Annotated in this window: 150 protein-coding genes, 2 tRNA genes and 1 pseudogene (1 of these 153 running past the window's edge); 100 read left to right on the top strand and 53 right to left on the bottom strand. The window is 70.9% G+C overall.

Features of this window, described 5'->3' with window-relative positions:
• Positions 1-232 precede the first annotated feature (232 nt).
• The gene (gene glpX / locus ACH4SP_RS39610; RefSeq protein ID WP_398422817.1) at positions 233-1264 is read right to left on the bottom strand and encodes a class II fructose-bisphosphatase; all 1032 of its coding nucleotides are present in this window, start codon (positions 1262-1264) and stop codon (positions 233-235) included.
• Between the two features lie 220 nt (positions 1265-1484).
• On the opposite strand from glpX, the gene ACH4SP_RS39605 reads away from it, so the two are divergent.
• Positions 1485-2099 (top strand): DUF4245 domain-containing protein, encoded by a 615-nt coding sequence (locus ACH4SP_RS39605; RefSeq protein ID WP_398422815.1) that lies wholly within the window; start codon positions 1485-1487, stop codon positions 2097-2099.
• Between the two features lie 105 nt (positions 2100-2204).
• On the opposite strand, the gene ACH4SP_RS39600 is transcribed toward ACH4SP_RS39605, so the two are convergent.
• On the bottom strand, positions 2205-2795 hold the full coding sequence (locus ACH4SP_RS39600) for a malonic semialdehyde reductase (protein WP_398422813.1): 591 nt from the start codon (positions 2793-2795) through the stop codon (positions 2205-2207).
• A 174-nt stretch (positions 2796-2969) separates the two neighbouring features.
• Here ACH4SP_RS39600 and ACH4SP_RS39595 point away from each other — a divergent pair, with 174 nt between their 5' ends.
• The gene (locus ACH4SP_RS39595) at positions 2970-4667 is read left to right on the top strand and encodes a hypothetical protein (protein WP_398422811.1); all 1698 of its coding nucleotides are present in this window, start codon (positions 2970-2972) and stop codon (positions 4665-4667) included.
• 51 nt (positions 4668-4718) lie between these two features.
• On the opposite strand, the gene ACH4SP_RS39590 is transcribed toward ACH4SP_RS39595, so the two are convergent.
• The 3 genes from ACH4SP_RS39590 to ACH4SP_RS39580 form a co-directional block, all read right to left on the bottom strand.
• Complete coding sequence (locus ACH4SP_RS39590; RefSeq protein WP_398422809.1) at positions 4719-4922, bottom strand: hypothetical protein; 204 nt, start codon at positions 4920-4922, stop codon at positions 4719-4721.
• 204 nt (positions 4923-5126) lie between these two features.
• The gene (locus ACH4SP_RS39585; protein ID WP_398422807.1) at positions 5127-6356 is read right to left on the bottom strand and encodes a cytochrome P450; all 1230 of its coding nucleotides are present in this window, start codon (positions 6354-6356) and stop codon (positions 5127-5129) included.
• The gene (locus ACH4SP_RS39580) at positions 6353-8116 is read right to left on the bottom strand and encodes an amino acid adenylation domain-containing protein (RefSeq protein WP_398422805.1); all 1764 of its coding nucleotides are present in this window, start codon (positions 8114-8116) and stop codon (positions 6353-6355) included. Before ACH4SP_RS39580 ends, ACH4SP_RS39585 begins: the two co-directional genes overlap by 4 nt.
• A 119-nt stretch (positions 8117-8235) precedes the next feature.
• On the opposite strand from ACH4SP_RS39580, the gene ACH4SP_RS39575 reads away from it, so the two are divergent.
• Positions 8236-8991 (top strand): thioesterase II family protein, encoded by a 756-nt coding sequence (locus ACH4SP_RS39575; protein ID WP_398422803.1) that lies wholly within the window; start codon positions 8236-8238, stop codon positions 8989-8991.
• Positions 8992-9053: 62 nt separating this feature from the next.
• On the opposite strand, the gene ACH4SP_RS39570 is transcribed toward ACH4SP_RS39575, so the two are convergent.
• On the bottom strand, positions 9054-9377 hold the full coding sequence (locus ACH4SP_RS39570; protein ID WP_398422802.1) for a branched-chain amino acid transporter permease: 324 nt from the start codon (positions 9375-9377) through the stop codon (positions 9054-9056).
• Positions 9374-10147, bottom strand: coding sequence for an AzlC family ABC transporter permease (locus ACH4SP_RS39565; protein ID WP_398422800.1), 774 nt, complete (start codon positions 10145-10147; stop codon positions 9374-9376). Before ACH4SP_RS39565 ends, ACH4SP_RS39570 begins: the two co-directional genes overlap by 4 nt.
• 534 nt (positions 10148-10681) lie before the next feature.
• Between ACH4SP_RS39565 and ACH4SP_RS39560 the strand changes: the two genes are divergently transcribed.
• The 5 genes from ACH4SP_RS39560 (at position 10682) to ACH4SP_RS39540 (ending at position 15623) form a co-directional block, all read left to right on the top strand.
• Positions 10682-11683, top strand: coding sequence for a helix-turn-helix transcriptional regulator (locus ACH4SP_RS39560; protein WP_398422798.1), 1002 nt, complete (start codon positions 10682-10684; stop codon positions 11681-11683).
• A 745-nt stretch (positions 11684-12428) separates the two neighbouring features.
• Complete coding sequence (locus tag ACH4SP_RS39555) at positions 12429-13184, top strand: TauD/TfdA family dioxygenase (RefSeq protein WP_398422796.1); 756 nt, start codon at positions 12429-12431, stop codon at positions 13182-13184.
• A 106-nt stretch (positions 13185-13290) separates the two neighbouring features.
• Complete coding sequence (locus tag ACH4SP_RS39550; RefSeq protein WP_398422853.1) at positions 13291-14220, top strand: D-2-hydroxyacid dehydrogenase family protein; 930 nt, start codon at positions 13291-13293, stop codon at positions 14218-14220.
• 30 nt (positions 14221-14250) lie between these two features.
• The gene (locus ACH4SP_RS39545) at positions 14251-15249 is read left to right on the top strand and encodes a threonine/serine dehydratase (protein WP_398422795.1); all 999 of its coding nucleotides are present in this window, start codon (positions 14251-14253) and stop codon (positions 15247-15249) included.
• Positions 15246-15623 carry a RidA family protein gene (locus tag ACH4SP_RS39540; protein WP_398422792.1) on the top strand — a complete coding sequence of 126 codons (378 nt, stop codon included), beginning with the start codon at positions 15246-15248 and terminating at the stop codon, positions 15621-15623. The genes ACH4SP_RS39545 and ACH4SP_RS39540 overlap by 4 nt, the downstream gene beginning before the upstream one ends.
• Before the next feature lie 58 nt (positions 15624-15681).
• On the opposite strand, the gene ACH4SP_RS39535 is transcribed toward ACH4SP_RS39540, so the two are convergent.
• Positions 15682-16473, bottom strand: coding sequence for a TSUP family transporter (locus tag ACH4SP_RS39535; protein ID WP_398422790.1), 792 nt, complete (start codon positions 16471-16473; stop codon positions 15682-15684).
• A 543-nt stretch (positions 16474-17016) separates the two neighbouring features.
• On the opposite strand from ACH4SP_RS39535, the gene ACH4SP_RS39530 reads away from it, so the two are divergent.
• Together ACH4SP_RS39530 and ACH4SP_RS39525 are read left to right on the top strand one after the other, a co-directional pair.
• The gene (locus tag ACH4SP_RS39530; RefSeq protein WP_398422788.1) at positions 17017-17244 is read left to right on the top strand and encodes a type II toxin-antitoxin system VapB family antitoxin; all 228 of its coding nucleotides are present in this window, start codon (positions 17017-17019) and stop codon (positions 17242-17244) included.
• On the top strand, positions 17245-17661 hold the full coding sequence (locus ACH4SP_RS39525; protein ID WP_398422786.1) for a PIN domain nuclease: 417 nt from the start codon (positions 17245-17247) through the stop codon (positions 17659-17661). It abuts the gene before it with no gap.
• Between the two features lie 331 nt (positions 17662-17992).
• On the opposite strand, the gene ychF is transcribed toward ACH4SP_RS39525, so the two are convergent.
• Entirely contained in the window at positions 17993-19081 is a 1089-nt protein-coding gene (gene ychF, locus ACH4SP_RS39520) for a redox-regulated ATPase YchF (protein ID WP_398422784.1), read from the bottom strand.
• 350 nt (positions 19082-19431) lie between these two features.
• Here ychF and ACH4SP_RS39515 point away from each other — a divergent pair, with 350 nt between their 5' ends.
• Positions 19432-20007, top strand: a complete 576-nt coding sequence (locus ACH4SP_RS39515; RefSeq protein WP_398422782.1) for a DUF6542 domain-containing protein — start codon at positions 19432-19434, stop codon at positions 20005-20007.
• 128 nt (positions 20008-20135) lie between these two features.
• On the opposite strand, the gene ppgK is transcribed toward ACH4SP_RS39515, so the two are convergent.
• Both ppgK and ACH4SP_RS39505 read right to left on the bottom strand, forming a co-directional pair.
• On the bottom strand, positions 20136-20873 hold the full coding sequence (ppgK, locus tag ACH4SP_RS39510) for a polyphosphate--glucose phosphotransferase (RefSeq protein ID WP_398422780.1): 738 nt from the start codon (positions 20871-20873) through the stop codon (positions 20136-20138).
• Positions 20874-20918: 45 nt separating this feature from the next.
• Complete coding sequence (locus tag ACH4SP_RS39505) at positions 20919-21899, bottom strand: 4-hydroxy-3-methylbut-2-enyl diphosphate reductase (protein ID WP_398422778.1); 981 nt, start codon at positions 21897-21899, stop codon at positions 20919-20921.
• Between the two features lie 97 nt (positions 21900-21996).
• Between ACH4SP_RS39505 and ACH4SP_RS39500 the strand changes: the two genes are divergently transcribed.
• From ACH4SP_RS39500 to ACH4SP_RS39490, 3 genes are all read left to right on the top strand, one after another.
• The gene (locus ACH4SP_RS39500) at positions 21997-23424 is read left to right on the top strand and encodes an APC family permease (RefSeq protein ID WP_398422776.1); all 1428 of its coding nucleotides are present in this window, start codon (positions 21997-21999) and stop codon (positions 23422-23424) included.
• Positions 23425-23870: 446 nt separating this feature from the next.
• Entirely contained in the window at positions 23871-25079 is a 1209-nt protein-coding gene (xseA, locus tag ACH4SP_RS39495) for an exodeoxyribonuclease VII large subunit (RefSeq protein WP_398422774.1), read from the top strand.
• A 60-nt stretch (positions 25080-25139) separates the two neighbouring features.
• Positions 25140-25370 (top strand): exodeoxyribonuclease VII small subunit, encoded by a 231-nt coding sequence (locus tag ACH4SP_RS39490; protein WP_398422772.1) that lies wholly within the window; start codon positions 25140-25142, stop codon positions 25368-25370.
• Positions 25371-25552: 182 nt separating this feature from the next.
• On the opposite strand, the gene ACH4SP_RS39485 is transcribed toward ACH4SP_RS39490, so the two are convergent.
• Positions 25553-26680 (bottom strand): methyltransferase, encoded by a 1128-nt coding sequence (locus tag ACH4SP_RS39485; RefSeq protein ID WP_398422771.1) that lies wholly within the window; start codon positions 26678-26680, stop codon positions 25553-25555.
• Positions 26681-26959: 279 nt separating this feature from the next.
• On the opposite strand from ACH4SP_RS39485, the gene ACH4SP_RS39480 reads away from it, so the two are divergent.
• The gene (locus ACH4SP_RS39480; RefSeq protein WP_398422768.1) at positions 26960-28666 is read left to right on the top strand and encodes a sigma-70 family RNA polymerase sigma factor; all 1707 of its coding nucleotides are present in this window, start codon (positions 26960-26962) and stop codon (positions 28664-28666) included.
• A 35-nt stretch (positions 28667-28701) separates the two neighbouring features.
• Here the strand turns inward: ACH4SP_RS39480 and ACH4SP_RS39475 are convergent, their stop codons facing one another.
• On the bottom strand, positions 28702-29517 hold the full coding sequence (locus ACH4SP_RS39475) for an isocitrate lyase/phosphoenolpyruvate mutase family protein (RefSeq protein WP_398422766.1): 816 nt from the start codon (positions 29515-29517) through the stop codon (positions 28702-28704).
• Positions 29518-29691: 174 nt separating this feature from the next.
• Here ACH4SP_RS39475 and ACH4SP_RS39470 point away from each other — a divergent pair, with 174 nt between their 5' ends.
• From ACH4SP_RS39470 to ACH4SP_RS39445, 6 genes are all read left to right on the top strand, one after another.
• Positions 29692-30597: a DUF4190 domain-containing protein gene (locus ACH4SP_RS39470; RefSeq protein ID WP_398422764.1), complete on the top strand. Its 906-nt coding sequence runs from the start codon at positions 29692-29694 to the stop codon at positions 30595-30597.
• Positions 30598-30736: 139 nt separating this feature from the next.
• Positions 30737-31489: a GntR family transcriptional regulator gene (locus tag ACH4SP_RS39465; RefSeq protein ID WP_398422762.1), complete on the top strand. Its 753-nt coding sequence runs from the start codon at positions 30737-30739 to the stop codon at positions 31487-31489.
• Between the two features lie 234 nt (positions 31490-31723).
• The gene (locus tag ACH4SP_RS39460; protein WP_398422760.1) at positions 31724-31903 is read left to right on the top strand and encodes an SPOR domain-containing protein; all 180 of its coding nucleotides are present in this window, start codon (positions 31724-31726) and stop codon (positions 31901-31903) included.
• Positions 31904-31986: 83 nt separating this feature from the next.
• Positions 31987-32397: a (deoxy)nucleoside triphosphate pyrophosphohydrolase gene (locus ACH4SP_RS39455; protein ID WP_398422758.1), complete on the top strand. Its 411-nt coding sequence runs from the start codon at positions 31987-31989 to the stop codon at positions 32395-32397.
• A gap of 334 nt (positions 32398-32731) precedes the next feature.
• Positions 32732-33169, top strand: a complete 438-nt coding sequence (locus ACH4SP_RS39450; protein ID WP_398422851.1) for an ATP-binding protein — start codon at positions 32732-32734, stop codon at positions 33167-33169.
• Positions 33170-33602: 433 nt separating this feature from the next.
• Positions 33603-36134 (top strand): SpoIIE family protein phosphatase, encoded by a 2532-nt coding sequence (locus tag ACH4SP_RS39445; protein ID WP_398422849.1) that lies wholly within the window; start codon positions 33603-33605, stop codon positions 36132-36134.
• Positions 36135-36289: 155 nt separating this feature from the next.
• Here the strand turns inward: ACH4SP_RS39445 and ACH4SP_RS39440 are convergent, their stop codons facing one another.
• The 7 genes from ACH4SP_RS39440 to ACH4SP_RS39410 all read right to left on the bottom strand — a co-directional run bounded on the left by ACH4SP_RS39440 (position 36290) and on the right by ACH4SP_RS39410 (position 44848).
• Positions 36290-37003 carry a PspA/IM30 family protein gene (locus ACH4SP_RS39440; RefSeq protein ID WP_398422756.1) on the bottom strand — a complete coding sequence of 238 codons (714 nt, stop codon included), beginning with the start codon at positions 37001-37003 and terminating at the stop codon, positions 36290-36292.
• 79 nt (positions 37004-37082) lie between these two features.
• On the bottom strand, positions 37083-39233 hold the full coding sequence (locus ACH4SP_RS39435; protein WP_398422754.1) for a TPM domain-containing protein: 2151 nt from the start codon (positions 39231-39233) through the stop codon (positions 37083-37085).
• Positions 39234-39600: 367 nt separating this feature from the next.
• Positions 39601-40464: an arylamine N-acetyltransferase gene (locus tag ACH4SP_RS39430; RefSeq protein WP_398422752.1), complete on the bottom strand. Its 864-nt coding sequence runs from the start codon at positions 40462-40464 to the stop codon at positions 39601-39603.
• A gap of 28 nt (positions 40465-40492) precedes the next feature.
• Positions 40493-41296 (bottom strand): succinate dehydrogenase/fumarate reductase iron-sulfur subunit, encoded by an 804-nt coding sequence (locus tag ACH4SP_RS39425; RefSeq protein WP_398422750.1) that lies wholly within the window; start codon positions 41294-41296, stop codon positions 40493-40495.
• A complete protein-coding gene (locus tag ACH4SP_RS39420) occupies positions 41293-43350 on the bottom strand; it encodes a fumarate reductase/succinate dehydrogenase flavoprotein subunit (protein ID WP_398422748.1) in 2058 nt (685 codons plus the stop codon). Before ACH4SP_RS39420 ends, ACH4SP_RS39425 begins: the two co-directional genes overlap by 4 nt.
• A 19-nt stretch (positions 43351-43369) precedes the next feature.
• Positions 43370-44209: a hypothetical protein gene (locus ACH4SP_RS39415; protein ID WP_398422746.1), complete on the bottom strand. Its 840-nt coding sequence runs from the start codon at positions 44207-44209 to the stop codon at positions 43370-43372.
• Between the two features lie 303 nt (positions 44210-44512).
• Positions 44513-44848, bottom strand: a complete 336-nt coding sequence (locus ACH4SP_RS39410; RefSeq protein WP_398422744.1) for a hypothetical protein — start codon at positions 44846-44848, stop codon at positions 44513-44515.
• A gap of 348 nt (positions 44849-45196) precedes the next feature.
• On the opposite strand from ACH4SP_RS39410, the gene ACH4SP_RS39405 reads away from it, so the two are divergent.
• The 23 genes from ACH4SP_RS39405 (at position 45197) to ACH4SP_RS39295 (ending at position 72697) form a co-directional block, all read left to right on the top strand.
• The gene (locus ACH4SP_RS39405; protein WP_398422742.1) at positions 45197-47575 is read left to right on the top strand and encodes an ABC transporter family substrate-binding protein; all 2379 of its coding nucleotides are present in this window, start codon (positions 45197-45199) and stop codon (positions 47573-47575) included.
• Positions 47576-47865: 290 nt separating this feature from the next.
• Positions 47866-49737 (top strand): translational GTPase TypA, encoded by a 1872-nt coding sequence (gene typA, locus ACH4SP_RS39400; RefSeq protein WP_398422740.1) that lies wholly within the window; start codon positions 47866-47868, stop codon positions 49735-49737.
• Positions 49738-50235: 498 nt separating this feature from the next.
• Entirely contained in the window at positions 50236-51867 is a 1632-nt protein-coding gene (locus ACH4SP_RS39395; protein ID WP_398422738.1) for an ABC transporter substrate-binding protein, read from the top strand.
• A gap of 81 nt (positions 51868-51948) precedes the next feature.
• Complete coding sequence (locus ACH4SP_RS39390) at positions 51949-52878, top strand: ABC transporter permease (protein ID WP_398422736.1); 930 nt, start codon at positions 51949-51951, stop codon at positions 52876-52878.
• The gene (locus ACH4SP_RS39385; RefSeq protein WP_398422734.1) at positions 52871-53824 is read left to right on the top strand and encodes an ABC transporter permease; all 954 of its coding nucleotides are present in this window, start codon (positions 52871-52873) and stop codon (positions 53822-53824) included. Before ACH4SP_RS39390 ends, ACH4SP_RS39385 begins: the two co-directional genes overlap by 8 nt.
• A gap of 20 nt (positions 53825-53844) precedes the next feature.
• Positions 53845-54894 carry an ABC transporter ATP-binding protein gene (locus tag ACH4SP_RS39380; RefSeq protein ID WP_398422847.1) on the top strand — a complete coding sequence of 350 codons (1050 nt, stop codon included), beginning with the start codon at positions 53845-53847 and terminating at the stop codon, positions 54892-54894.
• Positions 54887-56035 carry an ABC transporter ATP-binding protein gene (locus tag ACH4SP_RS39375; protein ID WP_398422732.1) on the top strand — a complete coding sequence of 383 codons (1149 nt, stop codon included), beginning with the start codon at positions 54887-54889 and terminating at the stop codon, positions 56033-56035. The genes ACH4SP_RS39380 and ACH4SP_RS39375 overlap by 8 nt, the downstream gene beginning before the upstream one ends.
• A 130-nt stretch (positions 56036-56165) precedes the next feature.
• The gene (locus ACH4SP_RS39370) at positions 56166-56732 is read left to right on the top strand and encodes a GNAT family N-acetyltransferase (RefSeq protein WP_398422730.1); all 567 of its coding nucleotides are present in this window, start codon (positions 56166-56168) and stop codon (positions 56730-56732) included.
• A 128-nt stretch (positions 56733-56860) separates the two neighbouring features.
• Positions 56861-58480: an ABC transporter substrate-binding protein gene (locus tag ACH4SP_RS39365; RefSeq protein ID WP_398422728.1), complete on the top strand. Its 1620-nt coding sequence runs from the start codon at positions 56861-56863 to the stop codon at positions 58478-58480.
• 49 nt (positions 58481-58529) lie between these two features.
• Entirely contained in the window at positions 58530-59453 is a 924-nt protein-coding gene (locus ACH4SP_RS39360; protein ID WP_398422726.1) for an ABC transporter permease, read from the top strand.
• Positions 59446-60435, top strand: a complete 990-nt coding sequence (locus ACH4SP_RS39355; protein ID WP_398422724.1) for an ABC transporter permease — start codon at positions 59446-59448, stop codon at positions 60433-60435. The genes ACH4SP_RS39360 and ACH4SP_RS39355 overlap by 8 nt, the downstream gene beginning before the upstream one ends.
• 14 nt (positions 60436-60449) lie before the next feature.
• The gene (locus ACH4SP_RS39350) at positions 60450-61424 is read left to right on the top strand and encodes an ABC transporter ATP-binding protein (protein WP_398422722.1); all 975 of its coding nucleotides are present in this window, start codon (positions 60450-60452) and stop codon (positions 61422-61424) included.
• Positions 61417-62523 (top strand): ABC transporter ATP-binding protein, encoded by a 1107-nt coding sequence (locus ACH4SP_RS39345; RefSeq protein ID WP_398422720.1) that lies wholly within the window; start codon positions 61417-61419, stop codon positions 62521-62523. Before ACH4SP_RS39350 ends, ACH4SP_RS39345 begins: the two co-directional genes overlap by 8 nt.
• A gap of 211 nt (positions 62524-62734) precedes the next feature.
• On the top strand, positions 62735-63754 hold the full coding sequence (locus tag ACH4SP_RS39340) for a hypothetical protein (protein ID WP_398422718.1): 1020 nt from the start codon (positions 62735-62737) through the stop codon (positions 63752-63754).
• A 478-nt stretch (positions 63755-64232) separates the two neighbouring features.
• Positions 64233-64427 (top strand): hypothetical protein, encoded by a 195-nt coding sequence (locus ACH4SP_RS39335; RefSeq protein WP_398422716.1) that lies wholly within the window; start codon positions 64233-64235, stop codon positions 64425-64427.
• Between the two features lie 110 nt (positions 64428-64537).
• Positions 64538-65440 (top strand): N-acetyl-1-D-myo-inositol-2-amino-2-deoxy-alpha-D-glucopyranoside deacetylase, encoded by a 903-nt coding sequence (gene mshB, locus ACH4SP_RS39330; protein ID WP_398422714.1) that lies wholly within the window; start codon positions 64538-64540, stop codon positions 65438-65440.
• The gene (locus ACH4SP_RS39325; protein WP_398422713.1) at positions 65437-65892 is read left to right on the top strand and encodes a DUF6113 family protein; all 456 of its coding nucleotides are present in this window, start codon (positions 65437-65439) and stop codon (positions 65890-65892) included. The genes mshB and ACH4SP_RS39325 overlap by 4 nt, the downstream gene beginning before the upstream one ends.
• 153 nt (positions 65893-66045) lie before the next feature.
• On the top strand, positions 66046-68406 hold the full coding sequence (locus tag ACH4SP_RS39320; RefSeq protein WP_398422711.1) for a peptidoglycan binding domain-containing protein: 2361 nt from the start codon (positions 66046-66048) through the stop codon (positions 68404-68406).
• Between the two features lie 173 nt (positions 68407-68579).
• The gene (locus ACH4SP_RS39315) at positions 68580-69497 is read left to right on the top strand and encodes an ABC transporter ATP-binding protein (RefSeq protein WP_398422709.1); all 918 of its coding nucleotides are present in this window, start codon (positions 68580-68582) and stop codon (positions 69495-69497) included.
• Positions 69494-70231 carry an ABC transporter permease gene (locus ACH4SP_RS39310; RefSeq protein WP_398422707.1) on the top strand — a complete coding sequence of 246 codons (738 nt, stop codon included), beginning with the start codon at positions 69494-69496 and terminating at the stop codon, positions 70229-70231. Before ACH4SP_RS39315 ends, ACH4SP_RS39310 begins: the two co-directional genes overlap by 4 nt.
• Before the next feature lie 30 nt (positions 70232-70261).
• Positions 70262-71482, top strand: a complete 1221-nt coding sequence (locus tag ACH4SP_RS39305; RefSeq protein WP_398422705.1) for a sensor histidine kinase — start codon at positions 70262-70264, stop codon at positions 71480-71482.
• The gene (locus ACH4SP_RS39300) at positions 71479-72099 is read left to right on the top strand and encodes a response regulator (RefSeq protein ID WP_398422703.1); all 621 of its coding nucleotides are present in this window, start codon (positions 71479-71481) and stop codon (positions 72097-72099) included. Before ACH4SP_RS39305 ends, ACH4SP_RS39300 begins: the two co-directional genes overlap by 4 nt.
• Positions 72100-72241: 142 nt before the next feature.
• Positions 72242-72697, top strand: a complete 456-nt coding sequence (locus tag ACH4SP_RS39295; RefSeq protein ID WP_398422845.1) for a carboxymuconolactone decarboxylase family protein — start codon at positions 72242-72244, stop codon at positions 72695-72697.
• Between the two features lie 18 nt (positions 72698-72715).
• Here the strand turns inward: ACH4SP_RS39295 and ACH4SP_RS39290 are convergent, their stop codons facing one another.
• Complete coding sequence (locus tag ACH4SP_RS39290; RefSeq protein ID WP_398422701.1) at positions 72716-73573, bottom strand: transglutaminase-like domain-containing protein; 858 nt, start codon at positions 73571-73573, stop codon at positions 72716-72718.
• 24 nt (positions 73574-73597) lie between these two features.
• Positions 73598-74665, bottom strand: coding sequence for a GNAT family N-acetyltransferase (locus ACH4SP_RS39285; RefSeq protein ID WP_398422700.1), 1068 nt, complete (start codon positions 74663-74665; stop codon positions 73598-73600).
• 143 nt (positions 74666-74808) lie between these two features.
• On the opposite strand from ACH4SP_RS39285, the gene fdxA reads away from it, so the two are divergent.
• Positions 74809-75129: a ferredoxin gene (fdxA, locus tag ACH4SP_RS39280; RefSeq protein ID WP_016642910.1), complete on the top strand. Its 321-nt coding sequence runs from the start codon at positions 74809-74811 to the stop codon at positions 75127-75129.
• Positions 75130-75269: 140 nt separating this feature from the next.
• Positions 75270-76364: a bifunctional succinyldiaminopimelate transaminase/glutamate-prephenate aminotransferase gene (locus tag ACH4SP_RS39275; RefSeq protein WP_398422698.1), complete on the top strand. Its 1095-nt coding sequence runs from the start codon at positions 75270-75272 to the stop codon at positions 76362-76364.
• Positions 76365-76435: 71 nt separating this feature from the next.
• Here ACH4SP_RS39275 and ACH4SP_RS39270 read toward each other — a convergent pair whose 3' ends face one another.
• Together ACH4SP_RS39270 and ACH4SP_RS39265 are read right to left on the bottom strand one after the other, a co-directional pair.
• A complete protein-coding gene (locus tag ACH4SP_RS39270; protein WP_398422696.1) occupies positions 76436-76930 on the bottom strand; it encodes an ATP-binding protein in 495 nt (164 codons plus the stop codon).
• A gap of 417 nt (positions 76931-77347) precedes the next feature.
• Positions 77348-78400: a hypothetical protein gene (locus ACH4SP_RS39265; protein ID WP_398422694.1), complete on the bottom strand. Its 1053-nt coding sequence runs from the start codon at positions 78398-78400 to the stop codon at positions 77348-77350.
• 89 nt (positions 78401-78489) lie between these two features.
• Here ACH4SP_RS39265 and dapE point away from each other — a divergent pair, with 89 nt between their 5' ends.
• Together dapE and ACH4SP_RS39255 are read left to right on the top strand one after the other, a co-directional pair.
• Positions 78490-79569 carry a succinyl-diaminopimelate desuccinylase gene (gene dapE / locus ACH4SP_RS39260; protein ID WP_398422692.1) on the top strand — a complete coding sequence of 360 codons (1080 nt, stop codon included), beginning with the start codon at positions 78490-78492 and terminating at the stop codon, positions 79567-79569.
• Between the two features lie 69 nt (positions 79570-79638).
• A complete protein-coding gene (locus ACH4SP_RS39255; RefSeq protein WP_398422690.1) occupies positions 79639-80388 on the top strand; it encodes a TIGR00730 family Rossman fold protein in 750 nt (249 codons plus the stop codon).
• Between the two features lie 228 nt (positions 80389-80616).
• On the opposite strand, the gene folP is transcribed toward ACH4SP_RS39255, so the two are convergent.
• Positions 80617-81477, bottom strand: a complete 861-nt coding sequence (gene folP / locus ACH4SP_RS39250; RefSeq protein ID WP_398422843.1) for a dihydropteroate synthase — start codon at positions 81475-81477, stop codon at positions 80617-80619.
• Positions 81478-81600: 123 nt separating this feature from the next.
• Between folP and ACH4SP_RS39245 the strand changes: the two genes are divergently transcribed.
• Positions 81601-82035, top strand: coding sequence for a DivIVA domain-containing protein (locus ACH4SP_RS39245; RefSeq protein WP_398422688.1), 435 nt, complete (start codon positions 81601-81603; stop codon positions 82033-82035).
• Positions 82032-82628, top strand: a complete 597-nt coding sequence (locus ACH4SP_RS39240; protein WP_398422686.1) for a DNA-3-methyladenine glycosylase I — start codon at positions 82032-82034, stop codon at positions 82626-82628. The genes ACH4SP_RS39245 and ACH4SP_RS39240 overlap by 4 nt, the downstream gene beginning before the upstream one ends.
• A 69-nt stretch (positions 82629-82697) precedes the next feature.
• Here the strand turns inward: ACH4SP_RS39240 and ACH4SP_RS39235 are convergent, their stop codons facing one another.
• The gene (locus ACH4SP_RS39235) at positions 82698-83498 is read right to left on the bottom strand and encodes an enoyl-CoA hydratase/isomerase family protein (protein ID WP_398422684.1); all 801 of its coding nucleotides are present in this window, start codon (positions 83496-83498) and stop codon (positions 82698-82700) included.
• A gap of 301 nt (positions 83499-83799) precedes the next feature.
• On the opposite strand from ACH4SP_RS39235, the gene ACH4SP_RS39230 reads away from it, so the two are divergent.
• Complete coding sequence (locus ACH4SP_RS39230) at positions 83800-83967, top strand: DUF3117 domain-containing protein (RefSeq protein ID WP_003966491.1); 168 nt, start codon at positions 83800-83802, stop codon at positions 83965-83967.
• 381 nt (positions 83968-84348) lie between these two features.
• On the opposite strand, the gene ACH4SP_RS39225 is transcribed toward ACH4SP_RS39230, so the two are convergent.
• Entirely contained in the window at positions 84349-85014 is a 666-nt protein-coding gene (locus ACH4SP_RS39225) for an O-methyltransferase (protein ID WP_398422682.1), read from the bottom strand.
• 152 nt (positions 85015-85166) lie between these two features.
• Here ACH4SP_RS39225 and sigE point away from each other — a divergent pair, with 152 nt between their 5' ends.
• The 5 genes from sigE to ACH4SP_RS39200 all read left to right on the top strand — a co-directional run bounded on the left by sigE (position 85167) and on the right by ACH4SP_RS39200 (position 90409).
• Positions 85167-85958 (top strand): RNA polymerase sigma factor SigE, encoded by a 792-nt coding sequence (sigE, locus tag ACH4SP_RS39220; protein WP_398422680.1) that lies wholly within the window; start codon positions 85167-85169, stop codon positions 85956-85958.
• Complete coding sequence (locus tag ACH4SP_RS39215) at positions 85955-87016, top strand: anti-sigma factor family protein (protein ID WP_398422678.1); 1062 nt, start codon at positions 85955-85957, stop codon at positions 87014-87016. The genes sigE and ACH4SP_RS39215 overlap by 4 nt, the downstream gene beginning before the upstream one ends.
• 147 nt (positions 87017-87163) lie before the next feature.
• A complete protein-coding gene (locus tag ACH4SP_RS39210) occupies positions 87164-88900 on the top strand; it encodes a S1C family serine protease (protein WP_398422841.1) in 1737 nt (578 codons plus the stop codon).
• Between the two features lie 198 nt (positions 88901-89098).
• Complete coding sequence (locus ACH4SP_RS39205) at positions 89099-89578, top strand: sec-independent translocase (protein ID WP_398422676.1); 480 nt, start codon at positions 89099-89101, stop codon at positions 89576-89578.
• Positions 89579-89731: 153 nt separating this feature from the next.
• On the top strand, positions 89732-90409 hold the full coding sequence (locus ACH4SP_RS39200; RefSeq protein ID WP_398422675.1) for a hypothetical protein: 678 nt from the start codon (positions 89732-89734) through the stop codon (positions 90407-90409).
• Between the two features lie 83 nt (positions 90410-90492).
• On the opposite strand, the gene ACH4SP_RS39195 is transcribed toward ACH4SP_RS39200, so the two are convergent.
• The 3 genes from ACH4SP_RS39195 to ACH4SP_RS39185 are packed head-to-tail and all read right to left on the bottom strand — an operon-like array spanning position 90493 to position 93519.
• On the bottom strand, positions 90493-91626 hold the full coding sequence (locus tag ACH4SP_RS39195; protein ID WP_398422673.1) for an Mrp/NBP35 family ATP-binding protein: 1134 nt from the start codon (positions 91624-91626) through the stop codon (positions 90493-90495).
• 44 nt (positions 91627-91670) lie between these two features.
• The gene (locus tag ACH4SP_RS39190) at positions 91671-92258 is read right to left on the bottom strand and encodes a DUF1003 domain-containing protein (protein ID WP_398422671.1); all 588 of its coding nucleotides are present in this window, start codon (positions 92256-92258) and stop codon (positions 91671-91673) included.
• Entirely contained in the window at positions 92248-93519 is a 1272-nt protein-coding gene (locus tag ACH4SP_RS39185) for a magnesium transporter MgtE N-terminal domain-containing protein (RefSeq protein WP_398422669.1), read from the bottom strand. The genes ACH4SP_RS39190 and ACH4SP_RS39185 overlap by 11 nt, the downstream gene beginning before the upstream one ends.
• A gap of 219 nt (positions 93520-93738) precedes the next feature.
• Between ACH4SP_RS39185 and ACH4SP_RS39180 the strand changes: the two genes are divergently transcribed.
• A complete protein-coding gene (locus tag ACH4SP_RS39180; RefSeq protein ID WP_398422667.1) occupies positions 93739-94506 on the top strand; it encodes a hypothetical protein in 768 nt (255 codons plus the stop codon).
• A 10-nt stretch (positions 94507-94516) separates the two neighbouring features.
• On the opposite strand, the gene ACH4SP_RS39175 is transcribed toward ACH4SP_RS39180, so the two are convergent.
• Both ACH4SP_RS39175 and ACH4SP_RS39170 read right to left on the bottom strand, forming a co-directional pair.
• The gene (locus ACH4SP_RS39175; protein ID WP_398422665.1) at positions 94517-95071 is read right to left on the bottom strand and encodes a hypothetical protein; all 555 of its coding nucleotides are present in this window, start codon (positions 95069-95071) and stop codon (positions 94517-94519) included.
• Positions 95072-95106: 35 nt separating this feature from the next.
• Positions 95107-96222: a magnesium and cobalt transport protein CorA gene (locus ACH4SP_RS39170; RefSeq protein ID WP_398422663.1), complete on the bottom strand. Its 1116-nt coding sequence runs from the start codon at positions 96220-96222 to the stop codon at positions 95107-95109.
• Between the two features lie 507 nt (positions 96223-96729).
• Between ACH4SP_RS39170 and ACH4SP_RS39165 the strand changes: the two genes are divergently transcribed.
• Entirely contained in the window at positions 96730-97314 is a 585-nt protein-coding gene (locus tag ACH4SP_RS39165) for a suppressor of fused domain protein (protein WP_398422661.1), read from the top strand.
• Between the two features lie 134 nt (positions 97315-97448).
• On the opposite strand, the gene ACH4SP_RS39160 is transcribed toward ACH4SP_RS39165, so the two are convergent.
• Complete coding sequence (locus ACH4SP_RS39160) at positions 97449-98711, bottom strand: MFS transporter (RefSeq protein WP_398422659.1); 1263 nt, start codon at positions 98709-98711, stop codon at positions 97449-97451.
• A gap of 191 nt (positions 98712-98902) precedes the next feature.
• On the opposite strand from ACH4SP_RS39160, the gene ACH4SP_RS39155 reads away from it, so the two are divergent.
• The 3 genes from ACH4SP_RS39155 (at position 98903) to ACH4SP_RS39145 (ending at position 101248) form a co-directional block, all read left to right on the top strand.
• Positions 98903-99541, top strand: a complete 639-nt coding sequence (locus ACH4SP_RS39155; RefSeq protein ID WP_398422657.1) for a DUF6758 family protein — start codon at positions 98903-98905, stop codon at positions 99539-99541.
• A gap of 90 nt (positions 99542-99631) precedes the next feature.
• A complete protein-coding gene (locus ACH4SP_RS39150) occupies positions 99632-100498 on the top strand; it encodes a PHP domain-containing protein (RefSeq protein ID WP_398422655.1) in 867 nt (288 codons plus the stop codon).
• A gap of 144 nt (positions 100499-100642) precedes the next feature.
• Positions 100643-101248: a MarC family protein gene (locus ACH4SP_RS39145; protein ID WP_398422653.1), complete on the top strand. Its 606-nt coding sequence runs from the start codon at positions 100643-100645 to the stop codon at positions 101246-101248.
• Between the two features lie 122 nt (positions 101249-101370).
• On the opposite strand, the gene ACH4SP_RS39140 is transcribed toward ACH4SP_RS39145, so the two are convergent.
• Positions 101371-101523 (bottom strand): hypothetical protein, encoded by a 153-nt coding sequence (locus tag ACH4SP_RS39140; RefSeq protein ID WP_167359504.1) that lies wholly within the window; start codon positions 101521-101523, stop codon positions 101371-101373.
• Between the two features lie 212 nt (positions 101524-101735).
• Between ACH4SP_RS39140 and ACH4SP_RS39135 the strand changes: the two genes are divergently transcribed.
• Positions 101736-102653 carry an NYN domain-containing protein gene (locus ACH4SP_RS39135; RefSeq protein ID WP_398422650.1) on the top strand — a complete coding sequence of 306 codons (918 nt, stop codon included), beginning with the start codon at positions 101736-101738 and terminating at the stop codon, positions 102651-102653.
• Positions 102654-102676: 23 nt separating this feature from the next.
• Here ACH4SP_RS39135 and ACH4SP_RS39130 read toward each other — a convergent pair whose 3' ends face one another.
• A complete protein-coding gene (locus tag ACH4SP_RS39130) occupies positions 102677-103561 on the bottom strand; it encodes an alpha/beta fold hydrolase (RefSeq protein WP_398422648.1) in 885 nt (294 codons plus the stop codon).
• A 334-nt stretch (positions 103562-103895) separates the two neighbouring features.
• A complete protein-coding gene (locus tag ACH4SP_RS39125) occupies positions 103896-106070 on the bottom strand; it encodes a DEAD/DEAH box helicase (RefSeq protein WP_398422646.1) in 2175 nt (724 codons plus the stop codon).
• Positions 106071-106439: 369 nt separating this feature from the next.
• On the opposite strand from ACH4SP_RS39125, the gene ACH4SP_RS39120 reads away from it, so the two are divergent.
• Positions 106440-107177: a ferritin-like fold-containing protein gene (locus ACH4SP_RS39120; protein WP_398422644.1), complete on the top strand. Its 738-nt coding sequence runs from the start codon at positions 106440-106442 to the stop codon at positions 107175-107177.
• Positions 107178-107336: 159 nt separating this feature from the next.
• On the opposite strand, the gene ACH4SP_RS39115 is transcribed toward ACH4SP_RS39120, so the two are convergent.
• From ACH4SP_RS39115 to ACH4SP_RS39100, 4 genes are all read right to left on the bottom strand, one after another.
• Complete coding sequence (locus ACH4SP_RS39115; RefSeq protein ID WP_398422642.1) at positions 107337-107606, bottom strand: hypothetical protein; 270 nt, start codon at positions 107604-107606, stop codon at positions 107337-107339.
• Between the two features lie 197 nt (positions 107607-107803).
• Entirely contained in the window at positions 107804-108031 is a 228-nt protein-coding gene (locus ACH4SP_RS39110) for a DUF3107 domain-containing protein (protein WP_398422640.1), read from the bottom strand.
• Between the two features lie 180 nt (positions 108032-108211).
• Positions 108212-108853 carry a TetR/AcrR family transcriptional regulator gene (locus ACH4SP_RS39105; protein WP_398422638.1) on the bottom strand — a complete coding sequence of 214 codons (642 nt, stop codon included), beginning with the start codon at positions 108851-108853 and terminating at the stop codon, positions 108212-108214.
• A 243-nt stretch (positions 108854-109096) separates the two neighbouring features.
• Positions 109097-109315, bottom strand: a complete 219-nt coding sequence (locus ACH4SP_RS39100; protein ID WP_398422635.1) for a hypothetical protein — start codon at positions 109313-109315, stop codon at positions 109097-109099.
• A 143-nt stretch (positions 109316-109458) separates the two neighbouring features.
• On the opposite strand from ACH4SP_RS39100, the gene ACH4SP_RS39095 reads away from it, so the two are divergent.
• The 12 genes and pseudogenes from ACH4SP_RS39095 (at position 109459) to moeZ (ending at position 124578) form a co-directional block, all read left to right on the top strand.
• The gene (locus tag ACH4SP_RS39095; RefSeq protein WP_398422633.1) at positions 109459-110460 is read left to right on the top strand and encodes an alpha/beta fold hydrolase; all 1002 of its coding nucleotides are present in this window, start codon (positions 109459-109461) and stop codon (positions 110458-110460) included.
• 266 nt (positions 110461-110726) lie between these two features.
• Positions 110727-111995, top strand: coding sequence for a DUF3152 domain-containing protein (locus tag ACH4SP_RS39090; RefSeq protein ID WP_398422631.1), 1269 nt, complete (start codon positions 110727-110729; stop codon positions 111993-111995).
• 99 nt (positions 111996-112094) lie between these two features.
• A complete protein-coding gene (locus ACH4SP_RS39085) occupies positions 112095-112193 on the top strand; it encodes an Ms4533A family Cys-rich leader peptide (protein ID WP_323188142.1) in 99 nt (32 codons plus the stop codon).
• 176 nt (positions 112194-112369) lie between these two features.
• A complete protein-coding gene (locus tag ACH4SP_RS39080) occupies positions 112370-114100 on the top strand; it encodes an ABC transporter substrate-binding protein (RefSeq protein WP_398422629.1) in 1731 nt (576 codons plus the stop codon).
• Positions 114101-114102: 2 nt separating this feature from the next.
• Positions 114103-115116: an ABC transporter permease gene (locus ACH4SP_RS39075; RefSeq protein ID WP_398422627.1), complete on the top strand. Its 1014-nt coding sequence runs from the start codon at positions 114103-114105 to the stop codon at positions 115114-115116.
• Positions 115113-116102, top strand: coding sequence for an ABC transporter permease (locus ACH4SP_RS39070; RefSeq protein ID WP_398422625.1), 990 nt, complete (start codon positions 115113-115115; stop codon positions 116100-116102). The genes ACH4SP_RS39075 and ACH4SP_RS39070 overlap by 4 nt, the downstream gene beginning before the upstream one ends.
• Positions 116099-117793, top strand: coding sequence for a dipeptide ABC transporter ATP-binding protein (locus ACH4SP_RS39065; protein ID WP_398422623.1), 1695 nt, complete (start codon positions 116099-116101; stop codon positions 117791-117793). The genes ACH4SP_RS39070 and ACH4SP_RS39065 overlap by 4 nt, the downstream gene beginning before the upstream one ends.
• 191 nt (positions 117794-117984) lie before the next feature.
• A pseudogene (locus tag ACH4SP_RS39060) lies at positions 117985-119763 on the top strand (DUF3492 domain-containing protein); the annotation flags it as partial.
• 302 nt (positions 119764-120065) lie between these two features.
• Positions 120066-121259 carry a hypothetical protein gene (locus tag ACH4SP_RS39055; RefSeq protein WP_398422621.1) on the top strand — a complete coding sequence of 398 codons (1194 nt, stop codon included), beginning with the start codon at positions 120066-120068 and terminating at the stop codon, positions 121257-121259.
• 248 nt (positions 121260-121507) lie between these two features.
• Entirely contained in the window at positions 121508-122512 is a 1005-nt protein-coding gene (locus ACH4SP_RS39050) for an NAD-dependent epimerase/dehydratase family protein (RefSeq protein WP_362418610.1), read from the top strand.
• A complete protein-coding gene (locus ACH4SP_RS39045) occupies positions 122500-123336 on the top strand; it encodes a spherulation-specific family 4 protein (protein ID WP_398422619.1) in 837 nt (278 codons plus the stop codon). Before ACH4SP_RS39050 ends, ACH4SP_RS39045 begins: the two co-directional genes overlap by 13 nt.
• 63 nt (positions 123337-123399) lie before the next feature.
• The gene (moeZ, locus tag ACH4SP_RS39040; protein WP_398422617.1) at positions 123400-124578 is read left to right on the top strand and encodes an adenylyltransferase/sulfurtransferase MoeZ; all 1179 of its coding nucleotides are present in this window, start codon (positions 123400-123402) and stop codon (positions 124576-124578) included.
• Between the two features lie 58 nt (positions 124579-124636).
• Here the strand turns inward: moeZ and ACH4SP_RS39035 are convergent, their stop codons facing one another.
• The 3 genes from ACH4SP_RS39035 to ACH4SP_RS39025 form a co-directional block, all read right to left on the bottom strand.
• Complete coding sequence (locus ACH4SP_RS39035; protein ID WP_398422615.1) at positions 124637-126271, bottom strand: alpha/beta hydrolase; 1635 nt, start codon at positions 126269-126271, stop codon at positions 124637-124639.
• Between the two features lie 143 nt (positions 126272-126414).
• Positions 126415-127983 (bottom strand): alpha/beta hydrolase, encoded by a 1569-nt coding sequence (locus ACH4SP_RS39030; protein WP_398422613.1) that lies wholly within the window; start codon positions 127981-127983, stop codon positions 126415-126417.
• Positions 127984-128141: 158 nt separating this feature from the next.
• The gene (locus ACH4SP_RS39025; protein ID WP_398422611.1) at positions 128142-130931 is read right to left on the bottom strand and encodes a lysylphosphatidylglycerol synthase domain-containing protein; all 2790 of its coding nucleotides are present in this window, start codon (positions 130929-130931) and stop codon (positions 128142-128144) included.
• A 158-nt stretch (positions 130932-131089) separates the two neighbouring features.
• On the opposite strand from ACH4SP_RS39025, the gene ACH4SP_RS39020 reads away from it, so the two are divergent.
• The 5 genes from ACH4SP_RS39020 to nudC all read left to right on the top strand — a co-directional run bounded on the left by ACH4SP_RS39020 (position 131090) and on the right by nudC (position 141590).
• Positions 131090-131476: an MGMT family protein gene (locus ACH4SP_RS39020; RefSeq protein WP_398422608.1), complete on the top strand. Its 387-nt coding sequence runs from the start codon at positions 131090-131092 to the stop codon at positions 131474-131476.
• Between the two features lie 475 nt (positions 131477-131951).
• Positions 131952-135323 carry an ATP-dependent helicase gene (locus ACH4SP_RS39015; RefSeq protein ID WP_398422839.1) on the top strand — a complete coding sequence of 1124 codons (3372 nt, stop codon included), beginning with the start codon at positions 131952-131954 and terminating at the stop codon, positions 135321-135323.
• A 100-nt stretch (positions 135324-135423) separates the two neighbouring features.
• Positions 135424-139068 carry a UvrD-helicase domain-containing protein gene (locus ACH4SP_RS39010; protein ID WP_398422606.1) on the top strand — a complete coding sequence of 1215 codons (3645 nt, stop codon included), beginning with the start codon at positions 135424-135426 and terminating at the stop codon, positions 139066-139068.
• A 10-nt stretch (positions 139069-139078) separates the two neighbouring features.
• Positions 139079-140476 (top strand): dipeptidase, encoded by a 1398-nt coding sequence (locus ACH4SP_RS39005; RefSeq protein WP_398422604.1) that lies wholly within the window; start codon positions 139079-139081, stop codon positions 140474-140476.
• 181 nt (positions 140477-140657) lie between these two features.
• Entirely contained in the window at positions 140658-141590 is a 933-nt protein-coding gene (gene nudC / locus ACH4SP_RS39000) for an NAD(+) diphosphatase (RefSeq protein WP_398422837.1), read from the top strand.
• 124 nt (positions 141591-141714) lie between these two features.
• Here the strand turns inward: nudC and ACH4SP_RS38995 are convergent, their stop codons facing one another.
• On the bottom strand, positions 141715-141972 hold the full coding sequence (locus tag ACH4SP_RS38995; protein ID WP_398422602.1) for a glutaredoxin domain-containing protein: 258 nt from the start codon (positions 141970-141972) through the stop codon (positions 141715-141717).
• 163 nt (positions 141973-142135) lie between these two features.
• Here ACH4SP_RS38995 and ACH4SP_RS38990 point away from each other — a divergent pair, with 163 nt between their 5' ends.
• The 5 genes from ACH4SP_RS38990 to ACH4SP_RS38970 all read left to right on the top strand — a co-directional run bounded on the left by ACH4SP_RS38990 (position 142136) and on the right by ACH4SP_RS38970 (position 146065).
• Entirely contained in the window at positions 142136-144319 is a 2184-nt protein-coding gene (locus tag ACH4SP_RS38990) for an ATP-dependent DNA helicase UvrD2 (protein ID WP_398422600.1), read from the top strand.
• Between the two features lie 197 nt (positions 144320-144516).
• The gene (locus ACH4SP_RS38985) at positions 144517-144816 is read left to right on the top strand and encodes a hypothetical protein (protein ID WP_398422835.1); all 300 of its coding nucleotides are present in this window, start codon (positions 144517-144519) and stop codon (positions 144814-144816) included.
• 173 nt (positions 144817-144989) lie between these two features.
• Positions 144990-145358 (top strand): WhiB family transcriptional regulator, encoded by a 369-nt coding sequence (locus ACH4SP_RS38980; protein ID WP_362418574.1) that lies wholly within the window; start codon positions 144990-144992, stop codon positions 145356-145358.
• On the top strand, positions 145355-145684 hold the full coding sequence (locus ACH4SP_RS38975; RefSeq protein ID WP_189820681.1) for a hypothetical protein: 330 nt from the start codon (positions 145355-145357) through the stop codon (positions 145682-145684). The genes ACH4SP_RS38980 and ACH4SP_RS38975 overlap by 4 nt, the downstream gene beginning before the upstream one ends.
• Before the next feature lie 168 nt (positions 145685-145852).
• On the top strand, positions 145853-146065 hold the full coding sequence (locus tag ACH4SP_RS38970) for a hypothetical protein (protein WP_398422598.1): 213 nt from the start codon (positions 145853-145855) through the stop codon (positions 146063-146065).
• 63 nt (positions 146066-146128) lie between these two features.
• On the opposite strand, the gene ACH4SP_RS38965 is transcribed toward ACH4SP_RS38970, so the two are convergent.
• Both ACH4SP_RS38965 and ACH4SP_RS38960 read right to left on the bottom strand, forming a co-directional pair.
• Positions 146129-147511, bottom strand: a complete 1383-nt coding sequence (locus tag ACH4SP_RS38965) for an ABC1 kinase family protein (protein WP_398422596.1) — start codon at positions 147509-147511, stop codon at positions 146129-146131.
• Positions 147512-147589: 78 nt separating this feature from the next.
• Positions 147590-148744: a ThiF family adenylyltransferase gene (locus ACH4SP_RS38960; RefSeq protein ID WP_398422594.1), complete on the bottom strand. Its 1155-nt coding sequence runs from the start codon at positions 148742-148744 to the stop codon at positions 147590-147592.
• A gap of 221 nt (positions 148745-148965) precedes the next feature.
• Between ACH4SP_RS38960 and ACH4SP_RS38955 the strand changes: the two genes are divergently transcribed.
• The 4 genes from ACH4SP_RS38955 (at position 148966) to ACH4SP_RS38940 (ending at position 152849) form a co-directional block, all read left to right on the top strand.
• A complete protein-coding gene (locus tag ACH4SP_RS38955) occupies positions 148966-149508 on the top strand; it encodes a M48 family metallopeptidase (protein WP_398422592.1) in 543 nt (180 codons plus the stop codon).
• Between the two features lie 143 nt (positions 149509-149651).
• Positions 149652-151382 carry a TerD family protein gene (locus ACH4SP_RS38950; protein ID WP_398422590.1) on the top strand — a complete coding sequence of 577 codons (1731 nt, stop codon included), beginning with the start codon at positions 149652-149654 and terminating at the stop codon, positions 151380-151382.
• Between the two features lie 13 nt (positions 151383-151395).
• Entirely contained in the window at positions 151396-152076 is a 681-nt protein-coding gene (locus ACH4SP_RS38945; RefSeq protein ID WP_398422588.1) for an AIM24 family protein, read from the top strand.
• Positions 152077-152093: 17 nt separating this feature from the next.
• Positions 152094-152849: an AIM24 family protein gene (locus tag ACH4SP_RS38940; RefSeq protein ID WP_398422586.1), complete on the top strand. Its 756-nt coding sequence runs from the start codon at positions 152094-152096 to the stop codon at positions 152847-152849.
• Positions 152850-152961: 112 nt separating this feature from the next.
• Here ACH4SP_RS38940 and ACH4SP_RS38935 read toward each other — a convergent pair whose 3' ends face one another.
• Positions 152962-153483: an NUDIX hydrolase gene (locus ACH4SP_RS38935; protein ID WP_398422584.1), complete on the bottom strand. Its 522-nt coding sequence runs from the start codon at positions 153481-153483 to the stop codon at positions 152962-152964.
• Positions 153480-154925 (bottom strand): zinc-dependent metalloprotease, encoded by a 1446-nt coding sequence (locus ACH4SP_RS38930; RefSeq protein ID WP_398422582.1) that lies wholly within the window; start codon positions 154923-154925, stop codon positions 153480-153482. The genes ACH4SP_RS38935 and ACH4SP_RS38930 overlap by 4 nt, the downstream gene beginning before the upstream one ends.
• 192 nt (positions 154926-155117) lie before the next feature.
• Here ACH4SP_RS38930 and ACH4SP_RS38925 point away from each other — a divergent pair, with 192 nt between their 5' ends.
• From ACH4SP_RS38925 to ACH4SP_RS38910, 4 genes are all read left to right on the top strand, one after another.
• Positions 155118-156248 carry an SDR family oxidoreductase gene (locus tag ACH4SP_RS38925; RefSeq protein ID WP_398422580.1) on the top strand — a complete coding sequence of 377 codons (1131 nt, stop codon included), beginning with the start codon at positions 155118-155120 and terminating at the stop codon, positions 156246-156248.
• Positions 156249-156396: 148 nt separating this feature from the next.
• Positions 156397-156870 (top strand): molybdenum cofactor biosynthesis protein MoaE, encoded by a 474-nt coding sequence (locus tag ACH4SP_RS38920; RefSeq protein ID WP_398422578.1) that lies wholly within the window; start codon positions 156397-156399, stop codon positions 156868-156870.
• 102 nt (positions 156871-156972) lie between these two features.
• Positions 156973-157218 (top strand): hypothetical protein, encoded by a 246-nt coding sequence (locus ACH4SP_RS38915; RefSeq protein ID WP_398422855.1) that lies wholly within the window; start codon positions 156973-156975, stop codon positions 157216-157218.
• 140 nt (positions 157219-157358) lie between these two features.
• On the top strand, positions 157359-158447 hold the full coding sequence (locus ACH4SP_RS38910; RefSeq protein ID WP_398422576.1) for a PDZ domain-containing protein: 1089 nt from the start codon (positions 157359-157361) through the stop codon (positions 158445-158447).
• A gap of 39 nt (positions 158448-158486) precedes the next feature.
• Here ACH4SP_RS38910 and ACH4SP_RS38905 read toward each other — a convergent pair whose 3' ends face one another.
• The gene (locus ACH4SP_RS38905) at positions 158487-159068 is read right to left on the bottom strand and encodes a PPA1309 family protein (protein ID WP_398422574.1); all 582 of its coding nucleotides are present in this window, start codon (positions 159066-159068) and stop codon (positions 158487-158489) included.
• Positions 159069-159205: 137 nt separating this feature from the next.
• On the opposite strand from ACH4SP_RS38905, the gene ACH4SP_RS38900 reads away from it, so the two are divergent.
• From ACH4SP_RS38900 to ACH4SP_RS38885, 4 genes are all read left to right on the top strand, one after another.
• Positions 159206-162094, top strand: coding sequence for a UPF0182 family protein (locus tag ACH4SP_RS38900; protein ID WP_398422833.1), 2889 nt, complete (start codon positions 159206-159208; stop codon positions 162092-162094).
• A 163-nt stretch (positions 162095-162257) separates the two neighbouring features.
• Positions 162258-162331, top strand: a tRNA-Met gene (locus ACH4SP_RS38895).
• A gap of 164 nt (positions 162332-162495) precedes the next feature.
• Positions 162496-164490: a tetratricopeptide repeat protein gene (locus tag ACH4SP_RS38890; RefSeq protein ID WP_398422572.1), complete on the top strand. Its 1995-nt coding sequence runs from the start codon at positions 162496-162498 to the stop codon at positions 164488-164490.
• A 92-nt stretch (positions 164491-164582) separates the two neighbouring features.
• A tRNA-Met gene (locus ACH4SP_RS38885) sits at positions 164583-164656 on the top strand.
• Between the two features lie 178 nt (positions 164657-164834).
• Here the strand turns inward: ACH4SP_RS38885 and ACH4SP_RS38880 are convergent.
• Positions 164835-165245, bottom strand: a complete 411-nt coding sequence (locus ACH4SP_RS38880; protein ID WP_398422570.1) for a Fur family transcriptional regulator — start codon at positions 165243-165245, stop codon at positions 164835-164837.
• Positions 165246-165372: 127 nt separating this feature from the next.
• On the opposite strand from ACH4SP_RS38880, the gene ACH4SP_RS38875 reads away from it, so the two are divergent.
• Positions 165373-166848, top strand: coding sequence for a catalase (locus ACH4SP_RS38875; RefSeq protein WP_398422568.1), 1476 nt, complete (start codon positions 165373-165375; stop codon positions 166846-166848).
• 115 nt (positions 166849-166963) lie between these two features.
• Here ACH4SP_RS38875 and ACH4SP_RS38870 read toward each other — a convergent pair whose 3' ends face one another.
• Positions 166964-167371: a cyclic nucleotide-binding/CBS domain-containing protein gene (locus ACH4SP_RS38870; RefSeq protein WP_398422566.1), complete on the bottom strand. Its 408-nt coding sequence runs from the start codon at positions 167369-167371 to the stop codon at positions 166964-166966.
• Between the two features lie 161 nt (positions 167372-167532).
• A complete protein-coding gene (gene hisN / locus ACH4SP_RS38865; RefSeq protein ID WP_398422564.1) occupies positions 167533-168333 on the bottom strand; it encodes a histidinol-phosphatase in 801 nt (266 codons plus the stop codon).
• Positions 168334-168454: 121 nt separating this feature from the next.
• On the opposite strand from hisN, the gene ACH4SP_RS38860 reads away from it, so the two are divergent.
• A complete protein-coding gene (locus tag ACH4SP_RS38860; protein WP_398422562.1) occupies positions 168455-169027 on the top strand; it encodes a TetR/AcrR family transcriptional regulator in 573 nt (190 codons plus the stop codon).
• Positions 169028-169548: 521 nt separating this feature from the next.
• Here ACH4SP_RS38860 and ACH4SP_RS38855 read toward each other — a convergent pair.
• Positions 169549-171237, bottom strand: coding sequence for an ABC transporter family substrate-binding protein (locus ACH4SP_RS38855; protein ID WP_398422560.1), 1689 nt, complete (start codon positions 171235-171237; stop codon positions 169549-169551).
• Between the two features lie 276 nt (positions 171238-171513).
• Between ACH4SP_RS38855 and ACH4SP_RS38850 the strand changes: the two genes are divergently transcribed.
• Positions 171514-171569: the 5' portion of an ABC transporter permease gene (locus ACH4SP_RS38850; protein WP_398422558.1), read on the top strand. Its footprint extends 931 nt past the window's final position; only the first 56 of its 987 coding nucleotides appear in the window; it begins with the start codon at positions 171514-171516; its stop codon lies off the right edge, out of view.

The raw sequence follows: 171569 nt of genomic DNA, 5'->3' as shown, positions 1-171569 counted from the left end.
GGGGCCCCGGCCCGGCGCCGCCGCCCCGAGATGCCCCGGCGGGCGGCCCGGGGGGGGGGCCCCCCCCCCCGCGGGCGCCCCCCCCCCCCCCGGGGGGCCCCCGGGGGGGGGCCCCCCCCGGCGCGGGGGCCCCACCCCTCGGTCGTACTCGCTGCTTCTGAGGTCGCTTCCGAGGTCGCTTCCCGGGTCGCTTTCCGGGGCGTGCCTGCTACTTGCTTCCTGGGTCTGTCCGCTACTTCGCGCGGTCGAAGTCGATCGCGCTGTACGCGCGCAGCTTCGACAGGCGGTGCACGGAGTCGATCTGGCGGATCGTGCCCGACTTCGAGCGCATCACCAGGGACTGCGTGGTGGCGGTCGCCGAGCGGTAGCGGACGCCGCGCAGCAGCTCGCCGTCGGTGATGCCGGTGGCGACGAAGAACACGTTCTCGCCGCTGACCAGGTCGTTGGTGTGCAGTACGCGGTCCAGGTCGTGGCCCGCGTCCAGGGCGCGCTGGCGCTCCGTGTCGTCCTTGGGCCACAGCTTGCCCTGGATGGTGCCGCCCAGGCACTTGATCGCACAGGCGCTGATGATGCCCTCGGGGGTGCCGCCGACGCCCATCAGCAGGTCGACGCCGGTGCCTTCCCGTACCGCCATGATCGAACCGGCGACGTCGCCGTCCGAGATGAACTTGATGCGGGCGCCGGTCTCCCGGATCTCCTTCACTATCCCCTCGTGGCGGGGACGGTCGAGGATCATCACCGTGACGTCCTCGGGGGTGGAGTTCTTGGCCTTGGCGACCCGGCGGATGTTCACCGAGACCGGGGCGTTGATGTCGACGAAGTCGGCGGCCTCGGGTCCGGTCACCAGCTTGTCCATGTAGAAGACGGCCGACGGGTCGAACATCGTCCCGCGGTCGGCGGCCGCGAGCACCGCGATCGCGTTGGGCATGCCCTTGGCGTTCAGCGTGGTGCCGTCGATCGGGTCGACCGCGATGTCGACCTCGGCGCCGGTGCCGTCGCCGATCCGCTCCCCGTTGTAGAGCATCGGGGCTTCGTCCTTCTCGCCCTCGCCGATGACGACGACGCCGTTCATCGACACGGTCGAGACGAGGGTGCGCATGGCGTTGACCGCCGCGCCGTCGGCGCCGTTCTTGTCGCCGCGGCCGACCCAGCGGCCGGCGGCCATGGCAGCGGCCTCCGTGACGCGAACGAGCTCAAGGGCCAGGTTGCGGTCGGGGGCCTCGGCAGGAACTTCGAGCGGCGACGGGAGCTGGTGCTCGGTCATCGGGTGCGGACCTTTCTGTACGGCTACGGCGGCGACGGCCGGGAGATGAGGTACCGGGAAACCCGGAAACCGGGAAGGGGACGGTCCTCCGAACTCTATCCGTACATCGACAAAATGAGCAGAGGGGGTGCACGTATGAGCGGCATATCGGTTACGTCCGGCGCTCGCGCCCCGTGCACACCCGGCCCCTGAGGCGGGCGGGACACCCCCATGAGGGACCATGGAGGACGTGGCAGCAGCGAAGCGTGGAAATCAGAAGATCCGGGACATGGTGCTCTCGATGGCGGTCATCGGAGGCGTCGTCGCCCTCGTCTACACGGTCATCCCGCACGACGAGGAGGCCGAGCCGCTCAAGACGGTCGACTACCGGGTCGAGCTCAGCCTGGCTCAGCGGTCCGCGCCCTATCCGGTACTCGTCCCGCAGGGCCTGCCGAAGGAGTGGCGGCCCACCTCGGTGACGTACCGGAAGGACGAGGGCAGGGCCTGGCACCTCGGCTACCTCGACCCGCAGAAGGAGTACGTCGCGGTCGAGCAGTCGACGAACGACCCCGCGAAGTACGTCCCGAAGGTCACGCTCTCCGCGAAGGACACCGGGAGGACGCGGGAGGTCGGCGGCCGGACCTGGCAGGTCTGGGAGGGCGAGAAGTACGACGCCCTGGTCCGCACCGACAAGGGCGCCACCACCGTCGTGATGGGCACGGCCACCGACGAGCGCCTCGCGGAGATGGCGGCGGCGCTGAAGGCGAAGCAGCCGCAGCCGAAGCAGACGCCGGGGGCTTCGCAGACCCCGCAGACTCCGCAGCCTTCGCAGACCCCGCAGCCGAAGCAGTCGTAGGCACGGACAAGGCACGGGCATGCGGAAGGGGCCGCCGCACCTGATCGGTGCGGCGGCCCCTTCCCACTGGCTCGGCGGGCTCGGCCGACTCGGCCGGCGCCGGGCTCAGACGGTGGTGAGGACCTCGTCGTAGGTCAGCCGCGGGGAGCGCGGGAACCAGGCGTCCTCGCCCGGCTTGCCGATGTTGACGATCATCAGCGGGGTGTGGTCGTCGTCCAGGAACTCCTTCTGGACGGCGGCGAAGTCGAAGCCGGTCATCGGGCCCGCGGACAGACCGGCGGCGCGGACGCCGACCAGGAAGTAACCGGCCTGCAGGGCGCCGTTCAGCAGGGCGGCCTGCTCACGGACCGGGCGCTCGGAGAAGAAGGCGTCCTTGGCCTGCGGGAAGTGCGGGAACAGCGCCGGGAGCTCCTCGTGGAACTCGTTGTCGGCGGACAGGATCGCGACCAGCGGGGCCTTGGCGGTCTTCGGCTGGTTGCCCTCGGCCATCAGGCCGACCAGGCGCTCACGGGCCTCGGGGGAGCGGACCAGGGTGACGCGCAGCGGCGACTGGTTGAACGCGGTCGGGCCGTACTTGACCAGGTCGTAGATCGCCTGGACCTGCTCCTCGGTCACCGGCTCGTCGGTGAACGTGTTGGCGGTACGGGCCTCGCGGAAGAGGAGGTCCTGGGCGGCGGGGTCAAGAACGAGGGACATGCGTCGTGCCTTCCAAACAAACGGGGGATCAAGCGATGCGGCCACCGTAGAACGGCTTTAGGTTAAAGTTCAACTAACGGTGGGTGATCGTGGCAAGGCTCACATTTGCACCACGGAGTCGGAACTTCGGGCAGAGCGGGGACTTCCCGGAGGTACGTGGGCCATCGTGGGGCCATGACGCGGAGTCCGAGGTTCAACCAGCGCATCGTCCTCCTCGTGGACCTGACCGGCACGTCCGTCGATCACGCACTGTTCGTTTCGCTGAGTGATCAGCTCGGCTGGGCGGTGCTGGAAAGTCATGCGGGGGAGACGGGCCCGGGTCGCGGCCGTGTCGTCCGCGGGCGGTACGTCGTCGAGGCCCGGGTGCGCAGCATGTACTGGTTGCGCCGACCGGCCGTGGACGATGTCGTCGAGCAAGTCCACTTCACCTGTGCGGAGTTGGGCATCGCGGCGCAGGTGAGAGTGGCGGCGCTCGTGCAGCCGCCGGCCGGCGCGGGCATGACCAGCTGGGACGTACTGAAGGAACTTCCGGAGCCCGAGCCCGTCGACCCCTCCCTGCCCCTCGGGGAACGGGTGCGCGGCCGGTTGCGGAACGGGCGCCGCCGGTGGGCCCGCAGCGGCTGGGTCGACAGTGACGACAACTGGGCGGGACGGCTGGTCACCGCCGCGTCCGAGCAGGATGCGCTGCGGCTCGCCCGGCGGGCACTGCCGGGCGTACCGGCCGCCGCGCCCGGCAGCGTACGGGTGCGGGACCTGGGCCGGCTCTCTCCGGAGGACGCGAACCGCAAGGCGCGGGCGCTGGGTCTTGTGCTGCCCCTCGGGCTGCTGGCGATGGTCTTCGGGGCCCGGCTCTACGACCTGAACTGCCCGCGGCGCGGGACGGACTGCCTGCCGGTGGACGGAGTGTTCGCCGCACGGGTCGTCACGGACCTGGGGTTCGTCCTGGCGCTGTTCACGCTGGTGTCCCTGAACGTGTGCTTCGTGCGCGGGCTGCGCAGGTCCTGGCCCCACTCCTATGTGCTCGCCACCGGTACCTGGGGGCTGTTCACCTTCGCCGGATACTTCTTCATACCGCTGCGCGGTGCTGAACTGTTCGGCTGGATGCTCTCCGGGGGGACGGTGTTCCTCGGGGTGCTGCTGCTGGTCCGCAGATGGACGTGGCAGAGCTGGGTGCCCTGGCTGCTGCCGGTGCTGCTGCCCTTCCTGCTGGGGCTGTTCCCCGGCCTGTCGATGCTGGTGCACTCGCCGTACCTGGGGGAGTTCGGCTTCGACCTGGAGGACGTCGAGATCCCCGGTCTGTGGCAGCTCTCCGCCACCCTCGCCGTCGTCGCGACGATGAGCGTGTGGCTGGTCGCCGCGGCGCTCTGGGGGTACGCCCGGGAGATGCAGGGCCGGTACGCCCCGGCGCGCGTGGTCAGCAAGGGAATGCTGGCGGCCTTCGCGCTGGTGTCGTTCGCGGTGGGCCCGTGGAACGTCTACCGGGACGCGGAGCTGGCCGCCGAGGACAGCTCCACGACCCTCGCCGAAGGCGGCCAGCCCGCCGGATACTACGGAATCGAGCCCGGCTGGTTCTGTGTCCACCCCCTGGAGCAGGTCACTCAACTCCCGCTCGTGGGCGGCGAGTTACTACCCTCACGGGCCTACGTACTACTGGGTGACACGGGCGGTGCGGCGGCCCTCTGGGACCCGCAGGGAGAGGCGTCGCTCAAGGTTCCGCTGGAGACGATCCGCATCGCACCGACACACGGCACGGGGCGAGGGCTCGGCTGTACGAAGGACGGCCGGCCGGTGGAGAAGAGGGAGAAGGAGAAGAAGGGGGAGGGGAAAGGGAAAGGGAAAGGGGTGGGGGCGGGGCCGGATCCGCGCCGATGAGCCCCCGACCCACGGCTTCCTGCCCCGCCCCCGCCCCGCTGGTGACGGCTGTTATCCCCAGCCGGGCTCGTCGGCGGGTGCGACGCCCCAGCCGGGCTCCTGACCCTGAGGTGCGACGCCCCAACCCGGCTCCTGACCCTGAGGCGCGACACCCCAACCGGGCTCCTGGACGGGTGCGGCGGTGGCGGCACCTGCGGCGCCGAGCGCGAGGGCCGCGCCGAGCGCGAGGGCGGAGAGGGAACGTGAAAGCTTCACAGTACGTGGTCCTCCGTTGCATGGGATCGAGTGTTCGATCACTTCGACCCTAAGCCCAACCGTCACGTAAGCAACAGTTTTGCGGTGAGCAAACCCCCAGCAAATAGGGAGAGTTGGCCTCCGCTGCGTTGCGATCAGAAACGCGCAAGGGGGTCGCTGTGCAAACGCCCGACAGCCCTTCGGGAGTACCGGGTCAGCATCGGGTCAGCACCGGGTCAGCACCACCGGGAGCCTGGTGATGCCCTGGATGAAGTTCGACCGGAGCCGGCGCGGCGGCCCGGCGACCGCGATCCGCAGGTCGGGGGCGAGCAACTTGCGGAAGAGCACGGTCAGTTCGGTGTGGGCGAGCATGGCGCCGATGCACCGGTGGATGCCGATGCCGTACGACATGTGCTTGTTGGGGCTGCGGGTGATGTCGAAGGTCTCCGGTTCTCGGAACTGTGCGGGGTCGCGGTTGGCGGAGACGTTCCACAGCGTGACCGACTGGCCGCGCCGGACCTCCTTGTCCTGGATGACCGTGTCGCGCAGGGCGACCCGGTGGACGTAGAGGTTGGTGGAGTTCCAGCGCAGCATCTCGTTGAGGGCGCTGTCCAGCAATTCCGGTTCAGTACGCAGCCGTTCGAGCTGGTCGGGGTGCTCGTCGAGGGCCAACGTGCCGGCGCAGGCGGTGTAGGAAGAGGTCTCGTCGCCGCCGACCGCGACGTTCATGCAGTTGAAGAGGATCTCGTTCTCGGTCCACGGGCGGCCGTTGAGTTCGGCCCGCAGGAGCTGGCTGACCAGGTCGTCACCGGGATTCTTGCGCTTCTCGCGCAGCAGATCGGCGCAGAAGTCGAAGATCTCCGCCTGGATGACGGCCAGCCGCAGCCGTTCGTCGTCCTCCGTGTCGGTGACCAGCAGCGGGTCCCGATAGCCGATCATGCTGCGGGTCAGGTCGATCAGCTCTTGGGCCCGGGTGCGTGAGATCCCCATCATCACCATCAGGGCCCCGGCGGGGAGTTCCTCGGCGATGTCGGTGGAGAAGTCGCAGCCGCCGTCGGCGAGTGCCCGCTCGACGGCGGTGTCCACGAGCTCTTCGACCTGGCGGGCGACCCGCTTGATGACGTGCTGGGCGAACGTCTGGTGCAGCTGCTGGCGGAGCATCCGGTGGCGCGGCGGATCGGTGGACACCAGCATCTGTCCGGCCGAGGGGTCGCTGTCGCTGTAGAGCGAGCCGCCCAGCATGGGGCCCGCCTCGGAGCTGAGGTCCGTGTGGTTGAGATAGGCGGCTGCGACGTCCTCGTAGGTGGTGAGCACCCAGAAGCCACCGCCGTCGGGGGTGGCGTGCCAGTGGACCGGGTCGTTGTCCCTGAGCCAGGAGAACATCTCGTAGTGCTGCTGTGCCACGAACCGGTCCGGGTCCGTCAGATCGATCTGCACTGCGGTCGGGGAGGTCATGCGCGCTGGGTCTCCTTACGGTCCCGGATCAGCCGGGCGAGGTCTTCGAGGCGGCTGGTCGCGAGCACCTCTCGGGCGCTGACCTGGACGTTCAGCTCACGGGTGAGGCGGCGCAGCATGCGGAAGGAGAGCAACGAGTTGCCACCGAGGGCGAAGAACTCGTCGGTGGCGCCGACCTGTTCGACGGCGAGCAGCTCGATCCACAGCCGGGCGAGGTAGTGCTCGGTCTCGTCGCGCGGCGGTACGTGGTCGACGCTGCGCCGCGAGCTCTCCTCGGCGACCTCGCGCAGCTGGGCGAGGTCACGCTTGCCGTGCGAGTCCGCCGGGATCTCGGACACCCGGGTGATGGAGCTGGGGACCATGAAGTCCGGCATCTCCCGCTCGGCGTACGCGCGCAGCTCGTTCAGGGGCAGCGAGTCGTCGTTGACCACGAGCGCGACGAGGTGCTTGTCGCTGCCGGAGCCGACGGGGAGCACGGCGACGTCCCGGACCCCGGCGCAGCGGGTGAGGGCGCGTTCGACCTCGCGGGGCTCGACGCGGTAGCCGCGGATCTTGACCTGGTCGTCGGCGCGGCCCAGGTAGGAGATGACGCCGTCGGCGCCGCGGCGTACGACGTCGCCTGTGGCGTACATGCGCCCGCCGTCCGCGGCGAACGGGTCCTGGTGGAACTTCTCGTCGGTCAGGTCAGGGCGGCCGAGGTAGCCGCGGGCCACACCCGGGCCGCCGATGTACAGCTCGCCGGACCCGCCGTCGGCGACGGGCGCGCGGCCGGCGTCCAGGACGTAGAGGGGACTGCCGTCCAGGGCGCGGCCGATGGGCACGGAGTCGGCGTCGGCGGCGACGTGGGCGACGTGGTGGGCGGTGCAGGCGGTGGTGCCCTCGGTCGGCCCGTAGAGGTTGTAGAGCCGGCCGGAGAAGCTGCCCGCGAGCAGTTCCCGGCAGGCGGAGGCGAGCACCACGTCGCCGCCGGTGCACAGTACGCGCAGGTCGGCGAAGGCCTCACGGTCCTCGCGCACCACGTGATTGACGGCCATCGTCGGCACGAGCATGGCCGTGATCCGTCGGCGGCGCAGCTCACGCTTGAGGTCACGGGTCAGCAGGTCGGGCATGGTCGGCAGGACGACGATCTCGGCGCCGCCGGCGAAGCCGCACCAGGTCTCCCAGTGGAAGGCGTCGAAGGAGAGGCTGGAGACGGCGCCGACGCGGTCCTGCGAAGTGAGCTCCGGCAGCGCGGAGTTGCGGGCGAAGTGGACCAGGTTGCCGTGTTCGAGGACGACCGCCTTGGGCGTGCCGGACGAGCCCGAAGTGAACAGGACGGCAGCCGCGTCCTCCTCGGCGGCCACGGGCAGTTCCGCGCGCGGCGGCTTGGTGCAGTCGTCGAGGTCGAACTCCAGGACGTCCAGGTCCTCGGCCCCGGAAGAGCCGAAGCGTCCGGCCCAGCCGGGCTCGGTGACCACCAGTGAGGGGCGGCTCGCCGCCACCATCAGGTCCCGGCGGGCGTCCGGATAGCGGGTGTCCACCGGCACGTAGGCGGCACCGGCCTTGAGGATGCCCAGGAGCACCGCGTAGACCTGCACTCCGCGCTCCAGGCAGTAGGCGACGCGGTCCTCGCGGCCTATGCCCCGGTCGCACAGCGCCTGAGCGAATGAGTCGGAGCGGGCGTCGAGATCCGCGTAGCTGAGAGCGGTGGTCTCGTCGCGGACCGCGACGCTCTCCGGGCGGCTGCGCACCGCCTCTCGGAAGATTTCCAACAGAGTCATATGAGCCTCGCATTTTCCATTAATTAACGGCGGAGTTCGCGATGATTGCTTGATTAACGAGGAGAGATCCGCTAGAAAGCAAATCTGTCGACGCACACCAGAGCACTGGGAAGAAATTCATGCCAGAGACTTACATACGTACGGGAAACAGTGGTGCGCCGGTTCGGCTCATCGCCTTCCATCACGCCGGAGGGTCGGCTTCCTCTTTCCTTCCGGTGGCCCACAGACTGCAGAATTCCTGTGACATCGTTCTCTTTGAGCTCGCCGGACGTGAGCCCGGCGAGGAAGCCCTGCGGTCCAGCAGCTTCCAAGAGGCGGTGGACCGGTTGACCCCCGACATCAAGGCACTCGTCGACCGGCCCACGATCATCGTCGGGCACAGCCTCGGAGCCTTGTTCGCCCATGCCGCAGTACGTGCTCTTGAGCCGGACCAGCTCGCCCTTGTGCACCGGGTCGTCGTTTCCTCGTCCCGCTCGGTCCGGGTCGCCGCAGATGCTGCGACCATGCCGAAGGAACCCTTTGTGGTGCGCGACCACGAACAGCTGCTCGCCGCACTCCATTCCTTTGGCGGCTGCCCGCCTGAAATGTTCGAGGACGAGGACTTCCTGAATTTCGCACTCAGCCTGCTCGGACACGACCTCCACCTGGCAGACACCTTCTCGGATGAAGGTCGGGCGGCATCGATTCCGTTGGAGGTCTGGTACGGGAAGGATGACGGAACGCTCGTACTGGAGGAAATGAATTCCTGGAAGGAATCCTCCACCCTGCATGTTCCCTTCCGGGTGTTCCCCGGTGGCCACTTCTATGTGTACGAGCGGCCGGAGCCGGTACGGGCCCTGCGCGAGCTGGTCGAGACCGCGGGCCGCCAGGGCTGACACGCCGTGCCGTGGCGGGCTCCGGCTGCCGCCCGCCACGGCGTCCGAAGACCCCGGAGGGGTCAGCCGACAAGTCGCAGCAGGGCCATGTGGACACCGGTGCCGGCGACGATGCCGAGCAGCGCGTTGCGCTTCCAGTGATAGACCGCGGCGGTCACGGCGATCGCGCCGGCCGCCGGGAAGTAGTCGGCCAGCACCTCGGTCTCCGTCGAGCTGACGCTGTACAGCACCAGGATCACCATGACGCCGGGCGGCATCAGGGTCCCCAGGGTGCGCATGACCGGCGAGTCGGTGACACGTTGCAGCATCACGAATGGTGCGGCACGCAGAGCGAACGTCACTGCTGCCATGACCGCTACGGCCCCCATCAGATATCCACCGCTCACCGTGCCACCTCCTCGGCGTCCGTGGGCGTGACCTCTTTCTGAGTGCCCTCCCGGGCGCGCCGGGATTCGAGAAATGCTCTGCGGGCCACCATGACAACGAAAACCGCCATGGCCACACTGAGGAAGTTCTTGTTCCCGGCAAAGAATCCGACAATGCCCGCCAGCGCGCCGTAGAGCATGGGCCTGCGGTTGCTCCGCTGGTAGAAGTGCTCCTGGGCCAGCACCGTAAAAAGAGCAGTCAGAGCGAAATCGATTCCTTCAATCCCGCTGGGGATCACCATCGATGCGAGCGCGCCCATCGCGGAACCGATGATCCACCAGGAGTGGCTGAACAACTGAATAAAATGGATGCGCCGCCCCGAAAGGGACTGTCCCGCTTTCGCGGCGATGAGCGAGTAGGTCTCGTCGGTGAGCGCGAATATTCCGTAGGTGCGGCGTGCCGTGCCGTGCAGTTCATTCAGCGGGAAGGAGATTCCGTAGAAGACATGGCGGAAGTTGATGACAAGCGTGGTCGTCGCCAGCTGGAACAGCGGTATCCCTGCCGCGAGCAACGGCACCGAGAGGAACTGCATGGCGCCGGCGAAAATGAAGATGCTTGACAGTGGAGCCCAGTACCATTCGAGCCCCGCATCCGTCAGGAGGAGGCCGTAGGCGGCTCCCAGCGGCAGGTACCCCATGGCTACCGGCACCGTGTCACGCAGAGCCAGCCGAATGGTGCGCTCCGGCCTTTCCATTTCCATTACATGTTCCGATTTGTCTTTGTCGCTCACGTCTCGTGTGTCCCCCAAGCCCTCAGAAGTCTTTCCGGTGAGCCCCGTCGGACTTCCGGGACCCTGTCTCGTTCAGAAGTGGCGCAAGAAGAGCGGCCCTGGCGGCGGTTATGCCTCTCACCGGTCCGGACGGTCGGGGAACGTCCTGGAGCATGGGCCGTCGGCTGCTCCCCGATGCGTTTACTCCCCGATGCGTACGCCATGTCGCGCCCGCGGTCCGGCCCCGGCGGGTACAGCTCTGACCTCGTGATTTGTGAACGACATGTTGCGCGGGACCTTCCCGGACCGGGTGCGGACGGGTTTGTTGACACAGGCCTTCAGTCCCCGAAACCGGTACATAAGGAGATCAGGGCGGGCGGGGATCATTTACCCCCTCAATTCCGCGCAAGGGCCGGATTCATCGTGCCCTAGATCACTTAGAAGAGGGATCTTGGCGTGGGATCATCTATCGGACTGTCCGAATCCCGACAGGGGGGGGAGAACGTGCTAGACATTCCTAAACCAGCCCGAAGCAGCGAGGCTTACCTCACTGACTTGGACCGTGAGTTGTACGAGTGCGTACTGGAGAGCGGTCACGGAGACGTGGCCGAGCTGGCGACCGAGCTCGGGATTTCCTGCCAGGAGGCAGAGAGCTCGGTGCACCGTCTGCTGGCGCTGCGGCTGCTGAACGCGAAGCCCGGACCCCGGAACCTCGTCTCCGCCGTCAGCCCGTCCTCCGCGGTGGCTCTGGTCACCACGCCGATCGAGAACGGACTGCGTCGCCAGATGGAGGAGGTGGAGCGCCTTCGGCACGAACTGCTGGAGCTGCTCCCGCTCTTCGAGCACGGCCAGGCGGACAGCACGCAGCCCTTGCAGGCCCTCCCCGAACTCGGTGACGTGCTGGCCACGATCGAGCAGCTGGCGGCGGAGTGCCGGGAGGAGGTGCTGACCTCCCAGCCGGGCGGCCGGCGCAACGTCGAAGAGCTGACGGAGGCCATCGCGAGGGATGAGGGGTTGCTCCGCAAGGGCATCCGGATGCGCACCCTCTACCAGCATCCCGCGCGCTACCACCAGGCGACCGCCGCGTATGTCGAGCGGCTGACAGGTCTGGGCGGTGAGGTGCGCACGACGAGCGCGAACCTGATGAGGGTCATCATCTTCGACCGGAAGGTCGCCCTGGTCTCACTCGTCGGCAACCAGCAAGGTGCCATGGTGATCCGCGACAGAAGTGTCGTGGACTTCGCGGTGCAGGCGTTCGAGCACATCTGGCTGAAGGGCGACCTGTTCCCGACCGGCCACGATCCCGAGCAGATCCAGACCGTGTCCGAGGACATGGACCACACGCTGGTCCGGCTGCTGGTGAGCGGAGAGAGCGACCATGCGGTGGCCCGTCGGCTCGGCATCTCGATGCGCACCCTGCAACGGCGACTCGTCAAGATCACGGAAGAGCTCGGGGCCAACAGCCGCCTTCAGGCCGGCTATCTGATCCATCGCAGCGGCCTCCTGGAGAAGAACCGGGACCTTGAGAGTGCCGAAACCCTCGCGGTCCGCGCATAGCAGCCGGTTTGACCACTTGTCGCAATGCGTCTGGCGGAAGTGCACACTCTGGCGCCCCTTGAACCGAGCTACCGCCCAAGTGAAGATTGATACGCACTCGTACGGTTGCTAAATCTTCGGCAGCCGCCTTACTCATGAGGAACTTCCCGCATGCCTGCTCTAATGCGCTCTGCCCGTCGTCGTGTGCTCACCGTTTCCCTCGGTGCGTGTCTCCTTCTCGCGATTGCTGGAGCCGCTCAGTTCCAGTCCTCAGCAGTACTGTCCACCACCTCGGTGGCCACGGCGGCGGCCGAGATCGGTACCCAGGCGCACGACACCGGCTGGGGAGTCCAGAACCCGTAACACGCACACCTGCGGCCGCCCATTCTCTCGAAGCCCGACGCTTCGACAGGAAATGAGCGGCCGCATTGGTTTATGGGCCCGGCACGGGCGCTCCGGGCAACCGAACCGGAGCCTCGCACTTCAGCGGTGCGCGTCGGACGTGTGCCGACCGTCCGTCGCGGCCTGTGTCCAGGCCGGGCTCCGGCCCTGGACACAGGCCGCCCGCCGTCCGCGGCACCACTCGTGAGAATGCCCGAGTGGCCCGGGTTGGTGCCGTACATGCAGAGTGTCCCGGTGGCGACATTTGGACAGTCGGAGGAGCGACGTTTTAGATCCTGGATCCGCGGGTTGCTGGCGACAAGGATGATCTCTCGGGCGGGAAAACCCCGTTCCGTGAAATTGAGATGGACCAGAGGAAGTCACCATGGCAAAGTCGCCCGACAGCGTCCTTTCCTGCTCTGATGTCAACAACGACCCATTGCCCGACAGCGTTCTGAAGTACGCGTTCCGCCAACTGCTGGGGAATAACGGCTACGTCCAGATCGTCAATGTGCCGGAGAGCTTCGACCATGTGGCGTTCCTGAAAGAGCTGGGTGATTTCCAGCCGACGCCCACCGGCACAGTGATCGGCGATCTGAAGCCGGAAGCCGACATGGACGACGTCTACCACGCACAGAACCGTCGACAGCTGGTCCCGCACACCGAGGGTTACGAGTTCCGTGGGACCCCTCCGCGATACATGGCCCTGTGGTGCGTCAAGCCCGCGTCCGGACTCGGTGGCGAGACCACCATGCTCGACGGCGAGCGGATCCTCCGCGAGTTCACCGAGGACGAGAAGCGGCACTTCCTGGAGACCACCTACGAGTGGAAGTCGACGGAGGGACTCGCCCGCCGCGGAGTGCAGCACCACGCCGAGCACCCGGTGCTGGAGGAGGTCGACGGCGAACTGGTCTTCCGCTTCTCCTACAACAACCTGGTCGTGCCCGAGGGCGACGAGCTCGCACGTCGTCTGGTGGAGCGCGGCAAGGAGATCTACGACGAGTGCCACGTCGCCGTGGAGTACCAGGAGCGCGACATGATCGTCTGGAGCAACTGGCGGATGCTGCACTCCCGCAACGCGTTCGACGACCCGGCCCGGCACCTCAAGCGGGTGCAGATCGCCGCTCCGATCAGTGCCTGACATCGAACGGCGCCTGCTGGCAGCGAGTGAGGTTCAGCAGGCGCCGCTCCGGGGCCCCGGAAGGGACGGGGCAACAGGAGGGCCGGGCAGGTTCCGCGTCGCCGTCATCGACGACTACCAGCAGGCAGCCGCCGGACTCCGCTGCTGGCAAGGGCTGCCGGAACACACGGAAGTCACCTTCTTCCACGATCACCTGACGGACGCCTCGACGCTCGTCGAACGGCTCCGGCCGTTCGATGCCGTGGTCGCCATGCGCGAACGCACGCCGTTCCCCGCGGCCGTGCTCGAACGGCTGCCCGCGCTCCGCCTGCTCATCACCACCGGTATGAGCAACGCCGCCATCGACCTTGACGCCGCGCGGTTGCTCGGCATCACGGTCTGCGGCACCCGTCTGCGCCCCCACCCGGCTGCCGAACTGACCTGGGCGCTCATCCTCGAACTGGCCAAACGCACCGGCAGGCAGGACACCGGGCTCCGCGCCGGTGCGTGGCAGAGCGGTGTGGGCCTGGACCTCGACGGAGCCACCCTCGGGGTGGTCGGCCTGGGGAAACTGGGCCGGAAGGTCGCTGCGATCGGCGCCGCGTTCGGAATGGACGTCGTGGCCTGGAGCCAGAATCTGACAGCCGAACACGGCGCCTCGGCCGGCGTCGAAGTGGTCTCCAAGGAAGAGCTGTTCCGTCGCTCGGACTACGTCACGATCCATCTCCGCTACAGCGAACGGACCAGGTCCGTGGTGGGCGAGGCCGAACTCGGGCTCATGAAGCCGACCGCCTTTCTGGTCAACACCTCCCGCGCACCCATCGTGGACCAGGCGGCCCTGCTCGCCGCCCTGCACGGCGGGCGGATCGGCGGAGCGGGACTGGACGTCCACCCGGTGGAGCCCGTCCCGGCGTCCGATCCCGTCCTGCGGGCTCCGCACACGGTCCTGACACCACACATCGGTTACGTGACCCGCGGCAACTTCGAGCTGAGCTACTCCGACGCCGCCGAGTGCGTCTCCGCCTTCCTCTCCGACCGTCCGGTTCGCGTTCTGTAATCGCTGTTCAGCAATCGCTAGGGAAACATCGTGTCACTCACCTCGCCGGCCGCGTTGGAAAGCGCCCGCGCCCGCATCTCGGCAGCCTCTGCCATCGTCCGCACCCCTCTGATCCCGGTCCCGGTGAAGGACCTGGTCCCGGGCAGCGAACACCCGCTGCGGCTCAAGGCGGAGAATCTCCAGACCACGGGAGCCTTCAAGATCCGCGGCGCGTACAACAGGATCGCCATGCTGAGCGACGCGGAACGCGCCCGCGGCGTCGTCACCCACTCCAGCGGCAACCACGCCCAGGCGGTGGCCCTGTCCGCCCGAGGCCTCGGGATCCACGCAATCGTCGTCATGCCGGAGACGGCCTCCGCGGTGAAGATCGAGGCCACCAGGGCGCTGGGCGCGGAGGTCCGTACCGTCCCCGCGGACTCCTACCGCGACGCCGCGCTCGCACTGGCCGCCGACCACGGCCACACCCTGGTTCCGCCGTACGACGACCCCGGCGTCATCGCGGGGCAGGGCACCGTCGGGCTGGAGATCCTCGAAGACCTGCCGGGAGACTTCACGGTGCTCGTGCCCGTGGGCGGCGGCGGGCTCATCTCGGGGATCGGCGCGGCGGTGAAGCTGCTGCGCCCGTCCTGCCGAGTGATCGGGGTGGAACCGGAGCTCGCCGGGGACGCGGCCGAAAGCCTGCGCACCGGCCGGATCAGCCGATGGACCGCCACGCAGACCGGCCGGACGCTCGCCGACGGCCTGCGCACGCCGGCCCTCGGCGACCTGACCTGGCAGCACGTCCGCGCCCACGTCGACGGCATCATCACCGTCAGCGAGGCAGAGATCCGCGCATCCATGCGTTTCATCGCCTCCCGCGCCCGGCTGGTCACGGAGCCGTCGGGAGCAGTCGCCACGGCGGCGTTCCTCTTCCACCAGGACCAGTTGCCCGCGGGGCTGCCCTGCGTCGCTGTGATCAGCGGTGGCAACGTCACCGCGGGCCTCTTGGCGGACGTACTGCGCGGCGAGAAGGAGACGACGGCAGCATGACCATGATTCCCGTCAACAGCCCGGAGCTTCCGGTCCTCGGCCCGTACTCACCGGCCACCCGGGCGGGCGGCCTGCTCTTCGTGTCCGCCCAGACGGGGGTGGACCCGCGGACCGGCACGGTCCAGGAGGGGCCGTTCGAGATCGAGTGCCGCCAGGCGTTCGTCAACCTGGAACGGGTGCTCCGGATCGCGGGCAGCAGCCTCGCCCTGGTGGCGAAGGTGACCGTCTTCTACACCGACCTCGGGCAATTGGCCGCTCTCAACACCGTGTTCACCGAGGTCTTCCCGCAGGACCCGCCCGCCCGCAGCGCGGCGGTCGTCACGCTCGCGGGCGGGCGGCGGATCTCGGTGGACGCCGTCGCAGCCCTGCAGTGACGTGCCACGCAGGGCCGCCCCCGCCCCGCTCCCGCCCCCGCCCCTGGCCCCTGGCCTCTCAGCCGAACTGGTCGTACCCGAGGCGCAGGATCATCACCGTGACGACGACCAGCAGTACGACCCGGACGAACCCACTGCCCCGGGCCAACGTCATCCGTGCTCCGACGAGGGCGCCGGCCACGTTGAAGGCCGACATGCCGAGGCCCAGCAGCCACAGGACGTGCCCTTGCGACGCGAACACCAGCAGCGCGCCCAGGTTGGTACCGACGTTGATCATCTTCACGGTGGACAGCGCCCGGATGAACTCCAGGCTGAGGACGGTGGTGAAGGTGACGATGAGGAAGGTGCCGGTTCCCGGGCCCACCAGCCCGTCGTAGAACCCGATCCCGCCGCCCGCCAGCAGCACCAGCAGGGCGGCCCTGCGCCGCTCGGGTGCCTGGCGGGAGGCGTCCGGGCCCTCCGTTCCGGGCTTCCCCGCCCCGAAGCTGGGGCGCAGCAGTACGAAGCCGGCCACTCCGACCAGCAGTACGAGGATCACCGGACGGAGGAAATCGGAGGAGACGGCGGAGGCGACCAGCGCACCGCCCGCCGAACCGGCCACGGCCGCACCGCCGCCCACGGCCACCACTTTGCGTGACATCGGGTGCTTGCGGCCGTAGGCGAGCGCGGCGGCCAGGGTGCCGAAGGTCGCGGCCAGTTTGTTGGTTCCGAGCACGGAGGCCACCGGCAGATGGCCGGCGCCTATGAGCAGCGCGGGCAGCTGCAGAAGACCACCGCCGCCGACCACCGCGTCGATCCATCCGGCCATGGCTGCCACACCAAGCAGCACAAGGACGACATCCCACTCCATATAACTCAGATCCCTAGAATTGTTGCGGAATTACCTGAGCACATGGAATGTCGGGAAATTCGCCGCCTGGATACAGCGCTTTCATCCTTGTCGACACACGGAACGAATCAAGGCGGGCATGGGCGCGCGCTTCTGCCAGTCGTATTGAGTCAGGGCAACAAATCGCCCGAATGGGAATTCTCTCGGCAATGTCGCCGGAGCGCGCCGAGGCAACGGCGCAGTCCGCGGCGGAGTCCGCAGCGGCACGGTCTGGACACTGTCCTACCGGTGCTGGAAACGGCGAAGGGCCGACTCCCGAAGGAGCCGGCCCCTTGTCACCGAACCGATCACACGTTGAAGCGGAACGCTGGAACCGGATTTTTGACCTGCGGAGACGCCGGAGAACCGGTGCGGATCCAGCCGGGATCCAGCCACCGGCATGGGTGGGTCGACGGCTGGTTGTTCCTGGCAGCTGCCCCGCCCCTTGCGGCAGCGCTCCCAGCGAGAACGACACCATTTAGTGCTACCGTTTGGTGTCTTTTGTTTCGCTGAGAGGAGCCGCGCATGTCCCGGACGATGATCGACCTGGACGACGAGATGGTCGCGCAGGCCAAGGAGATATACGGCACGAAGACCAAGGCGGCCGCCGTGCGTGCGGCTGTGGAGGATGCCGTGAAGCGTCGCCTCCGTCAGCAGTTCATCGACGCCGTCAAGTCGGGTGAACTCGACTTCGGTGAGATCGTCGAGAACACGAAGGTGATCGACCCCGACCGGGACACGAGGGCGGTCTGAGTGGACGCTCCGTTCCTGGTCGACAAGTCAGCCCTCGCCCGCTGGCACCTGCCGCTGGTCGCTGCCGTCCTCGACCCGCTCCACGAACGCGGACTGCTGGCGATCTGCCCTGCCGTCGAGTACGAACTCATGTACAGCATTCGCGGAAAGAGCGAGGCCCCCGCCGTCGCGGCGTGGCTCCGGGGCTTCGACTACCTCTATGGCGACGACCGGGTCTTCGATCGCGCCCTGGAGGTTCAGCGTGCCGCCATCGAGCGTGGCTTCCACCGCGCACTGTCCCTCCCGGACCTGCTCGTCGCCGCGACTGCCGAGCTGAGCGGCGCAGTCGTCCTCCACCACGACGCCGACTACGACATGATCGTCGGCATCACCGGGCAGCGCTGCCAGTGGGTCGTGCAGCCGGGAACGGCCGACTGACGCACCACGCTCCGCCGTCGGATTCGGTGCCGGCGATAGATGCCGCACGGCATGTACGTCCCGGGATCGCAGTCAGCCGAAAACCCCAGCCGCGAAGCCGTGCGGCCCCACGAACACTGGCTCGCCGCTCAGCACCGTCCAGCCAGAATCCAGCGGCCGTTTTCCGAACGGCGCCAAGTAGCAGCCCCCATAGTGCCCCTGACCTGCGGGAAACTATCCGGTCATCTCTCGAATCCCACCCTTGAAGATTCCGCAGGAATTCCACCGCACCGGAACGCAAAAGACCCCCTGAACTGCGAAAACGCAGACCAGGGGGCCCTGTTCGAAAACCTCACACGTTGAAGCGGAACTCCACCACGTCGCCGTCCTGCATGACGTACTCCTTGCCCTCCATGCGGGCCTTGCCCTTGGCGCGGGCCTCGGTGACCGAGCCGGTTTCGACCAGGTCGGCGAAGGAGATGACCTCGGCCTTGATGAAGCCCTTCTGGAAGTCGGTGTGGATGACACCGGCCGCCTCGGGGGCCGTGGCGCCCTTGGGGATCGTCCAGGCGCGGGTCTCCTTGGGGCCTGCCGTGAGGTAGGTCTGGAGGCCGAGGGTGTCGAAGCCGACGCGGCCGAGGGTGGCCAGGCCGGGCTCTTCCTGGCCCATGGACTGGAGGAGTTCGAGGGCCTCCTCGTCGTCCAGCTCGATGAGCTCGGACTCGATCTTGGCGTTGAGGAAGATCGCCTCGGCGGGGGCGACGAGCGCGCGCTGCTCGTTCTTGAAGTCCTCGTCGACCAGCTCGTCCTCGTCGACGTTGAAGACGTACAGGAAGGGCTTGGTGGTGAGGAGGTGCAGCTCGTGGAGCAGGTCGCCCTGCTCCGTGCCCTTGGTGATGCCCGCGGAGAAGAGGGTCTCGCCGGCTTCCAGGATCTTCTGGGCCTTCTCGACGGCGGCGAGGACGGCGATCTTCTCCTTCTGGAGACGGGACTCCTTGGTGAGGCGGGGCACCGCCTTCTCGACGGACTGGAGGTCGGCGAGGATCAGCTCGGTGTTGATCGTCTCGATGTCGTCCTTGGGGGACACCTTGCCGTCGACGTGGACGACATTCTCGTCCTTGAAGGCGCGGATGACCTGGCAGATCGCGTCGGACTCGCGGATGTTCGCGAGGAACTTGTTGCCCAGGCCCTCACCCTCGGACGCACCGCGCACGATGCCCGCGATGTCGACGAAGTCGACCGTGGCGGGGAGGATCTTCTGCGAGCCGAAGATGCCCGCGAGGACGGCCAGGCGCGGGTCCGGGACGCCGACGACGCCGACGTTCGGCTCGATGGTGGCGAACGGGTAGTTGGCCGCCAGCACGTCGTTCTTGGTCAGGGCGTTGAACAGGGTCGACTTGCCGACATTCGGCAGACCGACGATTCCGATCGTGAGCGACACGTTGGCGACTTCCCGTTGCGGAGAGAGAGGAGCTGGTGCTGGCCCGGGGGTGGGCCGACCGATCCCCCAGTTTACGGGCGGGGGGTGGGGGTGTCGTACGGGGAGGAGCACCGCCCGCTTCGGTACGCTGCCGGGCCCGTCCTGGCATGCGCTGGCGGGCCCGTCCGCGCGCGCGGCGCAGGGCCCGCTCGGGCACACGGCGCAGGGCTCGCTCGGGCACACGGCGCAGGGCTCGCTCGCGCGTGCGGTGGTGGGCTCCCGGGGCGTGCGCCGTCGAACTCAACGCCAAGCTCGTCCAAAAGGCGTGTCCAAGCCCGGAATCCGCCAGTCCGGCGACCTACGTTGGTCCGGTGGAGCAACCCAGGACCCGTCCCCGCCCCCCGCAGCGCCGGCCGCACCACGTCGCCGCGCGGGGGATCAGCGCCGAGACCGCGACCGTCTACCGCGGCGCCGGTCGGTCCGCGCGGCCCGTTGCCCCGGTGGTGCTGGCGCTGCGGCGGCTGCCCAATCCGCGGCTGACCGGGCTCGGCGGAGGGCTGTTCGCGGCGCTGACGATGCTGGCGCTGGGGTTCCTGGACCAGCTGCTGTTCGACGGGGCGCCCGTCGTGTACGGGGTGCTGTTCCTGCTGGTCAGCCTGGTGACGGCACTGTGGGTACGGCCCGCCGACCTGGTCACCGCGCCGATCAGCGTGCCGATCGCCTTCGCCTGCGGGCTGCTGCCCATCGCGGGCGGCTCGGACGGCTTCGGGAGCCGGCTGATGGCCGTCGTCACCGCACTCGCCGTGCACGCGGGCTGGCTGTACGGCGGGACGCTGATCGCCGGTCTGATCGCCAGCGTGCGGAAGATCCGGCAGATGGGGCAGCGGCAGGCGGCCGCCCAGCCGGTCGCCGCAGGTGTACGACGGCAACGGCAGCGCAGCGAGTAGGCGCGCCCCGGCCAGGGGCGCGGGGAACTGCGCGACCAGCCACGGACGGCCCGCGGTCGAACCGTGGTTGAACCACCGCACTCCAGCACCACCGCGCTCCAGCACCACCGCGCACTCCAGCGGAGCGCTCAGCGCCCGGCGGCCGCCATCGCCGCTCCCACGATCCCCGCGTTGTTCTGCAGCTCGGCCGGGACGATCTCCGCGCGGACGCCCTCGATCAGGGGGATGAACTTCTCGGCCTTGCGGCTGACGCCGCCGCCGATGATGAAGAGGGACGGGGAGAAGAGCATCTCGACGTGCGCGAGGTACTTCGTCACGCGCTTCGCCCAGTGCTCCCAGCTCAGGTCCTCGTCCTCCTTGGCCTTCGTGGACGCGTGCTTCTCGGCGTCGTGGCCGTGCAGCTCCAGGTGGCCCAGCTCGGTGTTCGGGACGAGCTTCCCGTCGAGGAAGAGGGCGCTGCCGATGCCCGTACCGAAGGTGAGCAGGAAGACCGTGCCCTTGCGGCCGGCGCCCGCGCCGAACGTCATTTCGGCGACGCCCGCCGCGTCCGCGTCGTTCAGCACGGTGACCGGGAGGCCGAGGCGCTCGCCGAGCAGGGCCTGGGCGTCCAGGTCCACCCAGCCCTTGTCGACATTGGCGGCCGTGCGGGTGATGCCGTCCGTGACGACGCCGGGGAAGGTGATGCCGACCGGGCCCGACCAGCCGAAGTGGTCGACGACTTCCTTGACGCCGCCGATCACGCTGTCCGGCGTGGCCGGGTGCGGGGTCAGTACCTTGTGCCGCGGCTCGGCAAGGTCGCCCCGCTCCAGGTCCACGGGAGCGCCCTTGATGCCCGAACCGCCGATGTCCACTCCGAACACGTTCATGGACTCCACGTTACGACGCACCACCGACACGGGTAGGTGGAAGCGCTACTTGCTGCCGAGGGCCGCGGCCTCCGCGCGCAGGTCGCGGCGGAGTTCCTTGGGGAGCGAGAAGGTGATCGACTCGTCGGCCGTCTTCACCGTCTCGACGTCCGCGTAACCGCGCTCGGACAGCCACTCCAGTACGCCGTCCACCAGGACGTCCGGGACGGAGGCGCCCGAGGTCAGGCCGACCGTCGTCACGCCCTCCAGCCACGCCTCGTCGATCTCGGACGCGAAGTCGACCAGGTGCGCGGCGGGAGCGCCGGCGTCCAGGGCGACCTCGACCATGCGGATCGAGTTCGAGGAGTTCTTGGAGCCCACGACGATGACGAGCTCGGCGTCCTCGGCCAGCTTCTTCACCGCGATCTGGCGGTTCTGGGTGGCGTAGCAGATGTCGTCGCTGGGCGGCGAGAGGAGGTTCGGGAACTTGGACTTCAGGGCGTCGACCGTCTCCATCGTCTCGTCGACGGAGAGCGTGGTCTGGGAGAGCCAGACGACCTTCGACTCGTCGCGGACGGTGACGTTGGCGACGTCCTCCGGGCCGTCGACCAGGGTGATGTGGTCGGGGGCCTCGCCGGAGGTGCCGATGACCTCCTCGTGGCCCTCGTGGCCGATCAGGAGGATGTCGTAGTCGTCCTTCGCGTACCGGACGGCCTCCTTGTGGACCTTGGTGACCAGCGGGCAGGTCGCGTCGATGGTCGCGAGCTTCCGCTCGGCGGCCTCGGCGTGCACAGTCGGGGCGACGCCGTGCGCCGAGAACATCACGATGGAGCCCTCGGGGACCTCCGCCGTCTGCTCGACGAAGATCGCGCCCTTCTTCTCCAGGGTCTGCACGACGTACTTGTTGTGGACGATCTCGTGACGGACGTAGACCGGCGCACCGTACTGCTCAAGCGCCTTCTCGACGGCGATGACGGCGCGGTCCACGCCCGCGCAGTAGCCACGGGGGGCGGCAAGCAGGACACGGCGGGCGGGGGAGGAAGTCATGCCTCCATCGTAAGGCCGTGCCCGGGAGGCCAAAGATCGTGCACGGGGCAACACTGGGACGGACGGCCGATGGTGCGCACGTACGTACGGAGGAACGATGTCGGGGAATCCTGACGGTACGACAGGGGCGACGGAAGCGACCGGGGCGGCCGGTACCCGGACGTCGGGGCTGAAGCGGAGCCTCGGCTTTCGGGATCTGGTCGTCTACGGGCTGCTGTTCATCGCGCCCATGGCCCCGGTCGGCGTATTCGGCACCCTCGACGCCAAGTCGCACGGCGCCGTCGCGCTCGTCTACCTCGTCGCGACGGTGGCGATGGCGTTCACCGCCTTCAGCTACGCGCAGATGGTGCGGGTGGTGCCGCAGGCGGGCTCCGTCTTCGCGTACGCGCGCACGGCGCTGGGGGAGGGGCCCGGCTTCGTCGCCGGGTGGATGGCGATGCTCGACTATCTGCTGATCCCCGCCGTGGCCTATCTGTTCTCCGGGATCGCGCTGCACGCGCTGATGCCGTCGGTCTCGCAGTGGGTGTGGACGGCGATCGCGGTGGCGGTGACCACCGCGCTCAACATGTGGGGCGTACGGGCCGCCGCCCGCGTGGGCTTCGCGGTGCTCGCGCTGGAGATCGTCGTGCTGCTGGTGTTCGTGGTGGCCGCGCTGGTCGTGCTCGTACGGGACGGGGCCCACCGGGACTGGCTGTCGCCGCTCACCGGGGACGGGTCGATGGGGTCGTTCTCGATGGCGGCGGTGCTGGGCGCGGTGTCCGTGGCGGTGCTGTCGTACCTGGGATTCGACGCGATCGCCTCCTTCGCGGAGGAGGTGACGGGGGGCTCGGCGAAGGTCGCGAGGGCCGTGCTGCTGTGTCTGGCGCTGGTCGGTGTGCTCTTCGTCGTACAGACGTATCTGGTGGCGCTGCTCTCGCCGGTCCGGGCGGCCGAGCTGGCGGCCGATCCGGGGAAGCAGGGGACGGCGTTCTACGACGCGGTGGACGGCGCGGTCGGGTCGTGGCTGCACGACCTGGTGGCGGTGAGCAAGGCGATCGGGGCGGCGTTCGCGGCGCTGGCCGGGCAGGCGGCGGCGGGGCGGCTGCTGTTCGCGATGGCACGTGACCGGCGGCTGCCGAAGGTGCTGGCACGGGTGGACGCGAAGTCCGGGGTGCCGAGGGTGGCACTGGGGTTCGCGGCGGTGGTGACGCTGGTGGCGGCGGTGTGGGCGGCACGGCGGGGAGACGGCATGGACCACCTGGTGTCGGTGGTCGACATCGGCGCCCTGACGGCATTCGTGCTGCTGCACGCGTCGGTGGTGAGCTGGTTCGCGGTACGGAGGGAAGAGGGGGCACCGGTGTGGTGGCGCCACGTCCTGGCCCCGGTGATCGGCGCGGTGATCGCGGTGGCGGTCATCGTGGAGGCGAGCAGGACGGCGCAGGTGGTGGGGGTGGTGTGGCTGGTGGTGGGGCTGGGGGTGTTGGCGGTGCAGCGGGGGAGGGGACCGGGGAACGGCCCAACCACCCCCTCCACCCCTAGCCCCTAGCTGCTGAGCCCCCGCCTCCTTGGGCAGCGGGGCCGCCCCCCGGGGGCGGTACGGGTGGGCAAGGGGGCGGCCCCCACGCGGAGCGCACCCTCCCGCGTCCGCATGCCCTCGCCACCGCACCCCCGCGCCCCGCGACCGCACTCCGTGCGGGCCGGTGGGCCGCTTCGCGGATGGGCCCCTCCCCGCCCCTCCACCTAAACCGCTCGCCGCGGGGCGGGTGGGTGGGTGGGTGGGTTGTACGTGCGGGTGCGTCGTGGCTGATCGCGCAGTTCCCCGCGCCCCTAACGGGGCCGGTGGGCGTCGTAGCTGGTCGTGTCCGTGCGGCGGAGCCGCACATCCAGCACAGCCCCGCGCCCCATGCACGGGTGTGGTGACCGTCCTCAAGCGCCGCAGCGCCGACACGTACCGCCCTGCCAATGTCACCCCACCCCGCTAGCCTCACCCCCATGGCTCTCAACACGTCCGCCGACGCCCCCCTCCCCGTGGGCGAAGTCTCCCGCCTGATCGGTGGCTGGATCGACCGGCTCGGTGCCGTGTGGGTCGAAGGGCAGATCACCCAGCTCTCCCGCCGCCCCGGCGCCGGCGTCGTCTTCCTCACCCTCCGCGATCCGTCGAACGACATCTCCGTGTCCGTGACCTGCTACCGGCAGGTCTTCGACGCGGTCGCCGACGTCGTCTCCGAAGGCGCCCGCGTCGTCGTCCACGCGAAGCCCGAGTGGTACGCCCCGCGCGGCCAGCTCTCGCTGCGGGCCACCGAGATAAAGCCGGTCGGGATCGGCGAACTGCTCGCCCGGCTTGAGCAGTTGAAGAAGTCCCTCGCCGCCGAAGGACTCTTCGCGCTCGACCGGAAGCGGTCGCTGCCCTTCCTTCCCCAGCTGATCGGACTCGTCACCGGCCGCGCATCCGCCGCCGAGCGGGACGTACTGGAGAACGCCAGGCGCCGCTGGCCCGCCGTCCGCTTCGAGGTGCGGAACGTCGCCGTGCAGGGCGTCCACGCGGTCCCGCAGGTCGTCCAGGCGGTCAAGGAGCTGGACGCCCTGCCGGAGGTGGACGTGATCGTCGTGGCGCGGGGCGGCGGGAGCGTGGAGGACCTCCTGCCCTTCTCGGACGAGCAGTTGGTACGGGCCGTGGCCGCCGTCCGTACCCCCGTCGTGTCCGCGATCGGCCACGAGCCCGACTCGCCGCTGCTCGACCTCGTCGCCGACCTGCGGGCCTCCACGCCCACGGACGCCGCGAAGAAGGTCGTACCGGACGTGGGCGAGGAACTCGACCGCGTACAGGGGCTGCGCGACCGCGCGCTGCGTACGGTGCGGGGGCTGCTCGACCGGGAGGAACGCGGGCTGGCCTCCGCCCTGGCCAGGCCCGTCATGGAGCGGCCCCAGCGCATGGTCGAGGAGCGCGAGGCCGACATCGACGCCCTGGTCGCGCGCAACCGGCGGACGCTGGGGCACCTGCTCGACCGGGCCGACTCCGAGCTGTCGCACACCCGGGCACGGGTGGTCGCGCTGTCGCCCGCCGCGACGCTGGAGCGCGGGTACGCGGTGCTGCAGCGCGGCGACGGCGCGGTGGTGCGGTCGCCGGAGGAGGTGTCCGCGGGCGACGAACTGCGGGCGAGGGTGTCGGATGGGGAGTTCGTGGTGAGGGTCACCGAGTGAGCCGCGGCGGCAGTTGCGGCTCTACCGCTGTTGTCGGACCTCGCACTTAAGGTGGAACGCATGGCCAAGACGGATGAAGCCGCGACCGAGGTCGGTTACGAGCAGGCGCGGGACGAGCTGATCGACGTCGTACGCCGCCTGGAGGCGGGCGGCACGACCCTGGAGGAGTCCCTCGCCCTGTGGGAGCGGGGCGAGGAACTGGCGAAGGTGTGCCGCCGCTGGCTGGACGGCGCCCGCGCCAGGCTGAACGCGGCCCTGGCCGAACCGGGAGAGCCCGCCGGGCAGAACTAGCCGGGCAGAGCCGGCCGGGCAGAGCTGGCCGGGCAGAGTTGCCCCACGCGGGTCTGAGCCCACGCGGGTCTGAGCCCGCGCGGGTCTGAGCCCGCGCAGGTCTGAGCCCGCGCAGGTCTGAGCCCGCGCACGGCTGGCCCACCCGCAGGACCGAGCCCGCTCCCGCGGCCCGGAGCGCCGCGTCAGTCTGCCGTCAAGCGCCACAGCGAGGTCACTTCCGCGCTCCGTGCCTCGTGCAGCGGGTCCGTCGTGTCCCTGGCCCGTGGGTGGCGCGGGGCGATGTCCAGGCGGTCCAGTACCCGTAGGCCGGACTTCTCGAAGCGGTTCAGGAGTTCCTCGCGGGTCCGCAGACCGAGGTGTTCGGCCAGGTCCGAGAGGATCAGCCAGCCTTCGCCGCCCGGCTCCAGATGGTCGGGCAGCCCGTCCAGGAAGCCCTGCAGCATCCGGCTGTCCGGGTCGTAGACCGCGTACTCGACCGGGGTGCGCGGGCGGGCCGGTACCCACGGCGGGTTGCAGACGACGAGAGGGGCGCGACCGGCAGGGAAGAGGTCGGCCTCGACGACCTCCACCGCGTCGCCGAGACCGAGCCGTCCGAGGTTCTCCCGCGCGCACTCCAGAGCCCGCGGGTCCTGGTCGGTGGCGACCACCCGGTGCACCCCGCGCCTGGCCAGCACGGCGGACAGCACGCCCGTACCCGTACCGATGTCGAACGCGGTGCTCAGCGCGGGCAGCGGAGCCTCGGCGATCAGGTCGACGTACTCGCCGCGGGCCGGTGAGAACACCCCGTAGTGCGGGTGGATGCGGTCGCCGCCGAGGGCGGGGATCCGCACGCCGTTCCTGCGCCACTCGTGTGCGCCGATCACCCCGAGCAGCTCGCGCAGCGAGACCGTGTACGGCTCGTCGGCGGGGCCGTACGCACCGGTGCAGGCCTCCGTGACCTCCGGCGCCCGGCGGAGCGGAACCACGTGCCCCGGCTCGACCCCCACCACCAGCATGCCGAGGATCCGGGTGCGCCTGGACTGGGCCTGGCGGTGCAGATGGAAGCTCTCCGCCGGGGTCGCGCCCGGCTTGGCGCCCTTGCGGTCGACCCGCCGGGCCAGGGCCGTGAGCAGCTGCCGCGCGTTGTGGAAGTCGCCGCGCCACAGCAGGGCCGTGCCCTCGCAGACCAGCTTGAACGCGGCGTCCGCGGTCGTCCGGTCGTCGGCGACGACGACCCGCTTGGGCGCCGGAGCACCGTTCTCCGACCGCCAACGGTTCTGTGCCGCGGTGCCGTCGGCCTCGGTCCACCGGAAAAACTCCTGAAGGGTCACCCGTCCAGTGTCCCAGGGGCGGGCGGACCCCTCCGCCACCTCGGCGAAGGCACCCCGGTGGCGGCACCTGGACCGGGGCCGCCACCGCCCGGCGTGCGAGCATCGTGCCGCGCGGCCGAAGTGTGCGCGGAGATTGCCGGCCCGTTTTCTGTTATCCGCTGTCCGGCCCGCGGTCTCCCAGGTGTCGGATGCAAGAAGTGTGTGCGTACGGGCCCAGGCGGCCGACCGGACGAAGAGGGGCGGGCAACCGTGAACAGGGAACACGGAGTCGCGAGAGTCGTGGCGGCGCAGAGCGGCGATCCGCAGGCGCAGGACGAACTCGTCGCCGCGTACCTGCCTCTCGTCTACAACATCGTCGGCCGGGCCCTGGGCGGCCACGCCGACGTCGACGACGTCGTGCAGGAGACCATGCTGCGCGCCCTCGACGGCCTCGGCACCCTCCGCATCCCGGAGAGCTTCCGGTCGTGGCTGGTGGCCATCGCGATGAACGAGGTACGGCGCCACTGGCAGCGCGAGCAGCCGACGGCGGCCCCCGTCCCCGGCGATCGCGAGCCCGCCGACCCCGGGGCCGACTTCGTCGGTCTCACCCTCGTCCGGATGGGGCTCTCCGGGCAGCGCAAGGAGACCGTCGAGGCGACCCGCTGGCTGGACGGCGACGACCGTGCGCTGCTGTCCCTGTGGTGGCTGGAGGCCGCGGGCGAGCTGACCAGGGCCGAGGTGGCGACCGCGCTCGAACTGTCGCCCGACCACACCGCCGTACGCGTACAGCGCATGAAGGCGCAGCTGGAGGCGGCCCGGGTGGTCGTGCGGGCGCTGGCAGCGGTGCCGCTGTGCGGGCAGCTGCGGGACGTCCTCGCGCCGTGGGACGGGGCCCCGTCCGCGCTGTGGCGGAAGCGAATATCGAGGCACGCGAAGGAGTGCGCGGTGTGCTCGGGCCACCGCAGCGGCCTGATGCCGGCGGAGGGGCTGCTGGCCGGGTTCGGGCTGGTGCCGGTGGCGGGCGCGCTGGTGGAACTGGTGGGTCTGGCGATACGGGGCGCGGCGCCGGGTCGGTCGACGGCCCAGTCCATGGGCGCCGCCGGATCGGTGGCCCACACCCAGCCGGCTCCCGTTCCGTACGGGGATCCGGCACCGTACGCGGCCCACGGCCAACCGCCGCTCTCGCACGCGGACCCGGCGTCGTACCCGAATACCGGCACCGGCAGCGGTGCCGATACCGCTCGCACCGGCGCCCGTACCGCCCGCCGTCAGCAGCGGACCCGGCGGCGGCGTCAAGTGATCGGCGCGGCAGCCCTGTTGGCGATCGTCGGGGGCGGGTTCGGGGTGTTCCGGATCTTCTCCGGCGGGGCGGACGGCGGGGCCAGCACGGCGGTCGCCGAGGCCGGGCAGCGCGGCGGGCCCGCACTGCCGAGCGCGAGCGGCAGCAGCAGTGCGGTTCCCACGCCGGGCACGGCGTCGCCCACCGCCTCCGCGACCCCCACCAAGACCCCGGCGACCAAGACCCCCACCCCCACCCGGACCACGTCGAAGCCGAAGCCGCCGCCCGCCCCGAAGCCGAGCAGGACGGCCGCTGCCACCAGGACCGCCCGGCCGCCCGCGCCTCCCGCAGGGCCCGCCCAGGAGGTGCTGAACATCCTCAACTCCGAGCGGGCGAAGGCGGGTTGCTCTCCGCTGAGCAGCAACGGGCTGCTGCGTACCGCCGCCCAGCGGCACTCCGAGGACATGGTCGCGCGCGGCTTCTTCGACCACACCAACCCGGACGGCGACGGACCCGGCGAGCGCGTCACCGCCGCCGGGTACAAGTGGAGTACGTACGGGGAGAACATCGCCTACGGCCAGTCCACCCCCGCCGCGGTCATGGAGACCTGGATGAACAGCTCGGGCCACCGGGCCAACATCCTCAACTGCTCGTTCAAGGAGGTCGGCATCGGCATCAAGGACGCGTCGGGCGGCATCCGCTGGACCCAGGTGTTCGGCGCGAGGTGACCGCGGCAGGGCTCGACGTCAGCTCTTGAAGGACGTCAGCTCTTGAAGAGGGCGTTGAGCTCGCCGTGCGGCACCGCTCCCACCACCGAGTCGTACGTCCCCGAGGTCAGCAGCTCCCGGGCGGCGCGGCGCACCACCGCGTACGCGGCGCAGGCGACCCCGCCGCCCAGGCTGACCCTCGACACACCCAGCTCCGCCAGCTCGGCGGCGGTGGGGGCGCCAGGACCCGCCAGGACGTTCAGCGGTACGTCGACGGCCGCGACCAGCGCCGCGATCGTCTCCGGGTCGGTGACGCCGGGCACGAAGACGCCGTCGGCGCCCGCGGCCACGTACGCGTGCATCCGCCGGATCGTCTCCGCCAGCCGTCCGGACTCCTCGCCGAGGCCGAACAGGTAGGTGTCGACCCGGGCGTTGACGTACAGCGGCACACCGCTCTTGTCGGCGGCGGCCCGCGCGGCGGCGATCCGGCCCGCCTGCTCCGCCGGGTCGCGCGTCCCGTCTTCCAGGTTCACGCCGACCGCGCCTGCGGCGATGACCGCGGCGACGGTCTCGCCGACACCCTCGGCGGTGTCCGCGAAGCCGCCCTCGATGTCCGCGGTGACGGGCACCCGCACCGCTGCGGCGATCCGGGCGATCAGGTCCAGTGCCCGGTCCCGGTCGAGCGCGTCGCCGTCCGGCGCCCCCAGGCTCCAGGCGACTCCGGCACTGGTCGTGGCGACGGCGGAGGCCCCCGCCTCCTCGACCAGCAGCGCGCTGGCCACGTCCCACGCGTTGGGGAGCAGGAGCGGGGACTTCGGGGTGGTGTGCAGGGAACGGAGGAGGGTCGCCTTGTCGTGCTGCGTCGTCGTCATGGGAGCAGTCCACCAGGTTTCGGCGGCCGGGGCTGGCGAGTTTCCGACATTGCCGCCGCCCGTACCGGCCCGCCCGCCGGCCGTCCCTTTTGACCGGTCCCGAGGCTCTGTCCGAGCCGCCGCGTACGATGCGCGCGGCACCCCCGCACCGCCCCGACGAGGAGCACCGTACTGATGGCGATACCGCCGCCCCCGGAACAGCCCTGGAACCAGCCGCAGCAGCCCGGCGGACCCCCGCAGCAACCGGTCCCGCCGCAGCACCGGGCGTACGGCACGCCCTACCCGCCGTCCCCGTACGGCGCGCAGCCCTACGGCGGCCCGCAGCAGCCCTACGGGATGCCGCCCGTGCCGCCGAAGACCAACGGGCTGGCCATCGCCTCCCTCGTCACCGGCATCGTCTGCTGCGTACCGGTCCTCGGCCTGATCCTCGGCCTGATCGCCCTGTCGCAGATCAGGAAGCGCGGCGACTCGGGGAAGGGCATGGCGGTCGCGGGCATCGTGCTGTCGTCGCTCAGCGTCGTGCTCGTCCTGGTCGGCATCGTCACCGGCGCCCTGGCCAACTTCAAGCAGGGCTTCGAGGAGGGCATGCGGGAGAACACGCACTCCGTCGAGGACCTGCGGACCGGGCAGTGCTTCGACACCGCGGACGGTTCGCTGGAGGGGACCACGTACGACGTGACGCTCATCGACTGCGGGAAGGCGCACGACGCCGAGGTGTTCGGCACCTTCGACCTGGACGAGTCCGGGTCCTACCCGGGCGACGCGAGGATCAGCAAGATCGCCGACCAGAAGTGCGCGGTCGCGGAGCAGGAGTACACCGGCGGCTCCGGCGTCGACACCGACTCGTACTACCTGATGCCGGACGCGCGCGGCTGGCGGCTCGGCGACCGGGGCGTCACCTGTGTCTTCGGCAACGAGTCCGGCGAGAAGCTCACCGGATCGCTCCGCGACGCCGGGACGGGCGGGGACGGCGGGAGCACCGGTGGCACCGGGGAAACCGGGGGCACTGGTGACAGCGGGAGCACCGGGGGCAGTGGGAGTACCGGGGACAGCGGGGCCGGTGCGGGCGAAGAGGTGTAAGCCCGCGGGCCCATTACCCGGGGAAACATGCCTGCGTAAAGCCGAATCATCACTTCGAGTGAAACCCTGGCCTTTGCTTGTGTTCGGCAACCGTAGGTTGCCAGGCTGTTGCTGTCTGTCAACCTGATGGGAGTGGCCAGTGACATTCGGTGAGCAGCCGGCCTATCTGCGCGTGGCGAAGGATCTCCGGCAGCAGATCGCCGACGGGAAGCTGCCGCCGCACACCCGGCTCCCTTCGCAGGCCCGTATCCGGGAGGTCTACGGCGTCTCGGACACCGTCGCCCTGGAGGCCCGCAAGGTGCTGATGGCGGAGGGCCTCGTCGAGGGCCGCTCGGGCTCGGGGACGTATGTACGGGAGCGGCCGGTGCCGCGCAGCGTGGCCCGCTCCGCCTACCGGGCCGGGGGTTCCTCCACGCCGTTCCGGCAGGAGCAGGCGGCCGAGGGCGCGCGCGGCACCTGGGAGTCGCGCAGTGAGCAGGCACGGGCTTCGGAGGAGGTCGCGGGACGGCTCGGCATCGAGCCGGGCGAGCGGGTGATGCAGACCCGGTACGTCTTCCGGGACGCGGGGGAGCCGATGATGATCTCCACCTCCTGGGAGCCCCTCGCGGTCACCGGCCGCACGCCGGTGATGCTGCCCGAGGAGGGCCCGCTGGGCGGCTGCGGGGTCGTCGAGCGGATGGCCGCCATCGACGTCGTCGTGGACAACGTGGCGGAGGAGGTCGGCGCCCGGCCGGGACTCGCCGACGAACTGGCCGAGTTGGGCGGTGTGCCGGGGCATGTGGTGCTGGTCATCGAGCGGACCTACTACGCGTCCGGGCGGGCGGTGGAGACGGCGGACCTGGTGGTTCCCGCCGACAGATACCGGGTTGCGTACCACCTCTCCGTGAAGTGACCTCCTTCCCAACTCCCTTACGAACAAAGCTCAGTTGATAGCCCTCGGGGGCGCGTCCGACCGGACGCGCCCCCGAGGGCTTCGTCAACTCCCCAGCGTTTCTTGGCCAGATCGGTGTCTCTTTGTAAAAAGTCATATCCGGTGAGTAAAGGTCAGGCGTAGGGTCGGGCATATGCGTACTGAGGTTTCCTGGGGATCCCTGGCGGCGTGTGGGCCGGCGGACGGAGGCGCGCGATGAATGACGCTGGTGCACAGCTCCCGTGGTTGGTGGTGCGGCAGGACGACAACGGCAACCGCTATCGCGTCGGCGCGTACGCCACGCGGGCGGAGGCCGAGCAGAAGGCCGACCAGCTCGACAGCCGCGGACACAAACAGCTCTACCTGATCGAACAGGCCGCCACCCGGCAGCAGTGAGACGGCCTCATCGGCCCCACCGGGCAGGTCGGGGCCACTGAGCACATTGGGTCTGTCCGCCGGCCAGGTCCTAGGCTCCGCCCATGACCAATCGACTTGTCGTGGGCGGAGCCCTCTGCCATGACGGACGGCTGCTGGCCGCGCGCCGCAGCGCCCCGCCGGAGCTGGCCGGCCGCTGGGAGCTGCCCGGCGGCAAACTGGAGCCGGGCGAGACGCCCGAGCAGGCGCTCGTGCGCGAACTGCGCGAGGAGCTCGGCGTGGAGGCCGAGCCCGTCCAGCGGATCCCGGGCGAGTGGCCGCTGAAGCCCGGGTACGTCCTCCAGGTGTGGACCGCCCGGCTGCTGTCCGGCGACCCCCGCCCGCTGGAGGACCACGACGAGCTGCGCTGGCTCGGCCCCGAGGAGAGCGACTCGGTGGACTGGCTCGACCAGGACCGCCCGGCGGTCGCGGCGGCGGTCCGCCTGCTGCGCGCGCACTCCAGGGCGGACTCCTAGGGCGGATCCAGGGGCGGATCCAGGGGCGGATCCGGGGGTGGATTCCTGGGAGGGCTCGCGGATTTCCGGGACGGAAGGTGTGCGGATTCCTGGGGCGGACGGCGGGCTGCGGATTCGTACGACCGCGCGGAAGTCGCTTCGTACGGGCTAACGCTCCCGGTCCGCGGGGGTCTGAACGGGGCAACGGGACCCAGCGCACGGGCGACCCCGTACGCCGTTCGTGCCACAGTGCGCCTATTCCCGGGATAGCCGGAGTCCGATATCGGGTATGTGCTGATTAACCCCCCGAAAAAGGATGCTCCCTCTTTGGGGTCCGCTGCTGCTGTTCAGGGATGTGGTCGGCGTGCTCGACACCGAAGGCGCCTGCGCCGAGTGGGCCTTCCCTGCCCGGCCCAACGCCGTCCGCACCGCGCGGCACGCCGTCCGCGACACCCTGCACGCCTGGGGCCTCGACGAGGTCAGCGATGTGAGTGTGCTGCTGGTCAGCGAGCTGGTGACCAATTCCCTGATGTACGCGTCCGGGCCCATCGGTGTTCGGTTGGTGAGGCTCGACACCCCCGGCGCCCTCGCCGGAACCGCCGGGACCACCCACGCCGTCCTGCGGGTGGAGGTCTCGGATCCGCTTCCGGATCCGCCCCGCGAGCGGGCAGCGGGCCCCGACGACGAGGGAGGGCGCGGAATCCAGCTGGTGGCGTGCTCGGCGCAGCGCTGGGGCACCCGGCGGGGAAAGAGCGGCAAGACGGTGTGGTTCGAGCTGGCTCTGCCCGGTTAGAAGTGTGAAGGGACTTGATCGATCACGACGGCACCCGGAAGGGCGTCGCCGCACTTCGGGCGAGCGGCGAACTACGGCCGAAAAGGGCCGGGGGAAGGCCGGGAGGACGTCGCGATCGTGAACGCCGTGCCGACTGGGGCCGTGGTGCTGAATACTGCGGTCAAGGCCGGTTCCGGTGAGGTGAGCTGGAGGGGACGGTCGTGTGAACGAGATACCAGCGAAGGCGCAGCAGCCCGACGCGGGTGCGGACGGTGCTTCCGGCGCGCCCGGTACTTCGGACGTGCCTGGTGCTTCAGGTGCTTCAGGTGCTTCCCGTACGTCCGGTACGTCCGGTGCTTCAAGTGCGTCCGGACGGGCCGGGGCGGGTGCTGACGCGGGTGCCGGTGCTGGCCCGGCCGGTGGGGGCCTTCCCGTGGGGGCCGCGGGCGGCGCCCTGTGGCAGAGCAGCCCGCCGGGTTCGATCTACGACTACATCAGGGTGGCGTCCTTCTCGCTGGGCGCCGACGGCTGTGTCGAGCAGTGGAGCAGCCGCGCCGAGGAGCTCTTCGGGGTCGCCGCGCGCGACGTCGTGGGACGCGACCCGGTCGAGGTCTTCGTGCCCGAGGAACACCGCGGGCGCGGACACCGCGAGGTGGCCGAGATCCTCGACGGCAAGGAGTGGACGGGCCTCGTCCCGTTCCGGATGCCCGCCGCCCCCTCCGGTGCCGCCGGGGCCGAGGGGGTCGCCGAGATCTATGTGATGCCCAGCGAGACACCGACCGGTGAACGCGGTGCGCTCTGCCTCGTCGTGGACGTACGGGCGCTGCGCCGGATCGAAACCGACCTCGCCGCATCACAGGCCATTTTCGGTCAATCTCCCTTCGGTTTCCTGCTGTTCGGCATGGACCTCGCGGTGCAGCGCACCAACCGCCGGTTCGCCGCCGTCTTCGGCGGTGCCGCCGACGACCACCGCGGCCGTACGGTGCACGACTACCTCGCCCCGCCCGAGGCGGACCGGATGTCCGCCGCCCTCAAACGGGTCCTGGAGACCGGCGACTCCATGACCGACATCCAGATCACCGGCACGGAGCCGGGCAGCACCGAGCGCCGTCAGTGGTCGGTCAACCTCTACCGGGTGCACAGCGGATCCGGCCGCCCGGTCGGCGTCGCGGGCCTGGCCACCGACGTCACCCGCCGCCACCGGGCCGCCCGCGAGGCCGCCGACGCCCGGCGCAATCTCGCCCTCCTCAACGAGGCGGGCGCCCGCATAGGGAATTCGCTCGACCTGGAGACCACCGCCCGCGAGCTCCTCGACGTCGCCGTCCCCGGCTTCTGCGACCTCGCCTCGGTCGACCTCTACCAGGGGCTGCTCAGCGGCGACGAGGCCCCGCCGGGCGTCACCGACGTCACCGACGGCAGTGCCGAGCTGCGCCGGGTCGCCTTCGCCAGCGCCGTCTCGGACGCACCGCTGGCCGCACCCGGGTGCGTGGGCCCCGGCGAGGACCCCGCCGAGATCACCGTCGGATCCGTCCACCGCTACCCGTTCGGCACGCCCTGTGCGAAGGCGCTGCGCACCGGGCGGGCCCGCGCGGTGCACGGCGAGGACGGCGACCTCGTGCACTCCACGCTCGCCGTGCCGATGGTCGCGCACGACACGGTCATCGGGCTCGTCCAGTTCTCCCGTACGAAGGGCAGCGAGCCCTTCGGCGAGCGGGACCGGGCACTGGCCACCGAGCTGGCCTCCCGAGCCGCCGTCTGCATGGACAACGCCCGCCTCTACCGCAGGGAGCACGAGCGCGCGCTGATCCTCCAGCGCAGCCTGCTGCCGCCCGGCGACCCGGAGGCCGCCGGACTCGACATCGCCTGCCGCTACCTCCCCGGCAACACCGCCACCGAGGTCGGCGGCGACTGGTTCGACGTCATCGAACTGCCGGGGCACCGCACGGCGTTGGTGGTGGGAGACGTCATGGGACGGGGTCTGCGAGCCGCCGTCGCTATGGGGGAACTCCGCACCGCCGTGCGGACATTGGCGCTGCTCGACCTGGAACCGGCCGAGGTGCTCTCCGCGTTGGACGAGATCGCGCGCGGACTCGGCGCCCCAGGCGGCGCCCAGCAGGCGTCCCGGGCCGCGCACAGGTCCCGCGAGGCGGACCTGTCCGAGGTGTACCTCGCGACCTGCGTGTACGCGGTCTACGACCCGGTCACCCGCCGATGTACGTTCGCCAACGCGGGCCACCTGCCGCCGATCGTGGTCGAGCCGGGGGAGGAGCCGCTGCTCCTCGACGTACCGCCGGGCATGCCGCTGGGCGTGGGCGGCGAGCCCTTCGAGGAGGTCGAGGTCGAGCTGCCCGAAGGGTCCCTCCTCGCCCTCTACACGGACGGCCTCGTGGAGTCCCGCGAGCACCCGCTCGACGAGGGGCTGCGCGACTTCCGTACGGCGATGAGCGGTCCCGTACGCCCCCTGGAGGACGTCTGCGACCATGTCCTGAACACGCTCGACACCCGGCACGGCGAGGACGACATCGCCCTCCTCATGGCCCGCATCCAGGGCCTCCCGGCGGCATCGGTCGGCGACTGGCGGCTGCCGCGCGAACCGCGCTCGGTGGGCCGGGCGCGCGAACTGGCCAGGGCCCAGCTCCAGTCCTGGGACCTCGAAGACCTCGTCGACACCACCGAGCTGCTGGTCAGCGAACTGGTCACGAACGCACTGCGGTACGGCGAGGGCGAGGTGCGGCTCAGGCTGCTCCTCGACCGCACGCTGGTGTGCGAGGTGTGGGACGCGGGCCTCGTCCAGCCCAGGCGGCGGCGCGCCCGCGACACCGACGAGGGCGGCCGCGGACTCCAGCTGGTCGGGCTGCTCAGTGCGGCGTGGGGGGCGCGGCGCACCCCACGGGGCAAGACGGTGTGGTTCGAACTCGCCCTGCCGGACGGGGAGTCGCAGGCCGCGACCGAGCTGAGCGTGGACCAGCTGCTGAGCATGTACTGAGCGGGGGCAGGACGGGCCGAGCGGGTGCAGGGCGGGGGCCGGGCGGGCTGAGCGAGTGCAGGAAGGGGCCGGGCGGGCTGAGCGAGTGCAGGAAGGGGCCGGGCGGGCCGAGCGAGTGCAGGACGGGGCCGGGCGGGCTCCTCAGGATGTGCTCCTCAGGACGTGCTCTTGAGGGCCGCCAGTCTCGCCGCGATCTCCGCGTCGTCGCCCAGGCTGTCCAGCTGCTCGAACTGGGCGTCCAGTGACGAGGCGGCCAGCTCCTGCTTGCCCATCGCCCTCGCCTCCTCGCGCCGCACCTTGTCCTCGAACCGGCTCAGCTCGCTCGTCGGGTCGAGGACATTGATGTTCTTGACGGCGTCCATCATCGAGTTCTGTGCCTGGGCGGACTTCGCGCGGGCCACCAACTCGTCGCGCTTGGCGGTCAGTTCACCGAGCTTGGCCTTCATCCTGGTGAGGCCGTCCTTGAGCCCGGCGACGACCTCGGTCTGGGCGGCGATCGTCGGCTCGGCGGTCTTCGCCTCCTTCTCCGACTGGAGCTGCCGCTGCAGGGCGACCTTGGCGAGGGCGTCGAACTTGTCCGCGTCGGCCGCCGACCCGCCCGTCCGCAGCTCGTCGGCCTTCCTGCTGGCGGCCAGCGCCTTGCCGCCCCACTCGTGGGCGGCGTCGACGTCCTCCCGGTGGTCCTGCTCCAGGAGCCGCAGATTGCCGATCGTGGCGGCCACGGCCTCCTCGGCCTCCGCGATGTTGGAGGTGTAGTCGCGGATCAGCTGGTCGAGCATCTTCTGCGGGTCCTCGGCCTGGTCGAGGAGGGCGTTGATGTTGGCCTTGGCGAGCTGGGTGACGCGGCCGAGGATGGACTGCTTGGTCATGGCATCTCCTGGGGGGAGGTGGGGGTGTGGCCGAAAAGCTGTATGTGTGTACGTGCGTTTACGTGTGTGTACGTGATGGCTAGAAGCGGCCGCCGCCGCCCCGGCGTCCTCTGGTTCCGCCGCCGCCGAAGCTGCCGGGGCCGCCGCCGAAGCCGCCCCCGCCTCCTCCGCCGAAGCCGCCACCGAAGCCGCCGCCCCCGTAACCCCCTCCGCCGCGGCCGCCGTTGAGGATTCCGCCGAGGATGATGCCGCCCAGGACGGCGCCGTTGAGACCGCCGCCCCCGCCGGAACCTCCGCCCGGGCCGGCTCCGCCGCCGTACCCGCGTACGTCCTGTTCGGCCAGGCTCTGGGCCTGCCGGGCCAGCGCGTCCGCCTGCTGGGCCTCGGTGAGCGCGGCGGGGGCGTCGTCGGAAGCGGCGAGTGCGCCCGACTGCTCCAGACGGCGCTGCGCCTCCGCGAGGCGGGTACGGGCCTGGCTGCCGACGGCGCCGCGGTGGGTGGTGATGTAGTCGGCCGCCGCGCCGATCCCGGCGCGTGCCGTCAGGGTGGCCTGGCCCAGGAGGTCCCGGGCCCGCCGCCCGGCGCTCTCCCGTTCGCGGGCCCCGGCGAGGGCCTCGTCGAGCGCGGCGTCGGCCTCCTCGATGCGGCGCAGCGCGTCGATCGGGTCGTACCGCCCCGCCCGCATCTCCTCCCGTACGTCGCGCACGACGGCCTCCGCGCGGGCGATGCGGCCCTGGAGGTCGGCGGTGCTCGTGCCGGGCGCCGTACCGCCGAGCAGTCCGCGCGCATCGGCGAGATCGGTGTCCGTCTCGGTCAGCGAGCCCTCCAACCGCCCTGCCGCGTCGACCAGTTCGCGTGCGCGCCGCTCCACCGACTCCACCAGGGTCCCCGCCTGGTCGACGGCGCCCTCGGCGGCCCGTACGAAAACGGCGGCCCTGCTGTTGTCGCCGGAGACCAGCACCTGGCGGGCCTGGTTGAGGTTCGTGGTGGCGAAGACGAGCCGGTCCTTGGCCTGCTCGACGTGGTCGGCGACGGGGGCGGCGGCGGAGTCCGCGTAACGGCCGGCCAGCGCGGCCAGGGTTGCCTCGGCGGCACCCGTACGCCCGGTGAGGTCCCGGAAGGCGGCCTCGGCGGCGTCGAGCGCGGCGGGCGCGTTGCGCTCCAGCTCGCGCAGCCGGTCGAAGGAGTCCGACTCGGCGTCGAGCCGCCGGTTGGCCTCGGCGCACCGGGCGAGGATCTCGTCGAGCATCCGCCGCTTGGTCGGATCGTCCTCGGGGAAGGAGTCGTCGAGCTGCTGGCGCACCCGGAAGGCGGCGGTCAGCTCCCCCTTCGCGTACGCGAGGGCCTCGGCGAAGGGACGGGCGGCTTCGTCGCCGAACTGGGCGGTGGCGAAGCCCAGTTCCTCCTCGCTGGTGCGGATCGCGTCGTCGGTCCCGACGAGGGCCTGCTTGGCGCGGCTGTCGAGCTCGGGGAGGGGCGTGGGGGCGGGGACGGGGGTCGTCCCGGGCTGCCTGGCCGTTGCTGTCGCCCCGGTCCCGCGCCCGTTCTTCTTCCGTCTCCTGCTGAACGCGTACGCGGCGAGCGCACCGGCGCCGCCGACCGCGACGATGGGGAGGACGAGGTCGCCCGCCGCACCATCCTCTGCGCCGGGGTCGTGGACGCCGGGGGTGATGGTGGGGGTGGGGACGGGCTGCCCGGCGAGCACGGCGGCGTACCCGTTGGCGGCGCCGATGGCGGCACCGGCCCAGTCGTTCTGGCGCAGGGCGGGCTTGACGGCGGTGCCGGAGACCTCGGCCAGCTGGGCGTCGGTGAGGCGGGAGTCGTTGTCCACGGAGTACGCGAACTGCCGGTCACGGGTGGCGATCGCGAGGAGGACGTCGTCGCGGCCGAGCCCGTTGCGGGTGGCGGTGGCGTCCGCCCAGCTCTGCGCGGACCGTCCGGAGAAGTCGCGGACGTACACGACGAAGAGCTGGAGGCGGTGGCTGGAATACAGCCGGTCGAGGGCCTTGGCGACGCTGCCGCGGTCGTCGCCGAGGGCGCCGGCCTTGTCGGTGATCTGGCCGTCGGTGGAGAGGGGGAGGGGGTCGGTGGCGGGGGTGGCGGGGTGCACGGCGTGTGCGGCGGCAGCGGCCTGCGGGCCGACGAGACACGAGAGGGCCAGGGCCAGCGGGACGGCCAGCAGGGCGGCGGGGCGGCCGGGTATCCGGACACGACTCTCGGGAGGCGTCACATTGGGGAGGCTATGTCGGGGCGGGGGAGGCCGCGACCGGAGCCCTTCTGAGGGCGGGGCGGTGGCGAGGGCGGGCGGTCGGGGTGGGGCGTGCCGCGGTGGGGGGCCGCCCCCTTGCCCACCCGTCCCGCCCCCGGGGGGGCGGCCCCGCTGCCCAAGAGGGCTAGGGGGTCGGCGGCGTCAGCCGCCCAAGGGGCTAGGGGGCAGGCATTTAGGGGCGCGGGGAACTGCGCGACCAGCCACGACGCACCCGCACGAAGACCACCCCGCCGCCCTGCGCCGAGCAGCCCGCACGAAGACCACCCCGCCGCCCTGCGCCCAGCAGCCCGCACGACGACCACCCACCGCCCCGCGCCCAAGCGGCCCGCTACTCCGTGGCCAGTTTCCTCACCAGCTGCTCCGACTCCTCCTCGCTCTGCTCGATCCCGAACACCTCCGCCAGTACCTTAGGCACCTCGGTGGGCTCCAACTCCCGGGTCTCGGGCGGGAGTTGACCGCCCGGCCAGATGGTCGTCAGCTTCAGCGCGTCCAGGGTGTGCGTACGGTCCGGCAGCATGCGCTGGACGAACAGGCGTCGGCTGAACGGCGAGTGGGGGTTCGAGGCGACGAAGTAGTTCGACATGCGGAAGTCGACCGGGTACTGGGGCGTCGGCGTGAAGGTGTGCCGCACCATCCAGCCGTCGCCGTCCGGGTCCGTCGCGGGATCCGTGGCGGGCTGGTGCAGGGCCCAGCCGTGCGCCCCCGGCGAGACCTCCTGCTCGCGCAGCCAGTACCGCCACGCGTCCTGCGTGACCTCGTTGCCCGCCTTACCCGGGATCATCTCGATCGGCTCCAGCTGGCTCGACCCGAAGCCCACGTCGCACAGCCAGCGCCGCCCGTCGAGCTCCACCACCAGCATCGCGTGGGTGGTCGGCAGCATCTTGTCGCCGCCCATCACGACCCGGCCCTGCACGGCGAAGAAGTCGTAGCCGAGGGCTTCGAGGGCCGCCGCGAAGAGCGTGGCGTGCTCGAAGCAGTACCCTCCGCGGCCACCGGCCACCATCTTGGCCTGGAGGGTCTCCAGGTCGAGCGGCACGTCCTGGTGGAGCACCGCGTCGACGGTGCTCCAGCGCAGGTTCAGGACATGGCCGCGGTGCAGGGCGCGGAGGGTCGCCAGGGTGGGCGCGCGGTCCCCCTCGTAAGCGATCTTGGTCAGGTAGGCGTCGAGGTCGAGTGAGTTGCTGTTCCACATGACCGGTGCAGCACCCGGTCGACCGGAGCTATTCCGTCCGCCTGCGGATCTTGTTCCCGAGCCAGACCAGCGGATCGTACTTCCGGTCGACTGCCCGTTCCTTCAGGGGGATCAGGGCGTTGTCCGTGATCCGGATGTGCTCGGGGCACACCTCCGTACAGCACTTGGTGATGTTGCAGAAGCCGAGCCCGTGCTCCTCCTGCGCGCTCCTCTTCCGGTCCAGACCGGCCTCGTCCGCCGCGTCCAGCGGGTGCATGTCCAGCTCGGCGACCCGCATCAGGAAGCGCGGCCCGGCGAAGGACGTCTTGTTCTCCTCGTGGTCGCGCACCACGTGGCAGGTGTCCTGGCAGAGGAAGCACTCGATGCACTTGCGGAACTCCTGCGACCGTTCCACGTCGACCTGCTGCATCCGGTACTCGCCCGCCGCCACGCCCTCCGGCGGTACGAACGCCGGCACCTCCCGCGCCTTCGTGTAGTTGAACGACACGTCCGTCACCAGGTCCCGTACGACGGGGAAGGCGCGCAGCGGCGTCACGGTGATCGTGTCGGTCGGCGTGAAGGTCGACATGCGGGTCATGCAGAGCAGCCGGGGCCGCCCGTTGATCTCCGCACTGCACGAACCGCACTTGCCCGCCTTGCAGTTCCAGCGCACCGCGAGATCGGGCGCCTGGGTGGCCTGGAGGCGGTGGATGATGTCGAGGACGACCTCGCCCTCGTTCACGGCGACCTTGAAGTCCTCCAGGCCGCCCCCTTCCGAACTCCCGCGCCAGATACGGAAGTCGGCGACGTATTTGGCGGACGCGGCCCCATGGGGCCCAGTCGTCGTGGTCACTCGTACAACTCCTCTTCGGCGAGATACTTGACCAGCTCCTCCTTCTCGAAGAGGGCGAGCAGGTCCGGGCGGATGGGCTCGGTCGTCGTCGATGCGAGCTCGATCTGGCCGCGCACCGGATCGGTCGCCGCCAGCCCGCCCGTCGGGTCGGCGGTGCGGCACAGCAGGTTCACCGGCCGCCAGGACCGCTCCATGGCGGGGTAGTCCTCACGGGTGTGGCCGCCGCGGCTCTCGGTGCGCTCCAGGGCGGCGCGCGCGATGCACTCGCTGACCAGCAGCATGTTGCGCAGGTCCAGGGCCAGGTGCCAGCCCGGGTTGAACTGCCGGTGCCCCTCGACACCGGCCCGCCGGGCCCGCACCCTCAGCTCGGCCAGCTTGTCGAGGGCCCGGGTCATCTCGGCCTCCCGCCGGATGATGCCGACCAGGTCGTTCATGGTCTGCTGGAGCTCCTGGTGGAGGGTGTACGGATTCTCCGGCGGGCGGCTCTGCTGCGCCGCGTGCAGCGGCGGCACCTCCTGCATCCCGTCATCGGCCCCCTGGCCGGTCCCCTCATCGGTCCCCCGGCCGGTCCTCTGCTCGGTCTCCTGGCCGGTCCCGTGCTCGGTCCCCTCCTCGGGACCCTCCGCGCTGAACGGCCGCAGCGCCTCGGCCGCCGCCGCGTCCACCTGCTCCTCGTCCACCTGCGGGCGCTCCCCGCCGGTGTGCTCCAGGGCGTGCTGCGCCGCGTGCAGCCCGGCCCTGCGGCCGAAGACGAGCAGGTCGGAGAGCGAGTTCCCGCCGAGCCGATTGGACCCGTGCATACCGCCCGCCACCTCCCCTGCCGCGTAGAGTCCGGGCACCCCGCGGGTGGCGGCGGTGTCGGAGTCGACGGCGATGCCGCCCATCACGTAGTGACAGGTCGGCCCGACCTCCATCGCCTCGGCCGTGATGTCCACGTCCGCCAGCTCCTTGAACTGGTGGTACATGGAGGGCAGCCGCCGCCGGATCGTCTCGGCCGGCATCCGTGTGGACACGTCCAGATAGACGCCCCCGTGCGGAGTGCCCCGCCCCGCCTTCACCTCGGAGTTGATGGCGCGGGCGACCTCGTCGCGGGGGAGCAGTTCGGGTGGACGCCGGTTATTGTCCGGGTCCTCGTACCAACGGTCGCCCTCGGCCTCGGACTCCGCGTACTTCTCCTTGAAGACGTCCGGGATGTAGTCGAACATGAACCTCTTGCCGTCGGAATTCCGCAGCACACCGCCGTCGCCGCGCACGGACTCGGTGACCAGGATCCCCTTCACGGACGGCGGCCAGACCATCCCCGTCGGATGGAACTGCACGAACTCCATGTTCAGCAGCGGCGCCCCCGCGAGCAGGGCCAGCGCGTGCCCGTCCCCCGTGTACTCCCACGAGTTCGACGTCACCTTGAAGGACTTGCCGATGCCACCGGTCGCCAGGATCACGCTCGGCGCCCCGAGCACGAAGAACCGCCCCGACTCGCGCTCGTAGCAGAAGGTGCCGGAGACCCGGTCGCCGTCCTTGAGCACCCTCGTCACGGTGCACTCCTGGAAGACCTTCAGTCGGGACTCGTAGTCCCCGGTCTCCCGGAAGTCCTCCTGCTGGAGCGCCACGATCTTCTGCTGGAGGGTGCGGATCAGTTCGAGCCCCGTACGGTCACCGACGTGCGCCAGCCTCGGGTACTCGTGCCCGCCGAAGTTGCGCTGCGAGATCCGCCCGTCGGGCGTCCGGTCGAAGAGGGCTCCCCAGGTCTCCAACTCCCATACCCGGTCCGGTGCTTCGCGCGCGTGCAGCTCCGCCATCCGCCACTGGTTCAGGAACTTCCCGCCGCGCATGGTGTCGCGGAAGTGCACCTGCCAGTTGTCCCCGGAGTTCACATTGCCCATGGACGCGGCGATGCCGCCCTCGGCCATCACCGTATGGGCCTTGCCGAACAGGGACTTGCAGATCACCGCGGTACGGGCGCCCTGCTCACGCGCCTCGATCGCGGCCCGCAGCCCGGCGCCGCCGGCTCCGACCACGACCACGTCCCATTCCTGCCGCTCCAGCTGAGTCATTGCTCAAAAGCTCCATTTGTTAGAAGAAGCGCGGATCCTCGAAGGCGCCGGAAGCGACGAGATAGACATAGAAATCGGCGAGCGCGACGCTGATCAACGAGGCCCAGGCCAGCAGCATGTGACGGTCGTTCAGCTTGCCCACCCAGCCCCACATCCGGTACCGCACGGGGTGCTTGGAGAAGTGCTTCAGCCGGCCGCCGATGATGTGCCGGCAGGAGTGGCAGGAGAAGGTGTACGCCCAGATCAGCACGATGTTGAGGACGAAGACGAGCGTGCCGAGGCCCATGTGGCCCCACTCGTACTTCTCGTCGCGGAAGGCGAGCACGGTGTCGTACGTGAGGATTCCGGCGACCGGCACCGCCGCGTAGAAGAAGTAGCGGTGGATGTTCTGGAGCACGAGCGGGAAGCGGGTCTCGCCCGAGTACTTCTTGTGCGGCTCGGCGACCGCGCAGGCCGGGGGCGAGGCCCAGAAGCCCCGGTAGTAGGCCTTGCGGTAGTAGTAGCAGGTCAGCCGGAAGCCGAGCGGGAAGATCAGGACGAGCAGGGCGGGGGAGAGTCCCCACCAGCTGCCGAAGATCTCCCAGTTGGGGCCGCCCTTCATCGGGACGCAGTTCTCCGCCAGGCAGGGGGAGTAGAACGGCGAGACGTAGGGGGCGGAGTAGTAGTCGCTGTTGGAGAAGGCCCGCCAGGTCGAGTAGACGACGAAGGCGAGCAGCCCGGCGGCGGTGAGGGCGGGAGCGAGCCACCAGCGGTCGGTGCGGAGGTGGCGTGCGGAGATGCTGGCGCGGGTGGGGCTGTGCACGCCGGACGCATGCGCTGTACGTGGCGTACGGGCTGAGGGGTCGGTGCCTGTGGCCAACGGGGGCTCCAGGGGTGGGAGAGGTGGATGGGAGGGTGCTGGGCGGAGGGCGGTGGCGGAGCGTGTGCGGTCGGGGGAGGGGCGTGCCGCAGTGGGGGGCCGCCCCCTTGCCCACCCGTTCCGCCCCCGGGGGCGGCCCCGCTGCCCAAGAGGGCTAGGGCGGGCTCTAGGAGGCTCGGGGGCAGGCATTTAGGGGCGTGGGGAACTGCGCGATCAGCCACGACGTGCCCGCACGGAGACCACCCGCCGCCCTGCGCCGAGCAGCCCGCACGGAGACCACCGGCCGACATCCCCCCGTCCCCCTCAAGGTGCGTGGCGGTGCCGTGCCCCCAACCCCTCGTCGTCCGAGTCCGTCCACAGTGCGCTGTCGTACGGCGCGTCCGGGATCGAGATCAGCTCCGGCCGCGGCGGCGCCTGCGGGGCGGCCGCGGACCCGGTACCGGACCCCGTGCCCGACCCCGCCCCCGACGCGAGCGCACCGAGCATCGCCACGCTCTCGCGCAGGTGCGCCGCGTCCGTGCGGACCCGGCGGACGTCCAGGCCGTGGCTCTCCCCGAGCCGTCCCGTCAGTCGGTGCACCGAGCGGTCCAGCCGGTCCAGACAGTTCTGAAGATCCGTCAGTTCTTCTTGCAGGGACATCAATTGCCCTCACTTCCGCGGTGCGGTAGGAGACGCGTCTGCGGCTTGGAGTGTCGCGCGTCACATCCCCTGTTGTGAAGGGTGCGTACAGCGGTACGCGAAGCACGCCCGCCCCGTGCGCCCCTTGCGCGGACCCCCGTGAACCCGTGCGGGCCCCGCGCGGACCGCCGATTGGGCCGCACGGGTGGGCTTCCCCGGATGCCCGACGTGTCGGCGCCGCCTCCCGCGCGGGACCCCTTTCAGTGGGTCGGCAGGACAACAAGTGTGATCACCGCAATAAGCGCCCAAATGTGAAGTTAACGGCCCGATCCGGTACGGATGGGCCGGGTCAGCCTGGAGGTACCACCCATGTCCGACGTCGGCGTACCCAACGGGTTCCGGAGGTCCCCCCGCCCCCTTCGCGGTGTGGCGCTCCTCACCTCCGGCGTGCTCGCGCTCCCCGTCCTGACCGGCTGCGGCGGCGGTGCGGACGACGCGGGGGCCACGGGCGCGGCGGCCGTCGCCGCGGACCTCGCCGCCACGAACCGCGAGCAGGTCGCCGACGGGGGCACGCTGAACTGGGCCGTCGATTCGGTGCCCGAGACCTTCAACGCCTTCCAGGCCGACGCCGACGCCACCACGGCGCGCATCGCGGGCGCGGTGCTCCCCTCCCTCTTCGTACTCGACGAGGCCGGGGCGCCGCAGCGCAATCCGGACTTCCTGGAGGACGCCTCGATCGTCGAGCGCGAGCCCAAGCAGGTCGTCCTCTACAAGATCAACCAGCAGGCCGTGTGGGGCGACGGCCGGGAGATCGGCGCCGCCGACTTCGTCGCCCAGTGGCGGGCGCTGCGCGGCAAGGAGTCCGCCTACTGGACCGCCCGCAACGCCGGTTACGAGCGCATCGAGAAGATCGAGAAGGGCGCCAACAACCTTGAGGTGAAGGTCACTTACGCCAAGCCGTACGCCGACTGGCGCTCGCTCTTCACCCCGCTGTACCCCAAGGAGGTGATGGGCACGCCCGACGCCTTCAACGACGGCGCGCGGACGAAGCTGAAGCAGACGGCAGGACCCTTCCGCCCGGTGAAGCTGGACCGCGCGGACGGCTCGATCGTCCTGGAGCGCAACCCGCGCTGGTGGGGACAGCCCGCCAAGCTCGACAAGCTGGTGCTGCGCGCCGTACCGCGCGGCGAGCGGGACACCGCACTGGCCGAGGGCAGGATCGACCTCGCCGAGATCGACAGGCCCGCCGCCGAACGCATCGCCCTCGCCGCCAAGGACGCGGGAAAGCCGCCCGTCGCCCACGGCCCCGGCTCGACCACCACCCCCGCCGATGCGCTCCGCTCCTGGGCGCGGGCGCACGGCGCCGCCGACGAGGAGCAGGCCGAGGCCGAGCAGGAGGTCCGCAGGAAGGCCAGGGAGGCGGCCCGGAAGTACGCCACCGAGCAGCGCGGCCTGCGCCGCTTCACCGTCCGCAAGTCCCTGGAGCCCGCGTACACCCAGCTCGCCCTGAACGGCGCATCGGGGCCGCTCTCCGACGAGCGGGTGCGCCGCGCCGTGGCTCGCGCCCTGAACCGGCAGGAGCTCGCCGAGTCCGTTCTCGCCCCGCTCGGCCTGCCCGCCGCCCCGCTCGGCAGCCACCTCGCGCTCGCCGGGCAGCAGACGTACGCCGACGGCAGCGACGCCCTCGGCAGCCAGGACACCCAGGCCGCGCAGGCCCTGCTCGCCGACGCGGGCTTCACGCCCGGCGGTGCGGGCAGCCGTACGGCGGGCAGCAGCTCCGACGCGGAGAAGGAGAAGAAGAAGCGCGAGCAGGCCAGGAAGAAGCAGGAGAGCAGCGAGGAGGAGGCCTCGGACGACGGCATGTACATCGTCGGCGACGACAACAAGCCCGCGGACGCCAAGCCCGTCGGCCTGCCCGGCGACAACGGCAACAACGCCTTCCGCACCGAGTCCGGCATCTACGTCCTCGCCCCCGCCTTCGCCCCCCGCGACCTCAGGCAGAGCTCCGACACCCGGGCGGGCGCCAGGGCGGACGGTAAGGCCGACAGCAAGACCGAGGCCCAGGAGAAGAAGGGCGGCATGGCCGGTGCCTACGCCCCGAGAGGCACCGCGGCCCCGGCCGCCCGCGCCGCCGGAGCCCGCGCCGCCGGAGCCGCCGCCGCGCACGCCCCCCGCCTGGTCGGCAAGGACGGCAAGCCGCTGACCCTGCGCTTCGTGCTCCCCTCCGACGCCGGCTCGGCAGCCCTGCGCACCGTCGGCGAGAAGATCTCGAAGATGCTCCAGGCCATCGGCGTACGCACCGAGGTCACCAAGGTCGACGACCAGAGCTACTTCAAGGACCACATCGCCTCGGGCGACTACGACCTGGCGCTCTACTCGTGGCCCGGCACCGCCTACCCCGCCACCGACGGCCGGCCGATCTTCGCGAAGCCCGAGCCCGCCGCCGACGGCTCGCTGCTCGTCGAGCAGAACTACACCCGGGTCGGCACCGACCACATCGACCAGCTCTTCGACCGGGCCGCCGCCGAACTCGACGACGAAACCGCCCGCGACCTGGTGCGGCAGGCCGACGCACGGATCTGGGCGGCCGCCGGATCCATCCCGCTCTACCAGCGCCCGGAGCTCGTCGCGGTGCGACCGCAGCTGGCCAACGCGGGCGCCTTCGGCTTCTCCGCACCCCGCTACCAGGACATCGGTTTCAAGAAGCCCGAGCAGAAGCCCGATTCGGCCAAGGATGACCGCAAGTAATCGGAAATAAAATCTCCGCCGCAGGTCAGCGGCCATCTCGGGATCTGAGAATCAGCTCAGGTTCGGCTCAATTCCCTTGCCCGCCGGGTCCCCGGCGGGCAAGGTCGTGCGGGACTCCTTGACCCAGAGCGCGGTATCCCCCCACCCCTGAACCACCCCCTCCCGATCGGCCCGGGAAGCCCGTCCGGCGTCCGCCCCGTACCATGGGGTAAGCCGTGGCGCGTCCGCCCGGTGGGCGTACGAGGAACGAGACGCCGCATCCCACGATCGAGAGAAGCGTTAAGCAACCCATGCCCACGCGCCACGACATCCGTAACGTCGCCATCGTCGCTCACGTCGACCACGGCAAGACCACCCTGGTCGACGCCATGCTCAAGCAGGCCGGCGCCTTCGCCGCGCACGCCGCTGAGTCGCTCGACGACCGCATGATGGACAGCAACGACCTGGAGCGTGAGAAGGGCATCACGATCCTGGCCAAGAACACCGCGGTGAAGTACCACCCGAAGGATGGCGGCGACGTCATCACGATCAACATCATCGACACCCCCGGCCACGCCGACTTCGGTGGTGAGGTCGAGCGCGGCCTGTCGATGGTCGACGCCGTCGTCCTGCTGGTCGACGCGTCCGAGGGCCCGCTCCCGCAGACCCGCTTCGTGCTCCGCAAGGCGCTCGCCGCGAAGATGCCGGTCATCCTCTGCATCAACAAGACCGACCGCCCCGACTCCCGGATCGCCGAGGTCGTCGACGAGACGTACGACCTGTTCCTGGACCTGGACGCGGACGAGGACCAGATCGAGTTCCCGATCGTCTACGCCTGTGCGCGTGACGGCGTCGCCTCGCTGACCAAGCCGGAGGACGGCACCGTCCCGGCCGACAGCGAGAACCTGGAGCCGTTCTTCTCCACGATCCTCCAGCACGTCCCGGCACCCGAGTACGACGAGGCCGCCCCCCTTCAGGCGCACGTCACCAACCTCGACGCCGACAACTTCCTCGGCCGTATCGCGCTCTGCCGCGTCGAGCAGGGCGAGCTGCGCAAGGGCCAGACCGTGGCCTGGATCAAGCGCGACGGCACGATGTCCAACGTCCGCATCACCGAGCTGATGATGACCGAGGCCCTCACCCGCAAGCCCGCCGAGGTGGCGGGTCCGGGCGACATCTGCGCCATCGCCGGTATCCCGGACATCATGATCGGCGAGACCCTGGCCGACCCCGAGAACCCGATCGCGCTGCCGCTGATCACGGTCGACGAGCCCGCGATCTCGATGACCATCGGTGCCAACACCTCGCCGCTGGTCGGCAAGGGCGGCAAGGGCCACAAGGTCACCGCGCGCCAGATCAAGGACCGCCTCGACCGCGAGCTGGTCGGTAACGTCTCGCTGCGCGTCCTGGACACCGAGCGTCCCGACGCGTGGGAGGTGCAGGGCCGCGGTGAGCTGGCGCTGGCCATCCTCGTCGAGCAGATGCGCCGTGAGGGCTTCGAGCTGACCGTCGGCAAGCCCGAGGTCGTCACCAAGCAGATCGACGGCAAGAAGCACGAGCCGATCGAGCGCATGACGATCGACTCGCCGGAGGAGCACCTCGGCGCCATCACGCAGCTCATGGCGACCCGCAAGGGCCGCATGGAGACCATGACGAACCACGGTTCGGGCTGGGTCCGCATGGAGTGGATCGTTCCTTCTCGTGGCCTGATCGGCTTCCGTACGGAGTTCCTGACCCAGACCCGCGGCACCGGCATCGCGCACTCGATCTTCGAGGGTCACGAGCCGTGGTTCGGCGACCTGCGCACCCGTCACAACGGCTCGCTCGTCGCGGACCGTTCGGGCACGGTCACGCCGTTCGCGATGGTCAACCTCCAGGAGCGCGGTGTCATCTTCACCGAGGCCGGCACCGAGGTGTACGAGGGCATGATCATTGGCGAGAACTCGCGCGCCGACGACATGGACGTGAACATCACCAAGGAGAAGAAGCTCACCAACATGCGTGCGGCTTCCGCGGACACCACGGAGAACGTGGTTCCGGCCCGCAAGCTGTCGCTTGAGCAGTCGCTGGAGTTCTGCCGCGAGGACGAGTGCATCGAGGTGACGCCGGAGACGGTGCGCATCCGCAAGGTCGTCCTGGACGCGAAGGAGCGGGGTCGCTCCGCTTCCCGTGCCAAGCGCTAGGCGCTAGGCGGTAGTTGGGGATCTGCGGGCCGGTGGAGGGCCGGTCGCGCAGTTCCCCGCGCCCCTGAACGAATGGCCCGGCACCCCGCCTTGGCGGGGTGCCGGGCCATTCGTTGTTCCAGGCCATGATCCACTGTGGATTTCGTACTGACCGGTCAAGTCAATTACGTGAGCCATGTGTCCGGATATCGTTCAACGTTCTCCGGAAGTTGCGTTAACAGTCCGTTTCGGGGGTGTCTGTCTGTGCTCGGTTTGTCCGGATTTCGGGCACTGAGGGGTAAGTGATGTTGTCAAAACGAGACCCTTTAAGTGTGGTTTACGGTCCGGGCGTACTTAATAGTTGGCTCCATTGAGCTCGGGTCAATGGGTCACGCGCTGTGGGGAGCGCCGACTCACGAGCACACTGGGGCACCAGAACTTTCTCGCCGTCAGGGGTGTCGGCGAGTGCACCTGTGCCCCCTCTTGCAGTTAACAAGTGGACTCATGAGGAGGAACCCCATGCGTGGTGCCAAGAGCGCCAAGTGGGTCGCCATGGCAGGTGTGGTCGCGCTCGCAGCGACAGCTTGTGGCGGCGGCAAGGACAGTGGCAGCGACAACGCCAACAAGACAGTCGACCCCAAGGGGATCGTCAGCTACGCCAATGGTGAGCCGCAGAACCCTCTGCAGCCGGCCAACACCATGGAGGCGTACGGCAGCGTCGTCATCAACTCCCTCTTCACGGGTCTGGTCAGCTATGACAAGGCCGGCAACATCGTGAACGAGAACGCCGAGTCGGTCACGCCTGACGCCAACAACAAGGTGTGGACGGTCAAGCTGAAGGCCGGCTGGAAGTTCCACAACGGCGAAGCCGTCACCGCCAAGTCGTACGTCGACGCCTGGAACTGGGCCGCCAACCCGGCCAACGGCCAGAAGAACAGCGCCTGGTACCGCGACATCGTCGGCTACGACGCCGTGCACCCGGCCAAGGGCAAGGGCACCGGCACGACGATGTCCGGCCTGAAGGTCGTCGACGAGTCCACCTTCACCATCACGCTGAACCATGGCATCCCGTACTACGCCTACAAGCTGGTGTACTCGCCGTTCTACCCGCTGCCCGCCGCGGCGCTGAAGGACCCGAAGACGTACGGCGAGAAGCCGGTCGGCAACGGTCCCTACAAGTTCCAGTCCTGGCAGCACAAGAAGTCGATCAAGGTTTCGGCCTGGCCCGAGTACAAGGGCGAGAAGAAGCCGAAGAACGGTGGCGTCGACTTCAAGGCGTACACGACGCCGACCGCGGCCTACAACGACCTGCGCTCCGACAACGTCGACACGATGCCGCTGGCCCCGGACAGCGAACTCGCCAACTACAAGCAGGACTTCGGCAAGCGTGCGATCACGTCCGAGTTCTCGGCGATCAACACGATGAACCCGGCCTTCTACACGGACCAGTGGAAGAAGATCGACGTCCGGGTCCTGCAGGGCCTGTCGATGGCCATCGACCGCGCCACGATCGCCAAGACCACCTTCTACGGCAACCGCAAGCCGGCCACCGGCTGGGTCGCCCCGGGTGTGAAGGGCTACCAGGAGAACGCCTGCGGCGAGGTCTGCACGTTCAACCCGGAGAAGGCCAAGAAGCTCATCACGGCCGGTGGCGGTGTCCCCGGTGGCGCCATGACCATCCAGTACAACGCCGACCAGCCGCACAAGGGCTGGGTCACGGCCGTCTGCAACGACATCACCAAGAACACCGGTGTGAAGTGCACGGGCGACCCGGTGACGGACTTCCAGGCCGACACCGAGATCCGCGACCAGAAGAAGGTCAAGTCCTTCTACCGGTCCGGCTGGACCCTGGACTACCCGTTCAACGGCAACTTCCTGGCCGACCTGTACGGCACGGGCGTCGACGGCAACAAGGGCGACTTCTCGGACCCGAAGTTCGACGAGCTGTCCAAGAAGGCCGACCAGGCCAAGACGATCGACGAGTCGGCGAAGCTGTACCAGGAAGCTGAGAAGCAGCTGGTCAACACGATGCCGGGCATCCCGCTCTTCTACAACCAGATCAACTCCGCCTACTCGAACAACGTGAAGAGCGTTGAGTTCGACCAGGCCGGTGACCCGATCCTCACTGCGGTCGAGGTCTTCAAGAAGTAGTCGCCGGAGATCCGTTCCCGAAGCGACGCCCGGCGATCCCGGGCGTCGCTTCGGGCGGCTCCGCAATGGACGGAGGCACCAATGGGGCGCTACGTCGCTAGGCGACTGCTCCAGATGATCCCGGTCTTCATCGGGACAACCCTGCTTATTTTCCTCATGGTCAATGTGCTCCCCGGCGACCCGGTCGCGGCGCTGTGGGGGGACAAGCCGCCGGACCCGGCGCAGGTCGCGCAGATCCGGCACGAGCGAGGCCTGGACCTCCCGCTGTGGCAGCAGTACCTGCACTACATGGGCGGGCTGTTCCAGGGGGACTTCGGCAAGACCATCGCGGGTGGCAGGCCCGTGCTCGACGACATCACGCAGGCCTTCCCGGTCTCGATCCGCCTCGCCTCGATGGCGTGGGCCTTCGAGCTTGTCGTCGGCATCACCCTCGGCGTGCTTGCGGGCATCCGCCGCGGGAAGGTCATCGACACCGGCGTGACGCTGTTCACGCTGCTGGTGATCTCCGTTCCGATCTTCGTCGTGGGTCTCGGTTTCCAGCTGTACTTCGGCAATGAGCTCGGCTGGATCACCCCGACCGTGCAGGACTCCGAGAGCTTCAGCCAGCTGATGGTCCCGGCACTCGTGCTCGGGCTGGTCGGCCTGGCGTACGTGGCGCGGCTCACGCGCACCTCGATCGCCGAGAACAAGTCGGCGGACTACATGCGTACCGCCGTCGCCAAGGGCCTGCCCAAGCAGCGCATCGTCACCCGGCACCTGCTGCGCAACTCGCTGATTCCCGTGGTCACTTACCTGGGCACCGACATCGGAAGCCTGATGGGCGGCGCGGTCATCACCGAGGGCATCTTCAACGTCACGGGCATCGGCAACCTCCTCTTCGAGGCGATCGCCCGACGCGAGGGCACGATCATCGTCGGTGTCGTCACCGTCCTGGTGCTCGTGTACCTCCTCGCCAGCCTGCTCGTCGACCTGCTTTACGCGGTCCTGGACCCGAGGATCCGTTATGCCTGACCTCACCAAGACCGCTCACGAGGACGCCGCGAACGTGGTCGCGGGGGAGCCCGTCTCCACGGACGGCGGCGCTGCGGCGTCCAAGGCGCGCAGCCTCGGCGCCGACGCCTGGCGCGACCTGCGGCGCAACCCGCTGTTCGTCATCTCGTCGGCACTGATCCTGCTGATGCTCGTAGTGGCGGCCGCCCCCGGTCTGTTCACCAACGCCAGCCCCACCATCGGCGACCAGGCCAACCACTTCCTGGGCAAGCCGGAGCTCACGCACTTCTTCCAGGCGGACTGGTTCGGCTACGACCGCACGGGACGCAGCATCTACTCCCGTACGCTCTACGGCGCCCGGAACTCCATCCTGGTCGGCCTCGGCGTCACGATCCTGGTCACCCTCTTCGGCGGCCTGTTCGGCATGCTGGCCGGCTACTTCGGCGGCTTCTGGGACAGCCTGATCTCGCGTCTCACCGACGTCTTCTTCGGCATCCCGTTCCTGCTCGGCGCGATGGTCGTCCTGAACGCCTTCACCAACCGCACGGTCTGGGTCGTCATGGGCGCCCTGGCCTTCCTCGGCTGGACGCAGATCGCCCGCGTGATGCGCGGTGCGGTCATCACGACCAAGCACGCGGACTACGTGATGGCGGCCAAGGCGCTCGGCGCGGGCACCAAGCGGATCCTGTTCCGGCACATCCTGCCGAACGCGATCGCGCCGGTGATCGTCGTCGCGACCATCGCCCTGGGCACGTACATCGTCGCCGAGTCGACGCTGTCGTTCCTGGGCCTCGGCCTGGGCGGCGGCTCCATCTCGTGGGGCGGCGACATCTCCGACGCCACGCAGGACATCCGCAACAACCCCCACACCCTGATCTTCCCGGCCGGTCTGCTGAGCCTGACCGTCCTGGCGTTCATCATGATGGGTGACGCCGTGCGCGAAGCCCTCGACCCGAAGCTGCGCTGAGGGAGGCGTACGTGACCATCATGGACAAACCAGCGAACGTGCCCGTCCTCTCGGGCGACGGTGACCACAACGGCCCCCTGCTCGACGTGCGCGACCTGCACGTGGAGTTCCACACCCGCGAGGGCGTGGCCAAGGCCGTCAACGGCGTCAACTACTCGGTCGACGCGGGCGAGACCCTCGCCGTGCTCGGCGAGTCGGGCTCCGGCAAGTCGGTGACCGCCCAGGCGATCATGGGCATCCTCGACATGCCGCCCGGCAGGATCCCGCAGGGCGAGATCCTCTTCCGCGGCCAGGACATGCTGAAGATGTCCAACGAGGAGCGGCGGAAGATCCGTGGCCGGAAGATCGCGATGATCTTCCAGGACGCGCTGTCCTCCCTCAACCCCGTGCTCTCGGTGGGCTACCAGCTCGGCGAGATGTACCGGGTGCACGAGGGCCTCAGCCGCAAGGACGCCAAGGCCAAGGCCGTCGAGCTGATGGACAAGGTCAAGATCCCGGCGGCCAGGGAGCGGGTCAACGACTACCCGCACCAGTTCTCCGGCGGCATGCGCCAGCGCATCATGATCGCGATGGCGCTCGCCCTGGAGCCGGACCTGATCATCGCGGACGAGCCGACCACGGCCCTCGACGTGACCGTGCAGGCCCAGGTCATGGACCTGCTCGCGGAGCTGCAGCGCGAGTACAACATGGGTCTGATCCTGATCACCCACGACCTCGGCGTCGTCGCCGACGTCGCGGACAAGATCGCGGTGATGTACGCGGGCCGGATCGTCGAGACCGCTCCGGTCCACGAGATCTACAAGCGCCCGGCGCACCCGTACACCAAGGGTCTCCTCGAATCGATCCCGCGCCTGGACCAGAAGGGCCAGGAGCTGTACGCGATCAAGGGCCTGCCGCCCAACCTGCTGAAGATCCCGAGCGGTTGCGCGTTCAACCCGCGCTGCCCCAAGGCGCAGGACATCTGCCGCACCGACGTGCCGCCGCTGGTCCAGGTGACCGAGCGGGACGGCGGCGACCTGACCGGTCGCGGCAGCGCGTGCCACTTCTGGAAGGAGACGATCCATGGCTGAGCCCACCAAGAACGACAAGCCGGTGGACACCACCCCGAACGTCTCCGAGGTCGAGGTCGTCGACGCGGCGTCCGAGACCCAGGCCGTCGCGGCCCTGGAGAAGCCCGTCGAGCGCGGCGAGCCGATCCTCCAGGTCCGCAACCTGGTGAAGCACTTCCCGCTCACCCAGGGCATCCTGATCAAGAAGCAGGTCGGCGCGGTCAAGGCCGTCGACGGCATCTCCTTCGACCTGTACCAGGGCGAGACCCTGGGCATCGTGGGCGAGTCCGGCTGTGGCAAGTCCACGGTCGCCAAGCTCCTGATGACGCTGGAGAAGGCGACCGCGGGCGAGGTCTTCTACAAGGGCCAGGACATCACCAAGCTGTCCGGCAGGGCCCTGAAGGCGGTCCGCCGCAACATCCAGATGGTCTTCCAGGACCCGTACACGTCGCTGAACCCGCGCATGACGGTCGGCGACATCATCGGGGAGCCCTTCGAGATCCACCCCGAGGTGGCCCCGAAGGGCGACCGGCGGCGCAAGGTCCAGGACCTGCTGGACGTCGTCGGCCTCAACCCGGAGTACATCAACCGCTATCCGCACCAGTTCTCCGGCGGTCAGCGCCAGCGCATCGGCATCGCCCGCGGCCTCGCGCTCAACCCGGAGATCATCATCTGCGACGAGCCCGTCTCGGCCCTGGACGTCTCCGTCCAGGCGCAGGTCATCAACCTGATGGAGAAGCTCCAGGACGAGTTCAACCTGTCCTACCTCTTCATCGCGCACGACCTCTCCATCGTCCGGCACATCTCCGACCGGGTCGGCGTGATGTACCTGGGCAAGATGGCCGAGATCGGCAGTGACGCGGCGATCTACGAGCACCCGACGCACCCTTACACCCAGGCGCTGCTCTCCGCCGTCCCCGTCCCGGACCCGACCGCCCGCGAGCACCGCGAGCGGATCATCCTCACCGGTGACGTGCCCTCGCCGGCCAACCCGCCGTCGGGCTGCCGCTTCCGCACCCGCTGCTGGAAGGCAGAGGACAAGTGCGCAAAGGAGGAGCCGCTGCTGGCGATCCCGACCCGGTTCACGGGTCAGGACACTCCGGCGGCCCACGAATCGGCGTGCCACTTCGCCGAGGAGAAGGACGTGGTGGGCGCGGCCTGACCCTCCGCACCCGTAGCCCGTCCTTTTCGGCCCCGCCCCCGTCCCGAGCTCCTCGGGCCGGGGGCGGGGTCGTTTCCCCGTACGTACGTACGCGGCCGTACGCACGCACACACCACAGAGGAGACCCCGCATGGCCCTTGCCTTCATCGAGCTGACCGGATTCGGACTGCGGCTGCGGGAGTGGGCCGAGGACGACGTGGCGGCGATGCTGGACGGGATCAACGACCCCGAGGCCCGCCGCTGGGACGGCATGCAGGTGGGCCCCTTCGACCGGGAGGCGGCGCTGCGGCACATCCGTACCCGGGCGGACGGCTGGGCGCGCGGTGACAACGCCCAGTACTGCATCACCGACGAGCACACCGGCGAGGTGTACGGGTCGGTGGGCCTGCACAAGATCGAACCGCGCCGGGGCTGCGCGGGGATCGGCTACTGGCTGCGTCCCGGCGCCCGGGGCAGGGGAGTGGTCACCCGGGCGGTCGAGCTGTGCACCCGCTGGGGTTTCACGGAGCTCGGCCTGCACCGGATCGAGCTGGGGCACGCGACGGCGAACGACGCGTCCTGCCGGGTCGCGGAGCGGGCGGGGTACGTCGCGGAGGGCGTGGCCAGGGAGGCGCTGCCCGCACCCGGCCCGGCCAGGCCCTTCGACATGCACGTGCACGCCCGGCTCGCGACCGATCCGGCGCCGCCGATCGGCTGACCGGCGGGGACCGGCCGGACACGGCGTACATGACACGGCGTACATATGGGCGCGGTGAAGATGCAGCATCGTCCTGTATGGGGTGATATGAGTCCCTAAGTCGTCATTGGGACTCTAGGAGGCACTCCATGCGCGGAGCCAGGCACGCCAAGTGGGCCGCATGCGCGGCAGCGGTCGCACTCGCAGCGACCGCCTGCGGCGGCGGGGGAGGCGGCGGCGAGGCGGGCGTGGTCAGTGCGTCGTGGGGCGACCCGCAGAACCCCCTGGAGCCCGCCAACACCAACGAGGTGCAGGGCGGCAAGGTCCTGGAGATGCTCTTCCGGGGCCTCAAGCGGTACAACCCGAAGACCGGTGCGGCCGAGAACATGCTCGCCGAGAAGTTCGAGACCACCGACTCGCAGAACTTCACCGTCACGGTCAAGAACGGCTGGAAGTTCAGCAATGGCGAGAAAGTGACCGCCAAGTCCTTTGTGGACGCCTGGAACTACGCCGCGCACCTCAAGAACAAGCAGAAGAACGCCCCCTTCTTCGGCTACATCGAGGGGTACGACAAGGTCCACCCCGAGCAGGGCGCGGCCACCGCCGAGACCCTGTCGGGCCTCAAGGTCACGGGCGAGAACACCTTCACGGTCAAGCTCACCCAGAAGTTCTCCACCTGGCCCGAGACGCTCGGCTACGCCGCGTTCGCCCCGCTCCCCCAGGCCTTCTTCGACGACCACGACGGCTTCCTCAAGACGCCGGTCGGCAACGGCCCGTACACCGTCAAGAGTTACGACAAGGGCTCGGTGATGAGCCTGCGCAAGTGGGCCGACTACCCGGGCACCGACAAGGCCCAGAACGAGGGCGTGGACCTCAAGGTCTACAGCGACTACGGCACCGCCTACACCGACCTGACGGCCGGCAACCTCGACCTGCTCGACGACGTGCCCGCCGCCCAGCTGAAGAACGTCAAGAACGACCTCGCCGGCCGGTACCTCAACACCCCGGCCGGCATCATCCAGACGCTCTCTTTCCCGTTCTACGACGAGAAGTGGAACAAGCCCGGCTCGGAGAAGCTCCGCAAGGGCCTGTCCATGGCCATCAACCGGGCGCAGATCACCGACACGATCTTCCAGAAGACCCGCACCCCCGCCACCGACTGGACCTCCCCGGTGCTCGGCGTGGCCGGCGGCTACAAGGCCGGGCTGTGCGGCGCCTCCTGCGAGTACAACGCGGCCGAGGCCAAGAAGCTGGTCGCCGAGGGCGGCGGCATCCCCGGCGGCCAGATGTCCATCTCGTACAACGCGGACACCGGCTCCCACAAGGAGTGGGTGGACGCCGTCTGCAACAGCATCAACAACGCGCTGGGCAACAACAAGGCCTGCGTCGGCAACCCCATCGGCACCTTCGCCGACTTCCGCGCCCAGGCCAGCACACAGAAGCTCCCCGGCCCCTTCCGGGCCGGCTGGCAGATGGACTACCCGCTGATCCAGAACTTCCTGGAGCCGCTGTACGCGACGGACGCCTCGTCCAACGACGGCAAGTGGTCCAACAAGGACTTCGACCGCCTCCTGAAGGAGGCCAACGCGGAGACCGAGACCCCCAAGGCCGTCGAGAAGTTCCAGGAGGCCGAGAAGGTCGTCTCCGACCAGATGGCCGCCATCCCGCTCTGGTACCAGAACGGCTCCGCCGCGTACTCCGAGCGCACCTCGGGCGTCGCGCTGAACCCGTTCAGCATCCCGGTCTACAACGAGCTGAAGGTCAACTGACGCCAGTAGCAGGCGAGTTGTTCTGTTACGACGACCACGGGAGCCCTTCATGGGACGTTATGTGATCCGGCGTCTGCTCCAGATGATCCCGGTCTTCTTCGGTGCCACGCTGCTGATCTTCCTGATGGTCAACGTGATGGGCGACCCCGTCGCGGGGCTGTGCGGCGACCGCAAGTGCGATCCGGCGACCGCCGCACAGCTCAAGGCCGACTTCGGCCTCGACAAGCCGGTCTGGCAGCAATACCTGACCTACATGGGGAACCTGTTCACCGGTGACTTCGGCAAGGCCTTCAACGGCCAGAAGGTCACCGAGCTGATGGGGACCGCCTTCCCGGTCACCGCCCGCCTCACCCTGGTGGCGATCGTCTTCGAGATCGTCATCGGCATCAGCCTCGGCGTCCTCACCGGGCTCCGCCGGGGCCGGCCGATCGACACCGGGGTGCTGCTGCTCACCCTCATCGTCATCTCCATCCCCACCTTCGTCACAGGACTGCTGCTCCAGCTGCTGCTCGGAGTGAAGTGGGGACTGATCAAACCGGCCGTCTCGCCGGCCGCCACGATCGACGAACTCCTCATCCCAGGACTGGTGCTGGCGTCCGTCTCTCTCGCGTACGTCACCCGCCTCACCCGTACCTCGGTCGCCGAGAACGCCCGCGCCGACTACGTGCGCACCGCCGTCGCCAAGGGGCTGCCGCGCCGCCGGATCATCGGCCGGCACCTGCTGCGCAACTCCCTGATCCCGGTGGTCACCTTCATCGGCACCGACATCGGCGCCCTGATGGGCGGTGCGATCGTCACCGAGCGCATCTTCAACATCCACGGCGTCGGCTACCAGCTCTACCAGGGCATCGTCCGGCAGAGCTCGCAGACCGTCGTCGGCTTCGTGACCGTCCTGGTGCTGGTCTTCCTGGTGGCGAACCTGATCGTCGACCTCTTGTACGCCGTTCTCGACCCGAGGATCCGGTATGCCTGAGCCCCGAAACCCCCAGAACCCGCACGACGAGGGCGCCATCTCCGCGCTCGGTGGCTCCGGCGGTGCGATGGACCTCGCGGTCGCCGAGGGCGCCAGCCTGGAGAAGCCCCCGAAACCGGGGCAGAGCGGCGGCGACAAGGCCCGCAGCCTGTGGTCCGACGCCTGGCACGACCTGCGCCGCAACCCCGTCTTCATCGTCTCCGGGCTGATCATCGCGTTCCTGGTGTTCATCTCGCTGTGGCCCTCGGCCATCGCCTCGGGGGACCCCCTCGCCTGCGACCTCGGCAAGGCCCAGCAGGGCTCCCAGCCGGGCCACCCCTTCGGCTTCAACGGCCAGGGCTGCGACGTCTACACACGCACGGTGTACGGGGCCAGGGCCTCGGTCACCGTCGGCGTCTGCGCCACCATCGGCGTCGCCCTGCTCGGCAGCGTCCTCGGCGGGCTCGCGGGCTTCTTCGGCGGCTGGTTCGACTCGCTGCTCTCCCGCATCACGGACGTCTTCTTCGCGATCCCCGTCGTCCTCGGCGGCCTGGTCTTCCTGTCCGTCGTCCCCGGCACCACCGTCTGGCCGGTGATCACCTTCATCGTGCTGCTCGGCTGGCCGCAGATCGCCCGCATCGCGCGCGGCTCGGTCATCACCGCCAAGCAGAACGACTACGTACAGGCCGCCCGCGCACTGGGCGCGGGCAACTCCCGGATGCTGCTGCGGCACATCACCCCGAACGCGATCGCGCCGGTCATCGTCGTCGCGACCATCGCGCTGGGCACGTACATCGCCCTCGAAGCCACGCTCTCCTACCTCGGCGTCGGCCTGAAGGCGCCGACCGTCTCGTGGGGCATCGACATCTCGTCCGCCTCGGGGTACGTCCGCAACGCGCCCCACATGCTGCTCTGGCCGGCCGGAGCGCTCGCCGTCACGGTCCTCGCGTTCATCATGCTCGGCGACGCGGTGCGCGACGCCCTCGACCCCAAGCTGCGATAGAGGGTGCTGCTGACATGCTGCTCGAAGTACGTGACCTGCACGTGGAGTTCAAGACCCGCGACGGCGTGGTCAAGGCCGTCAACGGGGTCAACTACAGCGTCGACGAGGGCGAGACCCTCGCCGTGCTCGGCGAGTCGGGATCCGGCAAGTCGGTGACCGCACAGGCCGTCATGGGCATCCTCGACATGCCGCCGGGGCGCATCCCCAAGGGCGAGATCCTCTTCGAGGGCCAGGACGTCCTGAAGCTCAAGGAGGACCAGCGGCGCAAGATCCGCGGCGCCGGAATGGCCATGATCTTCCAGGACGCGCTGTCCTCCCTGAACCCGGTGCTCTCCGTCGGCGACCAGCTCGGCGAGATGTTCGTCGTGCACCGCGGGATGTCGAAGAAGGACTCCCGGGCGAAGGCCGTCGAGCTGATGGACCGGGTGCGCATCCCGGCCGCGAAGGAACGGGTCGGGCAGTACCCGCACCAGTTCTCCGGCGGCATGCGCCAGCGCATCATGATCGCGATGGCGCTCGCCCTGGAGCCGAAGCTGATCATCGCGGACGAGCCGACGACCGCGCTGGACGTGACCGTCCAGGCCCAGGTGATGGACCTCCTCGCCGAACTGCAGCGCGAGCTCAACATGGGTCTGATCCTGATCACCCACGACCTCGGCGTCGTCGCGGACGTCGCCGACAAGATCGCCGTCATGTACGCGGGCCGGATCGTCGAGAACGCCCCCGTCCACGAGATCTACAAGAACCCCGCCCACCCCTACACCAAGGGCCTCCTCGAATCGATCCCGCGCCTGGACCAGAAGGGCCAGGAGCTGTACGCGATCAAGGGCCTGCCGCCCAACCTGCTGCACATCCCGCCGGGCTGCGCCTTCAACCCGCGCTGCCCGCAGGCCAGGGACGTCTGCCGCACCGACGTGCCGCCGCTGTTCGACGTGGCCGAAGGCCGCCAGAGCGCCTGCCACTTCTGGAAGGAGACGCTCGATGGCTGACCCCGTGACGTTCACCACCGGGCCGGACGGGGCCGACGAGCCCGCCGAAGGGCCGGTCGACAGGCCCGCCGGCGGGGCTGAACCCATCCTGGAAGTGCGCGACCTGGTCAAGCACTACCCCCTCACCCAGGGCATCGTCCGCAAGAAGGTGGTCGGCGCGGTCAAGGCCGTCGACGGCGTCTCCTTCGACCTCGGCGCGGGTGAGACCCTCGGCATCGTCGGCGAGTCGGGCTGCGGCAAGTCGACCGTCGCCAAGATGCTCGTCCAGCTGGAACAGCCCACGTCCGGGGCCATCCGCTACAAGGGCGAGGACATCACCAAGCTGTCCGGCAGGGCCCTGAAGGCGGTCCGCCGCAACATCCAGATGGTCTTCCAGGACCCGTACACGTCGCTGAACCCGCGCATGACGGTCGGCGACATCATCGGCGAACCGTACGAGATCCACCCCGAGGTGGCCCCGAAGGGCGACCGGCGGCGCAAGGTCCAGGACCTGCTGGACGTCGTCGGCCTCAACCCGGAGTACATCAACCGCTATCCGCACCAGTTCTCCGGCGGTCAGCGCCAGCGCATCGGCATCGCCCGCGGCCTCGCCCTCAACCCGGAGATCATCGTCGCCGACGAACCGGTCTCGGCCCTCGACGTGTCCGTCCAGGCCCAGGTCATCAATCTCCTTGAACGGCTCCAGCAGGAGTTCAACCTCTCCTACCTCTTCATCGCGCACGACCTCTCCATCGTCCGGCACATCTCCGACCGGGTCGGCGTCATGTACCTGGGCCGGGTCGTCGAGATCGGCAGCGACGCCGAGATCTACGAGCACCCCACCCACCCCTACACCCAGGCGCTGCTCTCCGCCGTCCCCGTCCCCGACCCGACCGCCCGCGACCACCGCGAGCGGATCATCCTCAGCGGCGACGTGCCCTCGCCCGCCAACCCGCCCTCCGGCTGCCGCTTCCGCACCCGCTGCTGGAAGGCGCAGGAGCGGTGCGCACAGGAGGTCCCGGCGCTGGCGGTGCCGGCGGTCTTCCGGGACGCGGACAGTCCGGCGGTCCACGACTCGGCGTGCCACTTCGCGGAGGAGCGGGTGGTGGTGCCGCGCTGACGCGTGGGAACGGCGTTAACACGAGGGCAATGCCCGCGACCCGGCCGCGATACGCACAGCCGTCAGGCTGAGGAACGTACGGCCGTGCGGGTGCCGTGGACCGGCCGGGGTGCGCCATGTCGCCCCGGCCGGTCGCCGTTTGCTCTCGTGCGTTACGAAAGCGAATGTCGGCCTCTTGTTCAACTCCCGTACCAGGGGGGACCATTCACCCATGGGACCGACGGGGGAACCTCAGTCACTTGTACGCGGCGCACGGTTCACGGGCAGCGGAGTGTGCCTGCTGCTCGCCGTCCTGACCGCGCTCTGGATCGGCCGCGATCTGCGCCTCGTCGAGGATCCGGCCAGGCTGTGGTGGGCCTGGGCGGGCAGCGGCCCCGACCGCTTCCTCACCGCGACCACGCTCTACGACTTCGTACTGCTGTGTGTGTACGTCGTCGTGGCGATCGGCGCGTTCCGGTCGCCGGTCGCCGCCTCCGCCCTCGCCGTGACCGGCCTCGTCACCCTCGCCGTGCGCGCCCCCGCGCTGTGGGCCGACGGATTCGCGGAGGTGTATCCGAACGGGCTCAGGATGCGGGCCATGCTCAGCACCTTCGTGGCGCTCGGACTGGCGGCGGCGCTGCTGATCGTGGTCGTGGCGGGGCGTCGGCCGCTGCGCCTCTACGGTCGCGGCATCGCGCCGACGATGCCGGGCCGGGGGGCGGGCATCGTGGCGTTCCTGCTCCTCGGGGCGGCCGGGGCGTGCGCGGCGGCCTGGGAGGTGTACTGGTACGTCCAGAACCCCGGCCCGCTGTCGCTGTACGCGGAACGCTTCACCGGCGGCGGCGAGGCGCTGCAGCTCCTCGGCGTGCCGGTGGGCTGGGCCTCCGTGGTCGTGGTGGCCGTAACCCTCACCGGCGCGTGCGGGGCGCTCGCGGGCGCGGTGCACTCCCGGCCGCTGGGGCTGGTGGGGGCGGGCCTGGTGGGGGTGAGCGGGGCGGCGGGAGTGTCGGTGGCGGTCCGCGCGAATCTGTTCGCGGGGCTCGGGAGGCTCGACCTGGTCGAGCAGCTCATCGTGGCGTGGTGGGTGTTCGGGCTGGTGGCGGGTGGACTGGTGGTGCTTGTGCTGGGGCGTGGGGGAGTGGGGGCGAGAGGCGGCCGACGGCTCGCACCGAACGTCTACGACGGGTACGGGGGTGTGTCCGGGGTCCCCGGTGGCCCGCCACCGCCTTCGTCGCGCCCGCCGGGGTGGTAGGGGTGCGGGTCGCTCGGCGCGGGCGGTGGGTGGTCTTCGTGCGGGTGCGTCGTGGCTGGTCGCGCCCACGCGGCGGAGCCGCATATCCAGTACAGCCCCGCGCCCCTAAATGCCTGCCCCTCACCCCCTAGCCTCCTTGGGCAGCGGGGCCGCCCCCCGGGGGGGGCAGTGGGGTCTCCCCTGCTCCTTAAGAGCTTGGGGAAGGGTGGGCAAGGGGGCGGCCCCCCACTGCGGCACGCCCTGTCCCGACCGCATGCCCTCGCCACCGCTCCAACTCCCGCCCGCAGAACGGCGGTTTTCGGCCACGCTCCCCAACTGCCCGCCCCCCGTGCGCCCCTCGTGCTGCCGTGCACCGATCAATGCGTAGATGCGGATAGTTATGATCCGTAGCGCTAGGTGGGTATAGACCTGCTGGCACCTGTCGTGCTGCCCGTCCCGTCCCGTTGTCCCGACCGTAGTTAAGTGGAGGTGAACCGCCGTGGCACTCTCGATTTCGGCGGTGGTGCTGCTGGCGATCGTCGTCTTCCTGCTGGTCCGGAAATCCGGACTGAAGGCCGGACACGCGGTGGTCTGCATGCTGCTGGGGTTCTATCTGGCCAGCTCGTCCATCGCGCCCACGATCAAGGACGTCACCACGAACGTGGCCGGGGTGCTGGGAGGCTTCCACTTCTGAGCAGCGGGGGCCGAGGAGCGGGGCCGAGGAGTGAGGACCGAGGAGCGGGGGCCTCGGAGCGAGCGGGTGCGAGGAAGGGCGGCACCGCCCTCACCTCGTAGGCTGTCCCCATGACCGAGCTCCCCTCCCGTCGCCTGCTCCTGGTGCACGCACACCCCGACGACGAGTCGATCAACAACGGCGCCACCATGGCCAAGTACGCCGCCGAGGGCGCCCGGGTCACCCTGGTGACCTGCACCCAGGGCGAGGAGGGCGAGATCATTCCGCCCTCCCTCGCCCACCTCGCCGCGGACCGGGACGACTCCCTCGGTCCCTACCGGGCCGTCGAGCTGGCCGCCGCCATGAAGGAGCTGGGCGTCGTCGACCACCGCTTCCTCGGCGGCGCCGGCCGGTTCCGTGACTCCGGGATGATGGGCGCCCCGCAGAACCACGCGGAGAGGGCCTTCTGGCACGCGGAGGTCGACGCCGCTGCCTCGTACCTCGTCGCGGTGATCCGCGAAGTGCGCCCCCAGGTACTGGTGACCTACGACCCGGACGGCGGATACGGGCACCCGGACCACATCCAGGCGCACCGCGTCGCCATGCGCGCCGCCGAGCTCGCGGCCGAACCCACCTACCGTCCGGATTTCGGCGTTCCGTACTCCGTCGAGAAGGTGTACTGGAACCGCGTGCCGCGCCCCGTCGCCGAGGCGGCCTTCGCCCGGCTCCGCGAGGAGGACCCGGGCTTCCCCGGCATCGCACCGGTCGACGACGTCCCCGGTGTGGTGGGCGAGGAGCACATCACCACCGTGATCGACGGGTCCGCCCACAGCTCCGCGAAGTCGGCCGCGATGCGCGCGCACGCCACCCAGATCACCGTCCACGAACCGTGGTTCCTGCTCTCCAACGAGCTCGCCCAGCCGGTCTTCACCACCGAGTACTACGAGCGGGTGCTCCCGCCGCGCAGTGCCGAGGACGGGGACGGGAACGCTGACGAGGTCGAGACCGACCTCTTCGCCGGGGTCGGCGCATGACCGCCCCGAGGGCCAAGGCCGTGACCCAGCAGGCGAAGAAGGGGGCGGGCGCGGGCGAGGGTGCGACCGCACCCCGTGCGGGGCGCAACTGGGCGCGGGCCCCCCTCTACATGCTCCTCTTCCTCGTCGGTGTCGCCACCGGCCTCGCGGGCGCCCTCGTCTCCGGCGTCCTCCTCCCCCTCGGCCTGCTGCTCGCACTGCTCGCCGCCGGCGGACTCTTCTACGGCGGTACGTACGCACTGGGCACCCGCAGCGGCGCCCTCGCCCCCGGCATCGGCTGGGCCGTCGCCGTGCTCCTCGGCGCCGTGGGCCGCACGAAGGGGGACAGCCTCCTCGGCGGCGGAACGGGCGCCAGCGTCTTCCTGCTGGGCGGCATCGCACTGGCTGTGATCTGCGCCACCATGCCGCAATTGCCGCAACCGGGCTCTTCCTCCGCCCGACTTGGGAAGTGACGTACCACTTCCTGCCGGAATTCGGCCAGTGCCCTTCCCACGGCCGCGGGGCGGGTGCCTGCGGCGGACAGTATGGTGGTGCGCGCCGCCGAGCCGCCCGCAGCAGCACATGGTCAAGAGAACGGGCGGTGGAGCCAACCGGGAGAACCTGCCTTGAGTCGTGAAACTGACAGTTCGTCCTCCGGCGCGCAGGGGCGCGGATCAGCCGCCTACCCCTCCGGCACGCCGCCGTACGGATCCAGCCCGTATCCCTCGCTCCACCCGGACGGCCAGGACGGCGTCGGCACGGGCTCGCACGACGAGCCCGCCGAGGCTCCGGAGGCGGACGGGCCCAGGACCGAGACGACGCTGACGACCCGTATCCGGATCAACATCCCCGGATCGCGTCCGATTCCGCCGGTCGTCATGCGCAAGCCGATGAACGACGGCGAGGGTGACGGTCCGTCGGCCGACGGGAGCCGCGACGGGAGCCGCGGCAGCGAGACCACCGGCGAGACCGTGTGGCCGCCTTCGGAGCCGCTGTCGGCAGCGCCGTCCGCCGCGTCGGGCGCCGCCGCTCCGGCCGCCGGTGCACCCACCGCCTCCGGGCAGCCTCCGCTGCCGACGCGCGTGCAGGGGGCGACCGTACGGGACAAGGGGACCGACGGTACGGACGGTTCCGGTTCCGGTTCCGGCTCCGGAGCTGCTTCCGCTTCCGGTGACGAGAAGCCGACGAGCGACTGGTTCGCACCGCGCAAGGCCCCCGTCACCCCGCCGCCTTCGCCGACCGCGCCGGCCACTGCCCAGGGCGGCGGACAGCGTGACGGACTGCCGTACTTCACGGACGGGACAGGGGCCGACGGGGGAGCACCCGCCGGTTCCACCGGTCCTGCCGCGCCGTCCGGGCCGACCACCGGGCCAGTCAGCGGCCTCAGCTCGATCGCGAGCGGCGTCGGGCCGGAGACCACCGGGCAGCACCAGATGCCGGGTGCGGGTCCCGGTGCGGGTTCCGCTCCCGGCGCCGGTTCCGGTTCCGGTTCGAGCCCCTGGCCGACCGTGGAGCCCGCCGCGGGCACGCCCAGGGGCGGGGCGTCGGCCCCGTCTCCGTACGGTACGAACCCGCTCACCGGCATGAACGGCGCCGGCGGCATGAGCGACGACACCGCCGTCCTCACCCCGCAGACCGACCCGCGCGACGACCTGCCGGAAACGGGGCCCGGAGCGGGCCAGGGCCAGGGACAGGGAACGGGATCCGGAACCGAGCCGGGACGGGGCTGGGAAGCGGTGCCGGGTGTCGGTGCGCCGGGCCCCGGTGCGCCGGGCCCCGGTACGCCGGGCCCCGGTACGCCGGGCCCCGGTACGCCGGGCCCCGGTCCGATGACGCCTCCCGGGTACGTCTCGGGCGATACCTTGACCAGCGGCATCCCGGTGGTCCAGCCGGAGGGGCCGCGCAGCTCGTTCCCGAGCGGGCCGAACCTCAACCCCCGGCTGCCCGATCCGCCGGGCGCCGCCGACTTCGGCCAGGCCGCGCCCGTGCGCGAGGAGCAGCCTGCCCCGCCGCCCGCGCCCAAGCCCGCCGCGCCCGCGAAGAAGGGCCGCTCCAAGCTGGTCCTGCTGGTCGCGGGCGTGGTCGTCGTCGCAGGCGGCGTCTACGGCGCCGGGCTGCTGCTCAACCACTCCGACGTACCGAAGGGGACCACGGTCCTCGGCGTCGACATCGGCGGCAGCACCAAGGACGAGGCGGTCGTCAAGATCGACTCGGTCCTCGGCAAACGGGCCGGACTGCCGCTCCAGCTGACCGTCGACGGCAGGAAGACGCAGCTGGCGCCCGGCAACGCGGGTCTGTCCCTGGACAGCCAGGAGACGGTGCGCGGCGCGTCCGGCGGCGACTACAACCCGGTGTCGGTGGTCGGCTCGCTGTTCGGCGGCGAGCGCGTCGCCGAGCCGGTGATCCCCGTCGACGAGGAGAAGCTGACCGTCGCGCTGACCTCCCTGGCGGGCACCTCGGGCACGGCGTCCGACGCGTCCGTCACCTTCTCCACGGGCAAGCCCGTCGCCGTGCCGGGCAAGCCGGGCAAGGCACTTGACGTGCAGGCCTCGATGAAGAAGGTGCGGGACGCCTACCGCGAGCAGGTCCAGAGCGGAAAGACGGTACCGGTCGAACTGCCCGTCGTCGCCAAGCAGCCGACGATCAGTCAGGCCGAACTCGACCGCGCGATGAACGAGTTCGCCGAGCCCGCCATGTCCGGCCAGATCAAGATCATGGCGGGCGGCAAGGGCATCCCGTTCGGGCCCGCGAAGTCGCTGCCGAAGATCCTCTCGATGAAGCCGCAGGGCGGAAAGCTGGTGCCGGTCTACGACCTGGCGGCCCTGGAGAAGCTCTGCGACGGGGCGTTCGACCAGGTGATGATCACCAGTGCGGACGGCACGAAGCGCCCGGTCACCATGGAGGACGTCCGGGACGCGATGGGCAGGGCGCTGGTCGGCAAGACCCAGGCGGAGCGCACCCAGACGATCCCGCTGAAGGCGACGTAGCGGATCGGCGTCGGTGGCCGACTGCCCACCCGCGGGCCTGCGCCGGCCTTTCGGAGCCCCCGTCCCCCCACCGGGACGGGGGCTCCGTCGCGTCCCGGCCCATGACATCTGTCATGCCGAAGAGCGGACGGTCGTCTCTGCCGCGCGCGGCCGGGAATCGCCACCCTTGAACCATGACCACTACAGCCGTCCACTTCAGCGAAGTGAGCAAGACGTACGGCCGGGTCCGCGCCGTGGCGGACCTCTCCCTCGACCTCCACCCCGGCGAGACCGTCGCCCTCCTCGGCCCCAACGGCGCCGGCAAGTCCACCGCCCTCGACCTCCTCCTCGGCCTGCGCCCCGCCGACTCCGGCACGGTGCGGCTGTTCGGTACGACGCCCCGGCAGGCCGTCGCCGACGGCCGCGTCGGCGCGATGCTCCAGAGCGGCGGCCTGATGGAGGACGTCAGGGTCCGCGAGATCGTCCGGCTCGCCTGCGACCTGCATCCCAGGCCGTACCCCGTACAGGACGTGCTCGACCGGGCCGGTGTCGCCCAGATCGCCGACCGCATGGTCAACAAGCTCTCCGGAGGTCAGGAGCAGCGCGTCCGGTTCGCCCTCGCGACCGCCGGCGCCGCCGACCTGATCGTCCTCGACGAGCCCACCACCGGCATGGACGTCACCTCCCGGCAGGCCTTCTGGGCGACCATGCGCCAGCAGGCCGACCAGGGCCGTACCGTCCTGTTCGCCACGCACTACCTGGAGGAGGCCGACGCCGTCGCCGACCGGGTGCTGGTCCTGCACAAGGGCCGGCTGCTCGCCGACGGCACCGCCGCCGAGATCAAGGCGAAGGCCGGTGCCCGCCGCATCGCCTTCGACCTGGCCGAGCCGATCGACGAACGCGCCCTGGCCGCGCTGCCGTTCCTCTCCGCCGTCGAGGTCTCGGGCCGCACCGTCCGCATGCAGTCGCACGACGCCGACGCCACCGTCCACGCGCTGTACGGACTCGGCGTCTACCCCCGCAACCTCGAAGTCGCGGGGCTCGGCCTGGAGCAGGCCTTCGTGGCGATCACCGAAGCCGAAGACAACCAGAAGGAAGCGGCGTCCGCATGAACACCCTCATCGCACTCGAAGTCCGCCGCACCCTGCGGAACAAGAAGTTCATGTTCTTCTCGATCGTCTACCCCTCCGCCCTCTTCCTGCTGATCTCGGGGACCTCGGGCAATCAGAAGGTGCCGGACACCGACCTGACCATGCCCCTGTTCGTCATGGTCGCCATGGCCTCCTTCGGCGCCCTGACCTCGGTCCTGATGGGCAACAGCGAGCGCATCGCCAAGGAGCGCGAGAAGGGCTGGGTCCGCCAGCTGCGGCTGACCAGCCTGCCGGGCCGCGGCTACGTCCTCGCGAAGATCGCGGGCTCGGCGGTGGTCACGCTGCCCGCCATCGTGATCGTCTTCGTCGTCGCAGCGGCCGCCAAGGACGTACGCCTCGACGCCTGGCAGTGGATCGCGCTCACCGGCGTCATCTGGGCGGGCAGCGTCGTCTTCGCTGCACTGGGGGTCGCCCTCGGGTACCTCACCAGCGGTGATGCCGTACGCCCCGTTACCATGATCATCTACTTCGGCCTGTCCATCCTGGGCGGCCTCTGGATGCCGGCGACCCTCTACCCCCAGTGGCTCCAGAACATCGCCGAATGGCTGCCCACGCACGCGTACGCCGCCCTCGGCCAGGCCATCGAGCTGGGCGGCGCCCCGCACGCGAAGGACGTCGCCGTCCTCGCCGGGTACTTCCTCCTCTTCGCGGGCGGCGCGGCCTGGCTGTACCGGAAGGACACGCTGAAGGCATGAGAGAACTGAAGGCATGAAAGAGCCGAAAGCATGAAAGAGGAGATGGCGGGGGAGACGGCGGGGGACGCGGCGGGGGAGACCTTCGCCCCGATCGGGCGGCCGGTCGACAGCCGCCGCCTGGCCCTGGGCAAGCTGCTGTGGATCGGCATCTGGCTCGCCTTCATGGGCGCCCCGGTCGGCGACCTCCTCGGCGACGCGCACGGGACCCCGGCCGCCGTGCTCGGCTGGCTGGGCCTTGCCGCCTTCGTCGGCGTCTACTTCGCCCTGGTGTTCCGGCACACCTCCAAGGCCCTGGCCCGCCTCACCGTCTGGGCCTCCCTCGGCACCCTGTACGCCCTCTCCCTCGCCCTCTCGCTGACCCTGGGACCGCCCTGGCTGACGCTCTTCGTGTACGTCTCCGTGGCGGCAGGGGCGTGTCTGCCGATACGGAAGGCGCGGTGGGCGATCCCGGGGGTGACCGCGACGCTGCTGCTGGTCGGCATCCGCCACGGCCACGAAGGTCTCGGGGCGACGCTGGGCGGGGTCCTCGTCCCGACCCTCCTCGGCGGCTTCGCCATGACCGGCGTGCGCCAACTGGTGCGCACCACAATCGAGTTGAGAGAGGCCCGGGCCACCGTCGCGCAGCTCGCCGCCAACGAGGAGCGGCTGCGCCTCGCCCGTGACCTGCACGACCTGCTCGGCCACTCCCTCTCCCTGATCACACTCAAGAGCGAACTCGCGGGCCGGATGCTGCCCGGCCACCCCGAACAGGCCGCCCGGCAGGTCGCCGACATCGAGAAGGTGAGCAGGCAGGCCCTGGTCGACGTGAGGGAAGCCGTCACCGGCTACCGCCGGGCCACCCTCCCCGGCGAACTCGCGGGGGCCCGCACCGCGTTGACGGCCGCCGGCATCACCGCCGAGGTCCCCGCCGGGCCGCCGTCCGACCTCACGGGCGACCTGCCGCCGGCGCAGGAGGAGGCGCTGGCCTGGGCGCTGCGCGAGGCCGTCACCAATGTCGTACGGCACAGTGGCGCGCGGCGGTGCGCGGTGCGGCTGCGCGAGACCCAGACCCTGGACGGCCCGTACCTGGAACTCACCGTCGAGGACGACGGCAAGGGGGCCTCGGCGGGACACGGCGCGGGCAACGGACTGAACGGCATGCGGGAACGCCTCGCCGCGGTCGGCGGCACCGTGCACACCAGCACCGCTTCCCCCGGCTTCACCCTCACCGCCAGGGCGCGCCTGGGCCAGGACCTAGGATCCGCAGCATGACCGGCACGAAAACCATCAGGGTCCTGCTCGCCGAGGACCAGTCGATGGTCCGCGAAGCACTGGCCGCGCTGCTCGGCCTGGAACCCGACATCGAGGTGGTCGCCCAGGTCGCGCGCGGCGACGAGGTGCTGGCGGCGGCCCGTGCGACACCCGTCGACGTGGCCCTCCTGGACATCGAGATGCCAGGACTGACCGGTATCGAGGCGGCTGCCCTACTCAGCGCCGGACTCCCCGAGTTGAAGATCGTGGTCCTCACCACCTTCGGCCGCCCCGGCTATCTCCGTACGGCCATGGAGGCGGGCGCCCACGCGTTCCTGGTGAAGGACGCCCCGGCCGCCCAGCTCGCCGCGGCGGTTCGCAAGGTGCTCGCGGGCGAGCGCGTCATCGACCCCACCCTCGCGGCGGCCGCCCTCGCCGGGGGCGCCAACCCGCTCACCGACCGCGAGCGCGACGTCCTGCGGGCGGCCGCCGACGGCTCGACCAACGCCGAGGTCGCCGCCGCCCTCCAGCTCTCCCAGGGCACCGTCCGCAACTACCTCTCGACGGCCATCCAGAAGCTGGCCACCCGCAACCGGGCCGAGGCCGTCCGGGTGGCGCGCGAGAAGGGCTGGCTCTGAGCGGGCCCGTTCCGTGACGGCCGATCCCGGGCCGCAGAAGTTCTTCTTCGATCAGGCCGGTTTCCTGTCACATCCGGGACGGCTGCTCCGTCGTAGAGGTGTGAGCGCAACACCGCGCTCCGCACCGCTGAAGGAGCCCGCCGTGGAAGCCCGTATCGCCAACCCCGCCACCGTCATCCCCGGAGCCCTGCCCGCCATCCTCGGCCTCGCCGACGTGGCGAAGAAGGGCGACGTGCCCGAGCCGACGCTGGAACTGGTGCACCTGCGCGTCAGCCAGATCAACGGATGCAGCGTCTGCGTCGTCATGGGCACGGCCAACGCCCGCAAGTCCGGGGAGAGCGACGAGCGCCTCGACTCCGTCGCCGTCTGGCGCGAGGCCCCGTACTTCACCGACGCCGAGCGGGCCGCCCTCGCCCTCGCCGAGTGCGCCACCCGCCTCGCCGACCGCAGCGACCCGGTCCCGGACGACGTGTGGAACGAGGCCGCCGGGCACTACAACGAGAAGCAGCTCGCCGGGCTCACCCTGTGGATCGGCCTGACGAACTTCTTCAACCGGCTGAACGCCACCACCCGGCAGATCGCCGGAGTGAAGTGGTAACCAGCCCGCTGCGGGACATCAGTTGAGGCGGGCCCGAGCAGCCCTGGCCCGCCCCCTGATCGCCTCCGCCGTCAGGGGCTCGACCGGCTCCACCACGTCCGCGTACTCCTCCATCTCCACCGCGCCGGACGCGAAGTCCCCGCGCTGTACGAGCAGTTGGGCCCGCTCGTAACGCAGCCTGGCCGGATGGGCGGGCAACAGGAGTGACAGTTCCACCGCCCACAGCTGTACGTCGCTGCGCTCGGGCCGCGCCGCCGCCCACGCCCGGATGTTGTTGAGGATCCGCAGCACGATGTCGAGCGGATCCGCCGCCCGCAGCATCGCCGGATCGAGCGGCTCCCCGGTGGCCCCGGCCACCAGCAGCTCCGCGTCCGCCCCCGTCAACAGCCGCCCCGCGTCGAACGGATCGGCCAGCACCTGCTCCTCGGGGCCCCCGCCAGGACGTCCGAACCCCACGACGAAGTGCCCCGGCAGCGCCACCCCGTACACCGGGGCCCCGGCCCGCCGGGCCACTTCGAGCCACACCACGGACAGCAGGATCGGCAGCCCCCGCCGGTGCCGCAGCACCTCCGGCAGCAGCGAGGACTCCAGCCGCTGGTAGTCGGCGGGTGCCCCCTCGAACCCGCAGTGTGCGCCCAGGAGTTCGGCAAGTGCCACCGCCCACGACCGGGGTCCGACCGGCCGGAACGGCAACAGCCCGGCCAGCCGGTCGAGTTCGATCTGTGCCTCGTCGAGACCGGTCTGCCCGAGACCGGGGTCGGCCACCGCCCCGATCAGCAGGCACAGCGTCGCCAGGTCGGGCTGTTCGGCCCGCGCCTCCTCGGCGAACTGCTGCCGCCAGTCGGGGAGTCCGGGGCCCAGGGAGGATTCGCTCATGTCAGCTTCGTACCCGCTCCGTGTCTATGCGGACTGTGTCTGTGCGGACCGGTAGTGGTGGTAGCGGTGATGGACTGTGAAGCCCATCCCGTCATAGAGCCCCCGCGCCCCTGTGTTGCCGTCCTCCACCTGGAGCCACGCAGCCGACGCCCCCTCGTCGAGCGCCCTGCGCGCCAGTACGGCCATCACGGCCGTCGCCAGTCCGCGCCGCCGGTGCGCCGGATCGACCTCGACGGCCGCGAACCCGGCCCACCGCCCGTCCACCACGCACCGCCCGATCGCGGCCGGCCGCCCGCCGTCCTCGCCCGGCACCGTCGCGAACCACACCGAGGGCCCGCTCTCCAGCACCTTCACCACATGCGCCCCGGGCACCTCGGAGCGCTGGTACCGCGACATCCACGCCGCGTCCGCGGACCGGGCGAGCCGTACGTCGGCCCCGCCCGTCTCCAGGTCGCCGACCGGGGCCAGCGCCCCGATCCGTACCTCCGCGGACACCTCCGACTCCCAGCCGCGACCGGCGAGTTCGGCGCCGAGCACCTCCTGGGTGCCCTCGGCGCCGGTCGACACCTGGACGTACGGCGGCAGACCCCGGTCCTCGTACCACTTCCGTACGTACGACAGCGCCTCGTCCAGCGGCAGCCCGGGATCCCCCAGCGGCAGAACCGAGTTGGCGCGCCGGGTAAAGCCCACCCGTCGCCCGACCACCGCCCCTCCAGGACGCGCTTCGCGCGGCACCTCCTGGACTGCGGCCCGCAGTGTCCAACCGCCCATCGACTCGCTCTCCACCGGTTCCCAAGCGCGCGCCATCACCCGTGCCAGCTCGGGGAAATTCGCCGCGGGACCGCGCCGCCTGGCGGGCGCCGCGGGCACCACCTTGGCCGCGACCAGCGACGACGCGTCGACCCTCACCGTCTCGCCACTCCTTCGTGTGATCGACAGCACACCGTCGTCCCACGATGTGAGAACGCCGACCGCGTCGGCGAATCGCGCACCCGGCGCGGAGTCCCCGGTCAGACGCCGGACTGATACCCGTTTGCCCACGTCGTCCGGTGTCAGCCGCACCTCAAGTTGTCCGCCGGTGGTGAATTCCACAGGTCTCTCCACCCCTCCTGTTCGGATCGTGCCCGGGAACGGAGATACTAGGTGCGGGCATCGCACGACGCCGCGCTCCCGCGCGCCCGTGGACGGAGCCGGAGAGCTCGGCCCGCCGCGCCCTATCGAGGAGGAACGACAGCGTGACCTACGTCATCGCGCAGCCTTGTGTCGACGTCAAGGACAAGGCGTGCATCGAGGAGTGCCCGGTCGACTGCATCTACGAGGGCTCCCGGTCCTTGTACATCCACCCGGACGAATGCGTCGACTGTGGTGCCTGTGAGCCGGTCTGCCCGGTCGAGGCCATCTTCTACGAGGACGACACCCCGGAGGAGTGGAAGGACTACTACAAGGCGAACGTCGAGTTCTTCGACGAGCTCGGCTCGCCCGGTGGTGCCTCCAAGCTCGGCCTGATCGAGCGCGACCACTCCTTCATCGCAGCGCTGCCGCCGCAGAACCAGTAAGCAGGCGGTTCGCCGAAAGCGTCGCCCCGGTCCCGTACGGCCTTCGTTGCCGTACGGGACCGAGGCGTTTTCCGGTGCCGCCCGATCGCCGTCCGACCCGTCCTCGTACGTACGAAAGCTACGAGAAAGCGAAGAGCTTCGTGAGCACTGTCACCGACCGCCTGCCCACCTTCCCCTGGGACAAGCTGGAGCCGTACAAGAAGACGGCGGCCGCCCACCCGGACGGCATCGTGGACCTCTCCGTCGGTACCCCCGTCGACCCGGTCCCCGAGCTGATCCAGAAGGCCCTCGTCGCCGCCGCGGACTCGCCGGGCTATCCGACGGTGTGGGGCACGGTCGCGCTGCGCGACGCGCTCGTGGAGTGGGTGGGGCGAAGGCTCGGCGCCCGCGACGTCCAGCACACCAACGTCCTTCCGGTCGTCGGCTCCAAGGAGCTGGTGGCCTGGCTGCCGACCCAGCTCGGGCTCGGCCCCGGCGACCAGGTCGGCTACCCGCGGCTCGCCTACCCGACGTACGAGGTGGGCGCCCGCCTCGCCCGCGCGGAGGCCGTCGTCTACGACGACCCGACCACCGACCTGGACCCCGCCCGCCTCAAGCTCCTCTGGCTCAACTCGCCCTCGAACCCGACCGGACGGGTCCTCTCCAAGGACGAGCTGACCCGGATCGTCGCCTGGGCGCGCGAGCACGGCGTGCTGGTCGTCGCCGACGAGTGCTACCTGGAGCTGGGCTGGGAGGCCGAGCCGGTCTCCGTACTGCACGAGGACGTCTGCGGCGGTACGTACGACGGGATCGTCGCCGTCCACTCCCTCTCCAAGCGCTCCAACCTGGCGGGCTACCGGGCCGCGTTCGTCGCCGGTGACGCGGCGGTCCTCGGCGACCTGCTGCAGATCCGCAAGCACGGCGGCATGATGACCGCCGCCCCGGTCCAGGCCGCCACCGTCGCCGCACTCGGCGACGACACGCACGTGGCCGAGCAGCGCGAGCGGTACGCGGCCCGGCGCACCGCCCTGCGGGACGCCCTCGTCGCACACGGCTTCCGCGTCGAGCACAGCGAGGCCAGCCTCTACCTGTGGGTCACCCGCGGCGAGAACTGCTGGGAGACGGTCGCGCACCTCGCGTCGCTGGGCATCCTGGTGGCGCCGGGGGACTTCTACGGGGTGGCGGGCGAGCAGTTCGTACGCGTCGCCTTCACGGCCACCGACGAGCGCGTGGCGGCGGCGGTCGCACGGCTCTGAACCGCCGCATCGCAGAGGGGCCCCGGGAGTTCGTGCTCCCGGGGCCCCTCTGGGTGTGCGGTGCGGGTCGGCTAGCCGCCGATCGGCAGACCGCCCAGGCTGCCGGCGCCGGGCAGGCCACCACCGCCCGGGAGACCGCCACCGGGCAGGCCGCCGCCACCCGGGAGGCCGCCACCGGCCAGGCCGTCGGTGGGCAGGCCGCCGTCGGTGGCCGTCTTGGCGGTGTCGCCGAGGACCTCACCGGCGCTGCCCGCGACGTCACCGGCGGCCTTCTGGGCGGCGGGGGTGGCCGTCTTGCCGACCTTGCCGGCGGTCTTGCCCGCGGCGGGGACGGCCTTCTTGACGGCGGCGCTGCCGGTCTCGCCCGCCGTGTTGGACGCCTTCTGCGACGCGTCGTCGACGGTGTTGCCGAGACCGGCGCCGTCCAGCGCGGTCAGGCCGCCGAGGTTCGGGGTCGCCGGGAGGTCGGCCGCACTGGCGGAGCCGGCCGCACCGACCACGGAAACTGCGCCTGCGGCGCCGAGCAGGGCGGCACGGGCAATCCGACGGGCCAGGGGGAGGGTCATGGTGCTCCTTAGCGGAAGAAGACGTTGTGGAGACGCTGTCTGTCCGGCGATCGGACGCCATGACAACCGCTCGGGGGGAGGGAGAGGTTGCGGTGCGGCAAGGTAAAGAGTTCGCAATGCGGCGCATAATCCTTTGAGGATAAAAACGGGCAAACAAGCAGCATCGGGAAACCGGTCGAATGCCCCGCTTCCCTTGATTCCCAAGGGAATTGAAGAGAGTCGGCCGAGGTGGGCGCGGCGTTGGCCGTGCGATCGCCCGACGGGGCCCGGCGCCCCCCTGCGGGTGACCCGCTGGACGGGTGATCGCACGATTTTCGAACGGTGACCTGCTCTTGGCCCGGGAGTGATCTGCCCGTTATCAGGCAGTTGTCCGGTGAGTGCACGGTGCGTGTGCGGTGCGTGTGCCGTGAAGGGGCGCTACGGGGCGGTGCTGATCCGGACCTCGGAGGCGCCCTCGGCGGCACCTGCCGGGCTCTCTTTCGCCGGGATCCGCTGCCAGCCGTCGGCCGCCCGCCGGGAGCTCCATTCGTGGCCCGCGTACGTGATGCGGGTGATGCGGAGCTCGGCGGAGTGGGCCATCGCCCAGTGCGCCAGCTGCCAGCCGCGCTGCTGGGCGGGTTCGGCGAAGGCACCGCCGGCATCGGCCCCGCGGTCGCCGCCGCCCGCCCCCGGGACGGGCACCACGACGGTCCGCGCGTCGTCGGAGCCGCGCGAGGGGCCACTCGTGGAGCTGCCCGCCGAGCCGCTCGCGGAGCCGCTCACGGGGCTGCTCGCGGGGGAGCCCGCCGCCCGGGTCTGCAGGAGGACCCCCGCACCGAAGGCGCCGGTCAGGCTCTCCCGTACCTTCGCCGGATCGCCCTGCTTGCCGTCGTCGCCGCCCCTGCGCGCCTCACACGAAAGAGACGCGGGGGTACGGCCGGTGAGCGCCGAGGCGAGCAGCGCCGCGTCCGGCTCGTGCTTCGCGTACGCCTGCGGGAAACCGCTCTTCTGCACCCGCTGCGCGGCCACCGTCAGCGGCAGCCGCGAATAGCCGGGGACCTCGGTGAGGTGCTGGTAGAAGCGGGCGGCCGAGTACGCGGGGTCGAGGATCTGCTCGCCCGTGCCCCAGCCCTGCGAAGGACGCTGCTGGAACAGGCCGAGCGAATCGCGGTCGCCGTGCCGGATGTTGCGCAGCGCGGACTCCTGGAGGGCGGTCGCCAGGGCGATGGTGACCGCACGCTCCGGCATGCCCCGCGACGTACCGACGGAGGAGATGGTCGCGGCGTTGACGGCCTGCTCGGCGGTCAGCTCGTATCTGGCGCCGCTCCCCTGCGTGCCGTCGCCGCCGAGCACCGTGCAACGGGTGGAGGACTGGCCGCCGGCGAAGTACTGCACCGCTACGTATCCGGCCAGCGCCAGCAGTACGACGGCGCCTACGACGAGGCGGAGGGTACGGCCGTGGAGGGAGGAGAGAAGGGGGAGCTGGGACACAGGGCCAAGGTACTGGAGCCCGCACACCAGTCCGCCCGCCCGACCACGGGGCCCGGGGGACGGGGAGGGGTCCCGTTAGGGTCGGAAGCATGACCGACGCACCGCTCGACCTCAGCCTCGACGCCGCGGCCCTCACCGCCGCTCTCGTCGACTTCCGCTCCGAGAGCGGCAACGAGAAGCCGCTCGCCGACGCCATCGAGGCGGCGCTGCGCGCACTCCCGCACCTGACCGTCGACCGGTACGGCAACAACGTCGTCGCCCGTACGCACCTGGGCCGCTCCGAGCGCGTGGTCCTCGCCGGGCACATCGACACCGTCCCGATCGCGGACAACGTCCCCTCGCGCCTCGACGAGAACGGCGTCCTGTGGGGCTGCGGCACCAGCGACATGAAGTCCGGCGTGGCCCTGCAGCTCCGGATCGCCGCCACGGTCCCCGAGCCCAACCGCGACCTCACCTTCGTCTTCTACGACAACGAGGAGGTCGCCGCCCACCTCAACGGCCTCGGGCACGTCGCCGAAGCCCACCCCGACTGGCTCGCGGGCGACTTCGCGGTCCTCCTCGAACCGTCCTACGGCGAGGTCGAGGGCGGCTGCCAGGGCACCCTGCGGGTCATCCTGCACACCACCGGCGAGCGCGCCCACTCCGCACGCAGCTGGATGGGCTCCAACGCCGTCCACAAGCTCGCGCCGATCCTGACCAGGCTGGCCGCGTACGAACCGCGCCGCCCGGTGATCGACGGCCTGGAGTACCACGAGGGCCTCAACGCGGTCCGCGTCGAAGGCGGCGTCGCCAACAACGTCATCCCCGACGCCTGCTCGGTGACGGTCAACTACCGCTACGCGCCCGACCGCTCCCAGGAAGAGGCACTCGCCCACGTGCGCGAGGTCTTCGCGGACTGCGACATCGCGGACTTCGTCGTGGACGACCACTCCCCGGCGGCCCTGCCCGGCCTCTCGCACCCGGCGGCCGCCGCGTTCATGGCGGCGGTCGGCGGCCGGGCCAACCCGAAGTTCGGCTGGACGGACGTGGCCCGCTTCAGCGCGCTCGGCGTCCCCGCGGTCAACTACGGCCCCGGCGACCCGCTGTTCGCCCACAAGCGGGACGAACACGTGGAGGTCGCGAAGATCCTGCACGGCGAAGAACGACTCCACTCCTGGTTGACGGCCTGAATTTCGCCGTTCGTCACATCTGGGGACCTACCCTGACCCGACAACGTACGGCAGCGAAGGGAGCACGGCATGACGCATCCTGAAGAGGGACGGACGCCCGAGGAGCAGCGGCTCGGTCCGGTCCTGCGCCGCCGGGAACAGGTCCAGCCCGGCACCACCGACCAGCGTCTGCTGGACACGGAGGGCGACTCGGAGTGGGTGCACACCGACCCGTGGCGGGTCATGCGCATCCAGTCGGAGTTCGTGGAGGGCTTCGGCGCGCTGGCCGAACTCCCCAGCGCGATCAGCGTGTTCGGCTCGGCACGCACACCGGCGGGCTCGGCGGAGTACGACGCGGGAGTACGGATCGGCAGCGCGCTCGTCGAGGCGGGCTTCGCGGTGATCACGGGCGGCGGCCCGGGTGCGATGGAGGCCGCGAACAAGGGCGCCAGGGAGGCCAACGGAGTCTCCGTCGGCCTCGGCATCGAGCTCCCCTTCGAGCAGGGGCTCAACCCGCACGTCGACATCGGGGTCAACTTCCGCTACTTCTTCGTCCGCAAGACGATGTTCGTGAAGTACGCGGAAGGCTTCGTGGTCCTTCCCGGCGGCTTCGGCACCCTCGACGAACTCTTCGAGGCGCTGACCCTGGTCCAGACCCAGAAGGTCACCCGCTTCCCGATCGTCCTCTTCGGTACGGAGTACTGGGGCGGCCTCGTCGACTGGCTGCGCAACACGGTGATCGCCCAGGGCAAGGCCTCCGAGAAGGACCTCCTCCTCTTCCACGTCACGGACGACGTGGACGAAGCGGTGGCCCTGGTAACCAAGGAAACAGGCAAGTAAAGGGAGGCGGCTTCCGTCCCCACCCCCTGCCCCCTGCCCCCTGCCCCCAGCCTCCTTGGGCAGCGGGGCCGCCCCCCGGGGGCAGTGGGGTCTCCCCTGCTCCTTAAGAGCTTGGGGAAGGGTGGGCAAGGGGGCGGCCCCCCACCGCGGCACGCCCCACCCCGACCGCACGCCCTCGCCACCGCCCCGCCCTACGGCCCGCGACCAGCAGGCCGTAGGGCGCCGCCCCTACGCCAACCCCCTCCGCGCCACCGCCGGCACCCGATGCCCCGCAATCGACGCCACCATGTCCAGCACCTGCCGCGTCTCCGCCACCTCGTGCACCCGGTACACCCGCGCCCCCAGCCACGCCGAGACCGCCGTGGTCGCCAGCGTCCCGAGCACCCGTTCCTTGACCGGCCGGTCCAGCGTCTCCCCGACGAAGTCCTTGTTGGACAGGGACACCAGCACCGGCCACCCCGTCGCCGCCATCTCCCCGAGCCGCCGCGTCGCCTCCAGGCTGTGCCGCGTGTTCTTCCCGAAGTCGTGCCCGGGGTCGATCATGACCGCGTCCCGCCGCACCCCGAGCGAGACGGCCCGCTCGGCCAGCCCCACGGTCACGTCCAGGATGTCCGCCATGACGTCCTCGTACTCGATCCGGTGCGGCCTGGTACGCGGCTCCGCGCCCCCCGCGTGCGTGCACACCAGCCCCACGTCGTACCGCGCCGCGACCTCCGCCAGCTTCGGATCGACCCCGCCCCACGCGTCGTTGAGCAGATCCGCGCCCGCCTCGCAGACCGCTTCGCCGACCTCGTGCCGCCAGGTGTCCACGCTGATGACGACGTCCGGGTACCTGCGCCGCACCTCGGCCACGAAGCCGACCGTGCGCCGTGCCTCCTCCTCGGCGGTCACCTCCTCGCCGGGGCCCGCCTTGACCCCGCCGATGTCGATGATGGCGGCCCCCTCCGCCACCGCCTGCTCCACCCGGGCCAGCGCGGGCTCGTCGCGGAAGGTCGCCCCCTGGTCGTAGAAGGAGTCCGGGGTGCGGTTCACGATCGCCATGATCACCGGCTCATGCGTCTCGAAAACGCGCCGTCCCAGCCGCAGCATCTGCAGATTCCTCCTAGTCACGGACCTCTGGTGACCCTCGACAGGCCGTCTGCGACCTTAACCGTCACACCCGCATGGCACGATCAGGGCCGGAAGGTTTCCGTATGCCCCGGGGAGACGCTGGTGTTCTGGTTCTTGCTCTTGGCGATGGTGGTGGTCGTCACCGCCGTGACGCTCGCCGTCGTCGGCGGCGGTGACGACGGTCCTCTCCCGGAGGCCGGGCCCGACCACCTGGTGGACCCGCTGCCACCGACCCGCCCGGTCGGCCGCGCGGACATCGAGGCGCTGCGGCTGCCGCTGGCGCCCCGGGGGTACCGGATGGCGGACGTCGACGACGTCCTGGGCCGGGTCGGCGCCGAACTGGCCGAGCGGGACGCCCGTATCGCCGAACTGGAAGCGGCCCTCGCGGGCGCCCAGGCCGCGACGGTCGGCGGCCCCGACCTCTTCACGAAGCCGGCCGAGCCCGCCCCGGAGGAGGCACCGGTCTCCGGGCCGACGGCCGAGCAGGCACCCGAGCCGGGCACCCGCCCGGCCGCGCCCGGGGAGCCGCAGTCATGACCGACTCCGGCATCGGTGCCTCGCCGGGCCCTGACGGGGGTCTCCGCTGCCCCTGGGGGCTCGCCACCGAGGACTACACGGCCTACCACGACACGGAGTGGGGCCGTCCGGTCCACGGCGACGACGCGCTGTACGAGCGGCTCTGCCTGGAGGCGTTCCAGTCCGGGCTGTCCTGGCTGACGATCCTGCGCCGCCGCGAGGGATTCCGCACCGCCTTCGCGGGCTTCGTGATCGACGAGGTCGCGGACTTCACCGAGGTCGACGCGGCCCGCCTCCTCGCCGACCCCGGCATCATCCGCAACCGCGCCAAGATCGAGGCCACCCTCGCCAACGCACGGGTACTCAGCCAGTGGGACGAGGGCGAACTGGACCGTCTCGTCTGGTCCTACGCCCCGGACCCCGCGAGCCGCCCCGTGCCCCGCACGCTCGCGGACGTACCCGCCGTCACCCCGGAGTCGACGGCCCTCGCCAAGGACCTCAAGAAGCGCGGCATCCGCTTCGTCGGCCCCACCACGGCGTACGCCCTGATGCAGGCCTGCGGCCTGGTCGACGACCACCTGGTGGACTGCGTCGCCCGGGGCGACCGCACGTGACCGCACGTACCGTACGCAATGGCTGCGCAGGGTGCGTAGCAGCTGCGTACGGTACGTAAAAGCACCAGGTCAGCGGCCCAGGTACGTCGGCTTCGCCTTGTCGATGAACGCCTGCACCGCGATCGCGTGGTCCTCCGACGCGCCCGCCAGGGTCTGGAGTTCGTCCTCCTTCTCCAGCGTCTCGGCCAGGCCGTGCTCCGACCCGTACGACAGGGACGCCTTCAGCGCGGCGTACGCCACCGTGGGGCCCTCCGCGAGCGCCCGCGCCACGGCCGTCGCCTCGGCGGCCAGCGCGGCGGACGGTACGACCTTGTTGGCGATGCCCAGCGCCAGGGCCTCCTGCGCGTCGATCGAACGCGGGAAGAGCAGCAGGTCGGCGGCGCGGCCGTGGCCGATCAGCCGCGGCAGCGTCCAGGACACGCCCGAGTCGGCGGTGAGTGCGACCCCGGCGAAGGACGTGGTGAAGGTGGCGCTGTCCGCGACGATCCGGTAGTCGGCGGCGAGCGCGAAACCGAGGCCCGCGCCCGCGGCGACCCCGTTGACCCCGGCGACGACCGGCTTCCGCATCCCGGTCAGCGCCCGCAGGATCGGGTTGTAGTGCTCCTGCACGGTGCTCATCGTGTTGCCGGTGCCCGCGGCCCGGTCCGCGGTGAGCGAGGCGACGTGCTCCTTGAGGTCCTGACCGACGCAGAACGCCCGGCCCGTCGCCGTCAGCAGCACGGCCCGTACGCCCGAATCCTCCGCCGCAGCCTGCACCGCTTCCCGCAGCGCGACCTTGGCCTCGGTGTTCATCGCGTTCATCGCGTCGGGGCGGTTGATCGTGATCGTCGCGAGAGCGTCGGTCACCTCGTAGAGCACGGTGTCGGACATCGTCGGTCCCCTCCAAGTGCGAAAAATGGGCATGCACAGGCCAGCATGGCGGAGATCCGGGACCCCGCGCATGTGACCTGCGTCAAACAAAAAGACGTCCGGAGGCGGTACAGGGCGGCGAAGTATCGCAGCTGGATCGCCGAATTGAGTGGTTTTGCGGCTGCGCGTTGCGCAAGCGATGCCAACCGATGTTGGTCATTGGGTCCTGCGATGCGGGATAATGGCCTGGAAGCAATGTGTTCGATGCCGGTGACACCTGGGTTGTCGGCTGCGTGAGCTGGTTTCAGGAAGGGGAACGAGCATGGCGGCCATGAAGCCGCGGACGGGCGACGGCCCGCTCGAGGTGACCAAGGAGGGGCGGGGCATCGTCATGCGCGTTCCGCTCGAAGGCGGCGGTCGACTTGTCGTCGAGCTGACTCCGGACGAGGCCGATGCACTCGGCGACGCCCTGAAGAAGGTCGTCGGCTAACGCCTGAAGGCGGAAAGCGCTCTTATCTCTCCACTGCCCCGGCCACGCGCGAGCGTGAACCGGGGCAGTGGTGTTTCTCTGCTCGTGCACGCACACGACGCCGGGCATTTTCCACACGTACGAGGCCGGGCCCCTCGTTTACGTACGAGACCGAGCACTCCGGGTACGCACGAGGCCGGGCACTCCGAGTACGTACGAGGCCGGACGCTCCGGGTACGCACGAGGCCGGCACTCCGGGTACCTACGCGGCCGGACGCTGCTCAGCCCCGCCGCACCGCGCACAGCAGTCCGACTCCTTCTTCGTGCCGCTCTCGCGCTGTTCGGCCCCGGGGGGCCGAACAGGCGTCGAGCGGCTGCGTCGGACTCCGTCCGCCGGAGGCCTCAGCCCCGCCGCACCGCGCACAGCAGTCCGTCGCCCACGGGTAGCAGTGAGGAGACCAGCTCGGTCGACTCCCGTACCGTGCGCAGCAGTTCGCGCAGCCGCAGCACCTCGGCGGGCTGGGCGGCGGAGTCGACGGTGCGGCCGTCCGCGAAGACTCCCTCGAAGCAGACCAGGCCGCCGGGGCGCAGCAGACGCAACGATTCAGCGAGGTAGTCCAGGGACTCCAGTCGGTCGCCGTCGCAGAAGACGAGGTCGTAGCCGCCGTCCGCGAGGCGGGGGAGCACGTCCAGGGCGCGGCCGGGGATGAAGCGGGCCCGGTTCCCGGCGAAGCCCGCCGAGCGGAACGCCTGGCGGGCGAAGGTCTGCCGCTCGGGCTCCAGGTCGACGGTGGTCAGCACGCCGTCGGGCCGCATGCCGTGCAGCAGGTAGATGCCGGACACACCCGTGCCCGTACCGATTTCGGCGACGGCTTTGGCGTCCGCCGTCCCGGCCAGCAGCCGCAGCGCGGCGCCGGTGCCCGGGGACACCGAGGGCACGCCCGCGTCCCGGGCCCGGTCACGGGCCCAGTGCAGAGTGTCGTCCTCGGCGACGTAGGCGTCGGCGAACGCCCAGCTCGTCTGCCGGTTGGCGGTAATGACCCTCTCCTGTCCCCGTAGTTGGCGCAACGGTGACTGTATCCGCTGACGTCGGGAACTCGCAGATGGGACCGGTCGTTGTGAAGGGACAGGGGGGACCGATGGATCACGGGGACCGGGGCCGGCAACGGGCCCAAAATTCACGCAAAGACTCTTATCCGGAGCTAACGGGCGAGGTGGTTATGGTAGGGGCTCCACTGGACACCACCAGAGCCGACAGGGGAGGTGCGGCTGCGGCCGGTGATCGGGGAGGAGTGCTCCGGCGCTTTCTCAGGTCTGCGGGCGAGCCGAAATCCGTGACCGACACCGCTGACCGTTCGACCTCCACTTCTTCCGCCGCCACGGCGACCTTCGCCGACTTCTCGGACGCGGAGGAGACGTGGACGCCTCCCACCTGGGAGGAGATCGTCAGCACGCACAGCACCCGCGTCTACCGCCTGGCGTACCGCCTGACGGGCAACCAGCACGACGCGGAGGACCTGACCCAGGAAGTCTTCGTCCGGGTCTTCCGCTCGCTGTCGACGTACACGCCCGGCACCTTCGAGGGCTGGCTGCACCGGATCACGACCAACCTCTTCCTGGACATGGTGCGCCGCAAGCAGCGCATCCGTTTCGACTCGCTCGGCGACGACGCGGCCGAGCGGCTGCCCAGCCGCGACCCGTCGCCCCAGCAGGCGTTCCAGGACACCCACTTCGACGCGGACGTGCAGCAGGCGCTGGACACCCTCGCGCCCGAGTTCCGTGCCGCCGTCGTGCTGTGCGACATCGAGGGCCTTTCGTACGAGGAGATCGCCGCCACGCTCGGCGTCAAGCTCGGGACCGTGCGCAGCCGCATCCACCGCGGCCGTTCGCACCTGCGCAAGGCGCTCAAGCACCGCTCCCCCCAGGCCCGCGCCGAGCAGCGCGCGATGGCCTCGGTGGGTGCGGGCGTGCCGATCGTTCCGTTGGCGGCCGGAGAGGGCGGAATCGGGTGAGCGGATCACGACCCACCCCGGCGGAACAGCACCTCGGGGACCGGCTCGCCGCCCTGGTGGACGGTGAACTGGGCCACGACTCGCGCGAGCGTGTCCTGGCCCATTTGGCTACCTGCGCCAAGTGCAAGGCCGAGGCCGATGCCCAGCGCAGGCTCAAGGACGTCTTCGCACACTCCGCACCCCCCGGCCCCTCCGAGGGGTTCCTGGCGCGCCTCCAGGGCCTGCCGGGGGGCAGTGCCGACGAGGACGGACCGGGTGACGGCGAGTCACCGGGCCGCAGAAGATTCGGGGAGGGCTCCTTCGGGGTCTTCAAGGACGGCGACGACCTGAGGTTCGGCGGCCGGATCGGGTACGAGCCGGGCGGAGCCCACCCGGGCGTGCTCCCCGGCGCCTCCCGCGACCGGGGCTTCCGGATCCATGAGGTCGGCCGTGCGGAGGCCGAGCGCTCGGGCGGGCGCAGGCCGCGCAGGTTCGCCTTCGCCGCGGCGAGCGCCGTCTCGCTGGCCGCGATCGCCCTCGGCGGCGCCCTTCCCGCGGAGACGACGAACAACCCCACCGCCAGGGGAGAGCGGGCGGGCGGGTCCTTCCCGACCAGGGCCGCGACCCCGGCGGGCGGCACGGACAGCAGCCGCCGCCAGGGCGGCGCCACCAGCGTCGGCGCGGGCACGACCGCCACGGGCGGAGGTACGACCCGGCTCTCCGTCACCACCGGCCGCGCGGGCACGGCCGCCGCACCGCCCGTCCCGTACAGCTCGGGGCTGACGGAGTATTCGCTCGCACTCGCCCAGCGCCAAGGTCAGGGGCAGGGACAGGGGCAAGGGCAGGGCCCGCGGCAGGGGCACAGGTACGACTGGGGCCGGATCCTGGGCCCGGGGCACGGGCGGCAGGACGGCACACGGGTCTTCCCCGCGTCCCTGCTGGACAGTTCGGTCGCGTCCCCGCTGATAGCCCCGGCGCCGACCGCACCGCCGACCGCACCGCCCACGTCGAAGCCGTCGGCGTCCGGCCATCTGGCCGCACCGTCCACGCCCGAACTCTCGGTTTCCCGGGCCCGCTGACCCGCACTCTGCGCGAGCAATCGCAAACCTGGTTGAATCCAGGGAAGGGGTGCCCGCCAGTGGGCGCGGAATCGGGTCGCAGTACGGATCTTCGTGCGGGTTTCTGTACGGATCTCGGTACGGGCCAAGGGCAGTTGCGGGGAGAGCATGGACGAGGGCAAGCCCGCCGGACCGCGGGCGAAGTGGTGGAGCCGTCCTGCGACGGGGAGGCCGGGTGCCGCAGCGGACCCGGCCCCGGCCGAGCCCGCGGACGCCCCGGCAGTGACGTCGGCACCGGCGTCGGCCGAACCGCACGATGCGGTGCCGGGGACGGCGCAGGGCGCTGAACCGTCGGGCCCTCCTGCCGAGACGCCGGGCCCTCGTCCGGAGATGCCAGGTCCGTCCGCCGACGCACCCGGCCAAGGGCGTCCGAAGCCCCTGCACGACCCTGACCCGTACGGCACACCGCCCTACGGCGGGCCGGGGCCGTGGGCGCCCGCGCCGCCGGTGCAGATGCCGACACCGGCCCACGGCACCCACGTACCACCGCAGTTCGGCGCACCGCAGCCACCGGCCCAGCCGCAGCAGCTGCAGCCACCGGCCCAGCCGCACCACCAGCCCCCGCCCCCGGCGCAGCCCCTGCCGCACCCTCCGCAGGGGCAGCCGCAGCAGCCCCCTCCGCAGGGGCAGGGGCAGCAGCAGTACCCGCCCTCGCAGTGGTTGCAGTACGACCCCTGGAGTGCGGCCCCGCAGCAGCCGCTGGTGTACGCGGACGCGGCGCCGCCGAAGAAGCGGCGGCGCGGCGGCATGTTCGTCGGCGCGCTGGTGATCGCCCTGCTGGCCGGGGGAGTCGGCGGCGGTGTCGGTGCGTACATCGAGCGGAACAACGGGATCACCGGCGGCTCCGTCCGGCTCCCGCAGGCCGACAAGGCCCCTCTGGACCGCGCCCCCGACACCGTCGCGGGCATCGCCGCCAGCGCCCTGCCCAGCGTCGTCACCTTCCACGTCAGCGGCAGCAGTGCCAAGGGCACCGGCACCGGGTTCGTCCTCGACAACAAGGGCCACATCCTCACCAACAACCACGTGGTGGAACCGGCTGGCACCTCCGGGACCATCTCCCTCACCTTCAGCAGCGGCGAGACGGCCAGGGCCACGCTCGTCGGCAAGGACAGCGGGTACGACCTCGCCGTCGTGAAGGTCGTCGGCGTCTCCGGCATGAAGCCGCTGCCGCTCGGCAACTCCGACAACGTCCGGGTCGGCGACCCGGTGGTCGCGATCGGCGCCCCCTTCGACCTCCAGAACACCGTGACCGCCGGCATCATCAGCGCCAAGCAGCGGCCCATCACGGCGGGCGGCGAGAAGGGCGACGGCAGCGACATCAGTTACGTCGACGCGCTGCAGACCGACGCCCCGATCAACCCGGGCAACTCCGGCGGCCCGCTGGTCGACCAGCAGGCCCGCGTCATCGGCATCAACAGCGCCATCCGCGGCCCCGACAGCGGCTCCGGGCTCGACGGCGGCCAGGGCGGCAGCATCGGCCTCGGCTTCGCGATCCCCATCAACCAGGCCAAGCGCGTCGCCGAGGAGCTGATCAACACCGGGAAGGCCACCCACCCGGTGATCGGCGTCTCGCTCGACATGAAGTTCACGGGTGACGGTGCGCAGGTCGGCACCAAGGGTGCGGACGGCGCCCCGTCGGTCACCCCCGGCGGCCCCGGCGCCAAGGCCGGCCTCAAGGCGGGCGACGTCATCACCAGGATCGACGGCGAGCGGGTGCACAGCGGCGAGGAGCTGATCGTCAAGATCCGCTCGCGCCGCCCCGGTGAGCTGCTGGAGCTGACCCTGCGGCGCGGCGGCAAGGAGCAGAAGGTGACCCTCAGACTGGGTACGGCCGGGGACTCCTGAGCGGACCGGGATCCGGACCGGGATCCGGACCGGGATCCGGACCGGGATCCGGGCAGGGATCCGGACCGGGACGCCCTGCGCCACCGGGGCGACCGCTGACGGCCGCACGGACGGCAGCTGGGTGTCACCTGAAGGTACCGTCCGGACAGCTGGGGCGGGTACCGTGGAACGAGCCCGGAGAATCCAAGGAGCTGCAAGGTGTTCACTGACATAGGCGGACTTGAGCTGCTGACGCTCGCGGTTCTCGCCGTGCTCATCTTCGGCCCGGACAAGCTGCCGAAGCTGATCCAGGACGCCACGCGCTTCATCCGCAAGGTCCGTGAGTTCTCGGACAGTGCGAAGAGCGACATCCGCAGTGAGCTGGGCCCGGAGTTCAAGGACTTCGAGTTCGAGGACCTCAACCCGAAGAACTTCGTCCGCAAGCAGCTGGCGGAGCACGGCGGGGACGACCTCGGGCTCAAGGAGATCCGGGAGAGCTTCGACCTTCGGGGCGAGCTCAACGAGGTCACGGACGTGGTGAACGGCCGGGCCAGGCCCGCGTCCCGTACCCCTTCGGACACTCCGGAGCCCACCGGCACCGGGACGCGCGCGAATCTCACCAAGGACGACGCGCCCGCTGCGGCACCGGCGAACCTCCGCAAGGAGGAGCGGCCGGCGTTCGACCCCGACGCGACCTGACCGCCGGCACCACCGCTCCGATCACGCCACCGGGCGGCCCGGCCGCCCAGGGGCCGGCGGAGGCGTTGGCTATCCTCCATCTGTCCGGCACGCAGGACGCCCGAGGGGGGCGGGCCGCACCGGACGCTGACGATCGAGGAGGCGGCCGGGCAGATGGAGACGACGAGTCGGGTAGGGGCGCAAGGGAATTCCGGTGCGCCCGGTGGGTCCACCGCGGAAGGGGTGCCGGCAGCCCGGCGTACGGTCGACGGCTATCTGCGCGCCCCGTTCCCCTGGTACGGACTGGACGAGGCCTTCACCGGACCGCGCTGGCTGATGCAGGTCGGCACGGCGGCCGACGGCACCGTGCAGCACGGCGCGATGGGCCACGGCGACGAGCCGACGATACGGGCCGCCGCCGACGACAGCGCCGACAAGGAGCGCTTCGCGGTCGTCGTGACCGTCGCCGCGTCCCCGGTGCGCCGCAGCGGTGACGGCACGGGCACGCTGGAGGCCACCTCGGTGTCCTCCGCGGCCTGGCTGGCGGGCTCCGGGCTGCTGTCGCAGACCTGGCCCGCGCAGCTCGACCACTCGATGCGGGACAACTGGCTGGACCAGCAGACCGAGGTGTCCTTCGAGCTGGCCGACGACCTGGAGGGCGCCGACTGGTCGGCGCTCTCGCTGCCGGTCGACGGGGTGCCGACGCCGTTCCACTACCGCGAGTCCGAGTACGGCTGGGTGCTCGCCGGGTCCACCACGGCGGGCGTTCACCTGGGGGCGTACGGACGCGGCATGAGCGCGTACGGCCTGGGCTTCTCCGTGGTGAAGGACGTCACCACGTACGACGCGTGAGCAAGGCGCACGGGTAAGGGGCGGCCTCCTGGAGGCCGCCCCTTACCCGTTCACGCACGTACCGCGCCTCGGAACGTGTTGCGTCAGAACTTGTTGCGCGGCGTGATCCCCAGCGACATCCCGGAGAGACCGCGCGCCCGTCCGCCCAGCTTCCCGGCGATCGCCCGCAGCGCGGACCCGGCGGGGGACTCGGGGTCGGTCAGCACGACGGGACGGCCGTCGTCGCCGCCCTCCCGCAGCCGTACGTCGATCGGGATGGAGCCGAGCACCGGCACCGTCGCGCCGGTGGTCTTGGTCAGCCCCTCCGCGACGCGCTCGCCGCCGCCCGTACCGAAGACGTCGACGATCTCGTCGCAGTGCGGGCACGGCATGCCCGACATGTTCTCGACGACGCCGACGATCTTCTGGTGGGTCTGCACGGCGATGGAGCCGGCCCGCTCGGCGACCTCGGCCGCGGCCTGCTGCGGGGTGGTGACGACGAGGATCTCGGCGTTCGGAACCAGCTGCGCGACCGAGATCGCGATGTCGCCCGTGCCCGGCGGCAGGTCGAGGAGGAGGACGTCAAGGTCGCCCCAGTACACGTCCGCGAGGAACTGCTGGAGGGCGCGGTGCAGCATCGGCCCGCGCCAGACGACGGGGGCGTTGCCCGGGGTGAACATCCCGATCGAGATGACCTTCACGCCGTTCGCCGACGGCGGCATGATCATGTTCTCGACCTGGGTGGGCTTGCCCGCCACGCCCAGCATGCGGGGCACGCTGTGGCCGTAGATGTCCGCGTCGACGACGCCGACCTTCAGGCCGTCCGCCGCCATCGCCGCGGCCAGGTTGACCGTCACCGAGGACTTGCCGACGCCGCCCTTGCCGGAGGCCACCGCGTACACCCTGGTCAGGGACCCCGGCTGGGCGAAGGGGACCTCGCGCTCGGCGGTGCCGCCGCGCAGGGCGCCCGCGAGCTCCTTGCGCTGTTCGTCGCTCATCACGTCGAGCTCGACGGTGACGCCGGTGACGCCCTCGACGCGCTCGACGGCCTCGCGCACGTTGTTGGTGATCGTTTCCCGCATCGGGCAGCCGGAGACGGTCAGATAGACCGCGACCGCGACCGCGCCGTCCGCCCCGATCTCGACCGATTTGACCATGCCGAGCTCTGTGATCGGTCGGTGGATCTCGGGGTCGTTCACCGTCGCCAGTGCTTCGCGCACCGCGTCTTCCGTAGCCATGCTTCCGATACTACGGCGGCACGGCGGGCGACCGGGAAGGGCCGTCAACGGTCGGCTTCGTCACTCCCGTTCGGGGGCTCCGGCGGGAATACGGTCCGCCGGTCCTCCAACTCCTTGACCAGGTCCTGGAGTTCGGAGCGGATCCAGTCGCGGGTGGCGACCTCGCCGAGGCCCATCCGCAGCGCCGCGATCTCCCGTGTGAGGTATTCGGTGTCGGCGATGGAGCGCTCGTTCTGCTTGCGGTCCTGCTCGTGGGTGACCCGGTCCCGGTCGTCCTGCCGGTTCTGCGCGAGCAGGATCAGCGGGGCGGCGTACGAGGCCTGCAGCGAGAGCGCCAAGGTCAGGAAGATGAAGGGGAATTCGTCGAAGCGCAGCGTCTTGGGCGCGAAGACGTTCCACAGCACCCAGAGGATGATCACCGCGGTCATCCAGACGATGAACCGCCCCGTGCCCAGGAACCGGGCGATCTTCTCCGAGAACCGCCCGAAGGCCTCCGGATCCCATTCGGGCAGCAGGCGCTGGCGCGGCGCCTTCGGCTGATCCAGACGCACCCGTGAGGCGCGCGGCACCGCACTCGCGCCGCCGGTGGACCGCGTGCGCTCCTTGCCCTCACCACCCCGCTCAGTGGCCACCGATGACACCCCCCGGATTGAATTCGGTCTCCCGCCAGTCGTCCGGCAGCAGGTGGTCCAGTACGTCGTCGACGGTCACGGCACCGAGCAGCGCCCCGCCCTCGTCCACGACGGGTGCCGCGACCATGTTGTACGCGGCGAGATAGCTGGTCACGGCGGGCAGTGGGGTGTCCGGCGACAGCGGCGGCAGATCGGACTCCACGACCGAGCTGACCAGGGTCCCCGGCGGTTCCCGCAGCAGCCGCTGGAAGTGCACCGTACCCAGGTACTTGCCCGTCGGCGTCTCGTCCGGCGGCCGGCACACGTACACCTGCGCGGCCAGCGCGGGGGAGAGGTCCTGCTGCCGCACCCGGGCGAGCGCGTCCGCGACCGTCGCGTCCGGCCGCAGCACGATCGGCTCGGTCGTCATCAGACCGCCGGCCGTCCGCTCCTCGTACGACAGGAGCCGCCGTACGTCCGCGGCGTCGTCCGGACGCATCAGCGTCAGCAGCCGCTCCTTGTCCTCCTCCGGCAGCTCGGACAGCAGGTCGGCGGCGTCGTCCGGGTCCATCGCCTCCAGGACGTCGGCGGCCCGCTCCTCCTTGAGCTTGCCGAGGATCTCGATCGAGTCGTCCTCGGGAAGCTCTTCGAGCACGTCCGCGAGGCGGTCGTCGTCGAGGGCGCTGGCCACCTCGGCGCGGCGCTTGGGGGTCAGGTGGTGCAGGGCGTTGGCGAGGTCGGTGGGCCGCAGCCGCTCGTACGCGGCGATCAGGTTCTCCGCGCCCTGCCCGTGCTCCTCCAGCGAGAACCCGGTGACGGCCGACCACTCGACGGTCAGGGTCTCCCCCTTCCGGCGCAGCGCCCCGGCCTTCCCCTTCCGTACGAAGACCTTGTCGATCTCCCAGTCGCGGCGGGCCGGGAGCTGCGCGATGGCCACGTCGAGGACGGTGACCTCCTCGTCGCCGTCCACCAGCCGCACCCGCCGGTCGAGCAGCTCGCCGAGCACCAGCCGCTCGGTGGGGCGCTGCTCGAAGCGGCGCATGTTCACGACGCCGGTGGTGATGACCTGGCCGGACTCCACGCCCGTCACCCGGGTCATCGGCAGGAAGATCCGCCGTCTGCTGACCACCTCGACGACCAGGCCGAGCAGCCGCGGGGGCCTGCCGCCGACCCGCATCATGGCGACGAGGTCGCGGACCCGCCCGACCTGGTCCCCGTTCGGGTCGAAGACGGGCACGCCCGCCAGGTGCGAGACGAAGACGCGAGGCGCCCCTGCTGCCATCCCGGCTGCCTCCTTCTCGTGGTGTGCGTGCGGTGCGGACCCGTGGGACGAGTTTGTCTGCAAATAGGCCGGATACCGGCTTCAGGCTAGCCCGTGGAGATCAACGACGCTCCGCCGGTCCGTCCGTACGGCTCTCTGTCTTCTCGCGTAGGCGACCCGGGTACGCTGCCCTCTGCCGACCGGACACCCCGGACCCCCGCAGGAGAGGCAGTGCCGACCGTGACCGTATTCCCCCCGGCCGCCCGAGCACGCAGGGCCGTACTCGCCGGTGCGGTGTGCGCCGGTCTCGCGGCCGGTCTCGCGGGGTGCGGCGAGGACCCGGACGAGGGGACGAACGGGGTCGGCAAGCTGTCCGCGGCCGAGATCGAGGGCAAGGCGCGCACGACCGCGAAGGCCGCCGCAGCGGTACGCCTCACCGGCACCTTCGTCAGCAGGGGCGGTACGTACAAGCTGAACATGCGCCTCAAGAAGGACGGCGGCGCGGGCTCCGTCACCACCAAGGACTCCACCTTCGAGCTGCTGCGCATCGCGGACGAGCTCTTCATGAAGGCGGGCGCGGACTTCTGGCGGCACGACGCCACCAAGCCGGGCGCCGACTTCAAGAAGGAGGACGAGGCCGCCGCCGACAAGCTGGAGGACAAGTACGTCAAGGTGCCCAAGGGCGACCCCGCGTACGACCAGTTCCGCGGCTTCACGGACAAGGACGTCCTCCTCGACGGTCTCCTCGGCCTCAACGGCACCCTCGGCAAGGGCGACCGCGAGACGATCGCGGGCATGCGCACCATCAAGGTGGTCGGCGGCGAGGACGGGCAGGGCGGCGCCCTCGACGTCTCCCTGGAGAAGAAGCCCTACCCGCTGCGGCTGGCCCGCGCGGGCGGCGCGGGCGTCGTCCAACTGGCCGACTGGGACAAGGACTTCGCCCTGACCCCGCCGCCGAAGGACCTGACGGTGGACTACGGGCGGAAGCTGCCCAGGACGAGCGACTAGCGACGAGCGGCTAGCGCTGCTGCCTGCCCCTGCGCTTGAGGAGCAGTTTCGGGAGCCCGGCCGGGACCGGCTGCCGGGTGGTCGCCCACGTCGGCAGTGGCTGCGCGGCGAGGGAGTCCTCGGGGAGCGCGCCGATGCCGCCCTGCGGAGTCAGGCGTAGTACGCGGCACTCGCGGGCCCAGCGGTCGGTCATCTGCTCCGCGTCGGGCGCGTTCAGCCGCTTGCCCTTGAGCTCGGCGACGGCGGCGTCCCACTCCTCGGTCCCGGCGGTCAGCTCCCGTACGACGGCGGTCCAGGCGACGAGCAGACCGCCCTTGTCCTTGCTGCGTACGGACACCCGGGCGGTGGAGCCGTCGGCGAGGCCGGGGAACGGCTGCTCGCCCGGGCCGTCGCCGACGAGGTGCGCGGCGCCGTCGAGCCAGACGTGCCAGAGGGCGCGGGCGGGGCCGGCGCCCTGCACCCAGATGAGGCCCGACTTCTTGGTGGCCTCCTCGACGAGGGCCCGGTCGAGGAACGAGTCGACGGAGGAGTCGACGGACGAGTCGAGGGGCGGGGTCTGCGACATGGGGCAAGGGTAGGGGACCGGCGCCTCCGACGGTCCTACAGCCAGCCGTTCCGCTTCAGCAGCCGGTGGATGGTGAGGCAGACCACCGCGATGCCGCCGAGCACGATTCCGTACCCGTACTTCCAGTGCAGTTCCGGCATGTAGTCGAAGTTCATGCCGTAGACGCCGCAGATCATCGTCGGTACGGCGACGATCGCGGCCCACGAGGTGATCTTGCGCATGTCCTCGTTCTGGGCGACCGTCGCCTGCGCCAGGTTCGCCTGGAGGATCGAGTTGAGGAGCTCGTCGAAGCCGACGACCTCCTCGTGCACGCGGGCCAGGTGGTCCGCGACGTCCCGGAAGTACTTCTGGATGTCCGGGTCGATCAGCCGCATCGGCCGCTCGCTGAGCTGCTGCATGGGGCGCAGGAGGGGGGCCACCGCGCGCTTGAACTCCAGGACCTCGCGCTTGAGCTGGTAGATCCGGCCCGCGTCGACACCCCGCGGGCTGCCCTTCGTGGGGGCCGAGAACACATCGATCTCCACCTCGTCGATGTCGTCCTGGACGGCGGACGCGACCGCGATGTAGCCGTCGACGACATGGTCCGCGATGGAGTGCAGGACGGCGGACGGGCCCTTGGCGAGGAGCTCGGGGTCGTCCTGGAGGCGGTGGCGCAGCGCCCGCAGCGAGCCCTGGCCGCCGTGCCGGACGGTGATCACGAAGTCCCGGCCGGTGAAGCACATGACCTCGCCGGTCTCCACGACCTCGCTGGTCGCGGTCAGTTCGGCGTGCTCCACGTAGTGGATCGTCTTGAAGACGGTGAAGAGGGTGTCGTCGTAGCGCTCCAGCTTCGGCCGCTGGTGTGCGTGCACCGCGTCCTCGACGGCGAGCGGGTGCAGCCCGAACTCGGCCGCGATACCGGCGAATTCGGCCTCGGTCGGCTCGTGCAGGCCGATCCAGGCGAAGCCGCCGGACTCCCGCACGCGGACCATGGCCTCGTGCGGGGTGGCGCACTCCTTCATGCGGCGGCCGTCGCGGTAGACCGCGCAGTCGACGACCGCGCTGGAGACGGAGTGGTCGCGGGTGGCGTCGTAGTTGGTGTAGACGGTGGGGCTGTTCTTGCCGCGCAGGGACGGGCGTACGACTGCGCGCAGGTCACGAATCATCGACATGGCGGGCTCCTTCACGGAGAAGCCGTCGGCGGGGCGCGTGGCACTGCCCGGAATGGAGACGTGCGGCGCCACGGCGTTGTGGCTCAGGCGTGCACGTCGGCAAAGCGGGCGGCACCGCGAGGACGCGGTGACGGCGTTCGCTCAGACACGGATCAGGCAAATCAGGTAAGGGTGAAGTGCTCTTCCGTCGTGCCCATCGTGCGAAATGCCCTGAGAACCGGGGTGTTTCGGAGCTCGGAGGGCCGGGTACGAAGCCTCAGACCGCGTGGGACAGAGGTGGTACGGAAGAGCGGTTGGTACTGACGGGTCGACTTCGATCCACCGCAGCCCCACCTCCTCCGGCCGGTCCCCCGTGGGGGACGACGTGTCATCGGGACTCGAACGCCAACGCTGAAGCGTTGTTACGGATCGCCCCGACCAGCGGCCCAGGTTACCAGCCACCCCCGGTGTCAAGCCCCGCCGAGGCGCGCCTTTGCCCGTTCCATACGCCGCCTATGCTCGCGGACCATGGGAGATGTACTTGCGCTGGTAGAAGCCCGACTGCGGACGACTCTGGGCGAACCGGACGCGCGCGCCGCCGTCACGTTCCTCGGTACGGACCGGATCGAAATCCTGCGGTTCCTGGACGGCGACATCGTCCGCTACGCCACCCTCGGCATGTCCGCGGCCCCGATGACCGACCCCACCGGGACCCTCGCCGACCCGGTTGCGGGCCCGCGCGCCGAACTGGTCCTGTCCGTACGGGCCGGCCTCGCGGACACCGACAAGGTGCTCCGCCCGCTCGCGGCGCTGGCGGCTTCCCCGCAGGTGGAGGGGTTGATCGTGGCACCGGGCGCCTCGCTGGAGGTGGGCGAACCGCTGTGGCCCGGCGCGCCCTTCAGCTCCGTACTGGTGGCGGAGGCGGGCGGGCTCGTCGAGGACCTGGAGCTGGACGCCCCGATGGACCCGGTGCGCTTCCTGCCGCTGCTCCCGATGACCGCGAACGAGGCGGCGTGGAAGCGGGTGAAGGGCGCCCAGGAACTCCAGGAGCGCTGGCTCTCGCACGGGACGGACCTGCGCGACCCGCTGCGCGCGGGCGTACCGCTGGACTGAGCAGCCGGGCCGGAACTGTGGCTTCCGGCCCGGGAAACGGACTCAAATTCGACCCTTGTACGGGACGAGTCGCCCAGGGCCGGTCGTACGGGACGAGTCGTACGGGCAGCTGTGCGGGGTTCAGCCGCGCGGGGTCAGCCGTTGGCGAAGACCGTCACGCCGTCCTCCGTGGCGTGCGCCGGCCGGAGTTCCGCCGCCTCGTGGGCGAGGGCCCCGCGGCGGACCAGGACGACCAGTGCGCCGAGCACCGCGGTGACCGCGGCGACCACGAACGGGATGTGGATGCTGCTCCACTCCTCGATCTTCGGGGCGAGGAACGGGGCGGCGGCCGCGGCGAACCAGCGGACGAAGTTGTAGCCCGCGCTGGCCACCGGCCGGGGAGCGTCGGACACGCCGAGCGCCAGCTCCGTGTAGACGGTGTTGTTCACGCCGATGAAGGCGCCGGAGACGATCGTGGCGACGACGGCGGTGGTGTGGTTGCCGTAGCCCAGGATGATCAGGTCGGCGGCGAGCAGGACCAGCGAGCCGCCGAGCACCTTCAGCGAGCCGAATCGCCGCTGCATCCGCGGGGCCACGAGGACCGAGAAGACCGCCAGCAGCAGGCCCCAGGCGAAGAAGACCGCACCCGACCTGTACGGCGTCATGTTCAGTACGAAGGGCGTGAAGGCCAGGATCGTGAAGAACGCGTAGTTGTAGAAGAAGGCCGAGGCGGCGACGGAGGCGAGACCGCCGTGGCCGAGCGCCTTGAGCGGGGCGAGCAGCGAGGTCTTCCGCGCGGGCCTGGGCTGTTCCTTCAGGAACGCCGTGATGCAGAGGAAGCCGATGGCCATCAGGGCCGCGGTGCCGAAGAAGGGGTAGCGCCAGCTCGCGTTGCCGAGTGCCGCGCCGAGCAGCGGGCCGCACGCCATGCCGAGACCGAGCGCCGACTCGTACAGCAGGATCGCCGCGGCGCTGCCGCCGGCCGCGGCCCCGACGATCACGGCGAGCGCCGTCGAGACGAACAGCGCGTTGCCGAGCCCCCAGCCGGCCCGGAAGCCGACCAGCTCGCCGACCGATCCGGACGTGCCGGACAGCGCGGCGAAGACCACGACCAGCGCGAGCCCGAGCAGCAGCGTCTTCTTGCCGCCGATGCGGCTGGAGACGAATCCGGTGACGAGCATGGCGACGGCGGTGATCAGGAAGTACGAGGTGAACAGGAGCGAGACCTGGCTCGGGGTGGCGCTCAGGCCCTTGGCTATGGACGGCAGGATCGGGTCAACGAGCCCGATGCCCATGAAGGCGACGACGGACGCACCGGCCGTGGCCCAGACGGCCTTCGGCTGGCGCAGGAGGCTGCCCGCGCCGTCGCCCGCGCCCTCGTCGAAGGGATCTTCTCCCCTGTCCGCACCGTGCTGCATGGCTTCTCTCGCTCTCCGCTAGATCGTTGCGATATACAAACAATAAGTTAGAGTCCCTAATGAATGCAAACTACATCTAGTTTTGGCCGGTGGGAGGGTTGGGGAGAGTTCGAGGAGCGTCGGAAAGCGGCGCGCGCCGGACGGGTGATCGTCCTTGACGCGGCGTCGACCGGGGAGGACTGTTGGGCGCTATGAGGGGCGAACCCAGTTGCCCGAAGTGCGGAGGCCGGGTCAGGGCGCCCGGTCTTTTCGCCGATACCTGGAACTGCCCCGTGCACGGAGCGGTGCATCCGCTCCAGCCGGTGCTGCCGCCCAGTGTCGAAGCCCTGGCCGTCGCGGTGAACCGCGCGCACGTCCCCGTCTGGATGCCGTGGCCGCTGCCGGTCGGCTGGCTGTTCAGCGGGATCGCGTACGCGGGCGACGACCGCACCGGGGGCCGCGCCACCGCCGTCGCCTGCTCGGGTCCTGGACCGCTCGGCGGATTCGGTGAACTCCTGCTGGTGGCCGAGGAGTTGGGCGTCGGACTCGGTGCGAGGTACGCGGGCATCGACGGCCCCGACCCCGGCGCGCACATCTCCATGGAGAAGCCCCCGCAGACCAAGGTCCTCGCGGCCGGCCGCCCCACCCCGATGTGGCACGTCTCCGGTACGCCGACGGACCGCGCGGTCTTCGCGGGAGAGGCGCGCGGGATCTGGCTGTGGGCGATCGTCTGGCCCGAGCAGTCCGGACTGCTGATGTACGACGAACTCGTCCTGACCGACCTGCGGGACGCCGGGGCCGAAGTGGAGCTGCTGCCCTGCGGGGCGCTGTCGCCGCGCATCCTGTCCTGACCGGCGAGGGGGACGCTTGACCTGGGCATGTTCGAATCCCAGTTACCCTTGAACGTCCCCTCTGTCCGTCCTGCCCCTGGAGTAAGCGTCGTGCGCATCGACCTGCACACCCACTCCACGGCCTCCGACGGCACGGACACCCCCGCAGAACTGGTCCGCAACGCGCGTGCCGCAGGGCTCGACGTCGTCGCCCTCACCGACCACGACTCGGTGCGCGGCCACGCCGAGGCGGCCGCCGCGCTCCCCGAGGGGCTGACCCTCGTCACCGGCGCCGAGCTGTCCTGCCGTCTCGACGGCACGGGCATGCACATGCTGGCGTACCTCTTCGACCCCGAGGAGCCCGAGTTCGCCCGCGAGCGCGAGCTCGTCCGCGACGACCGGGTGCCGCGCGCGCAGGGCATGGTGGCCAAGCTCCAGGAGCTCGGCGTGGAGATCGAGTGGGCCAGGGTCGCCGCCATCGCGGGCGACGCGTCCATCGGCCGCCCGCACATCGCCGAGGCCCTCGTCGAGCTGGGCGTCGTCGCGGACGTCTCCGCCGCCTTCACCTCCGAATGGCTGGCCAACGACGGCCGGGCGTACGTCGACAAGCACGAGCTGGACCCCTTCACCGCGATCCGCCTCGTCAAGGCGGCCGGCGGCGTCACCGTCTTCGCGCACCCCGGCGCCGCCAAGCGCGGCGACACCGTGCCGCTGACCTCGATAGCCGAGCTGGCGGCCGCCGGTCTCGACGGCATCGAGGTCGACCACATGGACCACGACGAGGACGACCGCGCCCGGCTGCGTGCCTTCGCCGCCGAGCACGACCTCCTGGTCACCGGCTCCAGCGACTACCACGGCAGCCGCAAGACCGTCCGGCTCGGGGACTACACCACCCACCCCGAGGTCTACGGCGAGATCACCCGCCGTGCGACCGGCGCCTTCCCGGTGCCCGGTGCGGGTGGACGCCCGCGCGCGTAGGACCTGTCCGCAGGTTTCACAGGCGCGCCTCACGGCGGCGGGCTCTCCGGTGCCGTACGAACCAAAAACCCCTCATGTTCCGCAACGAGCTGTGCCCGTGCGCCCCCGCGCCGTCGGCACGGCCCTCTCCTGCAAGGCCTCACTGTGCTCGACTTTGCCGTCTTCGGATCCCTCTTTCTCACGCTTTTCGTGATTATGGACCCCCCTGGGATCACCCCGATCTTCCTCGGTCTGACCTCCGGCCGGCCCGCCAAGGTGCAGCGCCGGATGGCCTGGCAGGCCGTCGCCGTCGCCTTCGGCGTCATCGCCGTCTTCGGCGTCATCGGCCAGCAGATCCTCGACTATCTGCACATCACCACCCCCGCGCTGATGATCGCGGGCGGTCTGCTCCTGCTGCTCATCGCGCTCGACCTGCTGACCGGTAAGAACGAGGAGCCGACCCAGACCAAGGACGTCAACGTCGCCCTCGTACCGCTGGGCATGCCGCTGCTCGCCGGGCCCGGCGCGATCGTCTCGGTCATCCTCGCCGTGCAGCACAACAACACCGTCACCGGCCAGATCTCCGTGTGGGCGGCCATCATCGCCATGCACCTGGTGCTGTGGCTGGCGATGCGCTTCTCGCTGGTGATCATCCGTGTGATCAAGGAGGGCGGTGTGGTGCTGGTGACCCGCCTCGCGGGCATGATGCTCTCCGCGCTCGCGGTGCAGCAGATCATCAACGGCGTCACCCAGGTCGTCCAGGGCAGCTGAGCTGCGCGTCTACGGATTTCCGTGGTACCGGACGCTCCGGACGGCTCCCGGATACGGAAAACGCCCCCGTGCAGCTACTGCACGGGGGCGCTTTCTCGAATCGTCTCGATACGTCGTACGTGTTACGAGGCCGAGGTGTCGGCCGGGCGGATGTAGATGCGCTGGCCGATTGCGGCGGCCTGCTGCACGATCCGGTTGACGGAGGCGGCGTCCACGACGGTGCTGTCCACGGCGGTGCCGTCGACGTCGTCCAGTCGCATGATTTCGAAGCGCATGCGCTTCTCCCTTCGTCTGATCCTCCTGCTGGAGAACTGTGGTGAATGTGTGGGGCGCGCGTGGGCCAGGTGGCCCGTGCGTTCCACAGAGTGACAACGAGTCCCTTCCCGAAAAGATTCCCTACACTAAGGAAAATTTTCGTGAGGCTAACTACCCATCGATGAAGCACCGCTTGTGCGGGGCCCACGGTGCCCCGGAGAATGGGCGGTGTATGGACGACGCACAGCCTTCGGGCCCCACTGACCTCGCCAGGATCTCCGCCCGCCTGGACCGCACCAACGAGCTCCTCACCCGCATGCTCGCGGAGGTCGCCAAGACCCCCTCCACCCACGCGATCTTCGTGGACGCGGGCTATGTGTACGCGGCGGCGGGCCTGCTGGTCACCGGCACCGAGGACCGGCGCTCCTTCGACCTGGACGCGGAGGGCCTGATCGAGGCCTTCATCGACAAGGCGCGGATCATCTTCGCGGACAGCCGACTGCTGCGGGTGTACTGGTACGACGGCGCCAGGCGGCGCATCCACACCACCGAGCAGCAGTCCATCGCGGAACTCCCGGACGTCAAGGTCCGCCTCGGCAACCTCAACGCCAACAACCAGCAGAAGGGCGTCGACTCCCTGATCCGTACGGACCTGGAGTCACTCGCCCGGCACCGCGCCATCAGCGACGCGGCGCTCGTCGGCGGCGACGAGGACCTGGTCTCGGCGGTCGAGGCGGCACAGGGGTACGGGGCGCGGGTCCACCTGTGGGGCATCGAGGCGGGCGACGGCCGCAACCAGGCCGAACCGCTGCTCTGGGAGGTCGACAGCCAGCGCACCTTCGACCTCGACTTCTGCAAGCCGTACGTCACGCGCCGCCCGGTCACCACGTACGAGCAGGAGAACGGCCCGGCGCCGACCCGTGAGGACGTCCGCTTCCTGGGGGCGCAGATCGCGGCGAAGTGGCTGGCGGAGCGGGGCCGGCAGCAGCTGGGCGAGCTGCTGCCGGGACGGCCCTACCTGCCGGGGCCGGTCGACCAGGAACTGCTGGTGGAGGCCGAGCGGATGCTCCAGCGGTCGTTGCGCGGCCACTCGGACCTGCGGCGGTCGCTGCGGGACGGATTCTGGCAGCACCTCCAGGCGCAGTACTAGCGGTACTGGCGGTACTGGCGGTACTACGCCGTACTGGACGCGGGGACCCGGTCCCAGAAGTCGGCCAGGGCCCGGGCGGTCTCGTCCGGGCGGTCGGTGTTGGGGGAGTGGCCCGCGTCCTCGATCACGGTGCGGTGGGCGCCGAGGCGGACCGCCATGTCGTCGACGAGCGGGACGGGCCAGGTGTCGTCGACGGTCCCCGACACGACGTGCAGGGGGAGACCGGCCGCCCGCAGCTCGGGGACACGGTCGGGCTCGGTGGTGAGCTGGTGGCCGGTCGCGGCGAGCTGTGCGGGGCTGTGCAGCAGCCAGCGGTGCCGGAGAGCCGCCTCCAGCCGCGGGTCGCGCGCCTCGGTCGCGGTGTCCTCCGGTGCGGGCGTCTCCATGGCCTGCATCGCGTCCCAGACGTCGCCCATCGGCATGACGGCGAAGGCCTGTGTCAGAAGGGCGATCTTCTCCTGCTGGACGGGGTCCACTTCGGCGGGGCCCGACGACATGAGGGTCAGCGAACGGAAGGGCGCGGGGTCGACGAGAACGGCCGCGCGGGCGATCTGGCCGCCGAGGGAGTGGCCGAGGAGATGCACGGGCACACTGCCGAGAGCGGCGGCCTGCGCGAGGACATCACGCGCCAACTCGCCCTGTGCGTACGGAATCTGACTGTCCGTCGGCCCTTTGGACTCGTACTGCCCGCGGCCGTCCACGGCGACGGTGCGGTAGCCGGCCCTGGCGAGTGGCACCAGCATCGCGATGAAGTCCTCCTTGCTGCCGGTGAACCCGGGCAGGAGGAGCGCGGTGCCGCGGGGCGGCCCGACGGGCTCCGCTTCGAGCACGGCGAAGGTGCCGCGCTCGGTACGAAGGGGGACGGCGCGGACACCGGGGGGCGGGGTGAAGGTCGACGGCCTGCTCATACGTTGAGGTTATCGGGGGGTCGTTGCCGGGCGACCGTCGGCCGTCGGACGTCGGCTGCTTGGCGCGGGGCGGCGGGGTGGTCTTCGTGCGGGTGCGTCGTGGCTGGTCGCGCAGTTCCCCGCGCCCCTAAATGCCGACTCCCTAGCCCCCTTGAGCGTTGCCGCCGCCTCCTTGGGCAGCGGGGCCGCCCCCCGGGGGCGGGACGGGTGGGCAAGGGGGCGGCCCCCACTGCGGCACGCCCCCACCCGACCGCCCCGCTCCCCCGCACACACCGACGGCCCCGCCTCCTCCCAGGAAGCGGGGCCATCAGGTCAAGCGAGTGCGCGCAGCGGATCAGCTCTCCGGCTGGGAAGCCGGCTTGCGGACCGCGCGACGGCGACGCGGCTTCGCCTCGCCCTCCGCAGCGGGCTCGGCCGCCGCGGAAGCCGTCTTCGCCGAGGCAGCCTTCGTCGAAGCGGTCTTCGGCTTCGACGTACGGGCCGGTGCACGGCGCCGCGGCGGCGTGGTCGGCTCCGGCTCCGGCATCGGGGCCATCTGGAAGTCGACCTCGGGCTCGGCCGAGACCCTCGCCCGTACCGGACGCTTCAGGCGCGGACGTACCGGAGCCTCGAAGACCTCGGCGGACGCCTCGACGACCGGCGAGGGCGCCTTGGCACGGGGGGCCCGCGCCCGGGTCGCCCGCGCGGGAGTGGAGGCCTCGGTGGCCTCCGCGGTCCGCGTCCGGCTGCGGGTGGCCTTCTTGGCGGGTGCCGGAGCCTCGGCGGGCGCAGCGGTCTCGGTGACCACGGCAGCCTTCGCCGCCCGGGTGCGGGTCCGGGGCTTGGTGGCCGCCGGAGCCTCCTCGGCAGCAGGCGCCACAGGAGCCACGGGTGCCTCGACCACCGCGGTCGCGGCAGCGGACGGTGCCGCGGCCCGCGTCCGGCGGCGGCGACGCGGCGTGCGCGGCTCCGTACCGTCGGAGGAAGGAACGGAGGAAGGAACGTCGGAGACGGGTGCGTCCGCCGCCGGAGCCTCGGCCGTCGGCGTCACGGCCGCAGCCGTGTCGGCGAAGTCCGAGCCGCCGCGCGTACGACGCCGCTGGCGCGGGGTGCGGGTGCGCTCCGGGCGCTCCTCCACCACAGCCGCAGCGGCCGGCGCGGACTTGCGGCCGCGGCCGCCCGTCTCGCCCAGGTCCTCGACCTCTTCCGCGCGCAGACCCGCGCGGGTGCGGTCGGCCCGGGGCAGTATGCCCTTCGTGCCGGCCGGGATGGAGAGGATCTCGTAGAGGTGGGGGGACGTGGAGTACGTCTCCTCCGGCTCGTCGAAGGGGAGGTCCAGCGCCTTGTTGATGAGCTTCCAGCGCGGGATGTCGTCCCAGTCGACGAGGGTGACGGCGATGCCCTTGGCACCCGCGCGGCCGGTGCGGCCGACGCGGTGCAGGTACGTCTTCTCGTCCTCGGGGGTCTGGTAGTTGATGACGTGCGTGACGCCTTCGACGTCGATGCCGCGGGCGGCGACGTCGGTGCAGACGAGGACGTCGACCTTGCCGTTGCGGAAGGCGCGCAGCGCCTGCTCGCGGGCGCCCTGGCCGAGGTCGCCGTGCACGGCGCCGGACGCGAAGCCGCGCTTCTCCAGCTGCTCGGCGATGTCGGCGGCGGTCCGCTTCGTACGACAGAAGATCATCGCGAGTCCGCGGCCGTCGGCCTGGAGGATGCGGGAGACGAGCTCCGGCTTGTCCATGTTGTGCGCGCGGAAGACGTGCTGCGCGATGTTCGCCACGGTCGCGCCCTCGTCGTCGGGCGAGGTGGCGCGGATGTGCGTGGGCTGCGACATGTAGCGACGGGCCAGGCCGATGACGGCACCGGGCATCGTCGCGGAGAAGAGCATGGTCTGCCGCTTGGCCGGGAGCATGTTCATGATGCGCTCGACGTCGGGCAGGAAGCCCAGGTCCAGCATCTCGTCGGCCTCGTCGAGGACGAGCGCGCGGATGTGGGACAGGTCGAGCTTCTTCTGTCCGGCCAGGTCGAGCAGTCGGCCCGGGGTGCCGACGATGATGTCGACGCCCTTCTTGAGGGCCTCGACCTGCGGCTCGTACGCACGGCCGCCGTAGATCGCGAGGACGCGCACATTGCGCGCCTTGCCTGCGGTCAGCAGGTCGTTGGTGACCTGCTGGCACAGCTCGCGGGTCGGTACGACGACGAGCGCCTGCGGGGCGTCGGTCAGCTTCTCGGGCTTGGCCCGGCCCGCCTCGACGTCCGCGGGAACGGTGACGCGCTCAAGGAGCGGCAGGCCGAAACCGAGGGTCTTGCCCGTACCGGTCTTGGCCTGGCCGATGACGTCGCTGCCCGAAAGCGCGACGGGGAGCGTCATCTCCTGGATGGGAAAGGGGGACGTGATGCCGACTGCCTCAAGGGCTTCGGCCGTCTCGGAAAGAATCCCGAGGTCTCGGAACGTAGTCAGGGTGCTGCCTCTTCTGTGAGACGCGGCATGAGGCGAACAACGGGGGTCGTACCGTGCCTGGGGTTTCATCCGGCCTTGGGAGGACCGGGTGGCGCGGGACCACTGCCATTGCTCTAGCGCTCGTGCCGCTGAGGGTTCCCTCGTCTGCGGTGGTGCTTGTGCACCGCGCGCCGGAGGGCTGTCGGGTCGGAGCCGATCGGGCCACCGACCGGGCATCCTCATTCGGATGGCCTGCTTGAAGAGCGCGCGAACATAAGTGCGTACGCGGGGAATGCTCAGCAGGCGCATTACCACTGTACCCCGGATTCGCGCATGTGTGTTGGGTGAATTCGTAGGAATGGTGGGGCGGCGGTGGAGGCTCCGGTCGTGGCGACGGTGCGGAGGGCGGTCGCTGACCAGGCCCTTACCGGGTCCCCCGGGCGGGCTATTGTGCGCGTTATGGAGACATCTGACACCCCTGCCGATACCCCCGACGCACCCACCGGAATCGCCGCCCAGGACTGGGCCACCGCGTCCGTCGAGCCGACCTACCGCGCCGCCGTCGTGGACCTCCTCGGCGCCCTCGCGTACGGCGAGCTGGCGGCCTTCGAGCGGCTCGCCGAGGACGCCAAACTGGCGCCGACGCTGGGCGACAAGGCGGAACTGGCGAAGATGGCCTCCGCCGAGTTCCACCACTTCGAGCGGCTGCGCGACCGGCTCTCCGCGATCGACGCCGAGCCGACCGCCGCGATGGAGCCCTTCGCGAAGGCCCTCGACGACTTCCACCGCCTGACGGCCCCGTCCGACTGGCTGGAGGGCCTGGTCAAGGCGTACGTCGGCGACTCGATCGCCAGTGACTTCTACCGGGAGGTCGCCGCCCGCCTGGACACCGACACCCGCTCGCTGGTGCTCGCCGTCCTCGACGACACCGGGCACGGCAACTTCGCCGTCGAGAAGGTGCGCGCCGCCATCGAGGCCGACCCGCGCCTCGGCGGCCGGCTCGCGCTGTGGGCGCGGCGGCTGATGGGCGAGGCGCTGTCGCAGGCGCAGCGCGTGGTCGCGGAGCGCGACTCGCTCTCGACGATGCTGGTGGGCGGTGTGGCGGACGGCTTCGACCTCGCGGAGGTCGGCCGGATGTTCTCCCGCATCACCGAGGCGCACACCAAGCGGATGGCCGCACTGGGGCTGGCTGCCTGATCCCGCGCGGCTGTACGGCGGCCGGGTCCGGGTCTCGTACGGCTGCCGGGTCCGGCTCCCGTGCGACTGCCCGGCCTGGCTCTCGTACGACGGCCTGATCCGGACCTCGTGCGGCGGCCGGGTCCGGCTCCGCCGCGGCCGGCGGCGCAGCGGGGAGTGCTACGCCGCGGCCGACCTGCGGCGCATGCGGCCGGCGGGACGCAGGAGCAGCGAGAGCGAGACGGCGCCCACCGCGGCCGCGCCGAGCAGCGTCAGCAGCACATGGCCGGGGCCGATGGCCGCATGGGTCAGAACGGCGCCGAACAGGGCGCCGAGGAGGCCCGTGGTCAGGACGAGCGGGCGGGACGGCAGGCGGTCGGGCAGCCGGGAAGCGGCCGCATGGGCGAGGGTGAGGCCAAGGATGACGGAGCCGAGAGCTTCCCAGATCAACGTGGTTCCCTCCTGCACTGCAACGCGGGCAAATTGGTCGTAGCCCGTCTTACCCGGGGTCTGCGGAATGCAACCCTCCCCGGTCGTGCAGTCGTACGAACGGTCCGCTGCGCGCAGGCGAACGGCCGGTGGCGCGCGAATGACGAACGGCCCGGCGGGAGAACCCGCCGGGCCGTTCGTCCGTGCGCTGTCGCGTACTAGAGAGCGCCGAAGCCCACTCGACGCTGCGCCGGCTCGCCGATCTCCACGTAGGCGATCCGGTCCGCAGGCACGAGGACCTTGCGGCCCTTGTCGTCGTTCAGGCTGAGCAGCTGTGCCTTGCCGGCCAGCGCGTCGGCCACGGCGCGCTCGACCTCCTCGGCGGACTGCCCGCTCTCCAGAACGATCTCCCGGGGTGCGTACTGCACGCCGATCTTGACCTCCACGGCTATGTCCCTCCGACGATCTGGGTCGGCGCGGTCGCCCCGCGCCGTACGTCCCGCCACACTAGCCCGGGGAGGGGACGTGATCGGCTCCCGCGGAGAACGCCGGGAGCGAACACGGTGGGGTTTGAGCAGTCGCTCCACGCTGTTTTGAGCAGTTGCTCACAGTGTTTGAGCGGTTGCTCAATTCTGCTCCGTGCCGTGCAGCGGGAATCCGGCGATGCCGCGCCAGGCCAGCGAGGTGAGGAGCTGGACCGCCTGGTCCCTGGGGATGGTGCTGCCGCTGGAGAGCCAGTAGCGGGCCACCACCTGGGAGACGCCGCCCAGGCCCACGGCCAGCAGCATCGACTCGTCCTTGGACAGGCCGGTGTCCTCGGCGATGACCTCGCTGATCGCCTCCGCGCACTGCAGCGAGACCCGGTCCACGCGCTCGCGCACAGCGGGCTCGTTCGTCAGGTCGGACTCGAAGACGAGGCGGAACGCGCCGCCCTCGTCCTGCACGTAGGCGAAGTAGGCGTCCATGGTGGCGGCGACGCGCAGCTTGTTGTCGCTGGTCGAGGCCAGTGCCGTGCGGACCGCCTGGAGCAGCGACTCGCAGTGCTGGTCCAGGAGCGCCAGGTAGAGGTCGAGCTTGCCGGGGAAGTGCTGGTAGAGCACCGGCTTGCTGACTCCGGCGCGTTCGGCGATGTCGTCCATCGCGGCCGCGTGGTAGCCCTGTGCGACGAAGACCTCCTGGGCGGCGCCCAGAAGTTGGTTGCGTCGGGCTCGGCGTGGCAGGCGGGTGCCCCGCGGGCGTGCCGCCTCTGTCTGCTCGGTGGCTGTCACGCCGCCTCCCATGTCTTTCAAGTTCACGGACCTCATCACCGCACGGCTGTTCCGTGTGATGTGCGCCGCAGCGGCCATCGTACTTTTGAGTAACCCGGCTGTGCGCGGTGCGGACGCAGAATTTCACGGAGCGGACACCGAGTGAAGAGCGATCGGGCCCGCTGACGGTTGCCCCGAGCGCGGAAGCCGGTCGTCCGGTGAGCGGCGGCCGGCTGTCCGGTGAGCGGATGGGGACCGTCCCGCTCAGCGGTAGTCGTCCTCGCCCAGGGGCACCGCACGGGACTGCTCGGCGGCGTCCGCCTCGTTCGCCGAGTCGGTGTCGACGGTGGTCAGCGGGGAGTCCCGGTCCTGCGTCACGTCCGTGTGCTGTTCGGCCGCATCGGCTTCCGGGGTCTCGTCCGGGAGGTCCTCGGTCTCGTCCGTCTCGAAGGTGTCCGGGTCGCTCGGGTCAACGGTCGGCATGGGGTCCGCCTTTCCGGCGCGTACGTCGTCAGGTGCGCGTGCCCGCCTTCCTTCGAGCGTAGGAGCACGAGGGGGCGCACGCCATGCGGCCTGTGACCGCGAACACATGAGCCCCCGCGTGATCGTCTCGTAACATTGGCGCCATGTCTTCGACCGATCTGCCGGAATCCAGCACGGGATCCAGCACTGGGGCCAGTGCCGTGGCCGCGCCGTTGCCGCTGGTCAGCGCGGTCAGGGTCGCGGAGGGGGAGGAGCTCAGGTCCGTCGCCCTGCCGGGTCTGACGCTGACCGTACGGTCCAGGCCCCCGGTGCGCACCGGACTGCCGCCCGCGCTGTACGTGCACGGGCTCGGCGGTTCCTCGCAGAACTGGTCGGCGCTGATGCCGCTGCTCGACGGCGTCGTCGACAGCGAGGCCCTCGACCTGCCGGGCTTCGGCGACTCCCCGCCGCCCGACGACGGCAACTACTCGGTCACCGGGCACGCGCGGGCGGTGATCCGCTACCTCGACGCGAGCGGGCGCGGGCCGGTCCACCTCGTCGGGAACTCGTTGGGCGGAGCCGTGTCTACGCGTGTTGCGGCCGTACGCCCCGACCTGGTGCGGAGCCTGACACTGGTGTCACCCGCGCTGCCAGAGCTCCGGGTGCAGAAGACGGCGATCCCGACGGCGCTGCTCGCGGTGCCGGGCGTCGCCGGGCTGTTCGCGAAGCTCAGCAGGGACTGGACGGCGGAGCAGCGCACGCGCGGAGTGACGGGGCTCTGTTACGGCGATCCGGGGCGGGTCACGCCCGAGGGGTTCCAGGCGGCCGTCGACGAGATGGAGCGGCGGCTCCGGCTGCCGTACTTCTGGGACGCCATGACCCGGTCCGCACGGGGCCTCGTCGACGCGTACACCCTGGGTGGCCAGCACGGACTGTGGCGGCAGGCGGAGCGGGTGCTCGCGCCGACGCTGCTGGTGTACGGCGGGCGGGACCAGCTGGTGTCCTTCCGCATGGCGCGCAGGGCCATGGCGGCGTTCCGCGATTCCCGGCTCCTGGCTCTTCCGGATGCCGGGCATGTGGCGATGATGGAGTACCCCGAGGCGGTCGCCGAGGCGTTCCTGGGGCTCGTACAGACAGAAACGCCCAAGACAGAAACTAGGAGCTGATCCGCCGCGTGGGACGTCACAGCCGTCGAGGTGCCGCACCCAAGGGTGCCGACGAGAACCCCGGCATAGGTGGGGGCACCGACGCCTCAAGAGGTGCGTCAGGTGCCCCCGGTGCGACTGCCGCGCCCGGGAGCGGCCGGCGGAGGCGGGGCGACACGGGAGAGCTGCCGCGCCAGCAGGGCGCCACGGGGGCGGTGCCGCGCTTCCAGCCGCACCACCTCGCGGGAGGGCCGCGGCCTTCGCAGCCGTCGCAGTCTTCCGAGCCGGTGCGGGGCGGGCATCCCGAGCAGCGTGAGCCGGGCGGCGGCTGGGGCGACACCGGTGAGTTCGGTGTGCCCGGTGACGTCGGTGACACGGGCGGCGGGCGGTACGGCGACTGGGTCGGGGCACCGGGCACGGCGGCCGCGTACGTGCCGCCGCAGCCGGGACGGCAGCAGACCACCCGGCCGTCCCCCTCGCCCTCGCACCCGCCTTTGCAGCCGCAGCCGCAGCCGCAGCCGCCGGTCGGGCTGGGGGTCGGGGCGAGGATTCCCGGGCCCCGGCGGGAGTTCGTGGAGGCGTTCGAGGGGCCGCAGCAGCGGCCCCGTACGCAGACGCGTGATCCGTACGACGCCGTCACCGACTGGGACGAGGCCGAAGCGCTCCACGAGGGCGGCGACGGGGGCAAGAACGGCGACAGCAAGGGTGACGTCGATTCCGACGGCACCGCCCGGCGCGCCCGGCGGCGCCGGGCCCGTACCGTCACCGGGGTCTCCGCCGCCGCTGTGACCGCCGTGCTCGCGGTCGTGGTGGCCGGGCAGGACTCGGGCGCGGGGGCGAAGGACTCGGCGACCCCGGGCGTGGGGGACCGGGCGCTCGCCGGCGGTGCCTCGCGCGACGAGGACCGCACCGCACCGCAGGGGAGCGAGGGGGAGCAGGCCCCGGCCGTCCCGCCGACGTACGAAGAGCGCATGGCGCGGAAGCTGACGATGGCCGCGGACCAGAGCGGGCCGAATGTCTTCGACACCGTTCCGGGGACGGACAAGGCGCCGGGCAAGGGCCGCAAGTGGAAGTACCGGGTGGACGTCGAGAAGGACATCGGACTCGACGGGAAATTCTTCGCCGAGGCGGTCCAGAAGACCCTCAACGACAAAAGGAGTTGGGCGGGCGAAGGCGACATGACCTTCGAGCGAATATCCAGCGGAAAGGCGGATTTCGTCGTGACGCTCGCCACTCCGGTCACCACCAACACCTGGTGTCTGAAGTCGGAGCTGGAGACGCTCTCGCAGAATGTCTCCTGTGATTCCGCAGTCACCGAGCGAGTGATGATCAATGCCTACCGCTGGGCCGGCGGGTCGCCGACGTTCGGGCTGAAACTGCTCGCTCCGTACCGGCAGATGCTGATCAATCACGAGGTCGGACACCGGCTCGGGCACAACCACAAGAACTGTGCCGAGGACGGGGCGCTGGCCCCGGTGATGATGCAGCAGACCAAGACGCTGGAGACGGGTGCGAAGGCGTGCAGGCCCAACCCCTGGGTGCATCCCGGGAGTTGACGGACCGCTCCCGGCGACCGGTCGATGTGTGCCCGGCATGTGAGACGCCGTCTCAGAGTGAGATTGACATAAAGAGCGGGGTCGTTCATATTTCTCGGCATGTCGCCCCGTCACGCAGCCGCCACCGATCGCGCAGCCATTGAGCTCGCGCTCATCGGTGTGACCGCGCACTGCGTCGCCGACATTCTCTGTAGCTGACGTCTGCCCTGGTGCGCGTCGGAAACTTTCTTTTCTTCCCTGCCGTTGCCGCGCCCGGGCGTTTGCATTCCCCTTGCATTCCGTCCGCAGGCGCGGCATTTTCCGTGCGACCCCTTTCCGGGTTCTGAGCGCCTGCGCGTGTTCCCCGTTCAGAACCCCCGAGAGGCTTCTTCGTCATGCGCAGATCCGTCATGTCCCGCCGGGCGGCCGTGGTTGCCGCCGGTGTCGCGCTCGCCACCGCCGCCACCGCCTGCGCAGGACCGCAGGGCGACGGCGCCACCTCCGCGAGCGGTGCGGGTGCCAAGGCCGGTGCCCCGCAGAAGGGCGGCACCCTCCAGATCCTCAACCGGCAGCCGCAGGTCGACTTCGACCCGGGCCGCCTCTACACCTCGGGCGGCGGAAACGTTCCGTCCCTGGTCTTCCGTACGCTCACCACCCGCAACCGGGAGAACGGCGCCGACGGCACCAAGGTCGTCCCCGACCTCGCGACCGACCTCGGCAAGCCCAGCAAGAACGCCACCGTGTGGACGTACACCCTCAAAGAGGGGCTGAAGTACGAGGACGGCACGCCGATCACCAGCGCCGACATCAAGTACGGCATCGAGCGTTCGTTCGCCGCCGAACTGTCCGGCGGCGCCCCGTACTTGAGGGACTGGCTGATAGGCGGCGCCGACTACGAAGGCCCGTACAAGACGAAGAAGGGGCTCGACTCGATCGAGGTCCCGGACGCGCGGACGATCGTCTTCCACCTCAACAAGCCGGAGGGCGAGTTCCCCTACCTGGCGACGCAGACCCAGACCACTCCCGTGCCGAAGGCCAAGGACACCGGGACCAAGTACGAGGAACACCCCGTCTCCTCCGGCCCGTACAAGGTCGTCAAGAACGAGAACGACGGCGAGAAGCTGCTCCTGGAGCGCAACCCGCACTGGGACGCGAAGACGGACGACGAGCGCAAGGCGTACCCGGACCGGATCGAGGTGCGCTCCGGGCTCGACCCGGCGGTCATCAACCAGCGTCTCTCCGCGAGCGCGGGCACCGACTCCGCCGCCGTGACCACCGACAACAACCTCGGCCCGGCCGAGCTCGCCAAGGTCGCCGGGGACAAGCAGCTCGCCGCGCGCGTCGGCACAGGGCACTTCGGCTACACCAACTACCTCGCCTTCAACCCGAAGGTGAAGCCCTTCGACAACCCGAAGGTGCGCCAGGCGATCGCGTACGCCGTCGACCGCTCGTCCGTGATCAACGCGGCCGGCGGTTCCTCCCTCGCCCTGCCCGCGACGACGAACCTGCCGCCGCAGAAGTCCTTCGGACACGTGAAGTACGACCACTTCCCGGCGGGCGACACGGGCGACGCCGCCAAGGCGAAGGAACTCCTCAAAGAGGCGGGGTACGAGAAGGGCCTGACGGTCACGCTGACGCACTCCAACGCCAAGGACCGCGAGACCAGCCCGGAGATCGCCACGGCGCTGCAGGACGCGCTGAAGAAGGCCGGGATCACCCTGGAGCTCAAGGGACTTGAGGAGAACGACTACAGCGACACCGTGCACAGCGTGAAGAAGCAGCCCGGCCTCTTCCTCGGGCACTGGGGCGCCGACTGGCCGTCCGGCGGCCCGTTCCTCGCGCCGCTCTTCGACGGCCGTCAGATCGTCAAGGACGGCACCAACTTCAACAGCGCGCAGCTCGACGACCCGGCCGTCAACAAGGAGGTCGACGAGATCAACAAGCTGACCGATCTGTCGGCCGCCGCAGCGAGGTGGGGCGCGCTCGACAAGAAGATCGGCGAGCAGGCGCTGACCGTGCCGCTGTTCCACCCGGTCTACAAGCGGCTGTACGGCAAGGACGTCAAGAACATCGTGATCAGCGACTGGACCGGTGTGCTGGACGTCTCGCAGGTTGCGGTCAAGTAGCCGTGAGCGAAGCATTGTTGTCCGTCACGGCCCAGGAGGCGGGATCGGCGCAGGCCGCCGTTCCCGTCTCGGGGGCCCGTCAGTTCTGGCGGCGGCTGCGCGCGCAGCGGGCCGCCATGGCCGCGGTGGGTGTGGTGGCACTCCTGGTGCTGATCGCGCTCGCCGCGCCACTGCTCGTCGCCCTGGAGGGGCAGGACCCGAACTCCTTCCACCCGGCGCTCGTCGACTCGGCCGCCGGCGGTGCGCCGCTCGGCCCCTTCGGCGGGATCAGCGCCGAGCACTGGCTCGGCGTCGAGCCGCAGACCGGCCGCGACCTGTTCGCACGGGTCGTGTACGGGGCGCGGGTGTCGCTCGGGGTCGCCCTCTTCGCGACCGTCCTGCAGGTCTTCATCGGCGTCGTCATCGGCCTCGCGGCCGGGCTCGGCAGCCGCCGCGTCGACCAGGTGCTCAGCCGGATCACCGACGTGAACGTGGCGATGCCGCTGATGGTGATCGCCCTCGCGCTGCTCGCGATCGTCCCGGCGGAGTTCCCGCGCCCGGTGCTGATCGCGCTGGTCGTCGGCCTGATCAACTGGGCCGGTACGTCGAAGATCGTGCGCGCGCAGACCCTGACGCTGAAGTCGCTGGACTACGTCTCGGCGGCCCGGCTCAGCGGCTGGGGCAAGTGGCGGATCGCACGGCGCGAGCTGCTGCCTTCACTGGCGGCGCCCGTCATCACCTACACCGCTCTGCTGTTGCCGCAGAACATCGTCGTCGAGGCCGCGCTGTCCTTCCTGGGCGTCGGCATCAAGCCGCCGACGCCCTCGTGGGGACAGATGCTCACGGACGCCGACGTCTGGTACCAGGCGGCACCCTCGTACCTGCTGATACCGGCACTGTTGCTGTTCGTCACAGTGCTCGCGCTGACGGTGCTGGGGGAGGGCGTACGGACGGCGCTGGACCCGCGGTCGCAGTCGCGGCTGGGCGGGGCGCGCCGTGCGTTCCTCTCGCGCCGCAAGAAGGACGGTGCCCAGTGACCGGCTTCCTGTTGCGCCGGCTCGGCGGGGCCCTCTTCGTCCTGGCGGCGCTGAGCATCCTGCTGTACCTCGTCTTCTACGTCGCTCCCGGCGACGTCGCGCAGATCGCCTGCGGGCCGCGCTGCTCGCCCGTACAGGTGGCGCAGGTGCGGGACCAGCTGCGGCTGGAAGACCCGCTGTGGATGCAGTACGCGCACTTCGTGCAGGGCATCTTCGCGGGCCGCGACTACTCCTCCGGCACCGGGGTGCTGCACTGCGACGCACCGTGCCTGGGGATCTCGTACCAGAGCGACCAGCAGGTCACGCAGCTGATCCTGACCAAGCTGCCCGTCACCGGATCCCTGGTGATCGGCGCGCTGGTGATGTGGCTGCTGCTCGGCGTCGGCACCGGCGTGCTGTCCGTATGGCGGCGCGGGCGTCCCACGGAACGGGTGCTGACCTGGTTCACCCTCGCCGGGACCGCCACCCCGGTCTTCGTGATCGGACTGCTGCTGGTCATCGCGTTCTGCTCGACGCTCCAGTGGCTGCCCTTCCCGACGTACGTGCCCTTCGGCGAGAACCCGGAACAGTGGGCGTGGAACCTGCTGCTGCCGTGGCTCTCCCTCGCGCTGATCGAGTCCGCCAAATACGCGCGGCTCACCAGGAGTTCCATGCTGGAGACACTGGCCGACGACCATGTAAGGACATTTCGCGCGTACGGAGTGAGTGAGCGCGCCCTCGTGGGGCGGCACGCTCTGCGGGGAGCCGTCGCGCCCGTGATCGCCCTCAGTGCGGTCGACTTCGGGTCGATGTTCGGCGGCGCGGTGCTCACCGAGTCGCTGTTCGGACTGCCCGGACTCGGGCGGGAGCTGGTGGAGGCCGTCAAGGTCGTCGACCTGCCGGTGGTCGTCGGGATGGTGCTGGTGACGGGGTTCTTCGTAGTGCTGGCCAATGCCGTCGCGGACGCGCTGTACGCGGTGGCCGACCGACGGGTGGTGCTGACATGAGCAGCTTTGTGGTGGAGGACACGAGCAGCTTTGTGGTGGAGGTGGAGGGGCTCTCGGTCACCTTCCCCGGCAACGGCGACTCGCCTGTCGGCGAGGGCGTCGCCGCCGTACGGGACCTGTCCTTCACGCTGCCCGAGGGCGGCGCGCTCGCCCTGGTCGGCGAGTCAGGCTCGGGGAAGAGCGCCACCGCGTCCGCCCTGCTGGGGCTGCACCGGGGGACCGGCGCCCGGGTCGAGGGCACGGTGAAGGTCGCCGGAGTGGACGTGGCGGCGGCCTCGGAGGCCGAACTCCGCTCCCTGCGGGGCGCGAAGGCGGCCATGGTCTTCCAGGACCCGCTGTCCTCCCTCGACCCGTACTACGCCGTCGGCGACCAGATCGCCGAGGTCCTGCGCGTGCACCGCAAGGTGTCCCGACGGGACGCACGCGCGCGTGCCGTCGACGTGCTGGACCGGGTGGGCATCCCGGACGCGGCGCGGCGCTCCCGGTCGCGCCCGCACGAGTTCAGCGGCGGCATGCGGCAGCGGGCCCTCATCGCGATGGCGCTCGCCTGCGAGCCGAGGCTGCTGATCGCCGACGAGCCCACCACCGCCCTCGACGTCACCGTGCAGGCCCAGATCCTCGACCTGCTGCACACGCTGCGGCGCGAGGAGGGCATGGGGCTGCTCCTGGTCACCCACGACGTGGGAGTGGCGGCGGAGAGCGTCGACGACGTCCTCGTGATGCGCGACGGGCGGGCGGTGGAACGCGGCCCCGTGGCCGACGTGCTGGCCGCGCCCCGGCAGCCGTACACCAGGACGCTCCTGGAGGCCGTGCCCCGCCTGGACGGGCCGCTGGACCGCCCCGACGTCCTCTTTGAGGGCGAGCCTGTGCTCGAAGCCGTCGCGCTGCGGCGGGAGTTCGGGCGCGGCAGGCGTGCCGTGACCGCCGTCGACGACGTGTCGCTGACCGTGCACCGGGGCGAGACCCTGGGCATCGTCGGCGAGAGCGGCAGCGGAAAGACCACGCTCGGGCGGATGCTCGTGCGTCTGCTGGAGCCCACCTCGGGCCGACTCCGTTACGGGGGTAGGGAGATCGGCCAGGGGCGGGCTCCGGGAGCGGCGGACGGATCCGGCCGGCTCGGGACCCAGGGCGTGCAGATGGTGTTCCAGGACCCCGTCGCGTCCCTCAATCCGCGCCGCAGCATAGGGGAGTCGATCGCCGACCCCCTGCGTGCGGCGGGCGAGCGCGACGAGACGGTGTTGCGGGCGCGCGTGCAGGAGCTGCTGGAGCTCGTCGGGCTCGACCCGGACCGCTACGACCGCTACCCGCACGAGTTCAGCGGCGGCCAGCGCCAGCGCGTCGGCATCGCCCGTGCCCTCGCGCCGTCGCCGCGGCTGGTGGTGTGCGACGAACCCGTCTCCGCGCTGGACGTCACCACCCAGGCCCAAGTGATCGACCTGCTCGGCCGGTTGCAGCGGGACCTGGGGCTCGCGCTGGTCTTCGTCGCGCACGACCTCGCCGTCGTACGGCAGGTCAGTGACCGGATCGCGGTCATGAGGCAGGGCAGGATCGTCGAGCAGGGGACCGTCGCCGAGGTCTACGGCGCGCCCACCGAGGCGTACACGAAGGAACTCCTGGCTGCCGTGCCGACGCTCGATCCGGTGCTCGCGGCAGTGCGCAGGGCGGCCCGCAAGGAGCTCGTCGCGGCCTGACGCCACGCGCGTGCACACCTCTCTAGCGCGACTGAACGCGACCCGCGCGTGAAAGTTACGACTGTTCACCCCTTCCGGTGGTGCGATGGACAACCGTCCGTCGCGCCACCGGCATGTCCGCATACGGTCGGTCCCGCTGCGAGTCGCCGGACCAACGGCGGCTGCCCACAAGGGAGATCGGGGGTGTACACGTGCGGATCGGACTGCTTACCGAGGGTGGCTACCCGTATGCGACCGGTGAATCCAGGTTCTGGTGCGACCGGCTTGTGCGCGGGCTCGCGCGGCACGAGTTCGACATCTACGCCCTGAGCCGCAGCGCGGACCAGGAGGAACAGGGCTGGCTCGAACTGCCGCCGCAGGTCCACCGGGTCAGGACGGCCCCCCTGTGGGCCTCGGAGACGGACTTCAAGACCTCGCACGGACGTCTCGGCGGACGCTCGTACGGCCGGCGCGAACGGCGGCGCTTCGACACGCACTTCGGGGAGCTGGTCTCGGCGGTCTGCGCGGGGGAGACCGCCGGTGCGCCTCCGGCGGCGGAGCGTTTCTGCACAGGGCTCTACGGACTGGCCGAACTCGCCCGCGAGAAGGGCGGACTGCACACCGCCCTGCGCTCCGAACGCGCCGTGCGCGCGCTGGAGAGCGCCTGTCGTGCGCCGGGTGCGCCCCGTGTCGTGCAGACCGCGAAGGTCTCCGACTACCTGGTCTTCGCCGACCTCCTGGAGCGCGCCCTGCGCCCGCTCTCGCTCGACTGGTACGGCGCGGGGGAGGGCGGCCTCGGCGCCGTCGACCTGTGCCATGCCACGTCGGGCGGTGCGGCGGCGCTGCCGGGGCTGCTGGCCAAGCGCTTCTTCGGCGTACCGCTGCTGGTCACCGAGTACGGCGTACAGCTGCGGGCGCACTACCTGGCCGCCCAGGAAGCCGAGTTGAGCGCCTCCGTACGGACCCTCCTCGCCGCCTTCCAGGGGTTCCTCGCCGCCGAGGTGTACGCACAGGCGGCCGTGATCACCCCCGGCAACGCGCACGCGCGGCGCTGGCAGGAGCGCTGCGGCGCCGACCGGGCCAAGCAGCGCACCGTGTACCCGGGGATGGAGTCGGAGCGGTTCGCTGCGGTCGGGGAGGCCGGTGAGACCGGCTCGTGCGGCGCGGGCACGGACGGCACCCTGGTGTGGGTGGGGCGGATCGAACCCACCAAGGACCTCGTCGGCCTGCTGCACGCCTTCGCGGCGGTGCGCAGGGCCGAGCCCGACACCCGGCTCAGGATCATCGCGCCGCCCGTCACGGACGAGTCCTCCCGCGCGTACCTCGCGCACTGCCGGGCGCTGGCCGCCCAGCTCTTCCCCGACGAGGCCGCCGACGCCTATGCGGTGGGCGAGAGCCCCGTCCTCTTTGAGGAGATCGGCGGCCCCGAGGCCCCGGAGCTGGCCGACGCCTATGCGGCCGGGTCGGTGGTGGTGCTGTCGAGCGTGGTCGAGGGCTTCCCGCTCAGCCTCGTCGAGGCCATGTTCTGCGGCCGGGCGACGGTCTCCACGGACGTCGGTGCCGTCGTCGAAGTCATCGGCGGTACGGGCCTGGTGGTGCCGCCGCGCAACCCGCGCGCCCTCGCCGATGCCTGCCTGGCCCTGCTCCGGGATCCGGAGCGGAGGGTGCGCCTGGGCGCGGCGGGGCGTGCGCGGGCGCTCGAACTCTTCACCGTCGAGCAGAACCTCGCGGCATTTCGCGGCATTTACCTGGAGATGGTGTCGCACTGCCCGGTGCGGCGCGAGGCGCTGGACACGGACCCGCTGCCGTTCGAATTCCCGGCGGAGGCGTATGTGCCGGGGGCTTGGACGGGGGTGGGAGCGGGCTCGGGTTCGGGCTCTGGTTCGGGCCCGGGTTCTGGTTCTGGTTCTGGGGTGGAAGCGACTCCTGTGGACGAGGTTCCCGCTGTTCCGGTCGTCCCCGTTGTTCCGGCCGTACCGGCAGCTCCGGCCGTACCGGTTGTTCCGGCCGCCGTCGGCCGGGTGCCGAGTTGGGCCCCGTACGAGAACGGCGGACGCGGGGCGGGGGCCAGGGCCGGGACCGGGCGCCACGGTTCCGCCGATTCGCAGGGCACGGTCGCCGTCCTCGTCGAGTACGAGCCCGACCACCTGCTCGCGGACCAGGTGACCGACCTGGGCGAGCGCATGAGCGGCCTGGAGTGGCGGGTCTCCGACCTGGAGGCCCGTATGCCCGCCCACATCACCTCGTACGACCCCTCCGCCGACGACACCGACGCCCTACGGGAGGCACGCCCATGACCACGCAGACGGCAGACCCGACGGGCATGGCGGAGACCCCGGCCCACGGCACGGACACGGCCGGAGTGCGGGCCGTGCGGCCGGCGCCGTCCTCGGTCCCCGTGTCGTACAGCGGCAGCCGCAGGGCCGGCACCGCCCGCCGCGGGCCCGCCGACCCCGTCAAGGCCCTCATGCACCGCCACCGCGAACTGTGCGAACGGGCCGTCGACCCCCTGGAGATCGCCGCCGGACTCGAAGCGCACGGCGTCACCGACCGCACCGCCGCCCGCTTCCGGCACCGGGACGTCTTCTCCCTCGCCGAGGAGCTCTACGCGCGCGTGCCGCGCGCCGACGAGGACGACGCGCCGGCGCACGCCCCGGAACCCCGGGCGCACGACGCCTCGTTGCCGACCGCCTGGGCGGCGTACGCGCTCCTGCCGGGCGCCCTGTGCGCCCTCACCCTGCTCGGCGCCGAGCGCATGACGGGCGGGGCCCGCGCCGTGGCCGTCGTCGCCGGTGCGCTCGCCACCCTCGCCGCCGTCGCCCTGTGCCTGCGCCGAGGACCGCTGCGCGCCGACGGGTACGCCCCGTGGACGCGCACCGGCTGGCTGCTGCTGTACGCGGCCCTCGGCGACGGCGTGCTGATGCGGCTGCTCGGCGAAGGGCCCCTGTGGGCGCCGTCCCCGGCCACCCTCGTCGGGCTCGCCGCGGCTCTCGCGCCCGCCGCCTGGTGCGCGCGGCTGCTGACCGTGCAGGCGCACCGCAGGCTGCGCGTGAGCCGTGGCACGGAGGACTTCGGGGCGGCCGTACGGCCCTTGCTGTTCGGCGTGTTCGGGCTGTACGCCATCGCCCTGACGATGCTCCTGTACGGGGCCGCGCGGCTCGGATTCGGCGGCACGTTCGCCGTGTCCGCACTCGCGGTCGGAGCACTGCTCTTCCTGGCCAGACTGCTTGCCGTGCACGGCCTGCCGGCAGCGGGGGCAGCGGGGCTCACCGCCGCCTGTGCCGCCGAAGTCACCGTGCTGGCCGTCCTGCTGGCGGCGCGGCTGCCGGGCTGCGACGCCCTGGCCGAGCCCGTCAGCGCCGCCGTCCGCGAGTGGGGAGCCGGAGCCGTACCCGCCCTCGCCTGCGGGGCCGCGGCCCTCGGCCTCCTCGCACACGCGGCAGTCGCACTGTCGCGGGCCTCCGCACACGCGGGACGGCGCGACTGACCACTCGGCGCACCCGCGCCAGGGACACTCCCGCATCCCCTCTCCCGCACATACCAGGACCTGTTCGTTTGTCCTGACAAAGACCACCGCCCCCGGCAGTCGCGAAGCCGACGTCGCGGCAGCCGCAGCAGTACCCCTGCCACACCGGCAGGGCCCGTACAACACCCACAAGGAGACCGTCACATGAACCCCCCACCCCCTCTCTCCGTGCAGCCCGTGCGCGCCCGTCGGCACCGGGGGGACGCACGATGAGGGTTCTGCTGCTCGGCGCCAACGGATACCTCGGCCGCTTCGTCGCGGACCGCCTCCTCGCCGACCCCGCCGTCCAGCTCACCGCCCTCGGACGGGGCGACGACGCCGACGTACGGTTCGACCTCGCGACCGGCAGTCCGGGAGCCCTGACCCGCTTCCTGGACGCCGTCCACCCCGGCGTCGTCGTCAACTGCGCCGGGGCCACCCGGGGCGGCGCCCGCGACCTCACCCGGCACAACACCGTCGCCGTCGCCACCGTCTGCGAGGCCCTGCGCCGCAGCGGCTGCGGCGCCCGCCTCGTCCAGCTCGGCTGTGCCGCCGAGTACGGGCCCTCGCAGCCGGGATCGTCCACCGCCGAGGACGCGGTGCCGCGCCCCGGCGGCCCGTACGGCGTCAGCAAGCTGGCCGCCACGGAGCTCGTCCTGGGGTCAGGACTGGACGCCGTCGTGCTGCGGGTGTTCTCGCCGGTCGGGCCCGGCACCCCCGCCGGATCCCCGCTCGGCCGCCTCGCCGAGGCGATGCGCCGCGCCATGCAGTCGGGCGACGGCGAACTCAAGCTCAGCGGCCTCGGCGTACAGCGCGACTTCGTCGACGTACGGGACGTGGCGCGCGCCGTCCACGCCGCCTCGCTGTCCGCGGCCCAGGGCGTCGTCAACATCGGCACCGGGCGCGCGGTGCGGCTGCGCGACGCCGCCGCCGTCCTCGCCCGGGTCGCAGGCTACGGCGGCGCCCTGCACGAACTGGACGCCCCCAGCGGCTACTCCAGCTCCGCCGCCGCCAGCGCAGCCGTCCGCAACGGCGGCGTACCGACCATCGGCGCCCCCCGTTCCGAGTCACTCGTCGAGCACCTCGGAGCAGCCCCGTACCCCTATCCGGACGGCTGCGGCAGCTGGCAGCAGGCCGACGTGCGCACCGCGCGCGACCGGCTCGGCTGGCGGCCCCGGATCAACCTGGAGGAATCCCTCGCGGACATCTGGATGGAGGCGGCGTGCCGCATCTGACCACCTCCGGCACGCTCCGCCCCGCCATAGGGGCCGACCGGCTCGGGATCGGCGTCCCGGGGTACGCGCACCCGCTCCTCGCCCCCGTCGAGTGGGCCGAGCTGCTGCGCTTCTCCCGGCTGTACGCGGCAGGCCCCGGGCACGTCGCCCCGCTGCACTGGACCGTGCTCAACGTCGCCGAAGGGCCGGGCGCCCGCCCCGACCCGCACTGCCTCGACGCCGTGGGAAGGCTGCGCAACGCGGGGCTCAGGGTGCTCGGGCACCTCGACATGACGTACGGGGCCCGGGCGTTCGGCGAGCTGGTGTCGGACGCGCAGCACTTCCTGGACTGGTACCGGGTCGACGGCTTCTACCTGGACCGCTGCCCCGCCGAACGGGAGGAACTGCCCGCCACCCGGCGGCTCACCGACACCCTGCGGTCGATGCTCGACGGGGCGGGCGTCCCGGACGCCGCCGGTGAGGACGCGCCCGGCGGCGCCCGGCTGGTCCTCGGGCACGGCACCCATCCGTACGCCGGATACGCCGAGACCGCCGACCAGTTGGTGACCTTCTCCGGGCCGTGGACGGACTACCGCTGGTCGCAGGCGGCCCAATGGACGGCCTCCTACCCGGCGTCCCGGTTCTGCCACCTGGTGCACGGGGTGCCGCGCACGCATCTTGAGGAGGCGCTGCGCATCGCGCGCTGGCAGGGCGCCGGGACGATCTGGTTCACGGACCGGACGGACCGGGACAGGGCGGGTGACCAGGTGGGCAGCCCCTGGGAGGCGCTGCCCGGGTACTGGGACGAAATCGTCTCGCGCATCGGACCGGGTGTCTCGGAATGAGGAGGGGCGTGGCAGTGTTACGCGGAGAACAACCGTATTGATTTACCGACCACCGGAGTTCCCGTGTCGCTGCCACCCCTGGTTGAGCCAGCTGCTGAGCTCACCGTCGACGAGGTCCGTCGGTACTCCCGCCACCTGATCATCCCGGACGTCGGGATGGACGGGCAGAAGCGCCTGAAGAACGCCAAGGTGCTTGCCGTGGGTGCCGGCGGCCTCGGGTCACCCGCTCTGATGTACCTCGCCGCCGCAGGCGTCGGCACGCTCGGCATCGTCGAATTCGACGAGGTCGACGAATCGAATCTGCAGCGCCAGATCATCCACAGCCAGGCCGACATCGGCCGCTCGAAGGCCGAGTCCGCGAAGGACTCGGTCCTCGGCATCAACCCGTACGTGAACGTCGTACTGCACGAAGAGCGGCTCGAAGCCGAGAACGTGATGGAGATCTTCTCCCAGTACGACCTCATCGTCGACGGCACGGACAACTTCGCGACGCGCTACCTCGTCAACGACGCGTGCGTCCTGCTCAACAAGCCGTACGTATGGGGCTCGATCTACCGCTTCGACGGCCAGGCCTCGGTCTTCTGGTCCGAGCACGGCCCCTGCTACCGCTGCCTCTACCCGGAGCCCCCGCCGCCCGGCATGGTCCCCAGCTGCGCCGAGGGCGGCGTGCTGGGCGTGCTCTGCGCGTCCATCGGCTCCATCCAGGTCACCGAGGCCATCAAGGTCCTGACCGGCGTGGGCGACTCGCTGGTCGGCCGCCTGATGATCTACGACGCCCTGGAGATGCAGTACCGCCAGGTCAAGGTCCGCAAGGACCCCGACTGCGCGGTCTGCGGCGAGAACCCGACCGTCACCGAGCTCATCGACTACGAGGCCTTCTGCGGCGTCGTGTCCGAGGAGGCCCAGGAGGCGGCGGCCGGCTCCACGATCACTCCCAAGCAGCTCAAGGAGTGGATCGACGCCGACGAGAAGATCGAGATCATCGACGTCCGCGAGCCGAACGAGTACGAGATCGTCTCGATCCCCGGCGCGAAGCTGATCCCCAAGGGCGAGTTCCTCATGGGCACCGCCCTGGAGGGCCTGCCGCAGGACAAGAAGATCGTCCTGCACTGCAAGACGGGTGTCCGCAGTGCGGAAGTCCTCGCCGTCCTCAAGTCGGCGGGCTTCTCGGACGCGGTGCACGTCGGCGGCGGCGTGATCGGCTGGGTCCACCAGATCGAGCCGGAGAAGCCGGTCTACTAAAGACCCGCAGCGGTACGCCGAGGGGCCGGGAAGCCATGGGGCTGCCCGGCCCCTTCGGCTATGAGCACACGGTGCCCGCCGCCGGTGTCTTCCCGTCCAGGAGGTACGCGTCCACGGTCCGTACGACGCAGGCGTTGCCGGTCGGGTACGCCCCGTGGCCCTCGCCCTTGTAGGTGATGTGCACGCCGACGCCCTTGCCGAGCTCCTCCGCCATCCGCAGCGAGCCCTCGAACGGTGTCGCTGGATCGCCCGTACCGCCCACGACCAGGATCGGCGCCGCGCCGGGAGCCGACACCTCCGGCGTCTCGTGCGCCCCCGGCACCGGCCAGGACGCGCACCAGCCCGCCAGGTCCCAGGCCAGATAGGGGCCGAACGCGGGGGAGACCTTGCGGAAGTCCGCCAGGTGGGTGGCCCGGACCTCCGCGGCACTCACCCGGCCCTTGGAGTCGGCGCAGGAGATGGCGCGCTGCGAGTGGTGCGCGGTGCTGTAGTGGCCCTGCCCGTCACGGTCGTTGTACGAGTCGGCCAGGCGCAGCAGCGGTTTCCCGTCGCCGCTCTCGGCGGCGGCCAGCGCCCGGGTCAGGGCAGGCCAGCCGTCCCGGCTGTAGAGCGGGGCGATGATGCCGGTGAGGGCCAGGCTCTGGGTGAGCCTGCGCCCCGGACCCGCCGGGAGCGGTTCCCGGTCGAGCCGGTCGAGCAGCCGGACCACCCGTGCGGTGCCCGCCTCGGGCGTCGTACCGGTGGAGCGGGAGTAGCTGTCGAAGGCCCGCTGGAATCCGAGGGCCTGGTTGCGGGAGTGCCCCACGGTGCCGGCGGAGGGGTCGACGACCGCGTCCAGGACCAGCCGTCCCACGTGCTTCGGGAACAAGTGGGCGTACGCACCGCCCAGTTCGGTGCCGTACGAGAAGCCGAAGTAGTGCAGCTTGCGGTCGCCCAGGACCTGCCGCAGGACGTCGAGGTCGCGGGCGGCTTCGGTGGTGCCGACATGCGGGAGGAGCTTGCCGGAGCGCTGGGCGCAGCCGGCGCCGAACGCCTTCGCGTCGTCGAAGTACGCCTTCTCCTCGGCGGGGGTGTCCGGTGTGGAGTCCAGGGCGAGCGAGGCCTCCGTCGCCGCGTCGTCACGACAGACGATCTCGGAGCTTTCCGCCACCCCGCGCGGGTCGAAGCCCACCAGGTCGTACCGCCCGCGCAGGGAGCCGAACAGCTCGCCCATGGCGGGCAGCGCCGCCACCCCGGAGCCGCCGGGACCGCCGAAGTTGAACAGGAGCGAGCCGATCCGCTTGTCCCCGCCGCCTGTTGCGCGGGCCCGGATCAGGGCGATCCCGAGGGTCTCGTCCGACTGCTTGTCGTAGTCCAGGGGGACCTTGGCCGTGGCGCACTGCCACTCGCCGCCCGGCGGCAGGGCCTCACTGCCGCGCGCCTTCCGCGGCGCCTCGCAGTCCTTCCAGGCGAGCTTCTGCCCGGTGAGCGCGGCGGGCACGGTCGACTGCGGATCGGTCGACTGAGGATCGGGGGACTGCGGATCGGGGGACGGTGGCTGCGGGGGAGCGGGCTGCCCGCCTCCGTCGCTCCTGTCCGGCCGGGGTGTCCCCGTGACGGTGGCCGTACTGCATCCGGTGGCGGCGACGGCGGTCAGAACCACCGTCGCCACCACGGCACTTGCCCGTCCCCGCCAGGCGCTGAGCGGCTTCATGGATGGCCCCCGTCGTGCTTGTCCCCACACCTGCTCCGAGTTCGAAAGCAAGTACCCATATCCTAGGGGCGACCACTGACAGTGACGGAAAATCCGTGCGGGCCGGGGAAGTGGGCCGAGGAACCGGGTCCGGGGAAGCGGCCCTACTCGCAGACCGTCCCGGCTGCCGGAACCTTGCCCTCCAGCAGGTAGTCGTCCACGCTCGTCTTCACGCACGCGTTTCCGCTGTTGTACGCACCGTGGCCCTCGCCCTTGTACGTCAGCTCGATGCCGACGCCCTTGCCCAGCTTCTCGGCCATCTTCCGGGCGCCCTCGTAAGGAGTCGCCGGGTCACCGGTGTTGCCGATGACGACGATCGGGGCCGCGCCGGGGGCGCTCACGTCCGGGGTCTCCCACTGTCCCGGCACCGGCCACGAGGAACAGCCGGACAGGCCCCAGGCGAGGAAGTCGCCGAAGACGGGGGACGCCGCCCGGAACTCCGGCACCTTCGACTTGGCGTACGCCAGGTCGTAACGCTCCTTGGAATCCACGCAGTTGATGGCGGCGTTGGCGGCCCCGATGTTGCTGTAGGTGCCGTCCTGGTTGCGGCCGTTCATGGAGTCGGCGAGGACGAGGAGCAGTGCGCCGTTGCCGCCGTCCGCCTCGTCGAGACCCTGCTCCAGGTACGGCCAGAAGTCCTTCGAGTACAGCGTCTGGACGATGCCGTTGGTGGCCTGGCTCTGCGTCAGCTGCCGTCCGGCCGTGCCCGGGACCGGCTTCTTGTCGAGTCGGTTCAGGAGCGCGACGATGCCGTCCTCGATCTCCTTGGGGGTGCTGCCCTCCAGCTTGCAGCCGTCGCCACGGGCCACGCAGTCCTTGGCGAAGTTGTTCAGCGCGAGCTGGAAGCCCTTGGCCTGGCCCAGCGAACTCTGCTCGGTCTTCTGGGTGGGGTCCACGACCGCGTCGAAGACGGCCCGGCCGACCTTCTTCGGGAAGAGGTGGGCGTAGACGCCGCCGAGTTCGGTGCCGTACGAGATGCCGAAGTAGTACAGCTTGTTGTCGCCGAGGACCTGGCGCATCAGATCGAGGTCCTTGGCGGCGTTGGTGGTGCCGACGTACGGCAGCTCGGCGCCCGAGTTCTTCTCACAGGCGTCGGCGTACGCCTTGACGCCGTCGGCGTAGGCCTTCTCCTCGGCGGCGTCGTCGGGAGTCGCGTCCTCCGCGTAGTACGCGTCGAGCGCCTGGTCGTCCTGGCACTTCACGGGGGCGCTGCGGCCCACCCCGCGCGGATCGAAGCTCACCAGGTCGTACCGGGAGCGGAGCTTGGCGTAGTCCTTGCCCGCGCTGGGGAGGGTGGTCACCCCGGAGCCGCCGGGTCCGCCGAAGTTGAAGATCAGCGAGCCGATGCGCTTCTCCTTGTCGGCGGCCTCGGCCCGGATCAGGGCCAGTTCGATGCGGTCGCCGTCCGGCTTCGCGTAGTCGCGCGGCACCTGCATGGTGGCGCACTTCCATTCGGCGCCGCCCGGCAGCGGCGACGGTTTCGTGCCCTCGCCCTGTGCGGGGGTGGGGGCCGGGCACTCCTCCCACTTCAGTTCCTGAGCGGCGAGGTCCTGCTTCTTGGCGCCCTCGCCCGCCCCCTTGCTCTTGCTGCCGTCGCTGCATCCGGCGAGGGACAGCAGTACGACGACGGAGGCGGCCAGTGCGGGAGCGCGCAGCGCGGAAGGGGTAGGCATGCCCTCCATCGTGCGCCGGGGTGGGCCGGACCGCGCGCGCCGGGGTCCAAGCGGGTGCCCCGGCCGCCTCTTTGAGGCGGTTGCGGCACCCCTTTGCCCACTCCTTTGCCGCACCCTTCTGCAGCTCTGCAGCTCTGCAGCTCTGCAGCTCTGCAGCTCTACAGCGCGCCCTTGCGCGTCAGCGAGTTGAAGCACAGCCAGCCGGGCAGCACCGGCAGCCAGAACGTCAGCAGGCGGTACAGCATCACCGCGGGAGTCGCGATGGCCGTCGGCAGCCCGGCGATCGTCAGCGAACCGATCAGCGCGAACTCGACCGCACCCACACCACCGGGCGTCGGCACCGCCGAACCCGCCGCATTGGCCGTCAGGAACACCACCGCGACCGTGGCGTAGCTCAGGTGGTCGGTGTCGCTCTCCCCGAAGGCGCGGATCGACGCGTCCAGGCACATCACGAACACCACCGTCAGCAGCACCATGCCGCCGATGCCCGTGACGAGCTTCTTCGGCCGCTGGAGCACGTCCAGCATGCGCGGGACCACACCGGCGAACAGCGAACGTACGCGCGTGACGACGAACTTCCGCAGGAACGGCACCGCCGTCACGATCATCGCCAGCACCGCCGCAGTCAGCAGGCCCGCGATCACCGTCCGGGACGGGTTCTCCCAGGAGGTCTGCTCGGTCCCGGTCACGTAACCGAAGATCATCAGCAGTGCGATGTGGCTGCCCAGGCCGAACAGCTGGGACGCGCCCACACTCGCCACGGCGAGCCCGGGCCGTACGCCCGACCGCTGGAGGAAGCGGGTGTTGAGCGCCACACCGCCGATCGCGGCCGGCGCCACCAGCTTCACGAACGAGCCGGCCACCTGTGCCTTGACGGTCTGCCAGAAGGACACCTTCTCCGGGACGAAGCCCAGCAGGCTCATCGCCGCCGCCACATAGCTGAGCGCGGAGAACAGCACCGCCACCGCGACCCAGCCCCACTTCATCCGGGCGAACGCGTCGGTGAGCGGGTTCTCCAGGAGGGTCGAGATCAGGAAGTACGCGGCGAAGGCACCCGCCAGCAGACTGATCAGGGTGCGCGGCTTGATGCGCTCCAGCCGGACCGCCTCGACCGGCGCCTGCGGGCGGATCAGCAGCACCTGGTGGCGGATCTGCGTCAGCAGGTCCTCCTCCCTGGCACCCTCCACGGCCTCGTCGATGGCCTCCTTCTCGGCCTTCTTCTCCGCCCGTACGGCCTTGCGCCCGCCGGGGGCGGCGGCCTCCTCGTTCTTCTGGCGGGCCCGTGCCTCCTTGGCGAGCTGGGAGGCTTCGAGGACCGCCTCGCGCTCCCGGTGCGACCGCTCACGGCCCAGCCGGCGCAGCGTCGCGCGCGTGGAGCGGCTCAGCGCGATCGGCTGCAGCAGCGGAAGGCTGTCGGCGACCGTGTCCGGGCCCAGCACGTCCACGGCGGCGGCGACGGCCCGCTCGGCGCCCGCACGCAGCCCCAGGGTGGTCAGCAGCTGTGCCACGTCCATCCGCAGCACGACGTCGCCCGCGGCGATCTCGCCGCCCCGCAGATCGGTCAGGATCACCGTGCCGGAACGATCCACCAGAATCGCGTCGCCGGCCAGCCTGCGGTGGGCGATACGGCGCGACTGGAGCGCCTTCACCTGGCGCCAGGCGTCCCGCAGCAGCTCGTCGGTGATCGCCTCGTCGGGCAGCGAGTCCAGGGTCCGGCCGCCCAGGTGCTCGTACACGAGCATCACCGCGTCGGGGCCGAGCTCGGAGGTCGCGATGAGCTTCGGGGCGTTCGCACCGGCCGCGATGGCCGCGTACGCGAGGAGCGCCTCCTGCTCAAGAGCCTGCCGCAGCGACTGGATGGACCTCCGCTGGGTGATGCCGCGCAGGGTGAGGCGGCGCCACACCCGGTAGAAGAATCCGTGCGCCTGCTGCTCACGGTCGACGACCGTGATGTCGAGGGGCGGGCCGTCCTCAAGGGTGACGATGTAGCGCCGCCCCCGGTCGCCCTGGTCGGCCACGTCGAGGGCCTCCTCGGCGCGCATCGCCGTCACCGGGCGGAAGCCCACGTGCCGCAGCCCTGCGAGCAGCGTCTGCCCGGTGGGACGCACATTGGGCGAGCCCACCGCATAGAGGGTGCCGTACGCCACTGTCCAGCCGATCAGCACGGTGACGACGATCGACAGGGGCGTGGTCTGACCGCCCACCAGCACCGCGAACGCGTTGAGCAGCAGCACCGCCCACAGCGCCACCCGCCAGCGCGGTCTGCGCGCCATCCCGACCGCCGTCATGTAGGCGATCACGGGGGCGAGGTAGCCGTGCACCGGGTCGGTGAGCTCGCCCGTGCCGCCGTGGGCGACCCGGGTGAGCGCCTCGCGGAGCGCCTCGGGGGCGGGCCCGGAGACCCACAGGTCGGTGGCGAGGGCGACGCCGTGCGCGAGCACCGCCGCCAGCACACCGTCGGCGATCCGCAGCCCGTCACGTTTGATCAGTCGCTCGATGGCGAAGCCGACCGGCAGGATCAGTACGGCGATGCTGGAGATGAGACCCGCCAGCTGCACGAAGACGACCGGAGTCTGCTTGGTGCCCTCCAGGATGTCCTTCTCCAGGCCGGACGCCGTGCCGTGCGCGAACGCCGCCAGGGCGATCACGCAGACGATGCCGAGCAGGCCCGACAGCAGGCGGACGAGGTCGGCGGGGCGGTGCACCCGGGCGGCGAGCAGCGGCTCGTCGCCGGAGACCCGTTCCACGTGCCCCTCGTCCGTCAGGTCGGAGGCGCCGCCCCTGGCCGTGACGAACGGCTCCGGAGCGTTGGCGTCACCGGTGTCCGTGCCGAGGGCGCGGGCTTCGGGGGCGCCCGTTTCCGGGGTGCCCGCGGGGTCCGTTTCCGGGCGTGGGACGGCGTCAGGAGCGCCTGCCGCCGATTGAGGCTGCACGTCCTGCTCCTTCATCGTCGTCTCTTCTTGGTCTCGGCTCACCAGTCACCGCCCGGATGATGGTGGCATGACCAGCTGGTGCGGCGGGGCGTCAGGGTGCCGCACACGCTGTCGCCCCGGGCCCCGCGTCCGTCCGTGCGGGCCCCGCCGCACTGTCGGTGGCATGGGGCAGGATGGGCCGGATGAGCGACGATCCTGCCGTGAGCGACGAGCTCCCGGAGTACGCGGAACGGGTCCTGACGGTCGCGGAGCAGATCCCGCCCGGCCGGGTGATGACGTACGGGGACGTGGCGGAGTGGCTGGCCGAGGGCGGCCCCCGGCAGGTCGGCCGGGTGATGGCGCTGTACGGGGGCGCGGTGGCCTGGTGGCGTGTCGTCCGTGCGGACGGCCGCCTGCTGCCCGGTCACGAGCTGCGGGCACTGGAGCAGTACCGCGCGGAGGGCACCCCGCTGCGCACTGCCCCGCGCACCGCCGAGGGCCACCTGCCGCGCCTCGACATGGGGCGCGCCCGGTGGGACGGCAGCGAGGACCCCGGGAACGGCCACGGGGGCGGCTCCTGAGGCTCCGGCCGGGGCACGGCGGATCGTACGGCTCACACAGCCCAGCTTCCGCCATCGCGCGCGCCGCGGGGCTGTCCTGGGACCGTACGGAGTACGCGGGGCAGGAGGGGGCGGTGTGCGCCGGGACGGGCGCGGGGGCGGCGGAGCCGCTGCGTCCTGTGTGCTCCCTGGCGTAGCGTCGGGAGCACGCACTACGTCCGTCGCGCACGGCACAGCGGCTCCGTACGGCGCGGCCCTGTGCGGCACGGCTCCGAACAGCACAGTCGTCCCCCCAGCACACTCATTGCCCGCTCGGCACAGTCATCCCCCGCGGCCGCAAGGCAGACCAGCACACCACCCACCAGGACCGGCGATCCACGTGAGCACCTCCATTTCCTCGGACCCCTCGGGCTCCACAGGGACCTCCCGGACACACCGGACGCAGCCTTACCAGCCCTATCGGCAGACGCGGCAGCGGATCCCGGGCACGTACCGTCTGATCCGTACGGAGCCGGACCTGGTGGACCCTCCTTTGCTGGACGCACAGCAGCGCGCGGTGGTTGACCACGGGAAGGGACCCCTGCTCGTCCTCGCAGGGCCCGGCACCGGGAAGACGACGACCCTCGTCGAGGCGGTCGCCTCCCGGGTGGCCGCGGGGACCCGGCCCGAGCGGATCCTTGTCCTGACATTCAGTCGCAAGGCGGCCGTCGAACTGCGCGACCGGATGGCGCTCCGGCTCGGCGCCCGGCAGGCCCCGCAGGCCACCACCTTCCACTCGTTCTGCTACGCCCTGGTCCGCGCCCACCAGGACAGCGACCTGTTCAGCGAGCCGCTGCGGCTGCTGTCGGGCCCGGAGCAGGACGTGGCCGTACGGGAACTGCTCGCCGGCGAGATCGACCTGGAGAAGGCCGGTCTCGCCCACGTCAGCTGGCCCGACGAGCTGCGCGCCTGCCTCACCACCCGCGGCTTCGCCGACGAGGTCCGCGCGGTACTGGCCCGCAGCCGCGAACTGGGGCTCGGCCCCGGCGCCCTGCGGGACTTCGCGCACCGCACCGGCCGCCCCGACTGGCAGGCGGCGGCCACCTTCCTCGCCGAGTACCTCGACGTCCTCGACATGCAGGGCGTCCTCGACTACGCCGAGCTGGTGCACCGCGCGGTGCTGCTCGCCGAGCGCGAGTCGGCGACCGGACGGCTTGCGTCCGCCTACGACGCCGTGTTCGTCGACGAGTACCAGGACACCGACCCCGCGCAGGTGCGGCTGCTGCACGCGCTGGCCGGGCAGGGGCGCACCCTGGTGGCCTTCGGCGACCCCGACCAGTCGATCTACGCCTTCCGGGGCGCCGACGTCGGCGGCATCCTCGACTTCCCCCAGACCTTCCGCACCCCGGACGGCAGCCCGGCCCGCGTCGAGGTCCTCACCACCTCGCGCCGGTCCGGCGCCGGCCTGCTCGCCGCGACCCGGCTGCTCACCCGGCGGATGCCGCTGGGCCGGCTGCCGGCCGCCGCCGTACAGGCCCACCGGGACCTCGCCCCGGTCCGTGAGGGCGGCACGGTCGAGGTCTTCACGTATCCGACGGCGGGCACCGAACTGGACAACGTCGCGGACATCCTGCGTCGCGCACATCTTGAGGACGGCGTGCCGTGGAGCGAGATGGCCGTCCTCGTCCGCGCGGGCGGCCGGACGATCCCGTCGGTACGGCGCGCGCTCACCTCGGCCGGGGTGCCCCTGGAGATCGACGGCGACGACCTTCCGCTGCGGCACGAACCCGCGGTCACCCCTCTGCTGACGGCGCTCCGGGCGGTGGCACAGGCGGCGCTGGAGCAGGCGCCGAGGACACCGTTCACGGCGGAACCCGTCGACAGCGCGCCTCGTACCGACGGCGCACCTCTTGAGGCCGACGGCGCACCTCTTGAGGCCGCACCGGACGGCCCCCGGGAGAGAGCCGACTCGCCGGAGGGCGACGGCGACGGCTCCGTGCGCGCACCCGGCTGGCTCGGCACCGAGACCGCCGTCGAGCTCCTCGCCTCCCCCCTCGGCGGCATGGACGCCGCCGACCTGCGCCGCCTCGGCCGTGCCCTGCGCGACGAGGAGCGTGCCGCCGGAAACAAGGTGCCGCCGCCCTCCGACGTACTCCTCGCCCGTGCCCTCGCCGAGCCCGAGCGCCTCGTCGCGCACGACCCCGCGTACGCGCGCGGGGCGCAGCGCCTCGGCGCCCTGCTGCGCAAGGCCCGCGAACTCCTCGAAGGCGGCGGCACCGCCGAGGAGGCCCTGTGGGAACTGTGGGCGGGCAGCACCACCTGGACGCGCCGGCTGGAGCGGGCAGCCCTGCGCGGCGGCCCGGCCGGGCGCAACGCGGACCGCGACCTGGACGCCATATGCGCCCTGTTCGACACGGCGGCCCGGGCCGAGGAGCGCTCCGGAGGGCGCGGCGCCCTCAACTTCCTGGAGGAGCTGGACGCCCAGGACATCGCCGCCGACACCCTCAGCAGGCGCACCGTGAGGACCGAAGCGGTACGGCTGATGACCGCCCACCGCGCCAAGGGCCTGGAGTGGCCGCTGGTCGTCGTCACCGGGGTGCAGGAAGGGCTGTGGCCCGACCTGCGTCGCCGCGGCTCCCTCCTGGAGGCCGACCGGATCGGTCACGACGGCCTCGCCGAACCCCTCACCCCCGGCGCCCTCCTCGCCGAGGAGCGCCGCCTCTTCTACGTCGCCGCCACGCGCGCACGCACCCGCCTCGTGGTCACCGCGGTGAAGGCCCCCGCCGACGACGGCGACCAGCCCTCCCGCTTCCTCACCGAACTCGGCGTGGAACCCCGCGACGTCACGGGGCGTCCCCGCCGTCCCCTCGCCGTCTCCGCGCTCGTCGCCGAACTGCGCGCCACCACCGTTGATCCGGACGCGTCCGACGCACTGCGCGACGCCGCCGCCCGCAGGCTCGCCCGGCTCGCCGCGCTCAGCGACGAGGACGGCCAGCCGATGGTGCCCGCCGCCCACCCGGACCGCTGGTGGGGCCTGTACGAACCGACGCACAGCGCGGTGCCGCTGCGCGACCGGGACCAGCCCGTCGCCCTGTCCGGCAGCGCCCTCGACCAGCTCGCCAACACCTGCTCCCTGCAGTGGTTCCTGGGCCGCGAGGTCAAGGCCGACGCCCCCGCCACCGCGGCCCAGGGCTTCGGCAACGTCGTCCACGTGCTCGCCGACGAGGTCGCCTCCGGCCGTACGCCCGCCGACCTGGGCGTCCTCATGGAGCGGCTCGACTCCGTGTGGGACGCGCTCGCCTTCGACGCGCCCTGGAAGTCCCGGCAGGAGAAGGAGCACGCGCGCGTGGCGCTGGAGCGCTTCCTCGCATGGCACGTCATGGACCGCGGCGGGCGCACCGCCGTCGCCACCGAGCACGGCTTCGACGTGACGCTGGAGGCGGGCGGCGAGTACGAGGTGCGCATCCGCGGCTCCATGGACCGCGTCGAGACGGACGCCCAGGGCCGGGCGTACGTCGTGGACTTCAAGACCGGCAAGTCCGCCCCGACCCGCGACGAGGTCGCCCACCACCCGCAGCTCGCGGTCTACCAGCTGGCCGTCCGCGAGGGTGCCGTCGACGACGTCTTCGGCGGCCGGCGGCCCGAACCCGGCGGAGCCGAACTCGTCCAGCTGCGGCAGGGCGCCGCCAAGAAGGACGGCGGCGAGGACCTCCCGAAGATCCAGGCGCAGCAGCCCCTCGCGGGGGAGTGGGTCGGCGACCTGCTGGCCACGGCGGCCGGCCGGGTCCTGGACGAGAGGTTCGCGCCGAGCACCGGCCAGCAGTGCACACACTGCGCGTTCCGGGCGTCGTGCAGCGCCCGGCCGGAGGGTCGGCACATCGTGGAATGACCCCCGCCGGTCGCTCGAACAACTGCTGAAAGGCCAGTGAAGTGCCTGGTGGGAGGCGGTGCGGCGGGCTTTGTCAGTGGGGGCGGATAGCCTTTTCGAGGTGACCACCAGAATCACCGACCCCGAGCAGCTCAAGCAGCTCCTCGGCATCCCGTTCACCCCGGAGCAGCTGGCGTGCATCACGGCACCCACCGCCCCGCAGGTCATCGTGGCCGGGGCTGGGTCGGGCAAGACGACGGTGATGGCCGCCCGAGTGGTGTGGCTGGTGGGGACCGGCCAGGTCGCCCCCGAGCAGGTCCTCGGCCTCACCTTCACCAACAAGGCGGCCGGCGAGCTCGCCGAGCGCGTCCGCAAGGCCCTGATCGGCGCGGGGATCACCGACCCCGACGCCATCGACTCCGACAACCCTCCCGGCGAACCCCGCATCTCCACCTACCACGCCTTCGCCGGGCAGCTCCTCACCGACCACGGCCTGCGCATCGGCCTCGAACCGTCCGCCCGCCTCCTCGCCGACGCCACCCGCTTCCAGCTCGCCGCCCGCGTCCTGCGCGAGGCTCCCGGCCCGTACCCGGCCCTCACCAGGTCCTTCGCCAGCCTGGTCAGCGACGTCCTCGCGCTGGACGCGGAGCTCGCCGAGCACCTCGTCACGCCGCAGACCCTCCGGACGTACGACACGGAGCTGCTGCGCACCCTGGAAGGCGTCAAGCTCTCCAACACCGACCTGCGCAAGGTCCCCGAGGCCGCCGAAGCCCGCAGGGAACTCCTCGAACTGACCGTCCGTTACCGGGAGCAGAAGAGCAGCCGGGACCTCCTCGACTTCGGCGACCAGATCGCGCTCTCCGCACGGCTCGCCGCCCTGCCCGAGGTGAGCGCGGCGCTGCGCGGCGAGTTCCGGGTGGTCCTGCTCGACGAGTACCAGGACACCTCGGTGGCCCAACGACTGCTGCTCTCGGGGCTGTTCGGCGGTGGCACCGGGCATCCGGTGACCGCGGTCGGCGACCCCTGCCAGGCGATCTACGGCTGGCGCGGCGCCTCCGTCGCCAACCTCGACGACTTCCCCGAGCACTTCGCGCACGACGACGGCCGCCCCGCCGACCGCTACTCGCTCAGCGAGAACCGCCGCAGCGGCGGCCGTCTGCTCGACCTCGCCAACGGGCTGGCCACCCCACTGCGCGCCATGCACCGCGGCGTCGAGGCCCTGCGCCCCGCCCCCGGCGCGGAGCGCGACGGCATCGTCCGCTGCGCCCTGCTCCGTACGCACGAGGAGGAGATCGACTGGATCGCCGACTCCCTCGCCCACCTGGTGCGCACGGGCAAGGAACCCCAGGACATCGCCGTCCTGTGCCGTACGGCGGGCGACTTCCCCGCGATCCAGGCGGCCCTGGTCGCCCGCGACGTCCCCGTCGAGGTCGTTGGCCTGTCCGGGCTGCTGCACCTGCCCGAGGTCGCCGACCTCGTCGCGGTCTGCGAAGTCCTCCAGGACCCGGGAGCCAACGCCTCCCTCGTGCGGCTGCTCACCGGCCCCCGCTGGCGCATCGGCCCCCGCGACCTGGCACTGCTCGGCCGTCGCGCGCGGCTGCTCGTGCACCGGGGGAGCGGCGCCGACGACGACCCCGACCGCAGGCTGGCGGAGGCCGTCGAGGGGGTCGATCCGTCCGAGGTGATATCGCTGGCCGACGCCCTCGACACCTTCCTGGAGTCGGCGGGGGAAGCGGACGACGGGCTGCCGTTCTCGGCGGACGCCCGGGTGCGGTTCGCCCACCTCGCTCTCGAACTGCGCGACCTGCGCCGCTCCCTCGCCGACCCCCTCATGGACGTCCTGCACCGCGTCCTGCACACCACGGGTCTCGAAGTCGAGCTCTCCGCCTCCCCCCAGGCGCTGGCCGCCCGCCGCCGCGAGACCCTCAACAACTTCCTCGACACGGCGGCCGGTTTCGCCTCCCTGGACGGTGAGGCGACCCTGCTCGCCTTCCTCGGCTTCCTGCACACGGCCGCGCAGTACGAGAAAGGCATGGACAACGCACTGCCCGGCGGCGAGAACACGGTGAAGGTCCTCACCGCGCACAAGTCCAAGGGCCTGGAGTGGGACGTGGTCGCCGCCCCCGGCCTGGTCAAGGGCACCTTCCCCAGCGAGCAGACCCGCGACTCCTGGACCTCCCAGGCCAAGGTCCTCCCGCACGCCCTGCGCGGCGACGCACAGACGCTCCCCGACGTGGCGGAGTGGGACGCCAAGGGCATGAAGGTCTTCAAGGACCTGATGAAGGACCACCAGCACACCGAGGAACTCCGCCTCGGATACGTCACCTTCACCCGCCCCCGCAGCCTGCTGCTCGGCTCAGGCCACTGGTGGGGCCCCTCCCAGAAGAAGCCGCGCGGCCCCTCCGGCTTCCTCACCGCGCTGTACGAGCACTGCGCGGCGGGCTTCGGCGAGATCGAGGTGTGGGCGGACCGTCCGGCGGAGGACGAGGAGAACCCCGCCCTCCAGGATCCGGCCACCGACCGCGCCTGGCCGCTGCCGCTCGACGACGAGGCCCTGACCCGCCGCCGCCACGCGGCCGGCACGGTCCGCGCCCACCTGGACGCCCTCCGGGACACCCCGCAGCCCCCGCCGTCGCCGGAACCGACGGCCTGGGACGACTGGATTCCGGCGGAGGCACCGGAGGATCCGGCGGAGTGGGAGGTTCCGGAGGAGGAGGCCGACCCCTCCGCCGACTGGGACGCATGGTCGACGCGGCGCCCGGACCCCGGCGTTCCGCAGCACGAGTCCCCCGACACCGCCGTCCTGGCCGGCGAAGCCGTACCGGCCCGCCCGCACCCGGAGAATCCAGCCTCTCCGGCGCTTGAGGAGCGGGGGGCCGGAGGCAGCGCCCCCGGCCCGGACCGAACCCCGGGCACCAGCCCCGCGGCCGGCGGTCTCGGGAAGGGGCGGGGAGGGGAGAGCTCCGCGCAGCGGCCCCCCGCGACGCCCCCGCCCCCGGCACCCACAGCCCCCACCCCCCTGTCTCCGGAGGAGTCCCGCGCCGTCGACTCCTGGGACCGCGACCTCGACGCCCTCGCCGACGAGCTGAGGCGCTCCCGCGCCACCACCCGCGACGTCCCCGTCCCGCCCGCCCTCTCCGCCACCCAGCTCATGCGCCTCGCCGCCGACCCCGACGGCTTCGCCCAGGAGCTGGCCCGCCCCATGCCCCGACCGCCGCAGCCCGCCGCCCGGCGCGGCACCCGGTTCCACGCCTGGGTGGAGTCCCGCTTCGAGGAGCTCCCCCTCCCGATGCTCGGCCCCGACGAGCTGCCCGGCGGCGACGAGGACGACGCCGAGATCGCCGACGAGCGAGATCTGGCCGCCCTCAAAGAGGCCTTCGAGCGCACCGCGTACGCCCGCCGCACCCCGTACCGCACCGAGACCCCGTTCCACCTCACCCTCGCGGGCCGCGTGGTCCGCGGCCGTATCGACGCCGTCTACCGCGACGAGGCCACCGGGGCGTACGAGATCGTCGACTGGAAGACCAGCCGCACCCGCGCCGCCGACCCCCTCCAGCTCGCCATCTACCGACTGGCCTGGGCCGAGCTGCACGGGCTGCGTCCCGATGAGGTTCTGGCCACATTCCTGTACGTACGAAGCGGCGAGACCGTCCGCCCGACCCGCCTCCCGGGCCGCCCGGAGCTGGAACGCATCCTCTCCGGCGAACCCCCGGCCGACAGTCCCACGACCTGGGCGCCGGACGCCGCACCTCCACCGGAGAGTTAGGCTCAAGGTCATGAGCGACACCCCGGACAGCGCCGTCCGTACGTACATCGAAGAGCACCGCACCGCCTTCCTCGCCGACCTGGCCGAGTGGCTGCGCATCCCCTCCGTCTCGGCCCAGCCCGAGCACGCCGAGGACGTACGGCGCAGTGCCGAATGGCTGGCCGCCAAGCTCGGGGAGACCGGCTTCCCGGTCGCCGAGATCTGGCCCACCGACGGCGCCCCCGCGGTCTTCGCCGAGTGGCCCTCCGGCGACCCGGACGCCCCCACGGTCCTGGTCTACGGACACCACGACGTGCAGCCCGCCGCCCGCGAGGACGGCTGGCACACGGAGCCCTTCGAGCCGACGACGATCGACGGCCGGATGTACGGACGGGGCGCCGCCGACGACAAGGGGCAGGTGTTCTTCCACACGCTCGGCGTGCGCGCACACCTCGCCGCCACCGGCCGCACCGCCCCCGCCGTCAACCTCAAGCTGCTGATCGAGGGCGAGGAGGAGTCCGGCTCGCCGCACTTCCGCGCCCTCATCGAGGCCCGTCGCGAGCGCCTCGCAGTCGACACGGTGATCGTCTCCGACACCGGCATGTGGTCCGAGGACACCCCGACCGTCTGCACCGGCATGCGCGGCGTCGCGGACTGCGAGATCACCTTCCGCGGCCCGGACCAGGACATCCACTCCGGCTCGTTCGGCGGCGCCGTCCCCAACCCGGCCACCGTCGCCGCCCGCGTGGTCGCAGCCCTGCACGACGAGGACGGCCATGTCACCGTCCCCGGCTTCTACGACGGCATCGTCCCCCTCACCGACCAGGAGCGCGCCCTCTTCGCCGAGCTCCCCTTCGACGAGGCGAAGTGGCTGCGCACCGCCAAGTCGTACGCCACCCACGGCGAAGCCGGGTACACCACGCTGGAGCGCGTCTGGGCCCGCCCGACCGCCGAGGTCAACGGCATCGGCGGCGGCTACCAGGGCCCCGGCGGCAAGACCATCGTCCCCGCGTCCGCCGAGCTGAAGCTGTCGTTCCGCCTCGTCGCCGGCCAGGACCCGGACAAGATCGAGCAGGCCGTGCGGGACTGGATCGCGACCCGCGTCCCCGCCGGAATCCGCTACGACATCACCTTCGGCGCCGCCACGCGCCCCTGCCTGACCCCGCTCGACCACCCCGCCCTGCAGTCCGTCGTACGGGCCATGGGCCGCGCCTTCGAGCAGCCGGTCCGCTTCACGCGCGAGGGCGGATCCGGCCCGGCCGCCGACCTCCAGGACGTCCTCGGCGCACCCGTCCTCTTCCTGGGCATCTCCGTACCGTCCGACGGCTGGCACGCGCCCAACGAGAAGGTCGAACTGGACCTGCTGCTCAAGGGCGTCGAGACCACCGCGTACCTGTGGGGCGACCTCGCCGCGCAGCCCCTTCGCTGACACAACCGCTGAGCAGAACAGAATCCCGATCCACCCGGGGGAGTTGGAAGCACCTGTGAGCACCAGCACCGACAACGACGTCACCACGAGCACGACCGGCACCACGAGCACCACCGGAGCCACGAGCACCACAAGCACGACCGGCGCCACGGGCGCCACCAGCACGGGCGGCCCCGCCGTCATCGCGGCCTCCGACCGCCCCCTCGCCCTCTCCGCCGCCAGCGGCATCGACCGCGCCGCGCACCACCGCATGGACGAGGCCTGGCTGGCCGCCGCCTGGAGCCACCCCTCGACCCGTGTCTTCGTCGTCTCCGGCGGCCAGGCGCTGATCGACGACACCCCCGACGGCCGTACCGAGCTGGTCATGACCCCGGCCTTCGAGGCCCCCGTCACCGAGACCCACCGCTACTTCCTGGGCACCGACGACGACGGCGTCAGCTACTTCGCCCTCCAGAAGGACACCCTCCCGGGCCGCATGGACCAGTCGGCGCGCGCGGCCGGCCTGCGCGAGGCGGGCCTGCTGCTCTCCCCCCGGGACGCGGGCCTGATGGTGCACGCGGTCGCCCTGGAGAACTGGCAGCGCCTGCACCGCTTCTGCTCCCGCTGCGGCGAGCGCACCGTGATCGCCGCAGCCGGACACATCCGCCGCTGCCAGGCCTGCGGCGCCGAGCACTACCCGCGCACCGACCCCGCAGTGATCATGCTGGTCACCGACGACCAGGACCGCGCGCTGCTCGGCCGCCAGGTGCACTGGCCCGAGGGCCGCTTCTCGACCCTCGCGGGCTTCGTCGAGCCGGGCGAGTCCATCGAGCAGTCGGTGGCCCGCGAGGTCTTCGAGGAGGCGGGCGTCGTGGTCGGCGACGTCGAGTACGTCGCCAGCCAGCCGTGGCCGTTCCCCTCCAGCCTGATGCTCGGCTTCATGGCCCGCGCCACCAGCTCCGAGATCAACGTCGACGGCGAGGAGATCGAGGAGGCCCGCTGGTTCTCCCGCGCGGACCTCACCGCCGCCTTCGAGTCCGGCGAGGTGCTCCCGCCGTACGGCATCTCGATCGCGGCCCGCCTGATCGAGCTCTGGTACGGCGAACCCCTGCCGAAGCAGAGCCGCGCGGCCTGACCTTGTCGTGGCTACGAAGAGTCGTGGCTACGAAGAGTCGCAGGTACGGAGAGTCGCAGGTACGAGAAAACCGCCGCCCGCGGTGCACGCCGGGCGGCGGTTCCTTCCTGCGTACAACAGGCGGTCAGACGGTGGCCAGCGCCTGCTTGACCTGTGCCAGAGACGGGTTCGTCATGACCGACTCGGTGCCCGCAGGGGACACCACGAGCAGCGTCGGGACGGTCTGGTTGCCGCCGTTCGCCTTCTCCACGAACGCGGCCGAGTCGGCGTCGTGCTCGATGTTGACCTCGTTGTACGCGATGCCTTCGCGGTCCATCTGGCCCTTGAGCCGGCGGCAGTAGCCGCACCACGTGGTGCTGTACATCGTCACGGTGCCCGACATGTCCCTCTTGCTCCTCTGATTCGCTGGGTAATCCGTACTGATCCGTACTCCCAGTGACTCGAACGTACGCGACCTGCCCACCATTCCCGTATTAGTACGACCGCGACCCGTCCCCTGTGGACAACCGCCGCACCCGTCCCTGCCGACCTGGCAGCATGGCAGGGTGACAGCAGCAACGCACTCCTCCCTTTTCCCGCAGGTCCCGGAGACGGCCGACGCGGTGCTCGACGGGCTCGACCCCGAGCAGCGCGAGGTCGCGACCGCCCTGCACGGTCCCGTGTGCGTCCTCGCCGGGGCCGGGACGGGAAAGACCCGCGCGATCACCCACCGCATCGCGTACGGAGTGCGCCTGGGCACCTACGAACCCAACAGCATGCTGGCCGTGACCTTCACCACCCGCGCCGCGGGCGAGATGCGCGGCCGGCTCCGCCAGCTCGGCGCGGGCGGCGTCCAGGTCCGCACCTTCCACGCCGCCGCCCTGCGCCAGCTCCGCTACTTCTGGCCCAAGGCCGTCGGCGGCGACCTGCCCCGCCTCGTCGAGCGCAAGGTCCAGCTGGTCTCGGAAGCGGCCGGACACCTCGGCATCCGCCTCGACCGCGGCGAGCTGCGCGACGTGACGGCCGAGATCGAATGGGCCAAGGTCACCCAGATCGTCCCCGGCGACTACCCCGCCGAAATCGCCAAGGCGCACCGCGAGGCCCCCCGCACCCCGGCGGAAATCAGCCAGATCTACGCGTCGTACGAGCAGCTCAAGCGCGACCGCTCGGTCATCGACTTCGAGGACGTGCTGCTGCTCACCGTCGGCATCCTCCAGGACCAGCACCTCATCGCTGACGAGTTCCGCCGCCAGTACCAGCACTTCGTCGTCGACGAGTACCAGGACGTCAGCCCGCTCCAGCAGCGGCTGCTCGACCTGTGGGTCGGCGAGCGCGACAGCCTCTGCGTGGTCGGCGACGCCAACCAGACGATCTACTCCTTCACCGGCGCCACCCCCGACCACCTGCTGAACTTCCGCACCCGCCATCCCGAGGCGACCGTCGTCAAGCTGATCCGCGACTACCGCTCCACCCCCCAGGTCGTCCACCTGGCCAACGGCGTCCTCGCCCCGGCCACCGGCCGCGCCGCGGAGCACCGCCTTGAGCTGATCTCGCAGCGCGACCCGGGCCCCGCCCCCGTCTTCCGGGAGTACGGCGACGAACCCGCCGAGGCCGAGGGCACCGCCCGCCGCGTCCGCGACCTGATCGCCGCGGGAGTCCCGGCGGGCGAGATCGCCGTGCTGTACCGCATCAACGCCCAGTCCGAGGTGTACGAGCAGGCGCTCGCCGACGCGGGGGTGCCCTACCAGCTGCGCGGGGCCGAGCGGTTCTTCGAGCGGCCCGAGGTGCGCGAGGCGATCGCCGCGCTGCGCAGCGCGGCCCGGTTCGGCCGCAACGACTCCCTGCTCGACGGCGTCGAGGGCCTGCCCGCCCAGGTGCGCGCCATCCTCAGTGGCAGCGGCTGGAAACCGACCCCGCCGGCGGGCTCCGGAGCGGTCCGCGACCGCTGGGAGTCCCTCGCCGCGCTGGCCCGGCTCGCCGAGGACTTCGCCAAGGCCACACCGCAGGCCACCCTCGCCCACCTGCTCTCCGAACTGGAGGAGCGGGCCGCCGCCCAGCACGCACCCACCGTCCAGGGCGTCACCCTCGCCTCGCTGCACGCCGCGAAGGGCCTGGAGTGGGACGCCGTGTTCCTGGTCGGCCTCACCGAGGGCATGATGCCGATCACGTACGCGAAGACCGACGAGCAGGTGGAGGAGGAGCGCCGGCTGCTCTACGTCGGCGTCACCCGGGCCCGCGTCCACCTGAGCCTGTCCTGGGCGCTCTCCCGCTCTCCCGGCGGACGCCCCTCCCGCACGGCCAGCCGCTTCCTGAAGGGCCTGCGCCCCGGCTCAGGGAGCCAGGTGGCCCGGGCGGCGGCGGGCGGCACCGCCACCCCGTCCGTGGCCGCGCCCGGCACCACCGTGCGCACCTTCCGGGGGCCGATCCGCTGCCGGGTGTGCGGGAAGACACTCATCGACGGCGGCGAGATGAAGCTGATGCGCTGCGAGGACTGCCCCTCCGACATGGACGAGGGGCTGTACGAGCGGCTGCACGACTGGCGAGAGACCCAGGCGGGGAGGCTCGGACAGCCCGGGTACTGCGTCTTCACCGACAAGACCCTCATGGCGATCGCGGAGGCCAGGCCGGACGCCGAGGGGGCCCTGGCCAGGATCGCCGGGGTCGGTGCCCGCAAGCTGCGGCTCTACGGAACCGACGTCCTGGCCCTCTGCGCAGGTCAGGAGCTCGACGAGGGCGCTGCGGAAGACTGAGGAAAACTCGTCGAGAAAATAGTTTGCGCTACTCCCCGGGAGCCCCATAGGTTCTTAACCACGGGAACAGCGGCTCTTCTCTGAAGCCCTGTTTTCGTGCTGTACTTATCCGAATACGCGTGTCTCGGCCTCGGCCGGGACCACCTAGACGCCGAGAGGAGGCGATTCCAGTGACCAGCTTCATTAACTTCACCAAAATGACCGATCGCTCTGTCGTCTCCACCTGCACCCTCGGCTCTTCGCTCGCTGCTACCGCTTCGCTGCGTGGCACTGGTCTGTCCGGCATCGCTGCCGTCAGCCCGGCTGCCCTGGCGAGCCTCCCCGTCAGGGAGAGCAATGAGCGACCGACCAAGGCACCGGAAGCAGCAGTAGCAAAGGCACAGGCGAAGGCCTATGCGTTTGCGGCAGCCGGTGCCGGATCGAAGACGCAGACGACGCAGCAGCACCACCTGATGTGGGCCTTCCGTGGGCTCGAACCCTGGAGTGATCCAGTCTGATCGACAATCAGACCGGCACCTTCAGGGCCGCGGAACCCCACCAGGGATCCGCGGCCCTTCTGTTTTTCCTGAAGCGGAACGACAGGACGAAGGGGCCTCGGGACCAAGCAACACCCGGTACCAGCCACCACTCGGCCAACAGGCCGGAACGAACAGACGAGGAACCCACCACCGTGCAACTCGACACGCACGCCCCGTCCGTACCGACTTCCCACCCGATCCCGCCGCCCGGTCTCACGGAGGACCCCACCTTGACTCCCCTCACCGCGCTCACCGCGCTCGACGACGCCATCGAGAACCTCGGCGTGCCCGTCCCCTGCCGTTCGTACGACCCGGAGGTCTTCTTCGCCGAGTCCCCGGCCGATGTCGAGTACGCCAAGTCGCTCTGCCGCACCTGCCCGCTGGTCGAGGCCTGCCTCGCCGGCGCCAAGGAGCGCCGCGAGCCTTGGGGCGTCTGGGGTGGCGAGCTCTTCGTCCAGGGCGTCGTTGTCGCCCGGAAGCGTCCGCGTGGCCGTCCGCGCAAGAACCCGGTCGCAGCATGAACATCACCGGCACAGGACCCATCGACCGCCCCCACACGCACGATCCCCAGAAGCAGGACCCGATGACCCCCACCACGTACGAGCCGTCCGGCTCCGCAACCTCCACCGCAAGCACCATCGGCGCGAACGCCTCGCGTCAGAACAGGACCCGCGAGATGCAACTCATCCCAGAAGCCTTGGCTCGTGCCCATATGCAAGAGCGTCGGCGGGAAGCCGACGCGGAACGCCAGGCCGTGCGCCTGGTCGCCGCCCGGCGCATGCAGCGCCGCGCGGAGCGCGTGTCGCTCCGCGCCCGCCGCGCGCTGGCCATGGCGGTCATGCAGTAGCGGACCGCCGCAGGCAAGCAGTACGCGCACGCAGTACGAGCACGTGCCCGCAAGGGCAGCGGCAGTACGAACAGAACCCCGTGGGGCCGGTCCGCAAGGACCGGCCCCACGGGGCGTTCACGGTGCGTTGGGGATCCGCCGTCCACCGGTGGGGTTTATCGTCGCGGGGTGGACCCGCAGAACTCCAGCCCCGCACAACCGGCCCCCGGGAACGGTGAGGAGACCGTCGTGTGCGCACACTGCGGCACACACGCCGAGGGCGGCGCCCCGCCGACCTGGACCTGCTCCGTCGAGAACGGCAGCCGCCGCTACTTCTGCGTCGACTGCGCCAGGGCCAACCTCCGAGCGATCGAAGGCCGCCTCGACTCCTCCTGGTGGTGACCCGGGCCACCACCCCGGCCCCGGCTTCCGCTCAAGCCCTGGCCATCGTCCCGGCCCCGGCTCCTACTCCGCCTTGGCCTGCACCTGCTCCGCCTCTTCCTCCCCGGCCTCGTCCCGGAACCCCGGCAGCCACTCCTCCAGTTCATCGCGCAGCCGCACCGTCGCCCCCAGCTGACAGAGCACCCCGATGGTGCTCAGCGTGACCCGGTGGATCAGCAGATAGGAGGGCGGCAGATTGAGCTGCTTGCCCAACTGGTGCGCGGGGGAGCGGACATCGGCGATCCGTCCCGCCTGCTGCCGCAGCCAGCTCCGGGTGAACGTGAACTCCTCGGCCGCGGCCGGCTCGATGATCGGCACCAGATAGTCCAGCACCGCCCCCGGGTCCAGCTCGATGGCCTCCTTGACGAACCCCTCGCGGCACAACATGCCGTACACCGCGTCGGCGTCGCCCTCCAACGTCGTCCGCAGCGCCTCGCCGATCGTGTCCGGCAGTCCGCCCGGCAGCCGGTCCACGGTCCCGAAGTCCAGCACGCCGAGCCGCCAGGGACCGTCCTCGGCCCCTTCCGGATCCGCGGGCAGCAGCCGGAAGTTGCCCGGGTGCGGGTCCGCGTGCAGCAGCCCGGTGCGGGCCGGACCCGAGAACAGGAACCTGGCCAGCAACTGCCCCGCCCGGTCCCGCTCTTCCTGCGACCCGTCCGCGATCACCTCGGAGAGGGGAGTCCCCTCCATCCACTCGGTCACCAGCACCTGGTCGCACTGGTGCACCACGTCCGGGACCACCACATCGGGGTCGTTCGCGAACTCGGCCGCGTGCTCCCGCTGGGCCCGCGCCTCCAGTTCGTAGTCCAGCTCCTCCGACACCCGGTCACGGAGCTCCGTGATCAGCGGCTTGATGTCCATGCCCGGGACCAGCGGCCCCAACAGCTTCGCGAACCGGCCCAGTTGGTTCAGGTCCGAGAGCAGTGCCTCGCCGGCCCCCGGGTACTGGACCTTGACGGCCACCTCGCGTCCGTCGTGCCACACCGCCCGGTGCACCTGGCCGATCGACGCCGCGGCCGACGGTTTGTCCTCGAACTCCTGGAACAACTCCCGCCAGTCCTCGCCCAGTCGCTCCACCAGCACCCCGTGCACGGTGCGGGTGGGCATCGGCGGAGCCGCCTCCTGGAGCTTCGTCAGCGCCGCCCGGTACGGCCCGGCTATCTCCTCGGGCAGCGCGGACTCGAAGACGGACAGGGCCTGTCCGAACTTCATCGCCCCGCCCTTCAGCTCGCCCAGCACCTTGAAGAGCTGTTCCGCCGTGCGCTGTTGCAGTTCCCGCCCGACGATCTCCGCGGACTTGCCGCCGATCCGTTTGCCGAGACCCCATGCGGTCCGGCCGGCGAAGCCCAGTGGCAACGCGGCCAGCTTGGCGGTACGTGTTACCGCCTTCCGGGGAAGATCAGACATGCGCCCCTCCAAATCCCAGACAGCCGCGCCGCGCGAACCCTGACGACAGTGCTTTGCTCAGTGCTCCTTCGACGGCGCCTACCCGGCCATTGTGTCGTGCGCCTTCAAGTTCCCCGAGGGGGTGTCCCCTTCCCCCCTCCCACCTGCACCGCAGACGCATTCGCGGTGTGCGGCGAACTGCTGCGCCCGCCACTCCAGGAGCGGCAGCGAGACCTCCCAGCGCGCACCCGTGCTCGACGGCAGCTCCCCGTCCAGGAAGGCCAGCGCATGGGCCGACGCCAGGCCCGACACAGCGGTGGCCAGGGCGACGTCGCAGGCCGGTACGCCGACCCGGCGCCCGGACCGCCACTGCGCCAGCATCCTCGGCCACCCGGGGTCGAGCTCCGCCCGCACCCGCTCCAGGCACCCGGCACAGGCACTCCCGCCCGGCAGCACCAACGGCCCCACCACTCCCGTGGCCTCCACCACTCCCGCGTAGAGGTGAGGAATCCCTGACCCGATCCAGGCCCGGGAGGACGCCGGATCGGGTGCGTACGCCTCCAGCCCGTCCCGGGGCGTCACCACCACCAGCGACAGCCCCGGCTCACCGGCGCACTCCGATTCCCTCGACCCCTCCCTCGGCCCCTGTCGTGGCGGTCGGCCGGGTGCCGCCCTGCGGACCGCCTGGCGTGCCGCGGTGTCGCGCCGCGCACCGACGGACTCGGCCGGCACCCCGCCCGGTGCCACGTCCCAGGCCTCCACACGGCCGCCGTCCAGCACGTCGACCCGGCCCACTCCGGAAGCGGAGAGCAACGAGGCGACGGTCGCGCCGACCCGCCCCGCCCCGCGCACCTGGACCCGCGCCGCCCGCCGCGCGGCCAGCCGCCGCGCTCCGCCGCCCGGCTCCGGGTGCACCACCGTCAGCGAGGCCAGATCAGGCCGCAGCCGGTCGAGCTCCCCGGCCCGCTCGCGCAGGGCGTCGGCGCCCGGCCCGCCCGCCGTCACGTCGTCGATCAGCCCCGCCGCCGTCAGCCGGGAGACCAGGGTGTCCACCTGCCCGTCCGGCAGCCCCATCGCCCGGCCCTCCGTCCGCAGCAGCGGTATGGAGCGCGTCCCGTCCAGCAGCTCGATCATGCTGCCGGTCGCCGTGTCCACCGGCCCCACCAGCACCGCGTGCGCGGACGTCAGCCCGAACTGCACGCTCTGCCGGTCCCGCCAGGCCCGCCGCAGCGCGGGCTTCACCCTCGGATGCATGTCCCGGTCCCCCGTCCTGTCGTCCTGTCGTTCCGTCGTCCCGTTGTGCAATCTCTTCGTCGCTCTGCGTGCCGATCTCAGAATGCAGGTCCGTGCGGATCGGTGCCGAAAGTTGTCCACAGGCCCGGGTGTTAGTCGTACTGGAGACTCCGGCCGGAGGGTTCCGGCCGGAACGCTCCGGAGAGACGACTTCCGCCACCTGCAGCGGGTACCGTCGGGGCGTGTCAGTCGACCCGTCCCCCCGCTTCGCCGTCGAGGTCCGCAGAAGCGCCCGGCGCAGCCGCACCGTCTCCGCCTACCGCGAGGGTGACCGCACCATCGTGCTCATCCCCGCCCGGATGTCCGAGGCGGAGGAGCAGCGCTGGGTGGGCGTGATGCTCGACAAGCTGGCGGCCCAGGAGAGCAAACGCACCATCGGTGACGACGACCTGTCCGAGCGGGCCGGCCGGCTCTCCGCCCAGTACTTCAACGGCCGGGCGAAGCCCGCTTCGGTGCGCTGGGTGACCAACCAGAACACCCGCTGGGGCTCCTGCACGCCCGCCGAGGGCAGCATCCGCCTCTCGCACCGGCTCCAGGGGATGCCCGAGTACGTGATCGACTACGTGCTCCTCCACGAGCTGGCCCACTTGCTCGTCCCCGGTCACGGAGCGCCCTTCTGGCAGCTCCTGGAGGCGTACCCGCGCACCGAGCGGGCCCGCGGCTACCTCGAAGGGGTGGTCGCCGCCGACCGCCTGCCGCACCTCCCCAAGGCGCGCGGCGAGTAACGCTCCGCACTTGTGTCCCGGAGCGGCGACGGCTCTCCGGGGCGATCTGTACCGACTGTGTACCGGCTTGCCGCACTGTCAGTGTTTGCGGTTAGCCTCGGACGCGACGCATCCAAATTCGGAACGGGGGACGGTCGTTACGTATGGCCAGGGACTTCCAGCGCGGCCACAAGGCCAAAATCAGCGACCTCACAGCAGGGACGGATCTGTACGTAGGTGTACAGATCGGTGCTCCCGGACTGACCTTCGACATCAGCTGCTTCGGCCTCGACGCCAACGAGCAGCTGACCGACGACCGCTATTTCATCTTCTTCAACCAGCCCAAGTCGCCCGAGGAGTCGATCCAGCTCCTGGGTGCGCAGGCCGGTGACACAGAGTCGTTCCGGGTCACCCTGGACCGCATTCCGTCGCACATCCACAAGCTGTCGTTCACCGCGACGCTCGACGGTGCGGGGCAGATGTCGCAGGTCGCTCCCGGGTACATCAGGGTCGTCGCCGGAGGCGAAGAGGTCGTCCGGTACGCCTTCACAGGAGCCGAGTTCAGCACCGAGCGCGCCGTGATGCTCGGGGACTTCTACCTCAAGGACGTGTGGCGCTTCGCCGCCGTCGGGCAGGGCTTCGACGGCGGTCTGGAGGCGCTGCTGAAGAACTTCGGCGGCGAGGTCGCCGAGGAGGAGCAGCCCGCGGCCCCGGCGCCGCAGCAGGGCGGCGTCCCCGGTTTCGCCCCGCCCGCCCAGGCCGGCCCCGCCCAGCCCGTACCGCAGCAGCCCGCCCCGTCCTTCGGTGCTCCCGCGCAGCAGAGCGCACCGCAGGCCCCGGCCCCGCAGGCGCCCGCGCAGCAGCACTACGCGCCGCCGCAGGGTGCCACCCCGCCCCCGGCGCCCACGCCCGCCGTCCCGCCGGTGCACGCCGCGCAGACGATCGCCGCACCGCTGCACACGCAACAGCCGTACGGACAGCCGCCGCACGGCCCGCAGGCGCCCCAACCGCCCCAGCAGTACGGGCAGGTTCCGGGACAGGCCCCGAGCCAGGGCGGTCAGTACGGCTATCCGCCGGCCGCACCAGCCGCCCCCGGCCCGTACGGACAGCCGCAGGGCCAGCCCCCGCAGCAGCCCCCGCAGCAGCCCCCGCAGCAGCACCAGCCGTACGGCCAGCAGGGCATGCCGCCCCAAGGGATTCCGCAGGGCATGCCCCAGGGTGCGCCGCAGACCGCCCCCGGTCTCCAGTCCGCTCTTGAGAAGTACCGCGAGACGCCCACCGGCCAGCGCTGGACCCCGCAGAACGAGCAGCTGATGCGGGTCGACCTCGGCAACAACGGCACACCCGTGCTCGCCCGCCAGGGCAGCATGGTGATGTACCAGGGCAAGGTCGACTTCAGCTACAAGGGCGCGGGATTCGCGGGCCGCATGGTCGGCAACGCCACCGGCCAGGAGATGCAGCTGATGCGCTGCACCGGGCAGGGCCAGGTCTTCTTCGCGGAGAACGCGTCCCACCTGCACCCCATCGAGCTCCAGGGCGACGGCATCTGCGTCTCCGCCGAGAACGTCCTCGCGTTCGACGAGACCCTCCAGCACGAGGTCCGCCGCATCGAGGGCCACGGCATCCCCGGCGGCGCGCTCTTCACGATGATGTTCCACGGCACCGGCACCGTGGTGGTCAAGACCCAGGGCATCCCGGTCGTCCTGCCGGTCACGCCCACCACGTTCGCCGACAGCAACGCCATCGTGGCCTGGTCGGCGGCGTCCCAGGTGATCCTCTCCAGCCAGGTCAGGCTGCGCCGCCAGGCGTTCCCCGGCCACAGCGGGGAGACCGTGAACCTCCAATTCCGGGGAGCCCCCGGGAACTTCATCGTCGTCCAGCCGTACGAGGTCTGAGGGAGCCCGAAGAATGAACCAGCAACTCGCGGGCTTCGCCCCGACACCCGTCGCCGCCCGCATGGAGAACCACGGCCGGTCCATGGTCAAGATCGCCATGGTCACCGGCCAGGACCTGTACGCGCGTACGGGCTCGATGGTCGCCTACGAAGGCTTCGTCCAGTACGAGCCCAACCCGCCCGCCGTACGCCAGATCGCCTCGCAGTGGATCACCGGCGAGGGCGCCCCGCTCATGAAGTGCGCCGGTGACGGCCTGCTCTACCTCGCCGACTACGGCGCGGACGTCGTCATCATCAACCTCACCAACGACGCCCTCTCGGTCAACGGCACCAACCTGCTCGCCTTCGACGCGTCCCTCCAGTGGGGCGTCGAGCGCGTCAAGGGCCTCGCCAAGTTCGCCGGCCAGGGTTTGTGGAACGTGAAGGTCTCCGGCACCGGCTGGGTCGCCCTCACCTCAAGAGGCACCCCGATCGTCGTGGACTGCGGCCGCGGCGACGACGAGACGTACGTCGACCCGGACGCCCTGGTCGCCTGGTCCCCGAACCTCAAGGTGAAGGGCAAGCGCAGCTTCAAGGCGTCCTCGCTGATCGGACGCGGCAGCGGCGAGGCGTACCAGATGGCCTTCTCGGGCCAGGGCGTCGTCGTCGTACAGCCCAGCGAGGACAGCTCGGACCGGCTGCGGATCAGGAACTGAGGGGGATAGGGAACATCATGCAGAGCCCGCTTTTCGGCTATACGGAACAGCAGTCCGCCGAGCGCTACACCGCGCAGAACCCGCAGCTCCTGCGAGTCGCCCTGACCGGCCACGACGACGTCCTGGCACGCAAGGGCAGCATGGTCGCCTACCAGGGGCTGATGGAGTTCGACGGTGAGTACCAGTCGCAGCAGCAACAGCGCGCCCGTGCCAACACCGGTGAGGGCCTGGACCTGATGCGCTGCTCCGGGCAGGGCACCGTCTTCCTCGCCAACCTCGCCCAGTACGTCCACGTCGTGGACGTCGACCAGGACGGCCTCACCGTCGACAGCAGCTACGTCCTGGCACTGGACTCGGCGCTGCACACCGAGGTCGTCGCCGTGGACAGCCAGTACGGAATCTCCGGCTCCGGCAAGTACCAGCTGAATGTCTCCGGCCGCGGCAAGGTCGCCCTGATGACCTCGGGGCAGCCGCTGATGATGCAGGTCACGCCCGACCGCTACATCAGCGCCGACGCGGACGCGGTGGTCGCCTGGTCGGCGTCGCTGCGGGTGCAGATGCAGGCGCAGACGCACTCCTCGGGGGTACGGCGCAGGCGCGGCAACACCGGCGAGGGCTGGGAGCTCAGCTTCCTCGGCCAGGGCATCGTCCTGGTCCAGCCCAGCGAGGTCATGCCGCCGCAGAACGCGGTGATCGGCCAGGGCATGGCCGCCCAGTACGGTGTCGGCCAGCAGGGAGCGCACGGGCAGAACCAGAACAACGCGTGGAACTGAGCGTTGGCGGCGGGGTTCACTTCGCGCGGGCACGTCGTGGCTGGTCGCGCAGTTCCCCGCGCCCCTGGGGTGGCAGGCCTCTTCGAGGCTGCCACCCCAGGGGCGCACCGCTCTACAGCGCCGCGCGCACCCGCTCCACCAGTCGTACGACCGACTCGTCGGCCACGTCCGCGACCTCGTCGTAGCCGAACCAGCGCAGGTCGTCCGACTCGTCGCTGATCGCCTCGACCGCACCGGCCGGGGCGATCGCCGCGTACTGGAGGTCCAGGTGCCAGTGGCAGGGCGCCGGGATCGGGTGCCGGTCCAGCCGGACCGGACCGCCCGGAAGCAGCGTCAGCCCCGCGATGCCGGACTCCTCCGTGGCCTCCCGCAGCGCGGCGTCCGCCACCGTCGCGTCACCGCTCTCGCAGTGGCCGCCCATCTGGAGCCACATCTTCAGCTTCTTGTGCAGGGTCAGCAGCACCCGGCCGTGCTCCGGGTCCACGACCAGCGCGCTGGCCGTCAGGTGCCCGGCCGTGCAGGCCTTCCACATCCCGTCCGGGTGCGCCGAGAGGTGGTCCAGGTACTGCTGGCGCAGCTCGTCCTGGTCCTCGTACCCCTTGAGCACGAGGACCGCGTCGTCGTGCAGGGTCACTTGGCGCCCTCGTCGCCCTTGTCGCCTTCGTCGTCCTTCTTGAGGTTCGGCTTCTGCTCGGAGGGGTTGCCCGCCGCCTCGCCGAGCATCTTGTCCAGCTCCGAGAAGTCCATCTGCTCGCGGTGCACGAACCCGTCCGGGTCGTCCAGGTCGTCCGCCGTCGGCAGCATGTCCGGGTGCTCCCACAGGCCGTCGCGGCCCTCGTGGCCCCGCGCGTCCGTGAGCGAGGCCCACAGCCGGGCGGCGTCCCGCAGCCGGCGCGGACGCAGCTGCATGCCCACCAGCGTCGCGAACGTCTGCTCTGCGGGACCGCCCGACGCACGCCGCCTGCGCAGCGTCTCGCGCAGCGCGTCGGCCGACGTCAGACGCGGCTTCGCGGCCTCGTGCACGACCGCGTCCACCCAGCCCTCGACGAGCGCGAGCGCCGTCTCCAGACGGGCCAGGGCTGCCTTCTGCGCCGGGGTCTCCTCGGGCTGGAACATGCCCTGCTGGAGCGCCTCCTGAAGCTGCTCGGGGTTGGACGGGTCGAGCCCGCCGACCGCCTCCTCCAGCTTCGAGGTGTCCACGGTGATTCCGCGGGCATAGCCCTCGACCGCACCGAACAGGTGCGAGCGCAGCCACGGCACGTGCGCGAAGAGCCGCTGGTGGGCGGCCTCGCGCAGCGCCAGGTACAGCCGGACCTCGTTCTCGTCGACGCTCAGGTCCTTGCCGAACGCCGCCACGTTCAACGGCAGCAGCGCCGCCTTGCCGGCCGGGCCGAGCGGCAGACCGATGTCGGTCGACCCGGTCACCTCGCCCGCCAGCACGCCGATGGCCTGCCCGATCTGCTGGCCGAACATGGCGCCGCCCATGGAGCGCATCATGCCGATCAGCGGGCCCGCCATGGCCTGCATCTCCTCCGGCAGTACGTCGCCCATGGCAGCGCCGACGCGCTCCGCCACCGGGTCCACGAGCTGCTTCCACGCGGGCAGGGTCGCCTCGACCCACTCGGCGCGGCTCCACGCCACGGCGGTGGTCGCACCGGAGGGCAGCGACGTCACGCCGTCCAGCCAGTGGTCGGCGAGGCGCACGGCCTCCTCGACGGCGGAGCGCTCGCCCGGGCTGACGCTGGAGTCCTTGGTGCCGTCGGACGTGCCCTGCGCGACGGTCTGGCGGGCGATGTCCTTGGCCATGTCCCAGTTCACGGGACCGCCCTCGTAGCTCAGCATCTGGCCGAGCTGCTGGAAGGCGGCGCCCAGGTCGTTCGGGTTCATCGAACCGAACATCGCGGCGAAGGGATTGTCACCCCCCGGCCCGCCCATGCCCGGCAGCGAGCCGAACCCGAAGGGGTTCGACGGGTCGCCGCCGGAACCCTGCCCACCACCGGCAGGGTCCTTCTTCTTGCCGTCGCCGTCCTCCGGCTCCTCCGGCGGAAGGCCGAATCCGAATGGGGTGTCACTCACGGGTTTCCTCGGCTCGTAGGGCCGTCGGCTCGTGCCGACGGCGGCTGCCCGACATCACCACCCAGCGTAGACACCAGAACCTGATTCCGGTCTCGGTGCTCCGCGGGCTCGGGGCCTGCGGCAGGATGGACGCCACCTGGTCCGTACGCGCCAACTTGCGTACGTACTGAAGACAACCGCTGGAGACGCCCGGTGAGTTCCCCAGATCCGCAGGTTCGCGCAACAGATTCCAAGGTTCGCGCAGCGCGAAACCGCTCAACCCCCGCAGTGCGGGGTCCCGTGGTCGCGGTCACCGGTGCCGCGTCCGGTGTCGGAGCCCTGCTGACCCGCAGACTGGCGGAGTCGGAGGAGATCAAGCAGGTCGTCGCGATCGACGAGCGGCGCGGCGAGGTCGCCGATGCGCAGTGGCACATCCTCGACGTCCGCGACCCCGCCATCGCCGAGAAACTGCGCGGCGCCGACGTCGTCGTGCACCTGGCGCTCGACCTCGACCTGGAGACGGACCCCGCTGCCCGTACGGCGTACAACGTGCGCGGTACGCAGACGGTGCTCACGGCCGCCGCTGCCGCCGGGGTGCACCGGGTCGTCCTGTGCACCTCCGCCATGGTCTACGGCGCCCTGCCGGACAACGACATCCCGCTCTCCGAGGACGCCGAGCTGCGCGCCACCGCCGAGGCCACCGGGGTCGGCGACCTCCTGGAGGTCGAGCGGCTCGGCCGCCGCGCGCCCCGGGCCCACCCCGGCCTCAACGTCACCGTCGTACGCCCGGCCGTCCTGGTCGGCGGTACGGACACGGCGCTGACCCGCTACTTCGAGTCGCCCCGCCTCCTGGTGGCCGCCGGATCCCGCCCCACCTGGCAGTTCTGCCACGTCGAGGACCTGGTCAGCGCCCTGGAGTACGCGGTGCTGGAGAAGGTCGAGGGCGAGCTCGCGGTCGGCTGCGACGGCTGGCTGGAGCAGGAGGAGGTCGAGGAGCTCAGCGGCATCCGCCGGATGGAACTGCCCTCCGCCGTCGCCCTGGGCGCCGCCGCCCGGCTGCACCGGATCGGCCTCACCCCGTCCCCCGCGGGCGATCTCGCGTACACCATGCACCCCTGGGTGGTCAGCGTCTCGCGGCTGCACGACGCGGGCTGGCGGCCGCAGTGGACCAACGAGGAGGTACTCGCCCAGCTCCTTGAGGAGGTCGCGGGCCGGCACACCCTCGCGGGCCGTCGCCTCGGCCGCAAAGATGCCACGGCGGCGGGTGCCGCGGGGGCGACGGTCGCACTGCTCGGCACGGCCGCCCTGGTACGCCGTGCCCGCAAGGCCCGCCGCCGCATCTGAACCCGCACGGCAGCACCGGCCGGTACGGGCCGTAGGAGCCCTCATGCCTGTAGGAGCCTCATGCCTGTAGGAGGCTCCATACGGCTCGCACGCGTGCCGGTCGAACGCGCAATTCCCCGTTGTCGGTGGCGTACGGCACGATGGGCTCATGGCAGGCACCCCCAGCACCCCGAACACCCACCCGGGCGAACAGGCGGCCCAGGACCCGATCCGGCTGCTCGCGGTCCGCGACACCCCGCTCTCCCTCGACGAGGTCTTCCGGGCCGTCGGTGAGGACGCGGCGGGCGGTACCGCCCTGTTCGTCGGCACCGTCCGCAACCACGACGGGGGCGCCGACGTCGACACCCTGGGCTACTCCTGCCACCCCACGGCCGAGGCGGAGATGCGCCGCGTCGCCGAGAAGGTCGTCGCGAACCACCCCGTGCGGGCGCTCGCGGCCGTCCACCGGGTGGGCGACCTCGCGGTGGGCGACCTGGCGGTCGTGGTGGCCGTGTCCTGCCCGCACCGCGCGGAGGCCTTCGACGCCTGCCGCATGCTGATCGACGACCTCAAGCACGAGGTGCCGATCTGGAAGCACCAGAAATTCTCGGACGGCACGGAGGAATGGGTGGGAGCGTGCTGAACGCCAAAGCTCTTCTAAGCGGCTAAATCCGGCTAAACGCCTCTGCCGTCAACCGCCACGATTTGCGTAACCGGACCCCTGGCCCGAGCGTTGAAGCAGCGGATGGTTAATCTGCTGATCGGCTGGCTGCGATCGCTCGGATTGTTCAGCGGTCGCTCACTGGGTCGGGAGGTCGGAATGGCTGTACTTGCCTGGTTGCTGATTCCGCTTTTCGCAGCTGTCGGGGCTGCGATATGGGGAAGCTGGGCCGCCCGAAATCGCACTACCGGCGATGTCGCCGAACTCGCGGGTTACGAGAAGTTCCGCGAAGCCATGCAGAAGTCGCATTCCGGTTCCGACGCCGCCTGACGCGCGGCCCGGCCGCCGTACGAGCCGCCCGCGCTGCCTGAGCCGTACGAGCCGCCCGAGAACGCCGCGCTGAAGCCCCCGCGCCCCGTACGGACCGGCCCCAGCGGTGCACCCGCAAAGCCTTCCCGTACTGTCGTTCCATGCCACGCCGCACTGCGACGATGCTCGCCTCCACCCTCATCCTGATCGCGCTCCTCTGCGCGGGCGTCCTCATCAAAGTGCCCTACTCGGCAATGTCCCCGGGGCCGACGGTGAACACCCTCGGCCAGGCCAGTGGTGAGCCGGTGCTCCAGATCTCCGGCCGCAAGACGTACCCGACGACCGGTCACCTCAACATGACGACGGTCCGGGTCACCGGCGCCGACTATTCGATGAACCTGGTCGAGGCGGTCTACGGCTGGCTGGCGCACGACAGCATCGTGGTGCCGCACAACACGCTCTACCCGGACGGCAAGACCGAGGAGCAGTCCACCCAGGAGAACGCCGAGGAGTTCAGCCAGTCCCAGGAGAGCGCGAAGGTCGCCGCGCTCAAGGCGCTGAAGATTCCCGTCGCCACGCGCGTGGTGGTCGCGAGCGTCGTCAAGGACACCCCTGCCGAGGGGAAGCTGCACGCGGGGGACGTCATCCGCGAGGTGGACGGCAAGAAGGTCGAGGAGCCGGGGGACGTCTCCAAGCTCGTCACCCAGCGCAAGCCCGGCGAGAAGGTCGTCTTCACCGTCGTACCGGCCAAGGACGCCGAGGCCGCGGAGAAGGCGCACAAGGAGCCCACCAGCACCGAGAAGGTCGTCATCACCACGAAGCAGGCCGGGGACAACGGGCGGCCGATCGTCGGCATCCAGGCCGGGACCGACCACACCTTCCCGTTCACCATCGACATCAAGCTGGCCGACGTGGGCGGCCCCAGCGCGGGCCTGATGTTCTCGCTGGGCATCGTCGACAAGCTCACCGAGGGCGACATGACGGGCGGGAAGTTCGTCGCCGGTACGGGCACGATCGACGAGAAGGGCAAGGTCGGCCCGATCGGCGGCATCCAGATGAAGACGGTCGGCGCGCGCAAGGCGGGCGCCGAGTACTTCCTGACGCCCAAGGACAACTGTGCGACGGCCGCCGCCGACGTCCCGGACGGGCTCACCCTCGTCAAGGTCGACACCATCGACGACGCGATCAAGGCGATGGACGGCATCCGCAAGGGAGACGCGGCCGGCCTGCCGAAGTGCACGACAGGCTGACCGTCACCGTCACCTCGGAATCGTTGCTGTTCAGAGGCTTTACGACTCGAACGTCGCCGCCAGCGCCTCGGCCAGTCCGGGCACCAGGTCGGGCCCCGTCAGCACCTCGTTCGGCGAGTCCTTCTCGCGCAGCCGGATCGCCGATTCGCGGGCCCCGCCGCGCAGCACCGCCACCGTCATCCGTACCTCCTGCCGGTCCGGGTGCCGGGCGACCCACTTGGTCAGCTGGGCCCCCTTGAGGCCCTCCGGCACGGACGCCTCGGCGGACGGCGGCAGCATCAGGCGTTCCACCGTGAGGGCGCAGCCCGTCACCGAGGCGGGCCAGGCGATCGTGCCGAGGAACTCGTCCAGGGCCTTGCCGCGCGGAATCTCCTCCTGCTCGATCGGCGTGAACCCGGCCGTCTGCGCCGCGTCGATCCCGAGCTGCGAGGCGAGCCCCGGCTCCTGCTTGCGCAGCTTCGCGGTGTCGACCAGCGCGAACAGCCGGGCGGGCTTGTCCCAGCCGAGGCCGGACGCGTACTCGTCGATCTCCAGGACGGCCCGGGTGAGGGGGCTCGCGGCCATCGGCGTGCCCGGTGCGGGCATCGGAGGGGTGTGGTCTGAGGGGGAGGAGTTGGACATGGTGAATATCCTGCCTCCTTCGGCCCCCAAAGCGGGAACTGAGTAAAGCTTCAGTAAGTTGCATAGGTACGGCTCCGCGGACGCGGGGCCCCGCAAACAACACAGCGAACTTCGAGGTGCGCACGTTGGCTTTCCAGATGCCGGACCGCGGCGGAGGCCCGACCGGGCCACGGATCAGAGTGGGCCGGCCCTCCCGGCGCGCCCGGACCCTGCTCATGACACTGGGTGTCCTGGCCGTCCTGGCCATGGCATTCGTCATGTTCGCCGGGTTCTGGACGGACTGGCTCTGGTACCGATCGGTCAAGTATTCGTCCGTATTCACCACCACTCTGTGGACCAAGATCGGTCTCTTCGTCGTCTTCGGTCTGCTCATGGCAGCCGCCGTCGGCGTGAACATCTGGCTGGCGCACCGGCTGCGGCCGCCGCTCAGCGCGATGTCGATGGAGCAGCAGAGCCTCGACCGCTACCGGATGGGTCTCGCTCCGTACAAGAAGTGGGTGCTCGTCGCGATCACCGCCCTCGTCGGGCTGATCGCCGGTGCCTCCGCGTCCGGCCAGTGGCGCACCTGGCTGCTGGCCCTCAACGGAGTGCCGTTCGGCCAGAAGGACCCGCAGTTCGACCTGGACGTGTCGTTCTACGCGTTCGACCTGCCGTGGTACCGCTTCCTGCTCGGCTTCGGCTTCGCGGCCGTGGTGGTCTCGCTGGTCGCCGCCGCCCTCGTGCACTATCTGTACGGCGGGCTGCGCCTGACCAGCCCCGGTGCGCGCGCGACCGCAGCGGCCACGGGCCACCTCTCGGTGCTGCTCGGCATCTTCGTCGCCCTGAAGGCCGTCGCGTACTGGCTCGACCGGTACGGCCTGGCCGTGAAGTCCAGTGACTTCAAGGCCACCGGCAACTGGACGGGTCTGCGGTACGTCGACGCCAACGCCTACCTCCCGGCGAAGACGATCCTGTTCTGCATCGCCGTCATCTGCGCCGTGCTGTTCTTCGCGACGCTGTGGCGCCGCACCTGGCAGCTGCCGGTGATCGGCTTCGGCCTGATGGTGCTCTCCGCGATCCTGATCGGCGGGCTCTACCCGGCGATCGTGCAGAAGTTCCAGGTCCAGCCGAACGAGCAGGCCAAGGAAGCCCCGTACATCGAGAAGAACATCGATGCGACCCGCCAGGCGTACGACATCGACGGCGCCAAGGTCACCGACTACCGGGGCACGAACGACAGCGGCAACAACGCGAAGCTGCGCAAGGACGCCGACACGGCGGCCAGTTACCGCCTCCTCGACCCGAACGTCGTCTCGCCGACCTTCCGCCAGCTCCAGCAGGAGCGGAAGTACTACCAGTTCCCGCAGACCCTCGACGTGGACCGGTACAACGGCCAGGACACCGTCATCGGCCTGCGCGAGCTGGACCTCAAGGGCATCCCGAAGCGGAACTGGATCAACGACCACTTCTACTACACCCACGGCTACGGTGCGGTGACCGCCAAGGGCACGTCCATCAACACGGACACCGAGGGCGGCCCGGAGTTCACCGAGTCGGGCCTCCCCGCCAAGGGCGTCCTCACCGACAAGGCCAAGTACGAGCAGCGGATCTACTACGGCGAGAAGACCGAGCAGTACTCGATCGTCGGCGGCCCGCAGCAGGAGCTCGACTACGAGAAGAACGGCGAGGACACCAAGACCACCAGCTACAAGGGCGGCAGCGGCGTCAACCTCTCCAATCCGCTCAACCGTGCGGCCTACGCCGTCACGATGAGCGAGCCGCAGATCCTCTACTCCGGCGCCATCGGCGAGGGCTCGCGCATCCTGTACAACCGCACGCCCAAGCAGCGCGTCGAGGCCGTCGCCCCCTGGCTGACCATCGACGGCGACGCCTACCCGGCGATCATCGGTGACCGCATCCAGTGGATCGTCGACGCCTACACGACGACCAACGGCTACCCGTACGCGTCGCGCACGACGCTCGGGGACACCACGACGGACTCGCTGACCACCAACCAGCGCGCCGTCGTCGCCCAGCAGAACCAGGTCAACTACATCCGCAACTCGGTGAAGGCGACCGTCGACGCGTACGACGGCACGGTCAAGCTCTACGAGTGGGACGAGAAGGACCCGGTCCTCAAGACCTGGAAGAAGGCCTTCCCGGGCACGGTCGAGGCGAAGAGCAAGATCCCGGCGCAGCTCAAGGAGCACCTGCGCTACCCGCAGGACATGTTCAAGGTCCAGCGCGAGCTGCTCACCCGCTACCACGTCGAGGAGCCGAAGCAGTTCTACAGCGGCTCCGACGCCTGGCAGATCCCGGACGACCCGACGACCGACGCCAAGGGCGCCGTGCCGCCGTACTACCTGAGCCTGAAGATGCCCGGCGACAAGGAGCAGAACTTCTCCCTGACGACGACCTTCACGCCCAACGGACGTCCCAACCTCGGGGGGTTCATGGCGGTCGACGCCGATGCGTCGAGTCCGAGCTACGGCACGATAAGACTGCTGAGGGTGACGGGCGACGTGCCCGGTCCGCAACAGGTGCAGAGCCGCCTCAACGGCAACGCCGACGTCGCCGAGTTCGTCCGCAACATGAAGGGCGCCAACTCCAACATCGAGTACGGCAACCTGCTGACGATCCCGCTCAACGACGGATTCCTGTACGTGGAGCCGGTGTACGCGGAGGGCAACAGCGCCCAGTACCCGCTGCTGAAGCGGGTCGCCGTGTCGTACGGCAAGGAGACCGTCTTCAAGAACTCGCTCGCCGAGGCGCTCAACGCGGTCTTCGGTGAGAAGGGCGCGGAGCCGCCGCCGGACAAGGGCGACGGCACCACCAAGCCGCCGGCCACCGGCTCGGCGGCGCTCCAGAAGGCCATCGCGGACGCCCAGGCGGCGTACGAGGAGGGCCAGAAGGCGCTGGCGAAGCAGGACTGGGCGGCCTACGGCAAGGCCCAGGAGAAGCTCCAGACGGCGCTCCAGCAGGCGGCCGACGCCCAGAAGGCACCGCCGGCCAAGCAGGACCCGAAGGAGCCCGCGAAGAACGAGTAGGCCCTGGCAGGCCCTCGCACAGGCCCCAGGTCAGGGCCTGTGCGAGGGCCGGCGCAAGACCGGCGCAAGACCGCGCAAGGTCGGTGGCAGGGGCCGGTGGCAGGGGCCGGCAGCAGGCCGGAAAGGCCGCTCCCCGCGTCGTGGTACGGTTGCACAACAACGACGCGGGGTGGAGCAGCTCGGTAGCTCGCTGGGCTCATAACCCAGAGGTCGCAGGTTCAAATCCTGTCCCCGCTACTGAAAAGACGAGGGCCCGGATCCATTGAGGATCCGGGCCCTCGTCGTATGTCCGCGCACCGTATGTGTTTGACTTGTCGCCCTGTGGGCATGTCGACAAAACGCTGTAGTGACCTCAATGACTGCGGTATACCAGGTGTACCCGGGTTGCGGGTGGTGCGACGATGAAAACTATGGGGGACAGGGCAACTCTGTTGGAGACAGGGCGGGTTGAGACAACGCGGGACAAGAAGACTCGGGACGGGGCGACGCGGTCCGGGCCGGCGCAGGACGAGACCGGACGGATCGACACCGGACGGGTCGACACGGGCCTGCTGGAACAGCGGCGCCCCACCGAAGGCACCGACGGCACGGACACCGCCACGGCGGAGGACGAGGTGCGCCACCGGCAGGCCGCCGCGAACGGCGACGCCGCGTCCATGAGCGTCCTGGGGTCCCTGCTGCTGCGCCGCGGCGACCTCGACGGCGCCGAGCCCCATCTCCGCGCCGCCACCGCGGAGGGCGACCGGGCCGCCGCCAACAACCTCGGCGTCCTGCTGCTCCAGCGCGGGTACGCCGAAGAGGCCGCGGGCTGGTGGCGCATCGCCGCCGTCGCGGGGTCCGCGGCCGCCGCCCACGCCCTGGGCAGGCACTACCGCGAGCGCGGCGACGAGCCGGCCGCCGAGTACTGGCTGCGCCAGTCCGCCGAGCACGGGCACGCGCTGGGCGCCTACGCCCTCGCCGACCTCCTCGAACACCGCGGCGACGTCGGCGCCGAGCGCTGGCTGCGCGCCGCCGCCGAGCAGGGCCACCGCGAAGCCGCGTACCGCCTCGCCCGCCTCCTCGACCGCCGCGCCGGAACGCCCACGGGCGGCGGGGCCGCCGCGGACGTCGCCAGCCGGCGGGGCATCACCTGGGACACCGACCCGCGCATGCTGCGCTCCTCCTCCGTCGCGCCGGGCGAGAAGCCGCCCGAGGTGGAGGCCGAGCAGTGGTACCGGCAGGCCGCCGCGCGCGGGCACCGCCGGGCCGCCCTGCACCTGGGCGTCATCCTGGAGGCCCGCGGCGAGCTCAAGGAGGCCGGGCGCTGGTACCTGACCTCCGCCAAGGACGGCGAGCCGCGCGCCGCGTGCGCGCTCGGCTTCCTGCTGCGCGACGCGGGCGACGAGGAGAGCGCCGCCGTGTGGTGGCTGCGCGCCGCCCAGGAGGGCGACGGGAACGCCGCCAACGCGCTGGGCGCGCAGCACGCCGCCCGGGGCGAGCAGCAGACCGCCGAGCGCTGGTACCGGGCCGCCCTGGACGCCGGCGACATCAACGGGGCGTACAACCTGGGACTGCTGTGCGCGGCCCAGGGGCGTACCGCCCAGGCCGAGCAGTGGTACCGCAGGGCCGCCTACGCCGGACACCGGGAGGCGGCGAACGCGCTGGCCATTCTGCTGCTGCAGGGCGGCGACCCGTCCGGCGCCGAGCCGTGGTTCTCCAAGGCGGCCGAGGTCGGCAGTGTCGACGCCGCCTTCAACCTGGGGATCCTGCACGCGGGCCGGGGCGACGAGCAGGGTGCGCTGGAGTGGTACGAGCGGGCTGCGGCGGCCGGGCACACGGAAGCCGCCCTTCAGGTCGGCATCGCACTGCTGCGGGACGGCGACGAGCGCGACGCGGAGGCCCATCTGCGGCGGGCCGCGGGCGGGGGCAGCGCGGAGGGCGCGTTCCGGCTGGGAATGCTGCTCGACGCGCAGCAGCCGCCGGCCGGGCCGCCCGTGCTGGGCGAGCCGGTGGACGAGAAGTCGGAGTGCGAGGAGTGGTACGAGCGGGCCGCCGAGCAGGGGCACCGCCGTGCGCAGGTACGGGTCGGGATGCTCGCGGCCGGCCGGGGCGACGTCGAGGGCGCGGCGCGGTGGTACCGGGAGGCGGCCGAGGCGGGAAGCCTGGGCGGGGCCTTCAACCTGGGGCTGCTGCTGGCGCGTGAAGGGCGCGAGCCGGAGGCGCAGCTCTGGTGGACCAGGGCCGCGCACGCCGGGCACGGGCGGGCGGCGCTGCGGCTGGCGCTGCTGGCGGCCCGGCGGGGGGAGCTGGGCGAGGGCGAGCGCTGGTGCGTGCGGGCGGTGGAGCTGGGGCCTGCGGAGGTGGCGGAGCGGGCGGCCCGGTTGCGCGACGCGCTGCATCAGGAGCTGACGGCTTAAGGCGTACGGGGGGCTTGGTACGGCCCCTCGTGCGCCCCCTCGCAAGTGATTTGCGCTGGTCGGGGGGCGGGGCGTAGGCTTGTGTCTACCGACGCGGGGTGGAGCAGCTCGGTAGCTCGCTGGGCTCATAACCCAGAGGTCGCAGGTTCAAATCCTGTCCCCGCTACTGAAGTAGTGAACACCGGTGGCCCGGAACTTGAGAGAGTTCCGGGCCACCGGTGTTTTGCGTATGTGCAGGTAGGGGTGCGGGGCCAGCAGAGGTACGGGGCTGGGGCGGCGCACAGGGGTACGGGGCTGGGGCGGCGCGGCTGTGCTGCGCGCGCCCTCAGCGCCGGACGGGCGGATTACGCGCAGTTCGGGCAGATCCCGCGGTACGTGACCTCGACGTTCGAGATCGTGAAGCCGAAGCGCTCGGTGTCCGGGAGGTCGGAGAGGGGGTTGCCGGCCGGGTGGACGTCGCGGATCGCGCCGCACTTCGCGCAGACCAGGTGCTGGTGCGGGCGGTGGGCGTTCGGGTCGTAGCGCTTGGCGCGGCGGTCCGTGGCGACCTCGATGACCTCGCCGAGGGAGACCATCTCGCCCAGCGTGTTGTAGACCGTGGCGCGCGAGATTTCCGGGAGCCGGTCGACGGCGCGGGCGTGCACCTCGTCCGCCGTCAGGTGCATGTGGTCCCCGTCGAGGACCTCGGCCACGACACGTCGCTGTGCGGTCATGCGCCAGCCGCGTCCGCGCAGTCGTTCCAGTAGGTCGCTCATGTCTTCCAGCCTAACAGGGGAGGGACCTCAGTCCCGAACGATTGTGACTCTGGATGTTCACTTGACTTAGACAATGTCCATTGTAGGATCGTGAACAGCGATAAGCCAAGGGACAGGACTTGCAGGAATGACGCAGGAGGCGCACGTGACATCGCAGGGACCGCTCACCACCGAGGCCGGCGCACCGGTCGCCGACAACCAGAACAGCGAGACGGCCGGTGTCGGCGGGCCCGTGCTCGTTCAGGACCAGGCACTGCTGGAGAAGCTCGCGCACTTCAACCGCGAGCGGATCCCGGAGCGCATCGTGCACGCCCGCGGCGCCGGTGCGTACGGCACCTTCACGCTGACCCGCGACGTTTCGCAGTGGACGCGTGCCAAGTTCCTCTCCGAGGTCGGCAAGCAGACCGAGACCTTCCTGCGCTTCTCGACCGTCGCCGGCAGCCTCGGCTCCGCCGACGCCGTCCGTGACCCGCGCGGCTTCGCGCTGAAGTTCTACACGGAGGAGGGGAACTACGACCTCGTCGGGAACAACACGCCCGTGTTCTTCATCAAGGACGCGATCAAGTTCCCGGACTTCATCCACACGCAGAAGCGCGACCCCTACACGGGCAGCCAGGAAGCCGACAACGTGTGGGACTTCTGGGGGCTCAGCCCGGAGTCGACCCACCAGGTCACGTGGCTCTTCGGGGACCGCGGCATTCCGGCGACGCTGCGCCACATGAACGGGTACGGCTCGCACACGTACCAGTGGAACAACGAGGCCGGCGAGGTCTTCTGGGTCAAGTACCACTTCAAGACCGACCAGGGGATCAAGAACCTCACCCAGGACGAGGCCAACAAGCTCGCGGGTGAGGACCCGGACAGCCACCAGCGCGACCTGCGCGAGGCCATCGAGCGCGGTGACTTCCCGTCCTGGACGGTGCAGGTGCAGATCATGCCGGCGGCGGACGCGGCGACGTACCGCTTCAACCCGTTCGACCTCACCAAGGTGTGGCCGCACGAGGACTACCCGCCGGTCGAGATCGGCAGGCTGGAGCTCAACCGCAACCCGCAGAACGTCTTCGCCGAGGTCGAGCAGTCGATCTTCAGCCCCGCGCACTTCGTGCCGGGCATCGGCCCGTCCCCGGACAAGATGCTCCAGGGCCGTCTCTTCGCGTACGGCGACGCCCACCGCTACCGCGTCGGCATCAACGCCGACCACCTGCCGGTGAACCGCCCGCACGCCACCGAGGCGCGGACGAACTCCCGTGACGGCTTCCTTTACGACGGCCGCCACGCGGGCGCCAAGAACTACGAGCCGAACAGCTTCGGCGGCCCGTTCCAGACGGACAAGCCGCTGTGGCAGCCGGCCGTGGTGACCGGCGCGACCGGCAACCACGGGGCGTACTCGCACGCCGAGGACACCGACTTCGTGCAGGCGGGCGACCTCTACCGGCTGATGTCCGAGGACGAGAAGGGCCGCCTGATCGAGAACCTCGCGGGCTTCATCTCCAAGGTGTCGCGCGACGACATCGCCGAGCGCGCCGTGAACAACTTCCGCCAGGCGGACGGCGACTTCGGCAAGCGCCTTGAGCTTGCGGTGCAGGCGCTGCGCAGCGAGTAGGCGGTACGCGGTACGGGTTCCGGCACGGGTGTCGGTGCCGGTACGTACGAGCCGGTGGGCCGGGTTCCCTGTGCGGGGGCCCGGCCCGCCGGTTTTCTCGTACGGTACGAAGCCCTCAGCCCGCCAGGGTCGCCGGACGGCGGCGCATCGGGGCCCAGCAGCGGATGATGTCGCGGACCGAGACGACGCCGATCGGCTCGCCCCGGTCGTCGTCCAGCACGATCAGGTGGCGGAAGCCGCCGTGGGACATGGCGTCGGCCGCTTCCTCCAGGGTCCAGGAGGGGGAGGCGAAGACGACGTCGGTGGTGGTGTGGGCCTCGGCGGTCTCCAGGTCGGGGTCCTGGCCCGCGCCGATCGAGTTGAGCAGATCGCGCTCGGTCAGGATGCCGAGTCCACTGGTGTCGGTGTCGAGGACGATGGCCGCCCCGACGTGACGGGCGGACATCAGCCGGGCGGCCTGGCGGAGGGTGTGGGCGGGGCCGATGGTGAGGACCATCGTGCTCATGGCATCGCGTACGAGCATGGAGTACAGCCACCTCCTGGGTGCGAATCCGTACGGGAACGAATTCACAAGTTCACAAGTGAGGGAACTTTTAGAGTCGCAGGCTCGTGCGGGGTCAACAAGAGGGTGGTAGAGGCAAGTTGAGGGGCGCGCAAAATCTCGTCACACGCCCCTCAGAGCACTCAGTAGCGCTGGTTGAGGTAGCCGAGCAGCTCGTCGTGGAGCAGGCCGTTGGAGGCCGCCGCGTTGCCGCCCTCGACGCCGGGGACGCCGTCCAGGCTGGTGAAACTGCCGCCGGCCTCCTCGACGATGATCGCGTTCGCGGCCATGTCCCAGAGGGAGAGCTCGGGCTCGGCGCAGATGTCGACGGAGCCCTCGGCGACCATCATGTACGGCCAGAAGTCGCCGTACCCGCGGGTCCGCCAGCAGGCGCGGGAGAGGTCCAGGAAGCCGTCGAGGCGGCCCTGCTCCTCCCAGCCGGAGAGGGAGGAGTACGCGAAGGACGAATCGGCGATCCGGGGCACCTTCGAGACGTGCAGCCGGGTCGCGGAGGTCAGGCTGCGGCCGGTGTACGCGCCGCCGCCCTTCGCCGCCCACCAGCGGCGGCCCAGCGCGGGCGCGGAGACGACGCCGACGACCGGGTGGTAGCCGCCCTCGCCGGCCTCCATGAGGGAGATCAGGGTGGCCCAGACCGGGACGCCGCGCACGTAGTTCTTCGTACCGTCGATGGGGTCGATCACCCAGCGGCGCGGGCCCGAGCCCTCCAGGCCGTACTCCTCGCCGAGTACCGCGTCGCGCGGGCGGCCGCGCTTGAGATGGCCGCGGATCAGCTCCTCGGCCGCTTTGTCGGCCTCGGTCACCGGGGTCATGTCCGGCTTCGTCTCGACCTTGAGGTCCAGGGCCTTGAACCGGTCCATGGTCTGGGCGTCGGCGGCGTCGGCGAGGACGTGGGCGAGGCGCAGGTCATCGTGATAGTCGGGCATGTCGACACAGTATCGAGCGTGATCAGCGGGTGACCATACGGGATCTCGGGCACGGCCTCCGAGCGGACCCCCTTGACAGTCGGTGACGGGACGTCAACGCTGACAGGCGGGAGGCGACGCTATGCCCACTGCCCGAGAAGCCCTGTTGGACGCCGCCTGTGCGGCACTCGCGGCGCGGCCCTGGTCGGCGGTGCGGATGGTCGACGTGGCCGCGGCGGCCGGGGTGTCCCGGCAGACCCTCTACAACGAGTTCGGCAGCAAGGACGGGCTGGCGCGGGCGCTGGTGCGGCGGGAGGCGGACCGCTTCCTGGCCGGCGTGGACCGGGTGCTCGGCGACCGGACGGGCTCCGACTCGGACCGGCTGGCCGGGGTCGCCGAGTGGATCGTGCGGGCCGCACAGGAGAACCAGCTGGTACGGGCGCTGGTGACCGGGTGCTGGCCGGAGCGGCTGCCGTCGGGACGGGCGGCCAGGGGGATTCCGGCAGCGGCGGCGGGGCCGGCCCAGCGAAGGGCGGACGGGGGAGCACCAGGGGCCGGCGAGGTGGTCGCCGTCGTACGGGACCGGGTGGCGGCGTCGGTGGGCGACCGGTGGCCGTGCGAGGTGGTGGTGCGGGTGGCGGTGTCCTGGGCGGTCGCGCCCGGGGCGAAGGGCGGGGTGGGGGAGTTCGTGCGGGGCGTGGTGAGTGGGGGGTAGGGCGGGGTGATTGCTCCGGCGGGGGTTACCGATCCGGCGAGCGATTGATCCGGCGGCGGCAGGGTGGTGTCCCCGGCCGGGGCGGGCCGCTGATCCGGTGGGACGGGTTCCGGCGGGACGGGTTCCGGTGGGGGGCGACTGATCCGGCGGGTACGGGGTGGTGCTCACGGTGGGGGTGGGATGACTGATCCGGCGGGGCGGTGCCCTCGGCGGGGGTGGGGCGATTGCTCCGGCGGGAGTGGGTTCCGGTGGGGGCGGGACGAGTGGTCCGGTGGGGGTGGGACGGCTCCCCCCCACCACCGTGTGAGACGGCCCTCGATGGGACGGCCCCTTGTGTGCGCCCCCTGTACGGCGGCCCCCGTGCGGCCGCCCCCCCTGCGGGACTGCTGTCCCCCTAGGGTGGGCCCGGCTGTGGGCAGGGTGGTTGGCCACAGCCGGGGTGCGGGGGTGCGGGGTGGGTGGGGATTCCCGGCCCGGGGTTTCGGTTCTGGTGCCCGGTCTGGTTTTCCCGGTCGGGTCTGTTACTTGAGCCAGCCGGTCTTCGTGTAGTCGCGGGAGGCCAGGCCCTCGGCGCCGAAGTTGGCGAGGCCCTTGCGGACCGCGGTGATCTGCGGGCGCTGGTAGAGCTCGATGGAGTGGCCCAGCTTCCAGATCTCCGCGTCGGCCTCGTTGTAGAGCTTCACGGCCTCGGTGCGGTTGCTGGTGCGGCCCGCCCTGGTGAGGAGCTCTTCGAGCTTCGGGGAGCTGACCGAGCCGTAGTTGCCGTAGAGGTTCTTGCCCTGGGGCTGCCGGTAGTTGCCGAACGCGTCGGAGCGGAAGAGCTGGTCCACGAAGCGGAAGCTGACCAGGTCGAAGTTGCCGGCGGTGACGAACTCGTTGAAGTAGTCGTTCGCCGGGACCTTCTTGATCTCGACCTTGATGCCCGCCTGGCCCAGCATCTGCTGCACCAGCTCCGCCTGGTCCTGCTCGCTGCTCGCGCCGCCGCCGCTCAGCGTGTACGAGAGGGTCAGTTCCTTGCCGTCCTTGGTGCGCGGCTTGCCCTCGCCCGCGTCCTTCCAGCCCGCCTCGTCCAGCAGCTTCTTCGCGCGGGCGAGGTCGAACGTGCCGTACTCGCCGGCGTTCGCCTTGTAGCCCTCCTGGTTCGGCATGAAGAAGTGGTTGTCCAGCGGGGGCAGCTCGAAGGTCAGGTCCTTGCTGAAGCTGTCGGTGATGCCCTTCCGGTCGATCGCCGCCTGGACGGCGTTGCGCACCTTCACGTCCTTGAGCGGGCCGCGCGCCCCGTTGAGGGTGATGTGCACCTCGTCCCAGCGGGCGCCGCGGCGGATCTCCGTGGACGCGTCCTTCACCAGGCGCTTGTAGTTCTCAGGGGCGAGCGCGCTGGTGGAGTCGATCTCCTTGTTGAGGTACGCCTCGGTGTACGCGGACGGGTCGAGGGCCCGGTAGACGATCGAGTCCAGCTTGGGCTTCTGGCCCCACCAGTTGGGGTCGGGCACGGCGGTGACGGTCTGCGCGGTCTTGTCGTAGTCCTTCACCTTGAAGGCGCTGCCCGAGACCGGGACCTTCTCCTGCCAGCCCTTGTTGAACTGCTCCGGGGTGCTGGTGTGGGACGCCGGGTAGAGCGGGGAGAAGAGGCGCTGCCAGTCGGCGTACGGGGCCTTGAAGGTGACCTTGACCGAGTGCTCGCCCGCGCCCTTCTCGACCTTGGATATCTGGTCGTAGCCCGCGGTGTCGGAGGCCTCGTACGCCGGGTTGGTGCCGTTCAGGGCCTTCCACTGGGCCTCGAAGTCCTTCCAGCCCAGCGGGGTTCCGGTGGACCACTTCGCCTTCGGGTGCAGCTCGTACTCGACCACCTGCGGGTCGGCCTGGGAAACCTTCGCCGAGGTCAGGAAGTTGGGGTTCGCGCTGGCGACGCCCTTGGCGTCGGTGTTGAAGAGAACCGGCATGACGAGGCGGATGATGTCGTCCGCGTCGCCCTGGCTGCCGTCCGGGGTGTTGCCGTTGTACTGGGTGATCCACTGCTGGATCCCGATCTTCAGCTGCCCGCCCTGCTTGATGTCGCTCAGCGGGTGGGCGTTGATGTTGCTGCCGTCGGCCTTGACGGCCGCCTGCTTCTTGGGTGCCGGGCCTTCGCCGTCCTGGGCGCCGCAGCCTGCGACCGCCAGGCTGGCAACCAGGGCTGCGGCAACGGCGGTGACGGTCGATCTGCGCATCGGTCTACTTCTTCCATGACGGCCCGGTGACGGCCCGGTCCGGGCCGTGGGATGTGGGATGTGGGATGTGGGATGTGGAGACCGTAAGGCGCGAGAAGGAGGCGGTGACAGGAATCGGGTGAGCTGCAGCAAAGCTGCCATGTCGTCTTCGCACAGCGGAAACAAATGATCACCAGGATGGGGTGGGAGGCCGGTGACCTGCGCGGGTAGGAGCTCTGCGGGTGTACCGGCCTCCTCTGTGACTGCGTACTGAACCACTGCAAAGGACACCCCCACGTGGCCGCCTTCCTGGCCAAACGACTCGGCTACTACGCGGTCCTGCTGCTGGCCGC

The sequence above is a fragment of the Streptomyces sp. NPDC021093 genome, assembly GCF_044333135.1.
In the GTDB taxonomy this organism is placed as follows: Bacteria; Actinomycetota; Actinomycetes; order Streptomycetales; family Streptomycetaceae; genus Streptomyces.
Note: the sequence above shows the minus strand (reverse complement) of the source record. Positions and strands in the feature narration are given on the sequence as shown.

What these genes read in the sequence shown, in the direction of transcription:
- glpX (WP_398422817.1), bottom strand. Translation starts at nt 1,264, where the DNA reads ATGACCGAGCACCAGCTCCCGTCGCCGCTCGAAGTTCCTGCCGAGGCC.
- ACH4SP_RS39605 (WP_398422815.1), top strand. Translation starts at nt 1,485, where the DNA reads ATGGAGGACGTGGCAGCAGCGAAGCGTGGAAATCAGAAGATCCGGGAC.
- ACH4SP_RS39600 (WP_398422813.1), bottom strand. Translation starts at nt 2,795, where the DNA reads ATGTCCCTCGTTCTTGACCCCGCCGCCCAGGACCTCCTCTTCCGCGAG.
- ACH4SP_RS39595 (WP_398422811.1), top strand. Translation starts at nt 2,970, where the DNA reads ATGACGCGGAGTCCGAGGTTCAACCAGCGCATCGTCCTCCTCGTGGAC.
- ACH4SP_RS39585 (WP_398422807.1), bottom strand. Translation starts at nt 6,356, where the DNA reads ATGACCTCCCCGACCGCAGTGCAGATCGATCTGACGGACCCGGACCGG.
- ACH4SP_RS39580 (WP_398422805.1), bottom strand. Translation starts at nt 8,116, where the DNA reads ATGACTCTGTTGGAAATCTTCCGAGAGGCGGTGCGCAGCCGCCCGGAG.
- ACH4SP_RS39575 (WP_398422803.1), top strand. Translation starts at nt 8,236, where the DNA reads ATGCCAGAGACTTACATACGTACGGGAAACAGTGGTGCGCCGGTTCGG.
- ACH4SP_RS39555 (WP_398422796.1), top strand. Translation starts at nt 12,429, where the DNA reads ATGGCAAAGTCGCCCGACAGCGTCCTTTCCTGCTCTGATGTCAACAAC.
- ACH4SP_RS39540 (WP_398422792.1), top strand. Translation starts at nt 15,246, where the DNA reads ATGACCATGATTCCCGTCAACAGCCCGGAGCTTCCGGTCCTCGGCCCG.
- ACH4SP_RS39535 (WP_398422790.1), bottom strand. Translation starts at nt 16,473, where the DNA reads ATGGAGTGGGATGTCGTCCTTGTGCTGCTTGGTGTGGCAGCCATGGCC.
- ACH4SP_RS39530 (WP_398422788.1), top strand. Translation starts at nt 17,017, where the DNA reads ATGTCCCGGACGATGATCGACCTGGACGACGAGATGGTCGCGCAGGCC.
- ppgK (WP_398422780.1), bottom strand. Translation starts at nt 20,873, where the DNA reads ATGAACGTGTTCGGAGTGGACATCGGCGGTTCGGGCATCAAGGGCGCT.
- ACH4SP_RS39505 (WP_398422778.1), bottom strand. Translation starts at nt 21,899, where the DNA reads ATGACTTCCTCCCCCGCCCGCCGTGTCCTGCTTGCCGCCCCCCGTGGC.
- ACH4SP_RS39500 (WP_398422776.1), top strand. Translation starts at nt 21,997, where the DNA reads ATGTCGGGGAATCCTGACGGTACGACAGGGGCGACGGAAGCGACCGGG.
- xseA (WP_398422774.1), top strand. Translation starts at nt 23,871, where the DNA reads ATGGCTCTCAACACGTCCGCCGACGCCCCCCTCCCCGTGGGCGAAGTC.
- ACH4SP_RS39490 (WP_398422772.1), top strand. Translation starts at nt 25,140, where the DNA reads ATGGCCAAGACGGATGAAGCCGCGACCGAGGTCGGTTACGAGCAGGCG.
- ACH4SP_RS39475 (WP_398422766.1), bottom strand. Translation starts at nt 29,517, where the DNA reads ATGACGACGACGCAGCACGACAAGGCGACCCTCCTCCGTTCCCTGCAC.
- ACH4SP_RS39470 (WP_398422764.1), top strand. Translation starts at nt 29,692, where the DNA reads ATGGCGATACCGCCGCCCCCGGAACAGCCCTGGAACCAGCCGCAGCAG.
- ACH4SP_RS39460 (WP_398422760.1), top strand. Translation starts at nt 31,724, where the DNA reads ATGAATGACGCTGGTGCACAGCTCCCGTGGTTGGTGGTGCGGCAGGAC.
- ACH4SP_RS39455 (WP_398422758.1), top strand. Translation starts at nt 31,987, where the DNA reads ATGACCAATCGACTTGTCGTGGGCGGAGCCCTCTGCCATGACGGACGG.
- ACH4SP_RS39440 (WP_398422756.1), bottom strand. Translation starts at nt 37,003, where the DNA reads ATGACCAAGCAGTCCATCCTCGGCCGCGTCACCCAGCTCGCCAAGGCC.
- ACH4SP_RS39430 (WP_398422752.1), bottom strand. Translation starts at nt 40,464, where the DNA reads ATGTGGAACAGCAACTCACTCGACCTCGACGCCTACCTGACCAAGATC.
- ACH4SP_RS39420 (WP_398422748.1), bottom strand. Translation starts at nt 43,350, where the DNA reads ATGACTCAGCTGGAGCGGCAGGAATGGGACGTGGTCGTGGTCGGAGCC.
- ACH4SP_RS39410 (WP_398422744.1), bottom strand. Translation starts at nt 44,848, where the DNA reads ATGTCCCTGCAAGAAGAACTGACGGATCTTCAGAACTGTCTGGACCGG.
- ACH4SP_RS39405 (WP_398422742.1), top strand. Translation starts at nt 45,197, where the DNA reads ATGTCCGACGTCGGCGTACCCAACGGGTTCCGGAGGTCCCCCCGCCCC.
- typA (WP_398422740.1), top strand. Translation starts at nt 47,866, where the DNA reads ATGCCCACGCGCCACGACATCCGTAACGTCGCCATCGTCGCTCACGTC.
- ACH4SP_RS39395 (WP_398422738.1), top strand. Translation starts at nt 50,236, where the DNA reads ATGCGTGGTGCCAAGAGCGCCAAGTGGGTCGCCATGGCAGGTGTGGTC.
- ACH4SP_RS39390 (WP_398422736.1), top strand. Translation starts at nt 51,949, where the DNA reads ATGGGGCGCTACGTCGCTAGGCGACTGCTCCAGATGATCCCGGTCTTC.
- ACH4SP_RS39385 (WP_398422734.1), top strand. Translation starts at nt 52,871, where the DNA reads ATGCCTGACCTCACCAAGACCGCTCACGAGGACGCCGCGAACGTGGTC.
- ACH4SP_RS39380 (WP_398422847.1), top strand. Translation starts at nt 53,845, where the DNA reads ATGGACAAACCAGCGAACGTGCCCGTCCTCTCGGGCGACGGTGACCAC.
- ACH4SP_RS39375 (WP_398422732.1), top strand. Translation starts at nt 54,887, where the DNA reads ATGGCTGAGCCCACCAAGAACGACAAGCCGGTGGACACCACCCCGAAC.
- ACH4SP_RS39370 (WP_398422730.1), top strand. Translation starts at nt 56,166, where the DNA reads ATGGCCCTTGCCTTCATCGAGCTGACCGGATTCGGACTGCGGCTGCGG.
- ACH4SP_RS39365 (WP_398422728.1), top strand. Translation starts at nt 56,861, where the DNA reads ATGCGCGGAGCCAGGCACGCCAAGTGGGCCGCATGCGCGGCAGCGGTC.
- ACH4SP_RS39360 (WP_398422726.1), top strand. Translation starts at nt 58,530, where the DNA reads ATGGGACGTTATGTGATCCGGCGTCTGCTCCAGATGATCCCGGTCTTC.
- ACH4SP_RS39355 (WP_398422724.1), top strand. Translation starts at nt 59,446, where the DNA reads ATGCCTGAGCCCCGAAACCCCCAGAACCCGCACGACGAGGGCGCCATC.
- ACH4SP_RS39350 (WP_398422722.1), top strand. Translation starts at nt 60,450, where the DNA reads ATGCTGCTCGAAGTACGTGACCTGCACGTGGAGTTCAAGACCCGCGAC.
- ACH4SP_RS39345 (WP_398422720.1), top strand. Translation starts at nt 61,417, where the DNA reads ATGGCTGACCCCGTGACGTTCACCACCGGGCCGGACGGGGCCGACGAG.
- ACH4SP_RS39340 (WP_398422718.1), top strand. Translation starts at nt 62,735, where the DNA reads ATGGGACCGACGGGGGAACCTCAGTCACTTGTACGCGGCGCACGGTTC.
- mshB (WP_398422714.1), top strand. Translation starts at nt 64,538, where the DNA reads ATGACCGAGCTCCCCTCCCGTCGCCTGCTCCTGGTGCACGCACACCCC.
- ACH4SP_RS39325 (WP_398422713.1), top strand. Translation starts at nt 65,437, where the DNA reads ATGACCGCCCCGAGGGCCAAGGCCGTGACCCAGCAGGCGAAGAAGGGG.
- ACH4SP_RS39315 (WP_398422709.1), top strand. Translation starts at nt 68,580, where the DNA reads ATGACCACTACAGCCGTCCACTTCAGCGAAGTGAGCAAGACGTACGGC.
- ACH4SP_RS39310 (WP_398422707.1), top strand. Translation starts at nt 69,494, where the DNA reads ATGAACACCCTCATCGCACTCGAAGTCCGCCGCACCCTGCGGAACAAG.
- ACH4SP_RS39305 (WP_398422705.1), top strand. Translation starts at nt 70,262, where the DNA reads ATGAAAGAGGAGATGGCGGGGGAGACGGCGGGGGACGCGGCGGGGGAG.
- ACH4SP_RS39300 (WP_398422703.1), top strand. Translation starts at nt 71,479, where the DNA reads ATGACCGGCACGAAAACCATCAGGGTCCTGCTCGCCGAGGACCAGTCG.
- ACH4SP_RS39290 (WP_398422701.1), bottom strand. Translation starts at nt 73,573, where the DNA reads ATGAGCGAATCCTCCCTGGGCCCCGGACTCCCCGACTGGCGGCAGCAG.
- ACH4SP_RS39270 (WP_398422696.1), bottom strand. Translation starts at nt 76,930, where the DNA reads ATGACCCTCCCCCTGGCCCGTCGGATTGCCCGTGCCGCCCTGCTCGGC.
- dapE (WP_398422692.1), top strand. Translation starts at nt 78,490, where the DNA reads ATGACCGACGCACCGCTCGACCTCAGCCTCGACGCCGCGGCCCTCACC.
- ACH4SP_RS39255 (WP_398422690.1), top strand. Translation starts at nt 79,639, where the DNA reads ATGACGCATCCTGAAGAGGGACGGACGCCCGAGGAGCAGCGGCTCGGT.
- folP (WP_398422843.1), bottom strand. Translation starts at nt 81,477, where the DNA reads ATGCTGCGGCTGGGACGGCGCGTTTTCGAGACGCATGAGCCGGTGATC.
- ACH4SP_RS39240 (WP_398422686.1), top strand. Translation starts at nt 82,032, where the DNA reads ATGACCGACTCCGGCATCGGTGCCTCGCCGGGCCCTGACGGGGGTCTC.
- ACH4SP_RS39235 (WP_398422684.1), bottom strand. Translation starts at nt 83,498, where the DNA reads ATGTCCGACACCGTGCTCTACGAGGTGACCGACGCTCTCGCGACGATC.
- ACH4SP_RS39230 (WP_003966491.1), top strand. Translation starts at nt 83,800, where the DNA reads ATGGCGGCCATGAAGCCGCGGACGGGCGACGGCCCGCTCGAGGTGACC.
- sigE (WP_398422680.1), top strand. Translation starts at nt 85,167, where the DNA reads ATGGTAGGGGCTCCACTGGACACCACCAGAGCCGACAGGGGAGGTGCG.
- ACH4SP_RS39210 (WP_398422841.1), top strand. Translation starts at nt 87,164, where the DNA reads ATGGACGAGGGCAAGCCCGCCGGACCGCGGGCGAAGTGGTGGAGCCGT.
- ACH4SP_RS39200 (WP_398422675.1), top strand. Translation starts at nt 89,732, where the DNA reads ATGGAGACGACGAGTCGGGTAGGGGCGCAAGGGAATTCCGGTGCGCCC.
- ACH4SP_RS39195 (WP_398422673.1), bottom strand. Translation starts at nt 91,626, where the DNA reads ATGGCTACGGAAGACGCGGTGCGCGAAGCACTGGCGACGGTGAACGAC.
- ACH4SP_RS39185 (WP_398422669.1), bottom strand. Translation starts at nt 93,519, where the DNA reads ATGGCAGCAGGGGCGCCTCGCGTCTTCGTCTCGCACCTGGCGGGCGTG.
- ACH4SP_RS39175 (WP_398422665.1), bottom strand. Translation starts at nt 95,071, where the DNA reads ATGTCGCAGACCCCGCCCCTCGACTCGTCCGTCGACTCCTCCGTCGAC.
- ACH4SP_RS39170 (WP_398422663.1), bottom strand. Translation starts at nt 96,222, where the DNA reads ATGTCGATGATTCGTGACCTGCGCGCAGTCGTACGCCCGTCCCTGCGC.
- ACH4SP_RS39165 (WP_398422661.1), top strand. Translation starts at nt 96,730, where the DNA reads ATGGGAGATGTACTTGCGCTGGTAGAAGCCCGACTGCGGACGACTCTG.
- ACH4SP_RS39160 (WP_398422659.1), bottom strand. Translation starts at nt 98,711, where the DNA reads ATGCAGCACGGTGCGGACAGGGGAGAAGATCCCTTCGACGAGGGCGCG.
- ACH4SP_RS39155 (WP_398422657.1), top strand. Translation starts at nt 98,903, where the DNA reads ATGAGGGGCGAACCCAGTTGCCCGAAGTGCGGAGGCCGGGTCAGGGCG.
- ACH4SP_RS39140 (WP_167359504.1), bottom strand. Translation starts at nt 101,523, where the DNA reads ATGCGCTTCGAAATCATGCGACTGGACGACGTCGACGGCACCGCCGTG.
- ACH4SP_RS39135 (WP_398422650.1), top strand. Translation starts at nt 101,736, where the DNA reads ATGGACGACGCACAGCCTTCGGGCCCCACTGACCTCGCCAGGATCTCC.
- ACH4SP_RS39130 (WP_398422648.1), bottom strand. Translation starts at nt 103,561, where the DNA reads ATGAGCAGGCCGTCGACCTTCACCCCGCCCCCCGGTGTCCGCGCCGTC.
- ACH4SP_RS39125 (WP_398422646.1), bottom strand. Translation starts at nt 106,070, where the DNA reads ATGAAACCCCAGGCACGGTACGACCCCCGTTGTTCGCCTCATGCCGCG.
- ACH4SP_RS39120 (WP_398422644.1), top strand. Translation starts at nt 106,440, where the DNA reads ATGGAGACATCTGACACCCCTGCCGATACCCCCGACGCACCCACCGGA.
- ACH4SP_RS39100 (WP_398422635.1), bottom strand. Translation starts at nt 109,315, where the DNA reads ATGCCGACCGTTGACCCGAGCGACCCGGACACCTTCGAGACGGACGAG.
- ACH4SP_RS39095 (WP_398422633.1), top strand. Translation starts at nt 109,459, where the DNA reads ATGTCTTCGACCGATCTGCCGGAATCCAGCACGGGATCCAGCACTGGG.
- ACH4SP_RS39085 (WP_323188142.1), top strand. Translation starts at nt 112,095, where the DNA reads ATGTCGCCCCGTCACGCAGCCGCCACCGATCGCGCAGCCATTGAGCTC.
- ACH4SP_RS39080 (WP_398422629.1), top strand. Translation starts at nt 112,370, where the DNA reads ATGCGCAGATCCGTCATGTCCCGCCGGGCGGCCGTGGTTGCCGCCGGT.
- ACH4SP_RS39065 (WP_398422623.1), top strand. Translation starts at nt 116,099, where the DNA reads ATGAGCAGCTTTGTGGTGGAGGACACGAGCAGCTTTGTGGTGGAGGTG.
- ACH4SP_RS39055 (WP_398422621.1), top strand. Translation starts at nt 120,066, where the DNA reads ATGACCACGCAGACGGCAGACCCGACGGGCATGGCGGAGACCCCGGCC.
- ACH4SP_RS39050 (WP_362418610.1), top strand. Translation starts at nt 121,508, where the DNA reads ATGAGGGTTCTGCTGCTCGGCGCCAACGGATACCTCGGCCGCTTCGTC.
- ACH4SP_RS39035 (WP_398422615.1), bottom strand. Translation starts at nt 126,271, where the DNA reads ATGAAGCCGCTCAGCGCCTGGCGGGGACGGGCAAGTGCCGTGGTGGCG.
- ACH4SP_RS39030 (WP_398422613.1), bottom strand. Translation starts at nt 127,983, where the DNA reads ATGCCTACCCCTTCCGCGCTGCGCGCTCCCGCACTGGCCGCCTCCGTC.
- ACH4SP_RS39025 (WP_398422611.1), bottom strand. Translation starts at nt 130,931, where the DNA reads ATGAAGGAGCAGGACGTGCAGCCTCAATCGGCGGCAGGCGCTCCTGAC.
- ACH4SP_RS39020 (WP_398422608.1), top strand. Translation starts at nt 131,090, where the DNA reads ATGGGCCGGATGAGCGACGATCCTGCCGTGAGCGACGAGCTCCCGGAG.
- ACH4SP_RS39005 (WP_398422604.1), top strand. Translation starts at nt 139,079, where the DNA reads ATGAGCGACACCCCGGACAGCGCCGTCCGTACGTACATCGAAGAGCAC.
- ACH4SP_RS38995 (WP_398422602.1), bottom strand. Translation starts at nt 141,972, where the DNA reads ATGTCGGGCACCGTGACGATGTACAGCACCACGTGGTGCGGCTACTGC.
- ACH4SP_RS38985 (WP_398422835.1), top strand. Translation starts at nt 144,517, where the DNA reads ATGACCGATCGCTCTGTCGTCTCCACCTGCACCCTCGGCTCTTCGCTC.
- ACH4SP_RS38975 (WP_189820681.1), top strand. Translation starts at nt 145,355, where the DNA reads ATGAACATCACCGGCACAGGACCCATCGACCGCCCCCACACGCACGAT.
- ACH4SP_RS38965 (WP_398422596.1), bottom strand. Translation starts at nt 147,511, where the DNA reads ATGTCTGATCTTCCCCGGAAGGCGGTAACACGTACCGCCAAGCTGGCC.
- ACH4SP_RS38960 (WP_398422594.1), bottom strand. Translation starts at nt 148,744, where the DNA reads ATGCATCCGAGGGTGAAGCCCGCGCTGCGGCGGGCCTGGCGGGACCGG.
- ACH4SP_RS38950 (WP_398422590.1), top strand. Translation starts at nt 149,652, where the DNA reads ATGGCCAGGGACTTCCAGCGCGGCCACAAGGCCAAAATCAGCGACCTC.
- ACH4SP_RS38945 (WP_398422588.1), top strand. Translation starts at nt 151,396, where the DNA reads ATGAACCAGCAACTCGCGGGCTTCGCCCCGACACCCGTCGCCGCCCGC.
- ACH4SP_RS38940 (WP_398422586.1), top strand. Translation starts at nt 152,094, where the DNA reads ATGCAGAGCCCGCTTTTCGGCTATACGGAACAGCAGTCCGCCGAGCGC.
- ACH4SP_RS38920 (WP_398422578.1), top strand. Translation starts at nt 156,397, where the DNA reads ATGGCAGGCACCCCCAGCACCCCGAACACCCACCCGGGCGAACAGGCG.
- ACH4SP_RS38915 (WP_398422855.1), top strand. Translation starts at nt 156,973, where the DNA reads ATGGTTAATCTGCTGATCGGCTGGCTGCGATCGCTCGGATTGTTCAGC.
- ACH4SP_RS38910 (WP_398422576.1), top strand. Translation starts at nt 157,359, where the DNA reads ATGCCACGCCGCACTGCGACGATGCTCGCCTCCACCCTCATCCTGATC.
- ACH4SP_RS38905 (WP_398422574.1), bottom strand. Translation starts at nt 159,068, where the DNA reads ATGTCCAACTCCTCCCCCTCAGACCACACCCCTCCGATGCCCGCACCG.
- ACH4SP_RS38900 (WP_398422833.1), top strand. Translation starts at nt 159,206, where the DNA reads ATGCCGGACCGCGGCGGAGGCCCGACCGGGCCACGGATCAGAGTGGGC.
- ACH4SP_RS38890 (WP_398422572.1), top strand. Translation starts at nt 162,496, where the DNA reads ATGAAAACTATGGGGGACAGGGCAACTCTGTTGGAGACAGGGCGGGTT.
- ACH4SP_RS38880 (WP_398422570.1), bottom strand. Translation starts at nt 165,245, where the DNA reads ATGAGCGACCTACTGGAACGACTGCGCGGACGCGGCTGGCGCATGACC.
- ACH4SP_RS38875 (WP_398422568.1), top strand. Translation starts at nt 165,373, where the DNA reads ATGACGCAGGAGGCGCACGTGACATCGCAGGGACCGCTCACCACCGAG.
- ACH4SP_RS38870 (WP_398422566.1), bottom strand. Translation starts at nt 167,371, where the DNA reads ATGCTCGTACGCGATGCCATGAGCACGATGGTCCTCACCATCGGCCCC.
- hisN (WP_398422564.1), bottom strand. Translation starts at nt 168,333, where the DNA reads ATGCCCGACTATCACGATGACCTGCGCCTCGCCCACGTCCTCGCCGAC.
- ACH4SP_RS38860 (WP_398422562.1), top strand. Translation starts at nt 168,455, where the DNA reads ATGCCCACTGCCCGAGAAGCCCTGTTGGACGCCGCCTGTGCGGCACTC.
- ACH4SP_RS38855 (WP_398422560.1), bottom strand. Translation starts at nt 171,237, where the DNA reads ATGCGCAGATCGACCGTCACCGCCGTTGCCGCAGCCCTGGTTGCCAGC.